General features: G+C 39.6%; 239 protein-coding genes, 4 tRNA genes and 3 riboswitches (2 of these 246 only partly in view). Of the genes, 143 read left to right on the top strand and 100 right to left on the bottom strand.

Annotated elements, in window-relative coordinates; all coding sequences use genetic code 11:
• From EL121_RS11500 to EL121_RS11460, 9 genes are all read left to right on the top strand, one after another.
• Nucleotides 1-568: the final stretch of a phage/plasmid replication domain-containing protein gene (locus tag EL121_RS11500; protein WP_039196846.1), read on the top strand. The gene continues 584 nt to the left of window position 1, outside the view; 568 of the gene's 1,152 nt are visible here — the last part of the coding sequence; its start codon lies off the left edge, out of view; the stop codon is at nt 566-568.
• A 46-nt stretch (nt 569-614) separates the two neighbouring features.
• On the top strand, nt 615-956 hold the full coding sequence (locus EL121_RS11495; protein ID WP_039196841.1) for a DNA-binding protein: 342 nt from the start codon (nt 615-617) through the stop codon (nt 954-956).
• Between the two features lie 74 nt (nt 957-1,030).
• Nucleotides 1,031-1,243 carry a hypothetical protein gene (locus tag EL121_RS11490; protein ID WP_081978355.1) on the top strand — a complete coding sequence of 71 codons (213 nt, stop codon included), beginning with the start codon at nt 1,031-1,033 and terminating at the stop codon, nt 1,241-1,243.
• 39 nt (nt 1,244-1,282) lie between these two features.
• A complete protein-coding gene (locus EL121_RS11485) occupies nt 1,283-1,495 on the top strand; it encodes a hypothetical protein (protein ID WP_039196844.1) in 213 nt (70 codons plus the stop codon).
• A gap of 85 nt (nt 1,496-1,580) precedes the next feature.
• Nucleotides 1,581-2,759 carry a hypothetical protein gene (locus EL121_RS11480; RefSeq protein ID WP_129545047.1) on the top strand — a complete coding sequence of 393 codons (1,179 nt, stop codon included), beginning with the start codon at nt 1,581-1,583 and terminating at the stop codon, nt 2,757-2,759.
• 8 nt (nt 2,760-2,767) lie between these two features.
• Nucleotides 2,768-3,064, top strand: a complete 297-nt coding sequence (locus EL121_RS11475) for a DUF2523 family protein (RefSeq protein WP_039196833.1) — start codon at nt 2,768-2,770, stop codon at nt 3,062-3,064.
• 4 nt (nt 3,065-3,068) lie between these two features.
• A complete protein-coding gene (locus EL121_RS11470; protein WP_052190381.1) occupies nt 3,069-4,007 on the top strand; it encodes a zonular occludens toxin domain-containing protein in 939 nt (312 codons plus the stop codon).
• A gap of 154 nt (nt 4,008-4,161) precedes the next feature.
• The gene (locus EL121_RS11465) at nt 4,162-4,935 is read left to right on the top strand and encodes a hypothetical protein (RefSeq protein WP_039196831.1); all 774 of its coding nucleotides are present in this window, start codon (nt 4,162-4,164) and stop codon (nt 4,933-4,935) included.
• Nucleotides 4,936-5,193: 258 nt separating this feature from the next.
• Complete coding sequence (locus EL121_RS11460) at nt 5,194-5,475, top strand: hypothetical protein (protein WP_039196843.1); 282 nt, start codon at nt 5,194-5,196, stop codon at nt 5,473-5,475.
• A gap of 112 nt (nt 5,476-5,587) precedes the next feature.
• Here EL121_RS11460 and EL121_RS11455 read toward each other — a convergent pair whose 3' ends face one another.
• Nucleotides 5,588-5,782, bottom strand: coding sequence for a hypothetical protein (locus EL121_RS11455; RefSeq protein ID WP_039196847.1), 195 nt, complete (start codon nt 5,780-5,782; stop codon nt 5,588-5,590).
• A gap of 137 nt (nt 5,783-5,919) precedes the next feature.
• Between EL121_RS11455 and EL121_RS11450 the strand changes: the two genes are divergently transcribed.
• The 3 genes from EL121_RS11450 to EL121_RS11440 all read left to right on the top strand — a co-directional run bounded on the left by EL121_RS11450 (nt 5,920) and on the right by EL121_RS11440 (nt 7,892).
• Nucleotides 5,920-7,071: a phage/plasmid replication domain-containing protein gene (locus tag EL121_RS11450; RefSeq protein ID WP_039196846.1), complete on the top strand. Its 1,152-nt coding sequence runs from the start codon at nt 5,920-5,922 to the stop codon at nt 7,069-7,071.
• Between the two features lie 46 nt (nt 7,072-7,117).
• A complete protein-coding gene (locus tag EL121_RS11445; RefSeq protein ID WP_039196841.1) occupies nt 7,118-7,459 on the top strand; it encodes a DNA-binding protein in 342 nt (113 codons plus the stop codon).
• 151 nt (nt 7,460-7,610) lie between these two features.
• Nucleotides 7,611-7,892, top strand: a complete 282-nt coding sequence (locus EL121_RS11440) for a hypothetical protein (RefSeq protein WP_039196843.1) — start codon at nt 7,611-7,613, stop codon at nt 7,890-7,892.
• A 112-nt stretch (nt 7,893-8,004) separates the two neighbouring features.
• On the opposite strand, the gene EL121_RS11435 is transcribed toward EL121_RS11440, so the two are convergent.
• Complete coding sequence (locus tag EL121_RS11435) at nt 8,005-8,199, bottom strand: hypothetical protein (protein WP_039196847.1); 195 nt, start codon at nt 8,197-8,199, stop codon at nt 8,005-8,007.
• Between the two features lie 137 nt (nt 8,200-8,336).
• Here EL121_RS11435 and EL121_RS11430 point away from each other — a divergent pair, with 137 nt between their 5' ends.
• The 9 genes from EL121_RS11430 (at nt 8,337) to EL121_RS11390 (ending at nt 14,395) form a co-directional block, all read left to right on the top strand.
• Nucleotides 8,337-9,488: a phage/plasmid replication domain-containing protein gene (locus EL121_RS11430; RefSeq protein WP_039196846.1), complete on the top strand. Its 1,152-nt coding sequence runs from the start codon at nt 8,337-8,339 to the stop codon at nt 9,486-9,488.
• A gap of 46 nt (nt 9,489-9,534) precedes the next feature.
• Nucleotides 9,535-9,876: a DNA-binding protein gene (locus EL121_RS11425; protein WP_039196841.1), complete on the top strand. Its 342-nt coding sequence runs from the start codon at nt 9,535-9,537 to the stop codon at nt 9,874-9,876.
• A 74-nt stretch (nt 9,877-9,950) separates the two neighbouring features.
• Nucleotides 9,951-10,163 (top strand): hypothetical protein, encoded by a 213-nt coding sequence (locus tag EL121_RS11420; protein ID WP_081978355.1) that lies wholly within the window; start codon nt 9,951-9,953, stop codon nt 10,161-10,163.
• A gap of 39 nt (nt 10,164-10,202) precedes the next feature.
• The gene (locus tag EL121_RS11415; protein WP_039196844.1) at nt 10,203-10,415 is read left to right on the top strand and encodes a hypothetical protein; all 213 of its coding nucleotides are present in this window, start codon (nt 10,203-10,205) and stop codon (nt 10,413-10,415) included.
• 85 nt (nt 10,416-10,500) lie between these two features.
• Nucleotides 10,501-11,679, top strand: a complete 1,179-nt coding sequence (locus tag EL121_RS11410; protein WP_129545047.1) for a hypothetical protein — start codon at nt 10,501-10,503, stop codon at nt 11,677-11,679.
• Nucleotides 11,680-11,687: 8 nt separating this feature from the next.
• The gene (locus tag EL121_RS11405) at nt 11,688-11,984 is read left to right on the top strand and encodes a DUF2523 family protein (protein ID WP_039196833.1); all 297 of its coding nucleotides are present in this window, start codon (nt 11,688-11,690) and stop codon (nt 11,982-11,984) included.
• 4 nt (nt 11,985-11,988) lie between these two features.
• Entirely contained in the window at nt 11,989-12,927 is a 939-nt protein-coding gene (locus EL121_RS11400) for a zonular occludens toxin domain-containing protein (protein ID WP_052190381.1), read from the top strand.
• A gap of 154 nt (nt 12,928-13,081) precedes the next feature.
• Nucleotides 13,082-13,855, top strand: coding sequence for a hypothetical protein (locus EL121_RS11395; RefSeq protein WP_039196831.1), 774 nt, complete (start codon nt 13,082-13,084; stop codon nt 13,853-13,855).
• A gap of 258 nt (nt 13,856-14,113) precedes the next feature.
• Entirely contained in the window at nt 14,114-14,395 is a 282-nt protein-coding gene (locus EL121_RS11390) for a hypothetical protein (RefSeq protein ID WP_039196843.1), read from the top strand.
• 112 nt (nt 14,396-14,507) lie between these two features.
• On the opposite strand, the gene EL121_RS11385 is transcribed toward EL121_RS11390, so the two are convergent.
• On the bottom strand, nt 14,508-14,702 hold the full coding sequence (locus tag EL121_RS11385) for a hypothetical protein (protein WP_039196847.1): 195 nt from the start codon (nt 14,700-14,702) through the stop codon (nt 14,508-14,510).
• Nucleotides 14,703-14,839: 137 nt separating this feature from the next.
• On the opposite strand from EL121_RS11385, the gene EL121_RS11380 reads away from it, so the two are divergent.
• Together EL121_RS11380 and EL121_RS11375 are read left to right on the top strand one after the other, a co-directional pair.
• Nucleotides 14,840-15,991, top strand: coding sequence for a phage/plasmid replication domain-containing protein (locus tag EL121_RS11380; RefSeq protein ID WP_039196846.1), 1,152 nt, complete (start codon nt 14,840-14,842; stop codon nt 15,989-15,991).
• 46 nt (nt 15,992-16,037) lie between these two features.
• A complete protein-coding gene (locus EL121_RS11375; protein WP_039196841.1) occupies nt 16,038-16,379 on the top strand; it encodes a DNA-binding protein in 342 nt (113 codons plus the stop codon).
• 196 nt (nt 16,380-16,575) lie between these two features.
• Here EL121_RS11375 and EL121_RS11370 read toward each other — a convergent pair whose 3' ends face one another.
• On the bottom strand, nt 16,576-17,652 hold the full coding sequence (locus EL121_RS11370) for a porin (RefSeq protein WP_039196830.1): 1,077 nt from the start codon (nt 17,650-17,652) through the stop codon (nt 16,576-16,578).
• A 478-nt stretch (nt 17,653-18,130) separates the two neighbouring features.
• Here EL121_RS11370 and priC point away from each other — a divergent pair, with 478 nt between their 5' ends.
• Entirely contained in the window at nt 18,131-18,652 is a 522-nt protein-coding gene (gene priC, locus EL121_RS11365; protein ID WP_039196829.1) for a primosomal replication protein PriC, read from the top strand.
• Nucleotides 18,653-18,711: 59 nt separating this feature from the next.
• Here priC and galU read toward each other — a convergent pair whose 3' ends face one another.
• The 4 genes from galU to EL121_RS11345 form a co-directional block, all read right to left on the bottom strand.
• The gene (galU, locus tag EL121_RS11360) at nt 18,712-19,599 is read right to left on the bottom strand and encodes a UTP--glucose-1-phosphate uridylyltransferase GalU (RefSeq protein ID WP_039196828.1); all 888 of its coding nucleotides are present in this window, start codon (nt 19,597-19,599) and stop codon (nt 18,712-18,714) included.
• A 347-nt stretch (nt 19,600-19,946) separates the two neighbouring features.
• Nucleotides 19,947-20,141: a carbon storage regulator CsrA gene (csrA, locus tag EL121_RS11355; protein ID WP_039196827.1), complete on the bottom strand. Its 195-nt coding sequence runs from the start codon at nt 20,139-20,141 to the stop codon at nt 19,947-19,949.
• A 98-nt stretch (nt 20,142-20,239) separates the two neighbouring features.
• A complete protein-coding gene (alaS, locus tag EL121_RS11350) occupies nt 20,240-22,864 on the bottom strand; it encodes an alanine--tRNA ligase (protein ID WP_039196825.1) in 2,625 nt (874 codons plus the stop codon).
• A gap of 194 nt (nt 22,865-23,058) precedes the next feature.
• Nucleotides 23,059-23,484: a universal stress protein gene (locus EL121_RS11345; protein ID WP_081978354.1), complete on the bottom strand. Its 426-nt coding sequence runs from the start codon at nt 23,482-23,484 to the stop codon at nt 23,059-23,061.
• 263 nt (nt 23,485-23,747) lie between these two features.
• Here EL121_RS11345 and EL121_RS11340 point away from each other — a divergent pair, with 263 nt between their 5' ends.
• On the top strand, nt 23,748-24,521 hold the full coding sequence (locus EL121_RS11340; protein ID WP_039196823.1) for an FNR family transcription factor: 774 nt from the start codon (nt 23,748-23,750) through the stop codon (nt 24,519-24,521).
• A 121-nt stretch (nt 24,522-24,642) separates the two neighbouring features.
• Here the strand turns inward: EL121_RS11340 and EL121_RS11335 are convergent, their stop codons facing one another.
• Both EL121_RS11335 and sspA read right to left on the bottom strand, forming a co-directional pair.
• Nucleotides 24,643-25,059, bottom strand: coding sequence for a ClpXP protease specificity-enhancing factor (locus EL121_RS11335; RefSeq protein ID WP_039196820.1), 417 nt, complete (start codon nt 25,057-25,059; stop codon nt 24,643-24,645).
• A complete protein-coding gene (sspA, locus tag EL121_RS11330; RefSeq protein ID WP_014991490.1) occupies nt 25,059-25,703 on the bottom strand; it encodes a stringent starvation protein SspA in 645 nt (214 codons plus the stop codon). Before sspA ends, EL121_RS11335 begins: the two co-directional genes overlap by 1 nt.
• A 221-nt stretch (nt 25,704-25,924) precedes the next feature.
• Between sspA and purE the strand changes: the two genes are divergently transcribed.
• The 4 genes from purE (at nt 25,925) to EL121_RS11310 (ending at nt 29,924) form a co-directional block, all read left to right on the top strand.
• A complete protein-coding gene (gene purE, locus EL121_RS11325) occupies nt 25,925-26,419 on the top strand; it encodes a 5-(carboxyamino)imidazole ribonucleotide mutase (RefSeq protein ID WP_039196819.1) in 495 nt (164 codons plus the stop codon).
• 10 nt (nt 26,420-26,429) lie between these two features.
• A complete protein-coding gene (locus tag EL121_RS11320; protein WP_039196818.1) occupies nt 26,430-27,395 on the top strand; it encodes an asparaginase in 966 nt (321 codons plus the stop codon).
• 112 nt (nt 27,396-27,507) lie between these two features.
• Nucleotides 27,508-28,596: a 5-(carboxyamino)imidazole ribonucleotide synthase gene (gene purK / locus EL121_RS11315; protein WP_039196817.1), complete on the top strand. Its 1,089-nt coding sequence runs from the start codon at nt 27,508-27,510 to the stop codon at nt 28,594-28,596.
• Between the two features lie 131 nt (nt 28,597-28,727).
• On the top strand, nt 28,728-29,924 hold the full coding sequence (locus EL121_RS11310) for an amino acid aminotransferase (protein ID WP_039196816.1): 1,197 nt from the start codon (nt 28,728-28,730) through the stop codon (nt 29,922-29,924).
• A gap of 178 nt (nt 29,925-30,102) precedes the next feature.
• Here EL121_RS11310 and pepP read toward each other — a convergent pair whose 3' ends face one another.
• The 3 genes from pepP to uvrB all read right to left on the bottom strand — a co-directional run bounded on the left by pepP (nt 30,103) and on the right by uvrB (nt 36,413).
• Nucleotides 30,103-31,401 (bottom strand): Xaa-Pro aminopeptidase, encoded by a 1,299-nt coding sequence (gene pepP, locus EL121_RS11305; protein ID WP_039196815.1) that lies wholly within the window; start codon nt 31,399-31,401, stop codon nt 30,103-30,105.
• Between the two features lie 382 nt (nt 31,402-31,783).
• The gene (locus EL121_RS11300; protein ID WP_129545065.1) at nt 31,784-34,372 is read right to left on the bottom strand and encodes a tetratricopeptide repeat protein; all 2,589 of its coding nucleotides are present in this window, start codon (nt 34,370-34,372) and stop codon (nt 31,784-31,786) included.
• Nucleotides 34,373-34,391: 19 nt separating this feature from the next.
• On the bottom strand, nt 34,392-36,413 hold the full coding sequence (gene uvrB, locus EL121_RS11295; protein WP_039196814.1) for an excinuclease ABC subunit UvrB: 2,022 nt from the start codon (nt 36,411-36,413) through the stop codon (nt 34,392-34,394).
• A gap of 176 nt (nt 36,414-36,589) precedes the next feature.
• Between uvrB and efeO the strand changes: the two genes are divergently transcribed.
• Genes efeO through EL121_RS11280 form a run of 3 tightly spaced genes read left to right on the top strand, consistent with a single transcriptional unit; the run spans nt 36,590 to nt 39,238 of the window.
• Nucleotides 36,590-37,402: an iron uptake system protein EfeO gene (gene efeO, locus EL121_RS11290; protein WP_039196811.1), complete on the top strand. Its 813-nt coding sequence runs from the start codon at nt 36,590-36,592 to the stop codon at nt 37,400-37,402.
• A 14-nt stretch (nt 37,403-37,416) separates the two neighbouring features.
• Nucleotides 37,417-38,607, top strand: coding sequence for an iron uptake transporter deferrochelatase/peroxidase subunit (efeB, locus tag EL121_RS11285; protein WP_039196809.1), 1,191 nt, complete (start codon nt 37,417-37,419; stop codon nt 38,605-38,607).
• Between the two features lie 10 nt (nt 38,608-38,617).
• Nucleotides 38,618-39,238: a hypothetical protein gene (locus EL121_RS11280; protein WP_014991479.1), complete on the top strand. Its 621-nt coding sequence runs from the start codon at nt 38,618-38,620 to the stop codon at nt 39,236-39,238.
• A gap of 39 nt (nt 39,239-39,277) precedes the next feature.
• Here EL121_RS11280 and EL121_RS11275 read toward each other — a convergent pair whose 3' ends face one another.
• The 3 genes from EL121_RS11275 to sbcB are packed head-to-tail and all read right to left on the bottom strand — an operon-like array spanning nt 39,278 to nt 42,251.
• Nucleotides 39,278-40,096 carry a PHP domain-containing protein gene (locus EL121_RS11275; RefSeq protein WP_039196804.1) on the bottom strand — a complete coding sequence of 273 codons (819 nt, stop codon included), beginning with the start codon at nt 40,094-40,096 and terminating at the stop codon, nt 39,278-39,280.
• Between the two features lie 3 nt (nt 40,097-40,099).
• Complete coding sequence (locus EL121_RS11270) at nt 40,100-40,690, bottom strand: DNA glycosylase (RefSeq protein ID WP_039196802.1); 591 nt, start codon at nt 40,688-40,690, stop codon at nt 40,100-40,102.
• Nucleotides 40,691-40,706: 16 nt separating this feature from the next.
• Nucleotides 40,707-42,251 (bottom strand): exodeoxyribonuclease I, encoded by a 1,545-nt coding sequence (gene sbcB / locus EL121_RS11265; protein ID WP_039196800.1) that lies wholly within the window; start codon nt 42,249-42,251, stop codon nt 40,707-40,709.
• A gap of 538 nt (nt 42,252-42,789) precedes the next feature.
• Here sbcB and asnS point away from each other — a divergent pair.
• Entirely contained in the window at nt 42,790-44,193 is a 1,404-nt protein-coding gene (gene asnS / locus EL121_RS11260) for an asparagine--tRNA ligase (protein WP_039196799.1), read from the top strand.
• A gap of 104 nt (nt 44,194-44,297) precedes the next feature.
• Here the strand turns inward: asnS and epmB are convergent, their stop codons facing one another.
• Together epmB and EL121_RS11250 are read right to left on the bottom strand one after the other, a co-directional pair.
• Nucleotides 44,298-45,299: an EF-P beta-lysylation protein EpmB gene (gene epmB / locus EL121_RS11255; RefSeq protein WP_039196797.1), complete on the bottom strand. Its 1,002-nt coding sequence runs from the start codon at nt 45,297-45,299 to the stop codon at nt 44,298-44,300.
• A gap of 87 nt (nt 45,300-45,386) precedes the next feature.
• On the bottom strand, nt 45,387-45,944 hold the full coding sequence (locus EL121_RS11250) for a hypothetical protein (protein ID WP_039196796.1): 558 nt from the start codon (nt 45,942-45,944) through the stop codon (nt 45,387-45,389).
• Between the two features lie 150 nt (nt 45,945-46,094).
• On the opposite strand from EL121_RS11250, the gene efp reads away from it, so the two are divergent.
• The 3 genes from efp to EL121_RS11610 all read left to right on the top strand — a co-directional run bounded on the left by efp (nt 46,095) and on the right by EL121_RS11610 (nt 48,681).
• Nucleotides 46,095-46,661: an elongation factor P gene (gene efp / locus EL121_RS11245; protein ID WP_014991472.1), complete on the top strand. Its 567-nt coding sequence runs from the start codon at nt 46,095-46,097 to the stop codon at nt 46,659-46,661.
• A 151-nt stretch (nt 46,662-46,812) separates the two neighbouring features.
• The gene (gene glnS, locus EL121_RS11240; protein WP_039196795.1) at nt 46,813-48,483 is read left to right on the top strand and encodes a glutamine--tRNA ligase; all 1,671 of its coding nucleotides are present in this window, start codon (nt 46,813-46,815) and stop codon (nt 48,481-48,483) included.
• A 54-nt stretch (nt 48,484-48,537) separates the two neighbouring features.
• Nucleotides 48,538-48,681: a hypothetical protein gene (locus EL121_RS11610; protein ID WP_164997544.1), complete on the top strand. Its 144-nt coding sequence runs from the start codon at nt 48,538-48,540 to the stop codon at nt 48,679-48,681.
• 260 nt (nt 48,682-48,941) lie between these two features.
• Here the strand turns inward: EL121_RS11610 and EL121_RS11235 are convergent, their stop codons facing one another.
• From EL121_RS11235 to hpt, 4 genes are all read right to left on the bottom strand, one after another.
• Nucleotides 48,942-59,966 (bottom strand): YopT-type cysteine protease domain-containing protein, encoded by an 11,025-nt coding sequence (locus EL121_RS11235; protein ID WP_039196794.1) that lies wholly within the window; start codon nt 59,964-59,966, stop codon nt 48,942-48,944.
• An 80-nt stretch (nt 59,967-60,046) separates the two neighbouring features.
• Nucleotides 60,047-61,750, bottom strand: a complete 1,704-nt coding sequence (locus EL121_RS11230) for a ShlB/FhaC/HecB family hemolysin secretion/activation protein (protein WP_081978353.1) — start codon at nt 61,748-61,750, stop codon at nt 60,047-60,049.
• A 213-nt stretch (nt 61,751-61,963) separates the two neighbouring features.
• Complete coding sequence (locus EL121_RS11225) at nt 61,964-64,096, bottom strand: transglycosylase SLT domain-containing protein (protein WP_039196793.1); 2,133 nt, start codon at nt 64,094-64,096, stop codon at nt 61,964-61,966.
• A gap of 93 nt (nt 64,097-64,189) precedes the next feature.
• Complete coding sequence (gene hpt / locus EL121_RS11220; RefSeq protein WP_039196792.1) at nt 64,190-64,729, bottom strand: hypoxanthine phosphoribosyltransferase; 540 nt, start codon at nt 64,727-64,729, stop codon at nt 64,190-64,192.
• 100 nt (nt 64,730-64,829) lie between these two features.
• Between hpt and EL121_RS11215 the strand changes: the two genes are divergently transcribed.
• Nucleotides 64,830-65,639 carry a glycosyltransferase family 8 protein gene (locus tag EL121_RS11215; RefSeq protein WP_039196791.1) on the top strand — a complete coding sequence of 270 codons (810 nt, stop codon included), beginning with the start codon at nt 64,830-64,832 and terminating at the stop codon, nt 65,637-65,639.
• A gap of 34 nt (nt 65,640-65,673) precedes the next feature.
• Here EL121_RS11215 and EL121_RS11210 read toward each other — a convergent pair whose 3' ends face one another.
• The 6 genes from EL121_RS11210 to EL121_RS11185 all read right to left on the bottom strand — a co-directional run bounded on the left by EL121_RS11210 (nt 65,674) and on the right by EL121_RS11185 (nt 73,649).
• Entirely contained in the window at nt 65,674-66,810 is a 1,137-nt protein-coding gene (locus EL121_RS11210) for a methionine biosynthesis PLP-dependent protein (RefSeq protein ID WP_039196790.1), read from the bottom strand.
• Between the two features lie 61 nt (nt 66,811-66,871).
• Complete coding sequence (gene dapB / locus EL121_RS11205; RefSeq protein WP_039196789.1) at nt 66,872-67,681, bottom strand: 4-hydroxy-tetrahydrodipicolinate reductase; 810 nt, start codon at nt 67,679-67,681, stop codon at nt 66,872-66,874.
• A 108-nt stretch (nt 67,682-67,789) separates the two neighbouring features.
• Nucleotides 67,790-68,881, bottom strand: a complete 1,092-nt coding sequence (gene rlmM, locus EL121_RS11200) for a 23S rRNA (cytidine(2498)-2'-O)-methyltransferase RlmM (protein WP_039196788.1) — start codon at nt 68,879-68,881, stop codon at nt 67,790-67,792.
• Between the two features lie 371 nt (nt 68,882-69,252).
• Nucleotides 69,253-69,657, bottom strand: a complete 405-nt coding sequence (locus EL121_RS11195) for a DUF423 domain-containing protein (protein ID WP_039196787.1) — start codon at nt 69,655-69,657, stop codon at nt 69,253-69,255.
• A gap of 202 nt (nt 69,658-69,859) precedes the next feature.
• The gene (torA, locus tag EL121_RS11190; RefSeq protein ID WP_039196786.1) at nt 69,860-72,334 is read right to left on the bottom strand and encodes a trimethylamine-N-oxide reductase TorA; all 2,475 of its coding nucleotides are present in this window, start codon (nt 72,332-72,334) and stop codon (nt 69,860-69,862) included.
• Nucleotides 72,335-72,352: 18 nt separating this feature from the next.
• Nucleotides 72,353-72,523, bottom strand: a riboswitch (molybdenum cofactor riboswitch).
• 7 nt (nt 72,524-72,530) lie between these two features.
• Nucleotides 72,531-73,649, bottom strand: a complete 1,119-nt coding sequence (locus tag EL121_RS11185; protein ID WP_039196784.1) for a NapC/NirT family cytochrome c — start codon at nt 73,647-73,649, stop codon at nt 72,531-72,533.
• Nucleotides 73,650-73,837: 188 nt separating this feature from the next.
• Nucleotides 73,838-74,032, top strand: a riboswitch (molybdenum cofactor riboswitch).
• Between EL121_RS11185 and moaA the strand changes: the two genes are divergently transcribed.
• The 6 genes from moaA to EL121_RS11155 all read left to right on the top strand — a co-directional run bounded on the left by moaA (nt 74,021) and on the right by EL121_RS11155 (nt 78,917).
• Nucleotides 74,021-75,043, top strand: coding sequence for a GTP 3',8-cyclase MoaA (gene moaA / locus EL121_RS11180; protein WP_039196782.1), 1,023 nt, complete (start codon nt 74,021-74,023; stop codon nt 75,041-75,043). It overlaps the preceding riboswitch by 12 nt.
• Before the next feature lie 300 nt (nt 75,044-75,343).
• Nucleotides 75,344-75,820, top strand: coding sequence for a cyclic pyranopterin monophosphate synthase MoaC (moaC, locus tag EL121_RS11175; protein WP_005597027.1), 477 nt, complete (start codon nt 75,344-75,346; stop codon nt 75,818-75,820).
• A 21-nt stretch (nt 75,821-75,841) separates the two neighbouring features.
• Nucleotides 75,842-76,087 carry a molybdopterin synthase sulfur carrier subunit gene (moaD, locus tag EL121_RS11170; RefSeq protein ID WP_005597031.1) on the top strand — a complete coding sequence of 82 codons (246 nt, stop codon included), beginning with the start codon at nt 75,842-75,844 and terminating at the stop codon, nt 76,085-76,087.
• Nucleotides 76,088-76,543 carry a molybdopterin synthase catalytic subunit MoaE gene (moaE, locus tag EL121_RS11165; protein WP_039196775.1) on the top strand — a complete coding sequence of 152 codons (456 nt, stop codon included), beginning with the start codon at nt 76,088-76,090 and terminating at the stop codon, nt 76,541-76,543.
• 80 nt (nt 76,544-76,623) lie between these two features.
• Nucleotides 76,624-77,115 carry an rRNA maturation RNase YbeY gene (gene ybeY / locus EL121_RS11160; protein ID WP_014991456.1) on the top strand — a complete coding sequence of 164 codons (492 nt, stop codon included), beginning with the start codon at nt 76,624-76,626 and terminating at the stop codon, nt 77,113-77,115.
• Nucleotides 77,115-78,917, top strand: a complete 1,803-nt coding sequence (locus EL121_RS11155; protein WP_039196773.1) for a GNAT family N-acetyltransferase — start codon at nt 77,115-77,117, stop codon at nt 78,915-78,917. The genes ybeY and EL121_RS11155 overlap by 1 nt, the downstream gene beginning before the upstream one ends.
• 63 nt (nt 78,918-78,980) lie before the next feature.
• Here EL121_RS11155 and topA read toward each other — a convergent pair whose 3' ends face one another.
• Complete coding sequence (gene topA, locus EL121_RS11150; RefSeq protein WP_129545064.1) at nt 78,981-81,590, bottom strand: type I DNA topoisomerase; 2,610 nt, start codon at nt 81,588-81,590, stop codon at nt 78,981-78,983.
• A 141-nt stretch (nt 81,591-81,731) separates the two neighbouring features.
• Here topA and EL121_RS11145 point away from each other — a divergent pair, with 141 nt between their 5' ends.
• Nucleotides 81,732-82,628, top strand: coding sequence for a LysR family transcriptional regulator (locus EL121_RS11145; RefSeq protein ID WP_039196767.1), 897 nt, complete (start codon nt 81,732-81,734; stop codon nt 82,626-82,628).
• 152 nt (nt 82,629-82,780) lie between these two features.
• Here EL121_RS11145 and argA read toward each other — a convergent pair whose 3' ends face one another.
• The 7 genes from argA to ppx all read right to left on the bottom strand — a co-directional run bounded on the left by argA (nt 82,781) and on the right by ppx (nt 91,144).
• A complete protein-coding gene (argA, locus tag EL121_RS11140) occupies nt 82,781-84,094 on the bottom strand; it encodes an amino-acid N-acetyltransferase (RefSeq protein ID WP_039196765.1) in 1,314 nt (437 codons plus the stop codon).
• Between the two features lie 146 nt (nt 84,095-84,240).
• A complete protein-coding gene (gene aroA, locus EL121_RS11135) occupies nt 84,241-85,539 on the bottom strand; it encodes a 3-phosphoshikimate 1-carboxyvinyltransferase (protein ID WP_039196763.1) in 1,299 nt (432 codons plus the stop codon).
• A 15-nt stretch (nt 85,540-85,554) separates the two neighbouring features.
• On the bottom strand, nt 85,555-86,649 hold the full coding sequence (hisC, locus tag EL121_RS11130) for a histidinol-phosphate transaminase (RefSeq protein ID WP_039196761.1): 1,095 nt from the start codon (nt 86,647-86,649) through the stop codon (nt 85,555-85,557).
• Nucleotides 86,650-86,836: 187 nt separating this feature from the next.
• The gene (gene serC / locus EL121_RS11125; protein ID WP_039196759.1) at nt 86,837-87,925 is read right to left on the bottom strand and encodes a 3-phosphoserine/phosphohydroxythreonine transaminase; all 1,089 of its coding nucleotides are present in this window, start codon (nt 87,923-87,925) and stop codon (nt 86,837-86,839) included.
• A gap of 146 nt (nt 87,926-88,071) precedes the next feature.
• On the bottom strand, nt 88,072-88,944 hold the full coding sequence (locus EL121_RS11120; RefSeq protein WP_039196757.1) for a MurR/RpiR family transcriptional regulator: 873 nt from the start codon (nt 88,942-88,944) through the stop codon (nt 88,072-88,074).
• Between the two features lie 9 nt (nt 88,945-88,953).
• On the bottom strand, nt 88,954-89,421 hold the full coding sequence (gene nanQ, locus EL121_RS11115; protein WP_039196756.1) for an N-acetylneuraminate anomerase: 468 nt from the start codon (nt 89,419-89,421) through the stop codon (nt 88,954-88,956).
• Nucleotides 89,422-89,620: 199 nt separating this feature from the next.
• Nucleotides 89,621-91,144: an exopolyphosphatase gene (gene ppx / locus EL121_RS11110; protein WP_197050937.1), complete on the bottom strand. Its 1,524-nt coding sequence runs from the start codon at nt 91,142-91,144 to the stop codon at nt 89,621-89,623.
• 202 nt (nt 91,145-91,346) lie between these two features.
• On the opposite strand from ppx, the gene EL121_RS11105 reads away from it, so the two are divergent.
• Both EL121_RS11105 and lysC read left to right on the top strand, forming a co-directional pair.
• Entirely contained in the window at nt 91,347-91,682 is a 336-nt protein-coding gene (locus tag EL121_RS11105; protein ID WP_039196755.1) for a DUF496 family protein, read from the top strand.
• A gap of 211 nt (nt 91,683-91,893) precedes the next feature.
• Nucleotides 91,894-92,077: riboswitch (Lysine riboswitch) on the top strand.
• Between the two features lie 98 nt (nt 92,078-92,175).
• Nucleotides 92,176-93,528, top strand: coding sequence for a lysine-sensitive aspartokinase 3 (gene lysC, locus EL121_RS11100; protein WP_039196753.1), 1,353 nt, complete (start codon nt 92,176-92,178; stop codon nt 93,526-93,528).
• Nucleotides 93,529-93,631: 103 nt separating this feature from the next.
• Here lysC and nrdR read toward each other — a convergent pair whose 3' ends face one another.
• From nrdR to EL121_RS11085, 3 genes are read right to left on the bottom strand one after another with little or no spacing between them, the layout of a single operon-like run.
• Nucleotides 93,632-94,081, bottom strand: a complete 450-nt coding sequence (gene nrdR, locus EL121_RS11095; RefSeq protein ID WP_005622941.1) for a transcriptional regulator NrdR — start codon at nt 94,079-94,081, stop codon at nt 93,632-93,634.
• A complete protein-coding gene (locus tag EL121_RS11090; RefSeq protein WP_197050936.1) occupies nt 94,081-94,368 on the bottom strand; it encodes a YcgL domain-containing protein in 288 nt (95 codons plus the stop codon). Before EL121_RS11090 ends, nrdR begins: the two co-directional genes overlap by 1 nt.
• Entirely contained in the window at nt 94,358-95,821 is a 1,464-nt protein-coding gene (locus tag EL121_RS11085; RefSeq protein ID WP_039196751.1) for a replicative DNA helicase, read from the bottom strand. The genes EL121_RS11090 and EL121_RS11085 overlap by 11 nt, the downstream gene beginning before the upstream one ends.
• A gap of 197 nt (nt 95,822-96,018) precedes the next feature.
• Between EL121_RS11085 and EL121_RS11080 the strand changes: the two genes are divergently transcribed.
• The 7 genes from EL121_RS11080 (at nt 96,019) to EL121_RS11050 (ending at nt 102,435) form a co-directional block, all read left to right on the top strand.
• Nucleotides 96,019-96,927, top strand: a complete 909-nt coding sequence (locus tag EL121_RS11080; RefSeq protein ID WP_039196750.1) for a siderophore ABC transporter substrate-binding protein — start codon at nt 96,019-96,021, stop codon at nt 96,925-96,927.
• A 47-nt stretch (nt 96,928-96,974) separates the two neighbouring features.
• On the top strand, nt 96,975-97,928 hold the full coding sequence (locus tag EL121_RS11075) for an ABC transporter permease (RefSeq protein WP_039196749.1): 954 nt from the start codon (nt 96,975-96,977) through the stop codon (nt 97,926-97,928).
• Nucleotides 97,921-98,868, top strand: a complete 948-nt coding sequence (locus tag EL121_RS11070; protein WP_039196748.1) for an iron chelate uptake ABC transporter family permease subunit — start codon at nt 97,921-97,923, stop codon at nt 98,866-98,868. Before EL121_RS11075 ends, EL121_RS11070 begins: the two co-directional genes overlap by 8 nt.
• A gap of 2 nt (nt 98,869-98,870) precedes the next feature.
• Nucleotides 98,871-99,629, top strand: coding sequence for an iron ABC transporter ATP-binding protein (locus tag EL121_RS11065; RefSeq protein WP_039196747.1), 759 nt, complete (start codon nt 98,871-98,873; stop codon nt 99,627-99,629).
• A 172-nt stretch (nt 99,630-99,801) separates the two neighbouring features.
• Complete coding sequence (locus EL121_RS11060; protein ID WP_039196746.1) at nt 99,802-100,482, top strand: TIGR00153 family protein; 681 nt, start codon at nt 99,802-99,804, stop codon at nt 100,480-100,482.
• A 16-nt stretch (nt 100,483-100,498) separates the two neighbouring features.
• A complete protein-coding gene (locus EL121_RS11055; protein WP_039196744.1) occupies nt 100,499-101,761 on the top strand; it encodes an inorganic phosphate transporter in 1,263 nt (420 codons plus the stop codon).
• 68 nt (nt 101,762-101,829) lie between these two features.
• On the top strand, nt 101,830-102,435 hold the full coding sequence (locus EL121_RS11050; RefSeq protein WP_039196743.1) for a TIGR04211 family SH3 domain-containing protein: 606 nt from the start codon (nt 101,830-101,832) through the stop codon (nt 102,433-102,435).
• A gap of 64 nt (nt 102,436-102,499) precedes the next feature.
• Here EL121_RS11050 and EL121_RS11045 read toward each other — a convergent pair whose 3' ends face one another.
• From EL121_RS11045 to EL121_RS11720, 4 genes are all read right to left on the bottom strand, one after another.
• Nucleotides 102,500-102,721, bottom strand: coding sequence for a sulfurtransferase TusA family protein (locus EL121_RS11045; RefSeq protein ID WP_081978352.1), 222 nt, complete (start codon nt 102,719-102,721; stop codon nt 102,500-102,502).
• A gap of 20 nt (nt 102,722-102,741) precedes the next feature.
• Complete coding sequence (locus EL121_RS11040) at nt 102,742-103,260, bottom strand: hemerythrin domain-containing protein (RefSeq protein ID WP_039196741.1); 519 nt, start codon at nt 103,258-103,260, stop codon at nt 102,742-102,744.
• A gap of 70 nt (nt 103,261-103,330) precedes the next feature.
• Entirely contained in the window at nt 103,331-104,479 is a 1,149-nt protein-coding gene (gene tgt, locus EL121_RS11035; protein WP_005614996.1) for a tRNA guanosine(34) transglycosylase Tgt, read from the bottom strand.
• A gap of 71 nt (nt 104,480-104,550) precedes the next feature.
• A complete protein-coding gene (locus EL121_RS11720) occupies nt 104,551-104,685 on the bottom strand; it encodes a hypothetical protein (RefSeq protein ID WP_018651957.1) in 135 nt (44 codons plus the stop codon).
• Nucleotides 104,686-104,801: 116 nt separating this feature from the next.
• On the opposite strand from EL121_RS11720, the gene EL121_RS11030 reads away from it, so the two are divergent.
• The 5 genes from EL121_RS11030 (at nt 104,802) to ilvN (ending at nt 109,054) form a co-directional block, all read left to right on the top strand.
• Entirely contained in the window at nt 104,802-105,374 is a 573-nt protein-coding gene (locus EL121_RS11030; RefSeq protein WP_039196740.1) for a DUF1439 domain-containing protein, read from the top strand.
• A 113-nt stretch (nt 105,375-105,487) separates the two neighbouring features.
• Nucleotides 105,488-105,694, top strand: a complete 207-nt coding sequence (gene cspD, locus EL121_RS11025) for a cold shock domain-containing protein CspD (protein WP_039196739.1) — start codon at nt 105,488-105,490, stop codon at nt 105,692-105,694.
• Nucleotides 105,695-105,816: 122 nt separating this feature from the next.
• Nucleotides 105,817-106,533 carry a carbonate dehydratase gene (gene can, locus EL121_RS11020; protein WP_039196737.1) on the top strand — a complete coding sequence of 239 codons (717 nt, stop codon included), beginning with the start codon at nt 105,817-105,819 and terminating at the stop codon, nt 106,531-106,533.
• A gap of 312 nt (nt 106,534-106,845) precedes the next feature.
• Nucleotides 106,846-108,570 (top strand): acetolactate synthase 3 large subunit, encoded by a 1,725-nt coding sequence (locus EL121_RS11015; protein WP_039196736.1) that lies wholly within the window; start codon nt 106,846-106,848, stop codon nt 108,568-108,570.
• Nucleotides 108,563-109,054 carry an acetolactate synthase small subunit gene (ilvN, locus tag EL121_RS11010; RefSeq protein WP_005622980.1) on the top strand — a complete coding sequence of 164 codons (492 nt, stop codon included), beginning with the start codon at nt 108,563-108,565 and terminating at the stop codon, nt 109,052-109,054. The genes EL121_RS11015 and ilvN overlap by 8 nt, the downstream gene beginning before the upstream one ends.
• Nucleotides 109,055-109,333: 279 nt before the next feature.
• Here the strand turns inward: ilvN and pmbA are convergent, their stop codons facing one another.
• A complete protein-coding gene (gene pmbA, locus EL121_RS11005) occupies nt 109,334-110,683 on the bottom strand; it encodes a metalloprotease PmbA (protein WP_039196733.1) in 1,350 nt (449 codons plus the stop codon).
• Between the two features lie 107 nt (nt 110,684-110,790).
• Here pmbA and yjgA point away from each other — a divergent pair, with 107 nt between their 5' ends.
• The 5 genes from yjgA to EL121_RS10980 all read left to right on the top strand — a co-directional run bounded on the left by yjgA (nt 110,791) and on the right by EL121_RS10980 (nt 113,579).
• A complete protein-coding gene (yjgA, locus tag EL121_RS11000) occupies nt 110,791-111,321 on the top strand; it encodes a ribosome biogenesis factor YjgA (RefSeq protein ID WP_039196729.1) in 531 nt (176 codons plus the stop codon).
• Between the two features lie 46 nt (nt 111,322-111,367).
• Nucleotides 111,368-111,739 carry a SirB2 family protein gene (locus tag EL121_RS10995; protein ID WP_039196726.1) on the top strand — a complete coding sequence of 124 codons (372 nt, stop codon included), beginning with the start codon at nt 111,368-111,370 and terminating at the stop codon, nt 111,737-111,739.
• Between the two features lie 61 nt (nt 111,740-111,800).
• On the top strand, nt 111,801-112,373 hold the full coding sequence (locus EL121_RS10990; RefSeq protein WP_018651967.1) for a UbiX family flavin prenyltransferase: 573 nt from the start codon (nt 111,801-111,803) through the stop codon (nt 112,371-112,373).
• Nucleotides 112,374-112,375: 2 nt separating this feature from the next.
• A complete protein-coding gene (locus EL121_RS10985) occupies nt 112,376-113,089 on the top strand; it encodes a DUF554 domain-containing protein (RefSeq protein WP_039196722.1) in 714 nt (237 codons plus the stop codon).
• A gap of 49 nt (nt 113,090-113,138) precedes the next feature.
• Nucleotides 113,139-113,579 (top strand): PNPOx family protein, encoded by a 441-nt coding sequence (locus EL121_RS10980; RefSeq protein ID WP_039196718.1) that lies wholly within the window; start codon nt 113,139-113,141, stop codon nt 113,577-113,579.
• Between the two features lie 80 nt (nt 113,580-113,659).
• On the opposite strand, the gene yciH is transcribed toward EL121_RS10980, so the two are convergent.
• The 8 genes from yciH to degS all read right to left on the bottom strand — a co-directional run bounded on the left by yciH (nt 113,660) and on the right by degS (nt 120,168).
• Nucleotides 113,660-113,971, bottom strand: a complete 312-nt coding sequence (gene yciH / locus EL121_RS10975) for a stress response translation initiation inhibitor YciH (protein ID WP_014991421.1) — start codon at nt 113,969-113,971, stop codon at nt 113,660-113,662.
• A 79-nt stretch (nt 113,972-114,050) separates the two neighbouring features.
• Complete coding sequence (gene pyrF, locus EL121_RS10970; RefSeq protein ID WP_039196717.1) at nt 114,051-114,743, bottom strand: orotidine-5'-phosphate decarboxylase; 693 nt, start codon at nt 114,741-114,743, stop codon at nt 114,051-114,053.
• A gap of 42 nt (nt 114,744-114,785) precedes the next feature.
• Entirely contained in the window at nt 114,786-115,973 is a 1,188-nt protein-coding gene (gene lapB, locus EL121_RS10965) for a lipopolysaccharide assembly protein LapB (RefSeq protein ID WP_039196715.1), read from the bottom strand.
• A complete protein-coding gene (locus EL121_RS10960) occupies nt 115,973-116,263 on the bottom strand; it encodes a LapA family protein (RefSeq protein ID WP_014991418.1) in 291 nt (96 codons plus the stop codon). Before EL121_RS10960 ends, lapB begins: the two co-directional genes overlap by 1 nt.
• A 52-nt stretch (nt 116,264-116,315) precedes the next feature.
• On the bottom strand, nt 116,316-116,597 hold the full coding sequence (locus EL121_RS10955; RefSeq protein WP_005622991.1) for an integration host factor subunit beta: 282 nt from the start codon (nt 116,595-116,597) through the stop codon (nt 116,316-116,318).
• A gap of 71 nt (nt 116,598-116,668) precedes the next feature.
• On the bottom strand, nt 116,669-118,336 hold the full coding sequence (rpsA, locus tag EL121_RS10950; protein WP_014991417.1) for a 30S ribosomal protein S1: 1,668 nt from the start codon (nt 118,334-118,336) through the stop codon (nt 116,669-116,671).
• A gap of 98 nt (nt 118,337-118,434) precedes the next feature.
• Nucleotides 118,435-119,109: a (d)CMP kinase gene (cmk, locus tag EL121_RS10945; RefSeq protein WP_039196713.1), complete on the bottom strand. Its 675-nt coding sequence runs from the start codon at nt 119,107-119,109 to the stop codon at nt 118,435-118,437.
• Nucleotides 119,110-119,139: 30 nt separating this feature from the next.
• A complete protein-coding gene (gene degS / locus EL121_RS10940; protein WP_039196711.1) occupies nt 119,140-120,168 on the bottom strand; it encodes an outer membrane-stress sensor serine endopeptidase DegS in 1,029 nt (342 codons plus the stop codon).
• 313 nt (nt 120,169-120,481) lie between these two features.
• Here degS and EL121_RS10935 point away from each other — a divergent pair, with 313 nt between their 5' ends.
• Nucleotides 120,482-120,667 (top strand): hypothetical protein, encoded by a 186-nt coding sequence (locus EL121_RS10935; RefSeq protein ID WP_039196709.1) that lies wholly within the window; start codon nt 120,482-120,484, stop codon nt 120,665-120,667.
• 100 nt (nt 120,668-120,767) lie between these two features.
• Here the strand turns inward: EL121_RS10935 and EL121_RS10930 are convergent.
• The 3 genes from EL121_RS10930 to EL121_RS10920 all read right to left on the bottom strand — a co-directional run bounded on the left by EL121_RS10930 (nt 120,768) and on the right by EL121_RS10920 (nt 123,248).
• Nucleotides 120,768-120,853 (bottom strand) — tRNA-Leu (locus EL121_RS10930).
• A gap of 19 nt (nt 120,854-120,872) precedes the next feature.
• Entirely contained in the window at nt 120,873-121,202 is a 330-nt protein-coding gene (gene secG, locus EL121_RS10925) for a preprotein translocase subunit SecG (protein ID WP_014991413.1), read from the bottom strand.
• Nucleotides 121,203-121,331: 129 nt separating this feature from the next.
• A complete protein-coding gene (locus EL121_RS10920; RefSeq protein ID WP_039198970.1) occupies nt 121,332-123,248 on the bottom strand; it encodes a DNA topoisomerase III in 1,917 nt (638 codons plus the stop codon).
• 179 nt (nt 123,249-123,427) lie between these two features.
• Between EL121_RS10920 and EL121_RS10915 the strand changes: the two genes are divergently transcribed.
• Entirely contained in the window at nt 123,428-124,873 is a 1,446-nt protein-coding gene (locus EL121_RS10915; RefSeq protein ID WP_039196708.1) for an alkaline phosphatase, read from the top strand.
• Between the two features lie 58 nt (nt 124,874-124,931).
• Here the strand turns inward: EL121_RS10915 and mepA are convergent, their stop codons facing one another.
• The 6 genes from mepA to seqA form a co-directional block, all read right to left on the bottom strand.
• Entirely contained in the window at nt 124,932-125,762 is an 831-nt protein-coding gene (gene mepA, locus EL121_RS10910) for a penicillin-insensitive murein endopeptidase (RefSeq protein ID WP_039196707.1), read from the bottom strand.
• A gap of 116 nt (nt 125,763-125,878) precedes the next feature.
• Entirely contained in the window at nt 125,879-126,961 is a 1,083-nt protein-coding gene (gene aroC, locus EL121_RS10905; RefSeq protein ID WP_039196706.1) for a chorismate synthase, read from the bottom strand.
• 12 nt (nt 126,962-126,973) lie between these two features.
• Nucleotides 126,974-130,279 (bottom strand): mechanosensitive channel MscK, encoded by a 3,306-nt coding sequence (mscK, locus tag EL121_RS10900; RefSeq protein WP_039196705.1) that lies wholly within the window; start codon nt 130,277-130,279, stop codon nt 126,974-126,976.
• Between the two features lie 17 nt (nt 130,280-130,296).
• The gene (gene mscK / locus EL121_RS10895; RefSeq protein WP_039196704.1) at nt 130,297-133,641 is read right to left on the bottom strand and encodes a mechanosensitive channel MscK; all 3,345 of its coding nucleotides are present in this window, start codon (nt 133,639-133,641) and stop codon (nt 130,297-130,299) included.
• Nucleotides 133,622-135,049 (bottom strand): o-succinylbenzoate--CoA ligase, encoded by a 1,428-nt coding sequence (gene menE / locus EL121_RS10890; RefSeq protein WP_039196703.1) that lies wholly within the window; start codon nt 135,047-135,049, stop codon nt 133,622-133,624. The genes mscK (EL121_RS10895) and menE overlap by 20 nt, the downstream gene beginning before the upstream one ends.
• Nucleotides 135,050-135,058: 9 nt before the next feature.
• Nucleotides 135,059-135,619: a replication initiation negative regulator SeqA gene (gene seqA, locus EL121_RS10885; protein WP_039196702.1), complete on the bottom strand. Its 561-nt coding sequence runs from the start codon at nt 135,617-135,619 to the stop codon at nt 135,059-135,061.
• A gap of 123 nt (nt 135,620-135,742) precedes the next feature.
• Here seqA and EL121_RS10880 point away from each other — a divergent pair, with 123 nt between their 5' ends.
• The 3 genes from EL121_RS10880 to EL121_RS10870 all read left to right on the top strand — a co-directional run bounded on the left by EL121_RS10880 (nt 135,743) and on the right by EL121_RS10870 (nt 138,257).
• The gene (locus EL121_RS10880; protein WP_039196701.1) at nt 135,743-136,528 is read left to right on the top strand and encodes an alpha/beta fold hydrolase; all 786 of its coding nucleotides are present in this window, start codon (nt 135,743-135,745) and stop codon (nt 136,526-136,528) included.
• 6 nt (nt 136,529-136,534) lie between these two features.
• Nucleotides 136,535-137,263, top strand: a complete 729-nt coding sequence (gene cmoA, locus EL121_RS10875; RefSeq protein ID WP_039196700.1) for a carboxy-S-adenosyl-L-methionine synthase CmoA — start codon at nt 136,535-136,537, stop codon at nt 137,261-137,263.
• Nucleotides 137,264-137,468: 205 nt separating this feature from the next.
• The gene (locus EL121_RS10870; protein WP_014991402.1) at nt 137,469-138,257 is read left to right on the top strand and encodes an enoyl-ACP reductase FabI; all 789 of its coding nucleotides are present in this window, start codon (nt 137,469-137,471) and stop codon (nt 138,255-138,257) included.
• Between the two features lie 69 nt (nt 138,258-138,326).
• Here EL121_RS10870 and EL121_RS10865 read toward each other — a convergent pair whose 3' ends face one another.
• Entirely contained in the window at nt 138,327-138,620 is a 294-nt protein-coding gene (locus tag EL121_RS10865; protein ID WP_039196699.1) for a Bor/Iss family lipoprotein, read from the bottom strand.
• 23 nt (nt 138,621-138,643) lie between these two features.
• Nucleotides 138,644-138,925 (bottom strand): Bor family protein, encoded by a 282-nt coding sequence (locus EL121_RS10860; protein WP_269419895.1) that lies wholly within the window; start codon nt 138,923-138,925, stop codon nt 138,644-138,646.
• Nucleotides 138,926-139,124: 199 nt separating this feature from the next.
• Here EL121_RS10860 and EL121_RS10855 point away from each other — a divergent pair, with 199 nt between their 5' ends.
• From EL121_RS10855 to EL121_RS10835, 5 genes are all read left to right on the top strand, one after another.
• Nucleotides 139,125-141,101: an exoribonuclease II gene (locus tag EL121_RS10855; protein WP_039196697.1), complete on the top strand. Its 1,977-nt coding sequence runs from the start codon at nt 139,125-139,127 to the stop codon at nt 141,099-141,101.
• 74 nt (nt 141,102-141,175) lie between these two features.
• Entirely contained in the window at nt 141,176-141,547 is a 372-nt protein-coding gene (locus tag EL121_RS10850) for a CidA/LrgA family protein (RefSeq protein WP_039196696.1), read from the top strand.
• A complete protein-coding gene (locus EL121_RS10845) occupies nt 141,544-142,230 on the top strand; it encodes an LrgB family protein (RefSeq protein WP_039196695.1) in 687 nt (228 codons plus the stop codon). Before EL121_RS10850 ends, EL121_RS10845 begins: the two co-directional genes overlap by 4 nt.
• A gap of 28 nt (nt 142,231-142,258) precedes the next feature.
• Nucleotides 142,259-143,071, top strand: coding sequence for a bis(5'-nucleosyl)-tetraphosphatase (symmetrical) ApaH (gene apaH, locus EL121_RS10840; protein ID WP_039196693.1), 813 nt, complete (start codon nt 142,259-142,261; stop codon nt 143,069-143,071).
• Between the two features lie 63 nt (nt 143,072-143,134).
• A tRNA-Val gene (locus tag EL121_RS10835) sits at nt 143,135-143,211 on the top strand.
• Nucleotides 143,212-143,259: 48 nt separating this feature from the next.
• On the opposite strand, the gene EL121_RS10830 is transcribed toward EL121_RS10835, so the two are convergent.
• On the bottom strand, nt 143,260-143,505 hold the full coding sequence (locus EL121_RS10830; RefSeq protein WP_039196691.1) for an alternative ribosome-rescue factor A: 246 nt from the start codon (nt 143,503-143,505) through the stop codon (nt 143,260-143,262).
• Nucleotides 143,506-143,682: 177 nt separating this feature from the next.
• Here EL121_RS10830 and EL121_RS10825 point away from each other — a divergent pair, with 177 nt between their 5' ends.
• From EL121_RS10825 to queA, 4 genes are all read left to right on the top strand, one after another.
• A complete protein-coding gene (locus EL121_RS10825; protein WP_039196690.1) occupies nt 143,683-144,438 on the top strand; it encodes a class I SAM-dependent methyltransferase in 756 nt (251 codons plus the stop codon).
• 57 nt (nt 144,439-144,495) lie between these two features.
• Nucleotides 144,496-145,560, top strand: a complete 1,065-nt coding sequence (locus EL121_RS10820) for an AI-2E family transporter (protein WP_039196689.1) — start codon at nt 144,496-144,498, stop codon at nt 145,558-145,560.
• Nucleotides 145,561-145,654: 94 nt separating this feature from the next.
• On the top strand, nt 145,655-146,584 hold the full coding sequence (locus tag EL121_RS10815) for a gluconeogenesis factor YvcK family protein (protein ID WP_039196688.1): 930 nt from the start codon (nt 145,655-145,657) through the stop codon (nt 146,582-146,584).
• A gap of 47 nt (nt 146,585-146,631) precedes the next feature.
• Nucleotides 146,632-147,717, top strand: a complete 1,086-nt coding sequence (gene queA / locus EL121_RS10810; RefSeq protein ID WP_039196685.1) for a tRNA preQ1(34) S-adenosylmethionine ribosyltransferase-isomerase QueA — start codon at nt 146,632-146,634, stop codon at nt 147,715-147,717.
• A 13-nt stretch (nt 147,718-147,730) separates the two neighbouring features.
• On the opposite strand, the gene EL121_RS10805 is transcribed toward queA, so the two are convergent.
• The gene (locus EL121_RS10805; RefSeq protein ID WP_039196684.1) at nt 147,731-150,028 is read right to left on the bottom strand and encodes a DNA internalization-related competence protein ComEC/Rec2; all 2,298 of its coding nucleotides are present in this window, start codon (nt 150,026-150,028) and stop codon (nt 147,731-147,733) included.
• A 143-nt stretch (nt 150,029-150,171) separates the two neighbouring features.
• Entirely contained in the window at nt 150,172-151,383 is a 1,212-nt protein-coding gene (sstT, locus tag EL121_RS10800; protein ID WP_039196683.1) for a serine/threonine transporter SstT, read from the bottom strand.
• Nucleotides 151,384-151,656: 273 nt separating this feature from the next.
• Between sstT and EL121_RS10795 the strand changes: the two genes are divergently transcribed.
• From EL121_RS10795 to EL121_RS10785, 3 genes are all read left to right on the top strand, one after another.
• Nucleotides 151,657-152,019 carry a diacylglycerol kinase gene (locus EL121_RS10795; protein WP_039196682.1) on the top strand — a complete coding sequence of 121 codons (363 nt, stop codon included), beginning with the start codon at nt 151,657-151,659 and terminating at the stop codon, nt 152,017-152,019.
• Nucleotides 152,020-152,100: 81 nt separating this feature from the next.
• Entirely contained in the window at nt 152,101-153,744 is a 1,644-nt protein-coding gene (ushA, locus tag EL121_RS10790; RefSeq protein ID WP_039196681.1) for a bifunctional UDP-sugar hydrolase/5'-nucleotidase UshA, read from the top strand.
• Between the two features lie 81 nt (nt 153,745-153,825).
• Entirely contained in the window at nt 153,826-154,131 is a 306-nt protein-coding gene (locus EL121_RS10785; RefSeq protein WP_039196680.1) for a DUF4298 domain-containing protein, read from the top strand.
• Nucleotides 154,132-154,759: 628 nt separating this feature from the next.
• On the opposite strand, the gene EL121_RS10780 is transcribed toward EL121_RS10785, so the two are convergent.
• From EL121_RS10780 to EL121_RS10765, 3 genes are all read right to left on the bottom strand, one after another.
• Nucleotides 154,760-155,794: a phage portal protein gene (locus EL121_RS10780; protein ID WP_039196679.1), complete on the bottom strand. Its 1,035-nt coding sequence runs from the start codon at nt 155,792-155,794 to the stop codon at nt 154,760-154,762.
• 12 nt (nt 155,795-155,806) lie between these two features.
• A complete protein-coding gene (locus EL121_RS10775; protein ID WP_039196676.1) occupies nt 155,807-157,561 on the bottom strand; it encodes a terminase large subunit domain-containing protein in 1,755 nt (584 codons plus the stop codon).
• A gap of 190 nt (nt 157,562-157,751) precedes the next feature.
• The gene (locus tag EL121_RS10765; protein WP_018652728.1) at nt 157,752-158,471 is read right to left on the bottom strand and encodes a LexA family transcriptional regulator; all 720 of its coding nucleotides are present in this window, start codon (nt 158,469-158,471) and stop codon (nt 157,752-157,754) included.
• Nucleotides 158,472-158,647: 176 nt separating this feature from the next.
• Between EL121_RS10765 and EL121_RS10760 the strand changes: the two genes are divergently transcribed.
• From EL121_RS10760 to EL121_RS10700, 13 genes are all read left to right on the top strand, one after another.
• The gene (locus EL121_RS10760) at nt 158,648-158,926 is read left to right on the top strand and encodes a helix-turn-helix domain-containing protein (protein WP_039196670.1); all 279 of its coding nucleotides are present in this window, start codon (nt 158,648-158,650) and stop codon (nt 158,924-158,926) included.
• A 44-nt stretch (nt 158,927-158,970) separates the two neighbouring features.
• On the top strand, nt 158,971-160,941 hold the full coding sequence (locus EL121_RS10755) for a Mu transposase C-terminal domain-containing protein (RefSeq protein ID WP_039196669.1): 1,971 nt from the start codon (nt 158,971-158,973) through the stop codon (nt 160,939-160,941).
• A 9-nt stretch (nt 160,942-160,950) separates the two neighbouring features.
• Nucleotides 160,951-161,832, top strand: a complete 882-nt coding sequence (locus EL121_RS10750; protein ID WP_039196668.1) for an AAA family ATPase — start codon at nt 160,951-160,953, stop codon at nt 161,830-161,832.
• Nucleotides 161,833-161,841: 9 nt separating this feature from the next.
• The gene (locus EL121_RS10745; RefSeq protein ID WP_039196664.1) at nt 161,842-162,039 is read left to right on the top strand and encodes a hypothetical protein; all 198 of its coding nucleotides are present in this window, start codon (nt 161,842-161,844) and stop codon (nt 162,037-162,039) included.
• A complete protein-coding gene (locus EL121_RS10740; RefSeq protein WP_039196661.1) occupies nt 162,036-162,347 on the top strand; it encodes a hypothetical protein in 312 nt (103 codons plus the stop codon). The genes EL121_RS10745 and EL121_RS10740 overlap by 4 nt, the downstream gene beginning before the upstream one ends.
• A 90-nt stretch (nt 162,348-162,437) precedes the next feature.
• Complete coding sequence (locus EL121_RS10735; RefSeq protein ID WP_039196660.1) at nt 162,438-162,656, top strand: hypothetical protein; 219 nt, start codon at nt 162,438-162,440, stop codon at nt 162,654-162,656.
• Between the two features lie 9 nt (nt 162,657-162,665).
• On the top strand, nt 162,666-163,187 hold the full coding sequence (locus tag EL121_RS10730; protein WP_039196659.1) for a host-nuclease inhibitor Gam family protein: 522 nt from the start codon (nt 162,666-162,668) through the stop codon (nt 163,185-163,187).
• A gap of 80 nt (nt 163,188-163,267) precedes the next feature.
• Nucleotides 163,268-163,480, top strand: coding sequence for a hypothetical protein (locus EL121_RS10725; protein ID WP_039196657.1), 213 nt, complete (start codon nt 163,268-163,270; stop codon nt 163,478-163,480).
• Between the two features lie 10 nt (nt 163,481-163,490).
• Complete coding sequence (locus EL121_RS10720) at nt 163,491-163,745, top strand: hypothetical protein (RefSeq protein WP_231554686.1); 255 nt, start codon at nt 163,491-163,493, stop codon at nt 163,743-163,745.
• Nucleotides 163,746-163,756: 11 nt separating this feature from the next.
• Entirely contained in the window at nt 163,757-163,963 is a 207-nt protein-coding gene (locus tag EL121_RS10715; protein WP_039196656.1) for a hypothetical protein, read from the top strand.
• Nucleotides 163,950-164,516: a hypothetical protein gene (locus EL121_RS10710; protein WP_039196653.1), complete on the top strand. Its 567-nt coding sequence runs from the start codon at nt 163,950-163,952 to the stop codon at nt 164,514-164,516. Before EL121_RS10715 ends, EL121_RS10710 begins: the two co-directional genes overlap by 14 nt.
• Complete coding sequence (locus EL121_RS10705) at nt 164,500-164,931, top strand: gp16 family protein (RefSeq protein ID WP_039196651.1); 432 nt, start codon at nt 164,500-164,502, stop codon at nt 164,929-164,931. Before EL121_RS10710 ends, EL121_RS10705 begins: the two co-directional genes overlap by 17 nt.
• Before the next feature lie 90 nt (nt 164,932-165,021).
• Nucleotides 165,022-165,453 (top strand): hypothetical protein, encoded by a 432-nt coding sequence (locus EL121_RS10700; protein WP_039196648.1) that lies wholly within the window; start codon nt 165,022-165,024, stop codon nt 165,451-165,453.
• A gap of 29 nt (nt 165,454-165,482) precedes the next feature.
• Here EL121_RS10700 and EL121_RS10695 read toward each other — a convergent pair whose 3' ends face one another.
• Together EL121_RS10695 and EL121_RS10690 are read right to left on the bottom strand one after the other, a co-directional pair.
• Nucleotides 165,483-165,656 carry a plasmid mobilization protein gene (locus tag EL121_RS10695; RefSeq protein WP_129545063.1) on the bottom strand — a complete coding sequence of 58 codons (174 nt, stop codon included), beginning with the start codon at nt 165,654-165,656 and terminating at the stop codon, nt 165,483-165,485.
• Nucleotides 165,657-165,674: 18 nt separating this feature from the next.
• Complete coding sequence (locus EL121_RS10690; protein ID WP_039196646.1) at nt 165,675-165,905, bottom strand: hypothetical protein; 231 nt, start codon at nt 165,903-165,905, stop codon at nt 165,675-165,677.
• A 285-nt stretch (nt 165,906-166,190) separates the two neighbouring features.
• On the opposite strand from EL121_RS10690, the gene EL121_RS10685 reads away from it, so the two are divergent.
• The 35 genes from EL121_RS10685 (at nt 166,191) to EL121_RS10530 (ending at nt 191,696) form a co-directional block, all read left to right on the top strand.
• Nucleotides 166,191-166,616: a Mor transcription activator family protein gene (locus tag EL121_RS10685; RefSeq protein WP_039196644.1), complete on the top strand. Its 426-nt coding sequence runs from the start codon at nt 166,191-166,193 to the stop codon at nt 166,614-166,616.
• 86 nt (nt 166,617-166,702) lie between these two features.
• Nucleotides 166,703-167,248, top strand: coding sequence for an N-acetylmuramoyl-L-alanine amidase (locus tag EL121_RS10680; RefSeq protein ID WP_039196642.1), 546 nt, complete (start codon nt 166,703-166,705; stop codon nt 167,246-167,248).
• A 2-nt stretch (nt 167,249-167,250) separates the two neighbouring features.
• Entirely contained in the window at nt 167,251-167,472 is a 222-nt protein-coding gene (locus EL121_RS10675; RefSeq protein ID WP_018652747.1) for a DUF2644 domain-containing protein, read from the top strand.
• On the top strand, nt 167,472-167,861 hold the full coding sequence (locus EL121_RS10670) for a DUF2681 domain-containing protein (RefSeq protein ID WP_039196638.1): 390 nt from the start codon (nt 167,472-167,474) through the stop codon (nt 167,859-167,861). The genes EL121_RS10675 and EL121_RS10670 overlap by 1 nt, the downstream gene beginning before the upstream one ends.
• 11 nt (nt 167,862-167,872) lie before the next feature.
• Nucleotides 167,873-168,031, top strand: coding sequence for a hypothetical protein (locus EL121_RS11605; protein ID WP_164997530.1), 159 nt, complete (start codon nt 167,873-167,875; stop codon nt 168,029-168,031).
• Entirely contained in the window at nt 168,024-168,281 is a 258-nt protein-coding gene (locus EL121_RS10665) for a hypothetical protein (protein ID WP_039196637.1), read from the top strand. The genes EL121_RS11605 and EL121_RS10665 overlap by 8 nt, the downstream gene beginning before the upstream one ends.
• Nucleotides 168,281-168,535, top strand: a complete 255-nt coding sequence (locus EL121_RS10660; protein ID WP_039196635.1) for a hypothetical protein — start codon at nt 168,281-168,283, stop codon at nt 168,533-168,535. The genes EL121_RS10665 and EL121_RS10660 overlap by 1 nt, the downstream gene beginning before the upstream one ends.
• Before the next feature lie 9 nt (nt 168,536-168,544).
• Nucleotides 168,545-169,045: a DUF1804 family protein gene (locus EL121_RS10655; protein WP_039196634.1), complete on the top strand. Its 501-nt coding sequence runs from the start codon at nt 168,545-168,547 to the stop codon at nt 169,043-169,045.
• Nucleotides 169,045-169,197 (top strand): hypothetical protein, encoded by a 153-nt coding sequence (locus EL121_RS11600; RefSeq protein ID WP_164997543.1) that lies wholly within the window; start codon nt 169,045-169,047, stop codon nt 169,195-169,197. Before EL121_RS10655 ends, EL121_RS11600 begins: the two co-directional genes overlap by 1 nt.
• A 3-nt stretch (nt 169,198-169,200) precedes the next feature.
• A complete protein-coding gene (gene terL, locus EL121_RS10650) occupies nt 169,201-170,826 on the top strand; it encodes a phage terminase large subunit (protein WP_039196631.1) in 1,626 nt (541 codons plus the stop codon).
• Between the two features lie 59 nt (nt 170,827-170,885).
• Nucleotides 170,886-172,526, top strand: a complete 1,641-nt coding sequence (locus tag EL121_RS10645; RefSeq protein ID WP_039196629.1) for a DUF935 domain-containing protein — start codon at nt 170,886-170,888, stop codon at nt 172,524-172,526.
• Nucleotides 172,513-173,802, top strand: coding sequence for a phage minor head protein (locus tag EL121_RS10640; protein ID WP_039196628.1), 1,290 nt, complete (start codon nt 172,513-172,515; stop codon nt 173,800-173,802). The genes EL121_RS10645 and EL121_RS10640 overlap by 14 nt, the downstream gene beginning before the upstream one ends.
• Before the next feature lie 147 nt (nt 173,803-173,949).
• Nucleotides 173,950-174,366 carry a phage virion morphogenesis protein gene (locus EL121_RS10635; protein WP_039196627.1) on the top strand — a complete coding sequence of 139 codons (417 nt, stop codon included), beginning with the start codon at nt 173,950-173,952 and terminating at the stop codon, nt 174,364-174,366.
• Between the two features lie 268 nt (nt 174,367-174,634).
• A complete protein-coding gene (locus tag EL121_RS10630) occupies nt 174,635-175,711 on the top strand; it encodes a phage protease (protein WP_039196626.1) in 1,077 nt (358 codons plus the stop codon).
• Nucleotides 175,711-176,628, top strand: coding sequence for a Mu-like prophage major head subunit gpT family protein (locus EL121_RS10625; RefSeq protein ID WP_039196624.1), 918 nt, complete (start codon nt 175,711-175,713; stop codon nt 176,626-176,628). The genes EL121_RS10630 and EL121_RS10625 overlap by 1 nt, the downstream gene beginning before the upstream one ends.
• A gap of 44 nt (nt 176,629-176,672) precedes the next feature.
• Nucleotides 176,673-177,047 carry a hypothetical protein gene (locus tag EL121_RS10620; RefSeq protein ID WP_039196622.1) on the top strand — a complete coding sequence of 125 codons (375 nt, stop codon included), beginning with the start codon at nt 176,673-176,675 and terminating at the stop codon, nt 177,045-177,047.
• Entirely contained in the window at nt 177,047-177,472 is a 426-nt protein-coding gene (locus EL121_RS10615) for a gp436 family protein (RefSeq protein WP_039196620.1), read from the top strand. The genes EL121_RS10620 and EL121_RS10615 overlap by 1 nt, the downstream gene beginning before the upstream one ends.
• Nucleotides 177,469-178,110 (top strand): DUF1834 family protein, encoded by a 642-nt coding sequence (locus EL121_RS10610; protein ID WP_039196618.1) that lies wholly within the window; start codon nt 177,469-177,471, stop codon nt 178,108-178,110. Before EL121_RS10615 ends, EL121_RS10610 begins: the two co-directional genes overlap by 4 nt.
• Nucleotides 178,111-178,290, top strand: coding sequence for a DUF2635 domain-containing protein (locus EL121_RS10605; RefSeq protein WP_039196616.1), 180 nt, complete (start codon nt 178,111-178,113; stop codon nt 178,288-178,290).
• Nucleotides 178,290-179,702: a phage tail sheath subtilisin-like domain-containing protein gene (locus EL121_RS10600; protein WP_039196615.1), complete on the top strand. Its 1,413-nt coding sequence runs from the start codon at nt 178,290-178,292 to the stop codon at nt 179,700-179,702. Before EL121_RS10605 ends, EL121_RS10600 begins: the two co-directional genes overlap by 1 nt.
• Before the next feature lie 9 nt (nt 179,703-179,711).
• Entirely contained in the window at nt 179,712-180,086 is a 375-nt protein-coding gene (locus EL121_RS10595; RefSeq protein WP_039196610.1) for a hypothetical protein, read from the top strand.
• Nucleotides 180,086-180,454, top strand: coding sequence for a hypothetical protein (locus tag EL121_RS10590; RefSeq protein ID WP_039196607.1), 369 nt, complete (start codon nt 180,086-180,088; stop codon nt 180,452-180,454). Before EL121_RS10595 ends, EL121_RS10590 begins: the two co-directional genes overlap by 1 nt.
• Nucleotides 180,455-180,507: 53 nt before the next feature.
• Nucleotides 180,508-180,678, top strand: a complete 171-nt coding sequence (locus EL121_RS11595) for a hypothetical protein (RefSeq protein WP_164997542.1) — start codon at nt 180,508-180,510, stop codon at nt 180,676-180,678.
• A 53-nt stretch (nt 180,679-180,731) separates the two neighbouring features.
• The gene (locus EL121_RS10585) at nt 180,732-182,915 is read left to right on the top strand and encodes a phage tail tape measure protein (RefSeq protein WP_039196606.1); all 2,184 of its coding nucleotides are present in this window, start codon (nt 180,732-180,734) and stop codon (nt 182,913-182,915) included.
• The gene (locus tag EL121_RS10580) at nt 182,915-184,273 is read left to right on the top strand and encodes a DNA circularization protein (RefSeq protein ID WP_039196603.1); all 1,359 of its coding nucleotides are present in this window, start codon (nt 182,915-182,917) and stop codon (nt 184,271-184,273) included. The genes EL121_RS10585 and EL121_RS10580 overlap by 1 nt, the downstream gene beginning before the upstream one ends.
• A 3-nt stretch (nt 184,274-184,276) precedes the next feature.
• Nucleotides 184,277-185,440: a phage baseplate assembly protein gene (locus EL121_RS10575; RefSeq protein ID WP_039196600.1), complete on the top strand. Its 1,164-nt coding sequence runs from the start codon at nt 184,277-184,279 to the stop codon at nt 185,438-185,440.
• Nucleotides 185,437-186,099 carry a phage baseplate assembly protein V gene (locus EL121_RS10570; RefSeq protein ID WP_039196599.1) on the top strand — a complete coding sequence of 221 codons (663 nt, stop codon included), beginning with the start codon at nt 185,437-185,439 and terminating at the stop codon, nt 186,097-186,099. Before EL121_RS10575 ends, EL121_RS10570 begins: the two co-directional genes overlap by 4 nt.
• A 98-nt stretch (nt 186,100-186,197) precedes the next feature.
• Nucleotides 186,198-186,548 (top strand): phage GP46 family protein, encoded by a 351-nt coding sequence (locus EL121_RS10565; protein WP_039196598.1) that lies wholly within the window; start codon nt 186,198-186,200, stop codon nt 186,546-186,548.
• 2 nt (nt 186,549-186,550) lie between these two features.
• The gene (locus EL121_RS10560; RefSeq protein ID WP_039196589.1) at nt 186,551-187,612 is read left to right on the top strand and encodes a baseplate J/gp47 family protein; all 1,062 of its coding nucleotides are present in this window, start codon (nt 186,551-186,553) and stop codon (nt 187,610-187,612) included.
• Nucleotides 187,612-188,196: a YmfQ family protein gene (locus tag EL121_RS10555; RefSeq protein ID WP_039196587.1), complete on the top strand. Its 585-nt coding sequence runs from the start codon at nt 187,612-187,614 to the stop codon at nt 188,194-188,196. The genes EL121_RS10560 and EL121_RS10555 overlap by 1 nt, the downstream gene beginning before the upstream one ends.
• A gap of 16 nt (nt 188,197-188,212) precedes the next feature.
• Nucleotides 188,213-189,646, top strand: coding sequence for a tail fiber protein (locus EL121_RS11645; protein WP_197050935.1), 1,434 nt, complete (start codon nt 188,213-188,215; stop codon nt 189,644-189,646).
• Nucleotides 189,646-190,281: a DUF4376 domain-containing protein gene (locus EL121_RS10545; protein ID WP_039196584.1), complete on the top strand. Its 636-nt coding sequence runs from the start codon at nt 189,646-189,648 to the stop codon at nt 190,279-190,281. Before EL121_RS11645 ends, EL121_RS10545 begins: the two co-directional genes overlap by 1 nt.
• Complete coding sequence (locus EL121_RS10540; RefSeq protein WP_039196582.1) at nt 190,271-190,534, top strand: hypothetical protein; 264 nt, start codon at nt 190,271-190,273, stop codon at nt 190,532-190,534. Before EL121_RS10545 ends, EL121_RS10540 begins: the two co-directional genes overlap by 11 nt.
• Before the next feature lie 139 nt (nt 190,535-190,673).
• Complete coding sequence (locus EL121_RS11765) at nt 190,674-190,787, top strand: Com family DNA-binding transcriptional regulator (RefSeq protein WP_081978351.1); 114 nt, start codon at nt 190,674-190,676, stop codon at nt 190,785-190,787.
• Nucleotides 190,788-190,850: 63 nt separating this feature from the next.
• Nucleotides 190,851-191,696 (top strand): hypothetical protein, encoded by an 846-nt coding sequence (locus EL121_RS10530; RefSeq protein WP_039196581.1) that lies wholly within the window; start codon nt 190,851-190,853, stop codon nt 191,694-191,696.
• Nucleotides 191,697-192,028: 332 nt separating this feature from the next.
• Here the strand turns inward: EL121_RS10530 and EL121_RS10525 are convergent, their stop codons facing one another.
• Together EL121_RS10525 and EL121_RS10520 are read right to left on the bottom strand one after the other, a co-directional pair.
• Nucleotides 192,029-192,211 carry a YdcA family protein gene (locus tag EL121_RS10525; protein WP_039196580.1) on the bottom strand — a complete coding sequence of 61 codons (183 nt, stop codon included), beginning with the start codon at nt 192,209-192,211 and terminating at the stop codon, nt 192,029-192,031.
• A gap of 29 nt (nt 192,212-192,240) precedes the next feature.
• Nucleotides 192,241-192,930: a LexA family transcriptional regulator gene (locus EL121_RS10520; protein WP_039196578.1), complete on the bottom strand. Its 690-nt coding sequence runs from the start codon at nt 192,928-192,930 to the stop codon at nt 192,241-192,243.
• A gap of 114 nt (nt 192,931-193,044) precedes the next feature.
• Between EL121_RS10520 and EL121_RS10515 the strand changes: the two genes are divergently transcribed.
• The 13 genes from EL121_RS10515 to EL121_RS10465 all read left to right on the top strand — a co-directional run bounded on the left by EL121_RS10515 (nt 193,045) and on the right by EL121_RS10465 (nt 199,219).
• Entirely contained in the window at nt 193,045-193,257 is a 213-nt protein-coding gene (locus tag EL121_RS10515; protein WP_039196576.1) for a transcriptional regulator, read from the top strand.
• A gap of 227 nt (nt 193,258-193,484) precedes the next feature.
• Nucleotides 193,485-193,607 (top strand): hypothetical protein, encoded by a 123-nt coding sequence (locus EL121_RS11715; RefSeq protein ID WP_269419893.1) that lies wholly within the window; start codon nt 193,485-193,487, stop codon nt 193,605-193,607.
• Nucleotides 193,608-193,695: 88 nt separating this feature from the next.
• Nucleotides 193,696-194,025, top strand: coding sequence for a hypothetical protein (locus EL121_RS10510; RefSeq protein WP_039196574.1), 330 nt, complete (start codon nt 193,696-193,698; stop codon nt 194,023-194,025).
• Nucleotides 194,026-194,027: 2 nt separating this feature from the next.
• On the top strand, nt 194,028-194,483 hold the full coding sequence (locus EL121_RS10505; RefSeq protein WP_039196573.1) for a hypothetical protein: 456 nt from the start codon (nt 194,028-194,030) through the stop codon (nt 194,481-194,483).
• Nucleotides 194,480-194,620, top strand: a complete 141-nt coding sequence (locus EL121_RS11590) for a hypothetical protein (RefSeq protein WP_156112312.1) — start codon at nt 194,480-194,482, stop codon at nt 194,618-194,620. The genes EL121_RS10505 and EL121_RS11590 overlap by 4 nt, the downstream gene beginning before the upstream one ends.
• Before the next feature lie 153 nt (nt 194,621-194,773).
• A complete protein-coding gene (locus tag EL121_RS10500; RefSeq protein WP_052190377.1) occupies nt 194,774-197,023 on the top strand; it encodes a replication endonuclease in 2,250 nt (749 codons plus the stop codon).
• 16 nt (nt 197,024-197,039) lie between these two features.
• Complete coding sequence (locus EL121_RS10495; RefSeq protein WP_039196571.1) at nt 197,040-197,237, top strand: hypothetical protein; 198 nt, start codon at nt 197,040-197,042, stop codon at nt 197,235-197,237.
• Nucleotides 197,225-197,671, top strand: coding sequence for a single-stranded DNA-binding protein (ssb, locus tag EL121_RS10490; protein ID WP_039196569.1), 447 nt, complete (start codon nt 197,225-197,227; stop codon nt 197,669-197,671). The genes EL121_RS10495 and ssb overlap by 13 nt, the downstream gene beginning before the upstream one ends.
• 10 nt (nt 197,672-197,681) lie before the next feature.
• Entirely contained in the window at nt 197,682-197,945 is a 264-nt protein-coding gene (locus tag EL121_RS10485; protein WP_039196567.1) for an acylphosphatase, read from the top strand.
• 10 nt (nt 197,946-197,955) lie between these two features.
• The gene (locus EL121_RS10480; RefSeq protein WP_231554685.1) at nt 197,956-198,351 is read left to right on the top strand and encodes a nucleoside triphosphate pyrophosphohydrolase family protein; all 396 of its coding nucleotides are present in this window, start codon (nt 197,956-197,958) and stop codon (nt 198,349-198,351) included.
• 48 nt (nt 198,352-198,399) lie between these two features.
• Nucleotides 198,400-198,594 (top strand): hypothetical protein, encoded by a 195-nt coding sequence (locus tag EL121_RS10475; protein WP_039196566.1) that lies wholly within the window; start codon nt 198,400-198,402, stop codon nt 198,592-198,594.
• Between the two features lie 5 nt (nt 198,595-198,599).
• The gene (locus tag EL121_RS10470; protein WP_039196564.1) at nt 198,600-199,007 is read left to right on the top strand and encodes a hypothetical protein; all 408 of its coding nucleotides are present in this window, start codon (nt 198,600-198,602) and stop codon (nt 199,005-199,007) included.
• A complete protein-coding gene (locus EL121_RS10465) occupies nt 199,004-199,219 on the top strand; it encodes a helix-turn-helix transcriptional regulator (protein WP_039196562.1) in 216 nt (71 codons plus the stop codon). Before EL121_RS10470 ends, EL121_RS10465 begins: the two co-directional genes overlap by 4 nt.
• Nucleotides 199,220-199,253: 34 nt before the next feature.
• On the opposite strand, the gene EL121_RS10460 is transcribed toward EL121_RS10465, so the two are convergent.
• The 14 genes from EL121_RS10460 to EL121_RS10395 all read right to left on the bottom strand — a co-directional run bounded on the left by EL121_RS10460 (nt 199,254) and on the right by EL121_RS10395 (nt 216,157).
• Nucleotides 199,254-200,462 (bottom strand): tyrosine-type recombinase/integrase, encoded by a 1,209-nt coding sequence (locus EL121_RS10460; protein WP_039196560.1) that lies wholly within the window; start codon nt 200,460-200,462, stop codon nt 199,254-199,256.
• A gap of 166 nt (nt 200,463-200,628) precedes the next feature.
• Nucleotides 200,629-200,702, bottom strand: a tRNA-Cys gene (locus EL121_RS10455).
• A gap of 17 nt (nt 200,703-200,719) precedes the next feature.
• Nucleotides 200,720-200,795, bottom strand: a tRNA-Gly gene (locus EL121_RS10450).
• Nucleotides 200,796-201,054: 259 nt separating this feature from the next.
• Nucleotides 201,055-202,479 carry a dihydrolipoyl dehydrogenase gene (lpdA, locus tag EL121_RS10445; RefSeq protein ID WP_039196558.1) on the bottom strand — a complete coding sequence of 475 codons (1,425 nt, stop codon included), beginning with the start codon at nt 202,477-202,479 and terminating at the stop codon, nt 201,055-201,057.
• 115 nt (nt 202,480-202,594) lie between these two features.
• Nucleotides 202,595-204,484: a pyruvate dehydrogenase complex dihydrolipoyllysine-residue acetyltransferase gene (gene aceF / locus EL121_RS10440; protein WP_039196556.1), complete on the bottom strand. Its 1,890-nt coding sequence runs from the start codon at nt 204,482-204,484 to the stop codon at nt 202,595-202,597.
• A gap of 127 nt (nt 204,485-204,611) precedes the next feature.
• On the bottom strand, nt 204,612-207,266 hold the full coding sequence (gene aceE, locus EL121_RS10435; protein ID WP_039196554.1) for a pyruvate dehydrogenase (acetyl-transferring), homodimeric type: 2,655 nt from the start codon (nt 207,264-207,266) through the stop codon (nt 204,612-204,614).
• 358 nt (nt 207,267-207,624) lie between these two features.
• Entirely contained in the window at nt 207,625-208,635 is a 1,011-nt protein-coding gene (pyrD, locus tag EL121_RS10430; RefSeq protein WP_039196552.1) for a quinone-dependent dihydroorotate dehydrogenase, read from the bottom strand.
• Nucleotides 208,636-208,706: 71 nt separating this feature from the next.
• Nucleotides 208,707-209,657 (bottom strand): ribose-phosphate pyrophosphokinase, encoded by a 951-nt coding sequence (locus EL121_RS10425; RefSeq protein ID WP_039196551.1) that lies wholly within the window; start codon nt 209,655-209,657, stop codon nt 208,707-208,709.
• Nucleotides 209,658-209,688: 31 nt separating this feature from the next.
• Complete coding sequence (gene ispE, locus EL121_RS10420; RefSeq protein WP_039196550.1) at nt 209,689-210,534, bottom strand: 4-(cytidine 5'-diphospho)-2-C-methyl-D-erythritol kinase; 846 nt, start codon at nt 210,532-210,534, stop codon at nt 209,689-209,691.
• Nucleotides 210,534-211,166 carry a lipoprotein insertase outer membrane protein LolB gene (gene lolB, locus EL121_RS10415; protein WP_039196549.1) on the bottom strand — a complete coding sequence of 211 codons (633 nt, stop codon included), beginning with the start codon at nt 211,164-211,166 and terminating at the stop codon, nt 210,534-210,536. Before lolB ends, ispE begins: the two co-directional genes overlap by 1 nt.
• Before the next feature lie 134 nt (nt 211,167-211,300).
• Nucleotides 211,301-213,046, bottom strand: coding sequence for a lipid A ABC transporter ATP-binding protein/permease MsbA (gene msbA / locus EL121_RS10410; protein ID WP_039196547.1), 1,746 nt, complete (start codon nt 213,044-213,046; stop codon nt 211,301-211,303).
• 62 nt (nt 213,047-213,108) lie between these two features.
• On the bottom strand, nt 213,109-213,795 hold the full coding sequence (locus EL121_RS10405) for an LrgB family protein (protein ID WP_039196545.1): 687 nt from the start codon (nt 213,793-213,795) through the stop codon (nt 213,109-213,111).
• A 14-nt stretch (nt 213,796-213,809) separates the two neighbouring features.
• A complete protein-coding gene (locus EL121_RS10400; RefSeq protein WP_014991361.1) occupies nt 213,810-214,169 on the bottom strand; it encodes a CidA/LrgA family protein in 360 nt (119 codons plus the stop codon).
• Nucleotides 214,170-214,234: 65 nt separating this feature from the next.
• The gene (locus EL121_RS10395) at nt 214,235-216,157 is read right to left on the bottom strand and encodes an ATP-dependent DNA helicase (RefSeq protein ID WP_039196542.1); all 1,923 of its coding nucleotides are present in this window, start codon (nt 216,155-216,157) and stop codon (nt 214,235-214,237) included.
• 265 nt (nt 216,158-216,422) lie between these two features.
• Here EL121_RS10395 and EL121_RS10390 point away from each other — a divergent pair, with 265 nt between their 5' ends.
• A complete protein-coding gene (locus EL121_RS10390) occupies nt 216,423-216,566 on the top strand; it encodes a hypothetical protein (protein ID WP_231554684.1) in 144 nt (47 codons plus the stop codon).
• 132 nt (nt 216,567-216,698) lie between these two features.
• On the opposite strand, the gene trpA is transcribed toward EL121_RS10390, so the two are convergent.
• The 4 genes from trpA to EL121_RS10370 form a co-directional block, all read right to left on the bottom strand.
• Complete coding sequence (gene trpA / locus EL121_RS10385; protein ID WP_039196539.1) at nt 216,699-217,511, bottom strand: tryptophan synthase subunit alpha; 813 nt, start codon at nt 217,509-217,511, stop codon at nt 216,699-216,701.
• Between the two features lies 1 nt (nt 217,512).
• On the bottom strand, nt 217,513-218,703 hold the full coding sequence (gene trpB / locus EL121_RS10380) for a tryptophan synthase subunit beta (RefSeq protein ID WP_039196537.1): 1,191 nt from the start codon (nt 218,701-218,703) through the stop codon (nt 217,513-217,515).
• A 128-nt stretch (nt 218,704-218,831) separates the two neighbouring features.
• Entirely contained in the window at nt 218,832-219,581 is a 750-nt protein-coding gene (locus EL121_RS10375) for an SDR family oxidoreductase (RefSeq protein WP_039196535.1), read from the bottom strand.
• Nucleotides 219,582-219,671: 90 nt separating this feature from the next.
• On the bottom strand, nt 219,672-220,118 hold the full coding sequence (locus tag EL121_RS10370) for a YcgN family cysteine cluster protein (protein ID WP_039196533.1): 447 nt from the start codon (nt 220,116-220,118) through the stop codon (nt 219,672-219,674).
• 100 nt (nt 220,119-220,218) lie between these two features.
• Between EL121_RS10370 and EL121_RS10365 the strand changes: the two genes are divergently transcribed.
• Complete coding sequence (locus EL121_RS10365) at nt 220,219-221,889, top strand: formate--tetrahydrofolate ligase (RefSeq protein ID WP_039196531.1); 1,671 nt, start codon at nt 220,219-220,221, stop codon at nt 221,887-221,889.
• A gap of 105 nt (nt 221,890-221,994) precedes the next feature.
• Here EL121_RS10365 and EL121_RS10360 read toward each other — a convergent pair whose 3' ends face one another.
• The 9 genes from EL121_RS10360 to mepM all read right to left on the bottom strand — a co-directional run.
• Complete coding sequence (locus tag EL121_RS10360) at nt 221,995-222,315, bottom strand: YbjQ family protein (RefSeq protein ID WP_005622442.1); 321 nt, start codon at nt 222,313-222,315, stop codon at nt 221,995-221,997.
• Nucleotides 222,316-222,342: 27 nt separating this feature from the next.
• Complete coding sequence (rdgB, locus tag EL121_RS10355; RefSeq protein ID WP_039196529.1) at nt 222,343-222,939, bottom strand: RdgB/HAM1 family non-canonical purine NTP pyrophosphatase; 597 nt, start codon at nt 222,937-222,939, stop codon at nt 222,343-222,345.
• Between the two features lie 39 nt (nt 222,940-222,978).
• A complete protein-coding gene (locus tag EL121_RS10350) occupies nt 222,979-223,497 on the bottom strand; it encodes a GNAT family N-acetyltransferase (RefSeq protein WP_039196528.1) in 519 nt (172 codons plus the stop codon).
• 27 nt (nt 223,498-223,524) lie between these two features.
• On the bottom strand, nt 223,525-225,240 hold the full coding sequence (gene narQ, locus EL121_RS10345) for a nitrate/nitrite two-component system sensor histidine kinase NarQ (protein WP_039196527.1): 1,716 nt from the start codon (nt 225,238-225,240) through the stop codon (nt 223,525-223,527).
• Nucleotides 225,240-226,058 (bottom strand): pyridoxal phosphatase, encoded by an 819-nt coding sequence (locus EL121_RS10340; protein WP_039196525.1) that lies wholly within the window; start codon nt 226,056-226,058, stop codon nt 225,240-225,242. Before EL121_RS10340 ends, narQ begins: the two co-directional genes overlap by 1 nt.
• A gap of 94 nt (nt 226,059-226,152) precedes the next feature.
• Nucleotides 226,153-227,001: an OmpA family protein gene (locus EL121_RS10335; protein WP_039196523.1), complete on the bottom strand. Its 849-nt coding sequence runs from the start codon at nt 226,999-227,001 to the stop codon at nt 226,153-226,155.
• Nucleotides 227,002-227,127: 126 nt separating this feature from the next.
• A complete protein-coding gene (gene recJ, locus EL121_RS10330; RefSeq protein WP_039196522.1) occupies nt 227,128-228,843 on the bottom strand; it encodes a single-stranded-DNA-specific exonuclease RecJ in 1,716 nt (571 codons plus the stop codon).
• 92 nt (nt 228,844-228,935) lie between these two features.
• Nucleotides 228,936-229,622: a bifunctional protein-disulfide isomerase/oxidoreductase DsbC gene (dsbC, locus tag EL121_RS10325; RefSeq protein ID WP_039196521.1), complete on the bottom strand. Its 687-nt coding sequence runs from the start codon at nt 229,620-229,622 to the stop codon at nt 228,936-228,938.
• A gap of 18 nt (nt 229,623-229,640) precedes the next feature.
• Nucleotides 229,641-230,686, bottom strand: the 3' portion of a protein-coding gene (gene mepM, locus EL121_RS10320) for a murein DD-endopeptidase MepM (RefSeq protein ID WP_039196520.1). It continues 421 nt past the right edge of the window; 1,046 of the gene's 1,467 nt are visible here — the last part of the coding sequence; its start codon lies off the right edge, out of view — the gene reads right to left on this strand; it ends in the stop codon at nt 229,641-229,643.

Below are 230,686 nucleotides of genomic sequence, written 5' to 3'. Positions count from 1 at the left end.
CAAACACGAAGAGCTTTTAATACATTCTTTTGACAAGATTAAAAATAAGTTTGGTTTCGATTCAAAGGAGTTCACTTATTACAAAAAGGTCTATGACTATTGCGAGGAGAATGGAGTAGTCCGATTCGAACAAAAATTAAAATCTCGTTATTTACAACGTGAAGGGCTTTGTTATTGGGGTTTGAGTGATTTTTCGGGTTTAGAAGCATTACAGAAAGGTTTTTTAGATATGTATAGAAGATTAAGTGTCAGTGAAGTGAAACTAGAAACGATAGCGGAACAGCTTGTTTCTGAGGGGATAGTCGATACTTTGCGTAAAGCTAATACGACTGCTTATTACGCTATGTTATGGGCTAATGGACAGAACCTTTTTTTGAAAGAAGCCCAATTTAAATTACATCGCGCAAGATTACGTAAAATCGGGATAGATATTGCAAACCCTTGCGATATTGAAAAATTCCAAGCTGTCCGAGTGATTTCTTGCGAACAGATCTTCGTTAAACCATTTAAGGCCCCGGATTTTTATCAGTATCCAAGCAATATGCCGAAGCTACGGTTGATTGCTTAAGTTTTTTGGTAGTTTAAAGTTAAATAGCATTTAAAAGGAGCATTTTATGCGTACAGGTTTTTATATCGTCGGTATTCTCAAAGGATACAAAAATTCATCATTCACTAATCGTGAAACCGGTGAAGTTAAAGATAAGCACAATTTAGGTTTACAGCTTCAAGAGCCTGACGGCTACGGCGGCTACAATACATCAACTCAAGAAGTTAAATTAGATGATCGTTGTGTGAATGACAATCTTAAGCGAACCATTGAACAATTTAAGAATAAATTGGTAATGGTGTTGGTTTATCCACGTGAATGGGCGATGGAAGGTGGTCGTAAAGGGATTACGTACAATTTTGATGAAAACTCAACAATTGAGCTTGTAAGCAACACAGAAAGCAAATAACCCTTATTAATCAATGACTTACAATCATTTTACTTCGCATAATGTAATATTCTGTTAAATAGAGGCAATTTTATATGAATTTCATCTCTCTTCAATCTCAAATTTGTGAGGCTGATAATTTGAATTGTAGGGAAGTGATCTTGAAGGTTCCGGTAGAGCCTTCATCAAAAGAAACAATAGACTATTCCGAATACTCCGGATTTTTCTTTGTTTCATTTTCTGCAACGGTTTCGCTCTGGTTTTTTGCTAAGACTGTAGGCTTGATTTTAAAACAAATTAGAGCGTAACTGTTGTATTTATTAAAATTTTATAAAAGGAGACTTTATATGTTTAAAAGTAAATTAGCTAAAGGTGCGGTGATCGTTGGTTCTCTAGCGTTAGCCGGTGTAGCAAATGCAAACGGTGTTGGTGATATTGCTTCAGGTGTAGATCTTTCTGATGCAAAAACAGCTATCGTTGCTCTTGGTGTTGCCGTCGGTGGTTTCTTAGCTGTCGGCATCGGTGTACGTTCTGTGCTTGGTATGATGAAACGTATTTAATACGTAGATAAAAAAGGAGGAGGAGGCGCCCGCAAGTATGAGGACGCACCTCCTCTTTTTTTATCTACGATAAGGAATTAATTATGTGGCAATTTATTTTTTTCGTGTGGGGTATCGTATGCGCTTGGGCTGTAATAACCGGATTAAATTAAGCATATTATTTTTATTCTCTTTTATTTCTATGGATGTTTTTGCTATCGCCCAATGGTCTAAAGTCGGTTATGTCTATCGTATTGATTCTAAAAAGAATTCATCGAATGATTATGACATGTCTAAATGTGATTTAAAAATGTCTACGGCTGGAATGAATGAAGACGGAGACCCTCACGCTCAAAGAGATTATTTAGATATTAAGTTAGATCAATACAGCATTGTTTTTAACTATGGAACGAATTTTAAAGATAAATTTTTTGCTGACGGTGCATTTAAATATGCACAACAAATAAGATTCTCTGTAGGTGAGAACTATAGAAAGCCTTTACTTAGTGCTTTAAAAAAGGCTTTAAAAGCGGGTAATTGTGATATAGCACAATCATTAGTCGATACTCTAGCAAATGGCAAAGTACAGAAAGAAGGGGAATCCGATGAATTCTTAGGCTTTGAAAATGGAACGGATAGATGTGCGATTTCAAAAGATGGTTCTTCTGTTTGTGCATTTAATAAAGAGGGTTCAGATGAAGAAGGAAATCCAGTCATTGGTGTATGTAATGAAACAAATTGTGATAGAGATACATTAGAAAATTATGCTTCTTCTAAGCAAGAGCCAAAGGGGAGTTCTGGTCAAGGTGCTACAGATGCAAGAAACGGAATCAATGAATTAAGGGGTTCCGGTGGAAATTCCGGTTCATCTCCGAACGGTGGAAGTAATGGTTCTGCTGCAAGTGGTTCGGGTGGTAATCATGGAGGTTCCGGACATAGTGATAAGGGTACTGGAAATGGAAAGGGACTCGGTACCGGTAAAAGCGAAGGAGATGGAGATAAAGAACATGGTAATGGAGATCTAACTTACCCTGAATTGGAAGAATTTGATATTAAAAAGGCGTTTAATGAATTAAAAAAAAGTAAAGAAGGATTTATTCCTAATTTATCTTTCAGTGGTGGAAGCTGCCCTCCTTTAGATATAAATTTCAACACTAAATTTTTAGTAATTAATGAAAAAGTTGATGTTCATTGCCAAGTTTTTAAAGGTTCAGCTGAATTATTAAGTTCTATATTTTTATTCATTTGGGGAATTGTTTCCTTACGAGTTATTTTATCTGCATAGGGTATTTTATGGGCGCAATTATTTCTTTTCTATCAAAATCTTTTTCAGGAATTTTATCATTTATATTTAAATCCCTAGTAATTAAATTTGTTGTATTCGCAATTATATTTTTAGTTGTTACTGAAGTTATTCCAATACTTTTTGAAGTATTTATTCCTGAGCAAGAATTACAGCAATATTTTGATTCTATTCCTTCGGAGGCTTTATTTTTCTTATCCGCATTTAAGATTGATGTTGGTCTTCAAATGATTTTAAGTGCTTATATGACAAGATTTATGATTCGTCGTATTCCATTCGTAGGTTAATGTTATGTCTATTTTTGCTTATACCGGTATTCCCGGTTCTGGGAAGTCTTATGAAGTAGTGTCTTCGGTGATTTTGGAAAATTTCAGAAAAGGTCGAAACATCGTCACAAATATTGAAGGTATTTCTGAAGAAAAGCTAATTGATTATTGCTTAAGCAAAGACAAGAAAATCTCCCGTGAATCGTTGGGCAAGCTACGTAAAGTAACCGATTCAGATTGTCAGAAAGAGGATTTTTTCCCGTTTAAAGGGGCAGAGAACACCTTTTGCAAGGCAGGAGATTTAATCTGTTTAGATGAAGTATGGAGAATCTTTCCTAGTGACAAAATTCATCCGAATCACCGCTCGTTTATTGCCGAACATAGACATTTTACAAATGAGAAAGGGGATTGTTGTGATCTTATCGTGATTAACCAATCAATCACCGGAATTCCTCGTTTTATCAAAGATAGAATCGAATCTACATTTGTGATGCGTAAAATGACCATGCTCGGTTTTTCTAAACGCTATCGGGTAGATGTTTTTATCGGAGTAAAAACGACAAAAACATCATTAATTGCTCAGTACCATAATAAATATTCTGATGAAATATTCCAACTTTATAAAAGCTTTGATGGTGTCAATGGGAAACAAAATATCATTGATAGCAGACAAAACTTTTTTAAATCAGCACAATTTAAACTGATATTATTTTCTTCTATTTTTTGTTTGTCTGGCTCTTTCTATTATCTCTATGATTTGTTAGATAAATATGAAAAACCAGAAAAAAATATAGAAAAACCAAAATCAAAAACCAGTACAAATAATACCGAATGTGTCAGTTTAATTTCCATGAATCAGATAGGCGATATTAGCTATTTTATTATTAAAAAAGGGGACAACTATGAAAGAATTGCTAACATTGATAATATTAATGTTTGTAATATCAAAAAATTCCAACGCTAAACAGCAAGTAGATATTTCTAACGTTAATGATTTAAAAATGACGTATCCACAGAATTTAAACATATATGTTTCTGGAGACAGCCCTTTTTATTTTATAGGAGAATTGACCGAATCTAACCTCTTAAAATCGTGTGTATCAAATGGTTATACATGTATGAAGAATGAGGATGGAACGATTGAGTTATCGAAAAAAGAGTTAAATCCTGCTATTGCACAAGAGCCGGAATTCATTCAAGAACCTTATCAAGAATATTCTGCCGCTTATGAAGTGCCGAAAGAGCTGAGTTATTTCGATGTAAATAATAATCCGGATAATTTCAAAGACTATAGAGTAATTGCCGGCAAAATCGAAAGTGACAGAGAAGGTTTAAAATTTAATACCGCTTTTGTTAAACCGGTTGTTTATATTTATTCACGTACAGAAATAGATAAGAAGGTCTCTTTTTTTGATGAATTACTTAACTCATTAGCTCCATTTTCATTAAATAAGAAGCTTGGGCTAGGCATGAATTTCTTACTCGTGAATAAGAATGTCGCCGACTTTTTTAATTCTCAATCAGATAACTTTACTTATTCCAGAACTTTTATTTCTTGCGTGGAAGGTGATTATTGTGAATCGTTGAGCGAATCAAGATTTGAATTTGATGAAACGATTCGTAGCCCAGTATCGGAATCTACATCAAAGCGCTTTGACGTTGTGGAGCAAGGTTTTAGGGTGAGATTTAGACGTAATGCGGTAGATTTAAGTGTATCATTCTGCGAAGACCGCTTTAACTGTGTTAAGTTTAATCAGACAGCCGAACGTAAAATCAATATGTGCTATGACCTATTCTTCAAAACGGATATTAAAATCAACTCAAAAGTGATCTTTTCTGATTCAAAAATAACAAAAATTAATAACTTAGGCTTTATTATCTGTGAAAAATAGGGGGTGTCGGGGGATTTTACCGTGTAAAATCCCATGACGTAAGCGAACCGCTTGCGGTTCAGCGGAACATGTGCGAAGCATTCGCACTCCCTGCAAAACCAAGACGATAGTAATCTTTACAAAATATTAAAGAGCCTTATTTCGCATAATGTTTATCAGGTTATGTTGAATTCTCGGGCAGTGATAATCTCCCTTACTGCCTGAGAATTTATACATAACCTGTTGTTATGCGATGTAAGGCTTTAAATTAGGTAATTTATGGCTGATATCACCCTTTCTCACATCACTCCTCAACACTTCTTTGAAGCCGTCAAGCTCTTAAAAATGACCGAACATCGTATTTATCTTACCGTCGATTCCCTTGAAGTCCGTTTTCGTTATGATAGGAACGAGCCTCCAGCTACAACTGATAAACGATTTCAGCAGCTAGAACACTTTATGTTGTTTTTGCAAGAGTTGGTTCATTCTGATGTTCCCATTGATTTAGACGAGTTTATACGCACTTATCGCAAGGTTTCCGGCAGAAGGTTTCACCGGTGATAGGTGTTTAAAAAGCAAGCGGAGAAGTTCGGGAGTTCTGTAACACCCGAACTTTGGTATGGTTTTCCATACTTTTATAGTTGAACTTTAGTGCAAGATTTTGCACTTTTTATCATTTCTTATTTTCTTTAGGCTGGTGAATTAGGTCTTGCTTTGCTTCATTTAAGTAGTTATCAAGCAAATGATTTACTATGTCACTCATTTTTGTTAATCGTCCACTTTTATGGCTAATTTCTATTGCTAACATTTCTAATTTATTACGTCTTTGTTCGTTAATTCTAACGGAAGTGTCTTTTCTTGTGCTCATTTTTTATTCTCTTTGATTGATAAAAATTCATCTATCATTATAAGTTTTTTATGTCTTTTGTATGTAAATATGCTTGCATGCGGTATATAAATATATTATATTTTTTATCAATGTATGTTTGCATGCGGTAGATTTTTATGAATTATCACATTGACTGGCTCACAATAGAACAAGATTTTGGATTCGAGATTCCCGAATCTACGCTTGCGTCTATTTTTGATTTCGGTGTGATAGGCATTCATCTTGATACCGGAGAAGTTCAGCAGGGCATAAGAACCGGAAAATATCGTCATAAAGGCAGCTATTGCGATGAGGTTTCTATCAAGGTTTCCGGTTCCGTTATTCGAATGGAAGGGAACCCAAGCCGTTGGAATAAAGTTGAAAATGTATTAGGTTTTACTGATATTGATTCTTGTGTTTCTTGTTTTAACAACATTCTTTTCTCTCTTAAACTTCCATTATTTACTCGTTGTACAGAGATTTTCCACGGACAAGGCAAAGACGGCGAAAAAGTAAGAACTTTTTCAAACGGTGCCATCATCAAGCGTTTAGACATCACCACTAATGTTTCAGTCGGTCGAGGTAATGAACGTACATTTCTCAAGGCTCTTTCTCAAATGCGTTACCGTAACTCAATCGGTCGATTACACACTAATGGCTGCACAGTCGATTGGTTAAGCGCAAAGGGTAATGCCAATCTGATTTACCCATCCTGCTATATCAAACACGAAGAGCTTTTAATACATTCTTTTGACAAGATTAAAAATAAGTTTGGTTTCGATTCAAAGGAGTTCACTTATTACAAAAAGGTCTATGACTATTGCGAGGAGAATGGAGTAGTCCGATTCGAACAAAAATTAAAATCTCGTTATTTACAACGTGAAGGGCTTTGTTATTGGGGTTTGAGTGATTTTTCGGGTTTAGAAGCATTACAGAAAGGTTTTTTAGATATGTATAGAAGATTAAGTGTCAGTGAAGTGAAACTAGAAACGATAGCGGAACAGCTTGTTTCTGAGGGGATAGTCGATACTTTGCGTAAAGCTAATACGACTGCTTATTACGCTATGTTATGGGCTAATGGACAGAACCTTTTTTTGAAAGAAGCCCAATTTAAATTACATCGCGCAAGATTACGTAAAATCGGGATAGATATTGCAAACCCTTGCGATATTGAAAAATTCCAAGCTGTCCGAGTGATTTCTTGCGAACAGATCTTCGTTAAACCATTTAAGGCCCCGGATTTTTATCAGTATCCAAGCAATATGCCGAAGCTACGGTTGATTGCTTAAGTTTTTTGGTAGTTTAAAGTTAAATAGCATTTAAAAGGAGCATTTTATGCGTACAGGTTTTTATATCGTCGGTATTCTCAAAGGATACAAAAATTCATCATTCACTAATCGTGAAACCGGTGAAGTTAAAGATAAGCACAATTTAGGTTTACAGCTTCAAGAGCCTGACGGCTACGGCGGCTACAATACATCAACTCAAGAAGTTAAATTAGATGATCGTTGTGTGAATGACAATCTTAAGCGAACCATTGAACAATTTAAGAATAAATTGGTAATGGTGTTGGTTTATCCACGTGAATGGGCGATGGAAGGTGGTCGTAAAGGGATTACGTACAATTTTGATGAAAACTCAACAATTGAGCTTGTAAGCAACACAGAAAGCAAATAACCCTTATTAATCAATGACTTACAATCATTTTACTTCGCATAATGTTTATCAGGTTATGTTGAATTCTCGGGCAGTGATAATCTCCCTTACTGCCTGAGAATTTATACATAACCTGTTGTTATGCGATGTAAGGCTTTAAATTAGGTAATTTATGGCTGATATCACCCTTTCTCACATCACTCCTCAACACTTCTTTGAAGCCGTCAAGCTCTTAAAAATGACCGAACATCGTATTTATCTTACCGTCGATTCCCTTGAAGTCCGTTTTCGTTATGATAGGAACGAGCCTCCAGCTACAACTGATAAACGATTTCAGCAGCTAGAACACTTTATGTTGTTTTTGCAAGAGTTGGTTCATTCTGATGTTCCCATTGATTTAGACGAGTTTATACGCACTTATCGCAAGGTTTCCGGCAGAAGGTTTCACCGGTGATAGGTGTTTAAAAAGCAAGCGGAGAAGTTCGGGAGTTCTGTAACACCCGAACTTTGGTATGGTTTTCCATACTTTTATAGTTGAACTTTAGTGCAAGATTTTGCACTTTTTATCATTTCTTATTTTCTTTAGGCTGGTGAATTAGGTCTTGCTTTGCTTCATTTAAGTAGTTATCAAGCAAATGATTTACTATGTCACTCATTTTTGTTAATCGTCCACTTTTATGGCTAATTTCTATTGCTAACATTTCTAATTTATTACGTCTTTGTTCGTTAATTCTAACGGAAGTGTCTTTTCTTGTGCTCATTTTTTATTCTCTTTGATTGATAAAAATTCATCTATCATTATAAGTTTTTTATGTCTTTTGTATGTAAATATGCTTGCATGCGGTATATAAATATATTATATTTTTTATCAATGTATGTTTGCATGCGGTAGATTTTTATGAATTATCACATTGACTGGCTCACAATAGAACAAGATTTTGGATTCGAGATTCCCGAATCTACGCTTGCGTCTATTTTTGATTTCGGTGTGATAGGCATTCATCTTGATACCGGAGAAGTTCAGCAGGGCATAAGAACCGGAAAATATCGTCATAAAGGCAGCTATTGCGATGAGGTTTCTATCAAGGTTTCCGGTTCCGTTATTCGAATGGAAGGGAACCCAAGCCGTTGGAATAAAGTTGAAAATGTATTAGGTTTTACTGATATTGATTCTTGTGTTTCTTGTTTTAACAACATTCTTTTCTCTCTTAAACTTCCATTATTTACTCGTTGTACAGAGATTTTCCACGGACAAGGCAAAGACGGCGAAAAAGTAAGAACTTTTTCAAACGGTGCCATCATCAAGCGTTTAGACATCACCACTAATGTTTCAGTCGGTCGAGGTAATGAACGTACATTTCTCAAGGCTCTTTCTCAAATGCGTTACCGTAACTCAATCGGTCGATTACACACTAATGGCTGCACAGTCGATTGGTTAAGCGCAAAGGGTAATGCCAATCTGATTTACCCATCCTGCTATATCAAACACGAAGAGCTTTTAATACATTCTTTTGACAAGATTAAAAATAAGTTTGGTTTCGATTCAAAGGAGTTCACTTATTACAAAAAGGTCTATGACTATTGCGAGGAGAATGGAGTAGTCCGATTCGAACAAAAATTAAAATCTCGTTATTTACAACGTGAAGGGCTTTGTTATTGGGGTTTGAGTGATTTTTCGGGTTTAGAAGCATTACAGAAAGGTTTTTTAGATATGTATAGAAGATTAAGTGTCAGTGAAGTGAAACTAGAAACGATAGCGGAACAGCTTGTTTCTGAGGGGATAGTCGATACTTTGCGTAAAGCTAATACGACTGCTTATTACGCTATGTTATGGGCTAATGGACAGAACCTTTTTTTGAAAGAAGCCCAATTTAAATTACATCGCGCAAGATTACGTAAAATCGGGATAGATATTGCAAACCCTTGCGATATTGAAAAATTCCAAGCTGTCCGAGTGATTTCTTGCGAACAGATCTTCGTTAAACCATTTAAGGCCCCGGATTTTTATCAGTATCCAAGCAATATGCCGAAGCTACGGTTGATTGCTTAAGTTTTTTGGTAGTTTAAAGTTAAATAGCATTTAAAAGGAGCATTTTATGCGTACAGGTTTTTATATCGTCGGTATTCTCAAAGGATACAAAAATTCATCATTCACTAATCGTGAAACCGGTGAAGTTAAAGATAAGCACAATTTAGGTTTACAGCTTCAAGAGCCTGACGGCTACGGCGGCTACAATACATCAACTCAAGAAGTTAAATTAGATGATCGTTGTGTGAATGACAATCTTAAGCGAACCATTGAACAATTTAAGAATAAATTGGTAATGGTGTTGGTTTATCCACGTGAATGGGCGATGGAAGGTGGTCGTAAAGGGATTACGTACAATTTTGATGAAAACTCAACAATTGAGCTTGTAAGCAACACAGAAAGCAAATAACCCTTATTAATCAATGACTTACAATCATTTTACTTCGCATAATGTAATATTCTGTTAAATAGAGGCAATTTTATATGAATTTCATCTCTCTTCAATCTCAAATTTGTGAGGCTGATAATTTGAATTGTAGGGAAGTGATCTTGAAGGTTCCGGTAGAGCCTTCATCAAAAGAAACAATAGACTATTCCGAATACTCCGGATTTTTCTTTGTTTCATTTTCTGCAACGGTTTCGCTCTGGTTTTTTGCTAAGACTGTAGGCTTGATTTTAAAACAAATTAGAGCGTAACTGTTGTATTTATTAAAATTTTATAAAAGGAGACTTTATATGTTTAAAAGTAAATTAGCTAAAGGTGCGGTGATCGTTGGTTCTCTAGCGTTAGCCGGTGTAGCAAATGCAAACGGTGTTGGTGATATTGCTTCAGGTGTAGATCTTTCTGATGCAAAAACAGCTATCGTTGCTCTTGGTGTTGCCGTCGGTGGTTTCTTAGCTGTCGGCATCGGTGTACGTTCTGTGCTTGGTATGATGAAACGTATTTAATACGTAGATAAAAAAGGAGGAGGAGGCGCCCGCAAGTATGAGGACGCACCTCCTCTTTTTTTATCTACGATAAGGAATTAATTATGTGGCAATTTATTTTTTTCGTGTGGGGTATCGTATGCGCTTGGGCTGTAATAACCGGATTAAATTAAGCATATTATTTTTATTCTCTTTTATTTCTATGGATGTTTTTGCTATCGCCCAATGGTCTAAAGTCGGTTATGTCTATCGTATTGATTCTAAAAAGAATTCATCGAATGATTATGACATGTCTAAATGTGATTTAAAAATGTCTACGGCTGGAATGAATGAAGACGGAGACCCTCACGCTCAAAGAGATTATTTAGATATTAAGTTAGATCAATACAGCATTGTTTTTAACTATGGAACGAATTTTAAAGATAAATTTTTTGCTGACGGTGCATTTAAATATGCACAACAAATAAGATTCTCTGTAGGTGAGAACTATAGAAAGCCTTTACTTAGTGCTTTAAAAAAGGCTTTAAAAGCGGGTAATTGTGATATAGCACAATCATTAGTCGATACTCTAGCAAATGGCAAAGTACAGAAAGAAGGGGAATCCGATGAATTCTTAGGCTTTGAAAATGGAACGGATAGATGTGCGATTTCAAAAGATGGTTCTTCTGTTTGTGCATTTAATAAAGAGGGTTCAGATGAAGAAGGAAATCCAGTCATTGGTGTATGTAATGAAACAAATTGTGATAGAGATACATTAGAAAATTATGCTTCTTCTAAGCAAGAGCCAAAGGGGAGTTCTGGTCAAGGTGCTACAGATGCAAGAAACGGAATCAATGAATTAAGGGGTTCCGGTGGAAATTCCGGTTCATCTCCGAACGGTGGAAGTAATGGTTCTGCTGCAAGTGGTTCGGGTGGTAATCATGGAGGTTCCGGACATAGTGATAAGGGTACTGGAAATGGAAAGGGACTCGGTACCGGTAAAAGCGAAGGAGATGGAGATAAAGAACATGGTAATGGAGATCTAACTTACCCTGAATTGGAAGAATTTGATATTAAAAAGGCGTTTAATGAATTAAAAAAAAGTAAAGAAGGATTTATTCCTAATTTATCTTTCAGTGGTGGAAGCTGCCCTCCTTTAGATATAAATTTCAACACTAAATTTTTAGTAATTAATGAAAAAGTTGATGTTCATTGCCAAGTTTTTAAAGGTTCAGCTGAATTATTAAGTTCTATATTTTTATTCATTTGGGGAATTGTTTCCTTACGAGTTATTTTATCTGCATAGGGTATTTTATGGGCGCAATTATTTCTTTTCTATCAAAATCTTTTTCAGGAATTTTATCATTTATATTTAAATCCCTAGTAATTAAATTTGTTGTATTCGCAATTATATTTTTAGTTGTTACTGAAGTTATTCCAATACTTTTTGAAGTATTTATTCCTGAGCAAGAATTACAGCAATATTTTGATTCTATTCCTTCGGAGGCTTTATTTTTCTTATCCGCATTTAAGATTGATGTTGGTCTTCAAATGATTTTAAGTGCTTATATGACAAGATTTATGATTCGTCGTATTCCATTCGTAGGTTAATGTTATGTCTATTTTTGCTTATACCGGTATTCCCGGTTCTGGGAAGTCTTATGAAGTAGTGTCTTCGGTGATTTTGGAAAATTTCAGAAAAGGTCGAAACATCGTCACAAATATTGAAGGTATTTCTGAAGAAAAGCTAATTGATTATTGCTTAAGCAAAGACAAGAAAATCTCCCGTGAATCGTTGGGCAAGCTACGTAAAGTAACCGATTCAGATTGTCAGAAAGAGGATTTTTTCCCGTTTAAAGGGGCAGAGAACACCTTTTGCAAGGCAGGAGATTTAATCTGTTTAGATGAAGTATGGAGAATCTTTCCTAGTGACAAAATTCATCCGAATCACCGCTCGTTTATTGCCGAACATAGACATTTTACAAATGAGAAAGGGGATTGTTGTGATCTTATCGTGATTAACCAATCAATCACCGGAATTCCTCGTTTTATCAAAGATAGAATCGAATCTACATTTGTGATGCGTAAAATGACCATGCTCGGTTTTTCTAAACGCTATCGGGTAGATGTTTTTATCGGAGTAAAAACGACAAAAACATCATTAATTGCTCAGTACCATAATAAATATTCTGATGAAATATTCCAACTTTATAAAAGCTTTGATGGTGTCAATGGGAAACAAAATATCATTGATAGCAGACAAAACTTTTTTAAATCAGCACAATTTAAACTGATATTATTTTCTTCTATTTTTTGTTTGTCTGGCTCTTTCTATTATCTCTATGATTTGTTAGATAAATATGAAAAACCAGAAAAAAATATAGAAAAACCAAAATCAAAAACCAGTACAAATAATACCGAATGTGTCAGTTTAATTTCCATGAATCAGATAGGCGATATTAGCTATTTTATTATTAAAAAAGGGGACAACTATGAAAGAATTGCTAACATTGATAATATTAATGTTTGTAATATCAAAAAATTCCAACGCTAAACAGCAAGTAGATATTTCTAACGTTAATGATTTAAAAATGACGTATCCACAGAATTTAAACATATATGTTTCTGGAGACAGCCCTTTTTATTTTATAGGAGAATTGACCGAATCTAACCTCTTAAAATCGTGTGTATCAAATGGTTATACATGTATGAAGAATGAGGATGGAACGATTGAGTTATCGAAAAAAGAGTTAAATCCTGCTATTGCACAAGAGCCGGAATTCATTCAAGAACCTTATCAAGAATATTCTGCCGCTTATGAAGTGCCGAAAGAGCTGAGTTATTTCGATGTAAATAATAATCCGGATAATTTCAAAGACTATAGAGTAATTGCCGGCAAAATCGAAAGTGACAGAGAAGGTTTAAAATTTAATACCGCTTTTGTTAAACCGGTTGTTTATATTTATTCACGTACAGAAATAGATAAGAAGGTCTCTTTTTTTGATGAATTACTTAACTCATTAGCTCCATTTTCATTAAATAAGAAGCTTGGGCTAGGCATGAATTTCTTACTCGTGAATAAGAATGTCGCCGACTTTTTTAATTCTCAATCAGATAACTTTACTTATTCCAGAACTTTTATTTCTTGCGTGGAAGGTGATTATTGTGAATCGTTGAGCGAATCAAGATTTGAATTTGATGAAACGATTCGTAGCCCAGTATCGGAATCTACATCAAAGCGCTTTGACGTTGTGGAGCAAGGTTTTAGGGTGAGATTTAGACGTAATGCGGTAGATTTAAGTGTATCATTCTGCGAAGACCGCTTTAACTGTGTTAAGTTTAATCAGACAGCCGAACGTAAAATCAATATGTGCTATGACCTATTCTTCAAAACGGATATTAAAATCAACTCAAAAGTGATCTTTTCTGATTCAAAAATAACAAAAATTAATAACTTAGGCTTTATTATCTGTGAAAAATAGGGGGTGTCGGGGGATTTTACCGTGTAAAATCCCATGACGTAAGCGAACCGCTTGCGGTTCAGCGGAACATGTGCGAAGCATTCGCACTCCCTGCAAAACCAAGACGATAGTAATCTTTACAAAATATTAAAGAGCCTTATTTCGCATAATGTTTATCAGGTTATGTTGAATTCTCGGGCAGTGATAATCTCCCTTACTGCCTGAGAATTTATACATAACCTGTTGTTATGCGATGTAAGGCTTTAAATTAGGTAATTTATGGCTGATATCACCCTTTCTCACATCACTCCTCAACACTTCTTTGAAGCCGTCAAGCTCTTAAAAATGACCGAACATCGTATTTATCTTACCGTCGATTCCCTTGAAGTCCGTTTTCGTTATGATAGGAACGAGCCTCCAGCTACAACTGATAAACGATTTCAGCAGCTAGAACACTTTATGTTGTTTTTGCAAGAGTTGGTTCATTCTGATGTTCCCATTGATTTAGACGAGTTTATACGCACTTATCGCAAGGTTTCCGGCAGAAGGTTTCACCGGTGATAGGTGTTTAAAAAGCAAGCGGAGAAGTTCGGGAGTTCTGTAACACCCGAACTTTGGTATGGTTTTCCATACTTTTATAGTTGAACTTTAGTGCAAGATTTTGCACTTTTTATCATTTCTTATTTTCTTTAGGCTGGTGAATTAGGTCTTGCTTTGCTTCATTTAAGTAGTTATCAAGCAAATGATTTACTATGTCACTCATTTTTGTTAATCGTCCACTTTTATGGCTAATTTCTATTGCTAACATTTCTAATTTATTACGTCTTTGTTCGTTAATTCTAACGGAAGTGTCTTTTCTTGTGCTCATTTTTTATTCTCTTTGATTGATAAAAATTCATCTATCATTATAAGTTTTTTATGTCTTTTGTATGTAAATATGCTTGCATGCGGTATATAAATATATTATATTTTTTATCAATGTATGTTTGCATGCGGTAGATTTTTATGAATTATCACATTGACTGGCTCACAATAGAACAAGATTTTGGATTCGAGATTCCCGAATCTACGCTTGCGTCTATTTTTGATTTCGGTGTGATAGGCATTCATCTTGATACCGGAGAAGTTCAGCAGGGCATAAGAACCGGAAAATATCGTCATAAAGGCAGCTATTGCGATGAGGTTTCTATCAAGGTTTCCGGTTCCGTTATTCGAATGGAAGGGAACCCAAGCCGTTGGAATAAAGTTGAAAATGTATTAGGTTTTACTGATATTGATTCTTGTGTTTCTTGTTTTAACAACATTCTTTTCTCTCTTAAACTTCCATTATTTACTCGTTGTACAGAGATTTTCCACGGACAAGGCAAAGACGGCGAAAAAGTAAGAACTTTTTCAAACGGTGCCATCATCAAGCGTTTAGACATCACCACTAATGTTTCAGTCGGTCGAGGTAATGAACGTACATTTCTCAAGGCTCTTTCTCAAATGCGTTACCGTAACTCAATCGGTCGATTACACACTAATGGCTGCACAGTCGATTGGTTAAGCGCAAAGGGTAATGCCAATCTGATTTACCCATCCTGCTATATCAAACACGAAGAGCTTTTAATACATTCTTTTGACAAGATTAAAAATAAGTTTGGTTTCGATTCAAAGGAGTTCACTTATTACAAAAAGGTCTATGACTATTGCGAGGAGAATGGAGTAGTCCGATTCGAACAAAAATTAAAATCTCGTTATTTACAACGTGAAGGGCTTTGTTATTGGGGTTTGAGTGATTTTTCGGGTTTAGAAGCATTACAGAAAGGTTTTTTAGATATGTATAGAAGATTAAGTGTCAGTGAAGTGAAACTAGAAACGATAGCGGAACAGCTTGTTTCTGAGGGGATAGTCGATACTTTGCGTAAAGCTAATACGACTGCTTATTACGCTATGTTATGGGCTAATGGACAGAACCTTTTTTTGAAAGAAGCCCAATTTAAATTACATCGCGCAAGATTACGTAAAATCGGGATAGATATTGCAAACCCTTGCGATATTGAAAAATTCCAAGCTGTCCGAGTGATTTCTTGCGAACAGATCTTCGTTAAACCATTTAAGGCCCCGGATTTTTATCAGTATCCAAGCAATATGCCGAAGCTACGGTTGATTGCTTAAGTTTTTTGGTAGTTTAAAGTTAAATAGCATTTAAAAGGAGCATTTTATGCGTACAGGTTTTTATATCGTCGGTATTCTCAAAGGATACAAAAATTCATCATTCACTAATCGTGAAACCGGTGAAGTTAAAGATAAGCACAATTTAGGTTTACAGCTTCAAGAGCCTGACGGCTACGGCGGCTACAATACATCAACTCAAGAAGTTAAATTAGATGATCGTTGTGTGAATGACAATCTTAAGCGAACCATTGAACAATTTAAGAATAAATTGGTAATGGTGTTGGTTTATCCACGTGAATGGGCGATGGAAGGTGGTCGTAAAGGGATTACGTACAATTTTGATGAAAACTCAACAATTGAGCTTGTAAGCAACACAGAAAGCAAATAACCCTTATTAATCAATGACTTACAATCATTTTACTTCGCATAATGTAGATTATGTTAAATACAAACTTGTTTGTACTAATTTCTTAATTGGTTTACATCCCCCCATATTTCCGCATATTAAGTATAAAAAAACAAAACCCCAATAGTTTTCACCATTGGGGTTTTAAGCTTATTTTTTAGTAAGCGTTGGTAAGATATTACCAGTAAACACGCATACCTACACCGATAGCTTTATCAGTTGTTTTACCTTGGTACTCGTAACCTTTATTCGCTGCAATATATGCTTTAGTTTGGACTAATTTACCTTCCACAAATACTATAACTTGTTTATGTAATTTATAGTCAACACCTAATAAGAAACCATGTTTCTTAGCTTTCGCTGCATCTTCATCGGCTAATGTTGTTTCAGCGCGTTCATATAAGTAGTTACCATAGATACGTGAAGCTGGGATTACTTGATATTGGAAGCCAGGCGCTACATAGAACGATTTGGTACGCGCTTCATCTGCTTTTTGGTATCCATAACCAAAATCACCTACTAATTTTAGATCGCCTAAAGTATAACCTAATGCGATCTCATAACCATCTTTGTAGTGTTTAAAGTTAGTACCAGTCTCATAATTAGTACGACCGTAACCACCTTCAACATTAAAGGTATTACCACCTAGTTGAGTCTCATATACCGCACCTAAACCAAAACCATTTTTAATTGCTGGTGTTAATGCTGCACCTTTATCATTTGTATTTTGAGCGAAGTTATAGTTTGCACCAATTTGTAATCCTTCGATACCTTTATAATCGTAACGTACTACAGCATTACCCGCTGTATCAATATATGAAGGCACAATACCATACTCGTAATCATCTGTTTGACCGTAGTCATCTGCAATAGTTAATTGGCGACCAAATGTTACTTCACCTAACTCTTTTTTACCTAAACCTGCATATGCACGTTTTGCATAGATATCACCAAATTTGTCACGACCAGAATTGTGACCGTCAAAACGGAATTCAGCACGACCTAATGCGAAGAAACCATCACCTAAATCGTGGTTTACACGCACACCGATACGGCTACCTGCATTACGTAAATTTGATTTGGTTTCACCAAATTTAGCACCATTAGCAGCTTTAACTTTTTCACCTGCTTGTTCCATTACTAAACGGATAGAACCGTCAAGTTGTACTTTAGTACCTTCTGCGTCATATACTGTTACCGCTGAAGCTGATGCCGCGAATGCTGTTACTGCTAATGCAACTAGAGTTTTTTTCATAATGTTCACCTTAATTTTTAATTTTAAGTTTATTTAAAACTACTCTCGATAAGGTGTAAGAGTAATTTTCCAAAACTAACATTTACTATGTGAGATATTCTCCAGTAAATGTGATTGCGAGCGAATAATGGCAAAATCAACATAACCTGTCAATAGGGCCATACTCCAAATACCCCAATATAAAAAAACCTTTTAAAACAATTAGTTACATAAAATATTTACAAATTAAAATGAAATTTGCGTAAAAAAAGATAAAATACTCCAAATTTAATTTTTATCTAACATATTGATATGCAATGATTTTTTAAGATAACTTTGATATTTATTAAACTTACAAAAAAAGTTATTTTTTTTGTGATAAAGTTCACAAATTTAGAAAAATCTTATTCTTTAGTGGAGTTTTTATACAAACGCAAACGGTTACAATCATTAAAAATCAATTTATAATAGCTATAAGTTACATTTGAATTACACCGATATGATTAGATATTTCCCAGCTTTAGTACAAAAACAATTAGATATATTTTTACCTTTTGATGAACATGAAGTGATTATTTCTGAGAATATTTTCTCTACGCAAAAGCAAAAAGTATCCTTTTTTGTTCAAGAAATAATGCAAACAGCAAATGAATTAAACAAACAGAATTCCGAAGATTACGCTAATGCGTATGCCGCTAAACTTTTTCATCAATATGAAGCATTAACGCAAGCTGTCAAAATCTTAAAATTAACGAACGGCAATACTGAAACACTACTTTTTCAGTCATCATTTCAATTTCCCAAAAATATTCATTCGCTTGCACCTACTCGTCGTTTGAATGAATATCGGAAAGCATTAAGAGCATTAAATGAGAAAATTAGTTGGTTGGTTGAAAAACGTTATAACGCTTCGGAAGCAGAAAAAGTTTTGTTCGAAAGACAAATTCAGGAGACGGAATACCGCAAGATGAAGTGCTTAAAAGCAATCGAGGATCTTGAAGAACAAACACAATTTAAATAATTATTTAGGAAGTTTCTTGTACGAAAGGAAAGGCGCTACAAAAGCGCCTTTTTTATAAATTATAATGTTTTGGCTAATTGTTTGATAAAGTCCTTAAACTCATCTCCAAACTTATCATGACGTAAGCTATACTCAGTAAATGCTTGCATATAGCCTAACTTGTCACCACAGTCGAAAGTACGACCTGTCATGTGGAATGCTTCCACAGTTTCTTGCTCAATTAACATATCAATTGCATCCGTTAATTGAATTTCATCACCTACACCTACCGGTGTTTTTTCAAGTAGATCCCAAATGTTTTCAGAAAACACATAACGCCCCACAACCGCTAAGTTAGACGGAGCCTCTTCCACACTTGGCTTTTCAACCATTTTTACAATTTTCGCTGTTGCACCTGCCGGAATATCTACACCTGCACAATCTGCTACACCATAGCTACTAACATCTTCTTTTGGTACCGGTGCAACCATAATTTGACTATGCTTCGTTTCATTAAAACGTTTGATCATTGCTGCAAGGTTTTCTGTTTTTTGATTTGCCGTGAAATCTGCTAAAATTACATCAGGAAGTACAACGGCAAATGGTTCATTACCAACCACCGCTCTACCACATAGTACTGCGTGACCTAAACCTTTTGCTTGTCCTTGACGAACATGCATTAATGTCACGTCTTTTGGTACAATTGAACGTACCTCATCTAATAATTGGCGTTTTACACGCTTTTCTAACATTGTTTCAAGCTCAAAAGAAGTGTCAAAATGGTTTTCAATAGCATTTTTTGAAGAATGTGTTACTAATACAATTTCTTTAATGCCTGCAGCTACACATTCATTAACAATATATTGAATTAATGGCTTATCCGCAATCGTTAACATTTCCTTTGGAATCGCCTTAGTTGCTGGAAGCATACGAGTACCTAGACCCGCTACAGGAATAATCACTTTCATTATATAATCCTTATAAATAGATGCCGTTGCATCAACAGATAATACGCTTTATGCGTATTGATAAAAAACCGCTTACAATGCTATGTAAGCGGCTTAATTCTGTCTAAATTTTACCAATTATTGACGAAGTAACGCAAGAAGTTCATCTTTTTTTCTTGCATTAATGTTTTTCCCTCATGTATTAAAACGCTTATTGTCGTAACTTAGACTATCTAACTAACACAGTCACGCTATCGGAATGGTTCTATCTACTTATATAACACGTAAATAGACAATAATGATTTAATTCTGTTTGTGCCAATAATATTCAGAGCTTGAATCTTTTCGTCTACTAACCGGAGAAATATTTATTCCTGCTTCTCATCAATAGTATCATCTGCCAATGCTTTAATTTTATGATAAATCTCCTCACGGTGAACTGAGATTTCTTTTGGTGCATTTACACCTAATTTGACTTGATTACCTCGAACACTGAGTACAGTTATCTCAACATTGTCCCCTATTAGTAAACTTTCCCCAATTTTACGAGTTAGTATAAGCATAGTTAATCTCCTGGGTTAAAGTTCTATTACACACTTATAACTCATATAGAACTTTTACGACAAGACCTTATCCTTAAGGTCTTGCCTTTTTTGAATTATTAAAGTTTAGCTTGAATCCATTCTTGCGCAAGTTTGAGTGCTGAATCAAGCTGTTGTGGTTCTGAACCACCAGCCATAGCCATATCAGCACGACCACCGCCTTTTCCACCTACCTGTTGTGCCATCACACTCACAAGTTCACCAGCATTAACTTTGCTTGATAGATCTTTCGTAACACCAACAATTAAGTTTACTTTATCATCTGCTACGCTACCAAAAACTACAATGGCATTTTCAAATTGGTTTTTCAGGTCATCAACCATCGTACGTAACGATTTAGTTTCTACACCTTCAAGTTTCTGAATAATGACATTTACCCCGTTAATTTGGTCTGCTTGTTTTGCTAATTCAGAACCAGCTTGAGCAGCAAATTTATCTTTAAGCTGTTGGAGCTCTTTTTCTGTTCGCTTAGCCTTATCTTGAAGCTGCTGAATTTTTTCAACTAATGAGTTACTATCAGCTTTTAATAATTCTGCACTTTGCTGAATTATTCTTTGCTGATTATGCAACCAATTCATTGCTTTTTCGCCTGTTACGGCCTCTACACGCCTTACACCTGCAGCAACAGCACCTTCCGAAACTAGTTTAAATAAACCAATCTCACCCGTATATTGGACGTGAGTACCACCACAAAGTTCAATTGAGAACTCTGTCATACCGACTACTCGGACAACATCACCATATTTCTCACCGAATAACGCCATCGCACCTTTTTGTTTCGCAGACTCAATATTCATCGTTTCGATAACAACCTGAATATTTTCACGAATCTTACGGTTCACGATACGCTCAATCTCTTCTAGCTGTGCTTTTGTGATTGCTTCCGGTTGCGAGAAGTCAAAACGCAATGCTTCTTCAGAAACCAACGAGCCTTTCTGTGCCACATGATCACCTAATACTTCACGTAATGCTGAATGTAATAAGTGTGTTGCACTGTGGTTTGCTGTAATTGCCTTACGACGATTTACTTCTACATAAGCCGTTACTTTATCTCCAATTGATAGGCTACCCGATGTTAATTGACCGATATGTCCAAACACTTGACCATATTTTTGAGTATCACTTACAGTAAATTCGCAAATTTCAGTAGAAATTAAACCGCTATCGCCTACTTGTCCGCCCATTTCTGCATAGAATGGGGTTTGATCAAGAATAATAACCGCAGACTCACCTGATTGGATTGTGTCAACCGCTTTACCATTACTGAATAAACCAACAACTGTCGCTTGAGCTTCTAAATTATCGTAACCGATAAAATCTGTTTGTCCATCCACTTTGATCACGTTGTTATAGTCGGTACCAAAGTTACTGCTTGCTTTAGCACGCTCACGCTGTGCACTCATTTCTGCTTCAAAGCCTGCTTCATCAATCGTAATATTACGTTCACGACACACGTCAGCGGTTAAATCTAGCGGGAAGCCGTAAGTATCATAAAGTTTAAATGCAACTTCACCTGAAAGCGTATTATTTTCTACTTTAGTTAGTGCATCTTCTAATAATGCTAAACCGCGCTCAAGCGTACGGGCAAACTGCTCTTCTTCCGCTTTTAATGTTTTCTGAATATGTGCTTGTTTTTGAGTTAAAATCTCACCTGCATGTCCCATTACGGTTGCAAGTGTAGGTACTAATTTGTAGAAGAACGCTTCTTTTGCACCTAACAAGTTACCATGACGTACCGCACGACGAATAATACGGCGTAACACATAACCACGTCCTTCATTTGACGGAATAACACCATCCGCAATTAAGTATGAACAAGCACGAATATGGTCTGCTACTACACGTAAAGATTTATTGTCTAAGTCGGTTACATTCAATAAACCTGCAACTTCTTTAATCAATGTTTGGAATATATCCGTTTCATAGTTTGAGTTTACGTGCTGCATTACTGCTGTCATACGCTCTAAACCCATACCCGTATCTACAGACGGTTTCGGTAACTTTTCCATTGTACCGTCTGCTTGACGGTTAAATTGCATGAATACGATGTTCCATACTTCGATATAACGGTCACCATCTTCTTCCGGCGTTCCCGGTAAACCACCCCAGAAAGTATCGCCGTGATCATAAAAGATTTCAGTACAAGGACCGCACGGGCCAGTATCCCCCATTGCCCAGAAATTGTCCGAAGCATACGGTGCACCTTTATTATCGCCGATACGAATAATATGATCAGTCGGTACACCTACGATTTTGTTCCAAATATCATAAGCTTCATCATCCGTCTCATAAACTGTTACATATAATTTTTCTTTCGGAAGACCAAGCCATTGCGGAGAAGTTAAATATTCCCAGCCGAATTGAATAGCATCTTGTTTAAAATAATCACCAAAACTGAAGTTCCCCATCATTTCAAAGAAAGTATGATGGCGTGCCGTGTAACCTACATTTTCTAAGTCATTATGTTTACCGCCGGCACGGACACAACGTTGTGCGGTAGTCGCTCGGGTATAAGGTCGTTTTTCTAAGCCGAGAAAAACATCTTTAAATTGGTTCATCCCTGCATTCGTAAATAATAAAGTAGGGTCATTCTCTGGTACCAAAGAACTGCTTGGTACAACGGTATGTCCCTTACTATGGAAGAAATCCAAGAAGGATTGTCTAATTTCTGAAGTTGTTTTCATTTAAATAGTACTCTAAAAATGTATAACAAATAATAATGTTAGTTGTAAGCCCTACTATTCTACACGTTTTTCTTTTCTTTGCTAATTGGCAAGTAAAAAACTTTTTAATTTATTTTTAAAACAATACATCAAAAAGACCGCTTGAAAACCAAGATGTTTCCAAGCGGTCAATTCTAAAACCGTCTTATAAAGACTTATTCATCAGCTAGCGGCACGACGAGCATATCAACACTAACATTATTCATCACTTGACGAGTTGAAGACATAAATTTACTCCAGAAATCTTGGTGGTGTCCGGTAATTAATAAGTCAATTTGATGTTTTTCAACTGCTTCTTCCAATACTTGGCTGAAATCCCCCGTGCCATTTAGGCATTCTGATACTGGATATGAGATTTTAGTGGAGAGCTCATTGAGTGCTTTTGTAGTTTCTTGCACGACACTATCTTGTACAGAAGACATATTAATGTCGATTAAACCTGTATAGAGATCTGAAAAATTGACATCTACGTGGATTAGTGAAAGCTTAGCTCCACATTTTTCAGCAAGATTTGCACCTTTACGGAGTAAAATGAGACTCTCTTCAGAAAGATCAACTGCGACTAAAATATGTTTGTACATAATAGACTCCTTATTTACCTGTCTAAATCTTATCTTTGATTCAAATACTAGCATACTCTTTCCAATTAAAGTTTGAACTAGATCTCATTTTTGAAAAAATGTTTCAAATAATGGAGTCAGTTTTCTTCAAAATGAAAATAAAAGCAGTATTGAAAATAACTTTTTGATTTAAATTAATTCAGTTGCATCTTTATTCTAACGATAATTAGTGATAATATTTGCGCCAAATCAAACTTTTGCCTACTTTACATACGGTAAGTCCTATGAAAATCGTTTCTGACGTAAAAAATACGAATCGTACAGCTTGTACCATTCATTGCCAAAATTGTAGTATTAGTCAGCTTTGTTTACCATTCACGTTGAATGAACATGAATTAACTCAGCTGGATAATATCATTGAACGTAAAAAACCTGTTCAAAAATCGCAGATTATTTTCCAATCAGGTGATGAACTTCGTTCTATTTATGCTATTCGTTCAGGCACAATTAAAAGCTATACAATTAGCGAAAGTGGTGAAGAGCAAATTACTGCTTTTCATTTACCCGGTGATTTAGTGGGTTTTGATGCGATTACTAATATGAAGCACGTTGGCTTCGCACAAGCGCTTGAAACGTCAATGATTTGCGAAATTCCATTTGATATTCTTGATGACCTTGCAGGTAAAATGCCTAAAATCCGTCATCAAATTATGCGTTTAATGAGTAATGAAATTAAAAGTGATCAAGAAATGATTCTTTTACTTTCAAAAATGAGTGCAGAAGAGAAATTAGCCGCATTTTTGCATAATCTGTCTCAACGCTACTCTGCTCGTGGTTTCTCTGCTCGTGAATTCCGTTTAACGATGACACGTGGAGATATCGGCAACTATTTAGGTTTAACCATTGAAACTATCAGCCGTTTATTAGGTCGTTTCCAAAAGAGTGGTATGATTACTGTACAAGGTAAATACATTACAATTAATCGTATGGATGAACTTACTGATATGGCAGGCGTAACTCGTTCACAGTCACCTGTTATTGCGCAAACAACAGCGTAACAAGATCCAAAACATAAAAAAAGCCACCTTATTGATCTGACCCCAAAAGATAAGCGGTTAAATTTCTCTCAAAAATTGCAAAACTTTGATGAAATTTAACCGCTTACAAATCAATGAAAAATTATTTGACGAGTTTTAAATGTGATGCCTTTTTCTTCACTGCTTTAGATTTAGTTGTTTCTTCATGTGAAAGCGCATTGCGTTCATGATAGGCTTGTTCACTATAATAAGGCTCATCTTGGAACATGACTCCATCCCCCGTTTCTTGTGCATAAATTGCTTCTAATGCACCAAGTGGAATATATACGTCTCGTAACATGCCTTGGAAACGCGCATTAAAACGAATCGCTTCATCGGTTACGACATATTGCCCGATAGAACGAGGTGCAATATTTAAGATAATCTTACCATCACGAATAAATTCTGTTGGCACATCCACATCCGGATAATCCGTATTGACTAGCAAGTAAGGCGTATTGTCATTATCGATAATCCAGCTGTAATAAGCATGATAAAGATAAGGGCGTAAAGGTTTCATTAGTCTTTTTCGTCCATTAAATGTTTAGGCGCAGCCCCACCAATTGATTGTACAAAACTTTCACGTTGAAAAACTCGAGTCATATATGCCTTGATAGCTTTGCTACCAGCACCAGTAAACTCAACACCTAAGTTGTGCATTTTCCATAGCAATGGTGCAACATAACAATCCACTAAACTAAACTCTTCATTCATGAAATAAGGCGTTGCTGCAAATACCGGACCTAAAGCTAACATTTCATCACGTAATTGAAGTAAGGCTTTTTTCGCCTCTTTTGACTCAGGGTCTTTATTCACGATATCAATCAGCGAGTACCAATCTTGCTCAATACGGTGCATGGTTAAGCGACATTTACCACGCAACACCGGATATACAGGCATTAACGGCGGATGAGGAAAACGCTCATCAAGATATTCCATAATGATGCGCGAATTAAATAACACTAAGTCACGATCAACTAATGTGGGTACGTTACCGTAAGGATTTACTTCCATTAAATCTTCAGAAATTGTATCAGGGCTAATATTCTCAATTTCGTAAGGAACGCCTTTTTCCGCTAATACGATTCGTACTTGATGACTATACACATCATTTTTATCTGAAAAAAGGGTCATTACTGAACGTTTATTCGCACTACTCGTCATATATATTCTATCTCCGGTTCTGATTGCAACTACATGAATTTGAAAAAATGGTCGCATATAGTAACACATTTCATCACCTATTTAATAGCTTTAAATTGTGCTTTGTGGATAATTCTTTACATTGCTCAGATTGTTTTCAGTTAACATAATTTAGCAAGCAATCGTTTGCCTATCGTGCTATACTTGAAATATTTCCTCCATTCACTTCTAAAGGAACAACTATGTCACAAAAACCTGAAATTGCGATTGTTATGGGTTCAAAAAGCGACTGGGCAACGATGTCCGAAGCAACACAAATCTTAGATCAATTTAACCTTGCTTATCATGTTGAAGTGGTTTCGGCGCATCGTACGCCGGATAAACTTTTCTCGTTTGCGGAATGTGCCGAACAAAACGGCTATAAAGTGATTATCGCAGGTGCAGGCGGAGCGGCACATTTACCGGGTATGATTGCGGCAAAAACGATTGTACCTGTGCTAGGCGTGCCGGTAAAAAGTTCGATGCTAAGCGGCGTAGATAGTTTATACTCTATCGTTCAAATGCCGAAAGGCATTCCGGTTGGTACACTTGCGATTGGCCCTGCAGGTGCAGCGAATGCCGGTTTATTAGCTGCACAAATTTTAGCGGCTTTTAATCCTGAATTAGCGAAAAAATTACACGCATTCCGCAATGAACAAACGCAATCTGTCTTAGATAATCCAGATCCACGTAATTAATCTATTTTTCATGACAAAGAAACTTTTAATCCTACATACAGGCGGTACTATTTCAATGAGTGAAGGCGAAGACGGTAAGGTTTCGCCTTCTGAGAAAAATCCACTACTTGCCGCGTTAGAACGTTTAAACCACCCTGCTCAGCTCAGTCAAGAATCTGTACTGAATGTGCCTTCACCGCATATTACTTTACAGCATTGGTTGTTATTGAAAACACGTATTGAAAAAGCGGTCAATGAAGAAAACTATGATGGTATTGTGATTACCCACGGTACGGATACGTTAGAAGAAACCGCCTATTTTCTTGATTTAGCCCTTGATGTAAACGTGCCGGTTGCAATTACCGGTGCCATGCGTTCAAGCAACGAATTAGGCTCGGACGGTTTAATTAACTTACAAAGTGCAATTTTGGTTGCACTTTGTCCGGAAAGCCAAGGCAAAGGCGTATTAGTAGTTATGAATGATGAAATTCATAACGCTAAATTTGTGACTAAAACGCATACGACCAACGTAGCGACATTCCAAACGCCAACATTCGGTCCTTGCGGATTAATTGCTAAAAATCGCGTGTTATATTTCCAACAATTAATCGAATATGAACGCTTCCCAGCTCAAACAATTACCCGTACTAACGTGCAGCTCGTTAAAAGTTACGCCGGAATGGATAGTTTCTTATTAGAACAATTAGCTCACCACGGTTGTGACGGTGTCGTGATTGAAGCGCTCGGCGCAGGTAATTTGCCGCCAAGCTGTTTAGCCGGTTTAGATGCGTTATTACGTGCTGATATTCCTGTTGTGTTAGTTTCACGTGCGTTTAACGGTGTCACTCAAGATGTGTATGACTATTTAGGCGGCGGTAAACAGCTTAAACAACAAAACGTCATTTTTACCACCGGTTTAAGTGGACAAAAAGCTCGTATCAAATTATTGGTGTTATTAAACCAAGATTTGCGCAAGCCGCTCTCCGAATATTTTTAAACAATCCAATAAATACCAAATAAGTTCGAGATTTGCTTGCCAAACAAGCGGTCAATTTGCCGAAAAAATAGCAAATCAGCCCTCGAACTTGCTGCAAACGGAATCATAAAAAATGCAAAAAAGTGCTATTTATCCTCCAATTTATGTGCTTGGCAACGGTCAGCTCGGCAGAATGTTACGCTATGCCGGCGCACCACTTGATATTGAAGTAAAACCGCTTGCTTTTGATGCACCGGTTTTTGAGATTGAGCCAAACAGTATCATTACCGCAGAAATCGAGCGTTGGACAGAAACGCCGCTCACCCAATTACTCGGTAATCATAAAAATTTTGTCAATTTAAACGTATTCGGCACAACCGCAGATCGTTTCACCCAAAAATCCTTATTAGATAAACTCCAACTTTCTACTTCACCATGGCAATTATTGGAATCTGCCGAACAATGGCAAAGCGTATTCAGCAATGTCGGTGAAAAAGTGGTGGTAAAACGTCGTACTGGCGGCTATGACGGCAGAGGTCAATGGATTGTGACACAAGACAGCATTGACCAAATCACGCCGGATCTATTCGGTGAAGTGATTGCAGAAAAATTTATTCCGTTTGATGGAGAAATTTCAATTGTCGGTGCTCGTTTCCGTGACGGCTCTACCCGTTTCTATCCGATTAGTCATAACTTGCAGCAAAACGGTATCTTACGTTACTCCGTTTGTGATGTGAATTTACCAAATCAGCAAACTTACCAAGTTCAAGCGGAACAAATGCTTGGCACGATTATGCAAGACTTAGACTATATCGGCGTAATGGCAATGGAATGTTTTGTGGTGGGCGATACGTTATTAATTAATGAACTCGCTCCTCGTGTACATAACAGCGGACACTGGACGCAATTAGGTTGCTCAATCAGCCAGTTTGAATTGCATTTACGCGCATTGCTTGACTTGCCGACACCGCAACTCAAACAAATTGCACCTAGTGTGATGGTGAATCTGATTGGTATCGAACACAATAACGCGTGGCTGGAAGTACCGTTCTCACAATTACATTGGTATGGTAAAGAAGTGCGTGCCGGTCGTAAAGTCGGACATATTAATTTATGTCATCCGGAACAAACTCAGTTAATTCAATTACTCGAGCAGCTTCGTCCGCATTTAACCGACGATTTCCATTCGGGGTTAGATTGGGCAATTAATAAACTCAAATAAGTGCAAGCGGTCTGTTTTCTTCCAAAATTTGCAAAAAATTTAGGAAAACAGACCGCTTTTCTATTGCTAAAATAGCTAATGGATTGTATAAGTATTTCTAATTTCAAACACAACTTTTTAGAGGACGACACATGTCAATGTTCAACCATATTCAGGCTGCTCCGGCAGATCCAATCTTAGGTTTAGGTGAAGCGTTTAAAGCGGAACAACGTGCAGGGAAAATCAATCTCGGTATCGGTGTTTATATGAATGCGGAAGGTAAAACGCCTATCGTAAAAGCGGTTAAAAAAGCCGAAGCGTTATTGTTAGAACAAGAAACGAATAAAAACTACCTTACGATTGACGGTGTACAAGCATTTAACGCTTATACACAAGAGCTTTTATTCGGTAAAGGGACGGAAATTATCGCATCAGGTCGTGCAAAAACCGCACAAAGTTTAGGTGGTACGGGCGCGTTACGTATTGCAGCGGAATTTATCAAACGCCAAACGTCAGCAAAAAACATCTGGATTTCAAACCCGACTTGGCCAAACCACAATGCAATTGCAGAAGCGGTCGGTTTAAATGTGAAAGGCTATCGCTATTACAATAAAGATACGCACGGTTTAGATTGGGATAACTTACTCGCCGATTTAAGCCAAGCGGAAGCCGGCGATGTAGTGTTATTACACGGTTGCTGCCATAACCCGACCGGTATCGACCCAACCCCTGAACAATGGGACGCATTAGCGAAACTCTCTGCGGAAAAAGGCTGGTTACCATTGTTTGACTTTGCTTACCAAGGCTTTGGTAACGGTTTAGACCAAGACGCATACGGCTTACGTGCGTTTGTGAAAAACCACAAAGAGTTATTAATCGCAAGTTCATATTCGAAAAACTTCGGTTTATATAGCGAGCGTGTTGGAGCATTTACCTTAGTGGCAGAAAATGCCGAAGTAGCTAATAAAGCATTCACGCAAATTAAATCGATTATTCGTGTGCTTTACTCTAACCCGGCATCACACGGTGCAAATGCGGTTGCTCGTGTATTAGGTGATGAAGCGTTACGTGCGGAATGGGTCGCGGAATTAGATGAAATGCGTGATCGCATTAAAGATATGCGTAACCGTATGGTGCAATTATTAAAAGAGAAAGGTGCAAAACAAGATTTCGACTTTATCGCACAACAAAACGGTATGTTCTCATTTAGTGGTTTAACACCGGAACAAGTGGATCGCTTACGTGAAGAGTTCGCAATCTATGTGGTACGTTCTGGTCGTATCAATGTTGCAGGTATCACCGACCAAAACATTGATGCCCTTTGCGAAGCGATTGTAAAAGTGCTTTAATCACTATTTTGTAAAACCACGGACTACACTGAATACACGGAAAATTTATTCTGTGAACGCTATATAGTTCGTGGTTATTTTTATGTATAGCTTTTAGGTAATAAAAAACCACAGTTCTCACGTCATACGAAAAATTTCTGTGTATTCCGTGCGTTCTGTGGTTATTTACTTTTCCTATCTACTGAACATTCATAATTGCTTCAATATCAGCAATTTCTTTTGGGCAGCCGCTAGTGAGATTTTTATTGCCATATTCGGTAATCAATAAGTTATCCTCAATACGTACACCAATGCCTTTGTATTGCTCTGGTACGTCCGCATCACTTGAAATATATAACCCCGGCTCAAGCGTTAGCACCATACCGATTTCAAGTGGGCGATCTCGCTCCGTGCCATAATTACCGACATCGTGAACGTCTAGCCCCAACCAATGCCCTAAGCCGTGCATATAAAATTGGCGATAGGCTTTCTCGGCGATTAACCGCTCCACTTCGCCCTTCAAAATCCCTAAGCGGACTAAACCTTCGGTTAGCACTTGTACTGCCTTTTCATTAGCAATTTTGATCGAACTTTGCGGAATAAGCCATTTAGCTGCTTCTTTCATTGCGTCTAGCACCAGTTGATAAATTTCTCGCTGAGGTTCGGAGAACTTACCGTTAATCGGGAAGGTACGGGTAATATCGCCGGCATAGTGAGCAAATTCCGCCCCGGCATCAATCAGCAATAAATCACCGTCTTTTAGTACCTGATCATTTTCATTGTAGTGCAAAATACAGGCATTTTCACCGCTTGCTACAATCGAATTATAAGCCGGGAATCTTGCCCCAAAACGAGTAAATTCGTGCTGAATTTCGCCCTCAATTTCTAATTCATAACGATTTGGGCGGGTTTGCTTCATCGCACGAATATGTGCCAAACCCGAAATATGGCACGCTTGCTGAATTAAAGCGATCTCCGCTGTCGATTTAATCAAACGCATTTCCGACAACATCGGCTGCCAGTCAATCACGTCAGCAAACTGCTCCGCTACTACATCTGTCACTATGCTATCGCCCCATTCCTGTAAGCCTTTCGCATAGTAACAAGCGGTCAAATTCTGCGTTTTTTCTGCAAAAACACGAGCAATATCCTCAATATCAAATGCCAAATCCACGCTCAAGGTCTCAGGGGCTTTTTCAATCCCCAAACGACGACCATTCCACGTTTCCATTAGCGGATCTTTTTTACGCACAAAAATCACACTCTCATTTTTGCCGTCTTTTTTAATCAGCAACAACGCCGATTTCGGCTCGGCAAAACCGGTTAAATACCAGAAATAACTATCTGGACGGAACAAATAATCGCAATCACTATTACGGCGTTTCTCGGTTTCAGTAAACACCACCAACGCAGAATTATCCTGCATTTGCTCAAACACACGATTTCTACGCTCAACAAATTCTTCTCTCGGTAATTCGGCTAGGTAGGCAAGATCCATACTATTCTCCTCTTCAAATGTGTATTTATTCTAACACAAGCAAGCGGTCTGATTTCTCGCAAATTTTACAAAGAAACCGCATAAAAAAAGAAAAAGCCAGTTTAATTTAAGACAACATCATAAATTAAACTGACTTTTGGGATATTTCCCCTCTCTCCCACAGGGGGCGAGAGTGTAATGTGCTACAACATTTTCTAACACAATCCTCCTAAATCTAAATCATATACAAGCGGTCAAATTCGCCCAACTTTTTACAGGTTGCAAAGTTTTCAATAAATTTAACCGCTTGTTAAACAACTCTCTCCCCTTGCGGGAGAGAGACAGATTTGAGCAAAGTAACGACTTTGCAAAAATCAGAGAGAGGATGTGGATTCTATAAAGATCAATCCTTATTCCTAAACGGATTTGAAGAGCTTTTTACTTTATTTTCGCCTAATAAAATTCTAAAGCTTTCTTTATATATATTTGCGCCTTGAGATAAATATACTCTATGAATATTTTCCTTAACAGGAACCGCATACTCTACATAAGTCTGGTTATATTCCGTATCTAAAATAATTTTCGGATTATCCAACGGAGAGATATATACCATTCTACATTCTTGCTCTTCTTTAAAAGCAACGTGTTTAACTAAATATCTTAATGGTAAAATAATCTCACTTATTACTTCCAATAGTTCATTTCTATTTAGCTTGTTAGCTTTTTTAGATAATACTATGTCTATGCAAGATTTAATTTCTTTTAATAGATTCGTTACTTCTTTATTACTTTCAGATAGTTGTTTATTATATCTTTTTAAATCTTGTTGGTTTGTTGCTTTTTCTCTATAAAAAGTAATATCTTCTCGTCTTGCTAAACTGATATAAGCACTTTCAGGATCAATATAAATACAACGATACAGTGGAAGTTTATCAACTAATCGCTTCTCTTTTTCAATATCCTCTTGAAGATCGTTTGTCTCTTTATTCAATTTTGAACCATAATCCAGTGCAATGGACTTATCTAAACTTTGTTCAAAGAACTTAGAGCCATCAAAAACAGTGCTTACACCCGTTACTTCTTTGTTATTCTCTTTACCATATAACCTAAATTGATTAAGGCTATCATGATTAAAAGTAAAGCAACTAATAAACGTAATATAAGCATCTTCTTTTATCTGATTAAATCCTAGGTATTGAAATAAAATTTTTCCTTCTGTTGGATCATTAACTCCATTAATTGAACTTAATCTAAATCTAGAATATATACCTTTCTGCCCATCTTTACTAAATTCATTTGGTAACAATTTAAATAAAGTACTTGGTCTAGTATAATGCGCTATATGCACCTCACTAGGATTATTTATACGTAACAAACTCAAAATATCATCTATACAGCGATGTATATTAAACAAAGATGTCCTAATTTCTTTCTTACCTATATTCAGTATCTTAAGGTACACCTGAGCTTTCGTATATAATTCAACGCTATCACTTAATCTTATATTATTAAAAGCATCTTTTGCTTTATTACGCTTATTCTGGAGTAAAATATACCCAAGTACAAACTGTGCTTTCGTATACACTTCCGCACTATCTTTACGAGTTATATTACTAAAAGCTACTATCGCTTTATTAGTCTTCCCTTGCTTATTGAGAACAATACCAAGATTCAGCTGTGCCATAGCATATTGTTCCACACTATCTTCACGATTCACATTGCGATACGCTTTGATTTCTTCATCAACTTTTCCTTGCTCACCGAGAGTAATACCAAGATATAATTGTGCTATTGCATACGCCTCTGTACTGTCCTTACGAGTTACATTTCGATACGCTTTGATTTCTTCATCAACTTTTCCTTGCTCACCGAGAGTAATACCAAGATATAATTGTGCTCTCGCATACGACTTTGCATTATCCTCACGAGTTACATTACGATATGCTTCGATTGCTTCATCAACCTTCCCTTGCTTTCCTAAAGTAATACCAAGACATAATTGTGCTCTTGCATACGACTCTGCACTGTCCTTACGAGTTACATTGCGATATGCCTCTATTTCTTCATCAACCTTCCCTTGCTTTCCTAAAGTAATACCAAGATTTATTTGTGCTCTCGCATACGCCTCTGCACTGTCCTTACGAGTTACATTGCGATATGCTTCGATTGCTTCATCAACCTTCCCTTGCTTTCCTAAAGTAATACCAAGATATAGTTGTGCTCTCGCATACGACTCTGCACTGTCCTTACGAGTTACATTGCGATATGCTTCGATTGCTTCATCAACCTTCCCTTGCTTTCCTAAAGTAATACCAAGATATAGTTGTGCTCTCGCATACGACTCTGCACTGTCCTTACGAGTTACATTGCGATATGCCTCTATTTCTTCATCAACTTCTCCTTGCTCACCGAGAGTAATACCAAGATTCAGCTGTGCTCTTGCATACAACTCTGCACTATCCTCACGAGTTACATTGCGATATGCTTCGATTTCTTCATCAACTTTCCCTTGCTTACCGAGAGTAATACCAAGATTCAGCTGTGCTCTTGCATACAACTCTGCACTATCCTCACGAGTTACATTGCGATATGCTTCGATTTCTTCATCAACTTTCCCTTGCTTACCGAGAGTAATACCAAGATTCAGCTGTGCTCTTGCATACAACTCTGCACTATCCTCACGAGTTACATTGCGATATGCTTCGATTGCTTCATCAACTTTCCCTTGCTTACCGAGAGTAATACCAAGATTCAGCTGTGCTCTTGCATACGCCTCTGCACCATCCTCACGAATTACATTGCTAAAAGCAATTATTGCTTCATCAAACTTCCCCTGCTTTCCTAATGTAATGCCTAGAAGAAACTGTGCTTTTGCATACTGTTCCGCACCGTCTTCTCTCGAAATTGTAGAAAGAATCGCTACAACCTTATCCAAATCACCTTTATCAAAGAAACGCTTAGCTTCTTCAAATTTCTGTTTAATATCATCCATAGTTATTCCTTAAAAAGCCCTAAATTTCTAACAAATACGCCTTCAACTGTCCAATCTTATCCCTTACCGCCGCCGCTTTTTCAAACTCTAAATCCTTAGCGAAATCTCGCATTTGTTGTTCTAACTGTTTGAGTTCTTTTTCCAGCTCTTTGCGGGATTTTGGTTTATAGGTATTTGCAGATTTTTCTTCGATTTTAACCGCTTGTTTACCTCGTTTCGGCTTGTCGGTTTGTCCGATGTCGAGCAATTCGCCTACTTTCTTATTGAGGGCTTGCGGAGTAATACCGTGTTCTTCGTTGTATTTTTGTTGTTTTTCTCGGCGGCGTTCGGTTTCGGTAATCGCTTTTTGCATAGAATTGGTAATGCGGTCGCCGTAGAGAATCGCTTTGCCGTTGAGGTTTCGAGCGGCACGTCCGATGGTCTGAATTAATGAACGTTCGGAACGTAAAAAGCCTTCTTTATCCGCATCTAAAATCGCCACCAGCGATACTTCCGGCATATCCAAACCCTCACGCAATAAGTTGATGCCGACCAATACGTCAAACATTCCCATACGCAAGTCGTGAATAATTTCCACCCGTTCAACCGTATCAATATCGCTATGCAGATAACGCACACGCACGCCGTGTTCATCGAGGTAATCGGTTAAATCTTCCGCCATTTTTTTGGTCAGTGTTGTGATCAATACACGCTCATCGACCGCCACTCGTTTGTGAATTTCGGATAGCACGTCATCAACTTGCGTAGCGACCGGACGAACTTCGATGATCGGGTCTAATAATCCCGTTGGGCGAACCACTTGATCGACCACATCGCCATTTGATTTTTCTAGTTCGTAATTACCTGGTGTTGCCGACACATAAATCGTCTGTGGGGCAAGGCGTTCAAATTCTTCAAAGCGAAGTGGGCGGTTATCTAATGCAGACGGCAAGCGGAAACCGTATTGCACCAGTGTTTCTTTTCTGGCTCGGTCGCCTCGATACATACCGCCGATTTGCGGTACGGTAACGTGGCTTTCATCAATAATCAGCAAACCGTCCGCCGGCATATAATCGAACAAAGTCGGAGGCGGTTCACCCTCTTTTCTGCCTGACAGATAGCGTGAATAGTTTTCAATACCCGAGCAATAGCCCAGCTCATTCATCATTTCAATATCGAATTGCGTACGCTGGGTAATGCGTTGTTCTTCCAGCAATTTATTTTCCTTGATGAAATACTCACGGCGTTCTACCAACTCTTGTTTGATTTCTTCAATCGCATTCAAAATGCGTTCACGAGGGGTAACGTAGTGAGTTTTCGGATAAATGGTATAGCGAGGTACTTTGCCCAAACTATGTCCGGTAAGCGGATCAAATAACGAGAGACTTTCGATTTCATCGTCAAATAATTCGACACGTAACGCAATTTCATCCGATTCAGCCGGGAAAATATCAATCACTTCGCCACGCACACGGAAAGTCGAACGCTGGAATGCTTGATCGTTACGGGTATATTGCAATTCGGCAAGACGAGCGAGGATCTCTCGTTGATCGATAATCGCCCCCACTTGCAAATGCAACATCATTTGCATATAAGCGTCCACGTCCCCCAAGCCGTAAATGGCGGAAACAGAAGCAACTACAATGGTATCTCGGCGTTCAAGGAAAGATTTGGTTGCCGACAGTCGCATTTGTTCGATTTGTTCATTAATCGACGCATCTTTTTCGATAAAAGTATCGCTACTCGGCACGTAGGCTTCCGGTTGATAATAATCATAGTAAGACACGAAGTATTCCACCGCATTTTCAGGGAAGAAGGCTTTCATCTCCGCATACAGCTGGGCGGCAAGCGTTTTATTCGGCGCAAGCAACATTGCCGGACGATTGAGTTGAGCGATCACATTCGCAATGGTAAAGGTTTTACCTGAACCGGTTACGCCAAGTAACGTTTGATGCGCCAATCCATCATTTAACCCTTCGGTCAATTTAGCAATCGCTGATGGCTGATCGCCAGAGGGTTTAAACGGGCTATGTAAAATAAAAGGTTTGCCTTGCTTGCTCATATAACATCCTATCCGAGAAAATTTATCGTTATTTTAACATAAGCAAGCGGTGAATTTTTTAAGAAAATTTGCAAATAAAAATGTGAATTAGATCACAAAATTACCAGCATTAATTTGATAATGATTATTAATAAGAATATAGTTGCAACACTATATTTAGCTAAAAGGACATTTTTATGCAGTTAACAAAATTAGCAGCTTTGCTTTCGGGTTTACTACTCACGACCCAATCTTTTGCTTTAGATTTAACGAAAGAAACCGAAGCATATAAGCAATTTGTGGTTGAACAGATTGATCAATTAGTGACGGATACGGAAAAGTTTGTTGATTATTTAAACCAGAGCGATGTGCAAAAAGCAAAGCAAATTTACCCGCTTGCACGAATGTATTTTGAACGTTCAGAACCGATTGCCGAAAGTTTTGGTGATTTAGATCCTCGCATTGATGCACGTCTTGCTGATTTAACCGAAGAAGGTAAAACGGAAAAAGATTGGTCAGGTTTCCATAAAATCGAAAAAGTCTTATGGGAAAAAAATACGACCAAAGGTACAAAAGCTATTGCGGAACAGTTACTGAAAGACGTTAAAGAATTACGTGCGAAAATTCCGACGGCGGAAGTTACGCCTGAATTAATGATCACCGGTGCAGTCGATTTATTAAATGAGGTGTCCACTACTAAAGTAACCGGCGAAGAGGAAATTTTCTCTAAAACCGACCTTTACGATTTTAAAGCCAACATTGAAGGGGCAGAAAAAATCTATGAAATCTTTAAACCGCAATTAGACAAAACAGATGCGAAACTTTCGGCGGAAATTGCCGCTCGCTTTGCTGCAGTCAATACCTTACTGGCAAAACACAATAAATCGAAAAACGGTTACGATTACGTAGCTTATAACACTCTGTCAAAAGCGGATGTGAAAGCACTAGCCGAAGCGGTAAATCAACTTGGCGAACCGTTAGCCCAATTAGGTGTTCTATTAGAGAAATAAGGTAGGAATAAATTATGGCAGACACACATTCTCGCCGTGATTTTCTAAAAAACACCGCATTGGTAGGAGCAGGCTTATTGTCCGCTCCTACTTTTGCTTTAGAATCACGACAACTTAACTCACACGTACAGAATCAATATCCTTTTTACGGTCAACATCAAGCCGGTATCGTCACCCCTGCACAAAAACATATCTATTTTCTCGTCTTGGATTTAGATACTACTGATATTGCAAAAGTGAAAGCAATTTTTCAGACTTGGACAAGTTATAGCCGTAATTTGACACAAGGTAAAAATGTAAAACCCTATAGCAATAATGCCTATGTTCCGCCTGCGGATACCGGTGAAGCGGATAGCTTAGATCCGCAACATCTCACACTCACTTTTGGCATCAGTGCTGCTTTCTTTAAAAAATTAGGTATTGAAAAACATAAGCCGACCGAATTACAAGATTTGCCACACTTTCCTCGAGATCAATTGCAAGCTGAATTTAGCGGCGGCGATATTTGTATTCAAGCCTGTGCCGATGATCCCCAAGTTGCCTTTCATGCGGTGCGTAATTTAGTGCGGGCTGTTCGTGGTGAAGTCAAAATGAAATGGTCGCAAATGGGCTTTAACTCATTTTTAAATAATGAAACGCCACGTAACTTATTTGCATTTAAAGACGGTACCGCAAATGCCGAGAGTTTAAAAGATCAGGATAATGTGGTCTGGGTACAAAACGATTGGCTAAAAGGCGGTTCTTATTTAGTGGTTCGCCGTATCAAAATGTTCTTAGAAACTTGGGATCGTACACATTTAAGATCGCAGGAAGAAACCTTCGGTCGTTATCGTGATTCAGGGGCGGCACTTGGCTATAAACACGAATTTGAAAAATTCGATCTGGCGAAAAAAGATGATAAAGGTAATCCAGTGATGCCGGAAATCTCGCATACACACCTTGCCCATAAAACGGGAGTAAAAATGCTCAGACGTTCGTTCTCCTACGCCAGCGGTATTGACGATAAAGGGCAATTTGACTCGGGCTTACTGTTTATTTCGTTCCAACAAAGCCCCGAGCAATTTATCAAAGTGCAAAACGCTTTAGGAAATATCGACAAAATGAACGAATATATTACCCATATCGGCAGCGGCTTATTTGCCTGCTTTGCCGGTGTAAAAGACGAAAATGATTATCTTGGCAAAGCCTTATTCGATTTACTCTAAGGAATAGCAAATGACATTAAAAAAATTAATCATCATTCCTCTGCTCTTTGCTAGTTCAATCACATTAGCGAAAGTAGACGTTAGCCCGTTATTCGTACAGCTTTCTGAAGCAATGGCAGAACTTAAAAAAGGTGAAGTTACAAAATCTCAGCAAAATTTGACCGCTTTACAGCAGGCCTTTAATCAGTTTGAGGCGCATCATTCGGAAGCGGGTAAAAACGTAGCGGATGCTTTAAGCCAAGCGATTAAAACTACGGATCTAGCCAACGTAGAAAATGTCGCTAAGCATCTATACCGTTTTGAAAAAGAACAAAATCCGGTGGACTATGCAGCTAAACACCAAACTTTCGTTAAACAAATGACCCCACTTTATTACAATTTGCAACGTGCGGTACAAACCAAAGAGCTTAAGCAAATTAGAATGGCGGCACGTCATTTCGGTAAAAATTGGGCGAAATACGAAAAAACGATCCGTGAAATGAGTTTAACTCACTATGGTAAATTTGAACGTTCACTCGGATTAATGCGGATTGCGATTACCGCTGAAAAACCGGATATGGCTAAGATTGAACGGAGAGTAGCTGAATTAGGCAAAGTAATGGCTGAGTTTAGCCAATTTAAAGTGCAATAATTCAGATAAAGCAAAGGGCGTTTAACACGCCCTTTTCCCTTAAAACAAATCCCAAATCGGTTTGCAATCTGCCGGCAGTGTTAGACCTCTGCCAAGTTCAATCCAACCGGTCGGGTAATGGAAATCCGAACCGACCGAAGCATATAAATCAAACTCTTTTGCCCAACGTGCGATCAATTGACGTTGATCCGGTGTTTGCCCGCAGCCGGCAACCTCAATGCCGTCACCACCGGCTAATTTAAAATCAGCGATTAAACGGCGAATCCAACGTCCGGTTAATTTATAACGCAACGGATGCGCAATACAAATCACCCCACCCGCTTGATGCGTTACTTCAATCGCTTCTTCTAGACTACACCACATTGGCTTAACGTAAGCTGGTTTACCCCCCCCGAGGTATTTCTTAAAGGCGTGTTCGATATTTCGTACATAACCGTTTTCATGTAAAAAACGCCCGTAATGCGCACGGGTAACTTCTCCGCTTGCTAACGCTTTTGCCCCTTCGTAAGCATTTGGAACACCGGCTTTTGCAAGTTTTTCGCCGATTTCGACCGCTCTTTGCTCACGCAGTAACGCTTGCTTATCTAACAATGCCACTAATGCAGGATGTGTCTCATCCACGTTTAAAGCGGCAAGGTGAATGCTTTTGCCTTCCCAAACGATAGAAATTTCTACGCCGGCAATAAAGCGAATAGGTTGCCCTTGTGCTGCGTGTTTTGCTTCTTGAATCCCCGCTACGGTATCGTGATCGGTTAAGGCAAGCATTTCGATTTGTTGCTCTAACGCACGCTGAACCAATTCGGTCGGGCTAAGCATACCGTCCGATGCGGTGCTGTGTGAATGTAAATCATATTTCATGCGTTAAAGTAATCCTGCTTGAATAAAAAATTGTCGATATGCCTCGATTTTCTTAGCTAAACTCAATGGATAAGCCCGAGAGGTAGAAGGCAAACGGTAAAGGAAAAGTTCACGCTCGGCACAGTACGGATAGTGAATCCATTCATTCGTTTTCGGTGCTTTTATTTTCTCATTTAATAAACCGAGTAACGTATCTGTTGCCAAACCGCCGGTGGTAAAAATCCATTTCACATGAGGTAATGTTTTTAATAATTGCGGCATATCTACCGGATCAACGATTTTTAAATCCTTATCCGAAGCATTACCCTTTAAGCGAATGGCTGTTTGTGCTGACGAACACAACGCAATACCCTTTTCGCGTAAAAACGCTTCAATTTTTTTGGGTTCAAAACGTTTCTCGTCGCCGACACGGAAATGATCGGTATCATCATAGAAAACCGCTCCCATAATACGCCACATATCGTTTTGGAAATTCGGGTAATGAAATTCCATACAGCGTTTTTCACCTGTTGGTGGAAAAGTCCCCATCATCACTACGGTAGCGGAGGTCGGTAGCACCGGTTCAAACGGATGATGTTCTAAAGGTTGTTGCATAGCCGTTTTCTCTCACTTATTTAATTAATGCCTTTAGCATTTCCAACTTCGCCGCTTTATCCATACCCTGCTCCGCCACTTGGTTTAAGGCTGAAACCAACTGTTCATTTTGTGTATTAGCGGTGTGTTTAACCACCTGAAATTCCGCAATTTGTGCAGCGTAAGCGGTCAAATTTTCCAATAATTTTACCTTTTCCGGATTATCGTGATGAATTTGGAATAAGTTATCAATCGCTTCAGCAAATTGTGCCGATTTGGCATCTATCTGCTGATGACAATATTTCTGCCATTTAATCTGTTCCGCTCGGCTCAATGTTTCGGGATAATGTCTAGCTCGATAATGGAATAACAAAGCTTCTACTCGTTCATCGGCAAACTGTAAGCCGTGATGCGCCAATTCTTGCGGCGGTAACGTACGCAAAATCGCCATATTATTTTTATCTGCCGGTGAGAAAAAGCCGTCATACAGCGTGGTTTCCACATTCGCAGAAGGCTCAAAGCGCCGTTCTTCCATAAAAATTTCAGTCACTTTCTCACGTACTAAACTTTTATTCGCTTTTAGTAATTTGAGATTTTCCAAACAACGCTCACGATCAATGCCTAAGCGAACCGCATTTTCAGGCAGCAACACTTTTGCCGGTGCAATAATCGGACAGCGGTTGATATGCACGCCTTTTAACGGCACGGGTGCAACATTTTCCGCCAATTCTTCTTTTTTAGTGTATAAACGGGTACGTAATTCCTCTGCCGAGTCCGTCAATAATGTGCTAACATCGCCCGATAAATCGCAACATAACACCTGATTTTGATTGGTTGGGTGCCATGCAATCGGCGCAATCCAAGCGGTATTAGCACGTGCATTACCGAACATACCGGAAACGTGTACCAACGGGGTCATTTCACCGGTATCAATCATTTTCTCAATTTCTTTCTTACCACGATTTTCAAAGAAAAATTGGAATAGTTTCGGCTGTTTTTGCTTAATCAATTTTGCCATCGCAATCGTGGCATAAACGTCCGCCATTGCATCGTGCGCATTTTCATGAGCAATGCCGTTCGCTTTAGTGAGATTCTCTAATTTGAAATTCGGCACACCGTTTTCATCTGTTACCCATTCAATTCCGTCCGGGCGCAGGGCGTAACAAGCTCGAACAAGATCCAATAGATCCCAGCGCGAATTGCCGTTTTTCCAGCTATATTCATACGGATCAAAGAAATTGCGGAAAAAGGTATAACGGGTCATTTCATCATCATAACGAATATTGTTATAGCCTAAAATGCAAGTGTTCGGTTGGCTGAACTCCGCATGAATACGTGCAGCAAATTCCGGTTCCGGCACACCTTCAGCGTTACACTGTTGCGGAGTAATGCCGGTTACCATCACTGCTTCGGGCGAAGGTAAATAATCCGGTGTTTGCTTACAATAGAACATCACCGGCTCACCGATGATATTAAAATCATTATCGGTACGAATACCGGCAAACTGTGCCGGACGATCTAGCGCCGGACTCACACCGAAACTTTCGTAATCATAAAAGAAAAAAGTAAGGTTCTTATTCATTGATCGCTTCAAATTAGGAAAAATTAGTCATATTGTAACATAGCTAAGCGGTTAAATTTGCAGGAAATTTTACAAATACGAGAATTGCGGGCATAAAAAAACCCGACACCAAGAATGCGATGCCGGGGGAGGTCTTACCTAAGGAAATGAAAAAAACTTACATGAATTCTGTTCAGTTAGCGTTAAGTATGACTGGACGGATTTCAGAAAGTTCACAAAAATATTAAAAAATTTTAAATTTTTTTGAATTTATTTTATTCTCTTTATATATCAATAAGTTATCATTAACCCCTCCTGTGTGAAATCTATACTTTGTCGCATAATGTGGTGGATTCTTTAAATTTTTTCTCACGTTGCCTTATTTTTAAGCATCAATAAATTACAATCTGAATAAATACAGCAAGCATTTTTAGCAAATTCTTGTTCTAGCAATGGAAAATATAAAAAAATCGACAATTTCCTTTATTTCCTTACTTATTCTTGTAAAATACCGAATGATTATGTTCTATAAAACTCACAATAAAGATTGAGGTATTCAATGTCTAAATTTCCAACAGTTTCGGAAATCCTATCGGGCAAAGTTGCGGTAGGCGAAGAAGTTGCAGTACGTGGTTGGGTACGTACCCGCCGTGACTCAAAAGCAGGTTTATCATTTTTAGCCGTTTATGACGGTTCTTGTTTTGATCCGATCCAAGCGATCATTAATAACGATTTAGCAAATTATAACGATGAAGTTTTACGTTTAACCGCAGGTTGTTCCGTTATCGTAACCGGTAAAGTGGTTGAATCTCCGGCAGAAGGTCAAGCAGTTGAATTACACGCAACGCACGTAGAAGTGGTAGGTTGGGTTGAAGATCCTGATACTTATCCGATGGCGGCAAAACGTCACTCTATCGAATATTTACGTGAAGTGGCGCACTTACGTCCTCGTACTAACTTAATCGGTGCAGTCGCACGTGTTCGTCACTGCTTAGCACAAGCAATTCACCGTTTCTTTAATGAGCAAGGTTTCTACTGGGTAGCAACTCCGCTTATTACTGCATCGGATACGGAAGGTGCTGGTGAAATGTTCCGTGTTTCAACATTAGATTTAGAAAACTTACCACGCACAGAGGAAGGTAAAGTCGATTTTAGCCAAGACTTCTTTGGTAAAGAATCTTTCTTAACCGTATCAGGTCAGTTAAACGGTGAAACTTACGCTTGTGCATTAAGTAAAGTTTATACGTTCGGCCCGACATTCCGTGCGGAAAACTCAAATACCACTCGCCACTTAGCAGAGTTTTGGATGGTGGAACCTGAATTTGCATTCGCAACCTTAGCGGACAATGCAAAATTAGCGGAAGATATGCTTAAATATGTATTTAAAGCGGTACTTGAAGAGCGTAAAGACGATATGCAATTCTTCGCAAAACATATTGATAAAGATGTTATTACTCGCTTAGAAAGCTTTATCGCTTCACCATTCGCACAAGTTGATTACACCGATGCAATTGAAATCTTATTAAAATCAGGTAAAGAATTCGAATTCCCGGTTTCTTGGGGTATCGATCTTTCTTCTGAACATGAGCGCTTCTTAGCGGAAGAATATTTCAAATCACCGGTGGTTGTGAAAAACTATCCGAAAGACATTAAAGCATTCTATATGCGTTTAAACGATGACGGTAAAACTGTAGCTGCAATGGATGTATTAGCACCGGGAATCGGTGAAATTATCGGTGGTTCACAACGTGAAGAACGTTTAGACGTATTAGACGCTCGTATGGTTGAAATGGGCTTAAATCCGGAAGATTACTGGTGGTATCGTGATTTACGTAAATACGGTACGGTTCCACACTCTGGCTTCGGCTTAGGTTTTGAACGTTTAATCGTTTATGTAACCGGTTTACAAAATATCCGTGAAGTGATTCCATTCCCACGTGCTCCACGTAATGCGAATTTCTAATCGAAACTAACGAAAAAGGGCGAATAAATTATTCGCCCTTTTGCATACAAGCGGTTAAATTTTGCAGATTTTTTGCAAATTCCGACCGCTTGTTTACCTTCTATCTAGCCCATCAAAGTTTTATTCGGTTCTTTGGCGATTTCTCTTGCCAATTTCGGTACTAAATAACCCGAACTAATGCGTTGCAATTCTTTATAAATTTCCGCCGCTTGTCGATCTTCAATAAAGAAATGGCTTGCGCCTTCCACTCTATCCAACAAATGTAAATAATACGGCAATACACCGCTATCAAATAATTTATCACTTAATGCTTTCAATGTTTGCGCATTATCATTAACCCCCTTCAATAAAACGGATTGATTGAGTAACACAACATTTGCTTGGCGCAATTGATTAAGTTTATCGGCTAAGACTTCATCTACTTCGTTAGGATGATTGATATGGGTCACCATCACCACTTTTAAACGAGATTTTGATAATCGGTCACATAATTGCTCGGTAATGCGGCTCGGAATCACCACCGGCAAACGGGTATGAATACGCAATGTTTTGATATGCGGAATCTGTTCCAAAGTAGAAATCAGCCAGTCTAATTCATTATCTTTCGCCATAAGCGGATCGCCACCGGAGAAAATCACCTCTTCTAATTCCATATGTGCCGCAATATAGTCTAATCCTTGCTGCCAAACCGCTTTACCGCTTTTTACTTCATCATAAGGAAAATGACGACGAAAACAATAACGGCAATTGATCGCACAACTATTTTTAATCATAAATAGCAAACGGTTATGGTACTTATGCAAAATATTCGGTGCGGGGCTATGCTGCTCTTCCAATGGATCTTTCACAAAGCCTTCCACCTGTAAAAACTCTTCCGCCGCCGACATTGCCTGTAAAAAAAGCGGGTCATTTTTATCACCTTTTCGCATTTTTTCGACAAACGGGCGAGGAACACGCAACGCGAATAATTTACGTGCCGTTATCGCCGTTTCAAACTCTTTCGGATTAAGCTCAAGATATTCTAATAAAGCGGTAGGATCATTAAAGGCTTGTGCTAATTCAATAAGCCATTGGGGTTTGAAAGATTCTATTTGGACTAGTTGCATAATTCGTAGAGGCGTACTGCATACGCCCTGAAATTAATAGAAAAACAAAAAAGGGCGTAATGCTACGCCCCTCCGCAAAATAAGAAATTATTGTACTAAATTACACGCAAGTGGTGAACCGTTTGGATTAACCATTACCACAGGTGCAGATGGACTACCTTGTGCTGCAATTAAATATTGCACGCCAGAAATACAATAACGGCGGTAACCATCGGTTTTCTCCACTAAAAACGGATCAACTTGACCACCAATGCTCTTAAACGTTGCCACTGTAGCCTGTACACTATTTGCAATATTTTTTGCATTTTCAACCGCTTGTGGTTGTGCCGTCGCCGCTGCTTGCTGTGTTTGAGCCTGAGCCGCTGTCGGTGCAAGCATTTCACTTAATACATAACCTGCTGCCGCACCTGTTGCAAAGCTCGCTAAACGATTTCCACCATTTGCTTGAGGTTGTTGGTTCGGGATCGCACGGTTCTGCGTATTATCGAATGTCGCATCTCTTTGCGTATTTGAATGAATAGATTGTGTTTTTTGTGCCGCAATCGGTTTACCTGTTACCGAACGAGATGAACCGCCACGCTTTGCTTCCGCAACCGTTGCAATCGATAAAGCAATGATTGCAGAAAGAGTAATAACTTTTTTCATTGAGTTTCCCTTATTAATAAGATTTTTGAAGTATAGCGTAAAAACTTTTAGAGATCTTTCGCTAATTACTGTATTATATGGGTCTTTTTGACAAATCCAATAGTGGGTTTTCAAATTTTGTTAATTTATTGTTAAATAATTGAGGAAACAATGGCTAGTTACAGCACTAATGACTTCAAACCGGGTTTAAAATTCATCCAAGATGGCGAACCTTGTGTAATCGTTGAAAACGAATTCGTTAAACCGGGTAAAGGTCAAGCATTTACCCGTACAAAAATCCGTAAATTAATCTCTGGCAAAGTATTAGAGATCAACTTCAAATCCGGTACTTCTGTTGAAGCAGCGGACGTTGTAGATTACAACTACACTTACTCATATAAAGATGAAGATTTCTGGTACTTTATGCACCCTGAAACATTCGAACAAATCTCTGTAGACCAAAAAGCATTAGGCGACAACGACAAGTGGTTAGTTGACCAAGCTGAATGTATCATCACATTATGGAACGGTTCTGCAATTTCTGTAACTCCACCAAACTTCGTTGAATTAGAAGTGGTTGAAACGGATCCGGGCTTAAAAGGTGATACAGCAGGTACTGGTGGTAAACCGGCAACATTAAGCACAGGTGCAGTTGTTCGTGTACCATTATTCGTACAAATCGGTGAAGTAATCCGTGTTGATACTCGTTCAGGCGAATACGTTTCACGTGTAAAATAATCTCTGATAAGAGTACAAGCGGTCGAATTTCTTGCAAATTTTGCAAACAATTCGACCGCTTTTTTATTTCTCACCGTTTGCTGCTTTATGAAGCTCACAATACAGTGTAGAATACCCTGTTATTTTTATTTAAAGGCAACAGAGAACAATTATGACAGAAGAAATTTTAGAAAATGCGCCGGAAACCCGTGCGAATTTTATTACCCATATTATTGATGAAGATTTAAAAAGCGGTAAACACAATAACGTTTACACTCGTTTCCCACCTGAGCCGAACGGCTACTTACATATCGGTCACGCAAAATCTATCTGCTTAAACTTCGGTATTGCCCAAGAATATAAAGGCTTATGTAACCTTCGTTTTGATGATACGAATCCGGTAAAAGAAGATGTTGAATACGTTGATTCAATCAAACAAGACGTAGAATGGTTAGGTTTTAAATGGGAAGGCGAACCGCGTTATGCATCTGACTATTTTGATCAACTTTACGGCTATGCAATTGAGTTAATCAACAAAGGTTTAGCTTATGTTGATGAACTTTCGCCGGATGAAATGCGTGAATATCGTGGTACGTTAACTGAGCCGGGCAAAAACAGCCCATACCGTGACCGTAGCGTGGAAGAAAACTTAGCGTTATTTGAAAAAATGAAAAACGGTGAGTTTGAAGAAGGCAAAGCATGTTTACGTGCCAAAATTGATATGGCATCACCGTTTATCGTAATGCGTGACCCTGTAATCTATCGTGTGAAATTTGCTCACCACCACCAAACCGGTGATAAATGGTGCATCTATCCGATGTACGATTTTACACACTGTATTTCGGATGCGATTGAACGAATTACTCACTCATTATGTACACTTGAATTCCAAGATAACCGCCGTTTATACGATTGGGTACTTGAAAATATTTCTATCGAGCGTCCATTACCGCACCAATATGAATTTTCTCGTTTAAATTTAGAAAGTACGCTCACTTCTAAACGTAAATTATTGAAATTGGTGACAGACGGCACGGTGGACGGCTGGAATGATCCGCGTATGCCTACTATTTCAGGTTTACGTCGTCGTGGTTATACTCCGGCTTCATTACGTGAATTTTGTCGCCGTATCGGTGTGACAAAACAAGATAACGTGGTGGAATACTCAGCGCTTGAAGCTTGTATCCGTGAAGATTTAAACGAAAACGCACCACGTGCAATGGCAGTAATCAACCCTGTTCGTGTTGTGATTGAAAACTTTGGCGATAAAGAAATCTTAAAAGCACCGAATCACCCGAATCGTCCGGAATTGGGCGAGCGTGATTTACCGTTTACTCGTGAACTTTATATCGATGAAGCGGACTTCCGTGAAGAAGCAAACAAGCAATACAAACGTTTAGTATTAGGCAAAGAAGTGCGCTTACGTAATGCTTATGTAATTAAAGCTGAACGTGTAGAAAAAGACGAAAACGGTAAAATCACTACCATTTTCTGTACTTACGATCCAGAAACTTTAGGTAAAAACCCGGCTGACGGTCGTAAAGTAAAAGGCGTAATCCATTGGGTATCTGCAGAAGATAACAAACCGGCTGAATTCCGTATTTACAACCGTTTATTCACGGTAGCAAACCCAGGCGCGGAAGATGATATTAATGCGGTATTAAACCCGGAATCATTGGTAATCAAACACGGCTTCGTTGAGCCGAGCCTCGTTAATGCAAAAGCGGAACAAGGCTACCAATTCGAACGTGAAGGCTATTACTGTTTAGACAGTAAAGACGGTTCGGCTGAAAACTTAGTATTTAACTTAACTGTAAGTTTAAAAGAAGGTTTTACAGCTTAATTTTAATGATAAGCGGTCAAATATGGCCGCTTTTTTACATACTCGAGGACAGATATGAAAAAAGTTATCTTCTTAGTGGCAAGCATTTTAGTGATCAGTGCTTGTTCTCAATCTAAAAATGTTTATTTTAACGGCGCCGAAGGCTCGCATTCCGGCATTAAATACGAATCAACCAGCAAAGAGTTTTCATTAAACTAACAGTTTTATATATAAACAAGCGGTTAAATTTCCCGAAGATTTTGCAAAAAATTCGAAGGATTTAACCGCTTGTTTTTTTTAAATAAAAAATACAACTCTATTAGTTCTAATTGATTCCCGCGTATAAACCCGTTCTTGCCCTTATAAGATCATTTATATTCATCACTTCTCCTTTATCAAATAAAAAAGGTTAATTCCAAAAACTCAGAATTAACCTTTTAATCATCATATACGTCTTATAATATCTATATCACAATAAACTATAAATTGTAATTTACAACATTAAAGAAACGTTTTTCGTTATCCGTTCCCGCATAACCACTCTTTTGCCAAAAGGCTTTTTTCATCCATTCCGCAAATTTATCGTGGCTTGAAAACGTTATTTCACCAAAGTTCGGGTCAAAGAACACTACTTTACCACCCTCTACCGCGGCTGAAACAGTATGTGAACCCCCTTTCAAATTAATTGAGATTTTCTTGATACCAGTCTCTTGTGAACCTGTATCTAAAATCGCTTTCACTAAAGCATCAATGTTCTTACTTGACACTGTACCCGAAACTTCATCTTTGCGGCTAAAATCACCCACTTTCTTCTGTTTCGCGGTTACGCCTTTTTCTGAAAGCCATTCCTCCGTTAATTTAAATTGCTGAGTTGCTGAACCCGCATTGATAAACTCACTTTGAAGTTTCTTGATTGAATCAATCGCTTCTTGGTTCAATTTACCCGCCTTGCTTCCTCCATTGTAAAGATCATCCCATAATGATTGGTCATCTTGGACTTTCTTTGCAATCCAGTGCGCACAGGTCGATTCACAAACACCATTTTGCGTTTCCGCATGTTTGATGATTTCTTTATACACTTCACCTTTTGATTGGGCAAACGGGAAGCTTACTTCACCATCATATGCTTTTGCTGACTCTCGCACATCCTTAATCTTTCCTTTCACTTTAAGTGGTTGGAACTTGTCTTTGACCTTATCAAGGAATGCACGTGGCTTTTCAGCAAGTTCACGATTGTTTACTCGATCACTAACCGGTGTTGCTTTCGCTACTTCTGGTTCAACCTTTACGATATTACGTGGTGGTAACACCGGTGGCACGTCTTCCACTTCTGCTTTTTTCACACGTGGATCACCTAGCTTCTTCGCAGCCTCATCACCTTTTGCATTTGCTTCCGCTACCGCTTCCGGTGACTTATTCACTTTTGCGTAAATCGCTTCAACCGCAGGTTTTTCACTTGCCGCTTCAACTGACTCCGCTTTAGCTGGGGCTGTCGATTCACTTGGCGTCACTTTCGGTGTTTTCGGTGACACTGGCGCATCAATCTCCGCATAATCACTGTCTTCTGTAGTAATTACGCGGGCTTTTTCTTGCACCGTATCAACCTCAGGGACAACCGGTTTGCTTACGCTACCTGCCAAAGACGCATCTGTCACTTTCGGTAATGGCTTCTGTTTAAGCTCTTTTAAGAACTCCGTGATAACTTCACTGCTGGTCGCTGATTTAGCACCCGCTTCCGTTTGTGGAATAATTTGTGTCTCAAAGTCTTCTCTAAACTTCGTAAACGCCGGGTAACCCGCATCTAACAACAATTTATTCACTAATACGCGCGCCATTCGACCATTACCTTCCGCAAACGGATGGTAAGCAATTAAGCGTTGGTACACTAATCCCGCTAATACGCTTGGCTCTACGCCATTTGCTTTCGCTTGATTAATAAAGGCTACCGTTTCCGCTAATTGGATCTTTGACGATGCCGGACTTGAGAATACCGCATTCTCTTTCGTCAACGTCTCTTTCTTATAAAGCTCGCGACCTTCGCCTTCATCCGGACGTAAACCGTGATTTAATTTTTCAATCATCTCTACAGTTAAATCCTCGTTTTGGCTACGTCTTAAGAACTCGCCTATCGCTTCTCCAATTTCTTCTTTCAACTTCGGATTACGTTGAATCGTTTTTGAGGTCTCCGCTAACGCTTCTGTAATACGTCTCGTTTTTTCCTCTACGCTTTCAATCGCATCACCTTTCGGTAACTGTTTCACCAATTGTTGAATTTCTGCAAATTCTTCCGCTTTCGGTTGGAACGTTAACGCTTCATTTATGCGTCTTTCCACTCGCTTCGCCCCATCTGTCAAGATCTCATCCAGCTCCGGTGAGTTACCCATCTGCTTGATCACTGACTCCGGTACCGATTTCTTCGCCGATTCTCTCGCTTCATTCAAGAAATCTTCGTTTTTCAAGACTTTTTGCTCAAAAGATTCATTACGCTTCGTTTCTAACGCTAATAAATCTTTCAGATTTAAGCTGTCTTCCAAATCATCATAATTTGGCTTATTGCTCACCTCTGATGATTTAACTTCGCTTGACTCCGCTTTCTTCTCTACTTTAGCTTTCGTTCCTGTAAAGAAATTCTTCACTTTTTGTAAGAACGACACTTTTTCTGTAGGAGTTGCAGCAGCCTCATTTGAAGCACTTGCGCCTTGAGATAATGAACGCTGACTTTGGCTGTCATTGTCATTATTGTTATTGTTGTTATTGTTGTTATTGTTGTTGTTATTGTTGTTCGCATTCTCCTCTGCTGAACGTGGTCGTGGTGGTAACGCCGGTGGCGCTTCTTCCACTTCCGCTTTTTTCACACGTGGATCACCTAGCTGCTTCGCAGCCTCATCACCTTTCGCATTTGCTTCCGCTACCGCTTCCGGTGACTTATTCACTTTTGCGTAAATCGCTTCAACTGCAGGTTTTTCACTTGCCGCTTCAACTGATTCCGCTTTAGCTTGAGCTGTCGATTCACTTGGCGTCACTTTCGGTGTTTTCGGTGACACTGGCGCATCAATCTCCGCATAATCACTGTCCTCTGTGGTAATTACACGGGCTTTTTCTTGCACCGTATCAACCTCAGGGACAACCGGTTTGCTTACGCTACCTGCTGAAGATGCCTCTGTCACTTTCGGTAATGGCTTCTGTTTAAGCTCTTTTAAGAACTCCGTGATAACTTCACTGCTGGTCGCTGATTTAGCACCCGCTTCCGTTTGTGGAATAATTTGTGTCTCAAAGTCTTCTCTAAACTTCGTAAACGCCGGGTAACCCGCATCTAACAACAATTTATTCACTAATACGCGCGCCATTCGACCATTACCTTCCGCAAACGGATGGTAAGCAATTAAGCGTTGGTACACTAATCCCGCTAATACGCTTGGCTCTACGCCATTTGCTTTCGCTTGATTAATAAAGGCTACCGTTTCCGCTAATTGGATCTTTGACGATGCCGGACTTGAGAATACCGCATTCTCTTTCGTCAACGTCTCTTTCTTATAAAGCTCGCGACCTTCGCCTTCATCCGGACGTAAACCGTGATTTAATTTTTCAATCATCTCTACAGTTAAATCCTCGTTTTGGCTACGTCTTAAGAACTCGCCTATCGCTTCTCCAATTTCTTCTTTCAACTTCGGATTACGTTGAATCGTTTTTGAGGTCTCCGCTAACGCTTCTGTAATACGTCTCGTTTTTTCCTCTACGCTTTCAATCGCATCACCTTTCGGTAACTGTTTCACCAATTGTTGAATTTCTGCAAATTCTTCCGCTTTCGGTTGGAACGTTAACGCTTCATTTATGCGTCTTTCCACTCGCTTCGCCCCATCTGTCAAGATCTCATCCAGCTCCGGTGAGTTACCCATCTGCTTGATCACTGACTCCGGTACCGATTTCTTCGCCGATTCTCTCGCTTCATTCAAGAAATCTTCGTTTTTCAAGACTTTTTGCTCAAAAGATTCATTACGCTTCGTTTCTAACGCTAATAAATCTTTCAGATTTAAGCTGTCTTCCAAATCATCATAATTTGGCTTATTGCTCACCTCTGATGATTTAACTTCGCTTGACTCCGCTTTCTTCTCTACTTTAGCTTTCGTTCCTGTAAAGAAATTCTTCACTTTTTGTAAGAACGACACTTTTTCTGTAGGAGTTGCAGCAGCCTCATTTGAAGCACTTGCGCCTTGAGATAATGAACGCTGACTTTGGCTGTCATTGTCATTATTGTTATTGTTGTTATTGTTGTTCGCATTCTCCTCTGCTGAACGTGGTCGTGGTGGTAATGCCGGTGGCGCTTCTTCCACTTTTACAACTTTCACTTTCGGTGCAGATGACGGTGTGAGATCCGGAATCTCTTCATAAATCGGCTCTGCTGTACCTGACTTCGCGCTTCTTGGTGTTGGTGTCGCTGCCGGACCTACTTCTGCATATTCCGTTCTGATATCTGATGTCCCTGCTTTCACTTTCGGTGTAGATGACGGTGTGAGATCCGGAATCTCTTCATAAATATGCTCCGCTGTACCTGACTTCGCGCTTCTTGGTGTTGGTGTCGCTGCCGGACCTACTTCCGCATATTCCGTTCTGATATCTGATGTCCCTGCTTTCACTTTCGGTGTAGATGACGGTGTGAGATCCGGAATCTCCTCATAAATATGCTCCGCTGTACCTGGCTTCGCGCTTCTTGGTGTCGCCGCCGGACCTACTTCCGCATATTCCGTTCTAATATCTGATGTCCCTGCTTTCGCTTTCGGTGCAGATAACAGTGAATAATCTGAAATCTCCTCATAAATATGCTGCTCCGCTGCACCCGGTTTCGCACTTCTTGGTGTCGCCGCCGGACCTACTTCCGCATATTCCGTTCTAATATCTGATGTCCCTGCTTTCGCTTTCGGCGCAGATAACAGTGAATAATCTGAAATCTCCTCATAAATATGCTGCTCCGCTGCACCCGGTTTCGCACTTCTTGGTGTCGCCGCCGGACCTACTTCCGCATATTCCGTTCTAATATCTGATGTCCCTGCTTTCGCTTTCGGTGCAGATAACAGTGAATAATCCGAAATCTCCTCATAAATATGCTCCGCTGCACCCGGTTTCGCACTTCTTGGGGTCGCCGCCGGACCTACTTCCGCATATTCCGTTCTGATATCTGATGTCCCTGCTTTCGCTTTCGGCGCAGATAACAGTGAATAATCTGAGATTTCTTCATAAATATGCTCCGCTGCACCCGGTTTCGCACTTCTTGGTGTCGCCGCCGGACCTACTTCTGCATATTCCGTTCTGATATCTGATGTCCCTGCTTTCGCTTTCGGCGCAGATAACAGTGAATAATCTGAGATTTCTTCATAAATATGCTCTTCTTGGCTTGATCGACGTGTTGCCGAAGTATTGCTAGAAGCATCATCTTGTACAGATTTCGCACCTGTTCTGCTTTTTACTTTATCTTTTACACGCTTACCTGTTTCTACTAGATCCGCAACTTCGAAACTAAAGTTCGTACTTGCGTAAGTATCATCTCGTGTAACCTGAGTTGCGTCATTACGATTTGATTTTACTTCACCTTTTACGCCTTTCTCAGTCTTAATACCGGACAATGTAGAGTGTTGAGTAGCTTCATAATGTTTCTGTTCTGCTCGTCCGCCATTAACATTAAACTGTGCAATACCAGTTTCACTTACCCCAGCTGCAACACCAAAGCTACCGCCATCTTTATTGTGAGAATCTGATAATGATTTAGCTGTAACATCACCTTTTACACGGAAATCATCCGCATTACCTTGACGATTCTCGATGTATGCACCAACTAAATTAAGATCATTAATTTCACCTGTAATTTTATTGGCTGAAATACCCGCTTGTTGATTTACTTTTTTGCTTTCTTCATTTTCGAGAGTAAAGCCAAGTCCGACACTACCGTTTGGTTTAACCGATAATGAAGTCGTTATACCTACACCAGCTGAAGCACTATAGTTAAGACCTTTTTCGCTACGTGAATAAGTATCTTGTTTAGATTCAACATTCGTTTTGCCTTGAACATTTAGATGAAGGTGATCCACATCTATATTCGAGCTAGAAAGATTAAAATCTTTACCGGTTTCGACACTTAAGTTTTTGCCTTTTAATAAACTATTTTGATGTTTTTTAGATTGAGATTCAACTAGAGAGAATCCGCCTGAAATCCCACCTGAGACACCCACAGTACAACCCTGAGCCATTACACCACAACCAGCAGAAACACCTCGAGATAATTTAGCATTAACAGATTTTGATGTTTCCGAAGTATCTGTCACGCCTGCATTGACATTGACATTTTCCTTCGCTTTCAAGGAAATTTGACTATCTTCTGTTGTTTCAACATTATTTAATTCAATACTTCCTTCTCTAGCAACTAAATTGGTTTTTCCTCCTATCGTAGTTCGGCTATCAGAGGTTTGAGTTGATTCATTTACATCTACACCAAATTCAATTTTTTGCTTAGCAGATCCGCCAACTAAATCGCCTGTAACAAGATTTGCCGCATCGCTCAACTGCTGTAATGCCGCTGTTCCATCTTGTTTCACCCCTTTTTGAGCATCCCTAATTTGTCTAACAGAATTACTTACTGCATCAGCAATCGCAGAATGCCCTTCAGTTTCTATTCCAAAGCCTACTTTGACTTTTGAAGAATATGTATCTCTCTCATCTTTCGCTTTCGTTGAAACGACTTGTTTTGCTGATAATGTAAAGCCTTTTTTCTGATCTTCAGCCTCATGCGCCTTATGCTGCTCAAAGAATGAACGATCTTTTGTTTCAAGCTCCTTAGCTATCTCCTCTTCGCTTAATGTTTTAAACTTAGGCGGAGCTTTCTTAGCTTTTGCATCTTGCGTATCCTGTTGCTGCGGAGTAGTCGATTCTTTCGTAGCTTCTGTACCTTTTTCTTTCTCCGATTGTACTAACTCTTTCGCTTTATCAGGGGCACCTTTAGGTTCTGGAACTTGCAAATCTTTATTGATGTCAACGCCACCAATATCTGCTTTTTTCAACACATAGAGTTCACCACTTTTTGCTGTAAACTCACTATTTTTATGTGTTAAATTCGTTTCTCTATTCGTTTTCCAATTCAACGTTAGCATTGAACCAGCTGACACACCTGCAGTATTAGATTTGCCGTTATGTACCTGCTTGCCTTCTTCAGAAAGAGAAATACCTACCGTTGAACCGCCACCGCTTGCTGTAGCTGAAATTTCTCCACCTAAATGGAAAGTATCTACTTCACGATGAGAAATATTCTTACCTGCTTTTGTATTGAAATCACCTTTTACTACACCTGTAGTACGATTAGTTAACAACTTACTACCGTTTTGATTCACATCTCCATGTAAAGATAGATGTAAGTGATCAAATTCAGCCTCAGTTCCTACAGATTTAGCCTCGGAAGTATTTGTTGTTGTATGACCTCCAGGGAGACTAAGTGCGCCAAGTTTATAGCTATATTCTTGATATTCATGCGAGCGTTCTGTTTCATGAGTATCATTTAAATTCAGATCTTTAGATTTAACTTGTCCTGTTTTAGCTTTAACCTCACTTGCAGTAAGATCAACCGAGCTTTCAGAATCAGTTTCTAGATGTAAATGGCCTTCTGACTTAATACGAGCTTTACGTACTTTGGTATTGCCTTTCTCATCAACATACACTGTTCCGCTGCTTTCAACACCTTTTTTACCATACAGGCGAGTTTCATTTTTACTGAGAATATCACCACGGTTTTTAACTTTATTTTCTGCACTTAAATTTACATCATCACCAGCAATCGTCGCACTATTACGAATGTCTTTAGCTTTTGCATTGATTTCTCTTGCTCTAATGACTGCATTTCCGACTCCTCGGAATTTTTCTGCATCATCAAGCGTTTGTTGTGCAAAATAAACTTGAGGTACAAACACCTCTTTGCCATTTACTTCCGTTTTCACATACCAAATGATATCTTCTTTTAGATTCTTTTTCTGTTCTTCCGTTAATGCCTGGCCTAAAGTTAATTTTAGATCTTCTGCTTCAAAATATGCGTTATCCATTAATTTCTTAACTAATTGGATATCAGTTAAGTTATATTTTAGTGATAAATGGTTATCTACTTTTTTCTCAATAGAACGCGTAATTAATTGATGCTCAAAATAATTATCACCTATGGTTTGTACATTTTTTAACTCTTCGTCACGGGGCGCAATCTTATTAAAGAAATATTTACCACCAATATAATCTTCTTGGTTTATATAATGCAGCCTTGTACGATAAAGTCCTTCTGTTTCCACGTTCGGTAAATCTTTTCGTTCAGGAATTGCTCTTTTCTTCTCTAATTCTTCTGCTTTACGACGCGCATCTTCTAATGCTTTCTCATATTCTAAACGGCGTTGTTCTTCTAATTTACGTTGTTCTTCTGTCTTTTTCTCCTCTTCCTCTTTTCTTCGTTTTTCCTCTTCTTCTCTTTTTAGTCTCTCTTGTTGCTCTTGTTTTTGACGTTCAAGTTCTCTTTTTTGTTTTTCTTGCTCCGTCTCTTCTAACAATTTCTGATCATCTTTATCTTTTAAAGAGAAGTCTTTCGGCTCATCTTTCTTATCGTTCTCACGGTACTTGGATTTATCAATAAATAAATACGGTTGAGATAATAATTCCGCTAATGTCGATAAATCTAAACTGTTACTATTTTCTTGGATCTTATTGGTATAAGATTCAAAGATTGGATCAGGAACTAGAATTGAATGTTTACCCACTCTAAATTCATTAGTTGGTTTTGATGCATCTCCCTTCTCAGAATATGCTCCATTTTGGAATGAACTTGTATCATGTTCACTACCACCAATAATCTTATCTGCAAAGACTTTTGCTTTTGCATTAGGGTAGAAATTTACTTGTATAGAATCTTTTCTAAACGCTTCCCAACGTTTCTTTAATCTATCATAATGTGTCGAATTACCAGTAAATGAATAGGTTGCATTGCTATCCCATCCAGCACCAAAAACAGCCGACAAACTTTTCTGTAAAGTTGGAGATGCAATATTCCTTAATGCATTTAGAACTTCTAATTTATCCGCATAATAGAATGAAGTAACAATATGTTTTGATTCATCAAAAACATAATCCATTAACGTGCCTAAATTCTCAAATTCATATACTACTTTTGCTGCTAATGGTAGTGTGAATAATGGTAATTTTGGCTGAAATTTAACTGTTATTTTATTTTTATTTATGAATAATTCTTTATAGAGATCTACTTTAACTCCATCCATATTATTAAGAAATACTTTGGCATCATACTTCAAATCACCTTTTACATTAATAATACCGTTATTAATAATAGAAGAATTTGCTTTATCCTTTGAGGTAAATTCTAATCCATCTTCAGATGTAATCCGCCCTATATTCTTCACTTTAATATTTGCATCTGGCTGTAATTCAGAAAATAATCCCTCAACCGTAATTTCATCATAACGTGCTCTATATGACGGATAACGTGTATTCGAATGCCTTTTATCCGTCTTATTTACATTACCAGTCACGACAGCCTTATTTTCTAAAGCTAATGCATTAACATGGATCTTCCCTTTTGAATAAATCTCACCCAAATTTATGACTTTATCTTTAGCATCTAGATATGACTTACCCTCAGAATGTAAAGTAGAATTAATGCTATTTACTATATCTCCTTGTTTAGAAACTAAATTCAAGATATTCTTAGCACCTAATAAGCCATTATTAGTAATATCATTTTGAGTATTAATATTTAACTCTTTCGCACTTGTTAATAATCCATTATTAACAAATCTACCGGTTGCATTAATTGTTAATTTCGATTGTTGCTGAAACTCATCTTTTTGAGAAATTTCAGCATTATTTGTATTTATGATTAAATGTTCTTTAGCCTCCGGTAAGGCAATTCCTTGGCTAACATAACTACTATTATTCGAAAATGAGAGAATAGCCTCATTATTACTTTTTATTTTACCGTGATTAAGATAGCCGTTTGATTCTTTATCTTTTTCACCTTGAACCGTAATATCTAATAAATTCTCAGCTAAAATTTCACCTTGCTTGTTATTAAGCAATTTTTTTGTTTTCAGTTTATTGGTACGAGCCACTAAACTACCATCATTAATGATCTGATTTTTAGCATCTACATCCAGATTAGTTGCAATAAGTGTTGCATTATTTTTGATAGTAGCTTTTTTAGTTTGAATACTCGTTTTCTTAGATGCAATTTTTGATTCGTTATTTAACGTTACACTTTCGCTTAGTTTTAAATCTATATTTTCATTCGCTCGAACCAAGCCTTTTTGTGCAACTTCAAAGTTTTTACCTTCCGCAGCAATTTTATTACCGTGCACTTTTTGTACGGTAATACTACCTTCTTTAGTAGCAATTTTAATATCTTGTTCCGAAAGAATTGTTCCTTTGTGATTTACCCCTGCACCGCTATCTGTGGTAATAAATTGAATATTCTTACCATACATTGCGCCTGCTAATTCGCCTGAAATTGCAATCTCACTTTCGTCTTTACTCTTGATTCTAAACTTGTTTCCAGTTTTATCTTCTTTAGCTTTGATATTATGCGTTTTTAAATCATAATCTAGACTACCCGCAGCAAAAGTGATATTCGCAGTCGGATGATTTTTTGTATCTTTCTCTGGACCAATCGTCCCTTTTTGCTCAATAGTCTTAGCCACTACATCAAAATACGACAAACCATTCGTTGCTACACCATTGGCGCCAATTACCACTTTACCTTTTGAAGTGGTTAATTTATCGTATTTACCTTTCTCCGTAACATTTGCCGCAGCCGCGACAAAACGATCAGAATTAATCGTTTTCACCCCATTAAGTTCAATACCATTTGGGTTCACGATAATTAAGTCCGCTTTCTGACCAAATACTTCTAGACCACCTTGGATTTTACTCATCTCTGGGCCTGTTACTTGGTTTAAGATCGCTTTTGCAGCTTTATCATCAAAGTGTTTGTTTTTCTCCAATGAGCCAGCCAGCTGTGATGTCCCTTTTTCTAACGAGTTATTGAATACTGCACTGTTTGGAACATTAAATTTCGAAAAACGGTTATCCGATACGCCATCCGCTTCCGGTTTGGCAATATCAATAATTAATATATTGCCTTTACCACTCTCTCGAGCTCGTTCCGTAATGGTCGTTTTATCTTTAAACTGTTGGTCAACCACTGCGCTTGATTCTGCAAATGCAGGCAAGGTTACACCGGTCAATAATAAAAACGAGATATTTTTCCATTTAAATAATGGATTAAATTGAGTCGGCATTAAGCCCGCTTTAATGCTCGCCGAAAGCGGGGTCAGTGCAACCTCACAGGCACTTTCCTCTTCTTGGCTTTCTGCAACATTTGATGATGAGCCACTATCTTGTGCTGATTTAATATTTTCAGCTACAGGGACTAAACACGCTCTCACTTTACTGAATATCAGTTTATAGCGATTTTTGTTCATATGTTCTCCTTATCAGGTTTTTGTTATTGTGGCTAAAGCACTACCTCAAAATAATGCCTTAACCCCTTATAAAAATCATATTAGAAAGTAATTGAACCGTTTACGTAATACACTGGCGATTTGTGATTTGGTCTTGTTGCCAATGTCTGCAATGGTTTCGCATAAGTAAATGATAAAGACATATTCTTCACTTGCGCTTTCATCCCTGCTGCAATTCCCGATAATGTCTTATTTAATTTAGGTGATTTTTGGTACACGCGTCCAATATCAACACCAATAAAAGGGGATAATGTCGATAAATAAGCCTTTTGCGGATAAAACGGTAAGGTTAAGGTTTGCGATAGATACGCCCCTTTATCACCGGATAATACGCTTCCTTTAAAACCCCTTACCGTATATTCATCACCTATTGAAAATTGATTATCCGAATACAAACTGTCAGAACTATACTGTCCACCAATACGCATTTGATAACTCGCATTTCGTTTAAATAATTCAACCGGTTTATGCCAGTTGAGTGACGTTGAAACAAGACGTAAAGTCTTTTCCCCCTTAGTGTCATAAGCCAGCTTATTCGCATTAAACCAGTTCAAACCGTTGGTATAAGAAACATCGCTATATAATTTACCGTTCCAAAGCTGGCTAATATGAGATAAACCCACAGTGACTTTATTATGATGTAAATTGCCCACTAGACGATTGGCTACGTGGTTTTGACGCTTTTTGAACTCGAATTCACTATACGCAAATAGCATACTGCTTTTGTTACGTGTCAATAAGCGCGATAATTTGATATTCGCCGTTTGCGTTTTGCCTGAAGAAGAATAAGTATTAAAACCTTTTAACTCTTTTTCATAATCAGATTGGGATACTCGAGTTTCAAATGTGTAGTATGAAAACGGTTGAACATAACTTAATGAATAATTCTGTTGATTATTTTTTGTGTGTTGTTTATAAAAACGGTAGCCTGTTTGAAATGCCCATGTGTCATTTGTACCTAATACATCGCTCCAAGTAATATTCGCCGTAACCTGATTACGACCATTGCGATTATTCTCTGCCCCTGAATTATTAAAACCTAACGTTAATGTCGGTAAACTATTTCGCTGGGTAACTATATTTAGATTCGATTTCGCATATTCATCGCTGGCCAAGACTTTTATTTCCGCCTCTTTATTATTGGTATTGAGGATTTCTACAAATTGGTCGATATCGTGAACATTAAAGACTTTATCTTTTAAATTAGGTAAAACGGATACCATTGCCCTATCTTTAAAAGTACTTGGCTTCTCATTGTTTACATAAATATCATTCACCATGCCCCAGTGAACAATGAAAGTAAGATGGCCATTCTCTATCGCTTTGTCTTTTAAACCTATAGCACTCGTGACATAACCCGCATCATATAAAACGGATGTGAGCTCTTTAACTAAATTGAGTACAACTGCCGAACTCAGCGGTTGATGCTTATATTTTTCAATAACAGGATTAAAATTTAATGCGAACGTTTGTTTATTAAGGTCAATGTCAATTTGTGTAATTTGCTGACCGTTCTGTTCCGCATTGGAATCTAAAATGGGAGAGGAAGTTTGTTCTTGGGAAGCGTCTAGAAATTTTTCAGCCCTTTGTAAATTTTCTTCTGCTTCATTTATGGTTTGTTGGTGTTTTAACCGTTGTATCTCTTGACTTAAAGGGTCTTTTTCCTCAGCAGTCACTGACTGATTCGCCATCGCCGCAGATAAACACAGCATACAAAGTAGCGTTTTTTCATACTTCTTAGACATAATTGCTCCATGGGTAATAGGTTCCGAAATATTATGTCTACGAATTTTATATTAACTTACAATTAACTTACAGTTTTTTCACGAAAAAAAGTAATTTTAAGTAAATTTATAGATTGTAATATAAAAAAAAGCGGTTAAATTTCCAGAAAATTTTGCAAAAAATCTGAAGAATTTAACCGCTTGTTTTATTGGTATTAAAGATAAATCAGCTTATTAATACTGCTTCTGTAACTCCTCTTTATAAAACATTTGTTTGGTGTGTACACCTTGTAACATCTGGTAGTAATAATCATAAGTCAGTACGTTTTGTACATAACCTCGCGTTTCATAAAATGGAATTGAAGCGATAAATTCATCCATCGCTAATGTACCGTTACTACGAGCCAACCACTTATCTACCCGACTTGCACCTGCGTTATACGCCGCGGCAATCAAAATGCGGTTATTCGGATACTTCACATTTAGCTCATTTAAGTGTGCCGTAGCTAACATAATATTTCTAAGCGGATCAAACAAATCTTTATCGTTCTCAAACGGTAATCCCATATTTTTCGCCGTTAATGCCGCTGTACTCGGTAACATCTGCATTAGCCCCATAGCGTTGGCGTGTGACTTAGCTTGACTACTCCAAGCACTTTCTTGACGAGCAATTGCCATCGCAAAAGTTCTAGAAACACTTTTTTCCGTGAGATTCAAATCAAACCACTGCGTATAAGCATTCGGTAGGCGTAAATCAATATAATCCCATGCCTTTGCCTGAATCGTTGCTTCAACCGCTAAATCGTACCAGTCTCGCTGTTTAGCATATTCGCTGAGGCCTAATTGCTCTTCAAACGATAATCCCTTTAACCATTCGGTCCATAGTCCCTTAGCTGATTCGAAACGATTAAGCGCACGCCATTCTTTAATACGCATAAATTGCGGGGTAAATTCTGTGATTTGTTCTGCCGTTAGCGATTTTACTGCCGGTTGTTCAAACTGATAAACTTTAGCTAATTGCTGAGCGGCTAGCATCGGATAAAAGCCTCGTTCTTTCGCTAAATCGGCAAACTGTTGAGCCCTTTTTTGTGAATCTTTCTCTGTTTTCGCTAGCCAATAACGCCATTCCGCTTTTTGTTTAGCCTCATCCGATAATAAAACAAGCCACGTATCCAGCTTCTCTTGTTTCCACAACGCCATACGTAGGCGGCGTTCGGTCAGATTATCAGCTTTTAACGTTTGAAGCTCATTATCACGCCAAATTTGCCACTCTCCTGACTGATTATCAAAAAAGCGACTGATAAACGCTGTTTTCCATTCTTTTAGTTCTGCCGGTGTCAATTGCCATTTTTCTGCCCAAGTTTGATAAGGTGCAAAATTAGGTGATGGAATATCTTCAGCTAATGATTTCAACAACTTAGGAAAAGTGAACATAACTAATGCTTTATTATGTTCAGTAAGCGGTTGATTTTGGATAAAATTTTGCAAATGGCTTACGTTGTTCTGCAATTTGCTTACTTCACTAAGCCATAAAGCAAGTTCTGAATCTTGAATATTTAAACTCAAAATTTCCAAACCTTTAGGCGCGTTTTGCTTAAATAATTCAACTGCTTTTAAGCGAATTTTTTCCGCTGTTTTACCGCCTTGATCACGCCAATAAGCTTCAATATCGGCACAACTTTGCGGTAATTCAACCGTTTTTAGCCAGAACTTTTCAAACTGCCCGAGTAAATCAGTCATTACACTCTTTACTGCATTTGCTGAAACCGTACTTTGCACTGCCTGTTCCGCCTCGGGGTTGATCTGTGCTTGACTGGCGAATAACTGATATTGTGCGGAAAACACTCGACACTGATTTTCATTGCCTTCCGGCGTCACTTTTTTGGCATATTCGAGCAATTCTGTCCATTTTGCCGCCTGATACAATTGTTCAAACGGCAATTGGTCCAAACGTCTCTGATAAGGCGAGTTCGGATATTTTTGTGCAAAAGAGGCTATTTCTTGTTCTGTAACTTGCTTCATCGCAAGCTTGGTTTTCAGTAATTCCCATTCAGCTTCCATTTCCAGCGGATAACCGGCTAAGGCATTAATAAGCTTATGGCTTAACGCTAATGCATCCGGAGTCAGCTGCTTTTTCGCTTGTGCCGCTTTCAAAATTGCCTCTAACTGTTCAAAATAAGCTCTTTGCTTGGCTAACGTCTCTACGGTTTGTTGCTCGGTTTGCCATTTGTCAGTTAATTTTTTTTCTAATTCGGCTTGTAGCTGAGCGACCTCTGCTTCACTGTATACTTTTGTTTTAGACTTTGCTGCAACACTTATATTTACTGAAGCTGCAACCAATAAAGCTACAAATGTTTTTTTCCACATTCTTTCTTCCTCCCTTTTCTTTACTTGAGCAAGTTAGGCACAAAAAACCGCTTGAAGTTTCCTACAAGCGGTTAGTTATATTATTTTGATGGTTTATTCGTCCATCACAACTTTACCGATAAAATCAAGATTGCGATATTTTTGTGCATAATCAATACCGTATCCAACTACGAATTCATCCGGAATGGCAAAACCGGCCCATTCAACCGGTACTTCTACTTCACGACGTGAAGGTTTATCCAATAATGTACAGATTGCTACCGAACGAGGCTCACGCAAATTCAAAATATCACGCACTTTGCTTAAGGTAAAACCGGTATCAATAATGTCTTCAACAATTAAAACGTCTTTACCGTGAATCTCACCATCAAGATCTTTTAAGATCTTAACATCACGACTTGATTCCGTACCCGAACCATAGCTGGATGCGGTCATAAAATCGACTTCAACCGGCACATCAATTAAACGCACTAAATCCGCCATAAACATAAATGAACCACGTAGTAACCCCACAACAACTAGGTTCTCGCAATGTGCGTGTGCATAGTGATGATTAATTTCTTTAGCAAGTTCTATAATACGAGATTGAACTTCTTCGTGAGAAATGAGAGTTTCAACGTGATGTTTTTTCATGATTTTTTCCTATATAATGATTTACATTCAAATTTTAATACTTTCATAAAGAAATGTAAATAAATCTAATTTACTGTATAAACACTAATTCTATTATAAAATGCTCACTAATCCAACAACAATAAATATCGTTCTTGCTGCTAATCAGTCCTATACAGATTACTTAATAACAACCATTAAATCCATCTGCTATCATAATAAAAATATTAAGTTTTTTATACTAAATAGAGATTTTCCTTCTGAATGGTTTTATGTACTAAATTGTAAATTAACAAAATTAAATTCTAGTGTTATTGATATTAAAATCACTAACGAGTCCATTAAAAACTTTAAGACTTACCAACATATTTCATCAGATACTACCTATTTCCGCTACTTTATCCCAGATCTTATTCCCGAAGATAAAGTACTATACTTAGACTGTGATTTAATTGTAACCGGCTGCTTAAAACCGCTTTATAACGTTAACTTAGAAAATGATTTCTTAGCGGCAGTAAAAGATGATATAGCGCAGAAAGCATACAATAATTATAGCTTTAACGCAGGTGTTTTATTGATTAATAACCGTCTATGGAAAGAAAATAATATCACCAAACTTGCACTCGAATTATCCGAAAAATACGTAGAACACCTACCCGACGCTGATCAAAGTATTCTCAACATTATTTTTGAGAATAAATGGCTAAAACTGAATCGAGGGTACAACTACTTAGTGGGTGTAGATTTTCTATATCCTCAACTTGGTTTAACACATTTATTAGAAAACTTTCCTGCACATATTACGCCACTTATTCTTCATTTTAACACCGAAGCAAAACCCTGGTTAATTCATTATAAAACAAGATTTCGTGATACGTATTGGTTTTATTATTCCCTCGAATGGCAAGATATTTACCAAGCCTATACATAAAAATTAAGCCCTGATTTTACAGGGCCTAATTTTTTTATTTTAATTGTTGGAATGCCTGACGAAGATCCGCTTTTAGGTCTTCAACGTGTTCAAGACCGACAGAGAAACGCAGCAAGTTATTAGTAATACCACGAGCAATACGCTCCGCTTCCGGAATATCCATATGCGTTTGGGTCGACGGGTAAGTGATAAAACTTTCCGTACCACCTAAACTCTCCGCAAAGGTAATCAAATTGATCGCTTTTAAGAATTTCGGCACCCACTCTTCTTTTTGTAAACGAAATGAAAGCATACCGCTCTTACCTGAATAAAGTACGCTATCAATCTCAGGCTGTTCACTTAAGAACTTCGCTAATTCAGTTGCATTCGATTGGTGGCGCTCCATACGCAACGCGAGGGTTTTTAAGCCACGCACCGCAAGATAAGAATCAAACGGCGAAAGCACTGCGCCAGCACAGTTTTGGAAGTAGAATAAGCGCTCTGAAAGGTTTTGACCCGCTTCGTTTTTGGTTGCTTCCGAATCTTTTGCAACGATTAAACCGGCTAACACATCGTTGTGACCAGAAAGGTATTTCGTTGCGCTATGAATAACAATATCCGCACCGTGTTCGATCGGACGGAATAAAATCGGAGTTAAGAAAGTATTATCCACAATTAACATTAAGTTATGTTTTTTCGCAATTTTTGAAATTGCGTCCACATCACACTCTTCCATTAATGGGTTTGACGGTGTTTCAACAAAAATCGCTTTAGTGTTTGGGGTAATTGCTGCTTCAATCGCCGCCAAATCTGCAGTATTTACATAAACCGGTTTTACCGTATTATGGTGTTTATGACTGAAATCGAATAAACGGTAAGAACCGCCATATACATCGCTTGAAATAATCCATTCATCCGGTGCTTTGAAAAGCGACATCACTAACTGAATTGCCGCCATACCTGATGCCATTGCAAAACCAGCATCACCGCCTTCTAAATCTGCAATACCTTGCTCTAACACGGCACGGGTTGGGTTTTTGGTACGAGTATAATCCCAACCTGTTGATTCACCTAAACCATCACGGCCATAAGCAGTTGATAAAATAATCGGTGTTGCTACCGCACCCGTACGAGGATCAGTACGGTTACCTAATTGTACTAATGTAGTTTCAATATTGTTGTATTTGGTCATTTTTCATTCCTTTCATTATTTATTTTAAACGCACTCAGTGCGTCCCTACATTCAATCCAAACTATAAATTATTCAGATCCAAAACATCCGTCATATCAAACAGACCATTTTCTTTTGTATTCAACCAGTTAGCAGCTCGCACTGCACCGTTGGCGAAAGTCATACGACTTGAGGCTTTGTGGGTAATCTCAACACGCTCACCTTCATCGGCAAACCATACCGAGTGTTCGCCGACCACATCACCGGCACGAATGGTTGCAAAGCCAATTTCATCACGTTTGCGTTCACCGGTAATACCTTCACGGGCAAAAACACCGTGTGTTTTAAGATTACGTCCAAGCGTTTTGGCGATATGTTCGCCCATTGATAATGCTGTGCCGGACGGTGCGTCCACTTTATGACGATGGTGAGCTTCAATCACTTCGATATCGCAATAATCGCCCATCACTTTTGCCGCTTTTTCTAATAATTTGAATACGAGATTCACGCCGACACTATAGTTAGAAGCAAACACAATCGAAATTTGCTCTGCTGCCGCTTGAATCGCTTGTTTACCCGCATCATCAAAACCGGTTGTACCAATCACCATTTTTTTACCGTTTGCTACGCAAAATTTAATATGCTCAAGAGTACCTTCTGGACGAGTAAAGTCGATTAATACATCAAAATTGGTATTTTGGCTTAACTCATCGCTAATTTTTACCCCTGTTGCACCAATGCCCGCCACTTCACCGGCATCCGCACCGACTAAACTTGAACCTTTACGTTCAAATGCAGCTCCTAACTCCACGCCTTCCGCATTTTGTACCGCAATAATCAGATTGCGTCCCATACGACCGCCGGCACCGACGATTCCGATTTTTAATGTCATTGTGTCTTCCTCTATAAATTCTTGTTCTTATTAAAATAAGCGGTCTGATTTTGCCATAAATTTGCAAAATTTTGTGAAAATTTTACCGCTTATTTATGTGGATTTTGCTTATTGGGGTTTACGTCCCATGACCGCAATATGTACGGTAATTTCTTCTCTATCGTGATAAAGATGTTTCGCTTGAATTTTAAACCAAAAACCTTGTTTTTCGAGTTCTTCTTCAAGATACGCTAAACATAATTGCACTTCTTGATAACGTTTTTTCATCGGCAATTTTAAGTTGAAAATCGTTTCTCGACACCAACCGTTAATTAACCATTTACCGATTAATTTGCTTATCCGCATTGGCTGTTCCACCATATCACACACCAACCAGTCAATCGTTTTACGTTTAGGCGGTTGGAATTTAAAACCGTCTTCAGGGCAATGCTCAATGCGTCCGGTTTCATGTAGGCTTGCCGCCATTTTGCCGTGATCCACCGCATACACGAATACGCCACGTTTAACTAGTTGATAGGTCCAACCGCCCGGGCAAGCCCCTAAATCCACACCGGTCATTTCATCGGTAAAACGTTTTTTCTCTTCCGCTTCCGGAATAAAAGTGAGGATCGCTTCTTCTAATTTTAAGGTCGAACGGCTTGGGGCTTCCGCCGGGAATTTCAAACGGGGAATTCCCATAAAAAACGGCGATTTATTATCATTATAGGCATAACCAACATAGCAACAACCCGGACGGACAAACAAAATATGTAAGCTGATACTACCCTTTGCACGTTCAGACTTAGTTAGCCAACCTTGTTTTTTCAAACTATTACGTAACGGCACGGTGAATTTACGGCAAAAGGTCAGTAATTCTTTTGCTTCGTTAGTATCCGGCGTTTCAACAAAAATATCCGAACTATGACGAGGATTTAACGCTTGGTATTGAGCCAAAATTGGTGAAATGCGATCTTCGACAGGCAGAGCTTGTAACATATCGCCGACTACAATCATTTGACGAGCAAAAATCAATTGTTCGAATTTTAATTCTCTTGCTAAGCGATCCGCATCACCTGCTTGATAACATTCAAAAATAATATAACCACTATTTTCTTTTAAATTCACAAAGCCGAACACACCAAATTGTGCCGCTTTATCGGTAATCTCCCCGGCGGTTTCTTTTTCGAAGCCCGCTCGGCAATATAATGCAAGTTTATTCATAGGTTTTCTAATTGATGAAAAATGTGATTAGTATAGCGTTTTACACACTATTTTGATAGGAAAAACAAGTAATTGATTAAAAACACAATATGGATATAATAACAGGTATTGTTTTTGCAGTGATGTGAAAACAATAGGTGGCAGGGAGAATGCAAAAATCCCTGCGGGAACAGGGATTTTGCGTTTGACCTGCTTTTGATTAACTCATTAGACAGGAACGATAAAATGCAATTTAAATTAACCTGTAACGAAGGTAAATTGCAATTGTCAATCAAAATTGATGTCGGAATTATTCTAGCGTTGATTGCGTTGGCAAGTCAGTACCTGACACCATAAAGCAAAAAACAATGTTTTCCGCCTATTCTAACCAATTAGACGGTTTTTTTAGCACGTAAACTTACAAAAATTAACGCTGCCCAGCCAATCATAAAAAATACGCCGCCAAGTGGTGTACTCCACACAAATAATCGCTGACCGAATAAGGCTAAAGCATATAAACTGCCGCTAAATAACAAAATACCTAATATCCAACTCCCGCCAATAATGTTTAGGGCTTTTGCTCTGCAAGCGGGCGGATTTTGTGCGGAATTTACCAATTGGAACAAACCTAAAGCCAATAAAGCTAAGGTATGAAACATTTGGTATTGAAGACCGGTATCAATCCAACCTAACGCTTTTGCTTCTAATATTTTAGCTAGTCCGTGAGAAGCAAAAGCACCAAAAGCAATACAGAAAAAACCGCTGATTGCCGCAAATAAGATAAATTTATTTTTCATCATTTCTCCTTAAAAATTTTGCTAACTATAACAGCTATTCTATAACCTCGGGAGAATAATCTAGATAAGCGGTCGATTTTAAGTAATTTTTTGCAAAAAATTTGGAAAAAATGACCGCTTGCTTTCATTTGTCATAGCATAAATAGAAAAACGCACTAAAGCATTTAAACTCTAGTGCGTTTTGTTTTACCTGTTTATAACACTATGCTTGTGTATATTTCGGTTCTTTAAATACGGTTACTTCCGGTGCAACACCAGTAAATTTCTCTACTTGTACCGTTGCCGTATTCGGTGAGTTACCTTGTGCTAATTTTGATGTACCTTCATCACGCGTTAACACATTCGGGTTACCGTTTTTACAAAGCGGTTGTTCTGATTTACCGAGATCCATCGGATCATACCAAGCACCTTCATGCAACGCGATCGTGCCTTTAATGATACCGTCTGTTACCACTGCACCCGCTAACACCTGACCACGTTTATTGAAAATGCGCACGATATCACCGTTTGCGATACCACGAGCGGCCGCGTCTTCAGCATTAATTAATACCGGCTCACGATCATTGACTGCATAAAGTTTACGCAATGAGCTGTAAGCTAATTGACTATGTAAACGATATTTTGAGTGTGGGGTGACTAAGGCAAGCGGTGCGTCTGCGGTTGCATTACCGGCGAACTCTTCGTGTTCCATCCAAGTCGGGTGACCTTTACAATCATCGTAATTCATTTTCGCCACCACGTCTGAAAAAATTTCAATTTTGCCTGATGGTGTACCTAGTGGATTGAGTAACGGATCGTTACGGAATTCTTCATAACGTACCCATTTTTTCGCTTTTTCAGTCGCTTTAAAGGTAATCGGCTTGTTATCCGCCCAGAACTGTTCAAATTTAGGCATTAATACACGGTTTTTACGTGCCGCATCAAATGCAGTTTGATAGAAACCTTTTAACCAATCCATTTCTGATTTACCTTCGGTAAATTCTTGTTCTTTACCTGCACGTTTTGAAAGCTCTGCGAAAATATCGTAATCGTTTTTCGCTTCAAATTGTGGCGGAACAACTTGTTTCATAGGGAAAATATTCATCATTGAATAATCGCCCGACATGGTTAAGTCATTACGTTCATAACTTGTAGTTGCCGGAAGTACAATATCCGCCATACGTGCGGTTGGTGTCCAGTGACATTCGGTAACAAACACACTGTCAGGTTTTTGCCATGCTTTAACTAAGGTATTGGTGTCTTGGTGATGGGTAAACGGGTTACCGCCTGACCACCAAATCACTTTAATATCCGGATAAGTCACTTTCGTGCCGTTATAGTCAATTGTTTTACCCGGATTTAATAACGCATCGGAAATACGAGCAAGTGGGAAAGAGAATTTAGAGGTTTCATCCAACCAAGTTTTTGCGCCCGCTTCAGTAGACGGATTTGCAGAAATTGATCCTAAAATACCACCGGTTGCAGTCGGTGCACCACCATTTGAATAGTGGTAGCTAAAACCGAAACCGCCACCCGGTAAACCGATTTGACCCAGCATTGACGCCAATGTAACTAACATCCAGTGACCTTGCTCACCGTGGCGTTGACGTTGAATACCCCAACCAGCCATTAACATCGTGCGTTTACTTTGTAGTTCTAATGCCAGTTTTTTGATCGTCTCTGCCGGCACGCCACAAATTTTACTTGCCCATTCCGCATCTTTCGGTTGTTTATCTTCCGTACCTAACAAATATTTCTCAAATTGTTCGTAGCCTTTAGTGTATTTTTTGAGGAATTCTTTATCGTGTTTATCCTCAGTAACTAAAGTATGTGCCATACCTAACATTAATGCCACATCAGTACCTGTATGAACCGGAATCCACTCTGCGCCTAAATATTCACAACTTTCGCTTCTTACCGGGTCAATACAGATAATACGTTTGCCGCTTTCTTTGAATTTCTTGAAGTATTCCAAACCTTGTTGATCAGTCGAAGTCCAAGCAAGACGCAATGTATTTAACGGGTTCGCCGACCATAACACGATAACATCCGTGCTTTCTAAGACAACTTCCCAGCTGGTTTGCTGTTCATACACTTCAATCGTACCTAATACATGCGGCATAATCACTTGTGCCGCACCGGTTGAATAGTCGCCTTTCACGCCGACAAAACCACCGGTAATATTTAAATAACGTTGTAATAATGTACGCGCTGCATGTAAGGAACCTGAACTATACCAACCGTAAGAACCACCGAAAATTGCGCTTGGGCCATGTGCGTCACGCACACGTTTCATTTCGTTTGCAACTAATTCAAACGCTTTATCCCAAGAAACACGTACCCACTCATCACGACCACGTAAAGTCGTATCTTTATTACCTTCTAAGTAACCTTTACGTACCATCGGATATTTAACTCGAGTTTCACCGTGCACTTGATCAGGCACAACCGTTTGTAGTTCATTCTCGATTGACGAAGGCATCGCCGGGCCGGATTTAACCACTTTACCGTTTTCAACGACAACACCTAACGCCCCCCAGTGTGCCGCTGTCATCACGGTTTGCATTTCTGCCGCTGCCGCTTCCGTTGAAATTAGAGCATTTACACCACCGCCCGCCAAAGATGTCCCTGCAAGGCCGAGAGAAGTGTTTTTAATAAAACCACGACGACTTGCATTAATTTTTTCTTGAGTTTTCATATGCATAACCCTCTGAAAGTTAAGTTAAATTTGACACCTTTCTAAACACGAGGGGATAGCGCATTTCTTTACTATCCGGTGTGGTAAGCGGTCTGATTTTGCAAAAATTTTGTGAATTTTGACCGCTTGTCACAGGCTTGTATCCCTTATCAGCGACTTAGGCATACAAGCTCGGTATCCTGTAAGTTAAATAAAATTAGTGTGAACTACCCGCAACATCTTTTGCGTTACGTTGTAGATAGATAGTTACCGCACGCACATCATCTGCTGTCATTGAAGTACGGTCTTTCATTGAATTCACTACACCGATCCATTGATTTGCCGTATAGTGATCTGCGCCGATCGGTGCATGGCAACCGCTACAATGGGTTTGATTTAAATTGTCACCAAAACGATTAAGCGCTTGAATATCGGCTGTTAACGCTGTTTTTGGTAATGTCACTTCAGCGCTCACTTCTTTCCAGTCTGAATTGGTTACATCATCATGTACAGTTTGATGAACGCTTAACTTGTCTTTCGCTTCATCTGCGACTAAACCCACCATAATACGTTGACCTAGCCCCATATAAATGATGCTTTCCGCACCTACTTGCTGCCAGCCTTTAATTGTGCCGGCAACCTTATCACCGGATTCTTTCCATTGTGATAACTCTGCAAACGGTAATAAACGAATTTCTCCTCCCTGTGTCACCTGTGCCGGCGCCATCGCTAAGTTATATAATGTTTTGTCATCCGCACTAAATTGTCCGGCGTGTTTGGTTAATTCACCCAATGCCGCACTGTTATCTACTTGCATTTCCGGCATAAAATGAGCGATACCTTTATGGCAATCGATACAGGTTTGATTGGTCTCTTGCGCTAACTTATGCATTTTTTGCGCCGCTTCTTTTTGCTCACTGATGAGCATCGCATCAAAGCTGTGACAGCTACGGCAAGTTGCCGAATCCGTTTCTTTCATTTCCGCCCAAACACGTTGTGCCATCTCTAAACGATTCGCTTCATAGGCTTCTTGATCCGGTAATTTATTGGTTACAAAGGTATGCCACACATCTTTTAATGCAACAACTTTAGCCTTTACGTAATGCAAACCGTCTTGAGGAACGTGGCAATCCGCACATTCCGCACGAATCCCTTTGCGGTTAGAAAAATGCACACTACCTTCCCATTCCGCTTGCGGATGGCTCATAGAATGACAACTTACGCAAAACTCAGTAGAACTTGTCGCTTTCATCACAGACTGTACACCAAATAGAGCCGCAGCTCCTAACACCATACACACCACTCCGCTTACTAACGATAATTTAAATTTGGACATTTTTACCCCACACAACTTATAAATAAAAAATACTCCTTTAGGAGTAGAGTGAAGATTACCATACCTCCAAATGATTAAATTGCGCCAAATCAATTTTTGTCAATTTTGTATGTAAATTTAACCATTCGAGTGAGATACTCCTTTCTAACTATTGCGAAAAACTTCTTCGACCTCTACAATAACTTATATTTATCAACAGACTCCGAGCTTGTGGGCCTAACTTCTTATCTGATTTGATTTGCAAATTTTTTGCTAAATTTAACCGCTTGTCTGTAAGAATATGGTAGCAATGCCTGTAATTAGCTTATACGTAGCTAATTCAAGGGAATTTCAAGAAATTGTTGTTCCTCTCGTGTTTAGAAAGGTGTCCAATGCAATCCATTCCAATTAAAAACATTGGGGCGGATAATGTTTCTCAGCTTATTGATCGCTTCGAACGACAATATGTTTATTTACGTTTATCCGTTACTGATGTCTGCAATTTTCGCTGTAATTATTGTCTGCCGGACGGCTATAAACCGCCTTCCCACAAGCAGCAATTTTTAAGCGTATCTGAAATTCAACGCATTGTGCGTGCTTTTGCCGATCTCGGCACGGAAAAAGTGCGTATTACCGGTGGTGAACCGACTTTACGTAAAGACTTTTTAGAAATTGCTCATACCATTTCGCAAACGAACGGCATAAAAAAAGTGGCGTTAACCACTAACGGTTATCGTATGGAACGTGATATCGATTTATGGCAGCAAGCCGGCATTACAGATATTAACGTGAGTGTAGATAGCCTTGATACACGCCAATTCCAACTCATTACCGGTGAAAACAAGCTACAATCGGTCCTAAAAGGCATTGATAGAGCATTTGAAATCGGCTATCGCAAAATCAAGGTGAATGCGGTGTTAATGAAGCAATACACTGCCCCTGAATTAGATAAATTCCTCGCTTGGATTAAAGATAAACCGATTCAAATGCGTTTTATCGAGCTGATGGAAACCGGTGAAATGGACAGTTTTTTTAAAGCACAACATTTATCCGGTCAGTCAGTGATGCAACGTTTGTTACAAGAAGGCTGGCAATTACAGCCGAAAGCATTATCGGACGGCCCGGCAAAAGTGCTTTCGCACCCTGATTACCAAGGCGAAATCGGCTTAATTATGCCGTATGAGAAAAACTTCTGTGCCAGCTGCAACCGCCTACGTGTTTCGGCACTCGGTAAATTGCACCTTTGCTTATTCGGTGAGGAAGGCATCGATTTGCGAGATTTACTCTCGGAAGATACCCAACAAGCACAGCTGGAAGCACGTTTAAAAGCGGCATTACAAGGTAAGCGAGAACATCACTATTTGCATATCGGTGATAGCGGGATTCGGAATAATCTCGCCTCAATCGGCGGCTAGTTTCTCTGTTACTTTTCTTTGCGTTGCCAAAGAAAAGTAACCAAAAGAAAGGCAACCCTACTTCACCGCTGTTCTTCACTTAGTTGAAATTTGCTTAACGGAACATTTTAGATTCGCCTACGGCTCAAGAAAAATGTTCCTACAAATTGCAACACGCTCAGGCGGTTCAGAAGGGAACCCAAGCGGTTATTTTTGTTAAGTTCTTTGCAAAAAAATTTTCGATAAAGCAAAGAAAGTGACAGAAAAAGTTTGATATTAAGCTCAATATTAATTTACACAAAAAATTAAACAGACCTATCTATGAACCAATTTACTCATATCAATACCAACGGCGAAGCCAATATGGTTGATGTTTCGATGAAACAAGAAACTGTCCGTGTTGCACGTGCCGAAGCATTTGTTTCGATGAATGCCGAAACATTACAAATGATCATTTCCGGTAACCATCACAAAGGTGATGTGTTTGCTACTGCTCGTATAGCAGGGATTCAAGCGGCCAAAAGAACCTGGGAACTTATTCCGCTTTGCCATCCGTTGCTTCTCTCAAAAGTTGAAGTACAACTTGAAGCTCTGCCGGAAACCAATCAAGTTCGCATCGAATCACTATGCAAACTCACCGGTAAAACCGGTGTAGAAATGGAAGCGCTAACCGCTGCCAGTGTTGCTGCACTCACGATTTACGATATGTGTAAAGCGGTACAAAAAGATATGGTGATTGAAAATGTTCGTTTACTACACAAAAGTGGCGGTAAATCGGGCGAATTTAATGCGGAATAAGAATTACATTTAGGGATAAATATGATTAACGTTTTATTTTTTGCACAGGTACGCGAATTGGTTGGCGTTGATGCTTTAACCGTTCCTGCTGAGTTTGAAACTGCCGAACAGCTACGTGAACATTTAAGCCAGCAAGGTAAAAAATGGCAATTAGCATTAGAAAAAGGCAAATTATTAGTGGCAATTAACCAAAGCATTTCACCGTTGGAAAGTGCAATCAAAGATGGCGATGAAGTAGCATTCTTCCCACCGGTAACAGGAGGCTAAATGCACGCTACGTTAATCGAAGTACAACAAGAAACGTTTGATCAAAATGCGATTTACCACTGGCTAAGCGAACAGCATAGCGTGGGAGCAACCACGCTTTTTGTCGGCAAAGTACGAGAAATGAATTTAGGCGATAATGTATCCGGTTTATATTTGGAACATTACCCTTCAATGACCCAAAAAGCACTCCAAGAAATTGTAGATGAGGCACGTAGCCGTTGGGATTTACAACGTGTGGCAGTGATTCATCGTATTGGGCAACTTCATACCGGTGATGAAATTGTATTGGTTGGGGTAAGTTCCGCTCACCGAGGCGATGCTTATCACGCCAACGAATTCATTATGGATTACCTTAAAACCCGTGCGCCGTTTTGGAAACGTGAAACTACACAAGACGGCGACCGCTGGATAGAAGGCAGAGAAAGTGACCAACTTGAAGCGGATAAATGGCAATAAATCACGCCCTTAGATTCACGGAATGTGTCAGAAGGTTTATAATATCTGACAACATTCCGTTTTTTATATATTGAGAATTTATGACAACACCAATTATTGATTTACAAATTGCCGCAGAGAACAGTGAAGATCTTCCGTCTTTAGAACAATTTACCCAATGGGTGCAACGTGCGTTAGCGCACGAAGCACAAACCGAAGATTTCCCTGAAACGGAAATCACGATTCGTATCGTGGACGAAGCGGAAAGCCACGAGTTAAATTTAACTTATCGTGGTAAAGACAAACCAACCAATGTGCTTTCATTTCCGTTTGAAGTGCCGGAAGGCATTGAATTACCGTTATTAGGTGATCTGATTATTTGCCGCCAAGTAGTGGAAAAAGAAGCGCAAGAGCAACAAATTTCCTTAGAATCGCACTGGGCACATTTAGCAATTCACGGCACGCTACACTTACTCGGTTATGATCATATTGAAGATGCGGAAGCGGAAGAAATGGAAGGCTTAGAAACCGAGATTATGCAAAGTTTAGGTTTTGAAGATCCGTATATTTCAGAAAAAGTGATTGAAGAATAATGCGTAAACTGGTGATTTTAGCTGAAATGCCTCCGCTTGACGGGGGCATTGTTATTCATAGTGGCAATATCTCCCAAGCCAAACAGTTTTTGGGGCAAGAACACCCCTACGCCATTTATGATATGCGCGCCGAAGGCGGTGTGTGTCTTAACTTAGATGCCTTAGCGATTATTGCCGGTACGATTCAGGCAAAAGGTACGCTCTATCTCATTTGCCCGAATTGGGATACGTTGGAACAACAACCTGATTTTGACTCGCAACGTTGGAATAGTGGTAAGGTGATTGCTACACCGAATTTCTATCGCTACGTTAAGGCATTGGTACAAAAATTCGGCTTTCAATTCCAAACATTGGAAGAAACGGATTTTAGTTTGCCAACATCACCAAATCAAAGTTCAGTCACAGAACCTCTTACACCACAGCAACAAGAAATCTTTGAAAAATTACCGCTTGATACCTCCGCTATTCATTTGATCACCGCACCTCGCGGACGAGGCAAATCAACCCTCGCCGGGAAATTAGCCCAGCAGTTAGCCCAAACGGAATCGGTACTGATTACTGCAAGAAGTCACTCGGTCTTACCTAGTTTTTGGAAGTCTGCTGCGCAGCATATTCCTTTTTTTGCACCCGATCATCTATTACAAAAAATCGCGGCAAACCAAATTGCAGCAAATAGTTGGTTATTTATTGATGAATCGGCAAGTTTGCCGTTACCAATGTTACATCAGTTCTGTGAGTATTTCGACAAAGTGGTCTTAACCACTACCACACATAATTATGAAGGTACCGGGCGAGGCTTTAGCCTGAAATTCCCTCAACAACTCACAAAGCCGTATCGGGAATGGCGACTGAGTAAACCGCTACGTTGGGATGAAAATGATCCGTTGGAACAATTTATCAATGAGTTATTGATTATGTCGCCACCAAGCGAAACCAATCAATATGCTGAATTTTATCATTTACTGGCTGAAGCGCATTACAAAACGACACCCAGCGATTTACGCCGCTTATTTGATGCTCAAGATCAGTTACTACATTCTTTCTCCGAACATCAACGTTTAGTCGGTGGCATTTGGGCTGTACCTGAAGGTGATTTGGAACCTGAATTAGCTGAAGCCATTTGGCGGGGAGAACGCCGCCCACAAGGCAATTTAGTCGCACAATACCTCTGCTTCCAAGGCAACTTACTAGAAGCCTGTCAGCTACGCTCGGTACGAATCTCACGTATTGCGGTACAACCTGAACTGCAACAGCAAGGGATTGGCAAGCGGTTAATTTCTAACTTTATTTTGCAAAAAATTCAGCAAAATCGACCGCTTGTGGATTATGTTTCGGTCAGTTTCGGACTCACGGAACCTCTGTTGCATTTTTGGCAACAATGTGGTTTTCAGTTAGTACAAATTACCCCGACTAAAGAAGCCAGTAGCGGCTATCATAGTGCGATGATGCTCTACCCGATTTCGGAACAAGGTCAGCGATTTGTACAACAAGCTACCGCCCAATTTGAGCGAGATTTGGCACTACAGCCGTTTTATGCAGAATTGCAAAATATTTTGCCAATTCGACCGCTTGTGCAACTGCAAATGGACGAACAAGATTGGCGTGATATAGAAGGTTTCGCATTAGCGCAACGTTCGCTGGCAGCAAGTTATGTCAGCCTAACACGCCTTTACTGGCAAGATCCTCGCAATCATGGCGTGTTAGCCAATATCTGGCAACAATTCGAGAGTATTCAAGGCAAAAAAGAATGGTTGGAAAACTTACGTAGCCTACTTGCCAACTACTTGCAATACATACGCTAATTGGTTGCAAATCGCTATAAAAAAACCACCGCTTATTGCGGTGGTTTTTCATTTTCGAACTCGTTATTTTTTACGTTCTACCCATTTACCGTCAAGGTAATCAACAATCCACTTGGTTGCCTTGCCGTCTTTTTCAGACGTCACATATTGACGTTTTTCTTTACGGCTAAAGCGGATAATCGCTTCATTCCCTTCCGGATCTTGCTGAGGTGCATCGGCAAGATATTGTAATTTTTCTGGTAAACGATCACGGTATTGTGCTAATTCGGCAACTTTCGGCGCCCGTGTTTCTCGTGATTTCGGGAAATTGTGTGCCGACATAAACACACCGCTTGCGCCGTCACGTAATACGAAATAAGCATCCGATTTCTCACATTTGAGTTCCGGGAAATGCGTCGGCTCTTCACGAGGCGGAGCCACTTCACCATTTTTCAGAATCTTACGAGTGTTATCGCAAGCGGTACAACCCATATATTTACCGAAACGACCAAGTTTGAGGTGCATATCCGCACCGCATTTATCACATTCGACAATCGGGCCGTCATAGCCTTTGATTTTGAATGTACCTTGTTCTAACACATATCCGTCACAATTCGGATTATTACCACAAATATGTAATTTACGTTGCGGATCAATCACATAGCTATCCATTGCCGAATCACATTTCGGACAACGTTTACGAGCTAACAAAGCTTTTGCTTCCGACTCTTCATCCAACACGTTGAGTAATTCCGCTTCCGGAATCAGATTCATTGTGGTTTTACAACGTTCTTTCGGTGGTAACGCATAACCGGTACAGCCTAAGAATACACCGGTAGAAGCGGTGCGAATTGCCATTTTTCTTGCGCAAGTCGGACAGTCAATTTCCGTTGGCACAAGACTATTCGGCTTCATTCCGCCTTCCAGATCGTCTAATTCGGCTTTGGTCAGCTGCTCAGAGAAATCCTTGAAGAAATTATTGAGCGCCTCTTTCCAATTTTTATTACCTTCCGCAATTTGGTCGAGGGTTTCTTCCATATTGGCGGTAAAGTCGTAATTCATTAAATCGCTAAATGATTCATCTAAACGATCGGTGACGATTTCACCCATTTTTTCTGCATAGAAACGGCGATTTTCAGTACGCACATAACCGCGTTCTTGAATCGTTGAAATAATCGCAGCATAGGTTGATGGACGACCGATACCACGTTTTTCCAATTCTTTAACCAGTGCGGCTTCAGAGAAACGTGCAGGTGGTTTAGTGAAGTGTTGGCTAGGTAGCACTTCTTCTAACATTAATTTTTCATTGAGTGCGACTTCCGGTAACACTTGGTCTTCGGCCGTTTTGCCTTGTACCGGTAATGCTTTCGTCCAACCGTCAAAACGTAATACACGTCCTTTCGCTTTTAATTCATAGTCGCCAGCCGTAACGGTAAGACTGGTTGAATCATAACGAGCCGGTGTCATCTGGCAAGCTAAGAAACGACGCCAAATAAGCTCATAAAGACGCTCGGCATCTTTTTCCATACCTTTTAAATCAGACATTTTTACGTTCACGTCTGACGGACGAATCGCTTCATGCGCTTCTTGCGCACCTTCTTTACTTGAATAGAAATTCGGTTTAGCCGGTAAATACTCGCTGCCGAATTGCTCTTCAATATAACCACGCGCCATCGCTAATGCGTCTTGGCTTAAATTGGTTGAATCGGTACGCATATAAGTAATATAACCCGCTTCATATAAGCGCTGCGCCAACATCATGGTTTTTTTCACGCCAAAGCCCAAACGGGTACTCGCCGTTTGTTGCAATGTTGATGTAATAAATGGCGGGCTTGCTTTCGAAGAAGTCGGCTTTTTATCAATCTCCGAAACGATAAATTCACTACCTTGTAATGCTTTTACCGCTTCATCTGCTTGTTTTTGATTTTTTGCCGAGAATTTTTTACCTTTATAGCCGATTAAATCTAGCGGTAATTTCCCTTTAGCTGCTAGCGTATTGGCTAAGATCTCCCAATATTCTTCCGGTTGGAACGCTTTAATTTCTCGTTCACGTTCAACTAAAAGTTTAACCGCAACCGACTGTACACGCCCTGCAGATAAGCCTCGAGCCACTGTTTTCCACAGTAAAGGCGATACCATAAAGCCAACCACACGGTCTAAAAAGCGACGTGTTTGTTGCGCATTTACACGGTCTAAATTTAAATGATCCGGCTTCTCAAACGCTTTTTGAATAGCATTTTTGGTAATTTCATTGAACACCACTCGGCTAAAACGATCGTCATCACCACCGATAACTTCTCGCAAATGCCAAGCGATCGCTTCCCCTTCTCTATCCAAGTCGGTTGCGAGATAAATATGATCCGCTTTTTTAGCTAAAGATTTTAATTCGGATACAACTTTTTCTTTATCCGGTAGTACTTGATAATTCGCTTTCCAATCATGGTAAGGATCGATACCCATACGTTTGACTAATGCGGCACGATCTTTTTCTGCTTTTAGTTTTGCTTTTTGTTCCGCAGTCATGCCTTTGGTGGAAATCGGTTTGGCTTTCTCGTTTTTTTCGCTTTCACTACCGCTTTTAGGTAAATCACGAATATGACCGACACTCGATTTAACAACATAATCGCTACCTAGATATTTATTGATTGTCTTAGCTTTCGCCGGCGACTCCACAATAACCAATGATTTTCCCATTAATAACTACCTAAAATGTAAATAATTCAAGAAATATATTATAGTTTATTTCTTTCTGGTTGATATTTGATACTAATTGACCCAAAATATGTCGACAATAGCAAGCCTAGTAATAAAAGACAATATCTAGAGAAAGAAATTATGGACAAACTCAACGCAATTAATCTTTTTTGCCGAGTGATCGAAACACAAAGTTTCACTCAAGCCGCTCAGCTTGAACAAATTTCGTTGGCAATGGCAAGTAAACTTATTGCTCAGCTTGAAGAACATCTTAATGTAAGATTACTTCACCGTACAACTCGTAAGATTACTCCGACAGAAGCCGGATTACTTTATTACCAGCGATGCCTGCCAATTCTTAACGAGTTAAAAGATGCGGAGAATAGTGTAAGCAATATTACCTCTACATTACAAGGAAAAATCACAATTTCACTGCCGATGGACTTCGGTTCGCGCTTTGTTGCACCTTATTTAGGTCAATTTATAGCTACTTATCCCAATATTCAGCTTAATATTGAATTTAGTGATCGCCGTGTTGATGTTGTCGCGGAAGGCTATGACCTAGTATTAAGAATCGGTTCGCTTGAAGACAGTTCAATTGTTGCAAAACGTATTGCACAATCGGAGCTGATACTGCTTGCATCACCGGAATATTTAGCCGCACACGGCACACCCGAAAGGCTGGAACATCTGGCGCACCATACTTGCTTACTCTATGAAAACCATCAACAATGGTTATTTGAAGAGAATGATCAAAAAATAAAATTCAAGCCCACGCCGCATATTATGTCAAATAATGGTTATGCACTGCTACAAATGGCAAAAGCCGGACAAGGTATTGTCAATTTACCGCTCTTTTTAGCTAAAGAAGAATTGGGTGCCGGCCAACTAGTCGAGATTTTGCCCCAGTACAAACAACATGCGATTGATATTAGCCTTTTATATCCGCACCGCCGCTACTTATCACCAAAGGTAAAAGTATTAATTGAATTTCTTAGTAAATTAATGCAAGAAAGACAGCAATATTTAATGAAATAACAAGCGGTCAAATTTATATCATTTTTTGCAAAATTAAGATGCAACCTGCACTTACTGGCGCGAGTGCCTCACTCGTACCTTTATTTTTTGAGGAGATAAATAGCACGAGAGAAAGCTCTCGCACTTTCATTATTGATGATAGGTTTAATCGCTTATTGATTAAGATCTAAAATCAAAATCTTTGACATTCTTTGGTAATTGTAATGTTCTCGTTTCTCTTTCGGTAAATCTTCCGTACCGGATACCACAAAGCCTCGCTCTTGGAACCACTGTGTTGTGCGAGTGGTTAATACAAACAATTTCTCGACCTGTAATTTATAAGCTCTACGTTTAATCGCTTCTAATAACACATCGCCTCGCGATGAATCTCGATAATCAGGATGCACCGCCACACACGCCATTTCCGCCATTTTTTCTTCCGGATAATGATTCAGTGCCGCACAGGCAATCACAATACCGTCACGTTCAATAATCGTATAATGACTAATCTCCATTTCCAGCTGTTCACGTGAACGTTTTACTAAAATACCCTGCTCTTCAAGCGGTCGAATAAGATTTAATAAACCGGGAATATCAAACGAAGTAGCCAAACGAATATTTTCCGAACTCTCTTCCGATAACTGCGTACCGATACCGTCACGAGAGAACAACTCTTGAAGTAATGAGCCGTCTTCTTTATAACTCAGCAAATGCGAACGTTTAATGCCGGCATGGCAAGCTTCAATGGCTGCTTGTAAAAAACGCGCAGCGGAATTGTGGTATTGTCCGGATTCAATAAATTGCGTTAAATAACGTTTGGCTTCACGAGGATGTAAATCCGACAATACTTTGCCGTTTTGATCCAAGATCCCTTGCTGATCGCAAAAGCCGATTAACTTATCCGCTTTTAACTTAATCGCAATTTGCGTTGCAATTTCCTCAAACGGTAAATTAAACATTTCGCCGGTAACCGAAGGCGCAATCGGACCAATAACCACAATCGAATCTTGCGCTAATTGCTGCTGAATCCCTTCGATATTAATCCGGCGAATCTTACCGCTTAAACCGTAATCCACACCATCAATCACACCTAACGGCTGCGCTAATACCGCATTGCTGCTAACCACATTCAGTACAGGCGAGTTCGGCAAACGCAGCGACAAACGAGAAAAAATATCATAATGCAATCCGCCAACCGCTTGCTTCACTACTTCTAACGTTTTGCTATCGGTAATACGGATATTATTATGATAAGCGGAACTCATCTGATTTTTTGCTAACAACTCATCAATTTGACCTCGTGCACCAAACACGATCACCAACTTGATGCCTAAACTGTGGAGCAAACCGATATCGTTGGTAATATTAATAAAATTCGGGTGAGCAATCGCATTACCGTCTAACATAATCACAAAGGTTTTCTCTCTGTGCATATTTACGTAAGGCGTGGATTGTCTAAACCACTGGACTAATTCTGTGTTACGCATAACTTCCTCATTATTTTTTGTTTCTGATAAATGTATACCAAAATGAATATTTATGCAATTTAAATGAATTAAAACTTATATCCATACATAAAAAAGCGGTTAAATTTGCAAATTTTTTTACAAATTTAACCGCTTATTATCGCTTTTTATGTTCTTTCCGACAACTTCTCAAATTCATTGAAATAGGTCGGGAACGTTTTCGCCGTACATTTCGGATCTAAAATTGTCACCGGTGTATCAGACAATGCAATCAACGAGAAACACATCGCCATACGGTGATCATTATAGGTTGCAATTTCAGCATGTTGGAATTGCGTGAGTGGCAAAGGCTGAATACGAATAAAATCTTCGCCTTCTTCAACGGTTGCTCCCACTTTGCGCAATTCGGTTGCCATCGCCGCTAAACGATCTGTTTCTTTGACACGCCAGTTATAAATATTGCGAATAATCGTTTCCCCTTCGGCAAATAATGCGGTAGTCGCAATCGTCATTGCTGCATCCGGAATATGGTTCATATCCATATCTACACCTTTAAGCTCACCTTGCTCCGCTTGGATAAAATCGTCACCCCAAGTGATTTTAGCCCCCATCGCTTCTAGCACATTGGCAAACAAGCGGTCACCTTGGATCGAATTTTTACCAATACCGGTCACCTTCACTTTACCTTTAATCGCACCTGCCGCTAAGAAATAAGAAGCGGATGATGCATCACCTTCTACCAAATATTTCTCCGGAGAAATGTAGCTTTGGTTACCTTTTACCACAAAGGTCTGATAATTTTGGTTCTCAACATTTACCCCAAAATCTTTCATCATCGCTAAGGTAATATCAATATAAGGTTTTGATACCAGTTCACCGATAATTTCAATTTCCATATCGCCTTCGGCAAGCGGTGCCGCCATCAGTAAAGCGGTTAAAAATTGGCTGGAAATCGAACCGTCAATTTGTACTTTTCCGCCTTTTAGGCCACTGTTTCGGATTGCTAGCGGCGGATAACCTTCATTTTCCAAATATTGAACGCTTGCACCCACTTGGCGAAGGGCATCAACCAAGTGTTTGATCGGGCGCTCTTTCATACGAGGTTCGCCGGTTAGAATAACTTCCGCTTCGCTTGCACCTTTTAAACATAATGCAGCGGTTAACGGGCGCATTGCCGTACCTGCGTTACCTAAAAATAACGATAACCCATTTTGCCAATTAAATGCGCCGCCAATTCCTTCAACAGTACAAACGGTCTTATCTTCCGATAATGAATAATTCACGCCTAATGCTTTTAATGCATTGAGCATATGGCGAATATCATCACTGTCTAATAAATTGGTAACTTTAGTCGTGCCTTTCGCCAAAGCAGCTAATAATAACGCTCGATTCGAAAGGCTTTTTGAGCCGGGTAAATTAATCTCGCCTTCAACACGGCTGATCGGTGCTAATGTAATTTTTTCCATCTGTATTCTCTTAAATTAGCCTAATACTTTTACTAATGCGGCAAACAGGCGGTCATTTTCTGCCGGTAAACCAATACTGATACGTAAATGATTCGGCATACCATAACCTGCAATCGGACGAACAATCACGCCTTCACGTAACAAGGCTTCATAAATCGGTGCTGCCGGACGTTTGAAATCAATCGTAATAAAGTTACCTTTGGAAGGAATATAATCCAAACCTTGTCCTTGGCAGAATGCTTCATAGCGTTGCATCTCTTGGCGGTTATTTTCCGCAACTTTTTCCACAAAGGCATCGTCATTCATTACCGCAATCGCTGAAGCCAATGCAAGGCTGTTACAGTTAAACGGCTGGCGTACGCGGTTTAGCAAATCGGCAATTTCTGGATTCGATACTGCATAACCGATTCGTAATCCGGCAAGTCCATACGCTTTGGAAAGTGAACGAGAAACAATTAAATTCGGATATTTTGCTAATAAACCGAATGAATCAACACGTTCGGAAGCCTCTGTAAATTCGGTGTATGCTTCATCTAATACCACAATCACATTTGCCGGCACTTTCGCTAAGAAAGCATCAATTTCCGCTTCGGTTAAGAAATTACCGGTCGGGTTGTTCGGATTAGCAATAAAAATCAGTTTGGTTTTTTCATTGACTGCAGCAAGAAACGCATCTAAATCGTGTCCCCAATTTTTCGCCGGAATTTCACGAGCCACCGCATTAATCGCTTTAGTCACTAATGGATACACGATAAAGGCATATTGAGAATAAATGATTTCATCCTGCTCACTGGCAAAAGTATGTGTAAATAATTCCAATAAATCATTTGAGCCGTTACCCAAGGTAATTTGGGTTGCTTGTACGCCGAATTTTTTTGAAATAGCCGCTTTTAATTCAAAGCCGTTTGCATCCGGATAACGAGTGAGATCATTTAATTGATTAATAATCGCTTGTTTTGCACTTTCAGGGAAACCGAACGGATTTTCATTAGAAGCCAGTTTAATAATATTGCTGATACCAAGCTCACGTTCTAATTCTTCAATCGGTTTACCTGCTTGGTAAGGAGAAAGGGATTTCACGCCCTCATTGGCGATGTTGATAAATTGCATTTTTACCTCTGTAACATTATTTTTATTGAGTTGTTGGATTGTATTAGAGAATTTTAATCTTTACCAGTAAAAAATACGTTACAGATGGAAAGATATTAATACACGATTAATTCTTCAGCTAGCTGGCGTAAAATCATATCCATAAAAAAGGCTATCCCACCGGATAGCCTCAGTAATATTTTAAAGATTATGCATTTTCTTGTGCAAATTTATCCATAAATTGGATTAATGCTTCTACACCTTCAATCGGCATTGCGTTATAAATTGACGCACGCATACCGCCTAATACTTTGTGTCCTTTTAAGGCGTGTAACCCGCAAGCGGTCGCTTCCGCCACAAATTTTGCATTTAACTCATCATCATCAGTGGTAAATGTCACATTCATTACCGAACGATTTGCTTCCGCAATATAATTACGATAGAAAGAACTGTTGTTCAAGTAGTTATAAAGTAATTCCGCTTTTGCCGCATTACGTTTTTCAACCGCCGCCAAACCGCCCTCTTTGATTAAATGTTTAAATACTAGTGAACATAAATACCAAGCGAATGTAGGTGGTGTATTAATCATCGAATCAGCATTGACTTGTGTTTCATAGTTCCAAATCGAAGGGGTTGCCGTGCGAGCTTTACCAATCAGATCTTCACGTACAATCACAATCGTAATACCTGCCGGCCCCAGGTTTTTTTGCGCACCTGCATAAATTAAACCAAATTTGCTGATATCAATTTGAGTTGAAAGAATATCAGACGACATATCTGCGACCAATACCGCATTGCCCACATTTGGGATCTGCTTAATTTGCACACCGGTTATCGTTTCATTTGTGCAATAATGAACATAATCATACTGTTCGGCAATATCACTAAAATCGGTACGGGTTACCGCAATCACGCCATTTTGATCTTTTTCAACGATATTAATTTCATCAATTTCACAGAAATTACGTGCTTCTTTTGCCGCCATCCCCGACCAATGACCGCTATTGAGATAAAGTGCTTTACCCTTTGCTCCAATTAAGTTCATTGGCACTGCAGCAAATTGCCCACGTGCACCGCCTTGCAAAAACAGAATTTTATAATTTTGCGGAATGTTATAAACCTCACGAAAATCTTGCTCAGATTGCGTTGCAAGTTCCATAAAAAACTTACCGCGATGGCTAACTTCCATCACCGAAGTACCTTGGTTTTGCCAATTTAATAATTCTTGTTGCGCTTGTTCTAAAACGGCTTTTGGCATCATTGCCGGGCCTGCACTGAAATTATAAACTTGTGTCATTGTGTTTGCCTCTTATGTTTCTTTAAAACGGATTCGATCATTCTAGCGAAAACATTCGTCATTTTGAAAGCACTTTTTTAGATAAAAAAATAAAGCGGTTAAATTTGCAAAAAATTCTGCAAATTTAACCGCTTGTAAAACAAAAATTATCGGCCGTGAACACGTTGTTCCAAAATCACATCCAACGTTTTTTGTTTTTGTTGAATTGATTTTTCCGGCTCTGCTTTAACTAATAAAGCGTAGATAAGATCTAACACGAACAATTGTGACATTTTAGTACCGATAGAATCGCCCTGCATATGCCCCTGGCGATTGCCGTTAATCAATACATAATCAGCAACATTGGTGATGGGTGAACGAATATGGTGAGTAATCGCCACGGTTTTCGCATTATTTTTACGCGCAATACGCAACGAGCTAATTACCTCATCTGAATAACCCGAATGGCTGATCCCAATCACCACATCACCCTCACGTAACAACGACGCTTGCATATACATAAAGTGGTTATTGGTTACCGCATCGGTCTGTAAGCCGATACGCATCAATTTATGTTTGGCATCTTCCGCGGTCAAACCTGAAGAACCTACACCAAACAAGAAAATTCGTTGCGCCTTTTGCAGTTCTTTCACCACATTTTCTAATTCTTGAAAATCGAGCAAATTGATTGTTTCGGCAATCACGTTGTTCAAGCTACTTTGTAATTTAATCGCAATTTCTTTCGGTGTATCGGTTTCCGACACATCCGTATCAAAAATTGAGTTACTTTGCTTTTCTTGGGTCGCCAATTCAATGGCTAAATCCAATTTAAAATCGGTATAGCCTTTAAAACCTAAAGTACGACAAAATCGGATAAATGTCGCTTCACCGACATCAAGTTGTTTCGCTACTTCAGATAATGAGTTCTGACTGAGGATCTCTGGTTGAGCCAAAATCGCCGAGGCAATTTTCTTCTCTGTTTTAGTTAAACTGGTTTGTAATGCGCCGATAGTATCTAATATTTTTCCTCGAGCAGACATAACTGCCTCCTACAAATAACTGACAGGGACTTTAACAACTAATTTTTTCAATAATTTATTTTGACCGTTTACTGCATTGCCCGGTTTATGCGGTTCATAAGGTAAAAAGATGGCAAACATATTTGGCTGTAATACAAGCTCATTTTTATGCTCAATCGCATCCGTTAACTGATAATCGTCTTCGTCACGATACTCATCGAATTTCGCTAAATTAGGTTCACCTAAGCCATACTCAATCATTTCTTCACCGGAAATTAATAATTGAATATCAATAAATTTGCGGTGCATTTCCGCTTTCTTTTCTTCAGCCGGACTGGTTTCAAATTCCATCACGTTCATTCGAACGCCCTCTTCAAGATCTTGCCAACCTAGCGGAAGATTAACTAAATCCAATGTCTTCAACTTTTCGCATAAACGCACAAAAACAGGCGGTAACGATTTAGCGTAGTCCGCTCGAGATAAATCACCTAATAACATATCGCTCCCTTACAATAATAAATTTATCAATGCTGTTTTAGTTCAACAGCCACTCCATAAATGAAGATATACTCCAGTATGTATAGCGTAAAGATTTATCCGCTAAATAACAAGCGGGAAAATAAGAAAATGAGAACTAGATCAAATTTTATAAAAATGAAGGCATAGACCCTATTCTGTCTATGCCTTCATCATATTTTTATTCCGTTTTTAATGCTAAATCAAGCTGTATCAAACATTTTTGTTCTTCTTCCAGCTCAGCTAAAATCAGCGGGTTTTGAGTCAAAAAGCCGGGTTCAAACTGCAATAACCACTCATTATTGTTAATCGTTAATTTCACCGATTTCGGCTCTACCGTCGCTTGGCGAGGGCGATTAAGCAACACCGCCAGACGAAATAAACGTAATAATGTCATAATATCTCGGTGTTGATAGCGGTTAGTACTGCGAATTTCACTCCGTTTGAAGCTCTTTAAATGAAAACGCATCAACATCGCCAATAAATGCTGTTGCTCGGAATCAAAACCCGGTAAATCGCTATGTGCAATAATATAAGCGGAATGACGATGTACACTATTATGATTAATAACGATACCGATTTCATGCAGTAAACTCGCCCATTTCAACATACTACATAGCTCGGCAACTTGGCGGCGATTGCGCCAACTTTTAACTTGTTCAAATAGCATCAGTGCCGTGTGTTCCACTCTATTGGCTTGTTGTTGATCAATGTTAAATTGCTCTGCCAGTGCTTCTGCCGTTCTTTGGCGAATATCCCCGACTTGGAAGCTCTTTTCTAAGCCGTACATAACACCTTCACGAATCGCCCCGTTTGAATAACGCATCGATTCAATTCTAAAGGTATGAAATAGCGCTAATAAAATCGCTAAGCCCGGGATCAGTACATCCGCTCGTTCTTCAATTAAACCTTTTAACTGGATCTCGTTTAAGGAATTAAATTGCAAGCAAATATCAATTAAATTCTGTAAGCGTTCTTCCGTAATTAACCCGTCTCGATACCCGTTGGCAATCAACACTTTCTGCACGGTTTTAATCGTCCCCGAAGATCCCAATACATTTTGCCAACCTAATTGGCGGTATTCCCAAGCAAGATCCTCAATTTTTTCCATCGCCGTTTGGTAAGCATTATCAAATCGCTCAATCGTCAGTTCACCACGAGGGAAAAATCGATTTGCAAAGCTCACACAGCCCATATGACGGCTTTCCGCTCTTAATGGAGTGAAATCATCACCGATCGTCATTTCCGTTGAGCCACCACCGATGTCAACCACTAATTTTCGGCCTTTTTCCGGCTGAGTATGACTCACACCGGAATAGATCAAACGAGCTTCTTCTTGTCCGGAAATAATTTGAATCGGGTACGGAAACACTTGCGCCGCTTGTTTTAAAAATTCATCGTTATTGATCGCTCGGCGCAAGGTATAAGTTCCGACCACTTTCACATTTTCCGCCGAAAAACCTTGTAAACGGTCTGCAAATAACGCTAAACATTCCACACCTCTCGTAATAGCCTCTTGGCTCAAGATTCGGTGTTCATCTAAACCGTCCGCCAAACGCACTCGACGTTTCAAACGCGAAAGTATTTGGATTGAGCCATTTACAATGCGCGCAACAATCATATGAAAGCTGTTCGAACCCAAATCAATAGCGGCAAATTCTCTAGGCACAGACTGTTTAACTGACGATTGCATTGAAGATGACATAAAATATCCTTATAAACCGAGCGAATAAATATCAAGATTTTATCACTTTTAATACAAATCTATCGACAAATTCTTCATTATTTTAAAAATTTTGATGTTTATTTATGCAAATAAACAAACCCTTGAGAAACATTTTGACGAATTTGTTTAAAAGGTCTAGGATTTATACTAATTTATTTTCACTAACCAAGAGGGTTCTCAAATGGCTGATGTAAAAAAACAAGCATTCCAAGATATGTTGGATTATGTTCATCTTTATCGTTTAAAAAATAAATTACATCGTGAAACTGCGGATAATGATCGTAAAATCCGTGATAACCAAAAACGTGTATTGTTATTAGATAACTTAAATCAATACATCAATGATTCAATGACCGTTGAAGAGATCCGAGCAATTATCGCGAATATGCGTGACGACTACGAAAACCGTGTTGATGATTACATGATCCGCAATGCGGAACTATCAAAACAACGCCGTGAAATTCGTCAAAAAATGGCTGCACATAAAAGTGCCACTCCGGTAAAAGACGAGAAATAATTAATCTCCCTGAAAGCGGTTGGATCCACTTAATTTTTTGCAAATTAAGTTTAAAGATCTGACCTCTTTTATTTTTATCTGAAATAATCCGTAAATTAGCCCATTCCTTAAGCATTCTTTTCATTCAGAATAAATATCGTTTGACACCACTTTAATAAAAAGGTATTTCTATACAGGCTTTTCAAAATTGAAAAGAAGTAATGAATTTATTCATTGCGGGAGAGGCGCAACACTCAGGCAGTTTAATCTAAGGCAACTAGGGCCGTTTGAGGATTAAATGATGGGAGTGCTTGCCGAGGTGTGAATTCACTAGACTGGAATGAACATCGGCTGAGTCAGGTTGAATCCTATCAGCTGTCATTTAACACAAGTTTAAATGGAGTGCTCTGATTAATTGGTTCCTAAATCAAACCGCCTAATCTACTCAAATTTCCTTTCGAATATCCACTACACAACGTCATCTATTATTTTTGATTTATAGGAAATTCTTATTATGTCTCATCTTTCGGTTGCTAAATTTGGTGGCACTAGCGTAGCTAATTTTGAAGCAATGACTTCTTGTGCAAACATCGTAACAGCGGACGCTAATACACGTGTTGTGGTACTTTCTGCATCAGCTGGCGTAACTAATTATTTAGTAGAATTGGCAAACGGTTGCGAAAAAGAACGCCGTGACGAAATTTTAAATGCAGTGCGTACAATTCAATATAACATTATTGAAAAATTACAAAATCAAAGCGAAATTTCTGCTGAAATTGATGAATTATTACAACATATCAGCGCATTAGCCGAATCAGCAAGCCTTGCGACATCTAACGCTTTAACCGATGAATTAATCTGTCACGGTGAAATGATGTCGACCAAAATTTTCACTCAACTTTTAAAAGAACGTAATTTCCCTGCAGTATGGGTAGATGTACGTGACGTTGTAGCAACAAACAGTAATTATGGCAAGGCTGCACCAAATGATGAGAAGACTCAACAACAATCTGACGAAGTAATTAAGCCGTTAATCGCTGCAGGTAACGTAGTGATCACCCAAGGCTTTATCGGTCGAGATGATGAAGGTAAAACAACTACATTAGGTCGTGGCGGTTCAGACTACTCTGCAGCACTATTAGCGGAAGTATTAAATGCGAATGATGTATTAATTTGGACGGACGTACCGGGTATTTACACAACCGATCCACGTGTTGTACCAAATGCACAGCGCATTGATACGATGGCCTTTAATGAAGCGGCGGAAATGGCAACTTTCGGAGCTAAAGTATTACACCCTGCAACTTTATTACCGGCTGTGCGTAGCAACATTCCGGTATATGTCGGTTCAAGCAAAGCACCAGAACAAGGCGGTACTTGGGTAACGCGTGATCCACAACCTCGCCCGACTTTCCGTGCAATTGCGTTACGTCGTAACCAAACGTTATTAACGCTTTCTAGCCTTTCAATGCTCCACGCTCAAGGCTTTTTAGCTAACGTGTTTGCAATTCTTGCAAAACACAAAATTTCAGTAGATGTGATTACAACATCTGAAGTAAGCGTTGCATTAACTTTAGATAAAACCGGTTCGGCATCATCAGGCGCAGATATGTTATCCAAAGAACTACTAGATGAACTAAACGCTTATTGCCACGTACAAGTGGAAAACGATCTCGCGCTTGTTGCGATTATCGGTAACAACTTACATACCCAAGCAGGGGTGGCGAAAAAGTTATTCCATACACTTGAAAACTTCAATATCCGTTTAATTAGCTATGGTGCAAGCACAAATAACGTATGTACTCTAGTGAAAAATGAAGAAGCGGATGAAGTGGTTCGTTCACTACACGCAGGTTTATTCGAATAATCCCAACTAAACAAGCGGTTAAATTTGCAAAATTTTTTACAAATTCGACCGCTTGTAATCCATGTTATAAAAAATGCCACAACAAATATTGTGGCATTTTTTATTACTCTCTGAGTTTTTCAATTTCTTGGGTAAACTCTTCAATATCATCAAAGCTAAGGTAAACCGAAGCAAAGCGAATATAAGCGACTTTATCCAACTGTTTTAAGGCATCCATCGCTAAATTTCCCACCAATTTACTCGGGACTTCTCGTTCGCCGGTCGATTGTAGCTGAATAATAATTTTGCTAATTGCTTTTTCAAGATCATCGGCACTTACCGGACGCTTTTCTAACGCACGGCTTAAACTGACTCGTAACTTATTCGCATCAAACGGCACTCGGTTACCGTTATTTTTCACAATATAAGGCACAACCAATTCAGCCGATTCAAAAGTCGTAAAACGCTCTTTACAGCTAATACATTCACGACGGCGGCGAATTTGGTAACCGTCCGCCGCTAAACGTGAATCAACAACTTTTGTATCCTCTGCAGCACAAAACGGACAACGCATTACGCTTCTCCTCTATTTTGTTCAAGAAATGTTTTTAATAAATTTTCCGGTGGCGGTGGCATTTGTAAAAAAAAGCCTTGTGTTTGAATCGCTTGCAAAACTTCTTCGTTTTTTGACCGCTTGAGTTGCTTTTCACCATTTAAATTAAATAGCATCACAAATTGCGGCTTACCAAACATTTGGCGTAATTCCTCCGGTACGCTATCAAATTGATCGCGCTTTGCTACATAAAGAAACATTCCTTCTCTTTTCGGGCTTTTATAAATTGCACAAAGATTAGTACTCATCGTCATAGGCTCCGCCTGTATAGTTATCAAATCTTGAATATTGACCTTGGAAAGTTAAACGAACTCGTCCAATCGGGCCGTTACGTTGCTTACCGATAATAATTTCGGCAATCCCTTTTAAATCGGAATTATCGTTATACACTTCATCACGATAAATAAACATAATTAAGTCCGCATCTTGCTCGATAGAGCCGGATTCACGTAAATCCGAGTTTACCGGACGTTTATCGGCACGCTGTTCCAAGCTTCGGTTTAACTGAGAAAGTGCTACAACCGGCACTTGTAATTCTTTCGCTAAAGCTTTGAGAGAACGAGAAATCTCAGCAATCTCGAGAGTTCGGTTATCAGAAAATGCCGGCGCACGCATTAACTGCAAATAATCCACCATGATCATACTTAACCCGCCATTCTCACGATACACTCGTCTTGCACGCGAACGTAATTCGGTTGGTGTTAAACCGGAACTGTCATCAATATAGATATTTTTACGCTCTTGTAAAATAGCCATCGTGCTGGATATTTTCGCCCAATCTTCATCATCATGAATCTGCCCGGTTCGGATCTTGGTTTGATCCACGCGAGAAAGCGAAGCTAACATACGCATCATAATTTGGTCTGCTGGCATCTCAAGGCTGAAAATTAAGACTGGTTTTGCCGGTTTTTTACGAGGGTTACCGTATTCATCTAAATCATTCGGATCTTCCACATCTACCAATGAGGCATTTTCACATAAGTTCATTGCAAACGTAGTTTTACCCATTGACGGACGCGCCGCAACGATAATTAAATCCGAGGGCTGTAAACCTGCGGTCTTTTTGTTTAAATCAATAAAACCGGTTGAAACGCCCGTTACCCCGCCGTTATGACGATTTTTTGAAAGCATTTCGATACGAGCAAGCGTATTAATTAAGATATCGTCGATCTTCTGCGGCCCTTCATTGCTGGTATTACGCTTTTCAGCAATTTCGAATACGATACGTTCCGCTTCATCTAAAACTTCTTTCGCATTTCTGCCTTTCGTATGGTACGCCATTTCTGCAATTTGATTGCCCGCCGTAATCACACCACGCAAATCTGATCGATCTCGCACAATATCCGCATAAGCAAGAATATTGGCTGCACTTGGCGTATTCTTAGAAAGTTCGGCTAAATAAGCGAAGCCACCTACATCTTGTAATACGCCCTTATCTTTTAAAGCCTGATCCAACGTAATAATATCAATCGGCTGATTATTACGTACCAACTCTACCATTTGCTCAAAAATAGTTCGGTGTGCGTAATTATAAAAATCTGTCGGTTGTATACGCTCAGCAACATTATCCCAATGATCATTACTTAGCATAATACCACCCAATACCGCTTGCTCCGCTTCAATAGAATGAGGTGAAATGGCAATTTGCTCGACTTGTTTATCTCTTGCGTTTTCTTTATTTGATGTAGTGTACTCAGCCATTTTATTAAAACTCTACGTGACGAATGAATGATATAAATGTTTAGTTTAACGGAAATTCATCTAAATTGAAATTTGCAATTTCTAATCAAACTCAAGCATATTATTAATTAAAGTCTCTTTACATCACTGAAAATCCGGTTAAAATCATTGAGAATAATTTTCACTTACAGCCATCTATTTTTAGACAGGAAGGATCTATGTTAAAAAAAGCATTTTTTACTTTAACTCTTGCGGCAACACTAACCACATCAGCGTTTGCAAAAGATGTGACGATTCCGACCGCTCGCGGAGAAGTAACATTCACACAAACACCTCATAAAATCGCTGTTTTCGATGCAGCAACCATTGATGTTTTACAACATTTAGGAGTTGAAGTTGCTGGTTCCCCTGATGTTGCCAAAACATTACCATACTTAAAGCCAGCAGTCGCTCAAGCGACTAATATCGGTACGGTTTTTGAGCCAAATTTAGAAACATTAAACGGTTTAAAACCGGATTTAATCATTGTTGCAACACGTTCTGCGAAAAAGTTGGATGATGTGAAAACGATTGCAAATGCCATCGATTTAACGCCAAATCCTAAATTGAATACAATTGAAGCCGGTTTAGCAAATTTAGACAGCTTAGGTAAATTATTTGCTAAGCAAGATAAAGCTAACGAATATAAAACTGAAATTGAAACGCTATTAAAAGAAACTCAAGCCGCAGTGAAAGGTAAAGGTAACGGTCTAATTATCATTGTAAATGGCGGAAAAATGTCAGCATTCGGCGAAAAAGGCCGTTTAGGCTGGGTGCATTCGGCACTTGGTATTCCGCTTGCAAAAGCAGATGTTCATAAAAAAGGTACAAGTCACGGTGAACCGATTTCTCATGAATTCTTGCAAAAAATAAATCCGGATTGGCTATTTGTACTTGATCGTACAGCAGCTGTCGGAGAAGAAGGTAAAACAGCACAAGAAATTTTAGATAATGAACTTGTGCACCAAACCAAAGCCTGGAAAAACGGGCAAATTGTTTATTTAAGCAGTGCGGCTTACTTAGCTGCCGGTGGTATTGAGCAAATGCGTACCGATTTAATCAATATTAAAAAAGCATTTTCTAAATAAATTTACTACGCCCTCACGAATGTGAGGGCGATAATTTTACTAACCCTATGTTTTCATTTACTAAATTTAGTTTTTTTTCGCTTTTAGTTCTCAGTTTACTGAGTATGTCTGTGGGTGTCGCCGACTTTCATTGGTCGGCTTTATTATCTGATCCGGAACAAACGCAACTGTTTTTTATCAGTCGTCTTCCTCGTACTCTTGCTATTATTTTAGTCGGCGCAACCTTGAGTGTTGCCGGCATGGTATTACAAATTGTATTAAAAAACCGTTTCATTGAGCCGAGTATGATTGGTGCCAGCCAAAGTGCTGCATTTGGCGTATTAGCTATCAGTCTTATTTTCCCTGCTGCACCGCTTGTTGCAAAAATGTCTTTTGCCACTTGTTGTGCATTGATTGGTATGGGAATTTTTATGCTCCTACTACGCAATCTTCCACCCCACCAAAAACTAATGGTTCCGCTCGTAGGAATTGTATTTGGCAATATTATTGAAGCGATTACTACCTTTATTGCTTATGAAACAGACTCATTACAGCTGTTATCCGTTTGGTTTTCCGGTGATTTTTCAGGGGTTTTAGCCGGTCGTTATGAGTTACTATGGCTTACTGCCGTACTTGCTGTCGTCATTTATATTATGGCGGATCAATTAAGTATCACTGGTCTCGGACAAAATATCAGCACTAATCTCGGCATCAATTATCGCCGAATGACATGGCTTGCCTTGGTTACCGTTGCGCTTATTACCGCTGTGGTCGTAGTTACTATCGGACAAATTCCATTTATTGGTTTAGTCGTACCCAATATTGTCTCTCGCTTAGCAGGTGACCGATTACGCAAAAATTTACCTACTGTAGTATTACTGGGGGCAAATCTCGTTTTAGCTTGTGACATTCTCGGTCGACTTATCAATGCACCTTATGAAGTACCAATTTCCACCATTTTCGGTATTTGCGGCACTATAGTATTCCTCTACTTATTATTTAGGGGGAAACGTCATGCGTAAACCGACTTCTTTGCTTATTCTGTTAGGGTTTATCTTAACTGCAAGTGCATTATTTTTTATGACGTTTAATGCCAACGGTAATTGGGATTTTATCTTGCCGTTTAGAGGCAAAAAGCTTTTATTACTATTAACGATTGCTTATACGATCGGAGTATCAACATTATTATTCCAAACATTGACAAATAATCCGATTCTAACGCCAAGCATTCTAGGATTTGATTCGCTCTATTTGCTTACGCAAACCGTGTTAATTTTTATCTTCGGCGGTATTGGATTCACACAATTAGATATTGCTAATAAATTTGTGTTCGAAAGCATACTGATGTTATGTGGCTCGCTTTTACTATTTAAAACACTCACTAAAGAGAATGCTGATCTGGCTCGTATGATTTTAGTCGGTGTGGTTTTTGGCGTGTTATTTAGAAGTTTGAATAACTTGCTACAACGAATGATTGATCCTGAAGAATTTGCCGTTGCACAAGGTTCGTCTTTTGCCAGCTTTAATAGTGTCAATCCGACATTACTATTGATTGGCATAACCATCGCTGTACTTAGTAGTTTATGGATTTGGCAACAACGTCATAAACTTGATGTGCTACTGCTGGGCCGAGATCGTGCGATCAATCTAGGGATCAATTACCATACCTTTTCTCGCCAACTACTTATCTGCTGTGCATTATTAGTATCGGTTTCTACCGCATTCGTCGGCCCAATCCTATTTTTAGGCTTATTGGTATGTGCGATCGTTAATGCACTTAGCCCTGTGATCGCACACAGCGTACGCATTCCGATGACATTTTTTATCTCTGCAACTACGTTAGTATTGGGGCAAGCCGTATTCGAACAACTGTTAGGAATGCAAGGGGTACTTAGCGTAGTCATCGAGTTTTTCGGCGGTATAGTATTTATTTATTTGATTTTGAAACGACAGAAGAAATAACGATGATCGATATTAAAAATATTTCTCATAAAATTGGCAATACGACTATTTTAAATAATATTAACTTACATATTCCTAATGGTGGTATTACCGCTCTTATCGGCGCAAACGGAGCGGGTAAATCTACGTTACTTTCCTTGATTGCCCGTTTGCAAAATATACAAAGCGGTCAAATTTGGTTAAATAATTACAATATTGCAGAAGCAGATTCGCGCAAAATTGCTCAACATTTAGCGATTTTGACGCAAGATAACGTGATTCATAGCCGCATTACCGTGCAAGACTTATTAATGTTCGGTCGTTATCCGCATCACCAAGGGAAAATCAGTGAGCATGATAGACAAGTTGTCGAAAAAGCGTTACAACGTTTCGAACTTGACCAACTAAAAGATCGTTTTTTAAATGAACTTTCCGGCGGTCAACGCCAAAGAGCTTTAATTGCAATGACATTCTGCCAACAAACACAACATGTTTTACTTGATGAGCCATTAAATAATTTGGATATGTTTCATGCAAGAGAATTAATGCGCTTACTACGCAAACTCACTGATGAATTACAATTGACCACAGTAATGGTTGTACATGATATTAACATGGCGGCAGCTTATGCCGATACTATCGTGGCAATGAAAAACGGTGAGATTATTATGACCGGTTCACCAGAGGAAATTATTACTCCTGAGAATTTAAAAACCGTGTTTAACTTAGATGCGGAAGTGCTTGAGCATAATGGCAAACGCCTTGTTGTTCACCATATTTAATTGACTAAATTTGAACAAATATATTTCAAGCGGTTTAATTGGTAAAAAATCTTACAAATTAGACCGCTTATTTTTCTATTTTCCAGTGATCTTTTAGCTTGTATAAAGTAAAATAAAGGAGATTTTGTCTTGTACAAAATTGAGTAAATTTAATCACAATGGAGATATCCCTATGGCAATGAATAACATTTTAGGTTTATTCGCACAATCGCCACTTAAACCACTACAAAAACTGTCTGTAAAAGTGACTGAATGTAGTGAGCTTCTCGAACCGTTCTTTGCAGCCACCTTCCAAAAAGATTGGGACAAAGCTGCTGAAGTCCGTGAGCAAATTATTGATTTAGAGCGTCGTGCAGATGCTTTAAAACGTGAAATCCGTTTGAAACTTCCTCGCGGTCTGTTCTTACCTGTAGAAAGAACCGACTTGTTAGAGTTAGTGACTCAATTAGATAAAGTAGCAAATTACTCAAGAGATATTTCTGGCCGTATCATCGGTCGTCAATTAGTGATTCCTGAGCCGATGCAAGAACCTTTCAAACAGTTTCTTTCTCGTAGCCTTGATTCTACTCGCCAAGTTCGTAAAGTGCTTGCCGAACTTGATGAGTTACTGGAAACGGGCTTCCGCGGTCGTGAATTAAAATTTGTAAATAATATGATTTTAGAGCTTGATCAAATTGAAGACGATACCGATCAACTTCAAATCGTATTACGTCGTACATTAAGAACCGTTGAAAACGATCTTAACCCGATTGATGTAATGTTTTTATATAAATGTATTGAACGAGTTAGCATTTTAGCTGACCAAGCTCAACGCGTAGGATCGCGTATCGAGCTAATGCTGGCCAAAGCATAATAATAAGGAGATTCTAATGGAATTGCTTCAAGAATATGGCTCTACGTTAGTCATTATTACTGCCCTTTTTGGTTTTTTTATGGCATTTGGTATCGGTGCCAACGACGTATCTAATGCAATGGGTACATCGGTAGGTTCAGGTACGATCACTGCACGCCAAGCAATTATGATTGCAATGGTATTTGAATTTGCAGGTGCTTATCTTGCAGGTGGTGAAGTAACCGAAACGATTAAAAGCGGTATTATTGACGTTTCACTTTTTGCTGATAAGCCTGATATTTTAGTATTAGGAATGATGTCTGCGCTTTTTGCTGCCGGTTTTTGGTTATTAATCGCATCAAAAATGGGCTGGCCTGTTTCAACAACGCATGCCATCATCGGTGCAATCATCGGTTTTGGTTGTTTAACCGTAGGTAGTGATGCAGTACAGTGGGGACAATTAGGCGGCATCGTAGGTAGCTGGTTTATCACACCGGTTATTGCTGGTATCGTAGCTTACTGGATTTTTACCAGTACACAAAAATTGATCTTCGATACGGCAGAGCCGATGAAAAATGCACAAAAATACGGTCCTTTTTATATGGCACTAACTGCTTTTATTTTAAGTATCGTTACGATGACTAAAGGTTTGAAACACGTAGGTCTACATTTAACCACAACTGAGACCGTGGTAATTTCTTCAGCAATTGCGGCTGTCGCTGTTATTGCTTGTTATTTCTACTTCCGCAGTGAAGCATTTGCAAAACGTGCTCAAGGTGCAGCGTTTGGCGGTGTGGAAAAAGTATTTAGTATCTTAATGCTATTAACAGCCTGTTCAATGGCATTCGCGCATGGTTCGAATGACGTTGCAAACGCTGTAGGTCCTCTTTCAGCGGTGGTATCAATCGTAGAAAGTGGCGGTATGGTGAGTGGTAAAGCGGCATTGGCGCCGTGGATCTTACCTTTAGGTGCTGCAGGTATTGCTGCTGGTATGCTTATTATGGGCTACAAAGTAATGGGCACAATGGGTACCGGTATTACTGACTTAACACCAAGCCGTGGCTTCTCTGCTGAATTCGCTTGTGCGACCACTGTGGTTATCGCTTCTGGCACCGGTTTACCGATTTCAACAACGCAAACCATCGTTGGTGCAATTTTAGGTGTGGGCTTTGCTCGCGGTATTGCAGCATTAAACTTAGGTATTATTCGTAATATCGTTGCTTCGTGGGTAATTACATTACCTGCAGGCGCAATTATCGCTATTGTTATTTATGAAATTCTATTAGCGATTTTCTACTAATTTTTTTAACTCCGGGAAAAGTGCATGATTGCACTTTTCCTTTTTACTAACTAAAAGGAACATCGATTATGCTAAAACGGAAGTCGACCCTACTCGCTTGTTTATTACTCGGAACCTCTCTTCCTGCTTTTTCGGTAGATTATATTACTGAAAACCTTAGTACTTATATGCGTAAAGGGGCAGGTGATCAATATAAAATCTCAGGAGCTATTCAAGCGGGAGAGAAAGTGACGGTATTAGACCGTAAAGATCGCTTTGTGCTTATTCGTGATAGCAAAAATCGTGAAGGCTGGGTACTTGCTTCAGAAATTTCCCAAACGGCAAGCCCGAAAGATTTAATCCCACAACTACAACAACAAGTTCAAGATTTAAGTGCCAAATTAGGTAAAATTGATAGCGATTGGCAACAGCGTACTATTGAAATGCAACGTCGTAGCCAGCAGGCTGAACAGCAAAGTAGTGAATTGCTTGATCAAAATGCCCAACTTAAACGTGAGTTGGAAGTATTAAAAAATAAGAATCGTGATTTAGAAACGATGCATGATTCTGAAAAACGTGAAATTGTTATTCAGTGGTTTATCTATGGCGGTTCCGTATTAGCAGCGGGTTTATTACTCGGTCTATTTATTCCATTTATTATGCCTCGTCGTAGACGTAATAACGGCTGGTCATAAAAGTGATGAGTTATTAAATAAGCAAGCGGTTTCTTTTGGTAAAATTTTTACAAAAAGAAACCGCTTATTTTTTTATTGTGATAACCCGCCTTATATCCTCATTCTGACAACCTAGCCACTGATATCCATATTGTTCACACAGCAGCTTAAAGTCATCCTGACTACTCGCTAAATTTATACAAATCACTAATGTACTATGGACAGGTAAACTCGCTAACGCTTTTTTTGCCATTAATAAGGGCATGGGGCAGCTATATGCAGTTAAGTCTAATTGATATACATTCATTAATAGGGAAATGCCGTTATTTATGATGATGTTTTTCTACGTGCTGCCATAATTTTGCCCATTTGTTCCAGTTCCAATTGTGCTAAATGAGAACGCCCTAATTCGAAAAGCGGCTCTTCAATCGCAATGTGAACCTCATATCCTGCAATAAAACGTGCGATAAGTTCCGGATCAACTTCGTTTCGCTCACCTGCAACTAATGCTTCTAATTGTACAGAAAGTAATGCCCAATTATGATGTAATAACTCGTGTTGACTTTCCAGCTCATCAACTTCTGCTTGTGCTTGCGGTTGAACTTGAAGCAATGCTGGGAAAAAATCACACTCTTCGTCTTCATGGTGCAACGGAGCCGAAAGATTGAAATAGTTGAGAATCTGCTGTACATCATTTTTAACCGCTTGATTAACCCCATTTTTTGCCAAATATTCCGGCAAAATATGTAACTGTTTGCAAAAACGCTTTACCTTACTATGGCAAGCATACAACATATCAATCGGCTCTGCCCAACTTGCGAATTGTTGTGGCTCCAACTGCTGCATAACAACCTCTATATACAATAAATATGAGAAAAAGGCACAAGCCTAAACTTGTGCCAATGATAAATTTAAATTACTTATTCACTTCTGATTGTAACGGCGGAACTTCTTTGCCGATTTTTGCATAAAACTCAACCACAAAATCATCAAAACGATCTTCCTCAATCGCTTGGCGAATCTGTGCCATTAAGCGTTGGTAATAGCGTAAGTTATGGATGGTGTTTAAACGTGCACCTAAAATCTCACCACATTTATCTAAGTGATATAAATACGCTTTCGTATAGTTTTTACAAGTGTAGCAATCACATTCCGGATCTAATGGCGTGGTATCCGTTTTATATTTCGCATTACGAATTTTCACGATACCGTTACTGACAAATAAATGTCCGTTACGTGCATTACGAGTCGGCATTACGCAGTCGAACATATCGATACCACGACGTACACCTTCAACTAAGTCTTCCGGTTTACCTACGCCCATTAAATAACGAGGTTTATCTTGTGGTAATAGCGGTGTTGTAAATTCAAGGATACGGTGCATTTCTTCTTTGGGTTCGCCCACCGCTAAACCGCCGACTGCATAACCGTCAAAGCCGATATTAACTAAGCCTTCTACCGAGATCTTACGCAATTCTTCGTAAGTACCGCCTTGTACGATACCAAATAACGCACGTGGATTTTGTAACTCATCAAAACGATCACGACTACGCTTTGCCCAACGTAATGACATTTCCATTGAGTTTTTAGCGTAATCAAAAGTAGCCGGATATGGGGTACATTCATCAAAGATCATGACGATATCCGAACCGAGATCGTACTGAATTTCCATCGATTTTTCCGGCGAAAGGAAAATTTTCTCACCGCTAATCGGGTTTTGGAATGTTACGCCTTCTTCTTTGATTTTACGTAATTTGCCTAAGCTAAATACTTGGAAACCGCCTGAGTCGGTTAAAATCGGGCCATGCCATTGCATAAAATCGTGCAAATCACCGTGTGATTTCATTACTTCTTGCCCTGGACGTAACCATAGATGAAAAGTATTACCTAATAAAATTTGTGCGCCGGTTGCCGCCACCTCTTCCGGTGTCATCCCTTTTACCGTGCCGTATGTACCAACCGGCATAAATGCTGGTGTTTCCACTACATATTCGCCTTTCGGGCGAGAAAATGTCAAACGACCACGGCGTGCATTGCCGCTGGTTGTTTTTAATTCATATTTCATCAACATTCCTTATAGATAAACAGTCTATAAACGCATCAACAAGCGGTCATATTCCACTTATTATTTGCAAATTAAAAGCGGATCCCCGTCCCTAAACTGAAACCCGCACCTACACCATTTGAACCGCCACCAACACTCGCGCTACCACCAACTGCACAACTAGCTAAAGCAAAAGCACAGAGGCAAATGATAATTTTTTTAATCATTTTGTTTCCTTCATTGAACGGAATTGTTATAGTCCGATCCAAACTAAAAGAGTGTCATTTTACTCTTTTTCACTTAACAAAACTAGAATAAGCTATCTTGAACAGAAGGAAATATGATGAAAAAAGCGTTTAAACTTTTACTCTCCGGTACATTATTGTTGCTATCGTTTATCAGTAACGTACAAGCATTCAGTATCAGCCAACAAGAAATTAACCAATATCTCGAAACACGTTTAGCCGAAAAAATTCCGCTAAAAGATAAAGTCGGAATTCTGGGCTTATTTCAGCTGGATTACCACCTCTACAATCTTGCCACCGAAATCGGGCAAACTGATGAGAAGAAGGTTGCTGTTTCAGGTATCATTGATGGTATATTACAAGCCAAAAGTAAAAAGTATGATGCCAAGATTTATCTGAATATGGATACTACCCCTTTCTACGATCCCGAAAAAGGCGCATTATATTTAAAAGATATCCGTTTACTAAACTATTCCGCAACACCTGAAAAGTATCAAGATGACTTGCAAATTTTCCTCCCAATGCTAATGGACGGTCTGGCAAATATTCTGAATAACACACCAGTTTATACCTTAGATGAAAGCAAGGCCAAAGAAGCGTTAGTGAAAAAATTCGGTAAAGCGATCATCGTAGAAAAAGGCGTATTAAAGCTGGAAACTTCCGTCTTTTAAGAAATTTTGTGATCTAGCGCTAATTTTTGAATATTGCTCGTTGCTCCAATTACATTTTTGACTAAAATTTACGGTGTATGATCAAAAACGCCATAGGACAGGAGATTATTATTATGGAAATTGGCATCGTGAAATGGTTCAACAATACAAAAGGTTTTGGTTTTATTACTTGTGAATCTTTTGAAGGTGATATTTTTGCCCATTTTTCAGAAATTCAGAGTGAAGGCTATCGTTCACTCAAAGTCGGACAAAAAGTACAGTTTGAACTCATTAACGGTGAACGTGGTGCATCGGCGTCCAAAATCACGCTAGTAGAATAGCTCTAGAATCGATAAAAAAGCGGTTGAATTTGCAAAAAATCTTGTAAATTCAACCGCTTTTTTATTTTGAATGGCTTTATGCTAGAATATCTAACAATTTGATAACAATATTAAGGAACATGATGAAACAAATTGAACAACTGTTTGCCAACAATCATGCTTGGGCAACTCGGATGAAAGATGAGCAATCAGATTACTTTAAACAACTTGCCGAACACCAAAAACCGACTTATCTTTGGATTGGATGTTCAGACAGCCGTGTTCCCGCAGAAAAATTAACCGGCTTAGGTCCAGGGGAACTCTTCGTTCACCGTAATGTAGCAAACTTAGTTATTCATACTGATCTAAATTGCCTTTCTGTCGTACAGTATGCGGTCGATGTATTAGATATCGAGCATATCATCATTTGCGGTCATACCAATTGCGGCGGTATTAAAGCGGCAATGGGAACGGTTGAAGATTATGGTTTAATTAGCAACTGGCTCTTGCACATTCGTGATCTCTGGTTCAAACACAGCTATTTGCTCGGTAATCTCCCTTCTGAACAACGCGCCAATATGCTGACCCGTTTAAATGTTGCCGAGCAAGTATACAACTTAGGTCGCAGCTCGATTGTGACGGCAGCTTGGAGTCGAGGTAAGAAACTGTCAATTCACGGCTGGGTATATGATGTTAATGATGGCTTCTTAAATGATCAAGGCGTGATGGCAACGAGTACAGAAACGCTTGAAATCACCTACCGCAATGCGATTGCAAAACTCACCACCGAAGTTGAAGAAATGATTGCCAATAAGCAACCTGAACCAGCTGATCCTCTTGAAAATGCTTACTTTGATTAAGACTTTTGAAATAGTGTGACATATTCACACTATTTTCTTTCCTACCTATTCCGAATATTTTTACCTTTCTTCACAAAAAAGATTTAATTCTTCTCATTTTATAAAATTTGGTTAAAAATATCTTTTTACTGAAAAAAATGCCAATCCATTTTATAAAAACCCAAATATTTAAAATAAACGATATATTAAACTGGTCAATCACCACTCACAACCTTTTATGCCCCCTAGACAAATATTTTATTTTTTAGCAAAATCGATTTCACATATAAAGCAAACACAATATTTTACTTAAAAAAATCGTTGGAGGATTCAATGAAAAAACTTTCTGGTGCAGAAATGGTTGTTCAGTCCTTGAAAGACGAAGGCGTAGAATACGTTTTCGGCTATCCGGGTGGCTCGGTATTAGATATTTATGATGCAATTCATACGCTTGATAATATCAATCACGTGCTTGTACGCCATGAGCAAGCTGCGGTACATATGGCAGATGGTTACGCTCGCTCAACCGGTAAAGTCGGTTGTGTGTTAGTCACTTCCGGCCCCGGAGCAACCAATGCAATTACCGGTATTGCTACCGCTTACGCAGACTCTGTTCCACTTGTTATCTTAACCGGTCAGGTACCTTCCGCTTTAATCGGTACGGATGCTTTCCAAGAATGCGATATGCTGGGTATTTCTCGCCCGGTTGTTAAGCACAGCTTCATGATCAAAAATCCGGAAGACATTCCCTCAACGATCAAAAAAGCCTTTTATATTGCATCAACCGGTCGTCCCGGCCCAGTATTAATTGATATTCCAAAAGATATGGTAAATCCTGCGAATAAATTTACCTATGAATATCCGAAAGAGGTTTCATTACGCTCATATAACCCGACAGTACAAGGTCATAAAGGTCAGATTAAAAAAGCATTAAAAGCTTTATTAGTGGCGAAAAAACCGGTGTTATATATCGGTGGTGGGGTTATTTCTGCAGAATGTGCAACGCAACTGACTGATTTTGCAACCAAATTAAACTTGCCGGTAACCAGTTCATTAATGGGCTTAGGTGCTTTCCCTGCATCAAACAAACAATTCTTAGGTATGCTCGGTATGCACGGCACTTACGAAGCGAATAATGCAATGCACGAAAGTGATTTGATTCTCGGTATTGGTGTACGTTTTGATGACCGTACCACGAATAATCTGGCGAAATATTGTCCGAATGCAAAAGTCATTCACGTTGATATCGATCCGGCTTCTATTTCAAAAACCGTACCGGCTTATATTCCGATCGTAGGTAGTGCGAAAAATGTATTAGAAGAATTCCTCAGCTTGTTGGAAGAAGAAAATCTTGCAAAAAATCAAGCGGATTTGACCGCTTGGTGGCAACAAATCAATGAATGGAAAGCACGCCAATGTTTAAGCTTTGAAGAAAGCAATGATGTGATCAAGCCGCAGCAAGTGATCCGATTAATTCATCAAATCACCAAAGGTGATGCCTATGTTGCTTCGGATGTCGGTCAACACCAAATGTTCGCAGCTCTTCACTATCCGTTTGAGCAACCTCGCCGTTGGATCAATTCAGGTGGTGCTGGCACAATGGGCTTCGGTTTACCGGCTGCAATCGGTGTAAAATTTGCCCATCCGGAAGCCACCGTGGTATGTGTCACCGGTGACGGCTCAATTCAGATGAATATCCAAGAACTTTCAACCGCAAAACAATATGGCACACCGGTTGTGATTGTGAGTTTAAATAACCGCTTCTTAGGTATGGTAAAACAGTGGCAAGACTTGATTTATTCAGGTAGACATTCACAAGTTTATATGAATTCATTACCTGATTTCGCAAAATTAGCTGAAGCTTACGGCCATGTCGGTATTACGATTGATCACCCGAGCGAATTGGAAGAAAAACTCACCCAAGCCTTTGCCATCAAAGACAAATTAGTGTTTGTCGATGTAAAAGTAGATGAAACCGAACACGTTTACCCAATGCAAATTCGTGGCGGTGCAATGAATGAGATGATTTTAAGCAAAACGGAGAGAACAGATGCGTAGAACATTATCAGTATTACTCGAAAACGAATCGGGTGCATTATCCCGTGTGGTAGGTCTTTTTTCTCAACGTGGGTTTAATATCGAAAGTTTAACCGTTGCGCCGACTGACGATGAAACACTTTCTCGTATGACGATCGTTGCTCAAGGAGATGAAAACGTGCTTGAGCAAATCGAAAAACAATTACATAAACTGATTGATGTGTTCAAGGTATCAAATTTAAGTCCTACCGAACATATTGAGCGTGAAGTACTACTGTTAAAAGTACGAGCGACAGGCTCGGCTCGTGATGAATTAAAACGTATGGCAGATATTTTCCGAGGGCAAATCGTAGATATTACGCCGAAGCTCTACACCATTCAGTTATCCGGTACGAGTGAAAAACTGAACGCATTTATTGAAGCGGTAAAACAAGAAACGACGGTGGTTGAGATAGTACGCTCAGGCGTTATTAGTCTTTCTCGTGGTGATAAGAACTGTTTATAATTTTTTATAGGGCGAACAAAAGTTCGCCTTTTCTTTTACTTACAATACAAGCGGTCAAATTTGTCAAAATTTTTGCAAAATTTAACATAAAAAAATAGCTAGCCCTTACGGACTAGCTATTTTGACCTAACGAATTTACTTTTACCCTAATTGCTTTATAACTTTAGATGACGATAAAGTTATTTAGCAGTGTTACATTACCCTACAATGTAACGGGGACTATTTTAAATAATCATTAAATTAATGTCAATAAGAATTATTCTCAAATGGCAAAATTTTTTATTCACCGGAAATTTTCATTTTGTCTAATAAAATCGAACCTGTTTGAATATTAGAGCGATGCTCAATATCATCAGCAACTGCAACTAAATTTTTATACATTTCTTGTAACTGACCGGCAATGGTAATTTCCGCCACTGGATACTGAATCTCACCGTTTTCCACCCAAAAACCTGCCGCTCCGCGTGAATACTCGCCGGTTACCGCATTAATCGCTGATCCTAAAAATTCAGTCACTAATAAACCGGTTCCCATCTCTTTTAGAAGCGTGTCTAAACCACCTATTCGGTTTGGTTTGACTAACCAGTTATGAATACCGCCTGCGTGTCCGGTCGTTTTTAAGCCCATCTTACGCGCCGAATAGCTGGTCATCAGATAAGTTTGCAATACACCGTCAGTAATAATTTCTCTGTCTTGGGTAATAACCCCTTCACTGTCGAAAGCGGATGAAGCTAATTGACGTAATAAATGTGGGCGTTCAGAAATTGCAAACCAACTCGGTAAAATTTGTGTACCTAACTTATCTAATAAGAAACTTGATTTACGATATAAGGCACCGCCACTAATTGCACCGGCTAAGTGTCCGATTAAACCGGTTGCCACATCATTGTAGAAAATCACGGGTACTTCACAAGTTTTGATCTTTTGCGGATTCAAACGATCAACCGCTTTAAACGCCGCCTGACGACCGACCCATTCCGGTGATTGCAATTTGTCAAATTCGCGTGAAATCGTGTATTCATAATCACGTTCCAATTGATCTTCATAGGCAGAAATCACACTACAAGAAAGCGAATAGCGACTTGAAAGATAGCTTTGCAACATACCGTGCGTGTTACCATACACGCGTACACCACTATGCGAATTAAAGGTTGCTCCTTCGCTATTTACAATTTTCTCATCTGCATTTAGTGCATGATGTTCCGCTTCCAAAGCTAGTTCGACCGCCTGTTCAACTGAAATATCCGCTTGGTGATAAAGTTCTAAATCCGGCGCATCAAATGCCATCACCTCTTTATCAGCTAAACCGGCACATTCATCTTCCGAGGTATATTTAGCAATCGCTAATGCTGATTCGACCGCGCGTTGAATAGATTGTGGTTGTAAATCCGAGGTTGAGGCATTGCCCTTACGCTTTCCGACATATACCGAAATGCCGAGAGAACCGTCATTATTAAATTCGATATTTTCCGTTTGTTCTAAACGGGTTGAAACCGAAAGCCCGGCAACTTTTGTTACCCCGACTTCCGCTTCTGCCCCTGATTTTTTTGCAAAATTAAGGGCAAATTCAACCGCTTGACGAAGTTCCTGCTCTTGTTTTTGGAGATCTTGTTTTGTTGTTAATGACATGATTTGTTAACTTAAAATTGATAATTAAAAATGGCTAAGGACGATGCGTATATTCTACCTTAAATTTCTGTTAGAATACGGTATTTTTTACGATTGAAGGAATAACAATGGCTAAAAAACGTAGCAAAAATGAAATTGATTGGACGGATGAGGAAGAAGAAATCATCTGGGTGAGTAAAAGCGAAATTAAACGAGATTCAGAACATCTAAAAAAACTCGGAGCTGAATTAATTGAATTAACCCCGCAAAACCTCGAAAAGATCCCACTTGACGAAGATTTAAAAGATGCCATTCGTCAAGCACAAGGTTTTAAACTTGAAGCTCGTCGCCGCCAAATCCAGTTTATCGGTAAATTATTGCGTAATCGTGATCCGGAGCCGATTCAAGAAGCGTTGGATAAAGTGAAAAATCGTCATAACCAACAGCAAGCATTATTGCATAAATTAGAATTAGTGCGTGATCAGCTGGTCAATATGGGCGATGCGTCTTTAAATCATTTACTGAACGAGTATCCGCAATTAGATCGCCAGCATTTACGCAACTTGATTCGTGGTGCGCAAAAAGAACGTGAGGCGAATAAACCGGCTAAAAACTATCGTGAGATTTTCCAATATTTAAAAACTGAAATTGCAGAATAATTTGCAATTTTGACCGCTTATTTTTTTATTTAATCTGGGAGTGATTATGGAATTTTTTCCTCAATTAGTGTTAGCCCATGTAGGCTTTGCCTATATCAGCTTGATCTTGTTACTGACACGTGGCGTACTCGCGTCAAAAATGGTGGACTGGCGTCAATATAAAATTTTACGTATTGCTCCGCACCTCATTGATACGCTATTACTTGTTTCAGGCATCATTCTACTCGTGATTTTGCTTTCAAACGGTATCTATGCCCTAAATGAAATGCAGTGGCTTATCCCTAAGATTGCGTTTTTAGTGCTTTATATCGTATTCAGTGCGAAAGCATTTAAAAAATCCCAACCGTTCTCGCTTAAGAACTTTATCTTAGCCGTGATAAGTTTTATGTTAACCATGCTGGTAGCGACCTTGCGCTAATCTTATAAGCGGTCAAAATTTGCAATTTTTTTGCAAAATTCGACCGCTTTTTTAGTTACTTATGAAACAACGAATTATTATTGGTATTAGTGGTGCAAGTGGCTTTCAATACGGCTATAAAGCACTTGAATTACTTAAATCGCTTGATGTGGAAACCCATTTAGTACTCACTAAAGGGGCAGAAATGACTCGTTCATTAGAAACGAATATTGAGCGGGAACAGCTGCTAGATTTAGCTTCACAAGTACACTCTATTCACAATGTCGGCGCAAGTATTGCCAGCGGTTCTTTTAAAACCCTCGGTATGTTGGTCGCCCCCTGCTCAATTCGCACGCTTTCAGCAATTGCGCTTGGTTTTAGCGATAATCTTTTAACTCGAGCGGCAGATGTCGTATTAAAAGAACGTCGTAAATTGGTACTAATGGTACGAGAAACCCCATTTAACTTAGCCCATATTGATAATATGCGCCGAGTCACAGAAATGGGCGGCATCATTTTCCCGCCGGTACCCGCTTTCTATCAAAACCCAACTACAATAGATGAGCTGGTAACACACAGTGTTTCTAAAGCATTAGATCTATTTGATTTCAATTTACCAATGCCTCGCTGGGGCGAAACTAACAATAAGGAGTAAGAATGCTCGTAGGCCCTTATGTCAATGGTGCCGCCGTATTAATCGGCGGACTTATCGGTGCATTTTTAGGTGCAAAATTACCCGAGCGAGTGAAAAGTAACTTACCTCCGCTATTTGGGCTTTGCTCAATGGGCTTGGGCATTATGTTGATTATCGGCGCAAAAAATATGTCTGCCGTGGTATTGGCATTAATTGTTGGAACAATTATCGGTGAGTTAATTTGTTTAGAAAAAGGTATCGGTAGCTTAGCCGGTAAAATGCGAGGTACGGTGGATAAAATTTTCCCACCATCCGGTGTTTCACACCAAGAATTCTTAAATCAATTTGTGGCGATTTTAATTTTGTTCTGTGCCAGCGGTATGGGCGTATTCGGCTCAATGAAAGAAGGCATGACCGGCGACCCATCCGTATTGTTTATTAAAGCGATCTTAGATTTCTTCACTGCCGGCATTTTTGCCGCTACTCTGGGCTATGCGGTTTCAAGCATTGCCGTGCCATTGATTCTCGTGCAAGTCAGCTTAGCATTATTAGCCAGCTTGATTATGCCGCTCACTACACCAAATATGCTCGCCGACTTCTCAACTGCCGGCGGCTTTATTATGCTCGCAACCGGCTTACGTATCTGCGGTATCAAACATTTTGCCGTTGCCAATATGCTGCCGGCACTGATTTTAGTGATGCCTTTCTCTTATTTTTGGCAAATGTTTGTAGCTTAATAATAGACGCAATATCCCACTATTCTGTCGGGATATTCTAAAAGAATATATGATGCAGAAACTTCCCTCCCATATCAGCCGCTTTATCCACCAAAATCATGTCGTGAGTTTTGCTGTCTATGGCAAAAATGACTTTTGGGCGGCAAACTGTTTTTATGCTTTCGATAGCGAACAAGTTCGCTTAATCATTCTTACCGATAAAAACACTCGCCACGGTCTGTTGATGCAAGAAAACTCACATATTGTAGGCACAATTGCCGCTCAAGTTGAAACGCTTACCGACATTGAAGGTGTTCAATTCTCAGCGCATTGCACCTGTTTGATTGATTCAACAGCTCGCCAAGAGGCTTTAGATTGCTATTATACTCGCCATCCAATCGCCCGCTTAAAACCGAGTGATGTATGGGAAATTCGCTTTGATATGATTAAACATACTGGGAATAAATTGGTTTTCGCAAAGAAAACCATTTGGGAAAGAGAAGAAGTCTAGTTTTCTAAGAAAACAAGCGGTTAAATTTGGCTAAAATTTTGCAAAAAATTAGTGAAATTTAACCGCTTGTATAACGATGATTAACCACCGGCAAGTTTTACTTTAAAGCCTTTTTGTTCCAAAATTTGTTTCAGTAAATCTCGATTATCGCCTTGAATCTCAATCAATCCATCTTTTACTGAACCGCCAACACCACTACGTTTTTTCAGTTCTGCTGCTAATAATTTGAGTTCAACATCATCCAAATCCAATCCGCTGATTACACACACTCCCTTACCTTTTCTGCCGCTGGTTTGACGCTGAATACGAACAATTCCATCACCTTTGGGACGCTCCGCTTTTACTTTCTCAGGCACAATACGCCCACTCTCTGTTGAATATACTAATGTCATCAGTAAAAAATCCTAAAAATTTGACCGCTTAAAATGAAAAAGGTGGACACACAGCCCACCTTAAACAATCAATCATCAATTAACGAATAGAAGCATTAATTGATTTTAATACCGCTAATGGCTCTTGAGCTTGGGTAATCGGTCGACCAATCACTAAATAGTCTGAACCAGTATCAATTGCTTGTTTTGGTGTCATTACACGGCGCTGATCACCAAAATCCGAACCTTCCGGACGAATACCCGGTGTGACTAATTTAAAGTCTTTACCACAATGCGTACGAAGCACTTCCACTTCTTGTGGAGAACAAACCACGCCGTCTAAACCGGCACGTTGCGCCAAGTGCGCTAAACGAATAACTTGTTCCATCGGTGAAGCGTTAATCCCAATTTGTAACAAGTCTAAATCTTCCATACTGGTTAATACTGTTACGGCAATTAATAACGGTGCATCTTTGCCATACGGCTCAAGAATTTTTTTCGCTTCTTCCATCATGGTTAAACCACCTGAAGCGTGTAAATCGACCATCCAAACACCTAAATCAGCAGCAGAACGTACCGCACGAGCAACAGTATTCGGAATGTCATGATATTTTAAATCGAGGAAGACATCAAATTTACGTTCATGTAATTGTTTAACAAAATTTGTTCCTAAGGTGGTAAACATTTCTTTGCCAACTTTTAAACGGCAAAGAGAAGGATCGACTTGATCCACAAAGCTTAAGGCTTCATGTTCCGTTTCATAATCTAAGGCAACAATAATTTTATTATCCATATAGGGCTCCTCAATTTTCAGTTTATAAATATATTTACGTGTTTATGTATCAATACTATGAATCGGTTTGATCTGTTCCCATTGACGACAAGAAGGACAATACCAACTAAGGCGATAACTTTGGTAACCGCAATTCAAGCAGCGATATTGGAAACCTTTTTTAATACGCTCGCCTACCATATTATGTAAAAGCACTAAACTCTCCTTTGCGCTTCCTTCTTCCGCTTCATTGATTTGATAATGAATAAATCGATGAAAGGTTAGCATATTAGGATACTGACTCAATTGCTGATAAAGCTTTGAATGTGCTGCAATGACCCCATCTTTTTGCTCAATAAACTCAGTTAATGCGATATCTACACTGCTATTGTGTTTTATTTGATTCGCACGAATAAGAAATAACTCATAATTAACTAAATCGTTAAGTGCAATGTAGCAAGCCTTAATTTTCTGTAAAACTTCGCTGATATAGTTTGGATCTTGCAAGAGAATATGTTCAAAATTCACTAAAGCATGTTTAAACTGGTACTGCTCTAAATAATAATCACCTAACAAAATAGAGGCTCTCGCACAAAGCGGATAATATTCCAATGCTTTCTTTAAAGCACTTAAATGCTCTTCAACGTTTTCCGCTTTTATTGTTTGTGCATATTCACAATAATAATGTGCTAATGGTACTTTATCTGTATCCGGTTCAATTTTTAAGAGTTTTTCTGAGACATTTATCGCTTTCTTCCACTCTTTAGTTTTTTGATAAATCGCCATTAATTGCGTTAACGAATTAACCGCAAATTCAGGCTCATCAAGTAATAAGATATAGTAATTTTCGGCACGGTCATAAAAACCGGCAGCCATAAAGTCTTTGGCCAGCTGCTGCTTAGCAAGTAATTTTTGTTCTATAGAATAATGAGGACTTGCATCAAGTGCTTGATGAATACGTAAGGCACGATCAACTTCACCACGGGAACGAAATAAATTTCCTAGTGTAAGCTCGGCTTCAAATTGAGATTCGGTAGTAATCTGATTTTCAGATTCTTGTTTTTGGAGCATCGACAGAAAAAGATCAACTGCCTTTTCCTGCTGATTAGATAAAAGAAAATTCAAACCCGTAACATAATCACGGGAAAATTTGTTATTGACAGATTCTTGATCCTTTTTTGCACTGCGTTGTCCCATATACCACCCGTAAAGAGCGGCAATTGGCAATAAAAGGAACAGTAGTTCAAGCATTACTCAGCCTTTGGCGTAGTGGTCGTTAATTCTGTAATTTGCTGCGCCTGTCTTTTCACTCGGCGATTGAGTGCAATATTTTGTAATTTAAGACGCAAATAGAATACACCCGTAATTAACCAACCTAAAATTAAGCCGAAACCAAATAAAATCGCAACGAGGCTAGATAAACGTAGTTCACTTTGTGCAAGTACATAATTAAAAGTAATTAATTGATCGTTATTTGCACCAATGGTTACCGCAACCATAATTACCGCTAAGGTAATTAAAATACCTAAAATATATTTCATCGTCTCTTTCCTCTATTTAGATAGGTAAAACAAATAGTTATGATACAACTATTTATGCTAAATCAACACGTTCTTTTAAATCTTTTCCCGCTTTAAAATGAGGGACGTATTTCGCATCTAATTTAACACTTTCACCTGTTTTAGGATTACGACCTAGACGAGGCTGGCGATAATGTAAAGAAAAACTACCAAATCCTCTTACCTCAACTCGTTCACCCTGTTCTAAAGACAGCATAATTTGCTCTAAAAGCTCTTTTACGCCATCTTCCACAGATTTTACTTGCAATGTCGGATTAAGTGATACTAAATTGTCAATAAGTTCTGATTTAGTCATAGTTTCTCCTGATTATTTAAATTAAAGCGGATATGCTTTCACATACCCGCTTTCAATTAGAAAGACGCTAATTATTCGCCTTTAGCTGCTTGGAAAGCTGCTGCCATTGCGTTTGGCATCTCAACTTCTTGTTGTTTGTTCACTTGAGCGATTGCTGCTGATTCTTCAGCTTCATCTTTCGCACGAACAGATAAGTTAACAACGCGAGATTTACGATCAACGCCTGTGTATTTCGCTTCGATTGAATCACCAGCAGAAATTACTGTAGTGATATCTTCAACGCGATCACGAGTTGCTTCGTTAGCACGGATGAACGCTTCCACGCCACCTTCTAACTCAACTTTAACACCTTTAGCATCAACTTCTACAACTTTACCAGTCACGATAGCACCTTTTTTAGTGCTGTCTACGAAGTTTGTGAACGGATCTGATTCTAATTGTTTGATACCTAAAGAAATACGCTCTTTCACTGCATCAACTTGTAATACAACAGCTTCTACTTCGTCACCTTTTTTGTAGTTACGAACAGCTTCTTCACCTGAAACATTCCAAGAAATGTCAGATAAGTGAACTAAACCGTCGATACCACCTTCAAGACCAATGAAGATACCGAAATCAGTGATAGATTTGATTTTACCTGTCACTTTATCGTTTTTGTTGTGAGTTGCTGCGAAGTGTTCCCAAGGGTTTGCTTTACATTGTTTTAAACCTAATGAGATACGACGACGTTCTTCATCAACTTCAAGTACCATTACTTCAACTACATCACCTACGCTAACAACTTTAGATGGGTGGATGTTTTTGTTTGTCCAATCCATTTCTGAAACGTGAACTAAACCTTCAACACCGTCTAAAATTTCAACGAAACAGCCGTAGTCTGTTAAGTTAGTTACTTTACCAGTTAATTTGCTGTTTACTGGGTGGTTTTGAGCGATTGCAGCCCATGGATCTTGACCTAATTGTTTTAAGCCTAATGATACACGAGTACGGTCTTTGTCAAATTTTAATACTTTAACAGTTACTTCATCACCTACGTTAACAACTTCGCTTGGGTGTTTAACACGTTTCCAAGCCATATCAGTGATGTGTAATAAACCGTCAACGCCACCTAAATCAACGAATGCACCGTAGTCAGTTAAGTTTTTAACTGTACCTTTAACTACAGAACCTTCAACTAAGTTCGCTAATACTTCATCACGATCTTGGTTGCTTTCTGATTCGATTACAGCACGACGAGAAACAACTACGTTGTTACGTTTTTGGTCAAGTTTGATTACTTTGAATTCTAACTCTTTACCTTCTAAGTTTAAAGAATCGCGAACTGGACGAGTATCAACTAATGAACCTGGTAAGAATGCACGAACACCGTTTAATTCAACAGTGAAACCACCTTTTACTTTACCGTTAACAAAACCGATAACAGTAGCTTGTTCTTCGAATGCTTTCTCTAAAGCAATCCAAGCTTCGTTACGTTTTGCATCACCACGAGAAACTACTGTTTCACCGAAGCCATCTTCAACTGCTTTAAGAACCACGTCTACTTGGTCGCCAACTTGAACTTCAAGTTCGCCTTGAGCATTTGTGAATTCTTCAGCTGGGATTGATGATTCAGATTTAAAACCTGTATCAACGATTACATAGCCTTTTTGGATAGCTACTACAGTACCTTTAACTACAGAACCTAAACGAGCTTCTGTTGCTAGGAATTCTTCAAGTAGTTGAGCAAAATTTTCTGACATAATTTTCTTCTTAAATAAAAATGAACATCCATCCAACATCCTGTTAAACGGGGTTAGTAATAATCACCAAACACATCCTATGCTCAGCAAAATAAACATTAAATTGTTCTGAATTTCGCAATATGCTCTAATGCTTGAGCAATTACTTCTTCAATCGACAGATTTGTCGAATCTAACAATAACGCATCTTTAGCTGGAACCAACGGCGCAACAGGGCGATTTCTATCACGGAAGTCACGCTCTTTAATCTCGGCTAAAATCTCGTCAAAGTTAGCATTAAATCCCTTTTCTTGCAACTGTTTTACACGTCTTTTTGTGCGTTCTTCAGCGCTTGCATCAAGAAATAATTTCACTTGAGCTTCTGGAAATACGACTGTTCCCATATCTCGCCCATCCGCAATCAAACCGTTCGGAGAACTGAAGTCACGCTGACGTTGCAATAACGCATCTCGTACTTTTGGGAATACAGCAACTTTCGAGGCATTTTGTCCAGCTTCAGCAGTACGAATTTGGTCACCGACATTCTCACCGTCTAATATAACTTTGATCTCGCCATTTTTAGGAGTAAATTTTACATTGAGGTGACGACCGACTTCAGCAACACGTTCTTCATCATCTAATGCAACACCTGCTTTTAATGCCGCTAATGCAGTAATGCGATAAATAGCACCCGAATCTAAGAAATCGAACCCTAATTTTTCAGCTAATGCATGGCATAATGTACCTTTGCCAGCACCACTAGGGCCATCAACAGTAATAATAAAATTGCTCATGTATTGTTCCTAAATAAAGTGAGAAAAGCATTATAATTCTGGAAATTCACCAATAATAACATTAACTTCCATAACTTGACCGTTACGTAAGATCTGTACCTTTACTTGCGTTCCTGGTTTCATATTAGCAAGTAAATCCATCATTTGCGTTGGTGATTCCGCATCCACATCGCCCACTTTCAAGATACGATCTTTATCTTTAATTCCAGCCTGTGCAGCAGGACCGTTCTCCGCAACTCCTGTAATTAACACGCCTTTAGTTTTTTCCTGACTCGCCGTTGAATATAATGAACTATTTACACCAAAATAACCACGAATAACCCGACCATCTTTGATAATTTTGCTCATAATTTGCTTAGCCAAATTGATTGGAATAGCAAAATTCAAACCTTCCGCTAATTCATCACTGGTTTTTCCAAGACTTAACGTATTAATTCCTACTAGCTCTCCAGCCGAATTGATTAATGCGCCTCCAGAATTACCTCGATTAATCGAAGCATCCGTTTGGATAAAATTCTGGCGACCGCCATCTGTTAAAGCATTACGCCCTGTAGCACTGATAATACCTTGTGTAATACTCTGTCCTAAATTAAATGGGTTACCTATCGCAAATACGACATCACCAATACGAATTGGACGCTCATCATTCTGGGGAATAGTCGGCAAATTTTCCGCTTTAATTTTCAATACTGCCAAATCGGTAAGCGTATCATCGCCAACCAAGGTTGCATCTGAAATTTTACCTGTTTGTAACGCAACAATAATCTGTGCCGCATTTTGAATAACATGCTTATTCGTTAAAATATAGCCATCAGCGGTCATAATTACACCCGAGCCTAAATTTTTCACTTCAAAAGTTTCACCGTTTTGGCTTGGCGAGCGATTATACACATTTACAACGGCCGGAGAAGCTAATTTTACCGCATCATGATAACTGGCAATAGCAATATTCGATTGTCCTACCGGATTAATCTTATTATTGACTAAAGGAGCAATATAAAGAATTAAAAACGCACAAAAAAGTCCGAAACCCACTGCCTGCATTGCTTTTTTCTTCATTCACAGTCCTTTAATTTTCCTAACATAATGAATTTAGTATTATATAAGAATTTTCTTCTTTAGAACAGGTCATTCCTTACCTTTATCAGGCATAATCTTTCTATTGTACAGAGTAAACCTACTTATTATTTGCTAGTTTTGTGTACTTTTAATTGTGTATTCCTAAAAAATCGTTATAATGGCGCGCCCTTCCAAGGGGTCTGATCAGTTATGAAACCGTAATAATTTAATGCTGATCTTTTTTGGGAATACAAAAACATTCCTAGGTCTTACTTAACAATAATATAAAAATAACAAATGTATCGGAGCTGTAATGCGAACATTTATAATAACATTATTAACGATTGGCTGTGCGGCAATTAGCTATGTGGCAGAAGGATGGAATTCCATTATTTTCGGCTGGGCTGCATTTACTTTAGGTTTATTGAGCATTTTATTTGCGCTTACTCGCAAAGGTGAGAAATTAGTTGAGGAAGTGGAAGATAATCAACCGATTTAGAAAATTGCGATATACCTATATACAAAAATAGCCTGTAATAAGCAGGCTATTTTTTTTAAGACATAAAAAAAACCTAATCTTTCGATTAGGTTCTTATATTTGGTGCTCTGGGCGAGACTCGAACTCGCACATCCTATGGACACTACCCCCTCAAGATAGCGTGTCTACCAATTCCACCACCAGAGCTTTAATTCTGTTCCCAAAACTATTGAGGAATATCGTTATTTTGGGTTTCTACTTTTGCAGGCTGCTCTACTTTTTGTTGAACACCGCTTAAATCTTCGAATTGACTTTTTGGCGCTACTTGGTGTGAATTTAAATTACCAATAAGTAAGCTAATGCCAAAAAAGATAACTGCTAAAATCGCTGTTGTTCTTGATAAGAAATTTGCTGAACCTGCTGAACCGAAAACAGTTCCGGCAGCGCCCGCTCCAAAAGAAGCACCGGCATCAGCACCTTTACCTTGCTGCATTAAAATAAATCCAATTAATGCAATTGCAACAACGAGATAAATAATTGTTAGTACGTTTAACATTTAAACTCTCTATTTTTTTCCGCGATAAATTTCAGATTTTAAAATTAAAATCAACTTGCGATGGCGTGCATAATATAGATTTAGCTGGTCTCTTGCAAGCGATTTTTTTATTTCTATTATACATTTGCCTTATTTTTCAGCAGCTTGTGAATTTTTCTTAAAATTTGACCGCTTGCGATAAGAAGAAGGCGGTTGAATTCGACTTAAATTTTGCAATTTCTGTCTTTCCGTTCGCAGCAATTCCGGTAGTTTGCTTGTTAACGCAGTCATAAATTGCTGATAACTCGCTTGCTTTTTACTGATATCGGTCAATTGCATTTCCCAATGTGCAGTCATATCCGGCTGAGTCGCTTCATCCGGCAATGCACTAATTAAAATTCGCCCGGCTTCCGTGCTATGGATATTACGTCCTTTTTTAACTAAAAATCCTCGTTTGAATAGCAATTCTATAATACCGGCACGAGTTGCTTCTGTCCCTAAACCGTCCGTTTCACGCAATACCTTTTTAAGCTGTTTATCTTGTACAAAACGCGCGATACCGGTCATTGCGGATAATAAACTTGCATCTGTAAAATGACGAGGAGGCTGGGTTTTCTTACTGACAATTTCACCTTTTTCACAGTGTAATTGCTGCCCTTTTTTCACAACCGGTAACAATGGTTCTAACACTTCATCACTATCTTCTTTGCCTAATAATGCTTTCCAACCGGCAACAATCAAGTTTCGAGCTTGCGCATTAAAAACGCCACCGGCGATATCTAATACGATTTTACCTTTGCGATATTCCGCATCCGGACAAAATTGCATTAAGTATTGGCGAGCAATCAGTTGATAAATACGCTTTTCGTTTTCAGTTAGTTGTACCGAGCCTTGGCGAGCAGTTGGAATAATTGCATGGTGCGCTTCCACCTTTTTATCATTCCAACAGCGATTACGAATTTCCGGATTAACCACCTCAGGCTTTTCTTTATATTCATCTAGGTGATGAGCGATTGCCGCCATCACTTTAAAACGATCAGCATAATGCTCATTCGGTAAATAACGGTTATCCGAACGGGGATAAGTAATTAACTTATGCGTTTCGTATAGCTTCTGACAAATATCCAACACTGCCTGAGCCGATAAACCGTAACGACGTGCCGCATCAATTTGTAACACCGATAATGAATAAGGTAGCGGTGCGGTTTCCGTTTCAATTTTATCTTGATAGTCCGTTACTAATGCAGCTTGGTTAGTAATGCGTTTAACTACGTTTTCCGCCAAACTTCTGGATAGCACTCGACCGTCTTCATCTTGATAATCTTCGCACGCTTTACTCGGTTGCCATTGTGCGGTAAAGCGTTCTTGAGTTTCCGGTACCACAATATGTGCTAATACTTCAAAATAATCTTTCGGCACAAAGTTTTCTATTTCAAGATCTCGGCGCACAATTAAACCTAACACCGGGGTTTGAACACGCCCAACCGACAATACACCTTGATACCCCGCCCAACGTCCTTGTAAGGTATAAGCACGCGTCATATTAATGCCATATAACCAATCAGCCCTTGCTCGTGCCAAGGCTGAGGTTGCAAGCGGTATAAAATCACGATTATTTTGCAATTTATCAATCGCTTTTTTTACCGCACTCGGATTGAGATCGCTAACCAAGCAACGTTGAATCTGATTACGTTTTTCTGGCGCAACATTCAAGTAGCTAAACACTTCATCAACGAGCAGCTGCCCTTCTCTATCCGGGTCGCCGGCGTTTACCAATACATCTGCTTTTTTTACCAATTTTTCGACCGCTTGTAGCTGCTTCAATGTTTCTTTTTTCGGCACTAATTTCCATTGTTGCGGAATAATCGGCAAATGTTCCATACGCCACATTTTAAAACGCTCATCGTAAGCATCCGGCTCAGCCTGTTCTAATAAATGGCCGATACACCAAGTCACCACATCATGTTCACCACATTGAATATAACCGTCTCCACGGGTATGCGGCTTAGGCAAGACGTCTGCGATTGCCCTTGCTAAACTTGGTTTTTCCGCTAAAAATACTCTCAAAGTTCTTTTCTCTAACATCATTCTGCTTTTATTAGGCAAAATTGTCTGATTTTTCTTTTTAAAAAGCAATAGGTTGGACAAGATCCGTATTTACTTCCCATCTCTTAAATTGTCATCAAACTGTCATATTTCCCCAGTAAACTTCGTGCCGAATTATATAGCAACCTTAAGGAGTTTTTATGAAGCTATCAAAAATCGCTTTTGTCTTTATTGCAGCAAGTACTTTTCATCAAAGTGCTATTGCACAGGCAGAACAAGTATCACCTAAGTCTGCAAAGAATGTGATTTTATTGATCAGTGACGGTGCCGGAATTAATACTTGGAAAGCAGCAAGCTATTTCCGCCACGGTGCATTAGGTAAAGAAGTTTATGATAAATTTGATGTGAAATTATTTGCTTCAACTTACCCGCTAAACACCTCCACCAAACCAACCCATTCACTTAAAAACTCAGTTAAATTCGATCCGAAAAGTCTTTGGAAAAAAGATAAATCCGCTTATCAGCACAAAGGCAATCTCACTAACTACACCAGCTATTTCAGTGGATATGAATATGCTCAAACCGATTTTACCGACAGTGCTGCGGCAGCTACTGCGCTCGCAAGCGGACAAAAAACCTATAACAATGCGATTAACTGGTCGAATAACGATACGCGTATCAAAAATATTGGTGAATACGTAGTGGAATCTGGTCGTTCTCTCGGGGTAATCAGCTCGGTACAATGGAGTCACGCGACGCCGGCAGGATTCTTATCGCATAATGTAAACCGCAATAATTACGCTGAGATCGCTCAAGAAGCGGTTAAATCTGGACGAGCATCCGTCATTATGGGAGCTGGTCATCCTTATTTCGACCAAAATGGTAAAGCTATTCAACCTAAATCTGAAAAAGACTTCCGTTTTGTCGGCGGTAAGGAGACTTGGGAAAATTTAGTAGCAGGCAAAACTGATTACAAATTAATTGACAGTAAAGCCGATTTTGCTGCACTTGCTGAAGGTAAATTAGATTTTAACGGCAAACAAAAAATTCTCGGTACCGCACCGAATAATGCCACATTACAATTTAATCGAGACGGGGTAACAGCGGGGAATTTACTTGAAAATCAGCCGGACTTAGCCACGATGACTCTTGGTGCATTAAATGTCGTGAGTAAAAATGATAAAGGCTTCTTCTTAATGGTTGAAGGTGGTGCAGTGGATTGGGCGGCACACGCTAATAATCTGCCTCGCTTAGTCGAAGAACAAATCAGTTTTAACTTTGCTGTTGAAGCTGCGGTAAATTGGGTTGAAAAAAATAGTTCTTGGGACGAAACATTACTGATAGTCACCACCGACCATGGTAACGGATTCTTACAAGGTCCTGATTCAAATGATAAATTCTATTCTGAAATCATTAACCAAGGTGCTGGTGCACTACCGCTCGTACGTTGGTATTCAGATAATCACACGAGAGAATTGGTACCGGTATTCGCTAAAGGGTTTGGTGCAAAACACTTCCTTGACATTGCAAAACCGGAAGCCGGTTTAGGTACTTACTATAAAGCTGCGCCGGAAAGCCAATACTTTGTTGATAACACCGATATTTTCCGTACCATGCTCAAAGCATTTGCGATTAAAGCGGAATAATCGTTAAAAGCGATAGCTAGAAAAAACGCACCTTAGCATTTTAAGGTGCGTTTTTTTATTAATTAAGTCCTTGCGATGAAAGAATCATCTGACATTGAACCGGAGGTGTCGGTAACACTTTCGATTTGGATGCGGCCGTATCTGTCGGTGCAGGTTCAAACCATGAATAAAGCTCCGCGCCACAACCATCGCCTGCCAGAATCGGGGCTTGGTTTTCACAATTCGGCGCATTTTGCGGACAACTTAACCGCACGTGCATATGCGAATCGTGGCCGTACCAAGGACGCACTTTACGTAACCAGCTTCTATCTGAACCGGCGGTATTACATAATTTCACTTTAATCGCCGGGTTAACAAAGATTCTATCCACACGAATATCTTGCGCCGCTAATTTCACCATCGTTGCATGCTGTGATGTCCATACTCTTTCATCAACTACTTGCGCATCACGATTTACCATTAATGTCGCTAAACCTGCCGGATTCTTCGCTGTTTCTGCATCCATTGGACCGAATCTAAACCAAATATCCGCATCTAAGCCGGTTTGATGACTTGCATGACCGGAAGAAAAACGTCCGCCCGCTGGCATTCCCATATCGCCGATTAAGATCGGAGGTAAACCTGCGTTCTTCGTATTTTTAGCTAAACGTTGTAAAAATGATAGTAGGTCAGGATGTCCGTAAAAACGGTTACGTGCCGAGCGAATGACTTGATAGCCTTCGCCTTTTAATGCTAACGGCTGCGCACCGATAATACACCCATTGCTATAACCACCAATCGCTTGAGGCTGTCCGGCAACCGGTGTACGAATTTGCTCCCAAAGAGTCGCCTGAGTTGAGGCAGCTAAACTAAGGAGCCCCGATAACAAAACAGTTTTAAATTTTTTCATAAATGCTTTCTACAAAGAGTATTTTTCTAAAAATTGTCTTTTAACAAATAAAGTACAAGCGGTCATTTTTGCAAAAAATCTTGCAAATCAGACCGCTTGTTTTAATTATAACCGACTTAACGGCATTGTGCCTTAAATCTAAGTAAATGATCCAATAAAATAATCGCTGTCATCGCCTCGGCAATCGGCACTGCACGAATACCAACGCAAGGATCATGGCGTCCTTTGGTAACCAGTTCGACTTGTTCATTATTTAAATTCACTGAACGTCCCGGCACCATAATGCTGGAAGTCGGTTTTAATGCAATATGAGCAATAATCGGTTGACCGGAGCTGATCCCGCCTAAAATGCCGCCGGCATGATTTGAGACAAAACCTTGCGGTGTCATTTCATCTCGATGCTCGCTACCGCGTTGCTCAACAACTGCAAAACCGTCACCAATTTCAACCGCTTTTACTGCATTAATTGACATGAGTGCGTGAGCCAGATCCGCATCTAAGCGGTCAAATACCGGTTCACCCAATCCGACCGGTACATTCTCAGCAACCACAGTCAATTTTGCACCGATAGAATCGCCGTCTTTTTTCAATTCACGAATCAACTCGTCAAAGCCTTCCACGGCAACCGGATCCGGACAGAAAAACGGATTACTTGCCACTTGTTGCCAGTCGATTTTACTGACATCCGCCACTGCTTCAGGATTGATTTTCACGTTACCGATTTGTGATAAATAACCTCGCACTTCAATGCCGAATTGCTCTCGTAAATATTTTTTTGCAATCGCACCGGCTGCAACACGCATTGCCGTTTCACGCGCTGAAGAACGTCCACCGCCACGATAATCACGAATGCCGTATTTTTGCTGATAGGTATAATCCGCATGACCTGGACGGAATTTATCCGCAATATCACCGTAATCTTTCGAGCGTTGATCACCATTTTTAATGATTAAACCGATACTGGTGCCTGTTGTCTTGCCTTCAAATACGCCGGATAGAATTTGTACTTCATCATCTTCTCTGCGAGGTGTGGTATAGCGTGACGTACCCGGTTTACGACGATCTAAATCAGGCTGAATATCTGCCTCCGACAGTTCCATATTGGGCGGAACGCCATCCACGATACAACCTAATGCAATACCGTGTGATTCGCCGAATGTGGTTACTTTAAATAATTGTCCAATGCTGTTGCCTGCCATAATGCTTCCTTCTTATTTTGCTAAATTTTCACTAAATTTGACCGCTTGTTGTTCTTCTATTGCCGTATGCATATTGACATCCAACTGTTTGAAAGCGAATCGCATGTGATGTTGTTTTAATAATTCGGTAATCCGATAATGTAAGAAAGTTAAGGTTTCCGAGCGGTCACCTAATTCTCCGACAAACACTTCGATTTCATGCTCTAACGCATTATCGTGAAAACGTAGAATATTGATTGCCGGTTTGGGTTCAGCCACTACTTTAGGGGCTTCCGCAATTGCTTGCAAGATTAATTCCCTTGCTTTTTGCAGATTGTCGTCTAAGTGTACATTCAAAAAGAATTGTAAACGGGTAATCGTATTATTTAATGTCCAGTTAATAAAACGATCGGTCACAAATGCCTGATTCGGCAATACTACTTCCATATTATCCGAATTCAGCAATGTGGTTGAACGAAGTCGGATCTTGGTAATAAATCCCGTATGCTGCCCCACAGTCACTTTATCACCGACACGAATCGGACGTTCAAATAATAAAATCGAACCCGATACCACACTACCGAAAATTTCTCGTACCCCGAAACCAAGCCCCACGGATAACGCTGTGAAAATCCATTGAATTTTCGTCCAAGAAATACCTAACGCTGAGAATGCCGATACCCCACCGATGACCACAATCGTATAGATAAAGACGGTAGTAATTGTTTGTGGTGTACCTTTAGATAATTTGATCCGTGAGAATAGAATCACCTCTAAAATACCGGCAATATTTTTAACCAACGCATAAGTCACTACAACATACAAGAAAGCACGCATGAGGTTTAATAAAGTGATCGCCTCAACTTTATCTCCGTCATTACTTTCAAATAAGATCACACCGTCTAAATAATAAGCAATACTGATTAAGTCCGACCAAACCACATAAAGTAAACCAAATAGCACTACCCAACCAATGAGATCGGTAATACGGAAAATTTGTTGGTTAACCACCGAAAGTTTTATCGACTCTTCTTCTTTTATTTCATCCTTATTCGACGGTTCCGCCGCTTGTTCTCGGATCTTTTGACGTTTTTCCTGCAAACGACGATAAGCCAAGCGACGTGCCGAAATAGTTACCGCACGATAAGCAAAATAACGCCCGAATACCCAAATCAGAATCACAAAGTAGCTATTCAGTAAATGCGTAATCAGATAAATCGCCGTATAGTAATAACCGAATACAATCAACACAATTAATGAGATCGGTACAACAATCAATACCAAGCGCAATAGCTTAAATAAGCTCACATTGCGAATTGTACCGTCTTCGGTTTTTGCATTCTGGTATTCGGTAATCCCTCTATCCAATAATGGACGCACGACAAACAGACATAGTGCAAGAGCAACAATAGACATTACCTGCCCAATCACATCGTTTGGATAGCCGATCATCTCAATTTGAGACGGAATCGAAGAGATCAATAATAAGCCGATAATCCAAATAGACTGTTTGATGATGCGTTGGAAAATACGATTACTTTCTTGCGGCATACCGAAATGGCGATAAGCCAGTCCATTCGGGCGTAATAGCGATAAAGCCGTTGCAAAGAACCACCAATATAAAGTTAAACGCACGCCCCAACGCCATGCGGAAATCGGATCATCAAAGAATAAAAAGGCGATAAGGTTATAAGCAGTAAAAAACATTAAGGTACTTGGTAGCGCAAGCAACAATGTCCAAAACATTGCTTCCGGTGTGTACCAATGACTATCATTTTTTAATGTATTAACTTGGCTCGCAATCTTAGACAAGCGGTCTTTTATCGCTTTCTTTTTCCAATTCAGCAAAAGTGAAATCAATAAAAAGAAACCGGTAAATAATGCCGTAGGTAACAGATTCTTACTGACGTTACTGAAGCTCATGTACTTCGTTAATTCCGCTATTTCAGAAAATGCCAATTTCGGAAAAGCCTTAATCCAATCCAGTCCCATCGGATTATTACTGTTTACCCAGAAACTTTGTTGTTGCAATTTACGTTGCAGCGTACTGCTAATCGCATCAATTTGTTTTTGGTTATTTTCAATATTGATGGAAACATTTAGCTGGCTATTTAACGATTTAATAATATCATCAAGCAATTTTTGGCGTTCTTTCAGTAGTTTAGTCAACGCCAAGTTTTCTTCATAAGTCAGCGGTTCTTCAAGCGCTAACGTAATATTTCGTACATACTCATCAAGATTATATAGTTGATCTCGCTGCTGCGAATATTCAAAAATATGCACGCGCACGTTCGCAATTGAGGTAGCTAAGTCATTATTCAATTTCGCAGTCGGCAATGCTTGCATTTGCTGATTAATCACCTTAGAAAGCACTAACGTACCTTGTAATGCACTAATCTGCTCTTCAATATTACGTTGCGCTTGTGCCAACCCTTCCAACACATTTTTTGTGCGCAAATCATCTTGCGATAATGCATTTAACGCTTGTGTCTGTCTAACCCAGAATTGGCTTAATTCTCGGTTATGCTCTAATTCGTCTTGAATTAAGAAATTTTGAATACCACTCGTCACCTGCTGACTTTCAACTTGTAACGCTTTTTGTTCTGACTCTTTTAAACGTTTAGCATTTAGCACATCTTGCAAAACAGCCAATTGCTTCTGTAAAAGCTGCTGCTGTGCTGTAGCCTCACTTCTTTTTTCTTCGTCTAATTCAATTAGTTTTTCTGCATTAGTCGTGAGTAACGCATTAAATTTATTATTTGCATCAATATAATCAAGTTCGGCATTCCATCTGTCCATCATGGACTTATTTGCTTGATGAGTATTTTTTAAACGCGTGATTTCCTGCACTCTCACTACATTTTCTTCGGTGGCCTTTTGATTATTCAGCAAAAGATTACGCCCATTGGATATACGACTATCCAAATCACTCAAAGTGACCTGAACCGCTTGTAGTTGTGCTTGAATTTCCGCCTGTTTTTGGCTTAATTTATCTAAAGATAAACCGCTGAACTCACTATTTTTTAATGAGTCCACAGCATCTTTATAATCCTTAATGCGAGTTTCAATTTCCAACAATTCCTGGGGAAGTTTTTGGATTTGTTTTTCTAAAGCAGCCAAATCATTTTTTTGCTTTTTAGTCTGCTCAATAAACTGTAATGTCGCACTTAGCGTTTGCGAATCTACCGAACTCACATTCGAATCAATCGTACCGGTTTGCAACGCACTAATTTGATTACGTACGCTCGCTTCAACCGCCTGTTGCTGCGTTTCCGCCCAAAGTAAAGGCGAAAACAGAGTCCCAAGTAATATCAACTGCCATGCTTTCTTAGATATCATAAGTAAGCTTTATACCTCTAATTCTTATCGTTAAATTTTTCCGTTGCCCATTTCACTTCTTCATTGGTTGCTTGATTTTTAATAAAGATATCCAATTGATTAAAGGCAATCTCAATATTATGTTCGGCAAATAATTGATTAATGCGTCTGTTTAATTCATCAATCGTACGAGTTCTATCTAGAATTTGTCCGACATGCACACGTAACTCATGATCTAATGTACTTGCTCCGAAGGTTAAAAAATACGCTACCGGCGCAGGATCTTTCAACACGCTGCTGTTTTCCTCCGCTGCCTGTAATAGCAAACGTTTAACTAATTCGAGATCCGAACCATACGCAACCCCAACTCGAATCACTAAACGAGTCATAGAGGTAGTCAACGCCCAGTTAACAATGCGCTCGGTAATAAACGCCTTATTCGGTACAATGACTTCTTTTTTATCATTATCAATTAACGTTGTCGCCCGAATGCGGATTTTAGAAACTGTGCCGTTAAACGTGCCGATAGTAATCATATCGCCGATACGCACCGGACGTTCAAATAGAATAATGATACCCGACACAAAATTTGCAAAGATTTCTTGCATACCGAAGCCTAAACCAACCGATAATGCGGTAAATAACCATTGTAATTTAGACCAAGACATACCTAGCGTTGCAAAAGCAAAAGTTGCGCCAAGTACGATTAATAAATAGGTTAATAATGTCGTTACCGTATAAGGCGTACCTTGCGAAAGTTTTAGATTAGAAAACACTAACGCTTCTAATAAACCGCTTAAGTTACGAATTAAAACGTAAGTCACAAACAAGATGCCGAATGCCACTAACAGATTAAGTAAGGTAATGGATTCCATTACCACACCTTTAGCAGTGTCTGTCGCTTGCTGCCAAAGCGTTACACCGTTTAGATAATAGGCTACGGTAACTAAATCCGACCATACCCAATACAATAGCCCGAATAATGCCGCCCACAATAAAAGATCGGTTACCTTTAACATTTGATCTTTAATTTCGCTCACAGCTAACGTGTCGTCATGTAATTCAAATGGAATATCGTCTTCCGATTGGGCGACTTGTTGTTCCGTATTCGTCACTTTAGCTAACGCTTGTTCTCGTTTTTCTTGCAAGCGACGAAAAGCTAAACGACGTGACGCAACATTAAACGTACGATAGAACACATTACGTAAAATAATCCAAGTAACTACCGCAAAATAAGTAGAAACTAAATGTTCTATAATGATTAAAGAAGTATAGTAATAACCTAAACCGATTAAGACGACTAAAGCGATAGGTGCTAAAAATAGCACTGCACGAGCAATATTTAATAATAGGTTACGAGAACTTTCTCCATCAGCGGCAACATTTTGATAAATTGAAATCGCTTGTCTAAATCCGGGTGCAACAATAAAAATAATGCTGATTAACACAATAATGGTAAAAACTTGCCCGAGCACATCATAGGCAATACCCATTTCATTGATATTACTAAATACCGCCGTATTCAACATTAGACCAATTACCCATACCGAGCGTTTTAAAATATCACGGAAAACCGCATTACTTTTTTGCGGCATATTGAAATGACGATAACCAATCCCATTCGGGCGCAACATTGCCACCATAAACGCAAAATAGAGCCAATACCCGGACATTTTTAAACCCCAAGGCCATACTTCTGTAGGATCTTGGAAACAAATGTAGGTCACCAAAATAAATACCATTAGGAAGATAAAGGTACTCGGTAAACAAAGAATCAAGGTCCAAAAAATAGCGAGAGGCGTATTCCACTGGCTATCTGTTGCGACCGTTTTCATACTGTAATTAATTTTGCCCAAACGCTGCTTAATCTGCTCTTTACGGCGAGAAATAAGACATACGCCTAACGCAAGTAAAATCTCGAAAATACTTGCGGGAATAATATTATCTTTCCAATTGGAGAAATCGAATTTTTTAACCAGATCGTTTAACTGGAAACTCGCTACCGCTAAAAAATTCTTAAACCAATCCAAATCAATCGGGCTATTACTTTTTACCCAAAAACTTTGTTGCTCTAATTTCTTTTGTAGCGTATCACTAATCGTTTGAACTTGTTGCTGATTTAGTTCGATATTGATCGATAAATTAAGCTGATTATTCAACGACTTAATCATTTCAGCTAAGATTTTTGAGCGTTCCGCTAAGATATTTTTGAGTTGTTCTTTCTCTTTGGCGGTCAGTTCGGTTTTTTCATCTTTCTCTAATTTCGTAATATAGACGTTCGGATCAGAGATACTGTCTTTAAATTCGGTAAGATCAAAAACACGTACCCTTAAATCGGCAATTTGCTTAGATAAACCTTTCACCATCTGATCTTGGGGTAAAGACTGTCTTTGTTTATTGATAATACGAGAAAGCACCAACGTCCCTTGCAAAGAGCTGATTTGTTCTTCAATATTACGCTGCGTTTGTTGTAAGTTATCAAGCACCCCTTTAATCCGCAGATTATCCTGTGATAGTTGGGTGAGCTCTGTGGTTTGTCTCAGTAATTCTTCACTAATACGCGTATTAAGATCTAATTGCTTAATGATAAGTGGATTTGTATTTGAGGTAGTGCCTTCTTGCTGTGATTGTGCCGCCTGTTCGACCTTATTTTTAGATTCTTCAACTAACTTGGTATTAATCGCATTTTGAAGTTGGCTTAGCTCGTTCTGTACATTTTGTTGTGCTAATTTTTTCTCTTCCAACTGACTATTGTAGAGTGCTGTCAACTCATCACTACCACGTAACAACAATTGATTATAGGCATTCTGTAGTTCAAGTAATGCCAATTCCGTTTCTAGTTTGGTTCTCTCCACTTGTGAGGTATTTACATTACCTAGCAAAGTACTGATTTCTTGCTTACGTGTTGCATTAGCCGTTAATGCCGCTTGTGCTTTCGTTGGCGCAGAGTTTTGCGCCACCAATTTACCGTTAATGGTGGTTAAATCTTGTTGTACCGTCTGGCTACTTAATTGAGCGGCAGCAAGACGCTTCTGTAACTCATCAACCGAATATTTAGCCAATGCGTCTTGGGTTACTTGAGGAATATGCTGTAATTTAGCGATATCCGCTTTACTGCTTTGTAATGCAATCTGCGCACCTTTAATTTCTTTTTCTAACGCGCTATTGTCACTTTTTTGTTGTGCGATTTGTGTTAAAAACGCTTGTGTATCTTCCAAACTTTGAATTAAAGACTTATTAACTTCATTCTGTTCAAGTTTTTTCGTTTCTTCGATTTGCGCTTGGAGATCTTTTTCCGTCGGTAACTCCGCTGCCCAAAGCGTATGACTACTAAGCACCAAGGTCAGGCTAAATAAGAAAGGGTTAAACAGACGTTTGATCATGATATTTTCCTAATAATTGCGTTAATGCGTTTTTTAATTGTACACGTGAGATTTTTATACTGCTCTGCTGCGGGGGCTGAACATATTCAAGCGGATAATAACCGATAGGTTGTTTAAATTTTTCGAGCTTATCGCCAAGCCAAGCGGTCAAATTTTCACAGTTTTTTGCAAAATTAGGTGAAATAAATTGCACCACTGCGACAGGTCTTTGACCGAATTCTACATCTTCGACAGGTAAAACAAAGATTTGACTCACTAAACCTGATTGATAGATAACTTTTTCAACATCTTCCGGCTGAATATTTTCACCACCGGAAATAAACATATTATCCAATCGACCTTTCACCACCAGTTTACCTGTTGAGTTCCACTCACCGCGATCTTTGGTTGGTAACCATCCTTCGTCATTTACAAGCGGTCGAATTTCACCATTTTTTTGCAAATAACCGAGCGCTAAACCGCTACCTTGAACCCAAATTTCATCGTTCACTAATTTGACTTTCCGTCCTTTAAGCGGATAACCGACATTATCCAATTCATTTTCAACCGCACAAATAGTTGATGCCATTTCCGTCATTCCATAACCTGAATAACACGTAATACCTACCTGCTGCGCTTGCGCCACTAACGTTTTGGGAATCGCAGTGCCACCTAATAAGAATTTCTTTGTCTCGGTAATTTTTTTCGTTTTAGTCTGTAGATAACGCTGCAACTGAGTAGGAACCAATGAAGCGTGCGAAACACGATCCAAACAAGCAAAAAATTGATCTTTCTGTTCATTCACCACTAACGTGGCACCTTGCACTAACCATCTCCAGACAATCCCTTGACCGGACACATGAAACAACGGCAAACTTAGTAACCAAGAATCGGTTTGGCAAAATTGCATTAATTCACACACACCTTCAGCATTTTCTAAATGGTTTTGGGCGGAATGCACCACCGCTTTCGGCATACCGGATGAACCGGAGGTCAAAGTAAGGGTCGCCGGACGATGACTATCCCAATTTGAATTTAGGTAAGCGGTCTGATTTTGCTGAAAATTTGCAAAATCTTGATCGGTAATCAAAATATCAATTTGATATGTGCTTAGAATAGTTTGACGCTGGCTTTCACTTAATGCCGGATTTAGCATCAAAATACGTGCGCCAATCGTCATTACGGAGCAATAACAAAGCAAACCGATTAATCGATGAGTGCCTGAATAAGCAATAACTTGGTCGGTTCTCACGCCTTTAGTGATGAGTAAATTTGCCGTTTGTGAAACTAAGTGATGAAACTCCGCCCAATTAAGTGAGGAGGAAAGAAAGGGAAAATAATCGGTATTTCCCTTTTCCCACACAATAGCTTGCCTCTGCGCAGCATTCACTGCCCAATAAGCGGTCGGGAAAAAGGAAAAATTTACCATAAATGACGATTAAGAAAATAAGATACGAATACGTTCAATTAAGTGTTTTGGCAATTCCATAGATTCCATTACACCGGTAAGAATCAAGCCTTTACGTGCGGTATTATTATTGGTCACCACCCAAAACGGTGAATCCGGAATCTGCTTCGCTTTTACACTGCTACCATGACTTAATAATGCCGCTTCACTTGTACCGAAATAAGTACGTTCCGTCCCCGTCACCACTTCTGTTGCTTGAGCAAAACCTTGAGCATTTGCATGATGTAACGCCGAAAGTAACATTAAAAAGCGTGCGACATTTTTATTTTCGTTTACAAACGAATCCGATTTCAAAACTTTCTCAACTTTTTGTACCGCTTTTTCAATTAACTCTTCCTTTTTCGCCTTCGCTTTCGGTTTCGCTAATTCTTTCAGCTCATCAATTGTGTTTTGTTGAACCAGTACAAAAGGTTGTGGTGATGAAGGTAAACGCAACAGACGACGTAAAATATCTGACGCACTTTCGCCAATTGCTTGGGTTCTACTTGCAATGTAATGATATAATTCATCATCGACTTCGATCGTTTTCATCTTAACCTCTTGATATTTTTGTTTTGATTTACTTGATTAGAAAAAAATTCTAGGCATTATAATACAGATTCAAGATCTTTTTACAGGATCTTAACCAAACATTTGAATAAAAAATAACAACTTATGACAGAAAATACTTATCTTAATTATCAATTCCAACCGGCAACGGAAAAAGCCGATGCGCAGACGATGATTTTTCTGCACGGATTATTCGGCGATATGAATAATTTGGGCATTATCGCCCGCCAATTTAGCGAGCAATTTAATATCTTACGTGTGGATCTACGCAATCACGGTCAATCTTTTCATTCCGATGAAATGAATTACCAATTAATGGCGCAAGATCTACAAGCATTGTTAGAGCATTTAGATTTAGCGGACAATATTGTGATCGGTCATTCGATGGGCGGTAAAACCGCAATGACTTTAGCCGATATTGCACCTGCTCTGGTCGAAAAATTAGTCGTGATTGATATTGCGCCGACTGCTAATCCAACTCATCGTCATGACAATAATTTTGCCGGTTTATTTGCCGTTAAATCCGCTCAACCGGCAACCCGCCAACAAGCCAAAACCGTACTGGCGCAATATGTGAAAGACGAAGGCGAGCAACAATTTATGTTAAAAGCGTTCGATCCGCAAAAACCAGACTATTTCCGCTTTAATTTAACGGCAATTAAAGCCAACTATGAAAATTTGATGGGTTGGAGCGAAGTCTTTTTTGATAAACCGACTTTATTTATTAAAGGCGGTGCATCCGATTATATTCAAGCGAAAGACACAGAAACGATTTTGAAGCAATTTCCACAGGCAAAATCGTTTGTCGTTGCCAATGCACAGCATTGGGTACACGCCGAAAAACCTGAAACGGTCGCTCGCGCCATTCAAAAATTTTTAGACAAGGAATAACAAGATATGAGTAGTAAAGATACGATTTTTTCCGCACCGATTGAAAAACTCGGTGATTTTACTTTTGATGAATCGGTTGCAGAAGTGTTTCCCGATATGATCCAACGTTCCGTGCCGGGCTATTCGAATATCATTACCGCAATCGGTATGTTGGCACAACGTTTCGTGACCGAAGGATCGCAAGTTTATGATTTAGGTTGTTCTCGTGGAGCGGGGATTTTATCGATTCGCCGTAATCTGCAAACCAACCAAGTGAAAATTATTGGCGTAGATAATTCTCAACCGATGGTAGAACGTTGCCGCTCGCATATCAATGCTTATCACTCTGATGTACCTGTGGAGATCCTTTGTGACGATATTCGCCATATCGAGATCAAAAACGCTTCGATGGTGGTACTAAACTTTACCCTGCAATTCTTACCTCGCGCAGATCGTCTTGAATTGCTGACTAAAATTTATCAGGGCTTAAACCCGAACGGTATTTTGGTGTTATCTGAAAAATTTACCTTTGCCAATGAAACAATGAATGAATTACTCATTGACCTACACCACACATTTAAACGTGCCAACGGTTACAGCGAACTTGAAGTCAGCCAAAAACGTACCGCTCTCGAAAATGTGATGCTAACCGATAGTATTGAAACCCATAAAGATCGTTTAAAACAAGCGGGCTTTTCCCAAATCGAACTTTGGTTTCAATGTTTCAATTTCGGTTCAATGATTGCGGTCAAATAGATCAAGCGGTCAAATTCATCAAAAATTTTGCAAAAAACTGCTCGGATCAGACCGCTTACTAAGCCTGAAATCTCAGGAAATTTGCGCAAGCGGTCGTTTTTTCGGTATAATCCGCAAAATTTCGTAGGGGCGTATCGCATACGCCCTTTGTTTTATATGAAGTAAGCGTAATCCACGCTTCGATAATGTTCAAAAGGAATCCAGCATGAGCTTTTTAACAGGTAAACGCATTTTAGTAACGGGTCTTGCAAGCAACCGTTCTATCGCATACGGCATTGCAAAAGCAATGAAAGCACAAGGCGCAGAACTTGCATTCACTTATTTAAACGATAAATTACAACCGCGTGTTGAAGAGTTTGCTAAAGAATTCGGTTCAGACATCGTATTACCATTAGATGTAGCAACAGACGAATCAATCCAAAACTGCTTTACCGAATTAAGCAAAAAGTGGGAAAAATTTGACGGTTTCGTACACGCAATCGCATTCGCACCGGGCGATCAATTAGACGGTGATTATGTAAACGCAGCAACACGTGAAGGCTACCGTATCGCACACGATATCAGTGCATATAGCTTCGTCGCAATGGCACAAGCAGCGCGCCCATACTTAAACGAAAATGCGGCACTTTTAACCTTAAGCTACCTAGGTGCGGAACGTGCGATTCCTAACTACAACGTAATGTGTTTAGCAAAAGCTTCATTAGAAGCGGCGACACGTGTAATGGCGGCGGATTTAGGTAAAGACGGTATCCGTGTAAATGCAATCTCAGCAGGTCCAATCCGTACACTTGCGGCATCAGGTATCAAAAACTTCAAGAAAATGTTAGCGGCATTTGAACAAACCGCAGCATTACGCCGTACCGTAACAATCGATGATGTAGGTAACTCAGCGGCGTTCTTATGTTCAGACTTAGCTTCAGGTGTAACCGGTGAAGTATTACACGTTGATGCAGGTTTCAGCATTACTGCAATGGGTGAATTAGGCGAAGAGTAATTGCAAAATATAACCGCTTATAAACAAAAACGGACGCAATAGCGTCCGTTTTTGTTTGGCTAATATATATTATTTACAATAAACATTAGCAGTTCGAGGCATATAAATACCAATTGTAAGAACACTCACTAAGACATTTGTACCAGAAAACACTGTTTCAACTTGATTTACTTTATCAGCAGAACCACAAATCTCACGAACATTCAATGTCTCTTGTTGACCAATACCAAAAACAAAGAAATGTTGGTTCACACTTGTTGTCGGTTTAATATTATCTGTTACTTTGCCTGCGATATGCGCTGTTTGGGTAGAACAACCCGTTACTAATGCCATTAATACAGAAATAGCAAGTGATTTTTTCATTTTGGACTCCTTAAATATCTGAATTAATTGCAATAAACTCGAATCTGGCGAGGTGAGTAGATACCATAAGTAATCATATGCAATAGACCATTAAAGAAAGTAGTTTCCGTTTCAACTTTACCTACTTTATTTGCCCCACCACAAATTTCTGCTGCGTCTAATTCTTGCTTTTGAGCTAAACCACTAACAAAGAAATGTTGTACTCGGTCATATTGAGCTTCTTTAGCCGGTGCAATTTCTAATGTTTGAGTTGAACAAGCAGCTAAAGAACACACAGCAATTATTGAGAATAATTTTCTCATCATTAAACCTCTTTATGTAATAAAAAATAAATGCTTTTACCAGTCTAGAGATTTTTTACAAAAAATCAATAAATTTTAATTTATACTTACTCTAGATAAAATAACAATTTGCCCAAATTAAGTAAATTTCGCTATAATCCTTAACAATTTTGATGGTGCAACTATGCTGGCTGCACCTTTTTTATTTTTATAGCGAGAATTTATGTTTCAAGACAACCCGTTACTTGCCCAATTAAAACAACAAATTGAGGCAAATAAAGAATATGTAGAAGGTACGGTTAAAGCTTCGGATAAAGCATTCGGTTTTTTAGAATGTGACAAGAAAAGTTATTTCATTCCACCGATGGAAATGAAAAAAGTGATGCACGGCGATAAAGTGAAAGCCGTAGTAAAACGTGAAGGCGACAAAGAACAGGTAGAAATCGATAGTTTACTTGAACCGATGCTTGATCGCTTTATTGCACAAGTGCGTTTTAACAAAGATAATAAATTACAACTTATTGTCGATCACCCAAGCATTAAAAATATCATTCCGGCAAATACGCATAAAAAGGTCAGTGAGACATTGGAAAACGGTGACTGGGTAGTGGCGCAACTCAAAACTCACCCGTTACGTGATGATCGTTTCTTATTTGCTCAAGTCACTCAATTTATCTGTAAAGCGGACGATAATTTCGCCCCATGGTGGGTCACATTAGCTCGTCACGAACAGCCTCGTGAACCGGTAGCGAATGAGAAAAGCTATGAATTACACGATGAATTAGATCGTGAAGATCTCACTTCACTCTATTTCACTACGATCGACAGTCCAAGCACACAAGATATGGACGATGCGCTATACATCGAGCCAATCAAACAAGGCGAAGAACAAACCGGTTGGCGTTTAGTGGTAGCGATTGCCGATCCGACCGCCTATATTCCAGAAAATTCAAATATCGAAAAAGCCGCTCGCCAACGCTGTTTTACCAACTATTTACCGGGTTTCAATATTCCGATGTTACCTCGTGAGTTGTCAGACGATCTCTGTTCTCTCGTACCAAATGAAAAACGTCCGGCGTTAGTCGGTTATATCGAAACCGATTTAGCTGGTAATATTATTGGCGGTACTCGTTTTGTTTCAGCATGGGTGGAAAGCAAAGCGAAATTAGCTTACGACAACGTATCGGATTACCTCGAAAATGTTGAAAATGCATGGCAACCTGATAGTGCGGAAACCAAACAACAAATTGATTGGTTACACCAATTTACTCTTGCTCGCATCGAATGGCGCCGTAGCAATGCGCTGTTATTTAAAGAATCCGGCGATTACTCATTTGAATTAAATGAAGACGGCTCAGTGCGTGATATCCACGTAGAATACCGCCGTATCGCAAATCAAATGATCGAAGAATCGATGATCATTGCCAATATTTGCTGTGCGAAATTCTTAGCCGATAATGCAAAAACAGGCGTATTTAATACCCACGCCGGCTTTGATCCGAAAAATTTAGAATTAGCGCAAAAATTCTTACTGGATACGTTAGCCACTGACGAAAACCGTGAAGCACTGACGGCATTATATACGCCGGAAAAACTGGCAACGCTTGAAGGTTATTGCGAAATGCGTCGTTCAATTGACGAGTTTCCGGAGAAATTCTTAGAGCTTCGTTTACGCCGCTACCTCACTTTTGCAGAATTTAAATCGGAAGTTGCACCGCATCTCGGTTTAGGGATCAGCCATTATGCAACTTGGACCTCACCAATTCGTAAATACGGTGACATGGTGAACCATCGCTTAATCAAGCAAGTATTACTTGGCAAGCAGGCGAAAGCGGTGGAAGAAAGCATCTTAGTTCGCTTACAAGAAGCTCGCCGTCAAAACCGTTTGGTGGAACGTGATATCGCTGATTGGCTTTATGCTCGCTACCTGTTTCCAATGGTAGAGCAAGCGGTCGAATTTGACTGTGAAATTGCGGATGTTTCTCGTGGCGGTGTACGAGCGAAAGTCATCGCAAATGGCGCACAAATTTTTGTGCCGTTCTCAACCATTCACGATAAAAAAGAAGAAATGGAATTCCGTCCGGAAGAAATCGCACTTTACATTAAAGGCGAAAAAGCTTACCAAATTGGACAGGCGGTTAAAGTCAAACTCACCGAAGTACGTTTAGAAACACGTTCGATTGTGGGAAACATCATCTAATCGGCAAGCGGTCAAATTTCGGGAATTTTTTGCAAAGTTTTCGTCAAATTTGACCGCTTATCACATGAGGCTTTATGCAAAAGAACATTATCGGCTTTGCTCTTTCTTTAGCGATTTTATGGGCAATGCTTTATCTCGGCAAAGGGTTAAATACGCTCATTCCTATCGCTATTCCGGATAGTATTTGGGGTTTACTTGTCTTATTTGTTACGCTTATTACAGGCTTAATCAAATTGGAATGGGTACTACCGACGGGACGTTTCCTAAACCGTTATATGCCTCTGGTTTTTCTGCCGATTTGTGTGGGTATGATTGAATACGTCGAGATTTTAGTTCGTTATTTTTCCTCGCTAATTATTTCCAATATCCTCAGCACAATAATTACTATTATTGTAGTCGGTTGGGTAGCACAACGCTTATTCAAATATTCGGAGGATGAACAATGATTTATCTTTATACCTTACTGACTATAGTTGTCTTTTTCCTCAGTGTGAAACTCAGTAAAAAGTTAGCGATTTCGTTACTGAATCCTTTTTTATTAACCCTGTTATTGCTGGTGGCGATCTTAGTCATTTTTCAAATTCCATATAAAGAATATCAACAAGGTACTTCTCCGCTCAGCCATTTTCTAGGTTTGGCAATTGTTGCTCTTGCGATTCCGCTTTATGAACAATTTCCACAAATTCGCCAACGCTGGAAAGCAATCAGCTTTATTTTGTTACTTGGTACGCTCGTTTCAATGTGTAGCGGAATGTTATTAGCACTATTATTGGGCGGCACACAAGATATTGTTGCCGCATTGATGCCAAAGTCAGTAACCATGCCGCTTGCATTAGTGATTACCGGTGAAATCGGCGGCGAATTTGCCTTAAGCGCTGTCGGAGTGATGGTTGCAGGTTTATTAGGCGCCGTGTTAGGTGTACCGATTCTAAAGTTAGCTCGTATTACTAATCCGCAAGCAATCGGTATGAGTTTAGGTATTGCGTCTCATGCTCTTGGTACCGCTCGTTGTATGGAACTCAACACAAAATCAGCGAGTTATAGTTCATTAGCTTTAGTGATTTGCGGCTTACTTTCTTCATTTATCGCACCACCGATTTTCCATTTAGCAGTAAAATGGTTAATATAGTTTTTCATTTATAACTTGAGAGGATATGATGGCAACTTATATTGTTGGCGATTTACATGGCTGTTTTGATGAGTTACAACTGCTACTCAAACAAGTTAATTACAATCCGGCACAAGACGAACTGTGGCTAACCGGTGATTTAGTTGCCCGAGGTGCAAAATCGTTGGAGTGTTTGCGCTTTGTGAAAGATCCGAAAAATAGTGCAAAAACCATTTTAGGTAATCACGATCTGCACTTGCTCGCTACGTTACTCGGTATCAAAAAAGTGAAGCCCAGCGATCAGGTGGATGCGATTTTTGAAGCGGAAGATTGTGCTGATTTGCAAAATTGGTTGAGAAACCAACCGCTTCTTATTCAGCATCCGACTCATGGATTCTTACTGGCTCACGCCGGTATCAGTCCTGAATGGAATTTAGCAGAAACCATCGCTTGTGCCAGAGAAGCGGAAGCCGTTTTACAAAGTGATGATTATGCCGACTATATCGCCCAAATGTATGAAAATACGCCGGATCATTGGTCTACCGAATGGCAAGGTATCGAACGTTGGCGATATATTATTAATGTCTTTACCCGTATGCGTTTTTGCTATGCCGACAAGCGGTTGGATTTTGCCTGTAAATTACCGGTTGAAGACGCACCAAGCGAATTAAAACCTTGGTTCGAACTAGACAATCCGCTATTTAATCAGCAGGAGATCATTTTTGGCCACTGGGCGAGTTTAATGGGCAAAGCGGACAAACCGAATATCTACGCCTTAGACACCGGCTGTGCTTGGGGCAATCACTTAACTATGATCCGTTGGGAAGATAAACAATTCTTTACCCAAGAACGCTTAAAATAAAATCAAACGAAACGTGAAGCCTTGTCATCCTTCGCATTTTCCATTAGAATTCATCTCAATTATGCGACTATAGCTCAGTTGGTTAGAGCACCACCTTGACATGGTGGGGGTCACTGGTTCAAGTCCAGCTAGTCGCACCATAAAATTCTAATCCCTTGTCGAAAGACAAGGGATTTTTTTATGCATAATTACTTGCTAAATGCTAATAAAAAAGCCCATTTAAAATTGCTCATCAGAACATTTTTAAATGGGCTTTCGCTTCGCTCATAACCTGCTTTGCGATGTTTTGTGTTTCGTTGATAACTCCCTTTGCCTTTTCGGTTTCGCTCAACACGACTTTTAAATAATGGGTCGGTAACTAATGCTTTTATTGCGCTCTCGTGAATTTCTCCCCGATGATGATTATAGATTATTGTTTTTAATGATTTTTTCATTTTGTTTCCTTTTTATTTGATTACATAATTAATGCATAAATTACACGCAATATGATGCCAAATTTTATGATTCGTGTATATAAGAATCATGAAAACTTCGGTATAATCCTTTAAATATCCGTTATACAAGCGGTTAAATTTTCTCAAAATTTTGCAGATAAATGCAGAGAGGTTTCTATGAAAAAAGAAGAAGTAGGACATAATTTTTTAGCCCGTCTTGGCAAAACTCGCTTACGTCCGGGTGGTAAATTAGCGACTGATTGGCTCATTGCGAATGGTGATTTTAACAAAGATAAAAAAGTATTAGAAGTCGCATGCAATATGTGTACAACTGCTATTCAAATCGCTAAACAATATGGCTGCCATATCACGGGCATTGATTTAGATGAAGAAGCACTTGATAAAGCACGTGTGAATATTAAAGAGCACGAAGTTGAAAATCTTGTACAAGTTCAGCGTGCCAATGCAACGAAATTGCCGTTCGAAGATAATTCGTTTGATATTGTGATCAATGAAGCAATGTTAACCATGTTGCCAATTGAAGCAAAAGAAAAAGCGATTCGTGAATATATTCGTGTATTAAAGCCGGGTGGTTTTTTACTAACCCATGATGTCATGCTAAATACCGAAGATGCGGAAACGGTGATTCAATCATTAAGAGAAGCGATTAATCTTACAGTGACACCATTAACCAAAGAGGGTTGGAAAAACTTATTCCACGAATGTGGTTTCCGTAACGTGGATGCTTATTCAGGTGAAATGACGTTACTTTCTCCTAAAGGTTTAATTCATGATGAAGGCGTGTTAGGTGCAATGAAAATTGTCGGCAATGCGCTAAAACCTGAAAATCGCGATACGTTTAAGAAAATGTTCCAAACCTTTAATGATCCGGAAAATAAGCTGGGTTTTATTGCCGTTTGTAGCCAAAAATAATGTAAATCCTTCTACATCACGTAGAAGGATTTTTCAAATTTATTAGAGGGAAATAGAATGCTTGAAATGTTCCAAGCTTGGTATAAACAGAAATTTAATGATCCGCAAACAGTCGCTTTACTCGGTATTTTATTGATTGGATTCGGTATCATTTATTTCTTCAGCGATCTGATTATGCCGTTATTAGTGGCGATTGTTTTTGCCTACTTACTTGAATGGCCGATTCGTTTTCTTACGCGACACTTTAAATTTCCACGTTTTCTGAGCTTGGCAATTGTGCTAGGCGGATTTATCTCACTGCTTATTTTTCTGTTTATAGTGATGTTGCCAAGCTTGTGGAACCAAGCGGTCACTTTTATTCGAGATCTTCCCTCTATGTTCAATTTATTAAATGCTTGGCTAGAAGCATTACCGGAACATTATCCCGAATTAATTGATTATGCCATGCTAGACACCTTGATGAGCAATTTGAAGACAAAAATTTTAGGTTTCGGGGAATCTTTATTAACTTTGTCTGTCCACTCTATTATCAGTCTAGTGGGATTGGGTATTTACGCATTTTTAGTGCCGTTAATGGTGTTTTTCTTGTTAAAAGATAAACACCTTTTTGTGCGTTCTTTTGTGCGTATGTTGCCGAAAAATCGTCGTTTAGCAGCAAACGTATGGTTTGAAATGCAGCAACAAATTGCAAATTACATCCGTGGTAAATTTTTAGAAATTTTGATTGTTGGTATTGCGACCTATGCTCTCTTCTTATTCTTTGATTTACGTTATCCGTTACTGCTTTCGGTAGCGGTAGGATTATCCGTTTTAGTACCTTATATCGGTGCGGTATTAGTTACGATACCGGTTGCTTTAGTTGCTTTATTTCAATTTGGATTGTCACCTGAATTCTATTACTTACTGCTCGCTTTCGTGATCAGCCAACTACTAGACGGAAATTTAGTTGTGCCATTTTTATTTTCAGAAGCAGTCAATTTACATCCGTTAACTATTATTGTAGCAGTATTAATTTTTGGCGGCTTATGGGGATTTTGGGGTGTATTTTTTGCAATTCCTCTTGCAACATTGGTTAAAGCCGTTGTTAATGCGTTACCTTCAAATGAAGAAGATTGCGTATAGATTTATCATCACGAGAAATTAATAAAAATATTCCGTTCAGTGGCACAATGCAAACACAACTATAGTCTCTGTTCAATAATAAAAAGGAAAATAAATGCCTGAACAAAAACTATCTTCTCGTCATCCTTATTTAAATAGTATGAGTCAGGTGGTTGCCATTGGCGGCGGACACGGTTTAGGTCGAGTATTATCATCACTATCATTCCTTGGGAAACGACTTACCGGTATTGTTACCACCACAGATGATGGTGGTTCTACCGGCCGTATTCGTTCCCAGCACGGTGGTATTGCTTGGGGTGATCTGCGTAACTGCTTAACGCAAATTATTATCAAGCCCACCGTCGCTTCTGCATTATTTGAATATCGTTTCGGCGGTGCGGGAGAACTTGCAGGACATAACTTAGGTAATTTAATTCTAAAAGCGCTAGAAAATATGAAAATTCGACCGCTTGAAGGTATTAACCTAGTGAGAGAGTTATTGCATGTTCGAGCCGGTCTTATTCCAATGTCGGAATCCCCGGTACATTTAGCCGCTCAACTAAAATCAGGTATAACCATTGTCGGCGAAGTTTCGGTGGATGCGCTTGAAGAAATTCCGAGAAATTTATTGCTAATTCCTAAGGTAAATGCGACACCGGAAGCAATTGATATCGTAAAAAATGCAGAATTAATCGTACTTGGCCCCGGCAGCTTTTTAACCAGCATCATGCCATCATTATTGATTGATGAAATATCAAATGCGATTAAGCATAGTAAAGCAAAGGTTATTTTTATTGATAATATTCAGCAAGAATCGGGGCCAGCCGGCTCTCTTTCACTTGCGGATCGTGTAGAATGGTTGGAAACTCGGATTGGTAAAAACCGCCTAGATGGCATTATTACCGTCCCAACCACCTATAGTAATCTACCGGCGAATATTAAAGTGTTAAAGCAAGTTTTATCTGATGACGATGTTGCTTATCGCCATGATCGAAATAAGCTCAGCAAAGCCATCAATGATATAGTAGAATTACTAAATACATAAATATCTGCCCCTTTTAAGGGGCAGTCTGTTTTTATAGAGGTTTTTCCATGTTAGTTTCTGATTTCCATTTTGATTTACCTGACGAGCTTATCGCTCGTTATCCAACTGCGGAACGTACTGCTAGCCGCTTATTACAGTTAACCGGCGAAACAGGTGAGTTTGCCGATAAACAATTCTCTGATTTACTCGCTCAAATTGAAGAGGGCGATTTGCTGATTTTCAATAACACACGTGTAATTCCTGCACGTTTGTATGGACGTAAAGCCAGTGGCGGAAAATTAGAAGTTTTAGTTGAGCGAGTTTTGGATGAGCATCGTTGTTTAGCTCACGTGCGTGCTTCAAAAGCACCGAAAGAAGGGGCGGAACTTGTACTTGGTGAAGATAAACTCGGCGAAGGTAATGGTTTTAAAGCAATTATGGCTGCACGCCATGAGGCATTGTTTGAATTACATTTCAACGAAGAACAACCTCTGTTTGATTTACTTCAACAAGCCGGTCATATGCCATTACCACCGTATATTGATCGTCCGGATGAAGATGCCGACCAAGAACGCTATCAAACCGTTTATAGTAAAGTTTTAGGTGCGGTGGCTGCACCGACTGCCGGTTTGCATTTTGATACACCAACGCTTGAAAAGCTCAAAGCAAAAGGAGTTAATATTGCGTTCGTGACATTACACGTTGGCGCAGGTACATTCCAACCGGTACGCGTAGATAATATTTTGGATCACAAAATGCACGCTGAATATGCCGAAGTAAGCCAAGAAGTTGTCGATCAAATCTTAGCAACTAAAGCAGCCGGCAAACGTGTTATTGCGGTTGGTACCACTTCTGTTCGTTCGATCGAAAGTGCCGCTCAAGCTGCCGAGCAAGAAGGTAAATTGATTGCACCGTTTTTCTCAGATACTAGTATTTTCCTGTATCCAGGCAAAACATTCCGTATTGTCGATGCGTTAGTCACAAACTTCCATTTACCTGAATCAACGCTAATTATGTTAGTTTCCGCATTTGCCGGTTACCGCAACACAATGAAAGCTTATCAACATGCGGTAGAAGCGAAATATCGCTTCTTTAGTTATGGCGATGCCATGTTTATTTCAAAAAATCCGAATGCATTAAATGATGTGCCTTAATTAAAAGAGGCAATTATTTATTTTGGGGAAGCCCATAAGTCTCTCGATACCATGGGCTTCTAATATTTCTCGCCGTCTCTAGCTTCCAACTCCCCTTCTCAAATCTCACTCTGACCATTCCTACCGTTGCAGTACTAAAAGTTTTAATATTTTGTTGTGCTAAGCGTGCTAATACTTGCTGATGAGGCATTTTCCAAGGATTCCATCGTCCTGCAGAAATAATAGCAATTTGCGGTTTTGTCTGAGCTAATAAAGTATAGCTGGAACTCGTTTTACTGCCATGATGAGGAATCTGTAAGAAATCAACTTGCCCGATTTGATGAGCAAATAAACTTTCTTTTGCCGATGTAGTGTCGCCGGTAAACAGCAAAGAGAAGCGGTCTATTTTTACCAAAATAATGCAAGAATCTTCGTTCTTCGCGCGTTTTACTCGTGATATCGGATAAATCGCTTTTAATTCAAATTGCCCAAATTGCCATGTTTGACCGGCGACGCAGGTTTCAGGATCATGTTTTGCATAACGGCGAGTACTTGCCGAAATTAGACGTGCTTGAGGATATTCAGCAAGAATATCTTCCACTCCACCGGAGTGATCATTATCGTCATGGCTTAAAAAAACGGCTTCTACTTGAATACCATTACGCTTCAAATAAGGCAAAATTTCTAATTGAGCCATTGAACCTGTTCGCCCCGATTTATCTTTCCAACTTGCACCCGTATCGTAAAGAATGGCTCGTTTTTTACCGCTATCTTGATAAACAAGTGCCTGTGCAAGCCCTTGTCCGACATCAAATGTTACCCATTCCAGTGAAATCGGAAACTTGATGAAAGAAATCACAAAACTGCTGCTTACGACAAATAATCCCGACTGTTTCCAATATTTTATGAATAACTTTTCTTGTAAGAGATAAAGCGCCAGCAAACACAAAGCATTCAAAGCTAATAAATAACGTTGCTCACTTTGACTTAATACTATCCAATCGGCGGAGAGAAAAGAAAGCATTTTCAAACTACCTTGGGCAAGCCAATCCGCCCAAGCCCAGCTATTTAACATGTTGTTCGTTAGCAATGAAAAAATAACTAACGGTACTAACAACAAACTATATAACGGTACAATCAATAAATTTGCTAAGAATGCCCAAGGGGAAATTCCCTCAAAAAAGAAGAATTGTACTGGAGAAAACACAAGAAAAATCCCCAATTGCAAATGTACTAACGAAAGCCACAAGCGGTTAAATTTCTGCCATTTTTTGCAAAAAGGGAAAAGCTTGGCAAGCGGGAAATATGCATACCAAATAATTAAACTTAGTACGGCTAGAACCGATAGCCAAAAGCTATCCGATAGAATTGTGAGAGGATCAAGCACAAGTAATAATGCAACAATACGCCACCATAATTGCCAAGCGGTGTAATAGCGGCGTAACCATTGACATAATAAGACGAGAAAAATCGCTAGTAACGCTCGTAAGGTAGGAATTGCAAAACCGGATAAATAACTATAGAAAATAGCAAAAACTAGCCCCACTCCTCTCGGAAAAAAGATAGAAATACTTCTAGCATATAAGATTCCTACTCGCAAAAACAGCCACTGAATGCACTTTGCCAACCAGAATCCAATTCCCATCGCTAGCCCAATATGTAAGCCGGAAATAGCAATTAAATGAGCGGTAGAAGTTTGTTGAAACAGCTGCCAATCTGAATTAACTAGCCAAGCACGTTCACCAAAAGCTAATGCCAGTAATAGTCCTTTAGAAGGAAATGGCTCTAATTGTTTTCTGACATATTCCAGCCATTGAATACGCAGAGAGCTAGAATGTGGAGAAGTCAGTTTATTCACTTTCTTGACTATTGCACTACCATTTAAATGGTGTGCAAAGAACCAACGCTGCCGATCAAAATTTCCGATATTTAAACGAGAAGAAATAGACCGTATCTTAAGATTCGCTTGATAATATTGTTCTAATTCTAACGGTTCATCCGACTGCCAGTTTAAATAAATAACATCACCATTTTCTAACTTAGCAAACGCTGTTTGAAACTCAGCCTGCTTAATAATTTTCTGAATTTGAAATTGATACAATTGCTGAGAAGATGTTGCGTATTTGTTTGCATTACTTGATATATTGATAATTTGCCAATAGCTTACTAGTGTTAAAGCGCCTAACAAAATAGTTAACTCTTGTTTACGAAATATTCCTATAACAATTATCAAAACTGCCACATAGCAGCCATAAGTAAGCCATTCTCGAGGTAAGAAAAGTAACGGAAGAAAAAATAACGAAAGGATAAGAACAAAGCGGTCGAAATTCATAGCAAATTACCTTTTTGCAAAGTATGCTAAATTTTCGACCGCTTGTGAAAAGTGAAACTAAAATTTGCGATCCGGATCGCAAAAGTTAATATCCATGATTCCAATAAATTACATTGGTAAATTTAGTAGAATATTTGTACAACTTATTTATTATCTTCTGCCATGCTGACTGATGCAGTAAATAATACGTCTGTTGATGAATTTAATGCGGTTTCCGCAGAATCTTGAATCACACCAATGATAAAGCCAACACCGATTACTTGTGCCGCAATATCATTTGGAATATTAAATAAACTACATGCTAACGGAATAAGTAATAACGAACCACCTGCGACACCAGAAGCGCCACACGCACAAATCGAAGCAACAATACTTAATAATAACGCTGTTGCAAAATCAGGGTGAATACCTTGAGTATAAGCCGCCGCTAATGTTAATACGGTTACGGTAATTGCCGCCCCCGCCATGTTGATATTCGCACCAAGCGGAATTGCAACAGAAGCGATTTCATCTCGTACACCTAAACGTTTAGCAAGGTTCATATTCACTGGAATATTTGCAGCCGAGCTACGAGTAAAGAACGCGGTTACGCCACTTTCACGTAAGCAAGTTAATGTTAATGGATAAGGATTACGACGGATTTTCCAATATACGATTAATGGGTTTAGCACAAATGCTACAAATGCCATTGAACCAAGTAATACACCCAATAAGCGAGCATAACCGGCAAAAGCATCAATACCATTCGTTGCAATTGTTTCAGCAACTAAACCAAAAACACCGATAGGCGCAAAAGCAATCACAATTTTAACAACATAAGATACTGCTTCTGCAAAATCGTTTAAAAATGTTTTAGTACTTGGCGCAGCATGACGTAACGCAATACCTAAACCGATTGCCCAAGCTAAAATACCGATAAAGTTAGCATTTGCTAATGCTTGTAACGGGTTATCAACTAAATTGAATACGACTGTTTTAATAATTTCCCCGATACCTTGCGGCGGATTTAAATTATCCGGATTTGAAACAAGTTCTAATGTTGTTGGGAAAAGGAAACTGAATACCACCGCTGTTAACGCAGCAACAAATGTACCTAAAATATACATTACTAAAATTGGTTTTAATTTACTGTCTGAACCTACTTCTTTATTTGCAATTGCAGAAAGTACTAATACAAATACAAGAATCGGTGCAATTGCACGAAGTGATTTCACAAAAAATTGACCTAATACGCCAACGCTTTTTGCCCACTCAGGATTAACAGATGCTAAACATAAACCTAGCACTAAACCGATGGCGATACGTAAGACTAAGTTGCCCCCGAAAATTTTTGAAGATAAAGATGAGTTGCTCATAATATTTTGCTATTAAAGACTAAAAAAGAATAAACGGTAGCCGTCTATCCACCTGGTAAATATGAAGGTTCGAGATTAACGGAAAATAGACTTTTTGGGAATAGTTACTTATGCATTTTTATTAGATTTTTATATATTCACGATTAAAATTTATTATTTCTTAATATAAAACCATTATAAATAGGCTTAAACTGAGAAAAATACATTCCGCAACCGATTCCTTTCAGGTAGAATGTCACGCATTTTTGTTAATAAAACTATTTGAGAAATAAAATGAAACCTGAAAATAAAGCAGACTTTCAACGTGTTATTCGTGCTGCCGGTTATTCAATGAAAGGGCTTAAAGCAGCTTACATTAATGAACCCGCCTTTCGCCAAGAAATTTGGTGTGCAATGATTTTAATCCCTCTCGCATTACTACTTGGCAACGATGTCGTTGAAAAAATTTTACTGCTAAGTACTGTATTTCTAGTACTAATTACCGAATTATTAAATAGCGCAATTGAAGCTGTCGTAGATAGGATCGGTTCTGATTTCCATGAATTATCAGGACGAGCAAAAGACATCGGCTCAGCAGCGGTATTTATGGCTATGATGTTATTAGCTATTACATGGTTACTTATCATTATTTTTTAATTCATATGGGCAATAGATTTATAGGAAACCTATTTATCTAGTGCCTATTTTTTTGCATATCAATCTAAATTTGAGGTTCTTATGAAATTTAATAAAACACTTCTCTCTGTTGCCCTGCTTTCAGCCACATCTGCAATGGCATATCAAACAGATAAAACCTATTCTTTTACTCTTCTGCACACTAACGACATCCATGGTCATTTTTGGCAAAATGATAAAGGTGAATATGGTCTCGCTGCCCAAAAAACCTTAATTGATAATATTAAAAAAGAAGTTGAAGCCAAAGGCGGCTCAACAATTATCTTAAATGCCGGTGATATTAATACCGGTGTACCTGAATCCGATATGCAAAATGCTCGTCCTGATTATGAAGGTTTAAATGCAATTGGTTATGAAGCGATGGTATTAGGTAACCATGAATTTGATTTCCCACTTCAGATATTAAGTATGCAAGAGAAATGGGCCACATTCCCACTTATTTCTGCAAACGTAATCAACAAACGTACTCAAAAAGAACTAACTAAGCCTTATGTCATGTTAGATAAGCAAGGATTGAAAGTTGCCGTCGTCGGGTTAACCACAGAAGATACTGGTAAATTAGGCAATCCGGAGGTGACAGAAAATGTTATCTTTAAAGATCCGATTAAAACCGCTAAAGAAACGTTAGCTGAAATTAATAACTCTGAAAAACCAGATGTGCGTATCGCTCTTACACATATGGGATGGTATTTAGACGGTAAACATGGTAGCAATGCACCGGGCGATGTCACCATGGCAAGGACTTTAGATAAAGGTGCATTTGATATCATTATCGGAGGCCATACTCATGACACCGTATGCTTTGATGAAAAAGGTCAATTTAGAGCGAAATATACCCCGGGCGAAAGCTGTCAACCTGATTTCCAAAATGGTACTTGGATTATGCAAGCCGGAGAATGGGGTAAATATGTAGGCCGTGCTGATTTCGAATTTAAGAACGGTAAAACAACACTGGTTAAATATGAACTTATTCCGATTAACTTGAAAAAAACTATCAAAAAAGAAGACGGTAAAAAGGAATACCAACTTTACCAACCAGAAATTAAAGTAGATCAAGCTCTCTTTGATCACTTAAAAAAATATCAAGATGAAGGCGATAAGTTATTAAGTGTTGAAGTGGGCGAAGTAAAAGGCTTATTAGACGGTAAACGTGAACATGTACGCTTCGTTCAAACAAACTTAGGGCGTTTAATCGCACAGTCACAAAAAGAACGTGTGAAAGCAGATATCGGTATTATGAACTCTGGTGGTGTGCGTGCTTCGATTGAAGAAGGCAAAGTGACTTATAAAACTTTATTAACAGTTCAACCTTTCGGTAATATGATTTCTACCGTTGATCTTAAGGGGCAAGAATTATTAGATTTCTTAACGACTGTTGCATTAAAAGAAGTTGATACAGGCGCATATCCTCAATTTGCAGGCATTTCTATGACTGTAGATCGTACGGCGAAAGCGATCTCAAATGTTAAAATTGCAGGAAAACCGTTTGATCCGAATAAAACATATAAAGTATCTATTCCGGATTATCTAACTGCTGGTGGTGATGGTTACCCAGTAATGAAAAAACACCCTAGCTACGTAAATACCGGCTTTATTGATGCAGAAATGTTGAAAAAATACTTTGAAGAAAACAAAGTCATTGATGCAAGTAAATTTGATCCTAAAGAAGATATTATCTTTAAGTAAACACTAAACAAAAAGCTAAGCGATATGCTTAGCTTTTTTGTTATCATAATATTATTAACATAAAAAGAGGTTAACTCAGTTATGCAAAAACATATTCAACAAATGCAAGATAATTACGGTCAATTACTTAAACTCTTGCCTGAATTAGAAAAAAGCCTTAGCCAATGGGAAGAAGCCTATCAGCTTATTCAGCAACTCAATGAGTTCTATCATAGCCCATTGTGGCTAGATCTCTACGATAACGCAGACAATATCCACCTGGAGACTCATGGAAATTACAGTGTTCTCTCACAGGACGCAATTTGGAATGCCGTTACAGAGCAATATAGCCTCGCCAAGCAGTTATATGAAATACTTTCTAACTTCGTTGCTAATGAAGCAGAATAAATATAAGACGTTGCTATTCTAGTTACTACCCAAATTACTACTATTTTTAGAAAATAGCATAAAAATAAAGAGATAACTTTAAAGATAGACTAAAAGTAACTAATTGATTATTATAGAAAAATTACTAAGTAAGATATATTGAATTTTTAAATGGAGGCGTGTACCGACTCTCGAAAATTGATGAAAACACTATTATTTAAGCGGGTTTTCAGCATTTCAAAGCAAATTTATATTGCCATTTTTACTTCCATTCTCAAAACAAGCGGGGTTTATACCACAATTTCAAAAACAATGCGTAATTTTTGCATTGTTATGCGTAATTTTGCGTAAAAAAATAGAGTAAAAAAGATCTGTTTAAAGCGTTGTGTGGCTTGGTGTAGATCTGATTTTGCACTTGCGTAAAAATCGACACGTTTAATGCGCGGGCGAGGCGAGGATATGACAGCGATTTTTTACTGGTGGAAATCATTGAAAAATCAGGGCGAAATAAAGTTTTTTGCTTTGTGCAATTGGTGTATTTGGTATAATACACTAGGGGAATATTTATTTATAAAAGGAAACGAACCCTTGTTTTATGCAATAAAAAAGCCCGCATATTAGCGAGCTTTTTGTCACAAAGATCTATATTTTATTTTTTACTGCTGTCATCAAGCTCAAGCAAAGCGTAACCAGTAAATTTAATCACATCTTGCCCTACCCACTCATTAATCTCTTTTAATTTCTCTTGTAGAGGCTTTATCTCATTGATGAAAAATACTTTAGCGGCTTTTTCGACGTCACCAAAACCGCCTGTATTTGTTGGTACAATCCCCATCAGTTGAGGCGGCACACGATGAGATGCTAATACGTCGTCACGGCTAGCATTCTTGATATTTGCAAATTCATCTTTGGCGACAATATCAGAAAGCGGCAGAATTTGCATACCGTCTTTTTTACCATTTGGTATATAGACAAAGAGGTTTTTAAAATTCCCTTTACCCTTTGTCTCTTTTAATTGACGCTTAATCTCGTCAATGTCATCTTTGCTGTTAGTTGGGTCGGTCATATAAATAATAGAACCGGCATGAGCACCATTTAAATAATATTTTCGTCTAAATAATGTTGCGCTTTCATTTAAAAACGCAGATTGTAACGCAGCTAAGTAATCAGGTAGACCGTATATTTCTTGGTTTACATCCGGTTGCACAACATGGCAAATCGAAAATGGTTCAAACTCAAATTCATCAAATCCGTTTACGACTTGATAATACTGCCCGACTTCGGTGCCTCTACGCATATATTTACCAAGCGGAGCTTTAAGCTGCACAATCTTACCAAACGTATTCTTCACCGCTTCAAGGTAGCCGTTCCCGAAAATTAAAAAGTCCATAATGAATCGTTCTAATTGTGAGCGAGGTAAAATCCTATCTGTTACACAAGTCGATAACAGAATATTAGCTTTAACTTTGATTGCGCTTTGATGATGTGTTGAAGCATTCAGGGCTTTAGCTAAATAGCTCGGGTTAATCGGTGGTTCGTAATATTTTGAATGCATCAAAACAGATTCAAAATAATTTAAAATTTCCGCACGGTCTAAAACAGGTACAGGGTCACCAAACGAAAAAGCTGAAACTTCTTGATTTGTTGATGTGCCGTGAATTTGTTGAGTGTTGTTTGTTTTCATTAGTTTTTTATCCTAGCTAAAGCTAAATACTGAAGATGACGACCCAAAGCCCGAACTTTCGCCATACTCGACATTTAAAATACAGTTCATAATCGCCCAAGAAATATCGCCGTGACTTGCTTCTTCAGAACGGTCAGAAACATATGTCATCTGACGACCGCTCCGTGTTGCTTGCCGGCGGATTGTCATAAAGCTTGTAATAATTTCAGTTCCGTCAAATTTTAGACGGCGTTTTTGAATAAGATTTTGGGTTTTAAGTACCATCTCATTTTTTAAATCTACGTTGTAATCAAGACCGATAGCCATTGGGTAAAACTTCTTGACTTCTTGATAGACTCCCGAACCCAGTCCGGTTTTGTCAATCGCAATACGAGTTACATTGTAGCTATCGCAATAATCTTTGATTTGTCTCGCTTGTGCTTCATAATCCATTCCGTGAAATGTTTGATAATGCAATACTCGATAATCACCACCCTCTACACGAGGAGGTGCTACAATGGCTAAAGCGGCACGGTCACCGGTATAAGCGGGATCATAACCAAGCCAAACCTCACGATTACCAAATGGGCGCTGGTAAAAAGGCTTATAATCAGACCATTCCTCAAAACTATCAACTTGGCAGAGTTGCAAATCAGCGAATTTAAACGCTCCCGTTTTATCATCGGCAAATTGACATAAAAATAATTGTTCAAACTCTTCGCGGGAATTTTCGAATTTTAATTCTTCAATATCGAATAAATTACAACCACCCTCTTGAGCATCATAAATATTAACGATTTGTTTCCAGTGTCGGTCATCGCATAACTTGCCCACTCGCAAATTATCGTGCGAAATATCAATTTCAATTCGCTCATCTTTTGTTCTGCGTTTATTAAATGACTTACCCGACCAAAATTGGTACGCCTCACTTGAAATAGTTGTCGGAGTCGAAAAATAGGTTTGACGATATTGTTTTTGTGATGCCATGGCCGAAGCTACTTTTCGCATTTCGCCGAATTTTGGCACCCAAAAGTATTCATCAAAATATAGATTGCCGTGATAACTCTGTGCTGTTGCCGAGTTTGTACCTAAAAAAATTAGTTCGGCGGCATTTGGCAACTTTATCGTTTCGCCCTTTAATTCAACACCGGCTGTTTGTTTCGCATAATCTTTAATATATGAGCGAAACTGCAAAGCCTGCTTTTTACTTGCCGATAAAAAAATTTGATTTCGTCCCGTTTTTAAAGCATCAATAAATGCCTCACGAGCAAAATACCACGTCGCACCAATTTGACGGCTTTTCAAGATTTCCCGAATACGGTGCGAACCCGCTTCATACCATTTGCGCTGATACGCAAAGATACCCTCAAAAAAACCATTAATTAATAATTCTTCTTGCTCTTCACTAATTGCATTTGGTTCTGATGATTTCCCCGAACCGCTAGAACGATTCTTCAATTTTGGATTTAAATCGCTTTCTTTGCCCTCACCGTATGAATATTTTTTAACTCGTGCAGCTCTCTCAATCTGACGTCCAAGCAAATCAATTTCTTTAAAATCAGTCCCTGATTTTTGTTCTTTTAAAATTAACTGGCAAAGCCTTGCTTCAAGCGTAATTTCAACTCGCCCAATTGGCGCGATGTCATCCCACTTTTCACGTTTTATCCAAGACGATATAGTTGAGGCAGGAATCCCGAGTTGCCGAGAGATTTCTGCCACTTTAAAACCATTCCAATATTTAACTTGCGCTTGCCGCTTTATATCAGCATCTGTGGGGTAGTGATCTATTTTACATAGATAAAGATAAAAAAATTTGGCGCAAAAAAATGCGGAGAGGCTAATAAAATCAAGGCTCTCCGCATTTTTGTTATGGAAAACTATGCAAAAAACAAAATGAGCAAAAATAGTGAAAAAATGAAAAAAATTGCACTATTTTTTGCATAGTAATGATCGGTTTTAAACTGATTTTAAAATAGTTTTAAATTAGCTTATGTCCAACGTGGACGACTTGCCCGATGATTTGCAGGTTCTGTGCTTCTTGGTTGCTGATTTTAATTGGTTCGTACTCTTCTCTATTGTCAGATATTAGCTCCACGCCGTCCCACAACATTTTCACACGTTTTACCCACACGCTGTCACCATTCTGAACAAGATAAATTTTATCATCACCTCGTACTTCATTACGGCTTAAATCAACTAAGAGCTGGTCGCCATCAGTAATAGTCGGTTGCATAGAAGAACCGCTCGCCCAGAAAACCGCACAATGCTTTGCCTGCACGCCAAGGCTATGCAAAAGACTGTCCGCATAAGGCTCTTGCCCATCTGGTTTGGTCACACCCTCATTAAAGCTCCCAAAACCTGCTGAAACATGAATAGAAACAAAGCTATCAATCATTGAAACAGCTTCTTCACGCATTACTTCTAACTGCTGAAACGCTTTTCCCACAATGCTTTGGCTGGTTTGTGGTTGTTGTTCCTTACCTGTTGCCAGCCATTCAAGACTAGCGCCTGACACTTCCGCTATTTTTACTAAATTTGAGCGAGATGGATCTGCTTCACCTTTCACCCAACGTGCTAATGATGCTTGAGCAACTCCTACCGCTCTGGCGAACTCACTGTAATTACTCTTAAAACTCTTTTCTGCGATAAATTTCATTCTTTCTGAAAATTTTTCATCGTAAATGTTTGGTTTACTCATCTTTTACGTTCCTAGTAGTTAAGTTTTACTCGTAAAACATATTCTTAAACCATTGATTTATAAATAAATTATGAATAAACCAAAAATATTTTCTAAAAAATAATGTTTTACGGTTGATTTGTTTAAAGTTTTACGGTTTAATGCACGCATTGGATAGGTAAATAGGAGTGTATTAAATGAGTGTATTAAACGACGTTAAAAAAACCGCACAGAGTGATTGGCATAGAGCCGATATTCTTGCGGGACTTCGTAAAAAAGGTTGGACGCTACGTTCTTTGGCTGATGAAGGAGGTGTTAGTTATAGCACATTGAAATCAGCTTTAGATAAGTCTTACCCCAAAATGGAACGCCTAATCGCAAGTGCAATAGGAGTAGCTCCTGAAGTAATTTGGGCAGGACGAACTGCAGAACGTATTGAACGTAATCGGCGACCAACCTTAACTAATAAGTTTTAATCATAAATGATCTTGAACGTAAAAGATATAGAGGAAGAACGTTTATGAGTGAGTTAAGTTTAAAAACGCACTATTCGGTGGCTGAGTTATTAAGTTTTAAGTTATCTAGCTTACCCAGTGCTCATAAAAATGTGCTTGAAAAATCGGTAAGAGAAAGCTGGCAATCACAAAAACGAACAGGCAGAGGCGGTGGATATGAATATGCTCTCAGCTCAATGCCGGAAGAAGTTCAAAATGAAATTCGCTCCCGCTTTGCGGTATCGGTCATCAAAAGTAAGCCAAAACTCCCCGTAGTACGAGCCGAAATTGATTTAAGTTCTTTAACAAATAAACAACGCAATATTGCGGATGCTCGAATGGCTCTAGTAGCGAAAGTGCTTGAGCTGGAAGACAGCGGAATGTCCCGAATTAAAGCGGTTAAATTTTTCTGCAATCTTGCAAAAAATGGCGAGCTACCAGCAGATGTAGCGGAATTGGTTGTAGTGGCTAACGCTAAATCAAACGCAAAACGCACAGTAGGCGAACGCACACTTAACCAGTGGGTAATTGATTACTGCAAAGCAGATAACGCTGAGCAACGATTAAAAATCATTGCACCACAAGTAAGACAGCCCGTTGATGTGGCTGAATTGAACTGGTTGCCAGAATTTTTAGCGGTTTACCGCAATACAAATGGCGTAAATATTGCAGAAGCCTACGAAGAATTTGCTTGGCGTTGGCAAACAGCTTACGCAGACCAGCCGTTATGGTTGGAGTTAATGCCAAGCATACATCAAGTTCGCCGAGTGATGAGTAAATTTAGCCAGCTATTTAAAGCGGTTGGTCGCAAAACTGGGGCGGAACTTAGAGCGATGAATACTTATGTGAAGCGTGATTGGTCGGTATTAAAGGCTAATGATGTATGGGTTGGTGATGGACACTCAATGAAGATGAAAGTGGCACACCCCGACCACGGCAGACCGTTTATTCCTGAGCTAACTATGGTGATGGATGCTGCAAGCCGCTTCTTAGTGGGTTGGTCGGTGAGTTTAGCTGAGAACTGTATCGCAGTCGCAGATGCAATCCGCTACGGCGTAGAGCGACACGGTATTCCGGCGATTTACTACTCAGATAATGGTGGTGGTGAAAAGAACTGGACGCTTGATGCAGATATTACAGGGATTTTGCCGAGATTAGGCATTAACCATCAAACAGGGATACCGGGCAATCCGCAAGGGCGAGGCATTATCGAACGAGTAAACCAAACTATTGCGTTGCGAATTGCTCGACAATTTGACACTTACCACGGCACAGGGGCAGACCGTGAAACAGTTCGCCAAGTATCAACCGGTGTGGTGAGTTTAGAAAAAGCCTTACGCCAAGGCAAAACAGAACTGACCGATAAACAAAAACGAGCAAAAGGTAAATTGCCAAGCTGGCAACAGTTTATTGATGCGGTGGAGCAAGCGATTGACTGGTACAACAACGAACACGTCCATCGAGAAATCGGTACGACACCGGCAAGAAAACGAGCTCAACTCTTACAAGATGTTGAAGTGCTGAAAATCACACCGGTTGAAGCAAGAGATATGTTCAGACCGCAAGTCATTCGTACTGCACAGCGTGGCTGGTTATCCGTATTTAACAATGATTACTTTAATCAGAAGTTAATCGAAGTGGACGGTGAAAAAGTAACCGTGAGTTTTGATATTCACAATGCGGAAAGTGTGATTGTTCGCCACTTAGACGGCAGATTTATCTGCGAAGCCCAATTTGATGGCAATAAACGTGCGGCATTCCCTGAAGCGTTTGTAGATAAAGCTCGCAAAGAACGAGCGAACCGCAGAATGAAGCTCAAACAAGAACAAGCAGACGAAATTCAAGCGGAATTAAACCCAGTTAGAACGATTGAACATACGCCAGCGTTTAGCTTTGTGATGACTGACAAAGCGAAACAGGCAAAACAAGCAACCCCAATTTTCCTAACTCAAGCAGAAAAAGAAGAGTGGGAAGAACGACAAAGAGCCTTTGGCTAGGAGTTTGAAATGAAAAACCAACAATTAAAAGAATTTATGGAAGCACGTGGCTTACAACAAAAGCAAACGGCGCAAATGTTAGACATCTCTATTGCTACCCTCAGTCTTTATCTAAAAGGCACTTATGCCGGTAACGTGCAACAGATTGACGAAAAGGTGGAAGCCTTAATCGCTCGTCATAAAGAAAAAGTTACCGAATCGAAATACAGCACGGAGTTTGTTAAAACCCTCACAGCTCGCCGTGGAATGGATGTAATCAAATACGCACACGTTGAAGGCGAGTTAAATGTGATTTTCGGTGGTGCAGGTTTAGGCAAAACGCAAATGTTGAAACAGTATGCGAAAGAAAACAGCGGTGCGGTGTTGATTGAAGTTGATCCAAGTTGTGTGCCTAAAACGTTATTAAAACGTATCGCAAAAGCCATCGGCACAACCGACACAGGCACAAATGACACGTTACTTGAAGCGATTACCGCAAAACTCAAAGGCTCGGAACGTGTGTTACTCGTCGATGAAGCCGAGCTGTTATCTACTCGCTCCCTCGAATTTATCCGCCGCATCCACGATTTGACAGGTGTAGGCGTAGTGTTAGCCGGTATGCCGAGATTACTTATCAATCTTAAAGGTAAAAACAACGAGCTAGCACAGTTATATAGCCGAGTGAGTTTTGCGTTAGACCTCGGCAACCAGTTACCAGAAAGCGATTTAGCGTTATTAGCCGAAAGAGCTTTAGGAACAAGTGAATATAACGACACGCTACTAAAAGCGGCAAAAGGCAACGCAAGACGATTAAGCAAGCTAATGCGTGGCGTGGTAAGAACGGCAGAGATTAACGGTGCGGAAATCAATGCAGAGATGATTAAGCAATATGCGGGAATGTTGATCAATTAGGGGGCTGAAATGGCAGTAAAGCAAATTTATGCGGCTTATGCTGGCGAACGATACATTATGGACGGCACGGCAATAGAAATCGCATTAGGTATGAATATCTCAGTAGAAACCGTTAGAAAACTCGCCACTCCGAGTTATGCAAAGCGTACCGGAAAAGGTTTAAGCATTGTAAAACTCGGTCGTGAAGAAGTTGGAGATAGAAAATGAGTAAATATAAAGAAATTGAACGACCGCTTAGCCCTGACAATGCAGTGGTTTATGGCGTAACGGTTGGTTTAGAGCTTGCAGTTTTAGAGTGCAATCACATTGGCATTGAACTGGAAGGAATTGATACCACCGATTTTAGACGCCCTCGTTTGGTGGCTCGAGATAACCAAACTACTCGTTACTTAATGAAAACAGGCAAAGCACAGAATTACGGTTCAAGAGTGAAAAATGGTCGCCGTATTTATTTAAACCACACGCAAGTAAAAGGTGTGCGTGTGGTTTGGGAATCACAAGATTATCGTCATTAACCAACAACTAGGAGAACAAAATGAACGAAATTGATAACACGGTTGAAACCGGTGAATTTATTAAAGCATTGGAATACTTAGGAGGAAAAAATGCGAAAAATGGCAGCAATATTGATTAGTGTGATGTGTTTAGCTGGTTGTGATGTTGCAGCACAATCAGGCTTAGCAAGCCACGATTTTCACAGAATTAGAGAAGTCTGTATTGATGGCGTTATCTACTTAGTTTATAGCGGACATAAAGAAGGTGGTATTACCCCGAAAATTAACGCTGAACATTACCCTTACACTTGCCCGAAATTAAAACAATAGGAGTTAGAAATGGCAAAAAAAACAACACGAATTAAAACCAATACATTTGCAGTGCGTTACCAAACTCGTGATGAAGTTGAAGTGGCGATTAAAGAAATCGGTGATTTACAACGACAATTAGAAGCCAAAGCGATTGAGCAAAATAACCGCTTAGCTGAAATTACCGAAGAATATGCACCTCAAATGAACGAAATTAAGGCAGAACTTGAGCCTATGCAGGCAGCAGTACAAGCGTGGTGTGAAAGCCACCGTGATGAGCTGACAAACAACGGTAAGACCAAAACAGGCAACTTTAATACAGGTGATGTCCAGTGGCGCCAACGTCCGCCGAGTGTAAGTGTGCGTGGTGCAGATAGTGTAATTGAAAACTTACATACATTAGGTCTGACCCGCTTTATTCGCACAAAAGAAGAGGTAAACAAAGAAGCAATGCTAAATGAGCCTGAACTTGCTAGCACAGTAGCTGGGGTAACCATTAAAACAGGTGTTGAAGATTTTGTCATTACACCGTTTGAGCAAGAAGTGCGCTGATTTTAAAACCCTTTTCAATGCCCTTTAAACCCGATTTAAGGGGCATTTATAAAGCGTTTTTTTAACACAGGAGAAACAAAATGACAATCACAGAAAATCAAGACCTTCGTCAGGAGATGGCGAACTGTATTGAGCTTTTTGAAGAAGCGATTAAATACGTACGAGAAGACGATTTTAAAGGCGCTGGTGTGCTTTGGGATAATGGCAGAAAGTTAGCGTTTGAACTCAAATCGAAGATTACAACGCAAGAATCGAAACAGCGATTTGATGAAATTCAAAAAGTGATTAACTAGGAGGTATTAAGTGATTAAAGAACTAACAGAACAAGATCTTGAAGTGAACCGAGTTTACTCGGCAAAACGCCCAAGAACCTATGGTTTTCGCCGTTATTTAAATGATCGACAAATCATTTGGCTAGGAAAAGGCGTTGTACAGTATGACAGCATATCTGTTAAACCCGGTCAGAATTATCCAAAAGTAACAATTGAAGATTTTTTAAAGTGGGCAAAAGAAGACGTAACAGACTTAATGCCGGAAGAAGATTGGCGAACTGAATAAGGGGGGGTAAGATGAATAAATGTCCTAAATGTGGTGGTGTTGTAACCGAACGTAAAAGTCGAAGTAAAGGTGCGAAAGATCGTTACCGTTGCCATGGTGTAAAAGTTCGAAAAGTAGAACATAACGAACATTGTGTGATTGTTTCTGAATGGTTTGAGCATCCTTGCGGATTATTTGGTATTAAAAAAGATATAGAGGTAAAAGATGAAACTCTGTAAATGCCCAATTTGCCACAGCGATATTCATTTTGAGGGGTTAATCGAAGACGAGGCAGGTCGTGAATTATTAAATACGGTCATCAATATGGGGAACGGTTGCGGTGCAGCGGTTGTGCCGTATTTAGGGCTGTTTAAGCCTGAAAAATCCAGTTTATCAAACAGTCGTGCATTAAAACTGGTGCAAAGTTTGTTAGAAATTTATCAGCCGTCTAATGTACTGGAGCGAGCTTTGTTAGATACAGTTGAGCAAGTCCGCCGAAACCGGCGAGAATCCGGCAGAATTGAACCGCTTGCTAATCATAACTACCTAAAAAAAGTCTATGAAAGCGTGAAAGTGCAGTTTGCCGTAGTGCGAAGTGATAAAGACTTTAAACAGCATAAGCACGAAAGCCCCGAACAAGCGGCACGCAATGATGAGGATAAATTAAGAGGTGCTATCCAGTACGTTGAGAGAATGCGAGCCTTAGGGCAATTAGACAGCATTAAGAATACTGAAAGTTATCAATTATGGCTAAGATGGCAGGAGAAAAAAGCAAATGCAACCGCAAACTAGACAGCAAATGATTCAGAAAATCCACATCGGTAAGGCGGAATTAAAAATGGATCGTGAATGCTACACTCGTTTTTTACTCGAAACAGTAGATAAACACAGTTGCAGCGTAATGACTGACGGCGAATTAATGCAAGTTCTACAAGCAATGAAAGCCAAGGGGTTTAAAGTAAAAAGCAAGCAACACGGCAAAAAGCCTGATGTCGGCAACGCACCGGTCAATCAAATTCGCAAACGTTACATGGATAAAATTGAAGCATTTCTAACTGAAATGCAAAAGCCGTGGAATTATGCCCACGCCATTTGCAAAAAATCTTTCGGAATAAACCGCTTGCAATGGTGCACAGAGGAACAGCTACGGAAAATTGTGCAGATGTTAGCAGTTAGTGCTAAAAGACACGGTCGAAGAGTTAAATAATAATTATTAAAGCCCACTTGAAAAAGTGGGCTTTCCTTTTACAATTAAAATCCCTTTGGTAAAAAAGTAACTCACTAAAAAGGATGAAAAATGAAAAAATTGCTATTTTTACTTTGTATTGCTACATCAGCTCAGAGTGTAGCTGAATCAAACAGTTTAACACTATCCCAGAAATTGGCAGTAGCAAGTTTTGGCAACGGTGATTATCCAATTGGATCAATTGTTGAGAAGCGCGCTGCTAGCGCTTTGGATAATGTAGAAAATCTTTGTGGCGAAGGATTAAAAGAACCTTTGCTTCTATCTCAAATTGGGAATGATTTATTGGCTAAAGAGGGATTTTATGTAACTCCACTTGAAATTATAGAAACAATTGGCACTTTAAAAAGACAAGCTCCGAAAGACATATCTTGTAAAGATGTACTAAGCAATTATCTTTCTACTGTGAAAATGGCTCCAACACCTACAGAAGCTTTAGTGTCAGTTAATTCGCTTTATAAAATTTTAAAACAAAAAACTAAATAAACATAAAAGACCGCTTAAAGCGGTCTTTTTTATATTTGTTCTAAAGCCTTAATGATTAAAGCAGATAAGCTAATACCTTGATCATTAGCTTTTTCCTGCAATTTTCTCTTGAAATCGGACGTTACTCTGATTTGTATTTGAGCATCAGCTTTAACCTCTTTCAATGCGTTCTGTTTCCCAGTCATGCCATGTTTATTTTTCACTCAACTCCTCTGTTTTCTTTAAAATTCATATCCGCAAGCATTACCGGCTGCTTGCAATCTAATAAAAGAATTGTACGGATCGTGCGGTAGGTTTTCATATTCTTCAATTGTCATTTCAGCCTGTTTTGTCCCTTTGACTTTTCTTCCATCTTTTTCTACCTGTAACAGGTATTTGCCATTTTGTTCATAAACAGCCACAGAGACATTGTTAAAAGAAATGTTTGCAGCATAGAATTTAAAAGTTTTCATAATACACCTCGTGTCGGACGGGTTAGCACGATTGTCTTTCCCTTTGGATTTTGTTAAGCCCCATTGCTTAACTGATGGGTGTATATTAAATAAATAAATTCTATTTGTCAATACAAAAAGAATTTATTTTTTAAGATTTTTAAATTCGATAATCAAGCTAGTGATTTCCGTCTTTTAAAAGTATTTTAAATAGATATTTAATCGAAATTTTTATAAATTTTTTTGAGAAACATTCACAGATTTAAAAATGCTATGCCAAAATATCGCAAAAATGAGGGAGTGTCTATGTGCGAATTTGAATCTGTTGAAGTTTATCTACCAGAAGTTGCGAAAGAATTTGTAACAATAGTGGGTTTAGCTGCAACCGAAGCGTTAGTAAAGCGGTTCGGCGGTTTGGGCTTTTATATTAATTTCGGCACAAGTTTTTATAAAATGATTGTCGAAACAATCGGTAAAGAGCTTGCCGATAAGCTTACGCAATATCTGCAGAATTGTTTTGTGTATGTGCCGAAATGTGATGCAGCTTTGCGTGTGTTGCGTAATAAACAATTTTATAAAGAGTTCTTGCAACTGACCGAAGAACAAGGTATGTCAGGTAGAAAAGCGATGTTACAACTTTGCCCGAAATTCAAACTTTCCGACCGCCATGGTTGGGAAATTGTATATAGTTTCCGTCGTACATCTCAAGCACAACAACAGGCTTTATTCTGATAGCTTGTTGAAGCGCATCTGATACATTAAAACTTTCCTTAATCTTATTCTAGCCTCTAGTTTTATTAACTAGAGGCTTTTTTATTATGTCATTACCGATTTTAAAAATCGTGATCCACTGCTCCGCCACCGCAAATGGCAAACTCTTACGTACTGATACACAAACCGCCGCCGAACGTATTAATGATTGGCATAAACAACGAGGCTTTAAACGCACGTCCGCTGCAGTGAAACAGTTCAATCCGCATTTAGCTCATCTTGGTTATCACTTTGTGATTGATACAGACGGTACAGTCGAAACCGGTCGCCAAGTCGGCGAAATTGGTGCGCACGTGCAAGGTCATAATTCAAATTCATTGGGTATTTGTCTTGTCGGCGGTATTCGTGCAGATGGTAAAAATCACGGCGAATATACCGAAAAACAATGGCACGCATTACACCGCTTACTCTGTGAACTCGAAGCAAATCACCCTAGAGCGAAAATTTGCGGTCATCGTGATCTATCTCCGGACGCAAACCACAACGGCAAGGTGGATAAATGGGAATGGCTCAAGGATTGTCCGTGTTTTGACGTGTGGGAATGGCTTCATTCAGAAGAAATTGTGAATGTAGAACACTTATTTAAGGAATAAAAATGAAACTAAGCGAATTAATTACAAACGACAACGGCAGATTAAGTACCACGGCGTTTATTCAGTTTTTTGGTGCGTTGTTAATGGCAGTCATTTTAGGGTATTCGGTCTATTTAGACCGTTCAAACGTGGCTGAATTATTTACTGTTTTTGCGGTGTTTTGTGGTGGTGGCGTTGCCACTAAAGGCTTTGCTAACGCATTAGGACGTAAAGGGGGCGAATAATGGTGTCATTAACTCTCGCGGTAATTATTGGTGCTTTTGGGTTATGTATTTGGGCGTGGTTTAAATGGCAGCTACACAAAGCTGAACAACAAGCGGTCGAATTAGCCCAGAAAAATGCAAAACTGGAAGCTGAAAAGCAGGCGCAAACGACAGTAATTAAAACCCAAGAAAAGGTAATTAAAAATGCACAAGTTAAACAAAAAAATGAAGAAAACACTCGCCGCATTAGCCGTAGCGATGTTGATGAGCAGTTGCAGCAACACAAATGGTTCAGAGATGACAGTCACGACAGTTATCACGGGGTGCGAGACGTTCAGTCTGATTTATCCGAGCCGTGCGGACACGGCGGAAACGAAACGTCAAGTGCTTGCTCACAATCTGACTTATGAGGAGATTTGCCGTGAAAAAGTGGATAAGAAAAATTAAGCAATGGTGGCGAAATCGTCAATTTAGACAAGCAAACCCTATTACCGCAGAACGCCGAGATTATCTCAAAGAAGCGATTAAACAAGGCAATAAAAACTCGGTAAGTCGTGCAAAGCGAGGTCGTTATGCTTGATGAAAAACTGTTTCAAATGTTGATTTCTTTTGTGGTCGCTCCTTTGCTTGGCTTTGCAATTAAAGTGGTTTTTGACCGCATCGGCAGAAATGAACAGGCGGTCAAAGAATTAAAAGCAGAAATGGAAAGTAAGTATCAATCCAAAGAGCTTGCGCAAGAAGTGAATCGTGGCATTAAAGAAAAATTAGATGATGTTTTAGATTCGCTTAAAGAGATTAACCAAAAATTAGATAAAAAGGCAGATAAGTAATGAGCCGTAGAAAACAGAAACAAACAGATTCGGAAAAATTAGACCTGATTTACGGTGCTGTGTCAGAACTTAATAATAAGGTTGATAAGCAAAACCAAGAAATTGAACGTTTACACCGTGAAATCCAAGCAACGCAATGCTTAGTCAATGAGATGGCACAGAAAAACCGCAAACAAGCGATTATCGCCGGTGGCGTAGGCGGTGGTTTAGTTGCGGTCGGTTTTGAATTATTGCGCTTAAAATTTGGTATGTAGGACGGTGCAATGGCTCATGATGTAGATGTGCAAAATGCGGTTCGCCGTGCGTACGTGTTTGACCGCTTAAGTCTTGAAATGGCAGCCGAAAAAGCAGGCGTATCATTCGGTACGGCTAGACGCTGGAAAGCACAGGCGGAAAAGAACGGTGATAACTGGGAAAAAGCTCGTGATGTACAAGTGATGGCAAGCGGTGGCATTGAGAATATCGCGCAAGGTTTGCTGACTGGCTTTTTAATCAAGTACCGCACCTTAATGACGGAACTTGAAGAAAATACGGAGATGACAACCGCATCAAAAGTGGAAGCGTTATCCGCACTTGCAGATTCTTTTGCAAAAATGACCGCTTCGAGCAAAAAACTGTTACCAGAAACGAGTGCAATGGCAACGGCTATGCGTTCTATTGAGCTAATGGCAAATATTGTTAAAACGAAGAAACCGCATTTACTGCCAGACTTTTTAGAAATGTTGGACGATTTAGAAGTGCAATTTAAAAAAGAGTTTAAGTAATGGCTGAGAAAAAAGAAAAAAATATCGTAGTACATAAGCATTACTATTTCCGTTGGATTGTGCAGCTCGCCTGCATTATCGGCGCAGTTAAATTAATGCTAAGCGGTCAAGATGGCTGGGGTTGGTTATTATTAGTTGCGACGGCAGTTTAAAGCATGAAAGTAAAAGATTTTGAAAAAGAACTGGAGGCTTTACGCCATCAACTACAACGTAATATCGAAGCAAACTTTGAAGGTTGGGACGACACGCCAAAAGCGATTAGCGAACGCCGTCAGAAAGTTTTAGACCCTATAAACGGATTTGAATATTTTGTGCAAGCATACTTCCCACATTATGTGCGTTCTGAACACAAGTCTCAGTTACACCATTACTTATTTGAGAACTTACCGCTTTCGGTAAGTGTTCTAAGTAAATCGGTGCGTCAAGCGATTGCAGCCCCTCGTGGTGAGGCGAAATCAACCATTTGCACGCAGTTATTTCCGCTGTGGTGTATGGTTTGCGATTTAAAACGCTACATCATTATTGCAATGGATACTCGTGAGCAGGCTTACGGAATGCTTGAAGCAATTAAAGTAGAGATTGAATCAAATCCTCGTTTAGCAGTTGATTTTCCTGAGTTGGGTGCAGGCAAAGTATGGCGTGCAGGGGCGATTATTACGAGCAAAAATCAGAAGGTTGAAGCCGTTGGTGCGGGGCAAAAATTGCGTGGTCGCCGACACGGGGCTTATCGTCCTGATTTAGTCGTTCTTGATGATATTGAAAATGATGAAATGGTGCAAACCCCTGAACAGCGTAACAAGTTGCATAACTGGGTGCTAAATGCCGTACTGAAATTAGGTGCAGCAGGCGAAAAGTTCGATGTGATTTATGTCGGCACAATTCTACATTATGACAGTGTACTTAACCGAGTTTTAAAAACGAAAGGTTGGAAAAAAGCCCATTTTAAAGCCATTTTACGCTTTCCGGACAATATGGTGCTTTGGGACGAATGGGAGAATATCTACCTTTCGGAAGAGGGCGATGACGATACGTTATCCGACCTGTTTTATCAACAACATAAAGCAGAAATGGATAAAGGGGCGATTGTTTCTTGGCTGGCTCGCCCAATCCTTTATTTGATGAAAATCCGTGCTAGTGATGGGCATAGTTCTTTTGACTCCGAATATCAAAATGACCCTGTAAGCGGTGATGATGCGATTTTTGCCAACAGTATCCAGTATTGGACGGAATTACCCGATGATTTGATTTATTTTGGGGCGTTAGACCCTTCTATGGGCAAAGCTGGGGCAAGTCGAGATCCGTCGGCGATTTTGGTGGGCGGTTATCATCGTGAGAGCGGTAAGTTATATGTGGTCGAGGCTCAAATTAAGAAACGACTACCTGATTTGATTATTGAGGATGTTATCCGCTTGCACTCTCAATATAACTGCCACCGCTGGTTTGTGGAGACAGTCCAATTTCAGGAGTTTTTACAAACGGAACTCGTCAAGCGGTCGGCACAGCGTGGCAAGCCTGTGCCAGCCACGGCAACCAAACCAAACAGCGATAAGATGTTGCGAATTGAAAGCCTACAACCGCATATCGCCAACGGTTTGATTTTGTTGCACCGTAGCCAATCTACCCTTGAAAGCCAGTTGCGGCACTTCCCAAAAGCTGATCACGATGACGGGCCGGATGCGTTGGAAATGTTATGGCGAAATGCAGTCAGTAGCTCAGCTCCGATTGAATGGGAAAGTGTGGGTGATTTTGATGGCGAATATCGTAGTAAATGGCGACATTAAAATCTCCCCCAACCCCCTCTTTGATTAAAGAGGGGGCTTTATAATATTAGGAATTTAAAATGGCAAAAAAGAAGCATAAAAAACAGATTAAACCTGATTTAAATCCAATTAAAAATCAAGAATTGCAAACGGATTTAGCCGAAATTACTGCAACGGGTCGAGTTTTATCCGACCACCCGAGCAATTTTATTACACCGGCAAAAATGAAAACGATTTTTGAGGACGCAGAGAACGGCGATATTACTGCTCAGCACGAATTATTTATGGATATTGAAGAGCGAGACAGCTCCATTTTTGCCAATATTCAAACCCGTAAGCGTGCGGTATTGGGGGTAGATTGGGTAATCAAAGCTCCACGCAATGCGACACCACAAGAAGAAAAATTACGTGATGAAGTGGATGAATTATTTTATCAAATCGGCAACCTAGAAGATTTGATGATGGACTGTATGGATGCAATAGGTCACGGCTTTTCTGCCCTTGAAATTGAGTGGCAATTTAACGGCAAACAGTGGTTACCGGTCATCTTTAGTCATCGTCCGCAGTCTTGGTTTAAGTGGGGTAAGGTGGATAATTTACTACTTAAAACGCCACAAAACCAAGATGGCGAGCCATTGCGTGATTTTGGTTGGGTTGTGCATACACATAAATCACGCTCAACACAGGCAGCTCGTAATAACTTATTCCGTACGCTTGCTTGGCTCTATATGTTTAAACATTACTCTATTCACGATTTTGCGGAATTTTTAGAGTTATACGGTATGCCGATTCGTATCGGTAAGTATGGTGCGGGAGCGTCAAAAGGCGAAAAGGAAACGCTCAAACGTGCATTGGCTGAAATTGGACACAACGCTGCCGGAATTATGCCGGAATCAATGAGTATTGAATTACATAATGCGGCAAATACCGGTGCAGGCTCGGGCAATAACCCGTTTTTGCAAATGGTGGATTGGTGCGAAAAGTCGATTGCTCGCTTGATTTTAGGACAAACATTGACCAGTGGCGCAGATGGTAAAAGCTCGACTAATGCCCTTGGCAATGTGCATAACGAAGTCCGCCGTGATTTGTTGGTGTCGGACGTTAAGCAGTTAGGGCAAACCTTTACCCAACAAATTATTCTGCCGTTTTTGCAAATTAACTTTGCCGGTATTGATCCAAACCGTATCCCAACCTTTGAATTTGATACAAAACAGCCTGCGGATTTAGCTGTGTTTGCTGATAGTTTACCGAAGTTGGTGGATATTGGTATGCCTATCCCTGTTCAGTGGGCGATGGATAAACTGGGGATTCCGGAAGCACAAGAAAATGAAGCAATACTAGGTCGTGTAGCAAATCCGCAAGCGGTCGGATTATCGGCAAAATTTGCAAAAACATCACATATTGAAGGTTGGAATGGTTGCCCTTGCGGTTGTGGTGGCAAAGCTCATGCGTTATCAGCACAAAATCCGACAGGAATTAAGGAGCAAGATGCGTTAGATGATTTAACGAATGAGGCATTTTCTATGCCTGATTTTAATACTCAGCTTGACCCTATTACAAAAAAAGCGGTTGCAGTATTAATGGCGTGTAGCTCTTATGACGAAGCAGCAGAAAAGCTTGCCGCCGCATATCCAGATTTAATCAGCGAGGAACATGAACGCTATTTAGCTAATGCGTTATTTTTATCCGATCTATTAGGAGCAACAAATGCCGACAGCTAATTTCGTGATTGGTCTTGAGCCAAAACAAGCGATTGATTACTTACGGCAAAAAAAATTACTTGCCGACAAAGTTTTTAGGCAAGAATTATTTGACTCAGCCCTTGGACGAGCTACCACTATTAGTAAAATGACGAGTCTTGAAATGACTCGTGATATTTACGAATCAATGGAAATCGCACGGCGAGAGGGCAAATCTTTTGCAGAATGGAAAAAAATGCTCGTCAATGAATTTGAGCGCAAAGGCTGGGTATATGGGCACGATAAAGCGATAAACCGTGGCATTGACGGTAAACTGCTGGCTGACCCAGCAACCGGAGAACATTTTGGCACGCCTCGCCGTTTAAATACAATTTATCGCACAAATATGCAGCAGGCTTATTCAGCGGCTCGTTATCAACGCTACATGGACAACGTTGATAATAGACCATATTGGCAATATTCAGCCGTCGGTGACCAACGCACTCGACCGGCTCATCAAGCTTTGCACGGCAAAATTTATCGTTATGACGACCCGTTTTGGACAACGTTTTATCCGCCAAACGGCTTTAATTGTCGTTGTACAATAATTGCTTTAGGCGAGCGTGATTTAAAACGCAAAGGTATTGATGAGGTTGGCAGTAGTGAGCCATTTTTAATTAAATCGAAACGTCCGAAAGACAAATTTGGTAATCAAGAGGAGACGATTGGTTTTAAACTTGCCGATGGCTCGGTTAGATTGGCTGATAAGGGGTTTGATTATAATGTGGGGCGTTTAACATACAAGCCGAATTTGGATTTATACCCTGAAAAGCTGGCTCATCAATTTGCGAAAGCGGAGATGAGTGGTGGGGAGTTTAAACTGGCTTTTAACAAGTTGGAAGATGCAGTTGCTCAAGCCAAAGGCGGTAATAAAAAGCTATCCACAGATGAGATGGTTAAGGTACGAAATACCCTCACTCAGAACTTTAAATTTGCAGCCGGTCGGTTAAGTGAAGAAACTCAAAAGCAGATTGACAGTAAAGTCGGCACAGTGTGGATTTCGGACGATACGCTGATCAAGCAGTTTAATAGCCGTGGCGGACAGGATTTTGGCGTGTTGGACTATGCAAATTTACCTGACATTTTAAATAATCCGTTAAAAATTGAATTGGATGAGCGTGAGGGGTGGCGTTTTTACGCAGAATTAAATGGTAAGCGTTATTTTGTAGTTATTAAAGTGTTGGTTCAATATAACGAGATATTTGTGCAGTCGTTTAGATTAGTAAGCGATAAACAATGGGATAAAGCTTTTAATTAGCCGCTAGGTAGGGCTCGAACCACCTACACACAGTCCAGAGTCTGTTTCGCCTCATCGCTTGCGATCCTCGAGATTATCATCGCTTTTCTAGCGGCTGTTCAAAATATACCCTTGTTTATTTTAAAAATCAACTCGGTTAGGTTAAAAATGATTGAAATCCAAATTAACGGCATTGAGCAAATCACGGATATGCTAAACCGTATTGCAGCTAAAACAGAAAATAAATCCGATTTAATGCGGAATATTGCCGGCACAATGGAATCAGCGGTGCTTACTAACTTTGATGTCGGCGGTCGTCCACCTTGGCTTGGTATTAAGCATCGGCAAGGTTCGCCACTTGTTGATACGGAAAACTTAATGAGTAGTATCACAAGTGATTACGATAATGATTCGGCACTAGTAGGGACGAATGAACCCTATGCGGCTATTCATCAATTCGGCGGAATGGCTGGGCGTGGGCGAAAAGTTAAGATCCCTGCTCGCCCATTTTTACAGCTCACATCACAAGACGAGGAAGATATTTTAGATGATGTGCAAACATACTGGCAAAGACTGCTTGGGTAGGCAATAAAATAACTTCGATAAAACGCCTCAAAATGACGATTAGAGGCGTTTAATTTGATAAAGGTATGATTTATCATTCCGTTATTTTTAAAATGAATTAAAATGTTTTAAAATGGTTTTGAAATGATTTTATCTCGCAATTCTTTTCAAGTGGTCTTTTTTTCTGAGTTTTTTACAAATTTTCGTCATTTGTAGAAGTCCCTCCTCTCTTATCTTATCCAACTATCCACTATTCTCTAACCTCATTATTTTATTTTGAGGTGTTTTTGTGTTTACGCAGAAATTTAAACTAAATCCTATTGCGTGTGCTTTTCAGCTAGGAAAAGAAGTGAATGGTCGTGTACAGCTTTTCCCCTATGGCTGGTTTTATCCGCAAGACGGACGTGAGGGAGGTTGGTATGTAGACGACACTAACGGTTATCAGCTCGCTGATGACATCAATAATTTGCAAATCCAACTGATGATCGATTACGAACATCAGACCCTTTATGTAGCTGAAAACGGCAAAGGTAATCCGGCAGCTGGTTGGATGGTAAAAGCTGAATATATTTCAGGTCAAGGTCTGTTTGTCGATGTGAATTGGACGAGCAAAGCCGCAGATGAAATTAAGAACGGTATTTATAAATATCTATCACCGTTATTCTTGGCTGACAAGTCAGGACGTGTAATCAAGGTATTAAATGCAGCTTTAACCAATCGCCCTGCTTTGCACAATCTAGCCGAAGTAGTAGCAACATCTAGCCAATTTTCCCATTACTTAGAACTTAGTGAGGACAACTCAAAAATGAAAGAACTCTTAATTAAGCTGTTTGCATTATCCGCAACAGCAACAGACGCAGAAATTGAAGCGGAATTGACCGCTTTATCTGCCGCAAAAGGTGACTCTAAAGTTGCTTTAAAAGATGTTTATGGTGCATTAAAAAATGCTGAAACAGAAAAAGTAGCGTTATCCGCAAAAGTGAATAACCCCGATCCTACTCAATTTGTAGCATTAAGCGTATTTCAGGCAACGCAAAGCGAACTGAATAACTTAAAACAACAAGCAAATGACAAAGAGCGTGATGCGTTAATTCAAGCCGCATTATCCGATGGTCGCTTGTTGCCTGCACAAAAAGAATGGGCGGAAAACTTAGGTAAGCAGAATTTAGTGGCGTTATCCGACTTTTTAAAAACAGTCACCCCTAATCCGGCGTTAAATGGTACGCAATCGGGTGGTGAAGACCCGAATAAAGGTACTGATAAAGTGGCGTTATCTGATACAGAAATTGAAATGGCGCGTATGTCAGGTATGTCCCCTGAAGCTTATGCAAAAGCAAAAGCGGACTTAAATAAAGGAGCAAAATAATGGCTTTAATTAAAAGCGAAAAGATCAAAGCGTTAGACACGACTATTAAATTAAATTTCAACGAAGGTTTAAAAATGCCTGTAGATGAAACTTATAAACGTTTCACTATGGAAATTCCTTCGGATAGCAGTTCTAACACATACGAATGGTTAAGTGAGTTTCCTCTTGCACAAGAATGGAAAGGTGCTCGTAAATTAAGAGATGTATCTATGCGCACCTATGAAGTCGATAACAAAGACTGGGAAAGCTCAATTAAAGTACATGAAAATGATGTCATGGATAACAAGCTGGCATCTAAATTTATTGCTGCAAAAGGTTTGGGCTACAGCATCAATGAAATTGTACCACGTCAGGCATATTTGGCGCTCAAAAAAGGTCACGAAACTCTGTGTTATGACGGTCAAAACTTCTTCGATACTGATCACCCTATTTTCGAAAAAGAAGATGGTACCGGCTCATCAACAGCTTATTCAAACATGGATACCGGTTCTGAGCCAGCGTGGTATTTATTATGTACGACCCATCCTATTTTAAAACCGATCTTTTGGCAAAACCGCATGGAGCCACGTTTTATGACAAACGGTCAAGACGCTGGGCAGTCTGAAGCCTACTTTATGAATAAAGAAATTAAGTATGGTGCAGACAGACGTGGTGCGTCAGGCTATGGTTACTGGCAAATGGCATACCGCTCAACTGAAGAGTTGAATGAAGAAAACTTTAATAAAGCTTATGCAAAAATGTGTAGCCAGTTGGGTGATGGCGGCATTGTATTAGGTATTGTGCCTGATTTATTGGTCGTGCCACCTACATTACGTACTAAAGCAAACAAAATTGTAAAAGCCTTACAAATTGAAGGTACAACAAATGTCAATGCTGGTGTTGTTGATGTTATTTCGTCTCCATATTTAGCAGGCTAAATTAACTCGGGCGTAGCAATACGCCCTTGTAAGAGGTAAAAACAATGGCTAAGAAGAATCCAAAAGTAGATGAAACCAAAAATCCAGCGGGGGACGCGCTATCAACCGATAATGCTGATTCAGCTAAAACAAGCGAAGCAGACGGCACAACGAAAATGGATGAGCTACAAGATACTAAAAGCTCAAAAGATGAAACTGATTCGGATTTATTAAAAGGTGCTGAAATCATTGAGCCGATTGCTTTTCAGATTAAATTGAAAGCTATTCACCCACAGGCTACTTACGGTCGCTGCGGTTATCGTTTTAATAAAAATGAAGCGTTAGAAATCTCTCGTGATGCTTTAACCGGTGAGCAAATTATCACTCTATCTAAAGACCCTTATTTGGAGTTTGTGCCAGTGGTTGAGGGTAATGCCTAATGTATGCGTTGGTTGATGATTTCGTGCAACGAATTGGTGAAGATGAAGCGATGCAACTCACTGACCGTGAACGCAATGGGGTTGTTGATGAATCTTTATTGCAAGTAGCATTAGATGATTCATCTAGCCAAATCGACGGTTATTTAGCTGGGCGTTATAAATTACCTTTGATGACTGTACCTCAAAATTTGGTACGTATTTGCTGTGATTTAGCTCGTTATCACTTAACAAGTAAATCTTTCGTAACAATGACGGAAGAGGTAGAAAACCGCTATAAGCTTTGCCTTAAAGAATTAGAGAATATCTCTAAAGGTGTGATCTCTTTGAGCCTAGATGAAGCCTCTGAGGCGGAATCAGCAGACGGAGAAAACACGGTTCAGTTTTTTAATGGCGGCGAGCGTATTTTCGGACGAACAAGTCGATGATTAGCAAAATTGAGAAAGCTTTGATTGAGCGACTAACGCTCGGACTCGGCAAAATGGTTTATTCCGTGGGCAGTTATGCCGGCGAAATAAATGATGAACAGTTAGATGTTCGCCGTTTGCCGGCTTGTCTTGTGTCTTATGGCGGTTCGGCATTTGATGCAAAAGCCATGGGAGCTAGAGGCAAACGTTATCAAACTACAGACGTATTTGTCGTATTGGTAATGACCCGTTCTGTCCGAAATCAAACTGCCGGACGTTTGGGAGGCGTGACCGACCGAGAAGTCGGTGTTAATCAGTTATTAAGTGCAGTAAAAACTTTACTTATTAACCAAACACTGGGGGGATTGACCCTCCCAATACAGCCGAAAAGAATCCGTACTATTTGGAATAATGCGGAAGTTAAAAAAGAGAAGCTCTCGGCGTATGCCTTTGAGTTTGAAATCAGTTATAACGAATGCAATGTGCTTGATGATGGTAGATTCCCAGAAGGTGTCGTGGAAGATGAACAGAAGTTTAAGCAATATCAAGGTAAGTTAGATAAGCCGCAAGGCAATTTATCAGGCTTTAATAATCGGATTTTTGACCCGAATAACAATGCCGAAACGGCATTTAGAACAGAATTTAAGGATGGTGATTAGATGTTAAAAGTGAAAGCCGCTAAAGGTGTGCGTGTACCTATTGAAAATCGACCGCATAACTACATTGAACAAGAGGTGGTGGAGGTGGAAAACACCCTTTACTACCAACGCCGCATTGCCGATGGCGATTTGATTGTCGTCAAAGATGCCAAAACAGCTAAAGAAACAGGGGGTAAATAATGTCAAAAATTGAATTTGAGAAAATCCCAAACAGTATTCGTAAGCCGAGCGTGCTGACGGAATACAACAATAAAGATGCGGTAACAACTTTACCAACCAATGAGCAGGAAGTGTTAATTATCGCACCGATGACTGGTGGCGATACCGCATTTACTGCACCACAAAAAGTTTTTAGTGATGTTGAGGCAGAAACTCTATTTGGTAAAGGTTCAATCGCTCATTTGATGGTTCGTCAGGCAATCCAAAATAATCCGTTAATCCGTTTAACGGTGGTAGGTTTAAAAGACCATGATTCGGGCATTGCAGCAACGGGTCAAGTAACTTTTACCGGTACGGTAACTTATGCCGGCGTGGTGCGTATTACGATTTCCGGTACAGCATACGAAGTGGCGGCAGCAAAAGGCGAAGAAGCTCAAGCGATTGTGGCTCGCTTAGTGAATGTTATTAATGGCGCAAGTTATAGTCCTGTGGTGGCAAGTGTTGATAGCGATACTACGCTTAAACTTACGGCTAAAGCTAAAGGTGAAATTGGTAATGACATCACGCTTTCAACTCGTAATACGGCAACAGGCTTAACACTTGAAACAACTGCATTTGCAAATGGTCAGCGTAATGCGCAGATTGCACCGGCACTGGCAAGTGTAGCCGGTACACATTACAACGTGATTATTTCGCCGTTCTCTGATGATGAAAATGCACTTGCATTACGTAATCACTTAGAAGCGGTATCTGCTCCGATTGAGGATAAACCAGCTATCGGCGTAATGGGCTGGCGTGGTAGTTATGCGACAGGTACAACATTAACGTCTCAGCTCAACAGCGAACGTATTATTGTGGGTTGGTATAAAGGCTCAGTAGAATCTAATGCAATGATTGCCGCTGGTCTAGGTGCAGTTATCGCAGGCGAAGAAGACCCTGCACGTCCACTTAACACCCTTGAGATTAAAGGCTTAACTGTGGTGGATGACTCGCAAAAGCCGTTATTTACGGAAGTGAACCAAGCATTGTATCACGGTTTAAGCCCGATTGAAGTGGTGGCAAGCCGTGTACAGATTACCCGTGCAATCACAACTTATACTAAAAATGCAACTAATACGGATGACCCAAGCTACTTGGATTTAACTACGATTCGTACGTTGGATTATGTACGTAAGGCAATCCAAACCCGTCAGCGTTTGCGTTTTCCTCGTGCGAAGAACTCGCCTCGTATTGTGGCAAAAGTGCGCTCGGAAATTTTAGATGTGCTTTACCTGCTCGAAGGCGAAGAGGTAATTGAGAACGTGGAAGCATGGAAAAATCGCTTATTGGTGGTGCGTAATGCTCAAGACCCAACATACTTGGATTTAGAAATCCCTGCCGATGTGGTCAATGGCTTACACGTTATCCGTAATAAGATCACGTTAATTTTATAGGTGGACTAAATGACAGTAATTTATGAAGGTTCTTGTGTACTTGAAGTTGATGGGCAAGAAGTTGAAATCACGAAACTAGATGTTAAAACGCTTACAGGTCGAAAGCTAGTTAAAGCGATGAACTCTCAGGGACGAGCAAAAGGTTACACAAAAGGTATTAAGGAATATTCCATCACGATTACAGCCGTTGAGCCGACAGACGGAACAGAAATCGACTGGGATAACATTGAAAATTCGAAGCTAACTAAATATCCATTAGATAATAGCGAAAAAAGAACGTCTTATTTAGGCTGCTTTTCTACAGAAGTTGGCGAGTCTTATCAAGTAGATGGTGAATCATTGCGAGATATTCAGCTCCATGCTTTACGTAAGGTAAAAGAATAATGAAAGTAACTCTAAATATTGGTATTGACTATAACGGCAAAATTATCCGTGATTGTACAGTACAATTTTTGACAATGGGCGGGCAATGTACAGCTCAAGAGATGATTGCTGATCTTTGCATCAGTGAAGACGAAGAGGCTCTATCTCAAAGAGAGAAAACTTTAATAGAAATGGCTTATCTCTCTCAGCAAGTAGAATTTGATGGCATTCCTCACTGTGATGTAGATGCAGAATTTTTACTTGATAACCTTACGACGGATGATTATTGGCAGTTGGTTGAGGCAACTTTGGAACTACGAAAAAAGCGGTTAGAAAATGGGGTGAGCCAAAGCGAGATAAAAAGCCTATTAAATCCAGATTTGGCGTAACGGAAGCCTTTAAGCAGTACCGCCAAGCAGTTATTTTGCTCTCAAAATTTGCAATGACTGCTGAGCAAGTTTGGCAAATGCCCGTCTTGGAAGTGTTTGCTTGGATTGAGAGCTACTTAGAGATGGAAGGCATTAAAACTCCGCACGGCTCAATGGGAGCGAACAACGTGGAAGTAAAGCATGAAAGTTATGTCTTTACTCGACGAGGCAAAATTAATAAATAGGGGCGAAAGCCCCTTTTTTATAGGTTTAAGACAAGTTTAAAGAGTATTTAAAAATGGCAAAAAATATGAAAGTACAGCTGGAATTAACAGCAAAAGATAGTGCTTCACCTGTTTTAAATCAGGCAGCTAAAACAGCAGAAAAAGCCTTTAAAGATACTGAACGTGCAGCACAGCGAAGCGGTAATGCACAATCACAAGCAGCACAACAGGCAGCGAACGCTACTCAAACGTCAAACAAGAAGATTGAGCAAAGTTACCGTAATGCACGCAAGGTTGCGGCAGATGTCGCCACTGCACGTGAAACTTTAGGGGTACGTTCAGAAAATGCAATTCAGCGTGAAATTGAGCAAACTCGTGCGGCTTACGACCGATTAAAACGATCCGGTGTTGCATCTCAAAATGAGTTACGTAGAGCATCTGAAGCCACTAAACAGCGTGTAAAAGAATTAAATGCTGAGTTAGGAAAAACTAGCTTTGGGGATAAAGCTGCAGGTTTAGGGCGAGGCTTAATGAACGTCGGCGTAGGACTTGCGGCAGGCGCAGCTGTAACTAAGCCTAAAATGATGGCGGCTGCTGAATATGATATGGCATTAGCTCGTGTTGCTGATACGGGATATTCGGGCGGCACAATCGAAGAAAAAACACAAGGTAAAGAAAAAATTCACCAAGCTATTAAAGGTTCTATTACGCAATCGGGTGGTACAAAAGAAGATGCATTATCTGCTATTAACGAGTTAATGGCGCAGGGTCAAGTTAGTGTAGATGATGCTCTCTCGTTACTACCAACTATCCAACAAAATGCAACAGCGACCGGAGCATCAACATCAGAGCTAACTAGTATGATTAACTCTATGTTGCGTTTTGGTGTCAAGCAAGAAGAGATTCAAACAGCACTAGACTACATGAACGCTTCAGGTAAAGCTGGTGGCTTTGAGCTTAAAGATATGGCGCAATATTTCCCGCAAATCCTTGCTAACGCTGGCGCAAACGGTTTAAGCGGGCTGGAAGACTTGAAAAAGGTCGGAATTAATTTACAACAAGTTTATGGTGTTTCCGGCGGTGCGGCAGAAACCGCTACTAATTTAAATAACTATTATTCAAAGGTAAAAGCGACAAGTACGGCGGATAACGTTGAAAGTATTGAGTTTACAAACGCTAATGGCAAAAAGCAGTCGATTGATATGAAAAAATCGATGCAGAAATACATGAAAGAAGGGCAAAATGCCTCAGAAGCTCTGCTTTCAATTATCGGTGATATTTTAAAAAATGATAAGGAATACCAAAGTCTTTTAGCGCAATATCAAACAGCAAAAGATGGTGATAAAAAAGCCATTATGCAAAAAGTATCGAAATATATTGAAGGGACAAAAGTCGCCGAGATTATGCCGGATTTACAAGCAGGATTAGCGACTTATGCAATGCTTAATGATAAAACGACTGCTGAAAATGTAAATGTTCAATATAAAATTGCAGATAAAGGTAACTACAACAAAGAGAGCTTTGAGTGGATTAGCCAACAAAGCGCTTTCAGTTTCCAGAAAGCCAAAAATAACCAAGAAATGGCACAGCTTGAGAATTTCCAAAAATTAAATGACATGACAGCAGAAGTTGCAAAAACTTATTCGTCATTAGCACAAGAGTTTCCTAATTTAAATTCTGCTCTTGTTGGAGCAACGGACGCTGTTATTGCATTTGGTTCAGCTCTGGCGGCATCAAGTGTGCTTGATTTATTAACCGGTGGCAAAGCTAAAAGTGGCGTATTAAGTAAAGTGGCTGATGTGGCAAAAGGCGGTATCAGTGGGGGTGCTGTTAAAGGTGCTGGTGGTGCGGGTCTTTTGTCAAAACTTGGCATTGTTGGTTTGGCTTTTACACCGACTGAAGCGAATAAAGGCGAGCAAGCATCTCTCGATAAAATGTTTACAGATATGAAAGCGAAAGGCAATTACCCAGCACCTAAAATGAATGCTCAGCCTAGCGCTCAAAGTTCTATTCTGTGGAATTTACCGAATGTTATCGGTACTTTAAAACCTAAAGTGGAAGCAACATCTCAAGTATTATCAAACTATCAAGCAGATTTTCAAGGCTTTGGTCAAACGATTTCGGCAGGACTACAAGCTGGACTCGCATCGCAATCTCATACGATTGCTAATCAGATTACTGTAGAACTAGACGGCTCGGTGGTGGCAGAAAAAGTGTCTGAGTATCAATTTAATTTTAACAAAAGGATGGCGTCGTAATGAGTGGTTGGACAATGCCGATTCAGCAAGCAAGTTTTAAAGGCGTGAATTTTGATGTGCTAGCCGTAGATGATAATTTCGAACGAGCTGTTGTGCCTCATTCTTATCCATTTGTAAATGGAGCAGATCTTGAGGATATGGGATTAAATCAGCAAACTATTCGCTTGCAGGCAATACTCTATGGAGATGGCTATTATGCGGATTATAAAGCCTTTTTAGCGGTAGTACAAAAACGTGGGGCTGGTGTGTTAGTCCACCCTGTGCGTGGACGTATGCCAAATATGATGTTGCTATCGGCAAACCTCAGGCACGATGCCGAAAATGTGAATTATGTTTCGATTGATCTTAATTTTGCCGAAGCAACAGAAATGCAGCCGATTTTTGTATTTGAACATAGTTTGCTCTCTCGCATTGATAAGTTTTTGCTGCAAATTGAAAGTTTTGTGGAAAAAGTGACCGCTTGGTGGGCTAAAAATATGGAAATGGTCGTTGCAACTCATAATGTTAAAAAGCGGTTGCTCTCTCAATGGGCGGCTATTTTTTATATGGGGGAGCAGCTATTTAGCTTATTGAATTTTGACAATAGTCTCTATGATTTGCCGTTAGGGGTGACGAAAGCCTCGTTTTTGCCACAAAGCAATGAGGCAATCCGTTTATTTTTTCAAGCTTTTATGAGAGCGGCAGACAAATACCGCTTTGGCTCGGCATTAAGTGTTAAATCTGCATTTAATGATTTAATACGAGAGTTTGACGAGGTTGCAAAAATCCCACGTTTACTCGAAACCAAGCAAACACAGCGGATTAGCTCAGCAGCTCAATTTTTTAAGCAGCGTGAGAGACAAAGCCAAGGTTATTTATCCACACAATTTAAGCACGCTGATTTGCAAGTTTTGGGCTGTGCATTGCAGTTAATGAGTTCTGCGGTACTGGCAAAAAGTGCGGTGCAGATTATTGAGGCGCAATCTGAGGAGCTGACTCCGGCAGAGATTGAGTATATTACTACGCAAGCCAGATTAGCTATGCTCAAAAGCCTTAATTTAGTACGCGCAATGCAACAAGCCTCTCAAAATAATGTTGCCTTCAATGAGCCGAATAACGGGCTTTATACCGCTATACACGAATTAAGCGAAGCGTTGCGAGACAGTAGCTACGAGGTAATGCAGATCGCTGTATCGGCAATTAATCAAAAACCACCTTTAATTGTTAAGGAGGTTAGCGTTAATGGCACATTACAGCAGATTGCACATCATTTTTATGGCGACTACAGCCGGTCTGATGAGCTGTTGCGCCTTAATCCACAAATTCGACAACCGAATTTTATTGAGCGTGGCACATTGTTAAATTGTTATTCGGAGTAGGCAATGTTTGAGAATGAGATTGTGGTGGAGATTGATGGCTCTCAGCATAAAAACTGGAAAAGCTATGATATTGACAGTGATTTTTTAATTCCTGCTGATAGCTTTAATTTTGAGTTGGGTAAATCCAGCAATTTAGAGGTGTTACCCAATTATTCAGGCAAAACGGCAGTAGTTAAAATCAATGGTGAAACGGTACTTACCGGCATTGTAGATACTACACACCACACTATTAACAAAAGCGGGCGTGGTTTTAGCCTGAATGGGCGTGATAAAGCCTCTATTTTGGTGGATTGCTCTGCCCCGATTACCAATGTGCAAGGCTTGTCTTTGCTTGATGCTGTCAAGAAAATCGTTAATCCGCTTGGGATTAAAGAGGTACAACTGAAAGCCGAGAAAAACCCGACTTTAAGTAAGGTGGATATTGATGTGGGCGAATCAGCGTGGGAAGCCATTATGCGATGTGCTAACTCCGCCGGCTTGCATTGTTGGTTTGACCCTAAAGGTGTGTTGATTGTGGGCGGAGCAGATTATGCTCAACCACCGGTAGCAACGCTCTATTGTGTTAAAGAATCGGGCGATACCCGCAAAAATAACTTTGTGGATGCTACGCTTTCTTATGATGTATCGCAAAGTTATTCGGAAGTAACTTTTCTTGCTCAAAAACACGGCAAAGATTCTGATAATGCCAAGCACGATTTTAAGTGGGTTTATAAAAACGATGAAATGGAGCTTTATAAGCCTAAAACTATTGTACTAGGCGATGTGGAGAACCTTGAAGCCTTGATGAAACAGGCGAAAAAGCAGGTGTCAGATTGGCAGTTAGAGTCGTTTAGCCTCACCATTATTGTGCCTGACCATAAAACCAAAGACGGCACGCTGTGGCAAGCGGGGCAACGGATTCACGTGGTGTGTGAGGAGTACGATTTAGACGGCATTTTCTTTCTGATGGGGCGGCGTTTCCGGCTCTCTCGCAGCGGAGGCACAACCACCGAACTACGCTTAAAACTGGACGGTGTGTGGACTCCGGACGCTTATCAAGCCAAAGCGGAAGAAGCTCGTAAGCGTAAGGGCAAGAAAGGCGATAAAGCCTCGAAAGCCAAAACCAAAAAAGGACGTAAGAAAAAAGAGCCAGTTGAATATGTTGGGTCTTGGGAGTTGGGAAAATGATGCGTAAATTAGCAAAACAGACTAGAGATGTCGCTAAAAATGTTCAGAGCGGTATGCGCTCGGCATTTCGTGGTGTATTGAATTTGGTTAAAAGTAGTAGTGATATTCAGCAAGTACAAGTTTCCGGTTTGGCTGACGAAACTATTCAAGATGTAGAGTTTATGCAACATTTTGGCTTTACCTCCGTACCACCGGCAGGTACACAGGTGGTAGTTATTCCACTTGGTGGCAAAACTACGCACGGCATTGTTGTTGCAACCGAAAATGGCTCTTTTAGAGTTAAGAATTTAAAAGGTGGCGAAACAGCTATTTACGATTCAAGCGGCTCAACCATCATTTTAAAAAATGGACGGGTCATAGATGTTGAGTGCGATAAATTTAATGTTAATTGCAAACAATATAATGTAACCGCAACAGATAGTGCCAATTTTACTACACCAAAATTAGAGACTGACCAGCAATTTGTCGCACAAGGTAAAATGAGTGGTAATGGTGGCTTAGCCGTACAAGGTGGAGATGGTGCTAGCTTTACTGGTTCTGTTGTCCAAACAGGAGGTGATTTTACTACTGACGGCGATGTCAATGCTAACGGCACATCACTCCGCTCTCACGCACATAATGAACAAGGCGACGGTAAACCAACATCTCAGCCAATTTAATCTTATAAGCGGTTGATTTTATAAAACTAATTGACCGCTTACCTCTTGTTGAACTCCCTCCCCCTCAATCCTTATTTAAATCTCTGTAACATAGCAATATGGACAGAGAAATCAGCCCGCTCACTCGGGACTATACAAGTGAAAAAATAGATACACTCCAAAATGCTGTGTATATCAGATTAACAACCCCTAAAGGCTCGTGGTGGGCAGATGGGCGTGTAGGTTCTCTGCTCCATCTTATTCAACGTGAGAAAGATTTAAGCCGTGTGGCGCTGTTAGCCCAGCAGTACGCCGAGGAAGCATTGCAGCCGATTACTGATGACGGACGGGCGAAAAGTATTGTGGTTACACATGAGCATCCGAAAGATGGCTCGTTAAATCTTAATATCCAAGTCACGGATAATCGTGGCAAAACCTATCAATTTAAACATAGCGTAAAAGTGATTTAAAAATGTTTATTACTCCCACTTTAGATGAGATTCGAGACAATATTTTGCGAGATATTACCTCGCTTGAGCCGACAGCAGATATTGCTGTTGATTCAGATAATTATGCTCGTGCCAGCAGTTTAGCTGCGGTAGCAGAAGGTGTGTACGCTCATCAAAAATGGGCAATTAAGCAATTTTTCCCAGATACAGCAGATAGTGAATTTTTAGAAAAACACGCTAGTTTGCGTGGCATTAAACGGCGTAACGCCACCTATGCCAGCGGTTTAGGATTGGAGGTGTTTGGTAACACAGGCTCTCATATTGAGGCTGGTAAGCAGGTGGTGACCGCAGACGGGCGATTTTACGAGGTGATTGAGGCTGGGACGATTGGTGATTCGTCCGTTGTTTTAAGAGTCCGGTCGCTTAGTATGGGGGCAAATCAAAATATTATTGCCTCTACACCGGCTAATTTTACCGCAGCACCGGTAGGCGTAAAAACTGCCTGTATATTGCGTGAAATTGTCGGCGGTACTGATGCGGAGAGTGATAGCTCTCTACTTGAGCGTTTGCTTAATCGTATTCGCAGACCACCTGCCGGAGGCAATCGCTACGACTACAAAGAGTGGGCTTTAGACGTTGACGGTGTTGAGGCTGCTTTTGTTTACCCACTCCGCCGTGGTTTAGGCACAGTTGATATTGTGATTACCAGTAATAATGATTTACCGAGTGATGAGACAGTCAATAAGGTGCAAGCCTATATTGATGAAGTCCGCCCTGTTACCGCCAAAGAGGCAAAAGTCATTAAGCCAACCGCCAGACGGATTAATTTTAACATCCAAGTTAAGCTAAGTGGCGTGAGTTTAAGTGCGATAACGGCAGAAATTAAAACCGCTCTAGGGGATTATTTTAACCAATTAGCCCCTGCTGATAGCGTGATTGTCTCTCAATGCGAGGCGATTGTGAGTGATTTAATCGGTGTGGTTGATCGCAAAATTACCTCACCTCTTACTAATTTACAAGCAGATTTATCGCAAAATGTGGAATGGTTTAGGCTTGGCACGGTAAGTGTTGAGGAGATGAGATAATGCCGGAGTTATATCACGCCGAGATTTTAAAAAAGCTCTATCCTCCGGTCTCCTATGATATTAACGGCGAGCAATTTATCGTGCAATGCGAGGTAGATGGTCGTTGTTTTGACCGTTTGCAGGCTAGTGCCGAGCAAATGTTAGCAGCAATTGAGCCTAACACTTCTCGCACAATGTTAGCCGATTGGGAGCGTGTATGTGGGATTGCAACCGATTTAAGCAAATCCTATAGCGACAGAGTTAAGCGGGTAATTATCCAGCTTAATGCCGTGGGTGGCTTGTCTATCCCTTATTTTATCCAACTTGCCGAGTCTATTGGTTACAAAATTGAGATTAAGGAGTTCTCTCATTTAGCTAATGATTTACCTAACGCTGGCGATATACCCATTCAGAATTCCCCTCCGGAGGTTTTGAGCTATATGTGGCGAGTCGATGTTAAAAATGCTGATGACAATATCACCCGATTTCGTGCCGGGCAATCTATGGCTGGTGATCGCTTAACTGATTTTGGCGACCGAATTTTAGAGGAGTTTTTTAAGGACTTAAAGCCGGCTCATACCTATTGTTATTTTGCCTATAAATAATACCGAGACCAAAAAAATGAAAAATAAATTAGCTAATATTAACTCAAATAACGGCCGTTTTATTGATGGCAACCCTAACACCGGCACGCTTGGTACAATTGTAACCGCAGAGTGGCTCAATGGTGTACAAGACCGTATGCAAGATGTATATGAGGAGCTACGCAATGTATTACTGCTTGGCAATTTGCAACCAGATGGGCAACGACAAAACCAAGTTGCAGAAGCAATTAAGGCATATTGCAATAATATTAATCTTAAGGTGCAGTCTAATACTCGTAATTTTGACAACTACATCCCTAACAGCAAGAAATCAAATGCAATCAACAGCAATAGTGCTGACACTGTTGCGACAAGTAATGCTGTTAAAGCAGCTTATGATAAAGGAGTTGAAGCAAAAAATATTGCTGAGAAAGCTTACAAAGTCGATAGTACAAATCAAAACAAGAACTTAAATGGTTTACTTGGGCAAAACACAGTTTTCGGGATTGCGGGCAGAAATGCAAATGTCACGGGGCTGGGCAATATATACAATTATGGTTCGGGAATAGCATTTAGCGCGTCAAGCGGAAACGCAATGTTGTATATCCCTCATTCTCACAAAACTGTTAACCACGGAGTGTGGGTACAGTCAACTTTTGCCGGAAACAATGCAGAGCCAGTATGGCGCCGAATCGACGGAGCTGATTTTGCGGATATCAGAGACAATCCACTCACAGAAACTGGCAACACTTTGAAATATCGTAAAAGATATATCGGGGTACAAGTCGATAGCGGAGCTTACGGTGGATTAGATATTACTCGCAGTGATTCTAACGGAAGCTGGTCTTCGAGATTCGAAGCTTTACCAGACAGAAAATGGAAATTCTGGACAAATTCTGACGGTAAGGGGTTTGAACAATATTTGCCCGCTAAAAATGGCACTATTATTTTAGATGTTGACGCAGATAGAGATGCAACACCCAACCAATTGGTAAGGAGAGATGGTTCAGGGGATGTAAATGGTCGCTTATTTCGATCCACTTACCAAAACCAAAACACAATGAGTGGGGCAATTGCTTTTAGAATTAATAATACAGGAGATAATTATACTCGTTATTGTGATAATCCGGCAGCCGTGAGGACGTGGTTGGGAGTGGATGTGATTTACCAAAAGATCGGCAATTTCGAAGTGCGTAAATACCCCGACGGGACGATGATACAGACTCACGTATATGAAATAAATGATTTAACGAATTGGGCGGAGAGAACATTCAGTTGGGCTGTAGCGTTTGTTGCGTCACCGTTGCTTTTTGAAAAAATAACGACATCTGCAACAACAGATACAATAGCATCAGCAAACATACTGAGTAAGAGTAATGCAACTAGCGTGAGTTACATATTCTACGAACGACACGCTATAAATCAGGGCAAGTGTCGCGTGCAATTTTTAGCGATAGGACGGTGGAAATAATGACAATTTACTTTAAAGATGGTGGTTTTTATCAAAGTGACAACGGTGGTTTTGTGCCGGATGGAGCTGTTATCGTTAAAAACGATGATTATATTTTACTAATTGAAGGTCAAGCTAGTGGTAAGCAGATCATAACAAATAATAATGGTTATCCGGTGTTAATTGATCCAAGACCAAGTCCGTATCACACACTTAACGGCATACAATGGGAGATTAATAAAGAACAAAAAGCAGCTAAAAAAGCAGAAGAAATTTCAAAAGTAAGAGATAAAATCAATGCGTTGCGAGACAAGAAAAATAGCACTGGCGTTTACGTCGAGTCGCTCGGCAAGTGGTTTGATAATAACGAGCCCGCATATCAAAACTTGCTTGGATTTAAAGCAAGCATTGATTTAATTGGTGACACAAAAACAGCTTGGATTTGCGCCGACAATTCAGTCATGCCGAATTTTGGCAAGTCAGAACTTACTGCAGTAATTGCTAAAATCATGCAAGACAAAACTGCTAATGTGCAAAATGCGTTAGTACATAAAATGGCACTTGAACACACAGATAATCCCGAAGAGTACGATTACTCAACAGGCTGGACAAAAACTTATGAAGACTACATAAAGGAGCAACAAGATGAAAAGTAAATTTAAAAACTGGTGTTATCATGTACTAATTGCTATCGACCAGTTGGCAAATGCACTGACTTGCGGCGCTGCGGACGAAACATTTAGCAGTCGTTGCTATCGTGGAGCAGTATTGGAAAAAGAACCCAAAAAACGCTGGCGCTTTTGGTATAAGTTCGTAAATAGTTTATTTCTCGACGAAAAACATTGCGAAACCGCATACAAAAGCGAACTAAATCGTAAGCAATATCCGCCAGAGTTTAGCAAACTCTAAAAATATAGCGAGGTAAGCTATGCTGCAACATCACTTACCTCGGCTCAACGCAAACCAAACTTGCATTGAACGGCTGCTATACCCTTGTTCGAGGGCTATTGCAGAATAACATAAATCAGTAAAACTGCGAAATGTAACAATGCAAAATAAAACAGAAATCAGATGTCAATGCTGCAATAAATTGCTAGCCATCGGCATAGCAATCACACTTGAAATCAAGTGTGTGCGCTGTAAAACAATTAATAAATACTAAATTTTGATTTGAGTGTCGGAGCGCCAAGAGTGCCGGAACGCCATAGATATAAGGACTTAAACTATGGCAAATCAGACTCACTTTAAACAAGCTCCTCTTCCTTTTATTGGTCAAAAGCGGATGTTTTTAAAACAAGTTGAAAGCGTTTTGAATCAACATATTGACGGGGATGGTAAAGACTGGATTATCGTTGATGTGTTCGGAGGCAGTGGCTTATTAAGTCATACAGCTAAACGTGTCAAACCAAATGCGACGGTTATTTATAATGACTTTGACGGTTACTCAGACCGCTTGAAACATATTGATGACATCAATGCTTTAAGACGTATTATCTATAATATATGCGTAGATATTATACCAAAAAATAGTCGCCTTAGCAAGGAATTGAAAGCTAAAATAATCAATGAAATCAATCAGTTCAAAGGTTATAAAGATTTAAATTGTCTTGCAACTTGGTTGTTATTTTCAGGTCAGCAGATAGGTAGCTTTGATGAGTTATATGCTAAGGAGTTCTATAATTGTGTACGCATGACTGATTATCCGCAAGCCACCGGCTATTTAGATGGCTTAGAGATTATGAGCGAGTCGTTTCACACTCTAATCCCCAAGTTTGCAAATAAGACAAATGTATTACTATTGCTTGATCCGCCATACTTATGTACTCGTCAGGAGAGCTATAAGCAAAAAAATTACTTTGATTTGGTTGATTTCTTAAGGCTAGTCAATTTGACTCGACCACCTTATATTTTCTTTAGCTCAACAAAGTCGGAGTTTATACGCTTTATTGATACAGCGATTGAGGATAAATGGAATAACTGGCAAGCGTTTGATGAGTATAAACGTATAGTTGTGCATGTATCAGCAAGCTATACGGGCAAGTACGAAGATAATATGATTTATAAATTCTAGATTTAAACCCCCTTTAAAGTGATTTTAAAGGGGGTTTTACTTGCGATATATTTTGCATAACTCTTTTTTCTATATGCAAAAAATTCTGCGATTCTATGCAAAAAATTCCACGCCCTTACATGGGCAACGAAAAACATAAGCATCACCCTGTTTATAAAAAATCGTAGAATTATGTTTTCTCACCTCTGTCCTCCAAATCTACATAAATACCACTTCGCCTCGCTATGCATTTTTAAATTTAGCTCAATAAGAAGCCCTCAATTTGAGGGCTTAAGTTTTTACTAAGAACATACAGCAGAAACAAGTTTAACCAACTCACCTTTTTATACTAATTATCGGCAGATTTTCTTAGAACCAGAAATAGACCCATCGTTACAAACGAATTTACCGCCGGAGCAATGAGAAATACCACCTTTTTTACCTGAACAAGGTTTTCGACCACGCTCAGCCATTGCTGAATCAGCAACCATCATTAAAGACGTGGCAAGCAAAATAGCAGAAATAAACTTTTTCATATAAGACCTCATTTTAATAACTAAAAAAATTAACCTAATTTCTTAATTTTCATTTGAGAAAACTCCACTTTCCCGTGAATAGATAGTTTTCCCTCATTTTCTTTGGTGATTTCCCATGGGTGATAAAATTGATTGTCAGAAATTACAAGTAATCTATCACCGGCAAGCTGTAAACGCTTCACATAAAGCATTTCGCCATAACTGAATACATAAATTCCATCACCTTGATACACTGGTTTGTTCGTATCAACAAATAGCAAATCACCACTATTAATAGTTGGTTCCATTGAATCACCTGTTACATTGATAATAGCAAGCCCTTGACTATTCGTACGTTGGAAAATTTGCATGAAATAAGTTGGGTCAAATTCGATTGCATGCGTAAGCTCTGCCAAATCACCTACAAATGTTCCATTCCCAGCTGAAGCAAACACATCTAGCACATCAAGTCGAATTCTACTTTCTTCAGGTTCACTATAAGCGGTCGGATTTCCTGCAAGATTTGCAAAATCGGGCGCTTCCCCTTTCCCTGTTTTTAGCCATTCTGCTGACACACCTAAGGCATTGGCAATCTCAATGATATTTTTAGGCGAACGAGTTTCTCCACTCACTATTTTAGCTATAGCGCGCTGACTAACTCCTATCATTTTTGCAAAAGCATTCATAGATAATTTTTTTTGAGCCAATAAATTACTCAAACGGCTTGATAAATTAGACATAACGCCTCCTTAATTCAAAATATTAATACTTTAGTTTTAAAAAAACATTAAGATAATTGTTGCAATATTAGGACGCAAGTATTAATATGTTTGAAACTTAAGTTCGAGGCACTTATGAATGAGACAATAAACAAAGCAATAAATATTTTAGGCAGTCAAACCGCCTTAGCTGAAGCTTGTGGCGTTACTCAAGGGGCTGTCCGTAAATGGCTAAGAGGCGGTGGTATCGACAGCAAATATTTACTAAAAATCGAAAAAGCCACTGGTGGTCAAGTAACTGTAAGAGAAATTTGTGAGGAGTTTGAAGCAGAACAAGCAACAAAATAATTAAAAATCTAAACCGCTTACCCGTGGCAAGGTAGGCATAAGCAAACGTAAAAAATAACCGAGCAAATGTTGGGGAACGTAAGTAAGGTTAATTGGGGTTAAATATGAAGGTTAATGTGCAATGCAAATATTGCAAAAGTAGCAATTTAAGCGTCCGGACATCGGAAGCGTTAAGCGTCAACACGGTTAAATCAATCGTGTTTTGTAATAACTGCCATCGTGTTGAAATGACGGTTATTTCCGAAATCACAAACGTGAAGTTAGCAAATTATCACGAATCAAAAGAAGCTTTGGTGGCAACAAAACCGCTAAAAGACATCGACCCGAATCAGCAGAATTTGCCGATTTAATTCATTCACACTGATTACAAATAACGACTTTTCACTTCATTTTTTTATGAGGTGGGATTTTTGCAACCAAAATTTAGGAAATTGAACAATGAGTAAGCAATTACATTATCAACATAAGAGCCGCTGGAAGCGGTTTAAAAATATGAACAAACGCCGAGTGAATCAGTTTTTGCTCGAAAAACGAGTGCAAAATCTTGAAAGCAAATTAGCCGATAAAGTTGAGTTAGCAAAGCTGAATAGTGAACAGATTGAAGACTTGCTCAAGCAGTTGGAACGAAAAGTAGGGTTGGTGGTTAGGCAGAACCAGCAGTTAAAAGAACAGTTAATTCTTTTAAAACAAAAGAAACAGAAACCGAAGAAGAAAACACAGAAAGAATCATTATTCGGGCTTTTTAAAGAATTGTTATGCGGTAAGTAAGTATGGATATTCAGGCAGAACTAGCAAGACGACAAGCGGAATCATTAAAAGAGATTCAGTCATTAAGAGAACAAGGCGAAACGGATGAAACGCTGTTTGCTGCGCTTTCTCGTCGTAAAGTCGTTCAGCCGAAAAGTACGAAGCAAGACGTGATTTTTAACTTAGCTTTCGAACGTTGGTGGCAAGCTGAAAATGCGCTTATTAAAAAGATGATTTGCGCATTGGCTTTTAAAGATTTCGATGCCGAACCGAAAGCGGCAAAGGAATATAGCACTAAAGAGCGCCGTGCGATTATTGCAATTAGTGACAGTATCGGCGGAGCAAATCAACGCCGGCAACACGAAGTAAGCAAAGAAAGACGTTTTGAAAGAATATGTAATGTAGGGTATGCGGCTGAAAGCACAGTTGGACGTGCTGAAGTCGCTATTCCAAACCGAATTTTAAGGGGGATGAAATGAGCAGTAATCAATTTAAAGCAAATCTGTATCACGCCATGTGGTGTAAATATGGCAATTACTATGCGTTTTTAGCTTATCAGCGGTTTGCGCAGATGTTTGTGGAGGAAGTCAATAATGGCACTGCTCTCCAATCATAAATTTGTGATCCGTCAAAGCGGTTCCGTTTTTACTTTACACCGAAAAGTAAAAAGTAGCTGCGGGGATGTATTAGACGAGGTTTTAGTCGGGACCTTTTTAAAACTTGACCATGCAATTTCTAAATTTTTTCAGCAATCCAATATTTGTAAAAGATGAACGCTCAATTATTTAATACTCACGATGATTTGCTTGCCGGGCCCGCTTGGGACTGGTCGGCATATTATGCACGTGAAGCACAGTTGAACGATCAGTTTTTGCAAAATCAGCAAGCAATCCGACCGCTTGAGGTAAACCCCGAAGCGGTTAAAGCATTTCAGAAAGACCAGTTTTTAGAAGCTCATAAAGGCGTAGTTACCGATTTACAGCTTGAGTTATTCGACTTACTGCCGAAAAACACCTTTGATTACGTTGAATCTTTAATTCAGCGTTTGCCACGCCAACGTCAGCGTGAATACTTCCGCAAACTCTACTTGCGTGAATATCGTTCGGTTAAAGATGACGGTTCGATCGGTTTTGAGGTTGGTAACAAACAACGAGTGCACGCCACTACTTTTTTACGTGACTTGGTTGAATCTCGCTTAAACAAAGTGTTTGCGCAATATCATTTTAATTTAGATTGGATTCAACTCTCTCCTAAGGCCCGTATGCAATGGGCTGACAATCAAGCTAAACAGTTAAAGGCTGCGGCAACCATCCGTCAGTCTGCTTTGCCGTTTTATCTTATCTCTCAGTCAAAACTGGAGGTATTTGCGAATAAGCTCGCAGATATTTTTAGCATGACGATTCGCGATCTTTTCACAGAGTGCGCCAACAGTGGCAAAAGCTATTCCGATGCGGAAGCGGAAGGCGTGCTTATTGCTATTTACGGCGAATGTGGCGCACTCTGTGAAACGATTGGTTTTGATATGCCGTATTGGGCGGCTTTTCAAAAGTGCGGCGAAAAACGAAAACCGAACATTAAAAGTATTGAAATCGCTTTAAATAAGATTTCATTTTCCGGCTTTTGGAAAAAGCTATTTCAAAAAGCTCAAAAGCAGATGATTGAGCATTTAGCGATTGCTTGCGGCGATGTGCGCAAAGATGTTGCGCCTTATATTTCAAATCATGCGTTCGGCGAATGGCGCACGCAAATGCGTAAAAACTATGATTTTTTACGTAGTCAGATTTTAGTAAACGTGGACAACCCGGATGAACAAATTGAGTTGTTCGATATGTTCTTGCGCTCATCAACAAACCCAAGTTTGCGCCGACTAGAAATGATGACCCGCTTGCGTGGTGTTGAAGAGTGGGCGGAAGAGAACTGCTACGAAGCGTTATTTTTAACGCTTACTGCGCCCTCTTCTTTTCACGCGCAACATTCTAAAGGTGGTCAAAATAAAAAATGGTCAGGCGCTAGCCCGAAACAAACTCAAGCTTATTTAAATAAGGTTTGGGCGCAATATCGCGCGCTTTTAGCAAAACGTGACATTGATTTTAAAGGTATGCGAGTTGCGGAGCCTCATCACGACGGCACGCCGCACTGGCATTTGCTTTTCTACGTTCAAACTAAGCATATAGACGAGGCGATGGCACTTTTCCGTGAAAAAGCCTTAGAGGTGGACGGGGATGAAAAAGGTGCGGAAGAACACCGCTGCAAAGTTGAACGTTGCGATAAATCGAAAGGTTCGGCTACTGCTTATATCGCTAAGTATATTTCTAAAAATATTGATGGTTTTGACGAGTCAGACTCATTCTCAGATGAGGTAGAGAGTTTATCACTCAAAGATAACGCTAAACGTGTGCGTGCGTGGGCGAGTCTTTGGGGCTTCCGTCAATTCCAGTTTTACGGCACAGGCTCAATTAGCGTGTGGCGTGAATTACGTCGTTGTCTTGCAGGGCAAATCAACGATGAGAAACTCGAAGAAATGCGTTTAGGTGCAGACCTGGGCGACTATGCTTTTTATATGGAAAAGCAAAATGGTGGCGCACGCAGTGATGCGGTTGCGGTAATCCATTACGAGCAAATGGAGGAAGGAAAATTCGGAGAACCAAGAAAAAGAATTGACGGCTTACGCAATGCGGCTAAGTCGATTAATGATTTCGTTAAAACTCGTTTGAAGCGTTGGGCTAAAGTTCGCAAAGTTGCGGATTTAGACAACAATCAAGCGAGCGAGAGCGAAGCTACAAGTACGGAGCGCAGCTCCGCTTGGACTTGTGTCAATAACTGTAACCTAAATACGGCTGAATTTTTGCAAAAAAATAGCGAAGCCGTGAATCGTTTAAATTTTGCACTTAAATTGCGTGGAATCGGTGGGCGTTGGATAACTGACGAACGAAAAAAACGCTTAATTTTAGGCGAAACAGTAAGTTTTATGGGTAACGACAGCATCAGATTTGATGGTGTTGAGGTTGAGATTTGTTAAAAAGTGAGGTTACGTAATGAAAATTTTGTATTGGATTTGTTTACATTCACCCAAGGGCGAAAAAATTTATTTTAATGTTTCACACATCACGAAAGTTGGCGAAACGACATTAAATAAAGCTAATTCGTATGTTAGTTCTGTTGATGGTACTAAATTTGTAAAAGAAACAACTAGCGAAATAATGAAGCTTTTGGGGGATTTATGGCAGGAGTAAATAAAGTAATCATTATCGGGCATTTGGGGCAAGACCCTGAATTACGCACAATGCAAAACGGCGAAGGGGTTTGTTCGATGTCGGTCGCTACGAGTGAGAGCTGGACCGACCAAGCCGGAAATAAAGTGACTCGTACGGAATGGCATAAAATTGTAATGTATCGAAAACTCGCCGAGATTGCCGGCAAATATTTGCGTAAAGGCTCGCAGGTTTATATTGAAGGGAAATTACAAACACGTAAATGGACCGACCAAAACGGCGTGGAACGTTATATTACAGAAATTATTGCCGGCAGTATGAATATGCTGGGTAGCTCGAATCAGAATCAAGCACAAAACAATGCTGGCAAACAGAATAAATCACAAGTGATGACGGAAGAAGAAGCTCGTGAAGCACAGCAAGTGCAGAATAATTTTGATGATATTCCGTTCTGAGAGGGAAATAATGAAAATTGCTAAAACAAAACCACCGGAAGAATGGAGTGGTGAATATTTATTAGAGTGTTTACACAGTCTAAATAGTAAATCTCAAATTGAATATTTGATGTATTGTAATTTTATTAAAAATATGCCCGATGGCAGAGTAAAAATTAAAGTGTTCGGTTCACGATTTTCGATGGTCGGAAGCAGAATCCGATATGTTGATAAAACAAGAATACATGAATCAAGCATACTAGATAAATTCAATTTAGAGTGGCGAAAACAATAAGGATTTTAATATGAACGAAAATACTATTAATCAAATTGCAAACTGGTTTAAAACGGCAGTGCCAAATCCAACAGCTGGCAATAAGTGTGTACAGATTGGCTGTCATTTTGAAGAAGCTTGTGAAATGATGAATGTTTTTTGTACTTTTGCTGCTGCAGAGGAACTCTATGAATTAAGTGAGTGGTTTAAAAGAAATGATTCACTTGAAGATTTAGTGGAGCTAGATAATGAAGACAAAGTTGAATTACTGGACGCACTTTGCGACCAAATTGTAACAGCTATCGGTGTTGCGCATATGTTCGGTATGGATATTCAAGGTGCGCTGCAAGAAGTAGCAAACAGTAATGACAGCAAATTTGAGGATGGATCGCCAGTATTTAACGAACACGGCAATTGCAAAGGGTAAGCATTATTTCAAGCCAAATCTTGAGCGTTTTGTTTAGAGGGATATAAGATGAAAATTATTTCAGCGAGAGTAGCTAGAAACTTAAATTTAGTTTGTGATTGTTTTGTCGGTGACTCATCAAAATGTATCGTATTTTTTACAAATATAAAGACCAATAAATCACAACGAATTTTTGAAACAGAATCAGCATTTGAAGCAGAAGAATACTATCAAAAAGTAAAAGATGTGATGCGTTGGAGATAAGTAGTATGGAAAACAGATTGATTTCTATTAATAACCAATTAAATTTTTTTAACAAAGCAGAAAAGAATTTAAATGAGCAATTAGAATTTATCCGTGATTCTATTTATGCTTTAAAAATTGAAAAAAAAGCACTAGAAAACAACGTAATTCTAGGAAAAACAATCGTTGAATATTATGTTGGAAGCAGAAAGTGTTCGGCAGTCATTGCGTCAATGGATGAACATTTAAAAGTGAGAAAATTCAATGTTGGGAATTTCTTCGTAATTCGAAAGATTAATAAAGACTCAACGTTAAGTGGCAATACAGGATATTTGCTTAATAATTTTAAAATTGTTGGAAATTATGAGCATGGCAGCAAACCGGTTGTTTTTCTTGATGAGTTTTCTAAATTTGAAGCGGAGGATAAATCATGATTAATAATGGAAGCCAAGACATCGAATTTTTACGAAAAAATGAAGTGATGAAACTTTTTAACGTAAGTCGAGCTGTTTTTGACCGTTGGCAAAATCCAAAATCTGAATACTTCCGTGAGGATTTTCCTAAAAAAATTAAATTTAATGGATTAGTTTTTTACGTAAAAGAAGAAGTTCAGCGATATATGCAGAAGTTGATTGATGAGAGATAAATAAAAAGCGAGATATTAATATCTCGCTTTTTTGTTAGGGCCATTTTAAACCGCAATCGGCAATAAATTGACCCCAGTTATTCATCACTTTTCTTCGCTCATCAAGATAGTTGTAGCGGTTATAAGTCTCTTCGAGTTTATTTCCGATACTGTGCGCAAGAATAGATTCACTCACGGCTGTCGGCACGCCCTGCTGTGCACACCACGTCTTTAATAATGCTCGCATACCATGTGACGTAAATCGCCCTTTATAGCCATTGCGGGCCATTGTGTTGTTTGCCGCTTCGCTGCTCTGTGGTTGGTACGGCTTATTAAAGTTTGGAAATACGAAACGATAACGGCCTGTAAATGAGTACATTCTTTTTAAAATTTCGACCGCTTGCGGAGATAGCGGCACAGTATGGGGGCGTTTTTTGTCTTTATGCCCTTTCATTTTTTCTTTTGGGATGCACCACAACATCTTTTCAAAATCAATTTCACTCCACTCTACCGATACGGCTTCCGCTGGACGAACGCCGGTAAGCAGAGTCCAAAAGACTAAGTGAATATTGATGTGCGATGATGTCGAGCCGGCTATTCTTCGTATAAAATTCGGTAATTCCTCTATTGCAATCGTCGGGTTTTTGGAAGCTGGTTTGTAATGAAATGCTTTTTTCGCTTTGTGACAATTATGAAATTCAATTAAACCGATGTTTTCGGCATAATCCATGATTCCTTCTATACTTCTTAGCGATTTTTCGATTACCGATGTATGCCCCTTCCGGTAAACCGGTTGCAATACTTCCACAAGCAAACGAGAATTAATATCTTTAATCGGTCGAGCACCAAGTTTAGGGAATATGTGTTTATCAAGTCGTCGCCACTCATCAAACATCGTTTCTTCTTCAACTTTTTGCGATTTAAATGCCTTCCACTTTACCGCGATTTTATAAAAGCTATTTTCAATACGATCAGCTTTTTCAGCTTCTTTTTCTCGTAGATATTTTTTCGGGTCTATCCCGTCAGCAAGCAACCCACGATAAAACTGTCGTAGCTGACGAGCTTCTTTGAGTGATATATCCGGATAATCTCCAAGAGTGATAGACGTTCTGGATTTTGTTATCGGTCGCTTGTAATCAAGTCGCCATTTTTTCGAAGTATTTGTGATAAAAAGAATTAATCCCTCTCCATCTCTTAATGGACTTTGTTCGGGTGTTGCATTGTTGATTTGTTGCGCAGTTAGAGGTTTTATTATTACTGCCATTTTTCGCTCATCTCCTTGAGTACGATGGAATTTTTATACTCCATTTGTACTACCATTTTTTTGAGTAACATTGAGCTAAGCTGATCTTCGTAGATCGTTGTAAAAGACAAAAGCCTTTGATTTTCTTAGCATTTCTTATGTTTTGAGCGTTGGGGAACGTAATTTTTGGAGGCGTGTACCGGAGTCGAACCGATCTACATGGATTTGCAATCCAGTGCATAACCGCTTTGCTAACACGCCGTATTGAATAGATTTAATGGAGCGGGAAACGAGGCTCGAACTCGCGACCCCGACCTTGGCAAGGTCGTGCTCTACCAACTGAGCTATTCCCGCTTTAAGGCTTTGTTCGTAAGGAACGAGGTGCATTTTACGGATTTTCAGACCTATGTCAAATGCTAATTTGATTATTTTATTTCAAATGCTGAAAAAAAGATCACAATGCTGAAAAATTAATAAATATAGCGCTAATTAGTTGATTTTATAAGCATAAATCAAGTTATTAATCCGATCTTTTAGCATATAAAAAAGCGGTTGAAATCTGCTATTTTTTTGCAAATTTCAACCGCTTGTATAAATAAGTTAAATTAACCTATTAGCGTTTTTTCGCTTTTGCGTTTGGTAAGTCAGTGATAGAACCTTCAAACACTTCCGCTGCTAAACCTACAGATTCGTGTAATGTAGGGTGAGCGTGGATAGTTAAAGCGATATCTTCCGCATCACAACCCATTTCGATTGCAAGACCGATTTCGCCTAATAATTCGCCGCCGTTGCTACCTACGATTGCACCACCGAGTAAACGATGTGTATCTTTATCGAAGATAAGTTTAGTCATACCTTCTGAACACTCAGAAGCAATCGCACGACCCGATGCAGCCCATGGGAATTTCGCCACTTCAAAGTTTAAGCCTTCTTGGCGACATTCTTTTTCTGTTTTACCTACCCAAGCAACTTCCGGCTCAGTATAAGCGATTGATGGAATCACTTTCGGATCGAAGTAGTGTTTTTGACCTGCAATAACTTCTGCAGCAACGTGACCTTCGTGAACACCTTTGTGAGCTAACATTGGCTGACCAACGATATCACCGATAGCGAAGATGTGTGGTACGTTAGTACGCATTTGTTTGTCAACTGCGATAAAACCGCGGTCGTCAACATTTACGCCAGCTTTACCCGCATCGATTAATTTACCGTTTGGTACACGACCGATAGCAACTAATACCGCATCATAACGTTTAGTATCGTTACACGCTTTACCTTCCATTGAAACATAGATACCGTCATCTTTCGCTTCAACTGCGGTTACTTTAGTTTCAAGCATTAACTTGAATTTTTTCTCGATTTGTTTGGTGTAGATTGCAACAATGTCTTTATCAGCTGCAGGAATGACTTGGTCAAACATTTCAACCACTTCAACTTCTGAACCTAAAGCGTTATATACTGTACCCATTTCTAAACCGATAATACCGCCACCCATTACGAGTAATTTTTTCGGTACTTCTTTTAATTTAAGCGCATCTGTTGAATCCCAAATACGAGGATCTTCGTGTGGGATAAACGGAAGCTGAATCGGACGAGAGCCCGCAGCAATAATCGCGTTATCGAATTTAATTGTTGTTGGATTACCGTCACGGTCACGAGCAACTAAAGTATTCGGATCAGTAAATGCTGCTAAACCTTCTACTACAGTTACTTTACGTGCTTTAGCCATACCTGCTAAACCACCGGTTAATTTAGAAACAACCGCTTCTTTACCCGCACGTACTTTATCTAAATCAATTGTTGGTTCACCAAAAGTTACACCGTTTTTCTCTGCATGTTTTGCTTCTTCAATAACTTTTGCAACGTGTAATAACGCTTTAGATGGGATACAACCTACGTTTAAGCACACACCACCTAAAGTTGAGTAACGCTCAACAATTACAGTTTCTAAGCCTAAGTCAGCACAACGGAATGCTGCTGAGTAACCGGCAGGACCTGCACCAAGCACAACGACTTGCGTTTTAATTTCTTTGCTCATATTTATTCCTTTATTGTAGGGACGCAATGTTTACGTCCTTGGACACACACAGTGTGTCCCTACGATACAAGCGGTCAATTTTGCAAAATTTTTTACAAATTTAACCGCTTACCTATTACATAACTAAGCGACGAATGTCTGCTAATACACCATTGATGTAGCTTAAGAATCTTGCACCATCAGCACCATCGATTACACGGTGGTCGAATGATAATGAAAGCGGAAGCATTAAGCGTGGCTCAAACTCTTTACCATTCCATACCGGTGCCATTTCAGACTTAGATACGCCTAAAATTGCAACTTCCGGTGCATTCACGATTGGTGTGAAGTGGGTTGTACCGATACCGCCAAGGCTTGAAATGGTGAAACAGCCGCCTTGCATATCAGAACCAGAAAGTTTACCGTCACGCGCTTTCTTAGAAACTTCCATTAACTCACGTGAAAGTTCGATAATACCTTTCTTATTCACATTTTTGAACACAGGAACAACTAAACCGTTTGGTGTATCCACCGCAACACCGATGTTGATGTATTTCTTAATTGTTAATTTTTGACCGTCTTCAGAAATTGAGCTGTTGAAACGTGGATATGCTTCTAATGCTTTCGCTACCGCTTTCATAATGAACACAACCGGTGTGATCTTCACATCAAGTTTTTGTTTTTCAACAATCTTGTTCTGTTCTTTACGGAACGCTTCTAATTCTGTGATATCTGTACGATCGAAGTGTGTAACGTGAGGAATCATTACCCAGTTACGGTGTAAGTTCGCACCAGAAATTTTATTGATACGGCTTAATTCTACTTCTTCAACTTCACCGAATTTGCTGAAGTCTACTTTCGGCCATGGTAATAAGCCTAAACCTGCACCGTTTGCAACACCGTTACCCGCTGCCGCTGCAACAGTACCTGTTTCAAACGCTTTAACTGCAGTTTTAACGTATGCTTGAATATCTTCTTTAACAATACGACCTTTACGACCTGAACCTTTCACTTTATCTAAGTTCACACCGAATTCACGTGCTAAACGACGAATTACCGGTGTCGCGTGTGCATAAGCACCTGCCGCTACTACCGCATCTTGGCTTAAACCAGAAACGTTACCGCCTTGAGCCGGTTGTGCAGATTGTGCCGCTGGCGCTGCTGCTTGAGCAACTGGAGCAGGAGCTGCCGCCGGTGCCGCACCTTGAACTTCAAATTTCATGATTAATGAACCGGTTGACACTTTATCACCAGATTTCACTAAAATTTCTTTTACAACACCTGCAAATGGTGCCGGAACTTCCATTGAAGCTTTGTCGCCTTCAACAGTAATTAAAGATTGCTCTTCAGATACTGTATCACCAACATTTACCATGATTTCAGTTACGTTTACTTCATCACCGCCGATATCCGGTACATTTACTTCTTTGATTGCTGAAGTTGTTGCCGCTGGGGCAGTCGCTTGAGCCGGAGCTTCCGCTGCAGCTGGCGCTGCTGACGCAGTTTCAAATTTCATAATTAATTTACCGGTTGAAACTTTATCGCCTACGTTGATTAAGATCTCTTTTACTACGCCTGCGATTGGTGCCGGAACTTCCATAGAAGCTTTATCACCTTCTACATTGATGATTGATTGATCAACTTCAACTGAATCACCAACTTTAACCATAATTTCGGTTACGTTTACTTCGTCTGAACCGATATCAGGCACATTCACTTCAACAACTGCTGATGCCGTTGCTACAGGTGCCGCTGCTTGAGCCGGCGCTTCTGCTGCCGGAGCAGATACTGCTTCTGCCGCTTCTAACACTAACATTGGTGAGCCAGTTGTTACTTTATCGCCCACTTTTACTAAAACTTCTTTAACAATACCTGCTTCCGGTGCCGGCACTTCCATTGAAGCTTTGTCGCCTTCTACATTAATAATTGATTGATCTACAGTAATAGTATCGCCTACTTTAACCATTACTTCGGTTACTGATACTTCATCCGAACCGATGTCTGGTACATTAATTTGTTTTGACATTTTGGTAATCCTTCATTGTACAAGCGGTCAGTTTTGCAAAAAATTTTGCAAATTTAACCGCTCTTCTAAAACCCAATCATAATGGACGCACGCAGTACGCCCCTACAATCGTTTTTCTAATTTTTAATTATGCGTATAACGGGTTAATACGATCTACGTTTAAGCCGAATTTAGCGATTGCATCAGCAACAACTTTAGTTTCCACTGTGCCTTCTTTCGCTAATTGTGATAACGCTGCAACAACAACATAACGTGCATCTACTTCGAAATGTTCACGTAAGTTAGCACGGCTGTCTGAACGACCGAAACCGTCTGTACCTAATACGTGGAAGTGTTTGCTTGGTACGAACGCACGGATTTGATCCGCATATTGTTTCACATAGTCAGTTGAAGCAACTGTCGGTAAGTCCGCTAACACTTGCGCTACATAAGGAACACGTTGTTCCGCTGTTGGGTGTAATAAGTTCCAACGTACTGCATCGTTACCTTCACGTGCTAATTCATTGAATGATGGCGCAGAGAATACGTCTGAAGTTACGCCGTAGTCATTCGCAAGGATCTGTGCCGCTTCACGAACGTGACGCATAATTGCACCAGAACCTAATAACTGAACGTGACCTTTGCCTTTACCTTTAACGGTTTCGAATTTATATAAACCTTTACGGATACCTTCTTCAGCACCTTCCGGCATTGCAGGTTGATCCATTACTTCGTTTAATGTTGTCATGTAATAGAAAACATCTTCTTGTTTTTCACCATACATACGGTTGATACCGTCTTGCATGATTACCGCAACTTCAAACGCAAATGATGGGTCGTAAGTAATACAGTTAGGGATAATACCCGCTTGAATATGGCTATGACCGTCTTCGTGTTGTAAACCTTCACCGTTTAATGTTGTACGACCAGACGTACCACCCACCATGAAACCACGAGCTAATTGGTCACCCGCTAACCACATCATATCACCCACACGTTGGAAACCGAACATTGAGTAATAGATGAAGAATGGAATCATCGGTTGGTTGCTTACAGAGTAAGACGTTGCCGCTGCAACCCAAGACGCTGCACCACCTAATTCGTTAATACCTTCTTGCAATACTTGACCGTCTTTCGCTTCACGGTAGTAAGCAACTAAATCGCGGTCTGAAGGCGTATAGTTTTGACCGTGCGGGTTGTAAATACCCACTTGACGGAATAAACCTTCCATACCGAATGTACGCGCTTCGTCTACGATCATCGGAACGATTGTTTTACCGATATTTTTATCTTTTAATAAGATATTTAATGCACGCGTAAACGCCATTGTGGTTGAAATACCACGTGGTTGTTCTTCAAGTAACGCTTTGAATTCTTCTAATGCAGGTACTTTGTACTCTACGTCAAATTTAGGACGACGAGCCGGAACATAACCGTTTAATGCTTTACGTTGACCGTGAATATAGTTGTATTCTTCAGAACCTTCAGCAAATTTGATGTACTCAAGATTTTCTACTTGCTCATCGGTTAACGGTAATTCGAAGTAGTCACGGAAGCCTTTTAAGCTTTCTAATGACATTTTTTTCGATTGGTGAGCAGTATTTTTACTTTCTGCTTCAGGGATTTTATAACCTTTAACTTGGTGAGCTAAAATCACAACTGGTTTATCTGATTTTTGTGCTTTCGCATATGCAGCGTAAAGTTTTTCGCTGTCGTGCGCACCACGGCGAAGATCCCAAATCTCTTCGTCTGTCATATCCGCTACTAATGCAGCTGTTTCTGGGTAACGACCGAAGAAGTGTTCACGAATATAAGCGCCATCTTTTGATTTGAAGGTTAAGTAGTCACCATCAACCACTTCCATCATTAATTGTGCTAATTTACCTGAAGTATCTTTCGCGAATAATTTATCCCAGTTGCTGCCCCATAATACTTTGATTACTTCCCAACCTGCACCGGTGAATAAACCTTCTAATTCTTGAACGATTTTACCGTTACCGTTTACCGGACCGTCTAAACGTTGTAAGTTACAGCTTACAGTGAAAATTAAGTTATTTAATTTTTCACGAGCAGCAAATGTTAACGCACCTTTAGACTCGATTTCATCCATCTCACCATCGCCTAAGAATGCGTAAACTTTTTGGTCTGACGTATCTTTTAAGCCACGGTTTTCAAGATATTTTAGGAAACGTGCTTGATAAATCGCATTAACAGGACCTAAACCCATTGATACGGTTGAGAATTGCCAGAATTCAGGCATTAATTTCGGGTGCGGGTATGAAGATAAACCATCCGCAAATGCTTCTTGACGGAAATTGTCTAATTGTTCTTCCGTTAAACGACCTTCAACATAAGCACGCGCATACATACCTGGTGCTGCGTGACCTTGGAAGAATACTAAGTCGCCACCATTTTTCTCAGTTGCCGCTTTGAAGAAGTGGTTGTAGCACACTTCATACATTGTTGCCGCTGATTGGAATGTTGAAATATGACCACCTAAGTCAAGATCTTTCTTCTGGCTACGTAAAACCATTGCGATAGCGTTCCAACGTACTGCAGAACGAATACGACGTTCAATTTTGTGGTCACCCGGGTAAGCTGGTTGTGCAGACACAGGGATAGTATTTACATACGCTGTTGTCACACCAGATTGAACCGGCACGCCATCTTTACGCGCTTGGCTTAATAATTCATCGATAATGAATTGTGCACGTTCAACACCTTCTACACGGATTAATGAATCAAGTGATTCTAACCACTCTTTGGTTTCAAATGGATCTACATCTCTTTCTAACTCTGACATAGGTTGTCCTTATTTTAAGTAAATAATGAGTGATAAGTTCTCTATACTTAAACTTATCGTTTGATGAAATTATAGACATTCATTCGATTAGACTAAACATAAAACACACAGAAAGTTTAACAAAATGTAAAAACTTGTTTTCTATTCGAGTGAATATCTTGCGATATCTACTTGATTTTAAACACTTTTTATCACACTATAAAAAATGTTGAAAATTTGTAGAAAAATTTTGGCTAACAAGATAACAAAATTGACCTATTTTGTCTATTTTTTTGACCTGTGCCAACCGTTGTCTTTCCTATAAACAAGCGGTTAAAACCTGCAATTTTTTTACAAATTTTAACCGCTTGTTTAAGGGCTATTTATTAAGTTTAACCTGTTTGGCCAGCTCTTGAATCAGCGCCGGCCCCTGATAAATCATTGCCGAATAAACTTGCAATAAACTTGCACCCGCATCAATTTTTTCCTGACCGGAAGAGACAGAATGAATACCTCCGCTACCAATAATTGGTAACTGCCCGTTTAATTCCTTCGCTAACCTACGGATTAAATGAGTACTGAGCGAATGTAACGGCTTACCGCTTAAGCCGCCTTGTTGCTCCGCATGTTTTAAACCTGCTACCGGTTCTCGAGATAACGTCGTATTACCGGCAATAACGCCGTCAATCCTATGTCGTACCAAACTATCCGCTACCGAAGCCACTTCTTCATCCGTTAAATCCGGCGCAATTTTCAGAACAAGCGGTTTATATTTTGCAAACTTTTGCGAAAGTGTTGATTGTTCTTGCTTTAACGCACTCAGCAATTCATCTAATGCATCACCGTATTGCAATGAACGTAGATTCTTTGTGTTCGGTGAAGAAATATTCACCGTAATATAATCGGCATACTCATACACCTTACGTAAACAAATTTGGTAATCATCCAAAGCGTTCTCGATCGGCGTAAAGGCATTCTTACCGATATTAATTCCGAGTACCCCGTCATATTTGGAACATTTCACATTTTCTACCAATACATCCACACCGTAATTATTAAAGCCATTACGATTGATGATACCCTCCGCTTCCAAAAGACGGAATTGACGTGGCTTAGGATTACCGTCTTGTGCAACCGGTGTCACCGTTCCGACTTCAATAAAACCGAATCCTAGCTTGCCAAAACCGTCAATCGCTTCGCCGTTTTTATCCGCACCGGCGGCAAGCCCTATGGGATTTTTAAATTGCAGCCCCATTACTTCAACCGGATTATGAGGAATAGGTAAAGGATCAAAAGGTAATTTTCCGACAAGTTTAAGCGCTTGAACGGAAAAATTATGCGCATTTTCAGCGTCCATAGCAAAAAGACATTTACGAATGAGGGAATACATGATGAGCTCTTCGGTTAATAGAAAGAAATAGATAAACTAAGGGCGAGTACTCAACTCGCCCTTATCAGAAATTATGCGTCAAACATTGCAGAAATGGACTCTTCGTTGCTAATACGACGAATAGCTTCCGCTAACATGCTTGATAATGTTAATGCACGTACTTTGTTTAATGCTTTGATTTCATCAGAAAGTGGAATTGTATCGGTTACAACCACTTCATCTAATGCCGGATTCGCTAAGTTCTTCGCTGCAGTGCCTGAGAATACCGCATGCGTTGCGTAAGCAACCACTTTGGTCGCGCCACGTTCTTTCAATGCTTCCGCTGCTTTAACTAAAGTACCGCCAGTGTCGATCATATCATCAACTAAGATACAGTCACGACCCGCCACATCACCGATAATATGCATTACTTGTGATACGTTTGCTTTCGGACGGCGTTTATCAATGATTGCCATATCCGCATCATTTAACAATTTAGCGATCGCACGCGCACGTACTACACCACCGATATCCGGTGATACCACCATTGGATTGTTTAAATCCGTTTTCTTAACAATGTCTTCAATAAGTACCGGTGAACCGAATACGTTATCTACCGGCACATCAAAGAAGCCTTGAATTTGTTCTGCGTGTAAGTCACAAGTTAACACGCGGTCAACACCTACGCTTGAAAGGAAGTCCGCCACAACTTTTGCCGTAATCGGCACACGCGCTGAACGAACGCGGCGGTCTTGGCGAGCATAACCGAAATAAGGAATAACAGCCGTGATACGACCTGCAGACGCACGACGTAAAGCATCAACCATCACAATCAATTCCATTAAGTTGTCATTAGTTGGTGCGCAAGTCGACTGGATAATAAACACATCCGAACCACGTACGTTTTCATTAATTTGAACTTGAATTTCACCGTCGCTAAAACGACCGACTGTTGCATTGCCTAAAGAGATGTAAAGGCGCTCTGCAATACGTTTTGCAAGTTCTGGCGTTGCGTTACCCGCAAACAGTTTGATATCTGGCATTGGAATTGATCCTTGAATTTACAAAGGGAAGTTAGGGAATTAAGTTTAATTTTTTGTGCAAAGGCGAAATGTTCTGCCCTTTAGCAACAAAACCACACACGTTTTGAGGTTTGCAGTCGAAGACTTTCTGCGCGTCTTCTTTTGAATTAAATTCGGCAAAAATACAAGCACCAGTGCCCGTTAACCGAAACGGTGCATATTCTACCAATTCTTGAACAAGATCTTCAACCTCTGAATAATGATCTCGTACAACTTTTTCGCAATCGTTTGCCCATTTATTCTCTAACAGTTCTGTCAAACTACGTTTTGGCGTATTTCGAGGCAAATTAGGGTCATTAAAAACGACTGCGGTCGAAATAGAAACACTCGGTTTTAACACCACAAACCATTTTTCTTCCGGCTCACAAGGTGTTAACACTTCGCCGACACCTTCTGCAAAAGCCGCAACACCACGCACAAAAATCGGCACATCCGCACCTAAGCTCAGCCCTAATGCTGCAAGCTCTTCAAGACTTAAGCCTGTTTGCCAAAAATGGTTTAATCCGACCAATACGGTTGCTGCATTCGATGAGCCGCCGCCAACGCCACCGCCCATTGGTAAACGCTTGGTCACGCCGATTTTGGCACCTTTCGTACAAGCGGTATGCTTTTGTAATAATTTTGCAGCTCGATAAATTAAGTTCTGCTCTTTTTCGACCCCTTCAATTTCGTTTAACAATTCAATTTCACCGCTCTGATTTACTTCCAGTGAAATCTCATCGCCAAAATCCAAAAATTGAAATAAGGTTTGTAACTCGTGATAACCGTCTGTGCGTCTGTTAGTAATGTATAAGAAAAGATTTAACTTAGCCGGGCTAGGTAAAGTGACTTTATTCATTAATACGTCCATTGATCAATACGAATTTTTAAGGTTTGTTGACCATTCTCTAATACGATTAACTTCGGTAAGTTCGGTTGACGATCTTCGTGATATTCAACATAGCTCGCTTGCCACACTTGACCGTTAATCGGATAACTAAATTGTGAAAGTTGACGTTTATCATTCACAATATAGTTGCCGTTTTTCTCCGGCTGACCTTTTACCCAATACGCAAATTGATCAATCGGAAACGAAACGCCGATAATTTCTTCCATCAGTGCATTTACATCCGCTTCCGTACGTGAACGCCCTTCGCTGTCCGAAACGGTTAATCCTCGCTGAGTACGATGTAATTTCATCGACTTTGTCGATAAATTTGATGAAAGCTCTAAGCCGAAATTATTTGCCGATTGGTATTGCCAATCAAAGTGTGAAGAAAAACGCTCTTCTGGTGAAATGTACCCGAATTGCCCTTTCGCTTGATAACGCTTAATCTGAGCTAATTGATTGAGATGTTGCTGCCATTTGGCATCGGTATGCGAGATTTGTACGGCCGGCGTTTGAACGGTTGTAGGTGCATCTAACACCGAATTACAGCCCGTTAACACTAACATCGCACCGAGCGAAACTAAAAAAGAAAATTTTTTCATAGCGAACCTTTTATAACATGAGTGGCTATTCTACCTTATAAGCGGTCTAATTCTGTTAAAAATTTGTAATTTTTTAGCCATTTTTGACCGCTTGTAGAAAACGAAAAGTCTCCCGAAAGGGAGACTTCGTTCGATTAACTAAACTGAAGGCTGTGCAATTGTTTATACGCCCCGTTTTGTGCAAGTAATTGAGAGTGAGAACCACGTTCGATAATTTGCCCGTGATCGACAACTAAAATTTCATCTGCTTTTTCAATCGTAGATAAGCGATGAGCGATCACAAGCACAGTTTTATCTTTTTGTAACTCAGCAAGTGCCGCTTGAATTGCACGTTCGGATTCTGTATCCAATGCAGAAGTTGCTTCATCTAACACCAAGACCGGAGAATTGCGTAATAAAGCACGGGCAATGGCTAAACGTTGACGCTGACCGCCCGAAAGACTTGCGCCGTTTTCACCGATCACCGTATCTAAACCGTCATCAAGCTTCTCAATAAACTCCATTGCATGTGCCGCTGTCGCTGCCGCAATAATTTGCTCACGACTATATTTATCGGTAGCCGCATAAGCGATATTATTAGCAATCGTGTCATTGAATAAGTGTACTTGTTGTGAAACTACCGAACATTGTTCACGTAAATTCGCCAATTTATAGTCTTGGATATTCACGCCATCTAGCGTAATTTCCCCTTCATCAATATCATAAAAACGCGTTAATAGGTTCGCAATCGTTGACTTGCCTGAGCCGGAACGACCGACCAATGCCACTGTCTTGCCTTGCGGAATAGCAAAAGAAATACGATCCAATGCACGTTCGTCTTTACCTTCATAACTAAACGAAACATTATTGAATGTCACATCGCCTTTTACTCGTGTAACTTCGTGAGTACCAAGATCTTTCTCTGTTTTCAAATCAAGGAATTCAAACAACGTTTGACAAGCCGCCATACCACGTTGGAACTGTGAGTTAACATTCGTCAACGATTTTAGCGGACGTAACATTGCCATCATAGATGAAAACACCACAGTAAACGAACCTGCCGTAAGATTTTCACTCATCACTTCAGGGAATGTCGCCACATACAGAACAACCGATAACGCAAAAGAGGCAATTAATTGCACAACGCCGTCTGAAATCCCATCTGCCGAAACGATTTTCATCCCTTTACGGCGCATATCATTACTCACACGATCAAAACGCTCTTTTTCAACTTGCTGACCGCCGAATGACAACACAACTTTATGCCCTTTTAGCATTTGCTCGGTAGTTACGGTTAATTCACCCATTGAACTTTGGATATGGCGGCTCAATTTACGGAAGCGTTTTGACACAATACCGATTAATACACCGATGATCGGCGCCATAACAAATAACACCAACGATAATTGCCAACTGGTGTAAATCATCACCACAAATAATGAAATTAAATATGCTCCTTCACGCACGATAGTGACTAAAGCGTGTGAAGAAGAGGTGGCAACCATTTCCGTATCATAAGTTACACGAGAAAGAGAGCGTCCAACCGGATTTTGGTCAAAATAACTGACCGGCATATACATCAAGTGCTGGAAAATATTACGGCGCAATGTCATTACCACATTACCCGAAACCCAAGCTAAACAATAACCGGCAATATAGTTCGTAATACCTCTCACTAAAATAAATACCACGACTAACACAGCCATAAGTTTTAAAAAGCTGTGATCCGCCTGACCAAATCCTTGATCCAACAACGGTTTTAAGAGATAGATAAGCCCCGAATCTACCAGTGCATTCAGCACTAGCGCGATTGCCCCGACAACAAGTCCCCACTTATAAGGCGCAATCGTTGGAAATAAACGTTTAAACGTTTTAAAGGTCGAAAGATCTTTTTCTTGCATAATGTCCATTCTTAATTTTCAAAAATCGGGGCATTGTACCCTGAATTGAATGAGATACCAAATTAATAGAATAAAGCTAATACAAGTCTGAACACGAAAGGCGCTAAAACGGACGAAAGTACACCACTTAATACTAATGCGATGGAACTATAGCTGCCGGTTTTAACACTGTATTCCATACAACGTCCTGTACCTAACGCATGAGAAACTGCCCCCATCGTTAAACCGATAGCACGGACATTACGTACGCCAATATAGTGTAAGAAGCTAAATCCGAATACCGAGCCCAACAGTCCGGCAACCAGCACGCCAACCGCTGTTACTGCGGAACTTGCGCCAATTTGGCTTGAAATCGCAATTGCTATCGGCGTAGAAACCGATTTAGGTACAATTGCCGCAAGAATAGACGGACTCGCTCCTAGTAGCACGGCAAATAGCACACCGGTTAACATGGTACATACGCTGCCAAATACAACAACCGCTAAAATCGGGCGCCATTTTTTACGAATTTGCGGTAACTGCTCATAGAATGGTAAGGCGAGTGCTACAACAGATACACCAAGTAAATTGTTGATCGGAAAATTGCCCTGATAATATTCCGAATAAGGCACTTTCCCCATCACAATCACTAAAATAACGATTGTTAAAGCAATCACAAAAGGATTAAGTACGGACGAACGTAACTTTTGGCTGATACGCTGCCCGGCAAGGAAGGCGAAAATGGTTAAGAGAGAATAAAAATATATCATATTACCTTCTTCTATTATTTACGGTGAAAAATCCATTGCGCAAACAGCCCAATTAAGACTAAAGAAACTGCGGTACTAAGTATATTGGCGAACACAAATGAGGTGAAATGTACCTGTAAAGTATCAAGATGTTCGATAATTTCAGCACAGATAGGAATAAAGAAGATCGTCATATAACGTGTTAACGGTCTTGCGCTTGGTGTTACCCATTCAACTTTTACAACACCGATAACTAAACAGCTAAACAGTAATAGCATTCCCCAAATACTATCGGAAATACCTATCGGAATCAGAATGCTAAGTAATTTCCCTGCATATAACATCGCAAAGAGTAACGCTAAGGAAATCAGCATTCTGAGCATACGAACAATCATGTGAGTATCCTCCAAAATAAGCGGTCGAATTTGCAAAAAATTTTGCAAATTTAACCGCTTGTTCACTAATTTTTTAAGAATTGAATCACTTTGTTTAAATCACGCGTACGCGTTGACGGCGGTAAACTCTTCAGGAATGTTTGACCATAATTCCGCATCACTAAACGTGAATCACAAATGATCACCACGCCTCTATCGGTTACATCACGAATTAATCGCCCTACCCCCTGCTTCAAGGTGATAACCGCTTCCGGAATTTGAATATCGTTAAACGGCTCTCCGCCTTGTAAACGACAATCTTCCATACGCGCTCTCAGCAACGGCTCATCCGGCGAGGTAAACGGCAACTTATCAATAATCACCAACGATAACGCATCACCTCGCACATCGATCCCTTCCCAGAAACTTTGAGTAGCGACTAATACGCTATTTTCTTCCGCAATAAATTTTTCTAATAAGCGAGCTTTGCTGGTTTCCCCTTGCAATAGCACACTTAATTTACTGTGCTCACGCAGAAAATCCGCTAAACCTCGCATCATAAAATAGGAAGTACAGAGCAAAAAGCAACGACCGTTATTAGCTTCAATAACGGGCATCAACATTTTACCGAGTTCAGTTAAGGTGTGCGATTTATTCGTGTCCGGCAAATAACGAGGGACACAAAGTAACGATTGATTAGCGTAATCAAAAGGACTTTGCAATACCAATTGTTCCGCATTCTCAATGCCTAGACGCTGGCAGAAGTGATCAAATTTGCCGCCGACCTCAAGCGTTGCCGAAGTAAATACCCAACCAATTTGCTGATTTTTGAGTTGTTCACCGAATTTATCTGCCACAGTTAACGGCGTGATATGTAAACCGAAAGAACGCCCGTTGGCTTCATACCAATAGCAATAGCCAACGACAGTAGTATCGCTCAATTTTTTTAATTGAACTTTGACTTCCGCCAATCTTTCGAAAATTTTATCGAGTGTTTCCGAGCGTCCGAGCGATTTTTTAATCACATCGCTTAAAAAATCAATGTTTTCCGCCACTTTAGTTAAACCATCTACTACTTTTTGGTCGTTAAACAACTCTCGCAAATTACCTCGAATCGTACCTTCCGTTCCCATTAACAAACGAAAATCTTGCACCACTTTTTGTAAGTGATCCGCTGCTTTGCCTAACTGAGCGAGATCCTTCAGTTCGGTACGGTAAACAATATTGGTATCTTTACAAATATCAAACAGTTGACGGGAACTTAACGATTGACCGAAATATTGGCTGGCAATATCCGGTAATTGATGGGCTTCATCAAAAATTACTAATTCCGCTTCCGGAATTAACTCACCGAAGCCGGTTTCTTTGACCGCCATATCAGCACAAAACAGATGATGATTGACCACCACCACATCCGCTTCCATTGCTCTGCGGCGAGCTTGCACCACGTAGCAATCTTTAAAATGCGGACAGTCCGAACCTAAGCAACTTTCTGCAGTACTCACTAGCTGCGGTAAAATCGGGCTATCTTCCGCAATCGTGATACATTCACTTAAATCACCGGTTTTAGTTGAAGTATGCCATTTGCTGACTTTCGATAAATCCGCTAACACCGATTTATCGCCTAGCACGCCCATTGCCACCACTTGATCCAAGCGTTCCAAACAGAGGTAATTGGCTCTCCCTTTTAATAAAGCGACTTTACCTTTATATTTTAAAGCTTTTTGAATAGTAGGCAGATCTCGGTTAAATAATTGGTCTTGCAGATTTTTAGAACCTGTTGACACAATGGTTTTTTTGCCGGAAAGCAACGCCGGCACTAAATAAGCGAAGGTTTTACCGGTGCCGGTGCCGGCTTCCACCACCGCCGGAGTGGCAAATTTTACCGCTCTTCCGACCGCTTGAGCCATTTCAAGTTGCGCTGCGCGAGGGCGAAATCCTCGAATATTGTTACTGAGTAAGCCATCTTCACTGAAGGCATGGATAATTTTATTGTCTAATTTGTTCATATATATAAAAAAGCGTGAAGGCTGCTTGCCCCAAATGCGCAAACAGCCTTCTTATTATAATACTGTATAAATATTTAGCCAATTTTTTTGTAAATTATCCGGCTAAACAACGTTTAAAAACTGTGGAAGCTATATCAATGCTTCTTTTTTGTGTAGAATAACCGCCTTATAATTTCTAAGCTTATTAGGATAACAAATGAGCATTGTTGAATTTCTTAGTTATGGTTCGGTCCTTATTCTTATTCTCTCATTTTTTATTAGAAGTATGACGACTCTACGTCTCTCTAATATCGTTTGGGGACTAGGATTTACGCTTTATGGTTTTACCACTAAAGCTTATATTGTGGCAATTTTAAACATTATTATCGTAGGTTTAAACAGCTACTTATTTGCAAAAGAGCGTCAATAATCGACCGCTTATCATTTCAAACTTTATTTAACGACAACACTTCCAAAAATAAAAATTTGCACCTTAGTAAAACCCAACCACTACTAAGGTACAAATTTTTCTCTAGCTAACCTAATAGCTTATTTCTATCATTTATGCGCGATAAGTCGCATTTTTCATTGTAGTAACAAAATCTGCCAATTCTGCCAATAAACACGTTTGATTATCTAAATGACTTTCAATAATTTTCACAATCGCCGAGCCGGAAATCGCACCATCACAGCCAAGCGCTAATGCTTCTTTGACTTGCTCAGGTTTTGCAATTCCAAAGCCTTGCAAAATCGGCGCAGAATTTGACCGCTTGAGGCATTCGATAAGATTATCTAAATTTTTAGCATGCGCTTGGTTCTCGGCACTGGTCACGCCAGCACGAGAAACCAAATAGGTATAGCCTTCGGTTAAACGTGCAATACGTTCGATCGTTACCTGATCTGCATTTGGCGGACAAATGAAGACTGATTGAATACCGTATTTTTTAGCGGTTTGCGTAAATTCTTCGGCGGCAAGTACCGGCACATCAGCAATTAACACCGCATCAACGCCGGTTTCGGCACAACGTTTGAAAAACACTTCTTCGGTTGGTACGAAGACTAAATTAGCACAAAGCAGCAAGCCAATCGGAATTTCAGGGTATTTTGAGCGAATTTTGGCAATCATTTCAAAACACGCATCGGTGCTGTAGCCACCGTCTAATGCACGTTTATTCGCTGCTTGAATCACTGGGCCATCCAACAAAGGATCTGAAAACGGGAAACCTAGCTCCAACGCATCTGCACCGTTAGCGATCAGTGTTTCGATGATTTCAAACGAACGATCAAAATCCGGATCACACAGGGTAACAAACGGCACAAAAGCCCCTTCGTTTTTCACTTTTAAATCAGCAAACAAAGTATCAAAACGGCTCATATTAGTTTCCCCCATTTAAAATTTTATCTACGGTAAAAATATCTTTATCGCCACGACCGGAGAGATTCACCACCAATAGTTGTTCTTTTTCCGGATTTTGTGCAATTAGTTTTAGTGCGTAAGCCAACGCGTGTGAGCTTTCCAAGGCCGGAATAATCCCTTCGTGCTGTGCTAACGCTTGGAAAGCATCTAACGCTTCTTTATCAGTAATAGATACGTAATCTGCTCTGCCTGTGGCATTTAGATAGGCGTGTTGAGGCCCAACGGATGGGAAATCCAACCCTGCTGAAATCGAATAAGATTCTTCGATTTGCCCGTCCTTAGTTTGCATAATCGGCGATTTCATTCCGAAATAAATGCCGGTTGTACCGTGTTTAAGCGGTGCGCCGTGTTCGCCGGTTTCAATGCCTTTGCCAGCCGGTTCTACACCGATCAATTGCACGCCTTTTTCCTCAATAAAATCCGCAAACATACCGATTGCATTCGATCCGCCGCCAACCGCAGCAATTACGGCATCCGGTAAGCGGTTTTCTTTTCCTAAAATTTGACGTTTAGTTTCTTCGCCAATCATTTTCTGAAATTCACGTACCATGGTTGGGAACGGGTGCGGGCCTGCCGCCGTACCAATTAAGTAATGGGTTGTTTCATAGTTTGCCGCCCAGTCACGCATCGCTTCACAGCAGGCATCTTTTAATGAGCAAGAACCTTTTTGTACCGGAATCACTTCCGCGCCCATCAAACGCATACGAAATACGTTCGGTGATTGGCGTTCCACATCTTTAGCCCCCATATAAATGACACAAGGTAAATCTAACATTGCACAGGCTAATGCTGTTGCCACCCCATGCTGGCCGGCACCGGTCTCCGCAATAATACGAGTTTTGCCCATGCGTTTTGCCAACAAGGCTTGTCCTAATACTTGGTTAGTCTTATGTGCGCCGCCGTGTAACAGATCTTCACGTTTAAGATAAAGTTTGGTTTTGCTTCCTTTGGTGAGATTACGGCAAAGCGTTAATGCGGTCGGACGACCGGCGTAGTTTTTCAATAAGTCGGTAAATTCCGCTTGGAATAATGGATCATTTTGTGCATCGACAAAAGCAGATTCAAGTTGCTTTAAAACCGGTACTAGAATTTCAGGAACATACATTCCGCCAAATTCGCCGAAGTAAGGATTAAGAAGTGTGTCTGACATATCGTGTTCTCTCTATAAGAAATATTATGTACTATCAAAATAGTACATAATTCCACGGTATGCAAGTAAAAATTTCGTTTATTTAGCATTTAAAAGCGGTCTGTTTTAGACCGCTTTTGGTAAGTGAGTTAGCCTCTTGCCACCGCAAGCGGTGAGAAAGTTTGTGCCACCGGCATCACTTCAATGCGGTTAATATTGACATGTTCCGGTTGTTGGTTTAGCCATAGCACAATATTGGCAATATCTTCCGGTGCGACATAATTCACGTTTTCATACACTTTTGCCGCTTTATCGTCATCACCTTTAAAGCGTACATTGGAAAATTCCGTACCGCCGCATAAGCCGGGCTCTACATTGGTCACACGTACTTTCGTACCGGCTAAATCCGCACGTAAATTGAGGCTGAATTGTTTAACAAAGGCTTTTGTGCCGCCATAAACGTTACCGCCCGGGTAAGGATAATTACCGGCGATTGAACCTAAATTGATAATATGCCCGCTATTACGTTCTACCATTTCCGGTAAAATCAAACGAGTAACCGTCACTAGCCCTTTAATATTAGTATCGATCATCTGATACCAATCTTTTAAATCGGTTTTATAAGCCGGTTCCAACCCTAATGCCAATCCGGCGTTATTGACTAATAAATCCACCGCTTGCCAGCCTGCCGGACGATTATTTAAGGCTTGAGAGGTAGCCTCTTCATCACTGACATCAAATGCAAGCGGTAAGAAATTATTACCTAATTGCGAATGTAGCTCGGCAAGGCGTTCTTTACGTCTGCCGGTACCAATCACTTTATAACCTGATTTAATCAGTAATTTGCAAATGGCTAAGCCGAATCCTGCCGTTGCCCCAGTAACTAATGCTGTTTTCATTGTGTTTGCCCTCTTATCATTATTAAAATTATCCAAATAACAAGCGGTCATATTTTGCAAGTTTTTTACAAAAAATGACCGCTTGTTAGCTTAAACCTCATCAATTACAAATTCAAACCAATCTATCACATCTTTTTCATGAATTCCGTTTGGAATGAGAATATTCGCTTTTTTTACCGATTGCGGATCGTTAGAGATCAACGGATGCCAATCAAATAACGACTTACCTTCATAAAGTAAGCGGTAGGCACAGGTTTTCGGCAACCAACCGAAATCAGGCAAATTTTTCTTGGTTAATTTTGTGCAATCCTGCTCAATTTTGAAACGGTTCGGATAATTGGTACAACGTCCGTTATTCACGTCCAGTAAATTACAAGCGACCGAAGTGTAATATAGGCGCTCTCGTTTTCCTCTGCCTTGAATATATTTGCGGTAACAACATTTTCCGCAACCGTCACACAATGCTTCCCATTCTGCATCATTCATTTCAATCAGGCTTTTTGTTTGCCAAAAGTTTGGAGTTAATTGATTCGTCATCTTTTTTGTTAAATATCTGTTACAGTTCTTTATTTTAAACGGATTTTAGCATATTCTAGCAGGGTTTAAAAAAGCAAACGTTTGCCACTGTGGAGGATGAATGAAAAGCGATGTAGAAATTGCTCAAGCTGCCATTATGCAGCCTATTAATAAAATTGCGGAAAAATTAGGTTTAAATGCCGATCAAATCGAACAATACGGCAAATATAAAGCGAAAATTAATCCGGCGGATGCTTTCAAATTACCGGCTAAAAACGGTAAATTAATTTTAGTGACCGCCATTAACCCAACTCCGGCAGGCGAAGGAAAAACCACCGTAACTATCGGTTTAACCGATGCGTTAAACCAGCTTGGTAAAAATGCAGTGGTTGCGGCACGTGAGCCGTCATTAGGTCCGGTATTCGGCGTGAAAGGCGGTGCGGCTGGCGGCGGTTACGCACAAGTGTTGCCGATGGAAGATATCAACTTACATTTTACCGGCGATTTCCACGCTATCACCAGTGCCAATAACCTATTGGCGGCATTATTGGATAACCATATCTACCAAGGCAATGCGTTAAATATTGATACCAAACGTGTGTTATGGCGTCGTGTAATTGATATGAACGATCGTCAATTACGTAACGTATTAGGCGGTTTGGGTAATCCGACAGACGGTGTGATTCGTCCGGACGGTTTTGATATTACTGTTGCTTCGGAAGTAATGGCAATTTTCTGTTTAGCTAAAGATCTTGCCGATTTAAAAACACGTTTAGGTAATATCTTAGTTGCTTACACCACTGACAAACAACCGGTTTATGCAAAAGATTTAAATGCGCACGGTGCAATGGCGGCATTGTTGAAAGATGCGATTAAACCGAATTTAGTACAAACGATTGAAGGCAGCCCAGCCTTTATTCACGGTGGTCCATTTGCCAATATCGCTCACGGTTGTAACTCGGTTACTGCAACGCGTTTAGCATTACATTTAGGCGATTATGCAGTAACAGAAGCCGGTTTCGGTGCGGATTTAGGCGCAGAAAAATTCTGTGATATTAAATGCCGTTTAGCTGATCTTAAACCGGATGTGGCTGTGGTCGTTGCCACGGTAAAAGCGCTGAAATATAACGGCGGTGTTGAAAAAGCGAATTTAGCTGAAGAAAATTTAACCGCTTTACAACAAGGTTTACCAAATCTACTTAAACATATCAGTAACCTGAAAAATGTATTCGGCTTACCGGTTGTGGTCGCATTGAACCGCTTTGTATCCGATACCGATGCGGAATTAGCCCTAATTCAGACCGCTTGCGCGGAACAAGGCGTGGAAGTATCGCTCACTGAAGTGTGGGGTAAAGGCGGTGCCGGAGGTGTGGACTTGGCACAAAAAGTATTAAAAGCGATTGATGAACAAGAGAACCGTTTTAATTTTGTCTATGACGTAAATGAAAGCGTGCAAAACAAGATCAAAGCGATCGCACAAAAAATCTATGGTGCAGATGATGTGAATTTTAGTGCCGAAGCCTTAGCGGAAATTAAAAATCTGGAAAAATTAGGTTTAGATAAATTACCGATTTGTATGGCGAAAACACAATATTCATTAAGCGATAATGCCAAATTACTCGGTTGCCCAAGCGGTTTTACTGTTACCGTACGCAGTATTAGTGTTTCTGCCGGTGCCGGCTTTATCGTTGCGATTTGCGGTAGCATTATGCGTATGCCGGGCTTACCAAAAGTGCCGGCGGCAAATCGTATTGATGTCGATGAAAACGGTTTGATTACCGGTTTATTCTAAACGTAATGAATATAAAAATCCCCGCCAAATGCGGGGATTTTTTATAGGATAATTTGCAAAAAAGCAGTGAAAAATGACCGCTTGGATTCGTACAATCTATTAGATTTAACGAATCACCACTGCCGTGCCGGTTGCAACCACGATAAACATGCCTTTATCGCCACCCATTGATTGATATTCCATTGAGACACCAACCACCGCATTTGCGCCAACACGTTTCGCTTCTTTTTCCAATTCGGCTAACGCTTCTTGTCTGGCACTATTTAACTTGCTTTCGTAAGCACCTGAACGCCCGCCGATCACATCAGTAATACTCGCAAAAAAATCACGAATAAAATTGGCACCGGAAACCACTTCGCCAAACACTAAACCTTTATATTCAGTGATTTGGTGACCTTCAATGGTTGGTGTGGTGGTAATAATCATATTTTCTCCTCGTAAACGTCACTTCGTTTACTTTAGTAACTGTTGTTTTAGCACTTCCAATGCCATTGCACGGTGTGAAATTTTCTTTTTCTCACTGGTTTCTAACTCAGCGAAACTGCAATTTTTTGGCGGATAGAAGAATAGAGAATCGTAACCAAAACCATTTTGACCACGTTCTTCACGTAAAATTTCACCAAAACATTCGCCTAAGGCAATTTTCGGTGTCGGATCAGTTTCGTGTTGTAGAAAAACGATACAACTGACAAATTTCGCACCACGTTTTTCATCTGCAACATTTTGCATTTCAGCTAATAATTTTTGACGATTTGCTTGATCGTTGCCTTCTTCGCCCGCATAACGCGCGGAATAAAGCCCCGGTGCGCCACCCAGTGCATCCACCGCAAGTCCCGAATCATCCGCAATTGCCGGTAATCCGGTCATTTTTGAAGCATAGCGTGCTTTTAACAGCGCATTTTCGACGAAAGTTAAACCGGTTTCTTCCGGTGATTCGATACCGAATTCACTTTGTGCCACTACATCAAAGCCAAATTGCGCCAAAACATCCGACATTTCTTTGACTTTGCCTTTATTTCCCGTAGCTAACACAACTTTAGTTCGTTCCATTTCTGTTCCTTTTACAAAAATTTGATAAAAAATGACCGCTTATTCAATGCCTTTTTGGTAAGACATCATTAATAACGTGCGCCATTTATCCTGCCCTTGTTCATCTTTCCCCATATTTGCAATATTGGGGAATCTACCCCACTGTGCAAAGCCATGCTTACGCATCAGATTTTGGCTGACTTGGTTCAATTCGAACACATATGCCATCAGCGTATGAATATTATGCTTCAACATTTCCGATTGCATAAATTCAATGATCTTCGAGCCATAGCCTTTGCCCTTAGCACTGCTATCTAAATAAATACTAATTTCAGAGGTATGTACAAAAGCCGGTCGCTCATAAAACGGCGAAAAACTAAACCAACCGGCAATGCCGTTTTCATCTTCTACCGTCCAAATCGGGTATTGCTCACTGGTTAAATGAAAGTCAAACCAAGCACGACGATTAATCGGTGTAGCTAACTCTAAATCCGCCGTAATTTGATGAGTCGGAATTGCTTGGTTATAAATATTTAAAATTGTTTCGAAATCCGCTTCCGTCGATTTTCGAATCTGCATTTATTGCCTTCCTTAAAAAATAAAAAATTATGCGGTAATCATATTCGGTAATATTACCATCACTTCAACACCGCCTTCCGAACGGTTCTTAATGCTAAACTCACCTTTTAATTCAGCAGTTCGCTCTTTCATGATAGTCAGCCCATAATGCCCTTCCGGCTCAATATCACTTGCAATGCCCTTACCGTTGTCACGAATAATTAAGCAATGCTCACCATCAGTATTCGTTTCTGCAATCACATCGATTTCACTCGCATTGGCATGCTTAATCGCATTAATGACCGCTTCACGCACAATCTGTAGCGCATGAACTTGTTGCTGCGCACTAAAAATTTGCGAAGGCAGTTTGCAATTCAGACGAATTTGAGCCGATGTTCGAATACGTAACGAATCCAACACTCGTTCTAACGCATGAGTAAGATTAGCTTCCTCAATAGTTAAACGAAACGTAGAAAGTAATTCCCGTAATTGACTATATGCTTCATTCAACGCTTTTTCAAAATCATCGAGAATCGCTTTTTGTTTTTCCCAATCTTGTTTGGTTTCACCATTACGTTTTAATAGGCTCACCTGAATTTTGAAAAACGTCAGTGATTGTGCGAGCGAGTCATGCAACTCACGTGCAATAATCGAGCGTTCTTCCATCAATACTAACTGTTGTTGCTGTTTCTGCACTTGCACAACATAGAGACTACGCCCAATCATTTCCGATACATTTTGAATTAAACGCTCATCAGGACATAAAAGTGATGGTTTCCAGCGTAATAACGCAATTTTCTCGTTTTCAATCGCAATTTCGTTATAACGCCAATCTTGTGCCGGTGCATTATCAATGGTCACATTCCAATAATCCGCCCCATAAACTTGAATCTCAATTCCACGTAATTGTTCATTATCAAGCACGGTTTGTAACACTTGAAATAAGACGTTTTGATTAACCGGTTTTGCCGTTAACAGTTGAGAACATTGGAATAATACCAACAAAGAACGATTTACCGACATCAAACGGCGGGTCTTATCCTCAACTTTCTCTTCAAGAGAAGCATATAGTTTAGCTAAATCGCTTGCCATTTGGGTAAATGCAGAAGAAAGAAAACCTAATTCGTTCGGTTCATTTACCGCTAGCTGGATATGATCAAAATCTTCATTTTTAACTTGTTGGCTTGCGGTAACCAGCTGATCAAGCGGTGTAATAATCCGTTTTCGAGTGTACCATACGCCAAAATAAGCTAAGGCGATAATTAATAACATAGATACGGCAATTACGCCGATCGCCACCTTTAATTTCAGTTCGACAAACTCTTGTAAAAGCCAAACGAAATTATTTACTTGTTTAGCATAACCTTCGATATTAGCTTCATAGGAACTTCTATCTCGCTTGACGATAAAAGATTCCATTTCCTGCCAGCTTTCTTGCAGTTTTACATAAGCTTCGGTAACTTCTTTCGGTAATAAACACTTATGTGCTAAAGAATCCTGAATTTCAGGTGAATTCAAGCTTTGGCGATATTCATTTAAGCGAGTCGGAATAGATTGCGGATGATGTTCCATTTCATAAAGGAAACGATAACTCTGCATCCGCAATGAGCCGGAAACATTAATCAGTCCCGCATCAGATTTATTACTCCACATGATACCTAATGAAATGCCGCTAATTAAGGAGGCAAACGCAATCATAACGAGGAAATAAGATCCAATGCGGCGAGCAATAGAATACTTAGGATGATTAACCAGTTTATTCATTATAAATTAAGTAATTCCGTTAATTCTTTGGCAATACTGTCTTCACTATTCGAACCAATCGTTTTATCCGCTCGTTGTTGAACTTCAGCCTCAGAACCACCCATTGCGATACCTAAACCAACCAATTCTAACATTGAGATATCATTGAAATTATCCCCGAATGCAATCACATTTTGCGGATCAATTCCTTCAATTTTAAGTAATTCCGCCAACATTGCACCTTTACTATTACCGACACTGGTAATATCCACTCTATCTACCCAAGACCATTCCGGGCTAAATTGATCAAGCGGTAATTTTTCAACAAAACTTTGCATTTTAGCTAAGTCCGGATCACTAATTAACACTTTCCAAACCGTAGTACCTTTATCAATCTCTTGCTGGAATTTCTCAACTTGATGAACATTTGGACGCACGGTTTCCGGACAAGACTGTACCCATTTTTGAAACTTGGTGAAATGCGGATTAAGCTGCTCATAAGTCATTGCATCACGGAAATATACCGCCGTATGAATACCTAATGCTTGCGCTTGATTAATTAAACCGGAAGCTTGCTCTGCTGTTAATGGATTGCCTGACAACACTTTATCATGTTGAAAATCATATAAATAAGTACCATTACAGCAAACAACCGGCGTATCCAAACCAATTTCCGCATAGTAAGGACGAACTGCCGTATGATGACGACCTGTTACAAAGAAAATTTTTATGCCTTTCTCTCGCGCTTTTTGAATAGCTTGCTTGCTCGATTCCAAAATAACCGCATTCGGTGAAAGTAAAGTCCCATCTAAGTCAAAAGCAACCGCTTGATAACGCATAAAAATTCTCCTATTACAGGGTGGTAAGAAAAAAATAAGGGCAATCAATTTGATTGCCCTTATATTTTACTCTATGTTCTCACGAAACAGTAAATTATTTATTACTGTTATATTGTGGAGTTTGATAAAGTGGTGCTGGACCGTTAGGACCTGCAACATTGCCACCTTCGTTTTGTTTTAATACGCCACCGTTTGCAGAAATTTCTACACGACGGTTAGGACGTAAACAATCACGTAATGCTTGACCTGATTCGCCGTCACACGCTTTAACTTGGCTTGCTTTACCATAACCAACAGCATTGATTTGTGCTGTTACGCCTTGTTGAACTAAACGTGCTTTCACCATGTTCGCACGGCGTTGTGATAAATCTAAGTTATATTTTTCTGAACCTAAACGGTCTGTATAACCAGCAACTTTAACTTGTTGTGCACCAGATGATTTTAATTGTGTAGCAACATTATCAACAACTTCTTTACCTTTTGCAGTTAATGTATCTTTATCGAAGTCGAATAAGAAGTCACCGCTTAAGTTAAATGATGAGTTACCATTACAGCCATTCGGATACCAGAAGAAACTCTGTGCGTTCATATTTTTGTCAAATAAAATTTTGTATTGACAAATTTTGTGTTCACCATTTTCACGATAATTAAATGCGTAATCCCACTCACGAACGCCATATAAGCCTTCTTCAAAGTGTGGGCGACCGATTAGATTATATAATTGATCTTTATTCATACCACGTTCGATCTGACGAACGTTTTCCCAGTTTGGCCATGAACCGAACTGAGAACCATCATGGTTAAATTCCGATTCAGAGATTTTTGGGAATACTGGATTTTCTGTCGTACCTTCATCAGTTACTTTGCTTAAGTTACCACAAGCAGCTACAGCTAATGCGATACCAGATAATAACAATCCGCGAAAAACAGTCGTATTTTTCATCGTTGGTTGTTCCTTGTTATAGATTAAAAACTTCATTCATATGTTCTAAATACCATCCATCGGTATATAGGCGAGCAGATTTTACAACACTATATTATTTTATTCTAGGGTTAGAAATAGAATAAACTAAATAATTAATGTCTCAACTCTTAATTGTAAACTTTTATTCCCTCTAAATTCATTTATATCAAGTTTGTAAATTAATTTAACTTGCTTAATCGATAAATCGGGAAAATAACGCAAATCAGCATTAAACCAAATTGCATCAAATAATCCACCGTTAGATTGCTCAACCATTAACTTTAAGTGTTTACCACCTAATACACGTTGTTGTAATAAACGAAACTCTCCTTCAAACGTAGGCTCTGGAAAATTTTGTCCCCAAGGCCCAGCTTGTTGTAATAATTCCGCTATTTCGATATTTAATTCCGATGGAGCTAATTCCCCATCCGTATAAATGACACCTTGTAATTGTTCTGGTTCAATTATTTCATTAATAATTTCATCAAATATTTTCTGAAAACGTAAAAAACTGTCTTGATGAATAGTTAAACCCGCTGCCATAGCATGTCCACCGAATTTAATAATTAAATCCGGGTACAATGAATCTATACGTTCCAATAAGTCACGCATATGTAATCCGGCAATTGAACGTGCCGAACCTTTCAAATATTCGCTATCTTCGCTCTCTTGAGCAAAAGCAATAACCGGTCGATGAAATTGATCTTTAATACGTGAAGCCAAAATCCCAATCACACCTTGGTGCCAATCCGGTTGATATAACACAATACCGTGCGCCTGTTCTTTTTGCATTAAAGAAGGTAAATTTGCGCAAATTGCCAAGGCTTCTGTTTTCATTTCTTGCTCAAACTCTTTACGCGTTTGGTTTAGACTATCTAATTCAAACGCCAGTTGGCGAGCAATCTCCATATTGTCAGCAATTAAGAGTTCTACTCCCAGTGACATATTTTCCAAACGTCCGGCCGCATTTAAACGAGGTGCAATGGCAAAACCTAAATCACTCGCCTGCAAAGCAGGCAAATCACGCTTAGAGACTTCTGCTAAAGCTCTAATACCCGCTCGGCAATGCCCCGAACGAATACGATTTAGTCCTTGATGAACTAAAATTCGGTTATTATGGTCAAGCGGAACCACATCCGCTACTGTCCCCAATGCAACAAGATCCAATAATTCCGCTAAATTAGGTTCTTTCTCTTTAAAGCATCCTAATTCACGCATTCTGCCTCGAAGTGCCAACATCACATAGAACGCTACCCCCACTCCGGCTAAAGATTTTGAAGGGAAAGTACAATCCGCCAGATTCGGATTCACCATTGCATCGGCATTCGGCAGGTTTTCTGCCGGTAAATGATGATCGGTAACTAAAACTTTGATACCGTGCTCTTTTAGTAGATCGATACCTTCAAAAGAAGAAATACCATTATCGACCGTCATCACGATATCCGTACCTTTAGCCAATACCATTTCAGCAACGGCTAAACTTAGGCCATAACCTTGCGAAAAACGATCCGGAATCAAATAATCCACATTCTCAAAGCCTAATTGACGCAATGCGAGGATGGCTAATGCCGTACTCGTTGCGCCATCAGCATCAAAATCTCCGACAATAATAATGCGTGATTGCTGTTTATAGGCTTCAACAAGTAATTCAACTGCAGCATCAATATTCACCAATTGATTGGGCCTATGTAAAAATTGCAGTGTTCGCTCTAACTCTTGAGGTGAAGAAATACCACGGCTTTGATAGAGTCGATTTAGTAAGGGATGTTCTGATAATTTTATGGATGTGAGTTTAGATCGTTGTTTGATTAGCTTTTGCACTGGATTTTCTTCTTTTCTTTATAAATAAAACAAGCGGTATAATTTTGCAAAAATTTTACAAAATCAGACCGCTTGTATTCAAGAACTTAATGCTATTCACTTAGCATTTTAAGCAATTCTTTCGGCTCAACATAACCGGCAATTAATTGCCCACTACTATCAACCATATTCGGTGTACCCGTTACGCCAAATTTAATCCCAAGTTCATAATGTTTCTTCACGATATTTGGTGTTTTAACTTCTTTTGGCAAAGTACCGTTTTCCGCATCATTTAATGCTTTAATTTTATCCGTTGACGTCCAAATTGCTTCCATTTGCTTCGCTGTCTGTGTATTCATACCACCACGAGGGAAAGCTAGAAAACGAATCGTAATACCTAAATCGTTATACTCTTTAATGCGTTGGAACATTAAATGGCAATAGTGACATGTAATATCCATAAACACGGTAACTACGTGTTTTTCATTCTTCGACGGATAAATAATCATCTCTTTTTCTAGAGAATTTAAATCTGCAAGTAATGATTTATTAGTAATATTAACCGCTTTGCCATTTTTTAACTCAAAAATCTGACCTTGAATGACAAAACGTCCGTTTTCACTAATTTGCACAACCCCCTCATTTGAGACTGCGGTTCTAAAGCCGGGTAATGCCGAATCACTGATTTTAACATTCGTTGCGCCCATACCCTCTAACGTACGCTTAAGGCTTGCATCATCAGCCATTACTGATGTACTTAATACGGATAGACCTAATAATGCAATCGCATTTTTTTTCATTGTAAATTCCTTAAAAAATTAAAGTTTAAGCTTCGCTTCTACAGCTTTTGCTCGTTTTAAGAAAGATTGTCGTTCTTTACTTGCCATACCTGAACTTGAACCAGGCAATTTTACCGTCATAGGGTTAACCGGACGTCCGTTGATATGGAATTCATAATGTAAATGTGGACCTGTTGATCCTCCGGTATTCCCAGACAGCGCAATACGCTCGCCTTTCTTCACATTCTGTCCTACACGTACAAGTGTTTTACTTAAATGCATATAAACCGTAGTAATATGTCCATGACGGAGCTTAATATAACGTCCTGCCCCTCTTGCCTGATAAGCGATATGCTCCACTACGCCATCACCCGGCGCAATAATCGGAGTTCCTGTCGGCACACCGAAATCCACACCGTTATGTGGTCTTACACGACGTGTAATCGGGTGAACACGTCTAGGGTTATAAGATGATGAAACCCTCGCACTGAACAACAATGGAATACGGGCAAAACCTTTGCTTAAAGTCTCACCATGACTACTATAATAACGACCGTTATCAGCTTGAATCGCATAATAACGCTTCTTACCGCTTAAGATTAAAATCCCTTCAACATTACCGACATCCGTTACCGTACCGTTAATGTATTCACGTTTTACCAAGATCGCAAAACGGTCGCCTTTTTTAAGTTTATTGGTTGCAATTTGCGATTGTAATCCGACCGCTAATTGATTGACTTGGCGTTCAGATAATCCTACATTTTTAAGACTTGTTGCAAAGCTCCCATCAATCGTACCTCGCACAACATCTTGTCGCCATTCACCTTTTTTCTCTATTTTCTGAAAAACCCATTTGCCGTTATCTTTACGCTCATAAATACGTTCTTCTTTTTCTGATACCAACCAGTTCATATATTCCAATTCACCGTGGTTATCTAAAATCCAATAGAATTGTTGTCCGCCATCTAAATTAGCTAACTCGGGGAAACGTTTGATCATTGATCTTGCAACGTTTACACCTAAACCGGACTGTTCTAAAACATCTTTTAATTTATCGCCTCGACCAACCGTATAACTAAACTGGT

The sequence above is a fragment of the Actinobacillus equuli genome (genome assembly GCF_900636745.1).
In the GTDB taxonomy this organism is placed as follows: Bacteria; Pseudomonadota; Gammaproteobacteria; order Enterobacterales; family Pasteurellaceae; genus Actinobacillus; species Actinobacillus equuli.
The sequence above is the reverse complement of the archived record's forward strand: the minus strand, read 5'-3'. Positions and strand labels throughout refer to the sequence as shown.

What these genes read in the sequence shown, in the direction of transcription:
- EL121_RS11495 (WP_039196841.1), top strand. Translation starts at nt 615, where the DNA reads ATGCGTACAGGTTTTTATATCGTCGGTATTCTCAAAGGATACAAAAAT.
- EL121_RS11490 (WP_081978355.1), top strand. Translation starts at nt 1,031, where the DNA reads ATGAATTTCATCTCTCTTCAATCTCAAATTTGTGAGGCTGATAATTTG.
- EL121_RS11485 (WP_039196844.1), top strand. Translation starts at nt 1,283, where the DNA reads ATGTTTAAAAGTAAATTAGCTAAAGGTGCGGTGATCGTTGGTTCTCTA.
- EL121_RS11475 (WP_039196833.1), top strand. Translation starts at nt 2,768, where the DNA reads ATGGGCGCAATTATTTCTTTTCTATCAAAATCTTTTTCAGGAATTTTA.
- EL121_RS11470 (WP_052190381.1), top strand. Translation starts at nt 3,069, where the DNA reads ATGTCTATTTTTGCTTATACCGGTATTCCCGGTTCTGGGAAGTCTTAT.
- EL121_RS11465 (WP_039196831.1), top strand. Translation starts at nt 4,162, where the DNA reads ATGAAGAATGAGGATGGAACGATTGAGTTATCGAAAAAAGAGTTAAAT.
- EL121_RS11460 (WP_039196843.1), top strand. Translation starts at nt 5,194, where the DNA reads ATGGCTGATATCACCCTTTCTCACATCACTCCTCAACACTTCTTTGAA.
- EL121_RS11455 (WP_039196847.1), bottom strand. Translation starts at nt 5,782, where the DNA reads ATGAGCACAAGAAAAGACACTTCCGTTAGAATTAACGAACAAAGACGT.
- EL121_RS11450 (WP_039196846.1), top strand. Translation starts at nt 5,920, where the DNA reads ATGAATTATCACATTGACTGGCTCACAATAGAACAAGATTTTGGATTC.
- EL121_RS11445 (WP_039196841.1), top strand. Translation starts at nt 7,118, where the DNA reads ATGCGTACAGGTTTTTATATCGTCGGTATTCTCAAAGGATACAAAAAT.
- EL121_RS11440 (WP_039196843.1), top strand. Translation starts at nt 7,611, where the DNA reads ATGGCTGATATCACCCTTTCTCACATCACTCCTCAACACTTCTTTGAA.
- EL121_RS11435 (WP_039196847.1), bottom strand. Translation starts at nt 8,199, where the DNA reads ATGAGCACAAGAAAAGACACTTCCGTTAGAATTAACGAACAAAGACGT.
- EL121_RS11430 (WP_039196846.1), top strand. Translation starts at nt 8,337, where the DNA reads ATGAATTATCACATTGACTGGCTCACAATAGAACAAGATTTTGGATTC.
- EL121_RS11425 (WP_039196841.1), top strand. Translation starts at nt 9,535, where the DNA reads ATGCGTACAGGTTTTTATATCGTCGGTATTCTCAAAGGATACAAAAAT.
- EL121_RS11420 (WP_081978355.1), top strand. Translation starts at nt 9,951, where the DNA reads ATGAATTTCATCTCTCTTCAATCTCAAATTTGTGAGGCTGATAATTTG.
- EL121_RS11415 (WP_039196844.1), top strand. Translation starts at nt 10,203, where the DNA reads ATGTTTAAAAGTAAATTAGCTAAAGGTGCGGTGATCGTTGGTTCTCTA.
- EL121_RS11405 (WP_039196833.1), top strand. Translation starts at nt 11,688, where the DNA reads ATGGGCGCAATTATTTCTTTTCTATCAAAATCTTTTTCAGGAATTTTA.
- EL121_RS11400 (WP_052190381.1), top strand. Translation starts at nt 11,989, where the DNA reads ATGTCTATTTTTGCTTATACCGGTATTCCCGGTTCTGGGAAGTCTTAT.
- EL121_RS11395 (WP_039196831.1), top strand. Translation starts at nt 13,082, where the DNA reads ATGAAGAATGAGGATGGAACGATTGAGTTATCGAAAAAAGAGTTAAAT.
- EL121_RS11390 (WP_039196843.1), top strand. Translation starts at nt 14,114, where the DNA reads ATGGCTGATATCACCCTTTCTCACATCACTCCTCAACACTTCTTTGAA.
- EL121_RS11385 (WP_039196847.1), bottom strand. Translation starts at nt 14,702, where the DNA reads ATGAGCACAAGAAAAGACACTTCCGTTAGAATTAACGAACAAAGACGT.
- EL121_RS11380 (WP_039196846.1), top strand. Translation starts at nt 14,840, where the DNA reads ATGAATTATCACATTGACTGGCTCACAATAGAACAAGATTTTGGATTC.
- EL121_RS11375 (WP_039196841.1), top strand. Translation starts at nt 16,038, where the DNA reads ATGCGTACAGGTTTTTATATCGTCGGTATTCTCAAAGGATACAAAAAT.
- EL121_RS11370 (WP_039196830.1), bottom strand. Translation starts at nt 17,652, where the DNA reads ATGAAAAAAACTCTAGTTGCATTAGCAGTAACAGCATTCGCGGCATCA.
- priC (WP_039196829.1), top strand. Translation starts at nt 18,131, where the DNA reads ATGATTAGATATTTCCCAGCTTTAGTACAAAAACAATTAGATATATTT.
- galU (WP_039196828.1), bottom strand. Translation starts at nt 19,599, where the DNA reads ATGAAAGTGATTATTCCTGTAGCGGGTCTAGGTACTCGTATGCTTCCA.
- csrA (WP_039196827.1), bottom strand. Translation starts at nt 20,141, where the DNA reads ATGCTTATACTAACTCGTAAAATTGGGGAAAGTTTACTAATAGGGGAC.
- alaS (WP_039196825.1), bottom strand. Translation starts at nt 22,864, where the DNA reads ATGAAAACAACTTCAGAAATTAGACAATCCTTCTTGGATTTCTTCCAT.
- EL121_RS11345 (WP_081978354.1), bottom strand. Translation starts at nt 23,484, where the DNA reads ATGTACAAACATATTTTAGTCGCAGTTGATCTTTCTGAAGAGAGTCTC.
- EL121_RS11340 (WP_039196823.1), top strand. Translation starts at nt 23,748, where the DNA reads ATGAAAATCGTTTCTGACGTAAAAAATACGAATCGTACAGCTTGTACC.
- EL121_RS11335 (WP_039196820.1), bottom strand. Translation starts at nt 25,059, where the DNA reads ATGAAACCTTTACGCCCTTATCTTTATCATGCTTATTACAGCTGGATT.
- sspA (WP_014991490.1), bottom strand. Translation starts at nt 25,703, where the DNA reads ATGACGAGTAGTGCGAATAAACGTTCAGTAATGACCCTTTTTTCAGAT.
- purE (WP_039196819.1), top strand. Translation starts at nt 25,925, where the DNA reads ATGTCACAAAAACCTGAAATTGCGATTGTTATGGGTTCAAAAAGCGAC.
- EL121_RS11320 (WP_039196818.1), top strand. Translation starts at nt 26,430, where the DNA reads ATGACAAAGAAACTTTTAATCCTACATACAGGCGGTACTATTTCAATG.
- purK (WP_039196817.1), top strand. Translation starts at nt 27,508, where the DNA reads ATGCAAAAAAGTGCTATTTATCCTCCAATTTATGTGCTTGGCAACGGT.
- EL121_RS11310 (WP_039196816.1), top strand. Translation starts at nt 28,728, where the DNA reads ATGTCAATGTTCAACCATATTCAGGCTGCTCCGGCAGATCCAATCTTA.
- pepP (WP_039196815.1), bottom strand. Translation starts at nt 31,401, where the DNA reads ATGGATCTTGCCTACCTAGCCGAATTACCGAGAGAAGAATTTGTTGAG.
- EL121_RS11300 (WP_129545065.1), bottom strand. Translation starts at nt 34,372, where the DNA reads ATGGATGATATTAAACAGAAATTTGAAGAAGCTAAGCGTTTCTTTGAT.
- uvrB (WP_039196814.1), bottom strand. Translation starts at nt 36,413, where the DNA reads ATGAGCAAGCAAGGCAAACCTTTTATTTTACATAGCCCGTTTAAACCC.
- efeO (WP_039196811.1), top strand. Translation starts at nt 36,590, where the DNA reads ATGCAGTTAACAAAATTAGCAGCTTTGCTTTCGGGTTTACTACTCACG.
- efeB (WP_039196809.1), top strand. Translation starts at nt 37,417, where the DNA reads ATGGCAGACACACATTCTCGCCGTGATTTTCTAAAAAACACCGCATTG.
- EL121_RS11280 (WP_014991479.1), top strand. Translation starts at nt 38,618, where the DNA reads ATGACATTAAAAAAATTAATCATCATTCCTCTGCTCTTTGCTAGTTCA.
- EL121_RS11275 (WP_039196804.1), bottom strand. Translation starts at nt 40,096, where the DNA reads ATGAAATATGATTTACATTCACACAGCACCGCATCGGACGGTATGCTT.
- EL121_RS11270 (WP_039196802.1), bottom strand. Translation starts at nt 40,690, where the DNA reads ATGCAACAACCTTTAGAACATCATCCGTTTGAACCGGTGCTACCGACC.
- sbcB (WP_039196800.1), bottom strand. Translation starts at nt 42,251, where the DNA reads ATGAATAAGAACCTTACTTTTTTCTTTTATGATTACGAAAGTTTCGGT.
- asnS (WP_039196799.1), top strand. Translation starts at nt 42,790, where the DNA reads ATGTCTAAATTTCCAACAGTTTCGGAAATCCTATCGGGCAAAGTTGCG.
- epmB (WP_039196797.1), bottom strand. Translation starts at nt 45,299, where the DNA reads ATGCAACTAGTCCAAATAGAATCTTTCAAACCCCAATGGCTTATTGAA.
- EL121_RS11250 (WP_039196796.1), bottom strand. Translation starts at nt 45,944, where the DNA reads ATGAAAAAAGTTATTACTCTTTCTGCAATCATTGCTTTATCGATTGCA.
- efp (WP_014991472.1), top strand. Translation starts at nt 46,095, where the DNA reads ATGGCTAGTTACAGCACTAATGACTTCAAACCGGGTTTAAAATTCATC.
- glnS (WP_039196795.1), top strand. Translation starts at nt 46,813, where the DNA reads ATGACAGAAGAAATTTTAGAAAATGCGCCGGAAACCCGTGCGAATTTT.
- EL121_RS11610 (WP_164997544.1), top strand. Translation starts at nt 48,538, where the DNA reads ATGAAAAAAGTTATCTTCTTAGTGGCAAGCATTTTAGTGATCAGTGCT.
- EL121_RS11235 (WP_039196794.1), bottom strand. Translation starts at nt 59,966, where the DNA reads ATGAACAAAAATCGCTATAAACTGATATTCAGTAAAGTGAGAGCGTGT.
- EL121_RS11230 (WP_081978353.1), bottom strand. Translation starts at nt 61,750, where the DNA reads ATGTCTAAGAAGTATGAAAAAACGCTACTTTGTATGCTGTGTTTATCT.
- EL121_RS11225 (WP_039196793.1), bottom strand. Translation starts at nt 64,096, where the DNA reads ATGTGGAAAAAAACATTTGTAGCTTTATTGGTTGCAGCTTCAGTAAAT.
- hpt (WP_039196792.1), bottom strand. Translation starts at nt 64,729, where the DNA reads ATGAAAAAACATCACGTTGAAACTCTCATTTCTCACGAAGAAGTTCAA.
- EL121_RS11215 (WP_039196791.1), top strand. Translation starts at nt 64,830, where the DNA reads ATGCTCACTAATCCAACAACAATAAATATCGTTCTTGCTGCTAATCAG.
- EL121_RS11210 (WP_039196790.1), bottom strand. Translation starts at nt 66,810, where the DNA reads ATGACCAAATACAACAATATTGAAACTACATTAGTACAATTAGGTAAC.
- dapB (WP_039196789.1), bottom strand. Translation starts at nt 67,681, where the DNA reads ATGACATTAAAAATCGGAATCGTCGGTGCCGGCGGTCGTATGGGACGC.
- rlmM (WP_039196788.1), bottom strand. Translation starts at nt 68,881, where the DNA reads ATGAATAAACTTGCATTATATTGCCGAGCGGGCTTCGAAAAAGAAACC.
- EL121_RS11195 (WP_039196787.1), bottom strand. Translation starts at nt 69,657, where the DNA reads ATGAAAAATAAATTTATCTTATTTGCGGCAATCAGCGGTTTTTTCTGT.
- torA (WP_039196786.1), bottom strand. Translation starts at nt 72,334, where the DNA reads ATGAAAACTCAAGAAAAAATTAATGCAAGTCGTCGTGGTTTTATTAAA.
- EL121_RS11185 (WP_039196784.1), bottom strand. Translation starts at nt 73,649, where the DNA reads ATGTCCAAATTTAAATTATCGTTAGTAAGCGGAGTGGTGTGTATGGTG.
- moaA (WP_039196782.1), top strand. Translation starts at nt 74,021, where the DNA reads ATGCAATCCATTCCAATTAAAAACATTGGGGCGGATAATGTTTCTCAG.
- moaC (WP_005597027.1), top strand. Translation starts at nt 75,344, where the DNA reads ATGAACCAATTTACTCATATCAATACCAACGGCGAAGCCAATATGGTT.
- moaD (WP_005597031.1), top strand. Translation starts at nt 75,842, where the DNA reads ATGATTAACGTTTTATTTTTTGCACAGGTACGCGAATTGGTTGGCGTT.
- moaE (WP_039196775.1), top strand. Translation starts at nt 76,088, where the DNA reads ATGCACGCTACGTTAATCGAAGTACAACAAGAAACGTTTGATCAAAAT.
- ybeY (WP_014991456.1), top strand. Translation starts at nt 76,624, where the DNA reads ATGACAACACCAATTATTGATTTACAAATTGCCGCAGAGAACAGTGAA.
- EL121_RS11155 (WP_039196773.1), top strand. Translation starts at nt 77,115, where the DNA reads ATGCGTAAACTGGTGATTTTAGCTGAAATGCCTCCGCTTGACGGGGGC.
- topA (WP_129545064.1), bottom strand. Translation starts at nt 81,590, where the DNA reads ATGGGAAAATCATTGGTTATTGTGGAGTCGCCGGCGAAAGCTAAGACA.
- EL121_RS11145 (WP_039196767.1), top strand. Translation starts at nt 81,732, where the DNA reads ATGGACAAACTCAACGCAATTAATCTTTTTTGCCGAGTGATCGAAACA.
- argA (WP_039196765.1), bottom strand. Translation starts at nt 84,094, where the DNA reads ATGCGTAACACAGAATTAGTCCAGTGGTTTAGACAATCCACGCCTTAC.
- aroA (WP_039196763.1), bottom strand. Translation starts at nt 85,539, where the DNA reads ATGGAAAAAATTACATTAGCACCGATCAGCCGTGTTGAAGGCGAGATT.
- hisC (WP_039196761.1), bottom strand. Translation starts at nt 86,649, where the DNA reads ATGCAATTTATCAACATCGCCAATGAGGGCGTGAAATCCCTTTCTCCT.
- serC (WP_039196759.1), bottom strand. Translation starts at nt 87,925, where the DNA reads ATGACACAAGTTTATAATTTCAGTGCAGGCCCGGCAATGATGCCAAAA.
- EL121_RS11120 (WP_039196757.1), bottom strand. Translation starts at nt 88,944, where the DNA reads ATGTCTGCTCGAGGAAAAATATTAGATACTATCGGCGCATTACAAACC.
- nanQ (WP_039196756.1), bottom strand. Translation starts at nt 89,421, where the DNA reads ATGTTATTAGGTGATTTATCTCGAGCGGACTACGCTAAATCGTTACCG.
- ppx (WP_197050937.1), bottom strand. Translation starts at nt 91,144, where the DNA reads ATGTCATCTTCAATGCAATCGTCAGTTAAACAGTCTGTGCCTAGAGAA.
- EL121_RS11105 (WP_039196755.1), top strand. Translation starts at nt 91,347, where the DNA reads ATGGCTGATGTAAAAAAACAAGCATTCCAAGATATGTTGGATTATGTT.
- lysC (WP_039196753.1), top strand. Translation starts at nt 92,176, where the DNA reads ATGTCTCATCTTTCGGTTGCTAAATTTGGTGGCACTAGCGTAGCTAAT.
- nrdR (WP_005622941.1), bottom strand. Translation starts at nt 94,081, where the DNA reads ATGCGTTGTCCGTTTTGTGCTGCAGAGGATACAAAAGTTGTTGATTCA.
- EL121_RS11090 (WP_197050936.1), bottom strand. Translation starts at nt 94,368, where the DNA reads ATGAGTACTAATCTTTGTGCAATTTATAAAAGCCCGAAAAGAGAAGGA.
- EL121_RS11085 (WP_039196751.1), bottom strand. Translation starts at nt 95,821, where the DNA reads ATGGCTGAGTACACTACATCAAATAAAGAAAACGCAAGAGATAAACAA.
- EL121_RS11080 (WP_039196750.1), top strand. Translation starts at nt 96,019, where the DNA reads ATGTTAAAAAAAGCATTTTTTACTTTAACTCTTGCGGCAACACTAACC.
- EL121_RS11075 (WP_039196749.1), top strand. Translation starts at nt 96,975, where the DNA reads ATGTTTTCATTTACTAAATTTAGTTTTTTTTCGCTTTTAGTTCTCAGT.
- EL121_RS11070 (WP_039196748.1), top strand. Translation starts at nt 97,921, where the DNA reads ATGCGTAAACCGACTTCTTTGCTTATTCTGTTAGGGTTTATCTTAACT.
- EL121_RS11065 (WP_039196747.1), top strand. Translation starts at nt 98,871, where the DNA reads ATGATCGATATTAAAAATATTTCTCATAAAATTGGCAATACGACTATT.
- EL121_RS11060 (WP_039196746.1), top strand. Translation starts at nt 99,802, where the DNA reads ATGGCAATGAATAACATTTTAGGTTTATTCGCACAATCGCCACTTAAA.
- EL121_RS11055 (WP_039196744.1), top strand. Translation starts at nt 100,499, where the DNA reads ATGGAATTGCTTCAAGAATATGGCTCTACGTTAGTCATTATTACTGCC.
- EL121_RS11050 (WP_039196743.1), top strand. Translation starts at nt 101,830, where the DNA reads ATGCTAAAACGGAAGTCGACCCTACTCGCTTGTTTATTACTCGGAACC.
- EL121_RS11045 (WP_081978352.1), bottom strand. Translation starts at nt 102,721, where the DNA reads ATGAATGTATATCAATTAGACTTAACTGCATATAGCTGCCCCATGCCC.
- EL121_RS11040 (WP_039196741.1), bottom strand. Translation starts at nt 103,260, where the DNA reads ATGCAGCAGTTGGAGCCACAACAATTCGCAAGTTGGGCAGAGCCGATT.
- tgt (WP_005614996.1), bottom strand. Translation starts at nt 104,479, where the DNA reads ATGAAATATGAATTAAAAACAACCAGCGGCAATGCACGCCGTGGTCGT.
- EL121_RS11720 (WP_018651957.1), bottom strand. Translation starts at nt 104,685, where the DNA reads ATGATTAAAAAAATTATCATTTGCCTCTGTGCTTTTGCTTTAGCTAGT.
- EL121_RS11030 (WP_039196740.1), top strand. Translation starts at nt 104,802, where the DNA reads ATGAAAAAAGCGTTTAAACTTTTACTCTCCGGTACATTATTGTTGCTA.
- cspD (WP_039196739.1), top strand. Translation starts at nt 105,488, where the DNA reads ATGGAAATTGGCATCGTGAAATGGTTCAACAATACAAAAGGTTTTGGT.
- can (WP_039196737.1), top strand. Translation starts at nt 105,817, where the DNA reads ATGAAACAAATTGAACAACTGTTTGCCAACAATCATGCTTGGGCAACT.
- EL121_RS11015 (WP_039196736.1), top strand. Translation starts at nt 106,846, where the DNA reads ATGAAAAAACTTTCTGGTGCAGAAATGGTTGTTCAGTCCTTGAAAGAC.
- ilvN (WP_005622980.1), top strand. Translation starts at nt 108,563, where the DNA reads ATGCGTAGAACATTATCAGTATTACTCGAAAACGAATCGGGTGCATTA.
- pmbA (WP_039196733.1), bottom strand. Translation starts at nt 110,683, where the DNA reads ATGTCATTAACAACAAAACAAGATCTCCAAAAACAAGAGCAGGAACTT.
- yjgA (WP_039196729.1), top strand. Translation starts at nt 110,791, where the DNA reads ATGGCTAAAAAACGTAGCAAAAATGAAATTGATTGGACGGATGAGGAA.
- EL121_RS10995 (WP_039196726.1), top strand. Translation starts at nt 111,368, where the DNA reads ATGGAATTTTTTCCTCAATTAGTGTTAGCCCATGTAGGCTTTGCCTAT.
- EL121_RS10990 (WP_018651967.1), top strand. Translation starts at nt 111,801, where the DNA reads ATGAAACAACGAATTATTATTGGTATTAGTGGTGCAAGTGGCTTTCAA.
- EL121_RS10985 (WP_039196722.1), top strand. Translation starts at nt 112,376, where the DNA reads ATGCTCGTAGGCCCTTATGTCAATGGTGCCGCCGTATTAATCGGCGGA.
- EL121_RS10980 (WP_039196718.1), top strand. Translation starts at nt 113,139, where the DNA reads ATGATGCAGAAACTTCCCTCCCATATCAGCCGCTTTATCCACCAAAAT.
- yciH (WP_014991421.1), bottom strand. Translation starts at nt 113,971, where the DNA reads ATGACATTAGTATATTCAACAGAGAGTGGGCGTATTGTGCCTGAGAAA.
- pyrF (WP_039196717.1), bottom strand. Translation starts at nt 114,743, where the DNA reads ATGGATAATAAAATTATTGTTGCCTTAGATTATGAAACGGAACATGAA.
- lapB (WP_039196715.1), bottom strand. Translation starts at nt 115,973, where the DNA reads ATGCTTGAACTACTGTTCCTTTTATTGCCAATTGCCGCTCTTTACGGG.
- EL121_RS10960 (WP_014991418.1), bottom strand. Translation starts at nt 116,263, where the DNA reads ATGAAATATATTTTAGGTATTTTAATTACCTTAGCGGTAATTATGGTT.
- EL121_RS10955 (WP_005622991.1), bottom strand. Translation starts at nt 116,597, where the DNA reads ATGACTAAATCAGAACTTATTGACAATTTAGTATCACTTAATCCGACA.
- rpsA (WP_014991417.1), bottom strand. Translation starts at nt 118,336, where the DNA reads ATGTCAGAAAATTTTGCTCAACTACTTGAAGAATTCCTAGCAACAGAA.
- cmk (WP_039196713.1), bottom strand. Translation starts at nt 119,109, where the DNA reads ATGAGCAATTTTATTATTACTGTTGATGGCCCTAGTGGTGCTGGCAAA.
- degS (WP_039196711.1), bottom strand. Translation starts at nt 120,168, where the DNA reads ATGAAGAAAAAAGCAATGCAGGCAGTGGGTTTCGGACTTTTTTGTGCG.
- EL121_RS10935 (WP_039196709.1), top strand. Translation starts at nt 120,482, where the DNA reads ATGCGAACATTTATAATAACATTATTAACGATTGGCTGTGCGGCAATT.
- secG (WP_014991413.1), bottom strand. Translation starts at nt 121,202, where the DNA reads ATGTTAAACGTACTAACAATTATTTATCTCGTTGTTGCAATTGCATTA.
- EL121_RS10915 (WP_039196708.1), top strand. Translation starts at nt 123,428, where the DNA reads ATGAAGCTATCAAAAATCGCTTTTGTCTTTATTGCAGCAAGTACTTTT.
- mepA (WP_039196707.1), bottom strand. Translation starts at nt 125,762, where the DNA reads ATGAAAAAATTTAAAACTGTTTTGTTATCGGGGCTCCTTAGTTTAGCT.
- aroC (WP_039196706.1), bottom strand. Translation starts at nt 126,961, where the DNA reads ATGGCAGGCAACAGCATTGGACAATTATTTAAAGTAACCACATTCGGC.
- mscK (WP_039196705.1), bottom strand. Translation starts at nt 130,279, where the DNA reads ATGATATCTAAGAAAGCATGGCAGTTGATATTACTTGGGACTCTGTTT.
- mscK (WP_039196704.1), bottom strand. Translation starts at nt 133,641, where the DNA reads ATGATCAAACGTCTGTTTAACCCTTTCTTATTTAGCCTGACCTTGGTG.
- menE (WP_039196703.1), bottom strand. Translation starts at nt 135,049, where the DNA reads ATGGTAAATTTTTCCTTTTTCCCGACCGCTTATTGGGCAGTGAATGCT.
- seqA (WP_039196702.1), bottom strand. Translation starts at nt 135,619, where the DNA reads ATGAAAACGATCGAAGTCGATGATGAATTATATCATTACATTGCAAGT.
- EL121_RS10880 (WP_039196701.1), top strand. Translation starts at nt 135,743, where the DNA reads ATGACAGAAAATACTTATCTTAATTATCAATTCCAACCGGCAACGGAA.
- cmoA (WP_039196700.1), top strand. Translation starts at nt 136,535, where the DNA reads ATGAGTAGTAAAGATACGATTTTTTCCGCACCGATTGAAAAACTCGGT.
- EL121_RS10870 (WP_014991402.1), top strand. Translation starts at nt 137,469, where the DNA reads ATGAGCTTTTTAACAGGTAAACGCATTTTAGTAACGGGTCTTGCAAGC.
- EL121_RS10865 (WP_039196699.1), bottom strand. Translation starts at nt 138,620, where the DNA reads ATGAAAAAATCACTTGCTATTTCTGTATTAATGGCATTAGTAACGGGT.
- EL121_RS10860 (WP_269419895.1), bottom strand. Translation starts at nt 138,925, where the DNA reads ATGATGAGAAAATTATTCTCAATAATTGCTGTGTGTTCTTTAGCTGCT.
- EL121_RS10855 (WP_039196697.1), top strand. Translation starts at nt 139,125, where the DNA reads ATGTTTCAAGACAACCCGTTACTTGCCCAATTAAAACAACAAATTGAG.
- EL121_RS10850 (WP_039196696.1), top strand. Translation starts at nt 141,176, where the DNA reads ATGCAAAAGAACATTATCGGCTTTGCTCTTTCTTTAGCGATTTTATGG.
- EL121_RS10845 (WP_039196695.1), top strand. Translation starts at nt 141,544, where the DNA reads ATGATTTATCTTTATACCTTACTGACTATAGTTGTCTTTTTCCTCAGT.
- apaH (WP_039196693.1), top strand. Translation starts at nt 142,259, where the DNA reads ATGGCAACTTATATTGTTGGCGATTTACATGGCTGTTTTGATGAGTTA.
- EL121_RS10830 (WP_039196691.1), bottom strand. Translation starts at nt 143,505, where the DNA reads ATGAAAAAATCATTAAAAACAATAATCTATAATCATCATCGGGGAGAA.
- EL121_RS10825 (WP_039196690.1), top strand. Translation starts at nt 143,683, where the DNA reads ATGAAAAAAGAAGAAGTAGGACATAATTTTTTAGCCCGTCTTGGCAAA.
- EL121_RS10820 (WP_039196689.1), top strand. Translation starts at nt 144,496, where the DNA reads ATGCTTGAAATGTTCCAAGCTTGGTATAAACAGAAATTTAATGATCCG.
- EL121_RS10815 (WP_039196688.1), top strand. Translation starts at nt 145,655, where the DNA reads ATGCCTGAACAAAAACTATCTTCTCGTCATCCTTATTTAAATAGTATG.
- queA (WP_039196685.1), top strand. Translation starts at nt 146,632, where the DNA reads ATGTTAGTTTCTGATTTCCATTTTGATTTACCTGACGAGCTTATCGCT.
- EL121_RS10805 (WP_039196684.1), bottom strand. Translation starts at nt 150,028, where the DNA reads ATGAATTTCGACCGCTTTGTTCTTATCCTTTCGTTATTTTTTCTTCCG.
- sstT (WP_039196683.1), bottom strand. Translation starts at nt 151,383, where the DNA reads ATGAGCAACTCATCTTTATCTTCAAAAATTTTCGGGGGCAACTTAGTC.
- EL121_RS10795 (WP_039196682.1), top strand. Translation starts at nt 151,657, where the DNA reads ATGAAACCTGAAAATAAAGCAGACTTTCAACGTGTTATTCGTGCTGCC.
- ushA (WP_039196681.1), top strand. Translation starts at nt 152,101, where the DNA reads ATGAAATTTAATAAAACACTTCTCTCTGTTGCCCTGCTTTCAGCCACA.
- EL121_RS10785 (WP_039196680.1), top strand. Translation starts at nt 153,826, where the DNA reads ATGCAAAAACATATTCAACAAATGCAAGATAATTACGGTCAATTACTT.
- EL121_RS10780 (WP_039196679.1), bottom strand. Translation starts at nt 155,794, where the DNA reads ATGAAAACAAACAACACTCAACAAATTCACGGCACATCAACAAATCAA.
- EL121_RS10765 (WP_018652728.1), bottom strand. Translation starts at nt 158,471, where the DNA reads ATGAGTAAACCAAACATTTACGATGAAAAATTTTCAGAAAGAATGAAA.
- EL121_RS10760 (WP_039196670.1), top strand. Translation starts at nt 158,648, where the DNA reads ATGAGTGTATTAAACGACGTTAAAAAAACCGCACAGAGTGATTGGCAT.
- EL121_RS10755 (WP_039196669.1), top strand. Translation starts at nt 158,971, where the DNA reads ATGAGTGAGTTAAGTTTAAAAACGCACTATTCGGTGGCTGAGTTATTA.
- EL121_RS10750 (WP_039196668.1), top strand. Translation starts at nt 160,951, where the DNA reads ATGAAAAACCAACAATTAAAAGAATTTATGGAAGCACGTGGCTTACAA.
- EL121_RS10745 (WP_039196664.1), top strand. Translation starts at nt 161,842, where the DNA reads ATGGCAGTAAAGCAAATTTATGCGGCTTATGCTGGCGAACGATACATT.
- EL121_RS10740 (WP_039196661.1), top strand. Translation starts at nt 162,036, where the DNA reads ATGAGTAAATATAAAGAAATTGAACGACCGCTTAGCCCTGACAATGCA.
- EL121_RS10735 (WP_039196660.1), top strand. Translation starts at nt 162,438, where the DNA reads ATGCGAAAAATGGCAGCAATATTGATTAGTGTGATGTGTTTAGCTGGT.
- EL121_RS10730 (WP_039196659.1), top strand. Translation starts at nt 162,666, where the DNA reads ATGGCAAAAAAAACAACACGAATTAAAACCAATACATTTGCAGTGCGT.
- EL121_RS10725 (WP_039196657.1), top strand. Translation starts at nt 163,268, where the DNA reads ATGACAATCACAGAAAATCAAGACCTTCGTCAGGAGATGGCGAACTGT.
- EL121_RS10715 (WP_039196656.1), top strand. Translation starts at nt 163,757, where the DNA reads ATGAATAAATGTCCTAAATGTGGTGGTGTTGTAACCGAACGTAAAAGT.
- EL121_RS10710 (WP_039196653.1), top strand. Translation starts at nt 163,950, where the DNA reads ATGAAACTCTGTAAATGCCCAATTTGCCACAGCGATATTCATTTTGAG.
- EL121_RS10705 (WP_039196651.1), top strand. Translation starts at nt 164,500, where the DNA reads ATGCAACCGCAAACTAGACAGCAAATGATTCAGAAAATCCACATCGGT.
- EL121_RS10700 (WP_039196648.1), top strand. Translation starts at nt 165,022, where the DNA reads ATGAAAAAATTGCTATTTTTACTTTGTATTGCTACATCAGCTCAGAGT.
- EL121_RS10690 (WP_039196646.1), bottom strand. Translation starts at nt 165,905, where the DNA reads ATGAAAACTTTTAAATTCTATGCTGCAAACATTTCTTTTAACAATGTC.
- EL121_RS10685 (WP_039196644.1), top strand. Translation starts at nt 166,191, where the DNA reads ATGTGCGAATTTGAATCTGTTGAAGTTTATCTACCAGAAGTTGCGAAA.
- EL121_RS10680 (WP_039196642.1), top strand. Translation starts at nt 166,703, where the DNA reads ATGTCATTACCGATTTTAAAAATCGTGATCCACTGCTCCGCCACCGCA.
- EL121_RS10675 (WP_018652747.1), top strand. Translation starts at nt 167,251, where the DNA reads ATGAAACTAAGCGAATTAATTACAAACGACAACGGCAGATTAAGTACC.
- EL121_RS10670 (WP_039196638.1), top strand. Translation starts at nt 167,472, where the DNA reads ATGGTGTCATTAACTCTCGCGGTAATTATTGGTGCTTTTGGGTTATGT.
- EL121_RS10665 (WP_039196637.1), top strand. Translation starts at nt 168,024, where the DNA reads ATGCTTGATGAAAAACTGTTTCAAATGTTGATTTCTTTTGTGGTCGCT.
- EL121_RS10660 (WP_039196635.1), top strand. Translation starts at nt 168,281, where the DNA reads ATGAGCCGTAGAAAACAGAAACAAACAGATTCGGAAAAATTAGACCTG.
- EL121_RS10655 (WP_039196634.1), top strand. Translation starts at nt 168,545, where the DNA reads ATGGCTCATGATGTAGATGTGCAAAATGCGGTTCGCCGTGCGTACGTG.
- EL121_RS11600 (WP_164997543.1), top strand. Translation starts at nt 169,045, where the DNA reads ATGGCTGAGAAAAAAGAAAAAAATATCGTAGTACATAAGCATTACTAT.
- terL (WP_039196631.1), top strand. Translation starts at nt 169,201, where the DNA reads ATGAAAGTAAAAGATTTTGAAAAAGAACTGGAGGCTTTACGCCATCAA.
- EL121_RS10645 (WP_039196629.1), top strand. Translation starts at nt 170,886, where the DNA reads ATGGCAAAAAAGAAGCATAAAAAACAGATTAAACCTGATTTAAATCCA.
- EL121_RS10640 (WP_039196628.1), top strand. Translation starts at nt 172,513, where the DNA reads ATGCCGACAGCTAATTTCGTGATTGGTCTTGAGCCAAAACAAGCGATT.
- EL121_RS10635 (WP_039196627.1), top strand. Translation starts at nt 173,950, where the DNA reads ATGATTGAAATCCAAATTAACGGCATTGAGCAAATCACGGATATGCTA.
- EL121_RS10625 (WP_039196624.1), top strand. Translation starts at nt 175,711, where the DNA reads ATGGCTTTAATTAAAAGCGAAAAGATCAAAGCGTTAGACACGACTATT.
- EL121_RS10620 (WP_039196622.1), top strand. Translation starts at nt 176,673, where the DNA reads ATGGCTAAGAAGAATCCAAAAGTAGATGAAACCAAAAATCCAGCGGGG.
- EL121_RS10615 (WP_039196620.1), top strand. Translation starts at nt 177,047, where the DNA reads ATGTATGCGTTGGTTGATGATTTCGTGCAACGAATTGGTGAAGATGAA.
- EL121_RS10610 (WP_039196618.1), top strand. Translation starts at nt 177,469, where the DNA reads ATGATTAGCAAAATTGAGAAAGCTTTGATTGAGCGACTAACGCTCGGA.
- EL121_RS10605 (WP_039196616.1), top strand. Translation starts at nt 178,111, where the DNA reads ATGTTAAAAGTGAAAGCCGCTAAAGGTGTGCGTGTACCTATTGAAAAT.
- EL121_RS10600 (WP_039196615.1), top strand. Translation starts at nt 178,290, where the DNA reads ATGTCAAAAATTGAATTTGAGAAAATCCCAAACAGTATTCGTAAGCCG.
- EL121_RS10595 (WP_039196610.1), top strand. Translation starts at nt 179,712, where the DNA reads ATGACAGTAATTTATGAAGGTTCTTGTGTACTTGAAGTTGATGGGCAA.
- EL121_RS10590 (WP_039196607.1), top strand. Translation starts at nt 180,086, where the DNA reads ATGAAAGTAACTCTAAATATTGGTATTGACTATAACGGCAAAATTATC.
- EL121_RS11595 (WP_164997542.1), top strand. Translation starts at nt 180,508, where the DNA reads ATGACTGCTGAGCAAGTTTGGCAAATGCCCGTCTTGGAAGTGTTTGCT.
- EL121_RS10585 (WP_039196606.1), top strand. Translation starts at nt 180,732, where the DNA reads ATGGCAAAAAATATGAAAGTACAGCTGGAATTAACAGCAAAAGATAGT.
- EL121_RS10580 (WP_039196603.1), top strand. Translation starts at nt 182,915, where the DNA reads ATGAGTGGTTGGACAATGCCGATTCAGCAAGCAAGTTTTAAAGGCGTG.
- EL121_RS10575 (WP_039196600.1), top strand. Translation starts at nt 184,277, where the DNA reads ATGTTTGAGAATGAGATTGTGGTGGAGATTGATGGCTCTCAGCATAAA.
- EL121_RS10570 (WP_039196599.1), top strand. Translation starts at nt 185,437, where the DNA reads ATGATGCGTAAATTAGCAAAACAGACTAGAGATGTCGCTAAAAATGTT.
- EL121_RS10565 (WP_039196598.1), top strand. Translation starts at nt 186,198, where the DNA reads ATGGACAGAGAAATCAGCCCGCTCACTCGGGACTATACAAGTGAAAAA.
- EL121_RS10560 (WP_039196589.1), top strand. Translation starts at nt 186,551, where the DNA reads ATGTTTATTACTCCCACTTTAGATGAGATTCGAGACAATATTTTGCGA.
- EL121_RS10555 (WP_039196587.1), top strand. Translation starts at nt 187,612, where the DNA reads ATGCCGGAGTTATATCACGCCGAGATTTTAAAAAAGCTCTATCCTCCG.
- EL121_RS11645 (WP_197050935.1), top strand. Translation starts at nt 188,213, where the DNA reads ATGAAAAATAAATTAGCTAATATTAACTCAAATAACGGCCGTTTTATT.
- EL121_RS10545 (WP_039196584.1), top strand. Translation starts at nt 189,646, where the DNA reads ATGACAATTTACTTTAAAGATGGTGGTTTTTATCAAAGTGACAACGGT.
- EL121_RS10540 (WP_039196582.1), top strand. Translation starts at nt 190,271, where the DNA reads ATGAAAAGTAAATTTAAAAACTGGTGTTATCATGTACTAATTGCTATC.
- EL121_RS11765 (WP_081978351.1), top strand. Translation starts at nt 190,674, where the DNA reads ATGCAAAATAAAACAGAAATCAGATGTCAATGCTGCAATAAATTGCTA.
- EL121_RS10530 (WP_039196581.1), top strand. Translation starts at nt 190,851, where the DNA reads ATGGCAAATCAGACTCACTTTAAACAAGCTCCTCTTCCTTTTATTGGT.
- EL121_RS10525 (WP_039196580.1), bottom strand. Translation starts at nt 192,211, where the DNA reads ATGAAAAAGTTTATTTCTGCTATTTTGCTTGCCACGTCTTTAATGATG.
- EL121_RS10520 (WP_039196578.1), bottom strand. Translation starts at nt 192,930, where the DNA reads ATGTCTAATTTATCAAGCCGTTTGAGTAATTTATTGGCTCAAAAAAAA.
- EL121_RS10515 (WP_039196576.1), top strand. Translation starts at nt 193,045, where the DNA reads ATGAATGAGACAATAAACAAAGCAATAAATATTTTAGGCAGTCAAACC.
- EL121_RS11715 (WP_269419893.1), top strand. Translation starts at nt 193,485, where the DNA reads ATGACGGTTATTTCCGAAATCACAAACGTGAAGTTAGCAAATTATCAC.
- EL121_RS10510 (WP_039196574.1), top strand. Translation starts at nt 193,696, where the DNA reads ATGAGTAAGCAATTACATTATCAACATAAGAGCCGCTGGAAGCGGTTT.
- EL121_RS10505 (WP_039196573.1), top strand. Translation starts at nt 194,028, where the DNA reads ATGGATATTCAGGCAGAACTAGCAAGACGACAAGCGGAATCATTAAAA.
- EL121_RS11590 (WP_156112312.1), top strand. Translation starts at nt 194,480, where the DNA reads ATGAGCAGTAATCAATTTAAAGCAAATCTGTATCACGCCATGTGGTGT.
- EL121_RS10500 (WP_052190377.1), top strand. Translation starts at nt 194,774, where the DNA reads ATGAACGCTCAATTATTTAATACTCACGATGATTTGCTTGCCGGGCCC.
- EL121_RS10495 (WP_039196571.1), top strand. Translation starts at nt 197,040, where the DNA reads ATGAAAATTTTGTATTGGATTTGTTTACATTCACCCAAGGGCGAAAAA.
- ssb (WP_039196569.1), top strand. Translation starts at nt 197,225, where the DNA reads ATGGCAGGAGTAAATAAAGTAATCATTATCGGGCATTTGGGGCAAGAC.
- EL121_RS10485 (WP_039196567.1), top strand. Translation starts at nt 197,682, where the DNA reads ATGAAAATTGCTAAAACAAAACCACCGGAAGAATGGAGTGGTGAATAT.
- EL121_RS10480 (WP_231554685.1), top strand. Translation starts at nt 197,956, where the DNA reads ATGAACGAAAATACTATTAATCAAATTGCAAACTGGTTTAAAACGGCA.
- EL121_RS10475 (WP_039196566.1), top strand. Translation starts at nt 198,400, where the DNA reads ATGAAAATTATTTCAGCGAGAGTAGCTAGAAACTTAAATTTAGTTTGT.
- EL121_RS10470 (WP_039196564.1), top strand. Translation starts at nt 198,600, where the DNA reads ATGGAAAACAGATTGATTTCTATTAATAACCAATTAAATTTTTTTAAC.
- EL121_RS10465 (WP_039196562.1), top strand. Translation starts at nt 199,004, where the DNA reads ATGATTAATAATGGAAGCCAAGACATCGAATTTTTACGAAAAAATGAA.
- EL121_RS10460 (WP_039196560.1), bottom strand. Translation starts at nt 200,462, where the DNA reads ATGGCAGTAATAATAAAACCTCTAACTGCGCAACAAATCAACAATGCA.
- lpdA (WP_039196558.1), bottom strand. Translation starts at nt 202,479, where the DNA reads ATGAGCAAAGAAATTAAAACGCAAGTCGTTGTGCTTGGTGCAGGTCCT.
- aceF (WP_039196556.1), bottom strand. Translation starts at nt 204,484, where the DNA reads ATGTCAAAACAAATTAATGTACCAGACATCGGTTCGGATGAAGTATCA.
- aceE (WP_039196554.1), bottom strand. Translation starts at nt 207,266, where the DNA reads ATGTCAGAGTTAGAAAGAGATGTAGATCCATTTGAAACCAAAGAGTGG.
- pyrD (WP_039196552.1), bottom strand. Translation starts at nt 208,635, where the DNA reads ATGTATTCCCTCATTCGTAAATGTCTTTTTGCTATGGACGCTGAAAAT.
- EL121_RS10425 (WP_039196551.1), bottom strand. Translation starts at nt 209,657, where the DNA reads ATGCCAGATATCAAACTGTTTGCGGGTAACGCAACGCCAGAACTTGCA.
- ispE (WP_039196550.1), bottom strand. Translation starts at nt 210,534, where the DNA reads ATGAATAAAGTCACTTTACCTAGCCCGGCTAAGTTAAATCTTTTCTTA.
- lolB (WP_039196549.1), bottom strand. Translation starts at nt 211,166, where the DNA reads ATGAAAAAATTTTCTTTTTTAGTTTCGCTCGGTGCGATGTTAGTGTTA.
- msbA (WP_039196547.1), bottom strand. Translation starts at nt 213,046, where the DNA reads ATGCAAGAAAAAGATCTTTCGACCTTTAAAACGTTTAAACGTTTATTT.
- EL121_RS10405 (WP_039196545.1), bottom strand. Translation starts at nt 213,795, where the DNA reads ATGATATATTTTTATTCTCTCTTAACCATTTTCGCCTTCCTTGCCGGG.
- EL121_RS10400 (WP_014991361.1), bottom strand. Translation starts at nt 214,169, where the DNA reads ATGATTGTTCGTATGCTCAGAATGCTGATTTCCTTAGCGTTACTCTTT.
- EL121_RS10395 (WP_039196542.1), bottom strand. Translation starts at nt 216,157, where the DNA reads ATGAACAAATTAGACAATAAAATTATCCATGCCTTCAGTGAAGATGGC.
- EL121_RS10390 (WP_231554684.1), top strand. Translation starts at nt 216,423, where the DNA reads ATGACGACTCTACGTCTCTCTAATATCGTTTGGGGACTAGGATTTACG.
- trpA (WP_039196539.1), bottom strand. Translation starts at nt 217,511, where the DNA reads ATGAGCCGTTTTGATACTTTGTTTGCTGATTTAAAAGTGAAAAACGAA.
- trpB (WP_039196537.1), bottom strand. Translation starts at nt 218,703, where the DNA reads ATGTCAGACACACTTCTTAATCCTTACTTCGGCGAATTTGGCGGAATG.
- EL121_RS10375 (WP_039196535.1), bottom strand. Translation starts at nt 219,581, where the DNA reads ATGAAAACAGCATTAGTTACTGGGGCAACGGCAGGATTCGGCTTAGCC.
- EL121_RS10370 (WP_039196533.1), bottom strand. Translation starts at nt 220,118, where the DNA reads ATGACGAATCAATTAACTCCAAACTTTTGGCAAACAAAAAGCCTGATT.
- EL121_RS10365 (WP_039196531.1), top strand. Translation starts at nt 220,219, where the DNA reads ATGAAAAGCGATGTAGAAATTGCTCAAGCTGCCATTATGCAGCCTATT.
- EL121_RS10360 (WP_005622442.1), bottom strand. Translation starts at nt 222,315, where the DNA reads ATGATTATTACCACCACACCAACCATTGAAGGTCACCAAATCACTGAA.
- rdgB (WP_039196529.1), bottom strand. Translation starts at nt 222,939, where the DNA reads ATGGAACGAACTAAAGTTGTGTTAGCTACGGGAAATAAAGGCAAAGTC.
- EL121_RS10350 (WP_039196528.1), bottom strand. Translation starts at nt 223,497, where the DNA reads ATGCAGATTCGAAAATCGACGGAAGCGGATTTCGAAACAATTTTAAAT.
- narQ (WP_039196527.1), bottom strand. Translation starts at nt 225,240, where the DNA reads ATGAATAAACTGGTTAATCATCCTAAGTATTCTATTGCTCGCCGCATT.
- EL121_RS10340 (WP_039196525.1), bottom strand. Translation starts at nt 226,058, where the DNA reads ATGCGTTATCAAGCGGTTGCTTTTGACTTAGATGGGACTTTACTTTCA.
- EL121_RS10335 (WP_039196523.1), bottom strand. Translation starts at nt 227,001, where the DNA reads ATGAAAAATACGACTGTTTTTCGCGGATTGTTATTATCTGGTATCGCA.
- dsbC (WP_039196521.1), bottom strand. Translation starts at nt 229,622, where the DNA reads ATGAAAAAAAATGCGATTGCATTATTAGGTCTATCCGTATTAAGTACA.